Origin of the sequence: Exilibacterium tricleocarpae, assembly GCF_007004655.1 — a bacterium.
In the GTDB taxonomy this organism is placed as follows: Bacteria; Pseudomonadota; Gammaproteobacteria; order Pseudomonadales; family Cellvibrionaceae; genus Exilibacterium; species Exilibacterium tricleocarpae.
The window spans coordinates 82,385-312,941 of record NZ_ML660095.1; the positions used below are offsets into that span (position 1 = coordinate 82,385).

At 55.4% G+C, this 230,557-nt stretch carries 161 protein-coding genes, 1 pseudogene and 1 riboswitch; of the genes and pseudogenes, 94 read left to right on the forward strand and 68 right to left on the reverse strand.

The features are described from left to right. Positions 1–300: 300 nt before the first annotated feature. Both FKG94_RS15025 and FKG94_RS15030 read right to left on the reverse strand, forming a co-directional pair. On the reverse strand, positions 301–1,725 hold the full coding sequence (locus FKG94_RS15025) for a TolC family outer membrane protein (RefSeq protein WP_142905136.1): 1,425 nt from the start codon (positions 1,723–1,725) through the stop codon (positions 301–303). Between the two features lie 130 nt (positions 1,726–1,855). Continuing rightward, positions 1,856–2,938 (reverse strand): AraC family transcriptional regulator, encoded by a 1,083-nt coding sequence (locus FKG94_RS15030; RefSeq protein ID WP_142905137.1) that lies wholly within the window; start codon positions 2,936–2,938, stop codon positions 1,856–1,858. Between the two features lie 301 nt (positions 2,939–3,239). On the opposite strand from FKG94_RS15030, the gene FKG94_RS15035 reads away from it, so the two are divergent. From FKG94_RS15035 to cueR, 11 genes are all read left to right on the forward strand, one after another. Beyond that, entirely contained in the window at positions 3,240–4,871 is a 1,632-nt protein-coding gene (locus FKG94_RS15035) for a GMC family oxidoreductase (protein WP_142905138.1), read from the forward strand. 49 nt (positions 4,872–4,920) lie between these two features. Then, positions 4,921–5,298 (forward strand): MAPEG family protein, encoded by a 378-nt coding sequence (locus FKG94_RS15040; protein WP_142905139.1) that lies wholly within the window; start codon positions 4,921–4,923, stop codon positions 5,296–5,298. Positions 5,299–5,884: 586 nt separating this feature from the next. Continuing rightward, positions 5,885–6,036, forward strand: a riboswitch (TPP riboswitch). Positions 6,037–6,252: 216 nt separating this feature from the next. Further along, positions 6,253–7,095, forward strand: coding sequence for a bifunctional hydroxymethylpyrimidine kinase/phosphomethylpyrimidine kinase (gene thiD / locus FKG94_RS15045; RefSeq protein ID WP_246125183.1), 843 nt, complete (start codon positions 6,253–6,255; stop codon positions 7,093–7,095). 38 nt (positions 7,096–7,133) lie between these two features. Beyond that, positions 7,134–9,059 carry a phosphomethylpyrimidine synthase ThiC gene (thiC, locus tag FKG94_RS15050; protein WP_142905140.1) on the forward strand — a complete coding sequence of 642 codons (1,926 nt, stop codon included), beginning with the start codon at positions 7,134–7,136 and terminating at the stop codon, positions 9,057–9,059. A gap of 50 nt (positions 9,060–9,109) precedes the next feature. Beyond that, positions 9,110–9,733 carry an NUDIX domain-containing protein gene (locus tag FKG94_RS15055; protein ID WP_142905141.1) on the forward strand — a complete coding sequence of 208 codons (624 nt, stop codon included), beginning with the start codon at positions 9,110–9,112 and terminating at the stop codon, positions 9,731–9,733. Positions 9,734–9,849: 116 nt separating this feature from the next. Continuing rightward, positions 9,850–10,323: a DUF1249 domain-containing protein gene (locus tag FKG94_RS15060; protein ID WP_142905142.1), complete on the forward strand. Its 474-nt coding sequence runs from the start codon at positions 9,850–9,852 to the stop codon at positions 10,321–10,323. A 38-nt stretch (positions 10,324–10,361) separates the two neighbouring features. Beyond that, the gene (gene cpdA, locus FKG94_RS15065; RefSeq protein WP_246125184.1) at positions 10,362–11,174 is read left to right on the forward strand and encodes a 3',5'-cyclic-AMP phosphodiesterase; all 813 of its coding nucleotides are present in this window, start codon (positions 10,362–10,364) and stop codon (positions 11,172–11,174) included. A 65-nt stretch (positions 11,175–11,239) separates the two neighbouring features. Next, positions 11,240–11,827 carry a YqiA/YcfP family alpha/beta fold hydrolase gene (locus FKG94_RS15070; RefSeq protein WP_142905143.1) on the forward strand — a complete coding sequence of 196 codons (588 nt, stop codon included), beginning with the start codon at positions 11,240–11,242 and terminating at the stop codon, positions 11,825–11,827. A gap of 99 nt (positions 11,828–11,926) precedes the next feature. Beyond that, the gene (gene parE / locus FKG94_RS15075; protein ID WP_142905144.1) at positions 11,927–13,810 is read left to right on the forward strand and encodes a DNA topoisomerase IV subunit B; all 1,884 of its coding nucleotides are present in this window, start codon (positions 11,927–11,929) and stop codon (positions 13,808–13,810) included. Positions 13,811–14,024: 214 nt separating this feature from the next. Further along, a complete protein-coding gene (locus FKG94_RS15080; RefSeq protein ID WP_142905145.1) occupies positions 14,025–16,571 on the forward strand; it encodes a heavy metal translocating P-type ATPase in 2,547 nt (848 codons plus the stop codon). A gap of 77 nt (positions 16,572–16,648) precedes the next feature. After that, positions 16,649–17,065 carry a Cu(I)-responsive transcriptional regulator gene (cueR, locus tag FKG94_RS15085; RefSeq protein ID WP_142905146.1) on the forward strand — a complete coding sequence of 139 codons (417 nt, stop codon included), beginning with the start codon at positions 16,649–16,651 and terminating at the stop codon, positions 17,063–17,065. 180 nt (positions 17,066–17,245) lie between these two features. Here the strand turns inward: cueR and FKG94_RS29575 are convergent. Both FKG94_RS29575 and FKG94_RS15090 read right to left on the reverse strand, forming a co-directional pair. After that, a pseudogene (locus tag FKG94_RS29575) lies at positions 17,246–17,404 on the reverse strand (IS3 family transposase); the annotation flags it as partial. A gap of 108 nt (positions 17,405–17,512) precedes the next feature. After that, positions 17,513–17,698: a hypothetical protein gene (locus FKG94_RS15090; protein WP_142905147.1), complete on the reverse strand. Its 186-nt coding sequence runs from the start codon at positions 17,696–17,698 to the stop codon at positions 17,513–17,515. Positions 17,699–17,861: 163 nt separating this feature from the next. Between FKG94_RS15090 and FKG94_RS15095 the strand changes: the two genes are divergently transcribed. Together FKG94_RS15095 and FKG94_RS15100 are read left to right on the forward strand one after the other, a co-directional pair. Next, a complete protein-coding gene (locus FKG94_RS15095) occupies positions 17,862–18,956 on the forward strand; it encodes an OmpA family protein (protein ID WP_142905148.1) in 1,095 nt (364 codons plus the stop codon). Between the two features lie 71 nt (positions 18,957–19,027). Continuing rightward, complete coding sequence (locus FKG94_RS15100) at positions 19,028–19,303, forward strand: hypothetical protein (protein ID WP_142905149.1); 276 nt, start codon at positions 19,028–19,030, stop codon at positions 19,301–19,303. A 115-nt stretch (positions 19,304–19,418) separates the two neighbouring features. Here the strand turns inward: FKG94_RS15100 and FKG94_RS15105 are convergent, their stop codons facing one another. The 4 genes from FKG94_RS15105 to FKG94_RS15120 form a co-directional block, all read right to left on the reverse strand. Beyond that, the gene (locus FKG94_RS15105) at positions 19,419–20,252 is read right to left on the reverse strand and encodes a response regulator transcription factor (protein WP_246125185.1); all 834 of its coding nucleotides are present in this window, start codon (positions 20,250–20,252) and stop codon (positions 19,419–19,421) included. A gap of 136 nt (positions 20,253–20,388) precedes the next feature. Continuing rightward, entirely contained in the window at positions 20,389–20,691 is a 303-nt protein-coding gene (locus FKG94_RS15110) for a putative quinol monooxygenase (protein WP_142905150.1), read from the reverse strand. Between the two features lie 477 nt (positions 20,692–21,168). Further along, positions 21,169–21,468, reverse strand: a complete 300-nt coding sequence (locus FKG94_RS29580; RefSeq protein ID WP_142905300.1) for a response regulator — start codon at positions 21,466–21,468, stop codon at positions 21,169–21,171. Positions 21,469–21,570: 102 nt separating this feature from the next. Continuing rightward, positions 21,571–25,947, reverse strand: a complete 4,377-nt coding sequence (locus FKG94_RS15120; protein ID WP_179957663.1) for a cadherin domain-containing protein — start codon at positions 25,945–25,947, stop codon at positions 21,571–21,573. Between the two features lie 224 nt (positions 25,948–26,171). Between FKG94_RS15120 and FKG94_RS15125 the strand changes: the two genes are divergently transcribed. The 3 genes from FKG94_RS15125 to FKG94_RS15135 all read left to right on the forward strand — a co-directional run bounded on the left by FKG94_RS15125 (position 26,172) and on the right by FKG94_RS15135 (position 28,715). After that, the gene (locus FKG94_RS15125) at positions 26,172–26,546 is read left to right on the forward strand and encodes a hypothetical protein (RefSeq protein WP_142905152.1); all 375 of its coding nucleotides are present in this window, start codon (positions 26,172–26,174) and stop codon (positions 26,544–26,546) included. Positions 26,547–26,778: 232 nt separating this feature from the next. Next, positions 26,779–27,996, forward strand: coding sequence for a phosphoadenosine phosphosulfate reductase (locus FKG94_RS15130; RefSeq protein ID WP_142905153.1), 1,218 nt, complete (start codon positions 26,779–26,781; stop codon positions 27,994–27,996). 77 nt (positions 27,997–28,073) lie between these two features. Next, complete coding sequence (locus FKG94_RS15135) at positions 28,074–28,715, forward strand: IbrB-like domain-containing protein (protein WP_218943546.1); 642 nt, start codon at positions 28,074–28,076, stop codon at positions 28,713–28,715. Positions 28,716–28,904: 189 nt separating this feature from the next. On the opposite strand, the gene FKG94_RS15140 is transcribed toward FKG94_RS15135, so the two are convergent. From FKG94_RS15140 to FKG94_RS15170, 7 genes are all read right to left on the reverse strand, one after another. Continuing rightward, complete coding sequence (locus tag FKG94_RS15140; RefSeq protein ID WP_142905154.1) at positions 28,905–29,678, reverse strand: RCC1 domain-containing protein; 774 nt, start codon at positions 29,676–29,678, stop codon at positions 28,905–28,907. 183 nt (positions 29,679–29,861) lie between these two features. Further along, positions 29,862–30,821, reverse strand: coding sequence for an RCC1 domain-containing protein (locus FKG94_RS15145; protein ID WP_142905155.1), 960 nt, complete (start codon positions 30,819–30,821; stop codon positions 29,862–29,864). Positions 30,822–30,983: 162 nt separating this feature from the next. Beyond that, positions 30,984–31,724 (reverse strand): response regulator transcription factor, encoded by a 741-nt coding sequence (locus FKG94_RS15150; RefSeq protein WP_142905156.1) that lies wholly within the window; start codon positions 31,722–31,724, stop codon positions 30,984–30,986. A gap of 268 nt (positions 31,725–31,992) precedes the next feature. Then, positions 31,993–33,135, reverse strand: coding sequence for a beta-barrel domain-containing protein (locus tag FKG94_RS15155; protein ID WP_142905157.1), 1,143 nt, complete (start codon positions 33,133–33,135; stop codon positions 31,993–31,995). After that, positions 33,132–35,225, reverse strand: coding sequence for an ATP-binding cassette domain-containing protein (locus tag FKG94_RS15160; protein ID WP_142905158.1), 2,094 nt, complete (start codon positions 35,223–35,225; stop codon positions 33,132–33,134). Before FKG94_RS15160 ends, FKG94_RS15155 begins: the two co-directional genes overlap by 4 nt. Continuing rightward, entirely contained in the window at positions 35,225–36,499 is a 1,275-nt protein-coding gene (locus FKG94_RS15165; RefSeq protein WP_142905159.1) for a TolC family protein, read from the reverse strand. The genes FKG94_RS15160 and FKG94_RS15165 overlap by 1 nt, the downstream gene beginning before the upstream one ends. Before the next feature lie 798 nt (positions 36,500–37,297). Beyond that, on the reverse strand, positions 37,298–38,011 hold the full coding sequence (locus FKG94_RS15170; RefSeq protein WP_179957664.1) for a response regulator transcription factor: 714 nt from the start codon (positions 38,009–38,011) through the stop codon (positions 37,298–37,300). 640 nt (positions 38,012–38,651) lie between these two features. On the opposite strand from FKG94_RS15170, the gene FKG94_RS15175 reads away from it, so the two are divergent. Then, positions 38,652–40,565: an InlB B-repeat-containing protein gene (locus FKG94_RS15175; protein ID WP_142905161.1), complete on the forward strand. Its 1,914-nt coding sequence runs from the start codon at positions 38,652–38,654 to the stop codon at positions 40,563–40,565. Positions 40,566–40,732: 167 nt separating this feature from the next. Here the strand turns inward: FKG94_RS15175 and FKG94_RS15180 are convergent, their stop codons facing one another. The 9 genes from FKG94_RS15180 to FKG94_RS15220 form a co-directional block, all read right to left on the reverse strand. Then, on the reverse strand, positions 40,733–41,770 hold the full coding sequence (locus tag FKG94_RS15180) for a DUF3592 domain-containing protein (protein ID WP_142905162.1): 1,038 nt from the start codon (positions 41,768–41,770) through the stop codon (positions 40,733–40,735). A 41-nt stretch (positions 41,771–41,811) separates the two neighbouring features. Further along, positions 41,812–42,054, reverse strand: a complete 243-nt coding sequence (locus tag FKG94_RS15185; RefSeq protein WP_142905163.1) for a hypothetical protein — start codon at positions 42,052–42,054, stop codon at positions 41,812–41,814. Between the two features lie 185 nt (positions 42,055–42,239). Then, complete coding sequence (locus FKG94_RS15190) at positions 42,240–42,962, reverse strand: hypothetical protein (protein WP_142905164.1); 723 nt, start codon at positions 42,960–42,962, stop codon at positions 42,240–42,242. 356 nt (positions 42,963–43,318) lie between these two features. Continuing rightward, on the reverse strand, positions 43,319–43,978 hold the full coding sequence (locus FKG94_RS15195; RefSeq protein WP_142905165.1) for a nucleotidyl transferase AbiEii/AbiGii toxin family protein: 660 nt from the start codon (positions 43,976–43,978) through the stop codon (positions 43,319–43,321). Further along, the gene (locus tag FKG94_RS15200; protein WP_142905166.1) at positions 43,965–44,984 is read right to left on the reverse strand and encodes a DUF6088 family protein; all 1,020 of its coding nucleotides are present in this window, start codon (positions 44,982–44,984) and stop codon (positions 43,965–43,967) included. The genes FKG94_RS15195 and FKG94_RS15200 overlap by 14 nt, the downstream gene beginning before the upstream one ends. 272 nt (positions 44,985–45,256) lie before the next feature. Continuing rightward, a complete protein-coding gene (locus FKG94_RS15205) occupies positions 45,257–47,542 on the reverse strand; it encodes a glycoside hydrolase family 3 C-terminal domain-containing protein (protein WP_142905167.1) in 2,286 nt (761 codons plus the stop codon). A 104-nt stretch (positions 47,543–47,646) separates the two neighbouring features. Further along, positions 47,647–48,246 carry a TIM-barrel domain-containing protein gene (locus tag FKG94_RS15210; RefSeq protein WP_142905168.1) on the reverse strand — a complete coding sequence of 200 codons (600 nt, stop codon included), beginning with the start codon at positions 48,244–48,246 and terminating at the stop codon, positions 47,647–47,649. Further along, positions 48,209–49,417: a TIM-barrel domain-containing protein gene (locus tag FKG94_RS15215; RefSeq protein ID WP_142905169.1), complete on the reverse strand. Its 1,209-nt coding sequence runs from the start codon at positions 49,415–49,417 to the stop codon at positions 48,209–48,211. The genes FKG94_RS15210 and FKG94_RS15215 overlap by 38 nt, the downstream gene beginning before the upstream one ends. A gap of 136 nt (positions 49,418–49,553) precedes the next feature. Beyond that, positions 49,554–52,544 (reverse strand): TIM-barrel domain-containing protein, encoded by a 2,991-nt coding sequence (locus tag FKG94_RS15220; protein WP_246125188.1) that lies wholly within the window; start codon positions 52,542–52,544, stop codon positions 49,554–49,556. Positions 52,545–53,127: 583 nt separating this feature from the next. Here FKG94_RS15220 and FKG94_RS15225 point away from each other — a divergent pair. From FKG94_RS15225 to FKG94_RS15235, 3 genes are all read left to right on the forward strand, one after another. Continuing rightward, on the forward strand, positions 53,128–54,309 hold the full coding sequence (locus FKG94_RS15225; protein ID WP_142905170.1) for an AraC family transcriptional regulator: 1,182 nt from the start codon (positions 53,128–53,130) through the stop codon (positions 54,307–54,309). A 425-nt stretch (positions 54,310–54,734) separates the two neighbouring features. Further along, positions 54,735–57,647 (forward strand): TonB-dependent receptor, encoded by a 2,913-nt coding sequence (locus tag FKG94_RS15230; protein ID WP_142905171.1) that lies wholly within the window; start codon positions 54,735–54,737, stop codon positions 57,645–57,647. A gap of 180 nt (positions 57,648–57,827) precedes the next feature. After that, positions 57,828–59,099, forward strand: coding sequence for a glycoside hydrolase family 5 protein (locus tag FKG94_RS15235; protein WP_246125190.1), 1,272 nt, complete (start codon positions 57,828–57,830; stop codon positions 59,097–59,099). Between the two features lie 41 nt (positions 59,100–59,140). Here the strand turns inward: FKG94_RS15235 and cybH are convergent, their stop codons facing one another. From cybH to FKG94_RS15250, 3 genes are read right to left on the reverse strand one after another with little or no spacing between them, the layout of a single operon-like run. Continuing rightward, positions 59,141–59,851, reverse strand: a complete 711-nt coding sequence (gene cybH, locus FKG94_RS15240; protein WP_142905172.1) for a Ni/Fe-hydrogenase, b-type cytochrome subunit — start codon at positions 59,849–59,851, stop codon at positions 59,141–59,143. 59 nt (positions 59,852–59,910) lie between these two features. After that, the gene (locus FKG94_RS15245) at positions 59,911–61,725 is read right to left on the reverse strand and encodes a nickel-dependent hydrogenase large subunit (protein ID WP_142905173.1); all 1,815 of its coding nucleotides are present in this window, start codon (positions 61,723–61,725) and stop codon (positions 59,911–59,913) included. Further along, a complete protein-coding gene (locus FKG94_RS15250) occupies positions 61,722–62,795 on the reverse strand; it encodes a hydrogenase small subunit (RefSeq protein ID WP_142905174.1) in 1,074 nt (357 codons plus the stop codon). The genes FKG94_RS15245 and FKG94_RS15250 overlap by 4 nt, the downstream gene beginning before the upstream one ends. 365 nt (positions 62,796–63,160) lie before the next feature. Here FKG94_RS15250 and FKG94_RS15255 point away from each other — a divergent pair, with 365 nt between their 5' ends. From FKG94_RS15255 to FKG94_RS15345, 19 genes are all read left to right on the forward strand, one after another. Next, a complete protein-coding gene (locus tag FKG94_RS15255) occupies positions 63,161–63,862 on the forward strand; it encodes a HyaD/HybD family hydrogenase maturation endopeptidase (protein ID WP_218943547.1) in 702 nt (233 codons plus the stop codon). Continuing rightward, complete coding sequence (locus FKG94_RS15260; protein ID WP_142905175.1) at positions 63,862–64,224, forward strand: HypC/HybG/HupF family hydrogenase formation chaperone; 363 nt, start codon at positions 63,862–63,864, stop codon at positions 64,222–64,224. Before FKG94_RS15255 ends, FKG94_RS15260 begins: the two co-directional genes overlap by 1 nt. Further along, the gene (locus FKG94_RS15265) at positions 64,205–64,609 is read left to right on the forward strand and encodes a thioredoxin domain-containing protein (RefSeq protein ID WP_142905176.1); all 405 of its coding nucleotides are present in this window, start codon (positions 64,205–64,207) and stop codon (positions 64,607–64,609) included. The genes FKG94_RS15260 and FKG94_RS15265 overlap by 20 nt, the downstream gene beginning before the upstream one ends. Positions 64,610–65,154: 545 nt before the next feature. After that, complete coding sequence (locus tag FKG94_RS15270; protein WP_142905177.1) at positions 65,155–66,024, forward strand: hydrogenase expression/formation protein; 870 nt, start codon at positions 65,155–65,157, stop codon at positions 66,022–66,024. After that, positions 66,021–66,251, forward strand: coding sequence for a rubredoxin (locus FKG94_RS15275; protein ID WP_142905178.1), 231 nt, complete (start codon positions 66,021–66,023; stop codon positions 66,249–66,251). Before FKG94_RS15270 ends, FKG94_RS15275 begins: the two co-directional genes overlap by 4 nt. Before the next feature lie 13 nt (positions 66,252–66,264). Then, on the forward strand, positions 66,265–66,789 hold the full coding sequence (hybE, locus tag FKG94_RS15280; RefSeq protein ID WP_179957665.1) for a [NiFe]-hydrogenase assembly chaperone HybE: 525 nt from the start codon (positions 66,265–66,267) through the stop codon (positions 66,787–66,789). Then, on the forward strand, positions 66,786–67,961 hold the full coding sequence (locus tag FKG94_RS15285; protein WP_142905180.1) for a hypothetical protein: 1,176 nt from the start codon (positions 66,786–66,788) through the stop codon (positions 67,959–67,961). Before hybE ends, FKG94_RS15285 begins: the two co-directional genes overlap by 4 nt. Beyond that, positions 67,954–68,295 (forward strand): hydrogenase maturation nickel metallochaperone HypA, encoded by a 342-nt coding sequence (hypA, locus tag FKG94_RS15290; protein WP_142905181.1) that lies wholly within the window; start codon positions 67,954–67,956, stop codon positions 68,293–68,295. The genes FKG94_RS15285 and hypA overlap by 8 nt, the downstream gene beginning before the upstream one ends. After that, positions 68,295–69,206 carry a hydrogenase nickel incorporation protein HypB gene (gene hypB / locus FKG94_RS15295; RefSeq protein ID WP_142905182.1) on the forward strand — a complete coding sequence of 304 codons (912 nt, stop codon included), beginning with the start codon at positions 68,295–68,297 and terminating at the stop codon, positions 69,204–69,206. The genes hypA and hypB overlap by 1 nt, the downstream gene beginning before the upstream one ends. Further along, entirely contained in the window at positions 69,199–70,656 is a 1,458-nt protein-coding gene (locus tag FKG94_RS15300; RefSeq protein ID WP_142905183.1) for a sigma-54-dependent transcriptional regulator, read from the forward strand. Before hypB ends, FKG94_RS15300 begins: the two co-directional genes overlap by 8 nt. Positions 70,657–70,672: 16 nt before the next feature. Continuing rightward, a complete protein-coding gene (locus tag FKG94_RS15305) occupies positions 70,673–71,743 on the forward strand; it encodes a sensor histidine kinase (protein ID WP_142905184.1) in 1,071 nt (356 codons plus the stop codon). Continuing rightward, positions 71,727–72,749 carry an NADH-quinone oxidoreductase subunit B family protein gene (locus FKG94_RS15310; RefSeq protein ID WP_218943548.1) on the forward strand — a complete coding sequence of 341 codons (1,023 nt, stop codon included), beginning with the start codon at positions 71,727–71,729 and terminating at the stop codon, positions 72,747–72,749. The genes FKG94_RS15305 and FKG94_RS15310 overlap by 17 nt, the downstream gene beginning before the upstream one ends. Then, on the forward strand, positions 72,746–74,212 hold the full coding sequence (locus FKG94_RS15315) for a nickel-dependent hydrogenase large subunit (protein ID WP_142905185.1): 1,467 nt from the start codon (positions 72,746–72,748) through the stop codon (positions 74,210–74,212). Before FKG94_RS15310 ends, FKG94_RS15315 begins: the two co-directional genes overlap by 4 nt. Next, positions 74,212–76,605 (forward strand): carbamoyltransferase HypF, encoded by a 2,394-nt coding sequence (hypF, locus tag FKG94_RS15320; protein WP_142905186.1) that lies wholly within the window; start codon positions 74,212–74,214, stop codon positions 76,603–76,605. Before FKG94_RS15315 ends, hypF begins: the two co-directional genes overlap by 1 nt. Further along, positions 76,596–76,877: a HypC/HybG/HupF family hydrogenase formation chaperone gene (locus FKG94_RS15325; protein ID WP_142905187.1), complete on the forward strand. Its 282-nt coding sequence runs from the start codon at positions 76,596–76,598 to the stop codon at positions 76,875–76,877. Before hypF ends, FKG94_RS15325 begins: the two co-directional genes overlap by 10 nt. A gap of 14 nt (positions 76,878–76,891) precedes the next feature. Next, entirely contained in the window at positions 76,892–77,569 is a 678-nt protein-coding gene (locus tag FKG94_RS15330) for a D-sedoheptulose-7-phosphate isomerase (RefSeq protein ID WP_142905188.1), read from the forward strand. Continuing rightward, complete coding sequence (hypD, locus tag FKG94_RS15335) at positions 77,566–78,717, forward strand: hydrogenase formation protein HypD (protein WP_142905189.1); 1,152 nt, start codon at positions 77,566–77,568, stop codon at positions 78,715–78,717. The genes FKG94_RS15330 and hypD overlap by 4 nt, the downstream gene beginning before the upstream one ends. Beyond that, positions 78,714–79,757 carry a hydrogenase expression/formation protein HypE gene (gene hypE, locus FKG94_RS15340; protein WP_142905190.1) on the forward strand — a complete coding sequence of 348 codons (1,044 nt, stop codon included), beginning with the start codon at positions 78,714–78,716 and terminating at the stop codon, positions 79,755–79,757. The genes hypD and hypE overlap by 4 nt, the downstream gene beginning before the upstream one ends. Next, entirely contained in the window at positions 79,757–80,383 is a 627-nt protein-coding gene (locus FKG94_RS15345; protein WP_142905191.1) for a HoxN/HupN/NixA family nickel/cobalt transporter, read from the forward strand. The genes hypE and FKG94_RS15345 overlap by 1 nt, the downstream gene beginning before the upstream one ends. Positions 80,384–80,499: 116 nt before the next feature. Here FKG94_RS15345 and FKG94_RS15350 read toward each other — a convergent pair whose 3' ends face one another. Continuing rightward, the gene (locus FKG94_RS15350; RefSeq protein WP_142905192.1) at positions 80,500–82,329 is read right to left on the reverse strand and encodes a receptor L domain-containing protein; all 1,830 of its coding nucleotides are present in this window, start codon (positions 82,327–82,329) and stop codon (positions 80,500–80,502) included. Between the two features lie 1,200 nt (positions 82,330–83,529). Between FKG94_RS15350 and bacA the strand changes: the two genes are divergently transcribed. The 7 genes from bacA to FKG94_RS15385 all read left to right on the forward strand — a co-directional run bounded on the left by bacA (position 83,530) and on the right by FKG94_RS15385 (position 93,970). After that, positions 83,530–84,156 (forward strand): biofilm formation regulator BacA, encoded by a 627-nt coding sequence (gene bacA / locus FKG94_RS15355; RefSeq protein ID WP_142905193.1) that lies wholly within the window; start codon positions 83,530–83,532, stop codon positions 84,154–84,156. Positions 84,157–84,167: 11 nt separating this feature from the next. Next, positions 84,168–84,857: a PspA/IM30 family protein gene (locus tag FKG94_RS15360; protein ID WP_142905194.1), complete on the forward strand. Its 690-nt coding sequence runs from the start codon at positions 84,168–84,170 to the stop codon at positions 84,855–84,857. A 58-nt stretch (positions 84,858–84,915) separates the two neighbouring features. Next, positions 84,916–85,593, forward strand: a complete 678-nt coding sequence (locus FKG94_RS15365) for a DUF1449 domain-containing protein (protein ID WP_142905195.1) — start codon at positions 84,916–84,918, stop codon at positions 85,591–85,593. A gap of 43 nt (positions 85,594–85,636) precedes the next feature. After that, the gene (locus FKG94_RS15370; protein ID WP_142905196.1) at positions 85,637–87,520 is read left to right on the forward strand and encodes a flotillin family protein; all 1,884 of its coding nucleotides are present in this window, start codon (positions 85,637–85,639) and stop codon (positions 87,518–87,520) included. A 64-nt stretch (positions 87,521–87,584) separates the two neighbouring features. Further along, positions 87,585–92,873 carry a DNA repair ATPase gene (locus tag FKG94_RS15375; protein ID WP_142905197.1) on the forward strand — a complete coding sequence of 1,763 codons (5,289 nt, stop codon included), beginning with the start codon at positions 87,585–87,587 and terminating at the stop codon, positions 92,871–92,873. After that, positions 92,870–93,433 carry a rhomboid family intramembrane serine protease gene (locus FKG94_RS15380; protein ID WP_142905198.1) on the forward strand — a complete coding sequence of 188 codons (564 nt, stop codon included), beginning with the start codon at positions 92,870–92,872 and terminating at the stop codon, positions 93,431–93,433. Before FKG94_RS15375 ends, FKG94_RS15380 begins: the two co-directional genes overlap by 4 nt. Positions 93,434–93,448: 15 nt before the next feature. Beyond that, positions 93,449–93,970 (forward strand): TFIIB-type zinc ribbon-containing protein, encoded by a 522-nt coding sequence (locus tag FKG94_RS15385; protein WP_142905199.1) that lies wholly within the window; start codon positions 93,449–93,451, stop codon positions 93,968–93,970. Positions 93,971–94,076: 106 nt separating this feature from the next. On the opposite strand, the gene FKG94_RS15390 is transcribed toward FKG94_RS15385, so the two are convergent. Further along, positions 94,077–97,526, reverse strand: coding sequence for an acyl-[ACP]--phospholipid O-acyltransferase (locus tag FKG94_RS15390; protein WP_142905200.1), 3,450 nt, complete (start codon positions 97,524–97,526; stop codon positions 94,077–94,079). Between the two features lie 323 nt (positions 97,527–97,849). On the opposite strand from FKG94_RS15390, the gene FKG94_RS15395 reads away from it, so the two are divergent. The 3 genes from FKG94_RS15395 to FKG94_RS15405 all read left to right on the forward strand — a co-directional run bounded on the left by FKG94_RS15395 (position 97,850) and on the right by FKG94_RS15405 (position 101,435). After that, a complete protein-coding gene (locus tag FKG94_RS15395; RefSeq protein ID WP_142905201.1) occupies positions 97,850–98,590 on the forward strand; it encodes a helix-turn-helix domain-containing protein in 741 nt (246 codons plus the stop codon). A gap of 338 nt (positions 98,591–98,928) precedes the next feature. Beyond that, complete coding sequence (gene rhlP, locus FKG94_RS15400) at positions 98,929–99,771, forward strand: rhombotarget lipoprotein (RefSeq protein WP_142905202.1); 843 nt, start codon at positions 98,929–98,931, stop codon at positions 99,769–99,771. Between the two features lie 377 nt (positions 99,772–100,148). Beyond that, positions 100,149–101,435 (forward strand): metal-dependent hydrolase family protein, encoded by a 1,287-nt coding sequence (locus tag FKG94_RS15405; protein ID WP_142905203.1) that lies wholly within the window; start codon positions 100,149–100,151, stop codon positions 101,433–101,435. Between the two features lie 262 nt (positions 101,436–101,697). Here the strand turns inward: FKG94_RS15405 and FKG94_RS15410 are convergent, their stop codons facing one another. Beyond that, positions 101,698–101,976: a hypothetical protein gene (locus FKG94_RS15410; protein WP_142905204.1), complete on the reverse strand. Its 279-nt coding sequence runs from the start codon at positions 101,974–101,976 to the stop codon at positions 101,698–101,700. 277 nt (positions 101,977–102,253) lie between these two features. Here FKG94_RS15410 and FKG94_RS15415 point away from each other — a divergent pair, with 277 nt between their 5' ends. From FKG94_RS15415 to FKG94_RS15445, 7 genes are all read left to right on the forward strand, one after another. Next, positions 102,254–103,135 (forward strand): MipA/OmpV family protein, encoded by an 882-nt coding sequence (locus FKG94_RS15415; protein ID WP_142905205.1) that lies wholly within the window; start codon positions 102,254–102,256, stop codon positions 103,133–103,135. A 109-nt stretch (positions 103,136–103,244) separates the two neighbouring features. Beyond that, positions 103,245–103,553 (forward strand): DUF3019 domain-containing protein, encoded by a 309-nt coding sequence (locus tag FKG94_RS15420; protein WP_179957666.1) that lies wholly within the window; start codon positions 103,245–103,247, stop codon positions 103,551–103,553. A 14-nt stretch (positions 103,554–103,567) separates the two neighbouring features. Beyond that, positions 103,568–104,272, forward strand: a complete 705-nt coding sequence (locus tag FKG94_RS15425) for a response regulator (protein WP_142905207.1) — start codon at positions 103,568–103,570, stop codon at positions 104,270–104,272. Positions 104,273–104,297: 25 nt separating this feature from the next. Continuing rightward, on the forward strand, positions 104,298–105,599 hold the full coding sequence (locus FKG94_RS15430; protein WP_142905208.1) for an ATP-binding protein: 1,302 nt from the start codon (positions 104,298–104,300) through the stop codon (positions 105,597–105,599). Positions 105,600–105,675: 76 nt separating this feature from the next. After that, positions 105,676–106,323, forward strand: coding sequence for an MBL fold metallo-hydrolase (locus tag FKG94_RS15435; protein ID WP_142905209.1), 648 nt, complete (start codon positions 105,676–105,678; stop codon positions 106,321–106,323). 32 nt (positions 106,324–106,355) lie between these two features. Further along, the gene (locus FKG94_RS15440; protein WP_142905210.1) at positions 106,356–106,793 is read left to right on the forward strand and encodes a hotdog fold thioesterase; all 438 of its coding nucleotides are present in this window, start codon (positions 106,356–106,358) and stop codon (positions 106,791–106,793) included. A 168-nt stretch (positions 106,794–106,961) separates the two neighbouring features. Next, positions 106,962–107,402 carry a YtoQ family protein gene (locus tag FKG94_RS15445; RefSeq protein WP_142905211.1) on the forward strand — a complete coding sequence of 147 codons (441 nt, stop codon included), beginning with the start codon at positions 106,962–106,964 and terminating at the stop codon, positions 107,400–107,402. On the opposite strand, the gene FKG94_RS15450 is transcribed toward FKG94_RS15445, so the two are convergent. The 5 genes from FKG94_RS15450 to FKG94_RS15470 form a co-directional block, all read right to left on the reverse strand. Continuing rightward, entirely contained in the window at positions 107,392–109,041 is a 1,650-nt protein-coding gene (locus tag FKG94_RS15450; RefSeq protein WP_142905212.1) for a sensor histidine kinase, read from the reverse strand. The genes FKG94_RS15445 and FKG94_RS15450 overlap by 11 nt on opposite strands. A 67-nt stretch (positions 109,042–109,108) precedes the next feature. After that, positions 109,109–110,152 (reverse strand): hypothetical protein, encoded by a 1,044-nt coding sequence (locus tag FKG94_RS15455; protein WP_142905213.1) that lies wholly within the window; start codon positions 110,150–110,152, stop codon positions 109,109–109,111. A gap of 30 nt (positions 110,153–110,182) precedes the next feature. Continuing rightward, positions 110,183–111,124 carry a ShlB/FhaC/HecB family protein gene (locus FKG94_RS15460; RefSeq protein ID WP_142905214.1) on the reverse strand — a complete coding sequence of 314 codons (942 nt, stop codon included), beginning with the start codon at positions 111,122–111,124 and terminating at the stop codon, positions 110,183–110,185. A gap of 138 nt (positions 111,125–111,262) precedes the next feature. Next, positions 111,263–112,621 (reverse strand): response regulator c-di-GMP phosphodiesterase, NosR family, encoded by a 1,359-nt coding sequence (gene nosR / locus FKG94_RS15465; RefSeq protein ID WP_179957667.1) that lies wholly within the window; start codon positions 112,619–112,621, stop codon positions 111,263–111,265. 68 nt (positions 112,622–112,689) lie between these two features. After that, the gene (locus FKG94_RS15470; protein WP_142905216.1) at positions 112,690–114,366 is read right to left on the reverse strand and encodes a response regulator; all 1,677 of its coding nucleotides are present in this window, start codon (positions 114,364–114,366) and stop codon (positions 112,690–112,692) included. Between the two features lie 160 nt (positions 114,367–114,526). Here FKG94_RS15470 and FKG94_RS15475 point away from each other — a divergent pair, with 160 nt between their 5' ends. Continuing rightward, the gene (locus FKG94_RS15475) at positions 114,527–115,102 is read left to right on the forward strand and encodes a response regulator (RefSeq protein WP_142905217.1); all 576 of its coding nucleotides are present in this window, start codon (positions 114,527–114,529) and stop codon (positions 115,100–115,102) included. Between the two features lie 17 nt (positions 115,103–115,119). On the opposite strand, the gene FKG94_RS15480 is transcribed toward FKG94_RS15475, so the two are convergent. The 3 genes from FKG94_RS15480 to FKG94_RS15490 all read right to left on the reverse strand — a co-directional run bounded on the left by FKG94_RS15480 (position 115,120) and on the right by FKG94_RS15490 (position 117,935). Then, entirely contained in the window at positions 115,120–116,094 is a 975-nt protein-coding gene (locus tag FKG94_RS15480) for a sensor histidine kinase (RefSeq protein ID WP_142905218.1), read from the reverse strand. 5 nt (positions 116,095–116,099) lie between these two features. Continuing rightward, positions 116,100–116,645 (reverse strand): heme NO-binding domain-containing protein, encoded by a 546-nt coding sequence (locus tag FKG94_RS15485; protein WP_142905219.1) that lies wholly within the window; start codon positions 116,643–116,645, stop codon positions 116,100–116,102. A 69-nt stretch (positions 116,646–116,714) separates the two neighbouring features. After that, positions 116,715–117,935: an EAL domain-containing response regulator gene (locus FKG94_RS15490; RefSeq protein WP_142905220.1), complete on the reverse strand. Its 1,221-nt coding sequence runs from the start codon at positions 117,933–117,935 to the stop codon at positions 116,715–116,717. A 309-nt stretch (positions 117,936–118,244) separates the two neighbouring features. Here FKG94_RS15490 and FKG94_RS15495 point away from each other — a divergent pair, with 309 nt between their 5' ends. The 6 genes from FKG94_RS15495 to FKG94_RS15520 all read left to right on the forward strand — a co-directional run bounded on the left by FKG94_RS15495 (position 118,245) and on the right by FKG94_RS15520 (position 128,220). Continuing rightward, complete coding sequence (locus FKG94_RS15495; protein ID WP_142905221.1) at positions 118,245–118,631, forward strand: VOC family protein; 387 nt, start codon at positions 118,245–118,247, stop codon at positions 118,629–118,631. Positions 118,632–118,822: 191 nt separating this feature from the next. Continuing rightward, on the forward strand, positions 118,823–120,382 hold the full coding sequence (locus FKG94_RS15500; protein WP_142905222.1) for a cation:proton antiporter family protein: 1,560 nt from the start codon (positions 118,823–118,825) through the stop codon (positions 120,380–120,382). Positions 120,383–120,586: 204 nt separating this feature from the next. Beyond that, a complete protein-coding gene (locus FKG94_RS15505) occupies positions 120,587–121,816 on the forward strand; it encodes an efflux RND transporter periplasmic adaptor subunit (protein WP_142905223.1) in 1,230 nt (409 codons plus the stop codon). Beyond that, positions 121,809–124,961, forward strand: a complete 3,153-nt coding sequence (locus FKG94_RS15510; RefSeq protein WP_246125193.1) for an efflux RND transporter permease subunit — start codon at positions 121,809–121,811, stop codon at positions 124,959–124,961. The genes FKG94_RS15505 and FKG94_RS15510 overlap by 8 nt, the downstream gene beginning before the upstream one ends. A 123-nt stretch (positions 124,962–125,084) precedes the next feature. Further along, a complete protein-coding gene (locus FKG94_RS29220) occupies positions 125,085–126,311 on the forward strand; it encodes a bifunctional alpha/beta hydrolase/OsmC family protein (protein ID WP_142905224.1) in 1,227 nt (408 codons plus the stop codon). Positions 126,312–126,945: 634 nt separating this feature from the next. Then, positions 126,946–128,220, forward strand: a complete 1,275-nt coding sequence (locus tag FKG94_RS15520; protein WP_142905225.1) for a hypothetical protein — start codon at positions 126,946–126,948, stop codon at positions 128,218–128,220. 185 nt (positions 128,221–128,405) lie between these two features. Here FKG94_RS15520 and FKG94_RS15525 read toward each other — a convergent pair whose 3' ends face one another. After that, positions 128,406–130,286 (reverse strand): MORN repeat-containing protein, encoded by a 1,881-nt coding sequence (locus FKG94_RS15525; RefSeq protein WP_142905226.1) that lies wholly within the window; start codon positions 130,284–130,286, stop codon positions 128,406–128,408. A gap of 154 nt (positions 130,287–130,440) precedes the next feature. Here FKG94_RS15525 and FKG94_RS15530 point away from each other — a divergent pair, with 154 nt between their 5' ends. Together FKG94_RS15530 and FKG94_RS15535 are read left to right on the forward strand one after the other, a co-directional pair. Beyond that, positions 130,441–131,184: a M48 family metallopeptidase gene (locus FKG94_RS15530; protein WP_142905227.1), complete on the forward strand. Its 744-nt coding sequence runs from the start codon at positions 130,441–130,443 to the stop codon at positions 131,182–131,184. Between the two features lie 94 nt (positions 131,185–131,278). Next, positions 131,279–131,641, forward strand: a complete 363-nt coding sequence (locus FKG94_RS15535; RefSeq protein WP_142905228.1) for a DUF2750 domain-containing protein — start codon at positions 131,279–131,281, stop codon at positions 131,639–131,641. Positions 131,642–131,653: 12 nt separating this feature from the next. Here the strand turns inward: FKG94_RS15535 and FKG94_RS15540 are convergent, their stop codons facing one another. From FKG94_RS15540 to FKG94_RS15565, 6 genes are all read right to left on the reverse strand, one after another. After that, positions 131,654–132,178, reverse strand: a complete 525-nt coding sequence (locus FKG94_RS15540) for a peroxiredoxin family protein (protein WP_142905229.1) — start codon at positions 132,176–132,178, stop codon at positions 131,654–131,656. A gap of 128 nt (positions 132,179–132,306) precedes the next feature. Next, the gene (gene selD / locus FKG94_RS15545) at positions 132,307–134,517 is read right to left on the reverse strand and encodes a selenide, water dikinase SelD (protein WP_142905230.1); all 2,211 of its coding nucleotides are present in this window, start codon (positions 134,515–134,517) and stop codon (positions 132,307–132,309) included. Between the two features lie 232 nt (positions 134,518–134,749). Beyond that, the gene (locus FKG94_RS15550) at positions 134,750–135,085 is read right to left on the reverse strand and encodes a hypothetical protein (RefSeq protein ID WP_142905231.1); all 336 of its coding nucleotides are present in this window, start codon (positions 135,083–135,085) and stop codon (positions 134,750–134,752) included. Between the two features lie 194 nt (positions 135,086–135,279). After that, entirely contained in the window at positions 135,280–136,431 is a 1,152-nt protein-coding gene (gene mnmH, locus FKG94_RS15555; RefSeq protein WP_142905232.1) for a tRNA 2-selenouridine(34) synthase MnmH, read from the reverse strand. A 98-nt stretch (positions 136,432–136,529) separates the two neighbouring features. Further along, entirely contained in the window at positions 136,530–137,291 is a 762-nt protein-coding gene (locus FKG94_RS15560) for a DUF481 domain-containing protein (RefSeq protein ID WP_142905233.1), read from the reverse strand. A gap of 45 nt (positions 137,292–137,336) precedes the next feature. After that, positions 137,337–138,161: a mechanosensitive ion channel family protein gene (locus FKG94_RS15565; RefSeq protein WP_142905234.1), complete on the reverse strand. Its 825-nt coding sequence runs from the start codon at positions 138,159–138,161 to the stop codon at positions 137,337–137,339. A 235-nt stretch (positions 138,162–138,396) separates the two neighbouring features. Between FKG94_RS15565 and FKG94_RS15570 the strand changes: the two genes are divergently transcribed. Beyond that, positions 138,397–140,256, forward strand: coding sequence for a lipase maturation factor family protein (locus FKG94_RS15570; protein ID WP_142905235.1), 1,860 nt, complete (start codon positions 138,397–138,399; stop codon positions 140,254–140,256). A 221-nt stretch (positions 140,257–140,477) separates the two neighbouring features. Here the strand turns inward: FKG94_RS15570 and FKG94_RS15575 are convergent, their stop codons facing one another. Then, positions 140,478–141,329, reverse strand: a complete 852-nt coding sequence (locus FKG94_RS15575) for an isocitrate lyase/PEP mutase family protein (RefSeq protein WP_142905236.1) — start codon at positions 141,327–141,329, stop codon at positions 140,478–140,480. A gap of 122 nt (positions 141,330–141,451) precedes the next feature. Here FKG94_RS15575 and FKG94_RS15580 point away from each other — a divergent pair, with 122 nt between their 5' ends. Beyond that, positions 141,452–142,348: a LysR family transcriptional regulator gene (locus FKG94_RS15580; RefSeq protein ID WP_142905237.1), complete on the forward strand. Its 897-nt coding sequence runs from the start codon at positions 141,452–141,454 to the stop codon at positions 142,346–142,348. 281 nt (positions 142,349–142,629) lie between these two features. Here FKG94_RS15580 and FKG94_RS15585 read toward each other — a convergent pair whose 3' ends face one another. Genes FKG94_RS15585 through FKG94_RS15595 form a run of 3 tightly spaced genes read right to left on the reverse strand, consistent with a single transcriptional unit; the run spans position 142,630 to position 146,663 of the window. Next, positions 142,630–144,378: an alpha-amylase family glycosyl hydrolase gene (locus tag FKG94_RS15585; RefSeq protein ID WP_425460049.1), complete on the reverse strand. Its 1,749-nt coding sequence runs from the start codon at positions 144,376–144,378 to the stop codon at positions 142,630–142,632. Further along, positions 144,375–145,598, reverse strand: coding sequence for a glycosyltransferase family protein (locus FKG94_RS15590; RefSeq protein ID WP_142905238.1), 1,224 nt, complete (start codon positions 145,596–145,598; stop codon positions 144,375–144,377). Before FKG94_RS15590 ends, FKG94_RS15585 begins: the two co-directional genes overlap by 4 nt. A gap of 33 nt (positions 145,599–145,631) precedes the next feature. Continuing rightward, positions 145,632–146,663 (reverse strand): HAD-IIB family hydrolase, encoded by a 1,032-nt coding sequence (locus FKG94_RS15595; protein ID WP_179957668.1) that lies wholly within the window; start codon positions 146,661–146,663, stop codon positions 145,632–145,634. A 1,019-nt stretch (positions 146,664–147,682) separates the two neighbouring features. On the opposite strand from FKG94_RS15595, the gene FKG94_RS15600 reads away from it, so the two are divergent. Next, positions 147,683–147,976 carry a cyclic-phosphate processing receiver domain-containing protein gene (locus FKG94_RS15600; protein WP_142905240.1) on the forward strand — a complete coding sequence of 98 codons (294 nt, stop codon included), beginning with the start codon at positions 147,683–147,685 and terminating at the stop codon, positions 147,974–147,976. A 32-nt stretch (positions 147,977–148,008) separates the two neighbouring features. Here the strand turns inward: FKG94_RS15600 and FKG94_RS15605 are convergent, their stop codons facing one another. Further along, entirely contained in the window at positions 148,009–148,428 is a 420-nt protein-coding gene (locus FKG94_RS15605) for a hypothetical protein (RefSeq protein ID WP_142905241.1), read from the reverse strand. 373 nt (positions 148,429–148,801) lie between these two features. Here FKG94_RS15605 and FKG94_RS15610 point away from each other — a divergent pair, with 373 nt between their 5' ends. After that, positions 148,802–149,257, forward strand: a complete 456-nt coding sequence (locus tag FKG94_RS15610; RefSeq protein ID WP_142905242.1) for an LEA/WHy family protein — start codon at positions 148,802–148,804, stop codon at positions 149,255–149,257. 17 nt (positions 149,258–149,274) lie between these two features. Here the strand turns inward: FKG94_RS15610 and FKG94_RS15615 are convergent, their stop codons facing one another. After that, positions 149,275–150,927 (reverse strand): acetolactate synthase large subunit, encoded by a 1,653-nt coding sequence (locus FKG94_RS15615; RefSeq protein ID WP_142905243.1) that lies wholly within the window; start codon positions 150,925–150,927, stop codon positions 149,275–149,277. Between the two features lie 342 nt (positions 150,928–151,269). Between FKG94_RS15615 and FKG94_RS15620 the strand changes: the two genes are divergently transcribed. From FKG94_RS15620 to FKG94_RS15650, 7 genes are all read left to right on the forward strand, one after another. Further along, on the forward strand, positions 151,270–152,649 hold the full coding sequence (locus tag FKG94_RS15620; RefSeq protein WP_142905244.1) for an alanine/glycine:cation symporter family protein: 1,380 nt from the start codon (positions 151,270–151,272) through the stop codon (positions 152,647–152,649). A gap of 207 nt (positions 152,650–152,856) precedes the next feature. Further along, positions 152,857–153,366: an RNA polymerase sigma factor gene (locus FKG94_RS15625; protein ID WP_142905245.1), complete on the forward strand. Its 510-nt coding sequence runs from the start codon at positions 152,857–152,859 to the stop codon at positions 153,364–153,366. After that, a complete protein-coding gene (locus tag FKG94_RS15630) occupies positions 153,353–154,450 on the forward strand; it encodes a FecR family protein (protein ID WP_142905246.1) in 1,098 nt (365 codons plus the stop codon). Before FKG94_RS15625 ends, FKG94_RS15630 begins: the two co-directional genes overlap by 14 nt. Next, complete coding sequence (locus FKG94_RS15635) at positions 154,450–157,314, forward strand: TonB-dependent receptor (RefSeq protein WP_142905247.1); 2,865 nt, start codon at positions 154,450–154,452, stop codon at positions 157,312–157,314. The genes FKG94_RS15630 and FKG94_RS15635 overlap by 1 nt, the downstream gene beginning before the upstream one ends. An 862-nt stretch (positions 157,315–158,176) precedes the next feature. Further along, positions 158,177–160,843, forward strand: a complete 2,667-nt coding sequence (locus FKG94_RS15640; protein WP_142905248.1) for a TonB-dependent receptor plug domain-containing protein — start codon at positions 158,177–158,179, stop codon at positions 160,841–160,843. Positions 160,844–161,165: 322 nt separating this feature from the next. Next, entirely contained in the window at positions 161,166–162,875 is a 1,710-nt protein-coding gene (locus FKG94_RS15645; protein ID WP_142905249.1) for an amidohydrolase, read from the forward strand. Beyond that, complete coding sequence (locus FKG94_RS15650) at positions 162,850–164,082, forward strand: GGDEF domain-containing protein (RefSeq protein WP_142905250.1); 1,233 nt, start codon at positions 162,850–162,852, stop codon at positions 164,080–164,082. The genes FKG94_RS15645 and FKG94_RS15650 overlap by 26 nt, the downstream gene beginning before the upstream one ends. 30 nt (positions 164,083–164,112) lie before the next feature. Here FKG94_RS15650 and FKG94_RS15655 read toward each other — a convergent pair whose 3' ends face one another. After that, positions 164,113–165,297 (reverse strand): sensor histidine kinase, encoded by a 1,185-nt coding sequence (locus FKG94_RS15655; RefSeq protein WP_179957669.1) that lies wholly within the window; start codon positions 165,295–165,297, stop codon positions 164,113–164,115. 222 nt (positions 165,298–165,519) lie between these two features. Further along, on the reverse strand, positions 165,520–166,908 hold the full coding sequence (locus tag FKG94_RS15660) for a sigma-54-dependent transcriptional regulator (RefSeq protein ID WP_142905252.1): 1,389 nt from the start codon (positions 166,906–166,908) through the stop codon (positions 165,520–165,522). A gap of 421 nt (positions 166,909–167,329) precedes the next feature. On the opposite strand from FKG94_RS15660, the gene FKG94_RS15665 reads away from it, so the two are divergent. Together FKG94_RS15665 and FKG94_RS15670 are read left to right on the forward strand one after the other, a co-directional pair. After that, a complete protein-coding gene (locus tag FKG94_RS15665; protein ID WP_142905253.1) occupies positions 167,330–168,601 on the forward strand; it encodes an efflux RND transporter periplasmic adaptor subunit in 1,272 nt (423 codons plus the stop codon). 17 nt (positions 168,602–168,618) lie between these two features. Continuing rightward, positions 168,619–169,329: an ABC transporter ATP-binding protein gene (locus FKG94_RS15670; protein ID WP_142905254.1), complete on the forward strand. Its 711-nt coding sequence runs from the start codon at positions 168,619–168,621 to the stop codon at positions 169,327–169,329. Between the two features lie 49 nt (positions 169,330–169,378). Here FKG94_RS15670 and FKG94_RS15675 read toward each other — a convergent pair whose 3' ends face one another. Together FKG94_RS15675 and FKG94_RS15680 are read right to left on the reverse strand one after the other, a co-directional pair. Then, positions 169,379–171,436: a TonB-dependent receptor gene (locus tag FKG94_RS15675; RefSeq protein ID WP_142905255.1), complete on the reverse strand. Its 2,058-nt coding sequence runs from the start codon at positions 171,434–171,436 to the stop codon at positions 169,379–169,381. A gap of 69 nt (positions 171,437–171,505) precedes the next feature. Beyond that, positions 171,506–173,950 carry an ABC transporter permease gene (locus FKG94_RS15680; RefSeq protein WP_142905256.1) on the reverse strand — a complete coding sequence of 815 codons (2,445 nt, stop codon included), beginning with the start codon at positions 173,948–173,950 and terminating at the stop codon, positions 171,506–171,508. A gap of 1,065 nt (positions 173,951–175,015) precedes the next feature. On the opposite strand from FKG94_RS15680, the gene FKG94_RS15685 reads away from it, so the two are divergent. From FKG94_RS15685 to FKG94_RS15715, 7 genes are all read left to right on the forward strand, one after another. After that, positions 175,016–177,484, forward strand: a complete 2,469-nt coding sequence (locus FKG94_RS15685; RefSeq protein ID WP_179957670.1) for a penicillin acylase family protein — start codon at positions 175,016–175,018, stop codon at positions 177,482–177,484. 13 nt (positions 177,485–177,497) lie between these two features. After that, a complete protein-coding gene (locus FKG94_RS15690) occupies positions 177,498–179,252 on the forward strand; it encodes a cyclic peptide export ABC transporter (protein ID WP_142905258.1) in 1,755 nt (584 codons plus the stop codon). Positions 179,253–179,311: 59 nt separating this feature from the next. Next, the gene (locus FKG94_RS15695) at positions 179,312–179,908 is read left to right on the forward strand and encodes a HupE/UreJ family protein (protein ID WP_179957671.1); all 597 of its coding nucleotides are present in this window, start codon (positions 179,312–179,314) and stop codon (positions 179,906–179,908) included. Positions 179,909–180,021: 113 nt separating this feature from the next. Beyond that, positions 180,022–181,623 carry an MBL fold metallo-hydrolase gene (locus FKG94_RS15700; protein WP_142905260.1) on the forward strand — a complete coding sequence of 534 codons (1,602 nt, stop codon included), beginning with the start codon at positions 180,022–180,024 and terminating at the stop codon, positions 181,621–181,623. Between the two features lie 95 nt (positions 181,624–181,718). Beyond that, positions 181,719–194,255, forward strand: coding sequence for a non-ribosomal peptide synthetase (locus FKG94_RS15705; RefSeq protein ID WP_179957672.1), 12,537 nt, complete (start codon positions 181,719–181,721; stop codon positions 194,253–194,255). 13 nt (positions 194,256–194,268) lie between these two features. After that, on the forward strand, positions 194,269–201,909 hold the full coding sequence (locus tag FKG94_RS15710; protein ID WP_142905262.1) for a non-ribosomal peptide synthetase: 7,641 nt from the start codon (positions 194,269–194,271) through the stop codon (positions 201,907–201,909). Further along, on the forward strand, positions 201,906–206,048 hold the full coding sequence (locus FKG94_RS15715) for a non-ribosomal peptide synthetase (RefSeq protein ID WP_142905263.1): 4,143 nt from the start codon (positions 201,906–201,908) through the stop codon (positions 206,046–206,048). The genes FKG94_RS15710 and FKG94_RS15715 overlap by 4 nt, the downstream gene beginning before the upstream one ends. Before the next feature lie 27 nt (positions 206,049–206,075). On the opposite strand, the gene FKG94_RS15720 is transcribed toward FKG94_RS15715, so the two are convergent. The 6 genes from FKG94_RS15720 to FKG94_RS15745 form a co-directional block, all read right to left on the reverse strand. Next, positions 206,076–206,417 (reverse strand): 5-carboxymethyl-2-hydroxymuconate Delta-isomerase, encoded by a 342-nt coding sequence (locus FKG94_RS15720; protein WP_142905264.1) that lies wholly within the window; start codon positions 206,415–206,417, stop codon positions 206,076–206,078. A gap of 18 nt (positions 206,418–206,435) precedes the next feature. Continuing rightward, complete coding sequence (locus FKG94_RS15725; protein WP_142905265.1) at positions 206,436–206,831, reverse strand: hypothetical protein; 396 nt, start codon at positions 206,829–206,831, stop codon at positions 206,436–206,438. A gap of 152 nt (positions 206,832–206,983) precedes the next feature. After that, positions 206,984–207,298, reverse strand: a complete 315-nt coding sequence (locus FKG94_RS15730) for a hypothetical protein (protein WP_142905266.1) — start codon at positions 207,296–207,298, stop codon at positions 206,984–206,986. Positions 207,299–207,533: 235 nt separating this feature from the next. Continuing rightward, on the reverse strand, positions 207,534–208,577 hold the full coding sequence (gene rsgA / locus FKG94_RS15735) for a ribosome small subunit-dependent GTPase A (protein ID WP_142905267.1): 1,044 nt from the start codon (positions 208,575–208,577) through the stop codon (positions 207,534–207,536). Between the two features lie 504 nt (positions 208,578–209,081). After that, positions 209,082–209,690 carry an HAD family hydrolase gene (locus FKG94_RS15740; RefSeq protein WP_142905268.1) on the reverse strand — a complete coding sequence of 203 codons (609 nt, stop codon included), beginning with the start codon at positions 209,688–209,690 and terminating at the stop codon, positions 209,082–209,084. A 107-nt stretch (positions 209,691–209,797) separates the two neighbouring features. Continuing rightward, a complete protein-coding gene (locus tag FKG94_RS15745; protein ID WP_142905269.1) occupies positions 209,798–210,811 on the reverse strand; it encodes an HDOD domain-containing protein in 1,014 nt (337 codons plus the stop codon). A 272-nt stretch (positions 210,812–211,083) separates the two neighbouring features. On the opposite strand from FKG94_RS15745, the gene FKG94_RS15750 reads away from it, so the two are divergent. Next, positions 211,084–211,584, forward strand: coding sequence for a GNAT family N-acetyltransferase (locus FKG94_RS15750; protein ID WP_142905270.1), 501 nt, complete (start codon positions 211,084–211,086; stop codon positions 211,582–211,584). Positions 211,585–211,608: 24 nt separating this feature from the next. On the opposite strand, the gene FKG94_RS15755 is transcribed toward FKG94_RS15750, so the two are convergent. From FKG94_RS15755 to FKG94_RS15785, 6 genes are all read right to left on the reverse strand, one after another. Continuing rightward, positions 211,609–212,118 (reverse strand): DinB family protein, encoded by a 510-nt coding sequence (locus tag FKG94_RS15755; protein ID WP_281284248.1) that lies wholly within the window; start codon positions 212,116–212,118, stop codon positions 211,609–211,611. A 225-nt stretch (positions 212,119–212,343) separates the two neighbouring features. After that, complete coding sequence (locus FKG94_RS15765; protein WP_142905273.1) at positions 212,344–212,739, reverse strand: RidA family protein; 396 nt, start codon at positions 212,737–212,739, stop codon at positions 212,344–212,346. A 168-nt stretch (positions 212,740–212,907) separates the two neighbouring features. After that, positions 212,908–213,801, reverse strand: coding sequence for a LysR family transcriptional regulator (locus FKG94_RS15770; RefSeq protein ID WP_142905274.1), 894 nt, complete (start codon positions 213,799–213,801; stop codon positions 212,908–212,910). A gap of 203 nt (positions 213,802–214,004) precedes the next feature. After that, a complete protein-coding gene (locus tag FKG94_RS15775) occupies positions 214,005–214,703 on the reverse strand; it encodes a hypothetical protein (protein ID WP_142905275.1) in 699 nt (232 codons plus the stop codon). Between the two features lie 54 nt (positions 214,704–214,757). Next, complete coding sequence (locus tag FKG94_RS15780) at positions 214,758–215,480, reverse strand: class I SAM-dependent methyltransferase (protein ID WP_142905276.1); 723 nt, start codon at positions 215,478–215,480, stop codon at positions 214,758–214,760. A gap of 44 nt (positions 215,481–215,524) precedes the next feature. Beyond that, on the reverse strand, positions 215,525–215,908 hold the full coding sequence (locus FKG94_RS15785) for a lipocalin-like domain-containing protein (protein ID WP_142905277.1): 384 nt from the start codon (positions 215,906–215,908) through the stop codon (positions 215,525–215,527). A 339-nt stretch (positions 215,909–216,247) separates the two neighbouring features. Here FKG94_RS15785 and FKG94_RS15790 point away from each other — a divergent pair, with 339 nt between their 5' ends. The 4 genes from FKG94_RS15790 to FKG94_RS15805 all read left to right on the forward strand — a co-directional run bounded on the left by FKG94_RS15790 (position 216,248) and on the right by FKG94_RS15805 (position 221,414). Next, positions 216,248–216,598, forward strand: a complete 351-nt coding sequence (locus FKG94_RS15790; protein WP_142905278.1) for a DUF6176 family protein — start codon at positions 216,248–216,250, stop codon at positions 216,596–216,598. Positions 216,599–216,702: 104 nt separating this feature from the next. After that, positions 216,703–218,793 (forward strand): DUF748 domain-containing protein, encoded by a 2,091-nt coding sequence (locus FKG94_RS15795; RefSeq protein WP_142905279.1) that lies wholly within the window; start codon positions 216,703–216,705, stop codon positions 218,791–218,793. 92 nt (positions 218,794–218,885) lie between these two features. Continuing rightward, positions 218,886–221,132: a DNA topoisomerase IV subunit A gene (gene parC / locus FKG94_RS15800; RefSeq protein WP_142905280.1), complete on the forward strand. Its 2,247-nt coding sequence runs from the start codon at positions 218,886–218,888 to the stop codon at positions 221,130–221,132. A gap of 21 nt (positions 221,133–221,153) precedes the next feature. Then, on the forward strand, positions 221,154–221,414 hold the full coding sequence (locus tag FKG94_RS15805; protein ID WP_142905281.1) for a PilZ domain-containing protein: 261 nt from the start codon (positions 221,154–221,156) through the stop codon (positions 221,412–221,414). Positions 221,415–221,683: 269 nt separating this feature from the next. On the opposite strand, the gene aceK is transcribed toward FKG94_RS15805, so the two are convergent. Beyond that, on the reverse strand, positions 221,684–223,468 hold the full coding sequence (gene aceK / locus FKG94_RS15810) for a bifunctional isocitrate dehydrogenase kinase/phosphatase (RefSeq protein ID WP_142905282.1): 1,785 nt from the start codon (positions 223,466–223,468) through the stop codon (positions 221,684–221,686). A 139-nt stretch (positions 223,469–223,607) separates the two neighbouring features. On the opposite strand from aceK, the gene FKG94_RS15815 reads away from it, so the two are divergent. The 4 genes from FKG94_RS15815 to FKG94_RS15830 form a co-directional block, all read left to right on the forward strand. Beyond that, positions 223,608–224,657, forward strand: a complete 1,050-nt coding sequence (locus FKG94_RS15815) for a polysaccharide deacetylase family protein (RefSeq protein ID WP_246125195.1) — start codon at positions 223,608–223,610, stop codon at positions 224,655–224,657. A 26-nt stretch (positions 224,658–224,683) separates the two neighbouring features. Continuing rightward, positions 224,684–225,850: an HD-GYP domain-containing protein gene (locus FKG94_RS15820; RefSeq protein WP_142905284.1), complete on the forward strand. Its 1,167-nt coding sequence runs from the start codon at positions 224,684–224,686 to the stop codon at positions 225,848–225,850. 417 nt (positions 225,851–226,267) lie between these two features. Beyond that, positions 226,268–226,798: a hypothetical protein gene (locus tag FKG94_RS15825; RefSeq protein ID WP_142905285.1), complete on the forward strand. Its 531-nt coding sequence runs from the start codon at positions 226,268–226,270 to the stop codon at positions 226,796–226,798. A gap of 79 nt (positions 226,799–226,877) precedes the next feature. Continuing rightward, positions 226,878–230,557, forward strand: a 3,680-nt coding sequence (locus tag FKG94_RS15830) for an RHS repeat domain-containing protein (protein WP_142905286.1), incomplete at its 3' end; no start/stop codon positions are given.

Below are 230,557 nucleotides of genomic sequence, written 5' to 3' on the forward strand. Positions count from 1 at the left end.
CGGGGGCGGGGGCGCCGGGGGGGGGGGGGGGGTGGTTGAATTTAACCGTGGTTTTTTCTGGTTAAAATGCAAGCACCCCGACCCCTTCGAGGGGGACCACGTTACTCTCAACCGGTATCGCTTCCGGCGGCACGGTGCCGCAACAGCATTGCTACTTTGCCAGACAGTTAAAACAAAGCCGCAGTATATTGCACAAGTGCTTCCGAGGAAGGGGAGTGGCACCATACTAGGGGGACGCAACTAAAGTTACGTCCCCGCACCGTGCCGCCGCAAGGGGCGCCAAAAACTAGTTCAGGTTGCCTACTTCTCGTATTGGGCCCGCGAGATCGGCTTACCCGCCTCCAGCCATTGGTTCAACTTGATCACGTCTTCCGGTGACAGGTTGCCGGCCACCTCTTTCAGCCTCAGCATATTCACCACATAGTCAAACAGCGCGTCGGAGTAATTGCGTCGCGCCTGGTAGACATTGCGCTGGGCTACCAGCACATCGACAAGATTGCGAGTGCCGACATCGTAGCCCGCCTGGGTGGCTTCGAGCGCGCTTAAACTCGACGTGATAGCCTGGGCCCGGGCCTTCACCTGGGCCACGTCGGTAACCACTTCCAGGTGGAATGAGCGCGCCTGCTGAATAGTGTCGCGCTGGGTCCGGTTATACAGCTCCTGGTTTTGCAGGAACTGCTGGTAAGCCTGGCGACGCTGGCCGGATATACGACTGCCGGAGTAGAGGGGCACTGTCAGTTCGATACTTATCGTCTGCTCTTCAACATCGCTGGATGTATCGAAGTCCTCGGTATCTATGCCATCTCCACTTGAATCGCGGTAGTTCAGGTTGCCGACCAGTGTGGGGAGGTGGCCACTGCGCCTGGCACGGGAATTCTGTCGCGATGCTTCGGCGGCAAGTTTGGCTACTTTCAACGCGTAATTATTTTTCAGTGCGAAATCAACCCACTCATGGCGCGCCGCCGGCTCGGGATTGACCACTGGAAATTTTTCCTGTAGCGGTGCTATGGCCTCGTGTGAGGTGCCGGTAATGACTTCCAGCGCTTCGAAGGCAATGCCGAGGTTGCCGCGCGCCTCCAGGGTGACGGCGGTGGCATCATCGAAGGAGGCCTGCGCTTCGTGTACATCTGTGATGGCAGTTAACCCCACTTCGAAGCGCTGTTTCGTTTGTTCCAATTGGTGGCCGAGGGCTTTTTCCTCGGCGATGGATGTTTCGAGATTATCGACAGCGCGCAGCACATTAAAGTAAGCCTCTGACACGCGAATGATCAGGGCTTGCTGATCGGCGCCGAATTGTGCTTCGGCCTGCTCTCCTAATACTACTCCGCGCTTGTAGTCGAACCATGCCGTCAAGTTGAATAGCGGTTGAGTCAGGCTGACAGTGTAGGTCGTCGTTTCAGTTTCCTCCTCCCCAACTGTTTCACTGCGGGTCACTGTCGGGGGAGCATTTGGGTCTGAGTCGTCTTGAAAGATAAAACTTCGAACGTTGTCCAGGTCCTGGGTAGTATCTGAATAGGTTGCAGTCGCATTGATCTGCGGCAGCAAATCCGCCCGCAGAATCGTCTTCTGCTCCAGCCCGGCGCGATACGCCGCCTCATCGGCTTTCAACTGATGGTCATTCTCCAATGCCAATAGATAGATTTCCTGCAGTGTATTGGCCCCTGCCGAAATACTGGCCGCACTGAGTATAGCGGCGAGGCTGTAGGTAAGTGCTGATCTTTTCATGGGGATCCTTGTGCGTTGGTCGCGCGCCAAATATGTGCAGGCTCGAGCCCGGCCGGGCGGCGGTCGATAAGTCTCGCGGGAGTTTAGCGGTTTCGCCGCAGGGCGTCGACCTGGGGGTTGCGCAACGGCGTTAAAATTTGTTAAGTGTCAGGTGTTTGGGCGCGTCCAGGGCACTGGCCCGGACAGTTGGCTGCGTTGTTGGGTTTGAGTTGGCATGAAGTTGGCGTTGATGTTTGCGCCACTGCTGAGGGCTGATGCCAAACCAGCGTTTGAAACTGCGGGTAAATGCGCTCAGCTCCGAGTAGCCGAGGATGGCGGCGATATCGGTGAGACGATAATAGGGGTGCCCTAGGTAACTGGTGGCCTGAGCGTAGCGCACTGAATCGATTAAGGCTTGAAAACTGGTGTTGTGCTCGCCGAGGCGGCGTTGCAGGGTGCGGGCGCTGTAACCCATCACTTGCGCCACTGCCTCGAGGCGCCCGCCGTCGCCGATCAGCAACATGGCGATCACGTGTTTGACCTGGTCGACGAAACTGTCGCCGTGGCGGTGTGCCAGGTAACTGCGCAGCTTGTCCGGCAGGCGCCGGGCCGACGCGGCGATAGGCTGGCGCAGCAGCCTGGCGTCGTAGGCCAACCCCAGAAACGGCTGGTTAAACGCCACCGGGCAATTGAAATAACGGGAGTACAGGCCGTGGTCCGCCGACTCGCCGTGCTGGAAGTAAACCGCCCGCAACGGCATGGCGGTGCCCGACAGCATCTGGCTGAGGTTGTGCGACAACGCCAGGGCGTGGTCCTGGTAGCCGACGCTCTTGGCTACCAATTCGAAGTCACAGTGCAGAAAAATCTGCACCAGATCGCCGGCGCGGCGCATTTCCACATCCACCGTCTGCACTTGCAGTTGCAGATGTTTGATAAACACGCCCATGGCTTCGCCCAGAGTCTGGCAACGGGTTACCATGGCGGCCAGCGGCCCGTAGATGGCGATGGTCTGGCGGCTGGCGAGTTCCAGGCTGAACTGGGGGCAGCGCAGGCGCCGCGCTGCCAGGTCCAGCAGTTGGGTATGGCGGTCGAAGGGAATCAGGGTATCGGGGCCGGTGACCACCTCGGCAGGCAATCGGGCCGCCTCAAACAACTCTGCCGGTTTGCCGCCCTTCTCCAGCACCAACTGGCTGAAACCGTCGAGAAAACTATTGTTGATCAATGGGTAGCGCATGGCTGAGGCGGCACCGGATTGTCGGGGTCAGGTCCGAACAGCACTCGCGTCCAACGCCGGCTGCTGAGGGTTAATCAAGACCGATACGGCAGGGACGGTGATCGGCAAATTGGTGCAAGTCCTCATCAGGTGCCAACGTTAGGTGTTGGACGCGAGTGCCGTGAGGCTCAGCCCCAAGTCTGGTTGCCCTGGCGTTTTTAGTCAAATGACTGGCGTAAAATGTCAAAATATTTACATCAATGCCCGTATAGTCCATCTCAATACTAATAAAACTCGCTACTGTGAGAGAGAGGTGACAGCGATGAATTTCGACTATGTCATTGTGGGGGCCGGCTCGGCCGGCTGTGTACTGGCCAATCGACTGTCGGCGGACCCCGCCACCTCGGTCTGCCTGGTGGAGGCTGGCGGGAGCGACAAAAGCTCGTTTATCTACACCCCCACTGGTATTACCGTCGCCATCACCACGCGCCTGTTCAACTGGTATTACCACACCAAAGCCCAGCCGACCCTGCACAACCGGGAGATCTTTTGTCCCCGCGGCAAGGTGCTCGGTGGCAGCAGTTCTATCAACGCCATGTTGTATGTGCGCGGCCAGCCCGGTGACTACGATCACTGGGCGGCGCTGGGGAACAGCGGCTGGCGTTTTCAAGATGTACTGCCGTATTTTAAAAAGGCCCAGCACCAGGAGCGCGGCGCTGATGCGTTGCACGGCGTTGGCGGTCCGCTCAACGTCGCCGATCTGCGCCACCAGCACCCGCTCTCCAAGGCATTTGTGGCGGCCGCCGTCGAAGCCGGCTATCCGTTCAACCCGGATTTTAACGGGCCCGAGCAGGAGGGGGTCGGCTATTTTCAGGTCACCCAGAAAGACGGCCAGCGCTGCAGCGCCGCGGCCGCCTACCTGCATCCGGTCATGGATCGTCCCAACCTGACAGTGATTACCAAGGCCCATACGCAGCGGATTTTGCTCGACGGCAAGCGGGCGCGGGGGATCGAGATTGTGCACGGGGGACAGCGCCGGACCCTGCGCGCCGACAAGGAAGTCATGCTCTGCGCCGGCGCCTTCGGTTCGCCCCAGTTGCTGCTGCTGTCCGGCATCGGCGCCGCCGCCAAACTGCAGCCGCACGGTATTCCCGTGCGCCACGAATTGGCGGGTGTCGGCGAGAATCTGCAGGAACATGTGGATGTGATGGCGGTGCTGCGCGACAAGAGCGCCACTGCCATCTCTTACCGGCCCAAAGCCAGCCTGAAAAATATGCTGGAAATGGTTAAGTATCTGCGCCATCGGCAGGGGCTGCTGACCAGCCCCCTGGCCGAGGCGGGCGCGTTTATCAAGTCCGCCGAGGCGGAGGCGACACCGGATATCCAGTTGCATTTCCTGCCCTCCGCCATGGATGACCACGGCCGCAACCTGGCGTTTTATTTTAAGTACGGGTTGTCCCTGCATGTGTGTCTGCTGCGGCCGAAAAGTCGCGGCAGCGTCAGCCTGGCCAGTGCTGCCGCCGCCGACGATCCGGTGATCGATCTCAATCTGTTGAGCCACAAGGACGACTTGGCTGCGCTGCGCAACGGCTTCAAGCGGGCGCGCAGTATACTGCGTTCGCCGGCGCTGGCAGACAGTGCCGGCGCGGAAATTTTTCCCGGCGATCCGGTGCAGGAGGACGCCGAGTTGGATGATTATATCCGCCGCAAGGCAAATCATATCTACCACCCGGTGGGTACCTGTAAGATGGGCAGTGACCCGCAGGCGGTGGTGGATGCCGAGTTGCGGGTTCACGGTCTGGAGGGTTTGCGGGTGGTCGACGCCTCGGTGATGCCCACCGTGGTCAGCGGCAATACCAATGCCCCGACCATTATGATCGGTGAGAAGGCTGCGGATATGATCCTGCAGCAGCAAGCCCGGCACCCGCTGGCGCAAGAGGTGGTCACGGCCTGATACCGGCTGCGGTTTTTTTAAAACAGTTTTTTAAATAGGGGAATAGGGATTGATTGGAATCTATTTGTTATTGGCGCTGTTACTGGTAGCGCTGACCAAGCTACCGGTGGCTGTCGCCATGCACAGGGCCGGCGGTTACGACAACAGCCAACCGCGCCTGCAGCAGTCCGATCTCGACGGCTGGGGGCGGCGGGCGGTGGCGGCCCACCACAATGCGCTGGAGGCCATTCCGGTGTTCGGCCTGGCGTTGTTGGCGGCGGCGCACCTGGAGGTGGCGGCGCGGGTGATCGATGGCTTGGCCATTACTTTTTTTGTCGCCCGGCTGGTTTACCAGTATTGCTACCTGGCCGATTGGGCCTCCCTGCGCACCCTGGCGTGGGCGGTCGGTTATGTGGCGTGTCTGGGGCTGGTGGCTGCGGGGCTCTGACCCTACTAGCACTTACTCCAGGCGCCTGAAGTGAAAGATAAGTGCTTTCAACGGGTAACATTCGGGGCTGACTGGAATGGCACTTAGCTAAGCAAAACTGTGCTAATTCACCGGTCTGCCGCCAGGAGGGGCTCTCAGAAACACGGGCTAGGCGCCCCCTCGATGAACCCGTCCCTGGGGACTCGCCTAAAGCGCCTACTTTTGGTCTCGGCAGCATCCCTGCTGCCGAGAGTTTCTGAGAGCCCCTCCTGGCGGCAGACCTACCCGCGATATTCTTAAACTAGTTCGATACAGAGAGTTCGCATCAGCCTATCGGTCACCGCTCCAGCCACATCGATCTCGATTAAGTATACCGAAGGTAGGTCTGGCCCTGGCTAGAGCCTCCAGAAACTCTCGACAGCAGGGATGCTGTCGGGAAGCTCCCAGGGACGGGTCCACAGCGTGTTTCTGGAGGCTCTAGCCAGGGCCAGACCGGGTCAATTAGCACAGTTTTGCTTAACTAAGTGCCATTCGGCTCTGACTCCTCTCGCTGCGCCGGCACCAACGCAAGTCCCTTTACACTGCCGGGCGGGTTGTCTAGACTGGGGCCTGCTTGTCGGGGTGCCCGGGAGCGCTTGTTGGTCTGCTGTTCGGATTCTGCTGCTCCGATATACAGCAACCACCAAACGCCTCGAGCTGAGAGATACCCGCCGACCTGATCCGGCTAGTACCGGCGTAGGGAACGAGGCTTCAGAGGCAAATCGCTGCTCCTTTTAAATTGGCATATCCCGATCCCAAATGGGGGTAAGCCGGTGAGGCAGTCAGCAGGTTCAGCTCTTCATTTCTCCTTTCTTACACCTCAACCCGGTCGCAAGATTCCGGGCTTCGGGCAGGTAGTAGCTCCTGACTAATGCATTTTTATGGCGAGTCATAGGTTGTGACCGTCGTTCGATAGTTTCGAGTTGGTGGTGAATTGTGGTCGCTGAAAACACCAGTCCTGATGTCCCGGGCATGCCCCCGGTCGTATTGGCCATTGCCGGCAGCGACAGTTGTGCCGGCGCCGGCGTGCAGGCGGATTTAAAAACCCTGATGGCGATGGGTGTATATGGCGCGACTGCGATTACTGCGATAACCGCACAGAATACCCGCGGAGTCGATGGGGTCTGGCCGGTGCCGGTTGAGTCAGTAAGGGCCCAGATAACGGCAGTAATGGCGGACCTGCCGGTAGCTGCCATCAAGATCGGTATGCTCGGGTCGCGGGCCCTGGTGCAGGCCGTGGCGGCCTGCCTGGCCGAGTATCCCGATATTCCAGTGGTGCTGGACCCGGTGATGGTAGCTACCAGTGGCGCGCGCCTGCTCGCCCCGGAGGGCGAACAGGCGCTGCGCGAGGCGTTGTTGCCGAGGGCCGCTCTGATTACCCCCAATTTACCAGAGGCAGCAGCCCTGTTGAGCCGGGAGGCCGCGGCGAGTCAAGCGGAAATGGCGGCTCAGGCGCGCGAGCTGTTGATCTTGGGCACCGCTGCGGTGTTGGTGAAAGGCGGTCACCTAAGCGGCTCCGAGGCGGCCGACATCCTCGTGACCGATAGTCGCGGTGAGGAAGTGTTTTCCAGCGCTCGCTGTAATACCAAAAATACCCATGGCACCGGCTGCACACTGGCATCGGCGATAGCCGCGGGCCTGGCGCGTGGACTGTCGCTCAGCGCGGCGGTGGGTGCCGCTAAAGAATTTCTAACCGGTGCTGTCGTCGCGGCGCAGCACTGGGAATTAGGTGAAGGCCACGGGCCTGTCGATCATTTTTACCAGCATCGCAGGTGCTAGAGTCGAACTGGTAAGCCAACCAAGCGTGAGGGTGTATCATGAAGAACCAAGCTGAATCTAATTCGTCCGCAACCCGAATTCTCAGCCAAACCGCCGAGGTGGATGCCGCCTCGGTGCAGCCGTTTCCCGCGTCACAGAAAATTTTTGTCGCCGGCTCGCAGGCCGATATCCGCGTGCCGATGCGGGAGATCAGCCTGGACGACACGCCGACGGATTTTGGCGGCGAGGTCAATGCGCCGGTGCGGGTTTACGACACCTCGGGTCCCTATACCGATCCCGCCGTTGATATCGATGTGCGCAGGGGATTGCCCGATGTGCGCAGTGCCTGGATCGAGGCCCGCGCCGATACCGAACTGCTCGGCGCCAACAGCTCCGGTTTTACCCGCCAGCGACTCGATGACGCAAAGCTGGCGCACTTGCGTTTTGATCACGCCAGGGCGCCGCGCCGGGCTCGAGCCGGCGCCAACGTGACGCAGATGCACTACGCCAGGAAAGGCATTATCACACCGGAAATGGAATTTATCGCGATTCGGGAGAACATGAGTCTGCAGCAGGCCAGAGAACTGGGTGTGCTCGATCAACAGCACCCCGGCGATGCCTTCGGTGCCGCCATTCCCGAGGAGATAACGCCGGAATTCGTGCGTCAGGAAGTGGCCCGCGGGCGCGCTATCATCCCGGCCAATATCAATCACCCGGAGTTGGAGCCGATGATTATCGGGCGCAACTTCCTGGTGAAAATCAACGGTAATATCGGCAACTCGGCGCTGGGGTCGTCCATTGAAGAAGAGGTGGAAAAATTGACCTGGGGCACCCGCTGGGGTGCCGATACGGTGATGGATTTGTCCACCGGTAAGAATATCCATGAAACCCGCGAGTGGATCATCCGCAACGCCCATGTGCCCATAGGCACAGTGCCGATCTACCAGGCGCTGGAGAAAGTGGGCGGTGTGGCCGAGGACCTGACCTGGGATATTTTCCGCGATACCCTGATCGAGCAGGCCGAACAGGGTGTGGACTACTTCACGATTCACGCCGGGGTGTTACTGCGCTACGTTCCGCTCACTGCCAAGCGCGTGACCGGTATTGTCTCCCGCGGCGGCTCGATTATGGCGAAATGGTGCCTGGCCCACCATCGGGAGAGTTTTCTGTACACCCACTTCGAAGACATCTGCGACATTATGAAAGCCTACGACGTTTCCTTCTCACTGGGCGACGGGCTGCGTCCCGGCGCTATCGCCGATGCCAACGACGAGGCCCAGTTCGGTGAACTCGAAACCCTGGGTGAGCTGACCAAAATTGCCTGGAAACACGATGTCCAGACCATGATCGAGGGGCCGGGCCATGTGCCCATGCACCTGATCAAAGAAAACATGGACAAGCAGTTGCGCGAGTGCGGGGAGGCGCCCTTCTACACGCTGGGGCCGTTAACCACCGATATCGCGCCGGGGTACGATCACATTACCTCCGGTATCGGCGCCGCCATGATCGGTTGGTACGGTTGCGCCATGTTGTGCTATGTGACACCCAAAGAACACCTCGGTCTGCCGAATAAGGAAGACGTCAAAGAGGGTATTATCACCTACAAAATCGCCGCTCATGCCGCCGACCTCGCCAAGGGGCACCCCGGCGCCCAGTTGCGGGACAATGCCCTGTCCAAGGCGCGCTTTGAGTTCCGCTGGGAAGACCAGTTCAATCTCGGTCTCGATCCCGACACCGCCCGAGCCTATCACGACGAAACGCTGCCAAAGGAATCCGCTAAAGTGGCTCATTTTTGTTCCATGTGCGGTCCGAAGTTCTGTTCGATGAAAATTACCCAGGAAGTGCGGGATTACGCCAAGGGCCAGGAGGCCGCAGCCGCCGAATCCGGCGAACAACTGGTCACCATGGTGGATGTAGAGGCGGAAATGCGGGAAAAGGCCAGGCAGTTCCGCGAGCAGGGTGCGGAGATTTACCACAAGGTATAAGCACCTGCAAACCAGCAGCATAGATAACAGGGACTATCCAGGAGTTTGCCATGCCGGATGCCGCCGCCGAATTCGACAACAATGATGTCGAGATCCTGAGCAGGAAGACTGCCTATCAGGGCTTTTTCAAAGTGGAGGAGCTGCGCCTGCGCCACCGGCTGTTTGCCGGCGGCTGGGGCGGAGAGCTGCGGCGCGAACTGTTTGTTCGCGGCGATGCGGTGGCCGCCGTGCTCTATGACCCGGTGGCCGACCGGATCGGCTTAATTGAACAGTTCCGTATCGGCGCCCTGGCCGAACGGCGCGGCCCCTGGTGCCTGGAAGTGGTGGCCGGGATGATCGAGGCGGGTGAGACCGCCGAGGCGGTGATGCGCCGGGAGTTGATCGAGGAGGCCGATTTCCGGCCGCGGGAGCTGCGGCCGATTTGTGAATACCTGTCCTCACCCGGGGGCTGCAACGAGCGTATCCACCTCTACTGTGCACTGGGTGACCTGAGCGGGGCCGGCGGTATCTTCGGTCTGGATACGGAGGGGGAAGACATCCGCCTGCGCGTGTTTTCCGCCGCTGAGGTGTTTGATGCTATGCTACAGAGCAGAATGAATAATGCCGCGACGTTGATAGGGTTACAGTGGCTGCAATTGAACCGCGCCGGGCTGCGCACTGGCGCAAATGCCTAAAACTTGCGATTATTGGGGCGGCCGGCAATTGGCGTTGGCGAGACGGACTTAACAGAAACCCCCTGAGCAACTGGGATAATGACAGTATTTAGAGTGCCAAATTGGGAAGTTTACCCATGAAACCGCGTTACCGGGTGGATTTGCCCGGGCAGTTGGCCGTTTGTGAGGCAAACTACCTGCGTCTATTGAAGCTGACCCCCGATCTGCCCGGCTGCGAGCGGTGGCGGTTTGCGGTAGGGCCGGTGGAAAACCGCCGCCGTGTCGATATCGCCATCCTGGAGCGCGCCAGGTATACCACGACAGTGGAGCTGGCTGCCGAACATAGCCCCGCCGGTGAGTTGCCGGCGCCGGTCTGCGGGTTCGAATCCCCTCGTTTGAAAGTGCGGTTGTACCACGATGCCCAGATGGCAGAGGTGATCGCCTGGGAAGATCATCGGCTGGTGCAGCCACGCTATGACTATCCGAATCGGCGTATGTACCAGAGCGACGAGAAGGCGCAAATGAACCGGTTTCTGGGTGAGTGGCTGTCGTATTGCCTGGAACAGGGTTATGCGCTCGAGGATGTTAGAACCTTCGGGCTGGTGGGCTGAGGGAAGGCAGTGTGGAGTGAGGCCGGGATGGATTTTTCGTGCAACTAATAATAGAACCCAAAAAGCAGCCGCTGCGCCTGGTACAGGTCACTGACTGTCATCTGGGCAGCAATCCGGGTGATGACCTGCTGGGGCTGGACACGGATTTGAGTCTGCACGATGTACTGGCATTGATTCGCGAAGAGCAGCCAAGTCCGGACCTGGTGTTGGCGACCGGGGATATCTCCGGTTGTGCGGACTTACCGGCCTACCAGCGCTTCCTGAAACTGATTGAGGCGCAGTTCACCGTTCCCATGGCCTGGTTGGCCGGCAATCACGACACCCCGGATGTGATGGAGGCGGCGCTGGAGGGCAGGCCCATGCCCAAAGTCATCCTGGCCGGCAACTGGCTGGTTGTGCTGCTCGATTCCAGCGTGCGGGGACACGAGCACGGCGACCTCACCACTGCGGAGCTGACGTTTTTGCAGGACACCCTGAATCGTTACTCGGAGCGCCACACCCTGGTTTTTTTACACCACCAGCCGGTGCCTATCGGCAGTGCCTGGGTGGATCAGTATATTGTGCGCAGTGCCGGCCGGTTTTTTGATATTGTGGACGCCCACCCGCAGGTCAAGGGTATCAGTTGGGGTCACGTGCACCAGGAGTTCCACCAGATCAGAAACGGGGTATCACTCTGGTCGACACCTTCGACCTGCGTGCAGTTCAAACCCAACTGTGACGAATTTACCGTGGATCACACCATGCCGGGGTATCGCTGGTACGACCTGCACCCCGATGGACGTCTGGAGACCGCCGTATCCCGTATCGCGAAAAAAGATTACCCCATCGATTACGCCTCTTCGGGCTATTGATCCCCGGAATTCGCTATAATTGTCCGCTCACATACTACTGCTAACAGCCCTGAGGTGGCGTACCCGTGCCCGTATTGCTTTACATTCATGGATTCCTCAGCGCGCCGACTTCACACAAGGCCCAGCAAGTGCGGGCCTGGTTGCAGCGGGAGAGACCCGACATTGATTTTTGTTGTCCGTTGCTGACGCCTTTTCCGCAGCAGGTTTGCAATGAGCTTGACGCTTTGGTGGAGTCACTGTTGCCGGGTCCGGTTTATTTGATGGGCAGCTCCATGGGTGGCTTCTGGTCTACCTACCTGGCGGAGAAATATGATTTGAGAGCCGTGTTGATCAATCCGGCTGTCGAGCCCCAGTCGCATATGCCGGACTATGTGGGTATTGAACTAAAGAATTTTTATACAGAAGATACTTACCGTCTGCAGCCGCACCATATCGATGAAATGCGTGCGGCGGATATTGCCGTGCCGAAACGGCTTGATAATTATTGGCTGATGGTGCAAACCGGTGACGAAACACTTGACTACCGCGATGCGGTGGCGAAATATCGCGGTTGCAAGCAGCTTGTTGAAGAGGGCGGCGATCACAGTTTCCGCGATTTCGAGCGCTGGATACCGGCGGCGGTCGAGTTTTTGGAAGCGGGTAAAGCTGAATAGAGCCACCATGTTTTCCCGACCAGTTTCCTGGCAGGGTTTTCTTAACTGAATTTTTGTAGCTGGTTTTCACAGCCAGAGTAAAAAAGCTGATAGAGATTTATGGCGAACTATACCGCAGAAGATATCGAGGTTCTCACCGGACTCGACCCCGTAAGAAAGCGCCCCGGCATGTATACCGATACAGCCCGGCCCAATCATCTGGCCCAGGAAGTCATCGACAACAGTGTCGATGAGGCCCTGGCGGGTCACACCAAGCTTATCGAGGTGGTGCTGCACAAAGATCATTCCATGACAGTGACTGATGATGGTCGCGGTATGCCGGTGGATATCCACCCCGAGCAGGGCAAACCGGGGGTGGAGGTGATTCTCTCCACGCTGCACGCCGGCGGCAAGTTTTCCAACGACAACTACCAGTTTTCCGGCGGGCTGCACGGCGTCGGCGTATCGGTGGTCAATGCGCTGTCGCGGGTATTGGAGGTCACTATCCGCCGCGACGGCCAGGTCTATCGCATCGGTTTCAAAAACGGTGAAAAAGCGATGGACCTCGAAGTGATCGATACCTGTGGCAAGCGCAATACCGGCACCAGCCTGCGTTTTTTACCCGACCCGCAGTACTTTGACTCCAATAAGTTCTCCGTGCCGCGCATGCGCCATGTGCTGCGCGCCAAAGCGGTGTTGTGTCCCGGCCTGCGCGTGGTGTTCAAGGATGAGCAGAGCGGCGAAACTGACGAGTGGATGTACGAGGATGGTCTGAAAGACTACATGATCGCCTCCACCCAGGGTTGGGAGACGTTGCCGCAAGAACCCTTTATCGGCAGCTTTGCCGGTGAGAGCGAGGCGGCTGACTGGGCCGTGCAGTGGTTGCCCGAGGGCGGCGAGGTGGTGCAGGAAAGCTATGTCAACCTGATTCCCACAGCGCAGGGGGGAACCCATGTCAACGGTTTGCGCACCGGGTTGCTGGAGGCCATGCGTGAGTATTGTGAATTTCGCAACCTGCTGCCGCGCGGCGTCAAGCTCGCGCCCGATGATATCTGGAATAACTGTTGTTTTGTGTTGTCGTCGAAGCTCGCCGATCCGCAATTCTCCGGCCAGACGAAAGAGCGTCTCTCATCCCGCGAGGCGGCCGCGTTTGTGTCCGGCGTCGCCAAGGATGCGTTTGGCCTGTGGTTGAACCAACACACGGAAGACGGTGACAAGCTTGCCGAATTCTGTATCAACAACGCGCAAAAGCGGGTGCGTTCCAGTAAGAAAGTAGCCCGCAAAAAAGTCACCCAGGGTCCGGCTTTACCGGGTAAGCTGGCCGACTGCTCATCGGGCGAGCCGGAACGCAGTGAGCTGTTTCTGGTGGAGGGCGACTCCGCCGGTGGTTCCGCCAAGCAGGCGCGCGATCGGGAATTCCAGGCGATTATGCCGCTGCGGGGCAAGATACTGAATACCTGGGAGGTGGACAGCGCCGAAATTCTCGCCAGCCAGGAGGTGCACGATATTTCGATCGCGCTGGGTGTCGATCCGGGCTCCGACAAACTGGAAAACCTGCGCTACCACAAAGTCTGTATCCTCGCTGACGCGGACTCCGACGGATTGCATATTGCGACGCTGTTGTGTGCGTTGTTTGTGCGGCACTTTCGGTCGCTGGTTGCCGCCGGTCATATTTATGTCGCCATGCCGCCCCTATATCGCATCGACGTTGGTAAAGAGGTTTTTTACGCGCTGGACGAGGCGGAACGGCAGGGCATTCTCGATCGCATAGCGGCGGAGAAGAAAAAAGGCAAACCGAATGAACAGCGCTTTAAAGGATTGGGGGAGATGAACCCGATGCAATTGCGCGAAACGACCATGGACCCGGATACCCGCCGGCTGGTGCAGCTCGGTATTGAGCCCGGTGATGATACCAACCAAATGCTCGATATGCTGTTGGCCAAGAAGCGCGCCAGTGATCGCAAGAGTTGGCTTGAGGAGAAGGGTAATCTGGCAGAGGTTTGAATGCGTTTGTCGATTTAACCAAAAGTTTATAAAAAGACAGGAAATAATGATTCCACTCCCTCTCGCTTGATCACTTCCCCGGGCGGTCGCGAAATACCTTGACCTTCCCATGATGGGAAGCCTCACGATAGGAACACTCAGGTCCGGTGCGAAGAGGTTCGTCGTGTTGAACAAGCAAAAGTCGTCAACTAAATCGATCGCCGAGGTTGCGGGCATGGAAACGAACCCGGGGCCAGGTGGCTCGCAGCTGTCTTTGGCCATTGACGGCATGACCTGCGCCTCGTGCGTGCATCGCGTCGAACAGGCGATTGCGGCCGTAGCCGGAGTCGGGCATGTTTCGATCAATTTCGCCACCGGGCGTGCGGCTGTTGCTTTCGATAGCGGCGGACCGGATATCGCCGCGGTCGTTCGGGCGATCCGCGATGCCGGCTATGATGTTCACACAGAGAGACTCGAGTTTGCCGTGCATGGTATGACTTGCGCGTCCTGCGTCGGCCGCGTCGAACAGGCCGTGAATGCCGTTCCCGGCGCCCTCACGACCAGTGTCAATCTGGCAACTCAGACAGCGACTGTCGAGGTGATCAGTGAGGCCGCCGCCCCGCAGCAATTGATTGCGGCGATACAGGGCGCCGGCTACAACGCCGAGAGGTTGGCACAAAACCCCGATCGCGTGGATCGTGAGCGGCAGGCGCGGGAGCGCGAGATACGGCATCTGCGGCGGTCGGTATTACTGGCCGGCCTGCTCACATTGCCGGTGTTTGTGCTGGAGATGGGTTCACATGTCGTGCCCGGGATGCACGCTTGGGTTGTGACCACGATCGGCCAGCGCGAAAGCTGGTATCTGCAGTTTGTGCTGACAACCCTGGTGTTGTGCGGTCCCGGCCTGGTTTTTTTCCGCAAGGGACTGCCGGCGCTGCTGCGCCGATCGCCCGATATGAACTCGCTGGTGGCACTCGGCACGGGGGCGGCCTGGAGCTATTCGGTGGTGGCGACGTTTGCAGCGGATATGTTGCCGCCGGGGACACAGAATGTCTACTATGAAGCGGCGTCGGTTATCGTTGCGCTGATCCTGGTGGGCCGCTACCTCGAGGCAATGGCCAAGGGTCGCACCAGCGAGGCTATCAAGCGCCTGATGGGACTGCAGGCAAAGACGGCGCGCGTGATCCGCGATGGCGAGGAGATGGACATCAATGTCAGCGATATGCGCCTGGGCGATCGGGTCCAGGTACGCCCGGGCGAACGGGTGCCCGTCGACGGCGAGGTAAGCGACGGGCGTTCCTATGTCGATGAATCCATGATTACCGGCGAACCGATTCCCGTGTTGAAAGAAGCCGGTGCCGGCGTCGTCGGCGGTACCGTCAATAAAAACGGCAGCTTTACCTACAGCGTGAGCAAAATCGGCGCCGACACGGTGTTGGCGCAGATCATTCGTATGGTCGAACAGGCACAGAGCTCAAAGTTGCCGATCCAGGCTTTGGTGGACCGGGTGACCGGCTATTTCGTGCCGGCGGTAATTGCAGCCGCGGCACTGGCGTTTGGTATTTGGTTCACCTTCGGCCCTGCACCCGCTTTGACCTTCGCGCTGGTCAATGCCGTCGCCGTGTTGATCATTGCCTGCCCCTGCGCAATGGGGCTGGCGACGCCGACATCAATTATGGTCGGCACCGGTCGCGCCGCCGAAATGGGTGTCCTGTTTCGCCGTGGCGATGGTTTACAGACCCTGCGCGACGCCCGAATCATTGCGCTTGACAAGACCGGGACCCTGACTCAGGGCCGCCCCCAGCTTACCGATCTGGTGGTCGCCCCCGGCTTCGACGAGACCGAGGTATTGCGCCTGATTGCCTCTGTGGAACGACAGTCTGAGCACCCGGTTGCAGAGGCGATCGTGGAGGCCGCCGGGGCGCGTGGTATAGGGCTTGACGAGGCAGTGGATTTCGCCGCTGAGCCGGGTTTCGGCGTGGCGGCGTGGGTAGAGACACGGCGTGTCGAGATCGGTGCCGATCGCTATATGGAAAAGCTGGGACTTAGCATCGAGGCCTTCAGTGAAGCGGCTGCGCGCCTTGGCGCCGAGGCCAAGACTCCACTCTACGCGGCAGTCGATGGGCATCTTGCGGCCATGCTTGCAGTCGCCGATCCGCTCGGGGTGTCCACAGAGGCGGCAATCGCCGCATTGCACGCCGAGGGGCTGCGGGTCGCCATGATCACCGGCGACAACTGGCATACTGCGCAAGCCATTGGCAAGCGCCTGGGGGTCGATGAGATTATTGCCGAGGTCCTGCCGGACGGTAAAGTGGATGCCCTTAAAGCCTTGCAGGGTGACGGTTGTAAAGTTGCGTTTGTCGGTGACGGTATCAATGATGCGCCGGCTCTTGCGCAGGCCGATGTCGGCATCGCTATCGGCACCGGCACCGATATTGCCATCGAGTCGGCGGATGTGGTGTTGATGTCCGGTGATCTGCGCAATGTGCCGAACGCTATCGCTCTCAGTCGAGCGACGATTCGCAATATCAAACAAAACCTGTTCTGGGCTTTCGCCTACAACGCCAGTCTGATCCCCGTGGCGGCGGGTGCGCTCTACCCGACCTTCGGCCTGCTGCTGTCGCCGGTATTTGCCGCCGCAGCGATGGCTGCTTCGAGTGTCTGCGTGCTGAGCAATGCGTTGCGGCTAAGGCGTTTCCGGCCGCCGTTGCGTGCCGAGATGGAGACGGCGAAACCGGAAGACGGGTTGCTCGCCGCCGCGGCCTATACCCCTGGGCAGTAGTGGTGCTATAGCAGGGGACTGCGTTAAGATGGACGCAATTGCGGTTGCAGAGATGACTTGATTGCGGGAGAAACAGTATGACTATTGGCGAAGCAGCCAAGGCGTCTGGCGTCTCGGCCAAGATGATCCGCTACTATGAAAGTATCGGATTGGTTCCACCGGCCGCCCGGAGTGAAGCGGGCTACCGGCTATACACCGACGATGATGTTGCCTCCTTGCGCTTCATTCGGCGTGCCCGCGATCTCGGCTTTTCGGTGAAGGCTATCGCCCAGCTGCTTGCTCTCTGGCACAACGACGGTCGTGCCAGCAGCGATGTCAAGGCGTTCGCGCTTGCGCATGTGAAGGAACTGCATGCCAAGATTGCGGAGTTGGAGGCTATGGCCGAGACGCTGCAGCACCTTGCCGATCGCTGCCAGGGTGATGAGTTGCCGGATTGCCCGATCCTGGATGACCTTGCTGGAGAGGCTGAGTCCTTTTACCGTTCCCATATTTGAAAGACGGATAAACCTTTTGTTCAGGAACAACCGTGTGAAGTATTCATTAAAGCGCCTGCGACCGGTACGTCGACCCCCTGCCTAAAACGCTCGAGATCACGGATGGGGATAATGAAACGATCTCTATCTCAGATACGAATGTAACCGATTCGCGTTGTGCTACATCTACAGGGAGTGCGGCACATCCTGTTGAGCTTCATAGCGGGTTTGATAATTCCCCCACAGTGCCCGCCCTTGCTTCCAGCATCCGAAGAAACTCTCAATAACCGTATTATCCCAATAGTCCGCTTTTCGGTTCATGCTATCAGTAAAACCGTAAGCCTTTAGCAGTCGCCGAAAGCTCGAAACTGTGGGCGGCGTCTATCGTATTTCAGAAGAGATAAAAAGCACAACCGGCTAGTCAGGAAAAATCAACAATACCTTGCTAAAAACCCGAAAGTACACCGGCTAGGCTCGCGCCGAGCCAAAAACAAGTATTTTTCTTACATCAATAAAACCGCCGATGAGGACAAATAATCTTGCTAGAAAAATCACTTGCCCGCTTTCCTCAGTCTTAATAGTACGTAGGGCAGGCAGAGGCTTCGCCAGAATGGAAAAGTATTTTTCGCGGAAGTGTAAAGATTGTAAATACATGCTTTCGAATCTACTTTTTTGACTCGACATTTATTAAGGTCGCTAGACACAGGTGTGCCGCCAAGGATTTATTTCATTTGAAGGGATGAAGGAGAAGTTAAATTTGCGTAAATGAATTTACTCTATTGCGCCGGCGTTTTTCCATTGGAACTGTATTTTTCTTATGACTAAAAAATTAATTTTAACGATACTTGTAGTATTGGTTAGTATGGCGGCTTCAGCAGATAGTGACAATGAGTGGCGCATCAGCCCGGTCTTGGGTTATCAGCAATATGACAGTGACAGCAACGACCTTGATAGCACTGGCCTTTGGGGTCTGGGGCTGGGATACCGCTATAAGGAATCCTGGGGGACGGAGTTAATATATCTGCAAGGTTCAACTGAGGCGAGTATAGATGGCGTTAGTGATGATGCTGATGTTAAAAACATCTTGCTGGAATATAAGTATTTTGGGCTGCCAAGCAACAGGTGGACTTCTCCTCATGTCACCTTTGGTCTCGCTCGTAGCAGTTACTCCCAAGCTGAAGATGACAGCACGGCAGGTGTGGTAGGTTCAGGCTTTGAATTCGAACTGAGTGACCACTGGTTCAGTCGAGTTGATTTGCGCTGGCTTCGTGATCTGAACAATGATCGAAACGAAGCCTTATTGACCTTTTCCTTAAGTTACAAGGTGGGTAGAGCTATGCCGAAAATGCTTGCTCTTCCTCCCAATGACGCTGATAAAGACGGGGTCGACGACAATGCTGATAAATGCCCCAACACCCCGTTAGGTGCCGCTGTCGATGAATATGGGTGTGAATTTGACTCCGACAGAGATGGTGTCGTCGACAGTAAGGATAAGTGCCCTAATACCCCAATTGGAGCAAGGGTGTATGCCGATGGTTGTCCCGCCAAATTGTCCCGTAGAGAAACTATTTCCTTGAACGTGGTTTTTGATACAGGCTCCAGTCAGCTCGCGAGTGACTTTATGCCCGAATTAGCAAAAGTTGCGCAATTTATGCGCGAATATTTATCGGTTAATGGCGTCATCACTGGGCATACCGACAGTCGCGGCAGTGCCGAATACAATCGTGGATTGTCTCAGCGACGTGCTGAAACTGTCCGCACCATCCTGTTGAACGAATTTAGTATTGACCCAGGTCGACTCAACGCCATCGGTTATGGCGAAGATAGACCGATCGCAAGCAATGAAACCTATGAGGGTCGTCAAAAGAACCGTCGCGTAGAGGCGGTGTTTGAGGCCCAAATTACCGAATAAATAATGTGAGTGCGTATGCGAGCTTTGTTATGTAAAAGTTAACTATTGATCATCACTGGAGCGGAGGATCTATGGGTGAGTGGATTCCAGCACAGAGAGAGTTTAACGCATTATCTGTTAATATCGGTGATATTGTCCATCTTAAAATGAACGACGACTTTAATTATCTAGTCAAGGCGGTTGTCGTTGGTTCTTCTCAACATAAGTTTATGGCAAAAGCGATAGGGATATTTGATTGGACTACCAAATATAATTTGAGTCTCTCCCAGGAAATGCGGATTCAGGAAATTAATAGCGAACCTCTGGAGCTGGATAACTGCTTTATCCATTCTGTTATCAAGACTTAGCCTCATCCCGAAAGCCTTATGCTAAAAACCTTGAGGCTTGTTCCGGCTATGGACAACGCCGAGTGTCACCTGAATCGGACTGCTCGGCTTGGAAAATGATGGGCGCCCCTGTTGATCACTCTAAACAATAGCCCTCGCCATGAACGGTTCGCAAGCGTTCGCTCTGCCAGCCCGCTGCGCTAAGTTTTTTTCTGACACGGCTTAAATGCATATCGATACTGCGATCATAACGGCCCGGTGTTTTATTCAGCACGGCTTTATACAAAAAAACTTTCTTTAAGACATCGCCTTTATGCTGAACTAACACCCAAAGCAAACGAAATTCGGTGGGGGTGAATCTCACAAGCCGGCCACCCACTGATGCAGACTGATCGACTTTGTCGAGATAGAGACTATCCACTTGCAAGAATCTCTTGGTGGTTTCAAGATCCCCTCGACTACGTCTTAACAAAGTCTGGACACGCAACAATAACTCCATCGGGCTAAATGGCTTTGTCAAACAATCATCAGCGCCATGATAGAAGCTCTCGATCCTTTCCTCCTCTGCTCCTTTGGCTGTAAGCATGATGACGGGCGTTTGAATAATGTTGCGAAGCTTACGGAGCAATGAAAATCCATCAGTTTGGGGCAACATAACATCCAGAATAACAAGTTGATAATATAGTGTCGATGCGAGGTTTAGGCACTCTTCTTCATCAATGCAAGCATCCACCTGATAACCTTCTTTACCCAGTATTTCGGACAGCCGATTATTGAACGCTGTATTGTTTTGAATGAAGAGTATCTTTGATGCATGCTCCCGTTGATCAGGTCCGCGTCTACAATGACGATTACGAGACTGGGCAATTGCCATCTTTGCTGAATCTGGCTCGATAGTATTAGACACGGAATCCGTAGCGCATTGCGCTGATAGCCACGTACTTAAATAAGACATTTGACTGCCTTCCATTTATTCCAGTTAAACGCTTTGCGCAGCTTCTCATACAGACTATTAGGGGATTGAAGCCTAAAAGCCCCTAGCTTCCCAAATAAGTGTTTTGCTAGTTGAATAAAAAACTGCAACCGTGATTGACCTTGGCTAATGATTAAATTTTTGCTGCTAAAATCTCTATTTGCTTAATATCTGGAGCTTCTAACATTAATTCTTCTGCGTTAGCCATTAAAGCTACCGCAATTTTTCCGTTCAAGTGCTGCTGTCGCCCCTCATCATTCTGAAACGTGTCGAAAATACCGAAGGTAGAAGGTCCTAGCTTTAATGCAAACCAGGTACAGGTACCAGATTCCTCTTCCGCCAACGTAATTGCCCCCTTCAAAAACGCCTCAACTTCTTGAACCTTTTCATGTTTCGCTTTCAACGTCGCTAAAATGCCTACATTGGATTGACTCATGGTGTTGCTCTCTTCAGGGAATTGAAGCGACACTATATGGAATATCATCGTTGCTAGAGAGACACAAAAGTGACAAAATCCATGCAATTATTGACATTTAAACATTCTTCGATCCATGTCTACTACTGTCATCGTTGCACTTGATAACGCTTTACCCTCAAGCTTGATGGGTATTGCAGATGTACTTGCCTTATGTGGACTAAACTTTTTTCAAGTAAAAGTGGTTCGTTGTCATGTCGCTTGAGGAAGCCGGGCTTGAGAAAGAGAAGATGACTAGAAGATGGGTTAGTAAGGCGCGCAGTTGACACTGTTTTCTGGCGCGTATTCCGGAAAATGATGAAAACCACGCCCACGTCCTATCGAGAACGGTTAAATTTATAGCAATAATGGCTCTCAAGCGACTCATTATTGGTGGTTTCAGAGCCAGCGCGGCAGCGTCTTAACAAGGCCCAAACACGCAGCAACAGCTCCGTTGTATCAAATGGCTTTGTCAAACAATCGTCCGCACCATAATAGAGGCCCTTGATTCTCCTCCTCTGCCCCGTTGTTCATCAGCATAATGGCCGATGTTTGAATCGTTTTGCGAAGCATGCTAAGTATCGAGAAGCCGTCAATTTCAGGCAGTGTGATGTTCAAAATAATCAGCTGGTAATGCTGAGTGGATAGGCGCCTCAAGCATTCTCCTCCATTACTGCAGCTATCTACGCTGTAACCCCTATTTTCGAATAGTCCCGAGAGTTCGTTGTTGAAACCAGCATCACTTTTAGCAGGCAGTATTTTGCAGCCTGACCGAAAAAGCTCAGGCTGTTGTCGCTCTCTATGCTCCTATCTGCGGCGATCATGCAACTGTTTTCTACCCAACAAAATAATCGACGGGCCTTAGAAAAGGGTAGTCACAGTCACGCTCTCGTCGACGAGTACACTGGCCAACACGTCGTCTCCGAGGCTATACACCCAAGTATCCGTTTCGGAACCGTCCACAGAGCGTTCCCATCGGCCGCCTCGATCACTCAATATCACGGCGTCACCCTCCGAGCCGTATATCCTAAGGGTATCGCTACTGGTGCTGCTATCACTTAGGTTGAGCACATCGCTCAAGCCCAGGGTGAGACTGCTATTGCCACCGTCATAGCGTAAGTCGATTGCTTCCACATCGGTGATCCGATTGTCGCTGAGCCCGGTGAAATCCAGCGCGATCGCGGCGTCAAAGCGCAGGGTGTCGATACCGTTGCCGCCGTCCAGACTCACAAAAGCGGTATCACGGATGGCCAGTATGTCGTCACCGGCACCGCCGCTTAGCACATCGGCGCCGCCGTTGCCAATCAGGGTATCGTCGCCTTGCCCGGCGATAATCTGATCGCCATTGCTACTGCCTACCAGCGTTTCACCGGCTGAAGTACCGACTAAGACATTAGCACTGATATTCTGACCACCATAGATCACATAGGTGGTGCCGGCGTTGTCGCTGCCACCAGAGTCATGACTAATAAGCAGGTCATCAAAACCATCGCCATTGACATCACCGTCATGACGAAAGCCAGGGAAAAAAAACTTATCGACGGGCCTGACGACAAAGCCGCCGACACCCTGTTCAATAGCAGCGAGATCAACGGTACCTGTATCGTTGCCATAAACCACATAAAGGGAATCGGGAACGTCGACGTTGTCGTTGGGAGCGTCGCGGCCGCCGGTTATAAACAGGTCTCCCAGACCGTCCCCGTTAATGTCACCAGCACTGCTGACGCGGCGGCCAGTCGCATCATTCTTTCTGGCGCCATAGATGGCAAATCCGCCGATACCCTGTTCAACATCAGCGAGATCAATGTGCGAGAGATGGCTGCCACCAAAGAGCACATAGCTTAAGCCACTTATGGTACCGTTAGGAGTATCGGCAAACATATAGGAAATGATCAGATCATCAAAGCCATCACCATTGAAATCACCGGCACTCCTGATGTCACCGGGACTGGTGCTGATGGTGCCAACGCTTGCGAAGCTTCCTGCAATGTCGATTACAAAGCCACCCGTGCCGGCAGCAATATCAGAGAACTCGATGTCGGAGAGATTGTTACCACCGTAGACCACATAGCCGGCGCTGCGGTTGGGAGTATTGCTTGTATCCCCACGGTCAGCAAACATCATATCATCAATGCCGTCACCATTGACGTCGCCGACAATATGACCGTACTTTGACCTGCCCAGATTAGAATCTGACGGGTCGCCCTCGATACCATGGATCACAATGCCATTAGCATGATCAGCATTAGTGGTGTCGCTTACAATATAAGGATCGAGATCAATGTTGGAAAGACCGCCCCCACCATAGACCATATAGTTGTCGCTGTTACCCGTAGTCCCAATATACACGTCATCAAAGCCATCGCCATTGATATCCCCTCCCCCGCTCACTCGCCAGCCAGCCCCCAGGCCACTGACCACAAAGCCCAAATCACTTTTGCCGTCTGGGGCGTTCTCGATGTCGGAGACATCGATATTCGAGAGCTTGTTACCGCCATAGACCACATAACCGCGGTCTCCGCCAAAAATGATGTCAGCATAACCATCGCCATTGACATCGCCGGCGCTGACGGAAAGGCCAACACGGTTACCTTCTCTAACGCCGCCGATAGCAATGCCTAGACTGTTGTTATCACCGTTTTCAATCTCAGACAGCTCGACGGTCCCGCCATCGGCGCTGCCATAGACCAAATAGGTGAGGCCGGAGTTATTTAAATTATTGCGGTCAGCGAGAAATGCGCCAACAATCAGGTCATCGAAACCATCGCCATTGACATCACCGGCATGACTGACAAAAACGCCACTAGAGTCACCACTCTCGACACCATTGATCACAAAACCAAGGTCACTGTTCAATAGAACGTCGGGCAGCTCTAGCTCTACCCTTTCGTTCATCACATTGTTCACACTAATGGTGACATCCTGGCTTGTGCTAAGGTCGTCGCTATCCGTGGCGGTGATGGTGATGTTATAGGGATGGTTAGCCCCGAGGTTTTCGTAATCGGGGGCATATTCAAAGGTGACCTCACCGGTCTTCGCATCGATATTAAATAGCACGGCATCGGTGCCACTCAGACTGTAGGTGTAACTCAGTGTTTCGCCTTCGGGATCCATGGCCTCGGCGGTATAGGCGGCCGTCTGGTTTTCGTTAACCGTGGCCGTTGTGCCCGATGTAAAGACCGGCGCCTCGTTTACATTGCTCACGCTAATAGTGACATCCTGGCTTGCACTAAGGCCATCGCTATCCATGGCGGTGATGGTGATGTTATAGGGATGGTGACTCCCGAGGTTCTCATGGTCGGGGGCATTTTTAAAGGTGAGCTCACCGGTATTCGCATCCAGGGTAAATAGCGCCGCATCGGCGCCACTCAGACTGTAAATAAGGATACCACTATCAACATCGGTGGCTTCGGCGGTGTAGGCGGCCGTCTGGTGTTCGTTAACCGTGGCCGTTGTGCCCGAGGTAAAGACGGGCGCCTCGTTCACATTGCTCACACTAATGGTGACGTCCTGACTTGTGCTAAGGCCATCGTTATCCGTGGCAGTGATAGTGATGTTATAGGGATGGTGACTCCCGAGGCCCTCATAATCGGGGGCATTTTTAAAAGTGAGCTCACCGGTATTCGCATCCAGGTTAAATAGTGCGGCATCGGCGCCACCCGGACTGTAGATCAGCACGTCACCGTCGGGATCCGTAGCCACAGCCGTGTAGGCGGCCGTCTGGTTTTCGTTAACCGTGGCCGTTGTGCCCGAGGTAAAGACCGGCGCCTCATTTACATTGCTCACGCTAATAGTGACATCCTGGCTTGCACTAAGGCCATCGCTATCCATGGCGGTGATGATGATGTTATAGGGATGGTGACTCCCGAGGTTCTCATAGTCGGGGGCCTCTTTAAAGGTGAGCTCACCGGTATTCGCATCCAGGGTAAATAGCGCCGCATCAGCGCCACCCAGACTGCAGGTCAGCACGTCACCGTCGGGATCTGTAGCCACAGCCGTGTAGGTGGCCGTCTGGTTTTCGTTAACAGTGGCCGTTGTGCCCGAAGTAAAAACAGGCCCCTCGTTCACATTGCTCACGCTAATGGTGACGTTCTGGGTTGTACTAAGGCCATCGCTATCCATGGCGGTGATGATGATGTTATAGGGATGGTGACTCCCGAGGTTCTCATAGTCGGGGGCCTCTTTAAAGGTGAGCTCACCGGTATTCGCATCTAGGGTAAATAGCGTCGCATCGGTGCCACTCAGACTGTAGGTGTAAATCAGTGTTTCGCCTTCGGGATCCATGACCTCGGCGGTATAGGCGCCCGTCTGGTTTTCGTTAACAGTGGCCGTTGTGCCCGAAGTAAAGACTGGACTCTCGTTCACATTACTCACGCCAATGGTGACGTTCTGGCTCGCGCTAAGGCCATCGCTATCCGTGGCTGTGATAGTTATGCTATAGGGATGGTTACTCCCGAGGTTCTCATAGTCGGGGGCATCGATAAAGGTGAGTTCACCGGTATTCGCATCCAGGTTAAATAGTGCTGCATCGGTGCCGCTTAGACTGTAAATGAGGATACCACTATCAGCATCCGTGGCTTCGGCAGTATAGACGGCCATCTCGCCCTCGTTGACGCTAACCTCAACCACCGCTTCGCCCAAGCCCGACGTAAAGACTGGCGCCTCTCTATTACTAGGTGGCGCAGAAGAATCTCCCCCTGATGACGCTGAAGCGGCAATCAAACCCAGCCCTGACCCCGCTAAGCTCATCATGCCTAAGGCGCTTATACTCCCACCTTCACCCTGAGGTATACCGTCAATTGTATCGTCTACCGTTGACAGAGCCAGTGGCGTGGGTGGGTCTTGTGGCTCATGAACAAAACCGGCCCCCAATAGGTCAAGCAATACGATGCCTTCCAATGAACCATGGCTGTACACAATCGTATTGTCGCCTGAGAAAAGCTTTTTGGCCTCTTCATTCGCACTCAGTGGCACACCCTCTTCGGAGAGGCTGATGCCACAAAAGTTGTTGCGGCACACCACATAGTAATCTTCGATAATCAGATGAACGCCGTTATCCAGGCGCACCTCAAGATCAGTATCTGTTCGGACTGCCACGACGTTATCGGGGAGCTCCCCATGGCGGGAAACAACGCGGTATTGCTCCCCAGCTCTCGCTTGCACGACCAAGGCCTGAGACGAACTGAGCTCATACCGTACGCTGGCTTCCCCAGCAGACGTTTCTAAGTAATAGTTCATAACCGGCACCTTATGTTTAAACATGAGTAAAAAGCTGAACCTAATGCGTGTATGCTGTTACGACGACATTAAAAACGACTTTGCGCTTTCGCTGGTAAACCAGATTCAACAGCTAGCGTTGTCATCAGCTATACCCCACTGGCCAGCGTTCAGAGAGCGCACCCTGAAAAGCGCGATTAATGGGTTTTAGGATGTATTGCAGCACGGTTCTCTTACCCGCCAGTATGCTGGCGTTAACAGTCATGCCGGGCTTGAGTTTGAGGCCTGCAAATCTCGGATTGGTTATTGTGACGTCACTCTGTAAGGCTATTGCTTCTATTAGCCGAACACACAATCGCCTAGCGGAACAACATGGGCAACCACGTAGTTTTGGAATCATATTCCCTACTGGCGCTTTTGATTTAATAATGCAGTTAATATTAAGCAGGAAAGTTGATTCGGTAAATATGCACATTGCACCCTTTGTATTATTTTTTGCCAAAACACAACAATTGTTTGTTAATGTGCGCCTTCAGCAAGCTGTCGCCATCCTGGCTTGCCAAAATATGACAAAACACCGAATTTACTTAGAGCTAAAGAAAGTGAAACATAGTAAATGACTCAAGTTCACTCCGGTCCTTCGCATCCCCCCCCCTCGATAGCTTCCTGTTGGCTTGTATATTTTGCGACAAATCTTACGTTGTTTGACTTTTAAGCGTGTCCGGTGTCTCGCTACTATTCGGGTTAACTGTGACGTTGCGATTTTGATGTAAGAGAAATGCATGTGCTATAAAAAATAGCCTTATAGCGGCTATATAATGTCGGGTTTATGCGGGTGGCGAACGTTTCCTTATGGCAAAAATTTACCTGGATAAGAACGTATATGATGCAGCACTGGAGCGCATCCACTTTATTTTTGATGAATTTGATGATGTTTGCGTAACCTTCAGTGGCGGTAAGGATTCTTCCGATTTGTTACATTTGACGCTGCAGGTTGCCAGGATGCGAAACCGCTTGCCGCTAAAGGTGATGTTTATCGATCTGGAAGCCCAGTATCGCATGACCATTGATCATGTAGAGGAGATGTTAAGCCGCGATGAGATAACGCCCTACTGGATTTGCCTGCCGCTCAATCTGCGCAACGCTGTCAGCGTATTTGAACCGCACTGGTGTTGCTGGGATCCCAAACGGCGCGAGGATTGGGTAAGGCCGATGCCTGAAAACCGCGGCGTGATATCCGACAGCGGTTTTTTTCCTTTCTACTGGCACCGAATGGAATTTGAGGAGTTTACCCGCGAGTTTGCCCACTGGCTTGCAGGCGAGGGCAAAGTTGCCATTCTCGTAGGGATTCGCGCCGATGAAAGCCATCACCGCTATCGCACCATCGTAGGTTATCGGAAAAGCCGCCATAAAAACCGAGGTTGGACCACCTGGTTATCACCGCAGGTGTGTAACGCTTACCCTATCTACGATTGGCGTGTAGAGGATGTGTGGGCCTATATTGGCAAGAATGGGCTCCCCTACAACAAGCTCTACGACCATATGTACCTGTCCGGCATGACCTTGCATGAGATGCGAATTTGCCAACCCTATGGCGATGACCAGCGTAAAAGCCTGGATATGTTTCACAGAATAGAGCCGAATACCTGGTCCAAAGTTGTGAATCGCGTTGCAGGAGCCAACTACGGTAGTATCTATTCCGGTCAAAAGATGCTGGGCTATCGTCGCGGTATCGGCCTGCCGGACGGCCATACCTGGCAGAGTTATACAAAGTTGTTGTTAGAAACGCTGCCGGAAAGCTCGCGCCTTCAATACCAGGAAAAATTTGCGACATTTATCAACTGGTGGCGGACCCAAGGCGGATGGCAAGGTGATATCCCGGATGTGTCCGATCCCAAAATGGAGGCGGCCAAGAAGGCGCCCTCTTGGCGGCGTATGGCCATGTGCATACTAAAAAATGATTTTTGGTGCAGGTCACTGTCTTTCGCACAGACCAAGAAGAGGTATGGCAACTACCATCCAACCTTGAATCGTCGTGAGAGAACCCGTGTAAAGCCAGGGGCAAACTAAACAATGCCGCAAACGCGAAAAAACAGTGATAGGTATGAAATCATTCGAACTTGGCAGCCATACTCAGAGGTTAAATCATGAAGGAACACCCCGATACAGCAAAAAATGATGACCTGCAAGCACACCTGGAATACCTGGTTGATGCAATAGAGTTGATGCCGATATCTGCTAAAATTGAGGCACTGAATCATATCCGCCAGGCGCTGCACGAGGTTAGCCCGTTTGAAGATCCGATCGATTGTGTGCTGTGGGTTCAGGCTGACCAGGTGCGAGGTAACGACTACAACCCCAATAAGGTCGCACCTCCGGAAATGCGGTTATTAAAAAGAAGTGTTAGGGAGGATGGTTATACGCAACCCATTGTGGCGCACCAGGAAAGGGATGGCTACGTTGTTATCGATGGATTCCACCGTCGACGAGTTGGCGCGGAATATAAGCCTGTTCGCAACCGCCTGCACGGCTGTTTGCCGGTTACACTTGTTAAGTCGGGGGGTATAAAGCAACGTATGGCGGCGACAATCCGTCACAATCGAGCCCGCGGCGTTCACGGCGTTGTTCCGATGATAGACGTCGTTGCCACCCTGGTTCGGGAGGGATGGTCAGATGCCGACATTTGCGCGGAACTGGGTATGAGTGCAGACGAAGTGTTGCGCTTCAAGCAACATAAGGGGCTGCCGGAGTTATTTGGCGATGCCGATTTCTCGCTGGCATGGGAATAACGTGTGAGGCTCTACACCTCGGCTGAGACTAATGTCGAAAAGCGAAACAAAGTGAAGGTAAGCCCGACAACCTCGCCATGCACCGATGTAGACTTAAAGGCAGCTCAGTAACGGGCAGGGCCAACAAAGTTTAAAGCGCCTTATATAGTTCTATGTACTGAATTACACAATTCATTGACAACTGCTTTGTCATTTAGCAATAGATGCGGTAGATGTTAGTTTTCTAAAGTTACTGCTCACGGCGCTGCTTTCGCCGCCACGTCTGGGTTCACCCCAGGTGACCACTGAGCCGTCGTTTTTTAAAGCGGCGAAGGCATAATTGTTGGTATATACCTCGACTACACCGCTGGCCAAGTCACTGCGCACGGCGCTGCTATCGCCGCCACGACTAGATATACCCCAGGTGACCACCGAGCCGTCGGTTTTTAACGCGGCGAAGGCAAGAGCGTTGGTATATACCTTGACTACACCGCTGGCCAAGTCACTGCTATCGCTGTTGCGACTAGATCCACCCCAACTGACCACCGAGCCATCAGTTTTTAACGCGGCGAAGGCATACCATGTGGAAAACACCTCTACCACGTTGCTTTTCAAATCACTGCTGACATCGCTGCTGTCACCACCATCATTAGCCTCTCCCCAGGTTACCAGTGATCCGTCAACTTTTAACGCGGCAAAAGCATGATTGTTAGAAAACACCTTCACCACGCCGCCGGCTAATTCACTGCTTACCGCACTGCTATCGCCACCCTCACGACTATCGCCCCAGGTGACCACCGAGCCATCGCTTTTTAATGCAGCAAAGGCACTGGTCGTAGAAAACACTTCCACCACCTTAACGCCCTCATCACCGGTGGAAAAAGTTACTTCATCACTACTATCATCGTTATTTACGATAGGGCTGCCGGATGACTGCTCCGCATAGGGTGCCAGTACTACAAAATAGGCGATAAAACCTATCATTAGACGTTCCATCAATCGTATCATTTTTTACCGCATATCATCCCAAGTTAATCTGTCGTAATAAAGCGCGTGTCAAATACCGGTTGACACATTTCATTGACAACTGCCTTTTCGGTTAGCAATAGATGCGGTAGCTGTCAGCCTTCTAAAATAAAGTTTTTTTCTACCCACCTAAGTCATCGTTCACGGCCCGCTATCGCAGCCCCAATCACTCTCGCCCCAGGTGACCACCGAGCCATCGGCTTTTAACGCGGCAAAGGCATCCCCCATGGAAAACACCTCTACTACGTTGCTGGCTAGTTCACTGCTCACGGCGCTGTCATCGACGCCCAAACCACCCCAGGTGACCACCGAGCCGTCGCTTTTTAAAGCAGCAAAGGCCTTTTTTGTGGCTAACACCTCAACAACACCGCTGGCCAGGTCACTGCGCACGGCGCTGCTATCGCTACTGACACCAGCAAGTCCCCAGGTGACCACCGAGCCGTCGCCTTTAAAAGCGGCGAACGCTGTCTCTGTGGCAAACACCTCGACTACACCGTTGGCCAAGTCACTGCGCACGGCACTGCTATCGCTGCCAAGATCACCCCAGGTGACCACCGAGCCGTCGCTTTTTAAAGCGGCGAAGGCAAAAGTGTTGGCCAACACCTTCACCACACCGCCGGCTAATTCACTGCTTACCGCATTGCTATCGCCGCCCCAATGACTATAGCCCCAGGTGATCACCGAGCCATCGGCCTTTAACGCGGCAAAGGCAATGCCCGTGGAAAACACCTCGGCCACACCACTGGCTAACTCACTACTTAGCGCACTGCTATCGCCGCCGAAATTCCCGTCCCCCCAGGTGATCAGCGAGCCATCGGCTTTTAACGCGGCAAAGGCAAACCACGTGGAAAACACCTCGGTCACGCCGCTGACTAATCCGCTGCTTACCGCACTGCTATCGCCACCTTTATCACGATCGCCCCAGGTGACCACCGAGCCGTCGCGTTTTAATGCAGCAAAGGCGCCGGTCGTCGAAAACACTTCCGTCACCCTAATGCTCTCATTGACGACAAGGCTGTCGGGCGATTGCTCCGCATAGGGCGCCAGCACTAAAAAATAGACAATAAAACCTATCATTAGACGTTTCATCAATCGCATCATTTTTTCTCCTTATATCTTCCCAAGTTAATCCGTCATAATAAAGCGCGCATTAAATGCCGGTTGGTTTGCGTAAGTAGTTAAGTGACTCTGAATAGAGAACCTTGTGTGTTGGTCGAGGGGCTTATGGTTTTGCATCGCGATAGTAAATTGCTCTAAAGCGACTCATTTTAAACAATACCCCTCACCATGAATCGTTCTTAAGCGATCACCGTTCCAGCCCGCTGCGCTCAGCTTTTTTCTGACTCGACCTAAATGTACATCCAGACTGCGATCATAGCGTCCCCGAGTTTTATTAAGCACGGTTTGATACAAAAAAGATTTCTTCAATACATCGCCTCTATACTGTAGCAACACCCAAAGCAAGCGAAACTCAGTGGGGGTAAGCCCGATACTCTTGCCATGTACCGATGTAGTCTTATTGGTCTTATCGAGATTAAGACCATCCAGTCGCAACTGGAAGACGTTATTGGTGGTTTCAGAACCAGCGCGACAGCGTCTTAACAAAGCCCAGACACGCAGCAACAGCTCAGTCTTATTAAATGGCTTTGTCAAGCAATCGTCAGCACCATGATAGAAGCCCTTGATCCTCTCTTCCTCTGCCCCGTCGTTCATTAGCATGATGACCGGTATTTGAATCGATTTGCGGAGAATGCTAAGCAGCGAGAGCCCATCAATTTCAGGCAGCGTGATGTCCATAATGATAAGCTGATAATGCTGAGTGGATAGGCGGTTCAAGCATTCTTCTCCATTAATGCAGCTATCTACGCTGTAACCCATGTTTTCGAACAGTCCCGAGAGCTCGCTGTTGAAACCAGGATCGCTTCCGACAAAAAGTATTTTTGCAGCCTGACCAAAAAAGTTCAGGCTGTTGTCGCTCTCTATGCTCCAATCTACGGCGATCATACAACTGTTTTCTACCCAAAAATAACCGATGAGTCTTAGAATTGCTCTCCAGCCCTGGCTTGCACGACCAAGGCCTGAGACAAACTGAGCTCATGCCGCACGCTAGCTTCCCCAGCAGACGTTTCTAAGTAATAGTTCATAACCGGTACCTTAGTTTAAACATGAGTAAAAAAACTGAATCTAATACATGCATGCTGCTGCGACATTTGCACTTTCGTTTGTAAACCAGATTCAACATCTATCTTTGTCATCAGCTATACCCCAATGGTCAGCGCTCAGAGAGCGCACCCTGAAAAGCGCGATTAATGGGCTTTAGGATGTATTGCAGCACGGTTCGCTTACCCGTCAGTATACTGGCGTTAGCAGTCATACCGGGCTTGAGTTTGAGGCCTGCAAATCTCGGATTGGTTATTGTAGCGTCATCATCAATACGCACGTTCACTCGGTAATACGTCAGCGTTTGCCCCGACACATTTTCATTTAGCGTGTCGGAACTAATGTAAACTAAACGCCCACTGAGCGTGCCATAGATGGAGTAATCGAACGCTTCCAAGGAAATACTCACGGGGAGGGACAGTTCAAGAAGGCCGATATCGATCGGGTTTACTTTGACCTCAATCAACATGTCATCATCAGTGGGCGATATCTGTAATAGCTCATCCCCTGGCCTAAGTACGCCTCCCAAGGTGTTGATATTGAGGTATTTAACAATGCCGGTGACCGGCGAGGTGAGCGTTGTGTGATCGAGTACGTTTTTCCTTTCATTAAGTTGATGCTGCGTTGAGGCCAACTCAGCTTGAAGCCTGGTCGCTTCTTCCTGGGCCGTCTGATAATAGTCGTTTTGTAAGGCTATTCGCTCCCCTTTTAATTGCGCCAGTTCGCGTCTGGACTGGAGAACATCCATGCGACTAATATCACCCTTCAAATGGAGTGTTTTATTGATGGTAAGCATTTCGTCGGCGATGGCAATGCGTTCATCCAGAATTGAGGTATTATCCTCCAGACTTCTTTTGCGCTGCCGGTACTGCCCCAGGTGCTGTCGAACAAAGCTCGGAAACTGGTCAAACTCATCACCAAAAACGGGCGCGACATTGTCTATCTCGGCTTTAGCTCTAATCAAACCTGCGCTTTGCGCTTTTAACTTGACTAAGCTTTCTTCATAAGCGGCAAGAGCCCGTTCACGCTCAAGTACTGCCAGCGTTTCACCCGCTTGAACATGCTGTCCTTCGTGAACTAACAACTCTTCAAGTACCCCACCATCAGCAACTTGGATTATCTGCGTACGAGCCCCCGGAATGACTTGCCCTTGCGCTTGAATGTATTGATCAATTTCAAAGACTGCCGCCCACATAATAAACAGCGTAAAACCGCTAAATAACCAGACAGTGACTGATGGCGTAATCCTGTTCACGAAGAGGCCGCCATTCTAGGATCAGGGCTTGATAACTTTTTCAAAACCACGTCTTTCGGGCCATCCAATACGACCTTGTGGTTTGCAATGACAATCAAGCGACCAACAAGGTCCAACAGCTCTACTTTATGCGTCACTAGAACAAGCGTGTGATGGTCAGCAATTGACGATTTCAGTGTGGCAATGACTTTAGATTCCAGCTCTTGATCCATTGACGCTGTCGGTTCGTCAAGCAGCCATATTGAACTATCACGCAGAAGAGCCCGCGTTAGGTTTAATAGCTGTTTTTGCCCTCCGGATAAACCTGTTCCTCCCTCATAGATTGGCCGGTATAAGCCTTGAGGGTGTCTGGCTAACAAGGCGTCAAACAGACCTGTCTTACGAGCAGCTTGCAAAATAACATCGTCACCGGGATCGAGCAGGCCCAAAATAAGGTTTTCTCGAACCGTCCCGGAAAACAAGCGAACCTCTTGTTGCACATAGCTCATGCTTTCAGCCAGCCTGGGTTTTGATAGCTGCGAAAGATCCAGGCCATCGAGTAATACCCTGCCCTGCTGCGGTTTGTATAGACCCGCCAATAAGCGCAGCATTGTTGTTTTGCCCGAGCCAACAGGTCCCACAACAGCCACTTTTTCACCGCTTTTTATGGTTAGATTCGCAATAGATAGCGCGGTTATTTCCCCGTAGCTGACGACTGTATCCTCAAGTCGATACTCTCCTTTGATATCCTCGATAAGGAGCGGCTGTTCATGTCCGTGATGATCACATTCCAGCGTCCATAGGCTGTCCAAATTCTGTGCCGCCGCCTTTGCATGTGCCCACTGGATCAATTGATTTGGAAGCTGGGCGACAGGTGCCAGCACCCGCCCGGATAAGATCGAGCAAGCTATCAGGGCGCCCATGGTTAACTCACCTTTGCTGACCAGCAAAGCACCTGAGGCAATAAGCGCGACAAAAGAAGCTTGTTGAAAGATCCCAACCAAGTATTGAGACCGTTCGCTGATGCGGCGAATCTCGATCTCATGAGAGCGCGCCTGATCGGTGTTTTCCAGCCATCGAGACAACAAGCGCCAACCGCTTTGTCCGGCTTTTATGGCTTCGGCACCTTCGATGGTTTCGACAAGCAGGCCGGTACGCAAATTGGTTGCGTTATTGAGTGGCGCCGCCAGCTTCGCAACGCGCCCTTTATAGATTAGTCCTAATGAAACAGCTAGACAAAAGAAGGCAAAGGGAATGAGTGCCAGATATCCCCCAATTAGAAATATCACCGTTATGAAAAGCAGTGCATAAGGTGCGTCCACCAAAACATGAGTTGTAGCCCCCGTTATAAATGAACGAATAGTCTCGTAACCCCGCATTTGCGATGCCAGGCCCCCAACACTCTTGGGTAGCTGATCAAGCCTGATGGCTAGAAAGCGAGTATAAATAGTGCGCGCCAGTGATTTATCGAGTTCGTCGATCAAGGTTTCAAATAGCCTTGACCGGACATGCTTGCTGACAAACTCGTAGATGAGTGCAATAGAAGCACCCAGGGTTAGTACTAGCAACGTCTGTGAGGCCCCGGTCGGAATCACTCGGTCATAGACCAGCATCGCATATAGGGAGACGGCAATACCTACGGTATTGATCACTACACTGACCAACATTACACTCAGCAGCAGTTTTTTATGGGACAATATTTCCTGACTAACCAACGCCGTGACTTTACTGCCGGAAAAAGTAAAGGGTTTAGAGGGCCTGACCACTGCAACGCAGGTCGTGGAGAGCGTTTTTTTTGCTGCTTCAATCCAGTGATTAGACTGTTCACACCAACGCTGCACTATCCATGCACCGGCAGCATTTTGTCCGCGAACAACGGTCCAGCCAATGCCCGGCAGATACGCTAGTGCTGGCGTATTTGATACATCCACCGACGATAGCCATTGTGGCGAAGGTAAATACAATCCCTTGAACAGCGCCGATAGATATTCTTGCGGGTCGGCCGAGTCAATGGTTTTAGAGATATCTTCAACAGCAAGCCAATCCATAGACTCGCCTTGGAGCTGTGCGATTTTGGATAAGCAGGGTAGCAGGCCGGCGCTAATACTCATCACGATTCTCCCAACACTGAGTCCACGCCCTGAGTCAGGATATAAAGGCGCCAAGACACCAAGACTGATGAAGCTCGGGCGTCTGCAATTTGAAGTTCAACCTGGGTTAACTCACGCGCAGCATTCAGCAGATCCAACCAGGTTCGTGAACCGGACAGAAATTGACGCTCAAACGATTCATAAACATCCTGTGTAGCCTGTTTTGATTGCATCAATGCGGTAAGCCTTCGGGCAACAGACACCTGGAGCAATTTGTCTGAAACGATGTTTGAATCCAGTAGTTGACGTTGGCGCTCAATATTTACCAAGGCCGCCTCTCGGCGCAACCGGGCCGCTGACACAATGGATCGACTTGATAAGCCTGCGCCAAACTCCGTGGTAAATTCGATAAATATGCGATCAGATGGCGATGTATCGTCGTAAGCAAAATTGCCGTACTGCCGCTCAAGCCGCAGGTTTATTTTTGGCATATACGTCGCACGCGCGCTGAGGATATCGGCGTCAGCAATACCCACTTCTGCAACCGCCGCCGCTGCGGAAGGACTATTGTTCCAAGCCCGCTCTTTAAGCATTTCGAGCCCTATGTCTATTTGCTTTGGTTTCGGGTACTCGTTAACCAAATCAGATGAGTCAATCGGCTTTCCGACAAGCTCGGCCAGTACTGCCAGGGCGGTTTGTTCTTCAGCAATCGTTGCGGCCAAATCAGCTTCAGTCAGCGCAACCCTGGCCTCGGCCAACGCCAGGTCACTTTCAGAAGATGCGCCATTTGAGGTGCGCCGGCGCACTTGTTTCGACAGGTTTTGGTGAACTAATAAACTAGTCTGCCACGCAGCCACTCTTCTATTTGCGCTGTACCAATCGACATAGGAGACAAGTACCCGGATAGCCAAGCCCTGCTCGGCTTGGTTAATTTCCGATTCCCGTAGATTAAAATTAGCCTTCGCCGACTTTAATCTGCCGGTCACCGCCCCACCTGTCCAGATAGGTTGAACAAGCCCTACTGAGGACACTTGATCATCCCCTTCGTAAGACGGATCATCATCAGGCGCAGAGGTGCCTTGCGCTCTCACTGTAAAGCTGGGAAAGAATTGCCAGCGTGCGTAATCAATATCAGCACCAGACGCATCACGCAATATACGACTCGCCTGCACTTCCGGGTGACTATCGAGAGCAAGCTTAATTAGCTGGCCTAGCGACTCGGGTCTAGACAGAGGAGAGACAACACTTAGACAAACGCAAACAAGCCATTTTAGATATGGAATTTCCGCTCTCATACAACAACGACACCTCCGTGAGGATATTTTATGTGAGAGACTACTAAATCCATGTTCTCTAAGGGCAACATCCTTAAAAAGATCTTTTTGATAACCCGGTCCCAAATACCTCCCAATTTCACAAGGATTTTTTTGAGAATACAGTTTCCACCTTTCTATGCTACTATTGCTAACGGACAAAAGTATTTCGCAAAAAATATTGAAAATTTCCACTCAGAATTGACTCGATAGCCTGAGTAATCAATACGAACCATCCACGCTTAAAAAACTCAATGGCTTTTATTAGATCGCCAGCTTTAACATAGACGGCATTATTCTCGTTTTGAGAAGTACACCATCTTCAGAAAGTTGCCGCACTTTTTGTGATCAGTGACTTTCATATAACTCCTGATAACTGAGACCATTCCAGGCAGAGAAGACTGGCTTTAGATCACTATCGCATAGATTCTCTGGCTTCAAAATCTTGCCATGCTTTTTTGCTATTATTTGCGCTGCAAATTTTATATAAAAACCACAATCCAAACATTCGATTGCTATTTCATCAGACGTGGATTCTCCTGCCTCTATCAGTTGAACACAAAGTTGTCTAGAGGAGCAACATGGGCAACCACATAGGTTTGGAATCATATTCTCCGTCAATGCTCTATGTTTTTGATTAAGTAGTAGTAAGCAATGTTAAGCAGGAAATTTCATTCGGTAAATATGCATATTGCATCTTTTGTCTTTCTTTTTGCTAAAGTACTAAAATTGTGTCTAATGTTCGGCTTCAGAAAATTTTTTAAGTTACAAATCATTTTGTTATAGTAAGTTGAAAGTTCCTTCTGGGATTAGGTATCCTTTATTCCGGACTGTAATTATAACTGTAGACTTGTCAGAGTACATTTCAATTTTTTTTCTGAGTTTGCTTGCGATATTATCTACGGCTCTATCCATCGGATTCCACGCCCTTTCAAATATGGCTTTATACAAGGTGTCTCTAGATACAGGCTTTCCCTGATTTTCCAGTAGCGTCTTTACGAAGATAAATTCGGATGAATTTAATGTGACATCCCGACCATCTACAATCAGTCTTCTTCTTTTTATGTCGAACACATTGGCATTGCTATCGAGCAAATCGATATGTGGATTTGTTGCCGGATGGGATGAATTTTTATAGACCCTTAGAAGCGAATTGATTCTCGCCAGTAACACCCTGGTATCGAAAGGTTTATGTATGTAGTCGTCAGCGCCGACCTCCAAGCCTACAGCCGTGTCAACGGCTTCAGTTAAAGTCGTTAATAATATTAGGGGGGTTCCTATAGTCTCTTTTATCCATTTTGCAAGACTTATTCCTTCACCGCCGGAGAGAACGACTTCCATAATTACTGCATCGTAATTATTCTCTGAAATTTTTTCCTTAGCGTCCGATATATTTAGCGCATTGTCATTCTTTATCCCATGCTTCGCAAAAAAGGCTGTGAGGCCATCGATAACCTCTTTGTCTTCGTCTATCGTAATAAACTTTCTTCCCATTTTTTTTCCAATCAACCAACAAGAGCGAAAATGAAGGCTGTACCCTCTCAGCATGTATTTAAAAGCCAATATGTAACTTTTTTGTAGGTACAGCCTAAGATAACTGTTACATATTAAAACAATGCATTCACGCTTAAGCCTTGGTTAAGATGGCGCGCGCGTATGTTGGATGATCATTTATAGATGTTTAAAAGGATAGAAAATTTACGTTATTTACGTTATTTACGTTATTTACGTTATTTACGTTCGTTGTAATTTACACCGCATTTTTATCAGGTGGTTAATCACCAGTCATTTGTTAAACGCATCTGTTTGTATGTGAATGGTTTGTTGGCGAACTTCTCCCAATTTAGGTTCTTTTATTACTTGCTATTGATTTGTGACAGAGTACTTAAAAACCGTCATAACTCAATCTTTTGGTTGTGAGAGTCGGGTGTTAATAGTATGTTGCTTAGCGTCTGGCTACGCAGCGTTGTAGGCTTTTTTCCCCTTTGCGTTTCAAGTGCACGGTTAGTAAATTGCGATTACTTTATATCCTGTGGCAGTTCGAGTCGTAAAGAACATTCTGGTGTGCAATACATGTTGTTTGGGGGGGGCAAGCCACACATAATAACATTTTTATCTTGATGTAAGGATCATTATGAAAAACCTTGACATCGTTTTCCGGTTTTTATCCAGTCTCTTATTGCCAATATTGTTATCTGCCTGTGGCGGTGGCGGTGGCGGTGATGGCGCCGGTGATGGCGGCAGCCCACCAAATACGACTGCCAGTTTTACCGTTACCGCCAGTGCGGGCGCTAATGGTAGTATCGGTCCGGCCAGTCAAACGGTGAGCGCCGGTGATAACACCAGCTTTGCTATCACTCCCGACAACAATTTTACTATCGACAGTATCAGTGGCTGTAACGGCAGTGTGTCGGGCAATACCTACACCACCAGCGCTATCAATGCCGATTGCAGTGTAACCGCGACTTTCAAGCCCGGACCCAGCGTGCCGACGCTGAGCTTTGTCCAGGCTAAAACGCTACGCGTTAGCTGGGCGGATACCGGGGGCGCCACCCATTACCGATTACTGGCAAACCCCGACGGGACATCGGGCTTCGCCCAGGTAGGGGATGATATCGCACCGGGCGTAGGGGAGGTTGATCTCCCGGTGTCACTGTTCGAGAGCGTTAACGCGCAATATATGCTGCAAAGCTGTGTCAATGTCACCTGCAGTGACTCCAGCGCGGTATCGGTCAGTGGGACTCTGGTTGACGGTATCGGTTATTTCAAAGCGAGCAATACCGACGGCGCTGATGAGTTTGGTGTCAGCGTCAGTCTCAACAGCACCGGCGACATCTTGGCGGTGGGTGCTCTCGGTGAGGACAGCGCTGCCACCGGTGTTGACGGTGACGCCAGTGATGATTCGGCGAGTAGTGCTGGTGCGGTATATGTGTTTGCCCGCAGCGGCAACACCTGGAGACAGCAGGCCTATCTCAAGGCCAGCAATACCGAAAGTGGTGATCAATTTGGCCACTCTGTCAGTCTCAACAGCAGTGGCGACACCCTGGCCGTGGGCGCCGTAACGAAAGGCAACGCCAGCAACCAGCCTGATAATACTTTTGCCGGCGCGGTGTATGTGTTTAACCGCAGTGGCGATACCTGGAGCCAGCAGGCCTATATTGAAGCCGACGATCCCGGCATCAACCATCTTTTTGGCGAGTCGATCAGCCTCAACAGCACGGGTGACACGCTGGCTGTGGGGTCATCTGGAGAAAATCGCTCCAACGGCGCAGTTTATGTGTATTTCCGCAACGGCGACACTTGGAGCACGCAGAGACATTTCAAGCTTCCAAGTCCCCTCGGCGCTCATCTACTTGGCATCTCTGTCAGCCTCGACAGCACGGGCGATACCTTGGCGGCGGGCGCGGGTGAAGGGGCAGTGTATATCTTTACCCGTAGTGACAACAGATGGAACAACACGACTTACCGTGTCTTGAGCGGTGGAATTGGGTTTGGCGCGTCGGTCAGTCTTAATAGCGCGGGTGATACACTGGCGGTGGGTGCTCCAGAGGAGGATAGCGCTGCCACCGGCATCGATGGCGACGATAGTGATAGTTCGGCTGAGTCTGCCGGAGCCGTGTTTGTGTATACTCGCAGCGACGGCAACATCTGGAACAGGCAAACCTATATCAAAGCCAGCAATACCGGGCCTGGTGACAAATTCGGCACATCGGTCAGCTTAAATGACGCGGGTGATAAGTTGGTAGTGAGCGCGGTAGAGGAGGCCAGTATCGCCACGGGTATTGACGACAGCCAGGATGATGATTCGACCGAGGACGCCGGTGCGGTGTATATGTTTACCCGCAGTGGCAATACCTGGAGTCAGCAGAGCTATATCAAGGCCAGCAATACTGGCAGCGGTGATAAATTCGGTACTTCACTCAGCTTCGACAGCGCGGGCGACACGCTGGCCGTGGGCGCCGGCGGGGAAGCCAGTGCCGCCGAAGGCATTGGCGGTGATCAGAGCGATGATTCCAGAGATGGAGCCGGCGCGGTGTATCTGTATTAAAGGCAGGCGCCGCCTGCTACGGCTGTATTTTTATTATCATCGTAAGTTGTTGCATGGGTACATTTATAAACAAGCTCTGTTAGGTGAAATATCAAGATACCCTAGTGAAATTAAAGAGATTTGAAATAAATATGCCTAAGTCTTCACATCCATCTCAAATATTATATTTAAGCTCTTTTTAAATGATAGGTAATACTTTGATTATCATATCCCTTGATCTTATCTGAGGTGAGAATTAGTTTCGAATCACTAAAGGTAAAGCTATAGTAGGTTGGAATTAGGGATGCCATTGCTTTCATAAAAATATTCATCTTTACGGGCGCCAAGACCAACCGATTATCTTGCTGTGTGTATTCATGGCCCACATCACCAAAGAGATCGACGCCTTCCGTTCTAAAAGAAATCTTATTTTCTGTGATAGTCACAATAGTTTTCCCTTTCGGCACGATCACACTTTCAGATGAAAGTTTTTCTGCTTCAAAGTTAAATGTCTTCATCGAATATGCTGCCAAGTTTTCATATGATGGAATCTGATGAACGACCTCCCACTTTCCAAGCAGCCGAGGATCGGTGGCGTTTGGTGATATTGACTGTTCCGTTGTTGAGATTACCTTTCGCTCTGTAGTGTTACCAAATAACATCCCACCCAGATTAAGGAAAGCCTTCCTGATATATATTGCAAAAATGAAGAAAAACAAACCCATTCCTAATAAAGCAAACGTGCTGAGTTGAAAACCTTTTTCCAGGACAGATTGAAAAGGGGCCTCAGGCTTGTAATAGACAGTCACAACTTTTCCTCTTGGATATTTATCCAAGAGCCTTGTTGTCCACATTTTCATATTTGTTTTAACGGTGCCGCCAATTCTCACATCATCATTACTATACGTTACGCCATTTACGACATAGCTATAGTTAATCTGAGCGTCATAGACAGTCTCGTTTTTTGTCCTGTTAGTTGTCGTGTCTGTGTACGTGCTGGAATGAGCTTTGATTTCAGAGGAAATGATTTGGCCTTGTACGGATGGCCAACTGGAGCTTTTGTAGGCTTGATAGATAGTGTTGGTGCCTATAAGGATAAAAAGAATACCAACCAACTTAAACAAACGTGGCCCCCATTTTACTGCAAAAGAAATCTTTGAGAGTATGCCTGAAGGTTGTTTTGAGAATATGCCCAAAGATTGTTTTGTTTGCTTCGAAGATTTCATCTCAACTCCCCAAATTATTATTGATTAAAGGCTAACAAGATTCAAAGGTCCGAATCTTTCGACGTCTTTTCCTCCGCTACCGGCAGGTTGAACCTTCTCAGCCGGGCCAGCAGTGAACCATAGACTGCTTTGGCGTCACGATGATACTGGAATGCCAACATAAAATCATCGGCATACCGCAGCAACAACGCTTGGTCTTTCAGCTTGCGCTTGATCTTTCGCTCAAACCACAGAACCAGAGTGTAGTAGAGATAGATAAAGAAATCTTTGATGTTGCTTTTCACAACCTGGCCATGAGGGAGGTTATCCCAACAGCCTGGTATATTGCGTGACAATGTCTCTTTATGAGGAGTTTTTGAGTGTTTTGTAATAATGTACTCTAAGCGGCTTATGGCCTATATTACACCTTGCCTTTTTCGGTCAGTGAATTTACTTTACCTTTTTGGCATCCGTATTCGATTGATACCAATCATGCAACAGTATCCCACACGGGCTTATTCAAAAAGCGTGACAGCGCGACGGCATCATCCTTTAACTTATTTCCTTGTCTGGTACTAACGCTATTTATTTCCTGGCCCTTTTTTATCTTACCTCCGCCGCCGACTCTAGCAATATTCAAACGCCGAGCATCCTTAAGGACAACATTTAGCTCGTAGGTAATTCTCACAAATTTCTTATTTCTTGTAGAAACCCTGTGACCCTCGGATACCAACTGTAGTGCATGAATATTTTTAATTTTGTGAAAATATTCCAAAGAGCTATTATTGCCTCCCATATCCAACTCCACGTCTCCTTTCCAAAAAAAACCTTTGTTTTTATCAAAAAATAAAGTCTTGGACATCAAACGAAAAAAGAAGATTCCCGCACCAGAGAAGATCAGCCCCACTGAAAGCGCAGGCAATGCAGATAAGGCCGATATCAATCCGTCAAATAAACCGTAAAAAAAATAACCTATTAAAAACACCCCAATTAAAACGAATATTAGGCAAAAAGCTTTTCCTGCCATAGTCGTACGAATCTCAACTCGGTCTAAACCTGAATTAACCAGCTTATGCAACCTTAAACCACCATTCCTGGGTTCAATAAGCCACCAATCGGTCTCCATTGCCACAGGATCATCAAAAGCTGACGCATCAAAAGAACCACGTCTATTATAAAGGCCTTCCAAGTGTTTATAGATATTCTCAAGCATCTTTCCATAACCTCCGAATTATGGTCCAGCAGGCTGTTGATTTTCACCCAGTTTCGAACACACTGATCGGTTGAATCTGGAATTTTTGGCCTAAATCGATGATTTAACGCAATTATTCACTCTTATGTACCCTGAGGGGGATATCGAGCAAGGCCTTGATAGGCCTCAGCGGGCGGCCTACCGGAACAAACGTTATACCTCATTTCTCTTTTTGTATATCTCTCGATCATATTCCCCAGGGGTTAAGCGGCTAGCTTTCGGGGAACGACTGGTGTCAATGATAGTGTAGATAGGCCCTAGTTGAGTAGTTTTCCTCGTTGTTAAGTTCTTTGGTCTGCTGCATGAGTTATGAGTTCTTAAGCATGGTTTCTGGCCTTATAGAGATCGATAAATTTGCTCAAGTCCGATAACAGGTCTGAAGTGGAAAGGATCGTATCTTCGCTATAAGCGGTGTTATACTCATCGAGGATATCTGATTGATTTTCATAAAGATCGTTTATATCTTCCAATTCATCGTTGTCGAAATCTCCCAGATAATGCTCATAGAGATAAACCACATCGTGCAAATCACGTGCTGCGGTGCGGCCCTTAAGAGCACTTAGCTTTTGTTTGATTAGTCGACTGATTTTATAGGTAAGGATGCCATTGCGCTCTATGAGGTCATCATCATTTGGGGTTCCACGTAGAGAAGTCTCCAGTTTCAGGTTAACGTCACCAGCGTAAACGATGCGATAGCGGCGTACGGTAGTAGTATCTTTTTTTTTACTAATCTCAGGGTTTCGCAAGTGCGGCTTTCTTTTTCCAAGTTGAGCGAAGACTGCATTGAGGGTCTTTTCCAAATCCAGCGCTATGGCGCAATCATAATCCAGGTTTTCACTAAATCGATCCAGGCCGTAGCAGAGCTTGAGTGCCGTGCCTCCCTTGAGCACCATAGGCAGGTTTTTTTGTTTGAAGGTGTGGCATATCGCTGCCATGATCTCGACATGCTCATCTTGCTGTTCGTCAGTTAAGCTCATTTTCTTCGGCCCATCGGTGTAAAAGCTGTTGTTGTTTGCTGTTGGCAATCTGTTTAAGTCCGCCAACTGCCTTTTTAATCGCCGCAACCGGAACGTCAAACATAAACTGATCCAGCTTGAAAAAACGGGGGTACCGTTGTTTCTTGATACAGTGAGTGTACAAAATATCTTTAATAGCTCGCAGGGGCTTGGCGCATCGCGTTGTCGCTACATCAATATCGTGCTTTTTTAAAAAGTCAGTGCAATCGAACAGTTCATCGGAGGATAAATCGGGTGCACTGTCATAGTTATCACCGGCAATATGAAATTTATTGCTGTGCAGCATGCCCACTTGGTGCCAGTCGGCCTGAGTGCCTTGGTAGGGGATATTAAGTGCACTCAGGCCAGTGATGTAGCGTTCGCCAGGTGGCTTGATCAGAGTATGAATTTTGTCCCGAAACCACAGCGGCCAATAGGTTAGGGCCTTATTGATTTGTTCGGGAGTGTAGTGGTCCAACATACGGGCCGCGCGCTTTTTCTGAAAAATATTCAGATCATTCTCTTTAAAGAGAAACGCTAATGCTTTGAGTAGATTCAGGAGTTCACCGGGAGCCGAGGACAACTTCTTACCATCGATTTTGCGAAAGTAGATGGTGTGGTTTGGTAGGGTGATCGGTGCGATACGCTTATCGGTATCGTAGGTGATGGCATCCGGTAGCACATGGGTGAGCCCCAACTCGTACGCCGCCAGAGCGCCTGAGGGGGCGATTTTGGCGCGGTATTGCTGCTTAATTGAGCGAATAATAACGTCTTCCTTCGGGGGAAGCGGGCCAAAATATTTGCTGTTATATGGCCTGTAATAGAGGCCATTGCGAATTTTCTCCAAACCTTCTGACTTGTACAGGCGCGAAGCTGCTTTATCTACCTGTAAGCTATCGGCAGATAATCGATGCAGAGCCCGGCTGGTGATGGCGTTACCTGCCGGGAGCCTCTGGAATTGGCTTCTGACACGCTCGGCAATACTCATACTAAACCTCGATAAGAGATAAAAAATCATGTTTTTTTATCTCAAGAGGCGCTAGTTTAACATAAAATGCCTTTGAGTAGAAAATGACTTAAGTTATTGATATTCAATTGATTTTTTGTTGTTTTATGGTTTTTGCCCTGTTTTGCGATTGTAACCAACTTAGGAGTTGCTCGGGGTTAAACTCCACAAGCCAGCCTGTCAGCATCGACTCCCTGTCGCGCTCTCTTCCGCCATCGTGAAGACTCTGCTCGCAGCAACTTTCTTGTCGTTGGTCATTTGAGCGTGATCCGTCTTTTAAGTCTGATGTCGCCTGCAGACGCACCTATTAGAAGCTCAATATCGCAGAGGTCGTCGCTCCATGTCTGCGTGTCTTGATTCCAATACCGAAGATGTTCCACCGGAATCTCCAGGGTGACCGACCTGGTTTCTCCGGGGTCGAGTTGTACCCGGGAAAATGCCTTCAGTTCTTTGACAGGCCATTCGACTGAAGGGTTTACCCGGTGTACGTAACCCTGGACGACCTCCTCCGCCGCTGATGTGCCGGTATTTTCCAGCGTAAAAAACAGCTTTATCGTATCCCTCGTAGTGTACGTCCCTTTATCCGTTTTAAGATCGGAGTACTCAAACGTAGTATAGGTCAGTCCGTGACCAAAGGGGTACATGATCGGAATACTTTTTGTGTCAAACCAGCGATAGCCCATCAAGGATCCCTCGGAATAAAACGCGGTGTCGGCGTTTTTTAGCTGTGCCTCGTTCACCTTTTCGTTTTTCAGTGTAATGTCAGATTCGGTTTTCGCCACCAGGTTAGCAAAGATGTCATTGGCTTTTTGCCCTTGCGGGTAATTGCCAAGTGCATAAGCGGGTGAATCCTCCAGCTTGACAGGAAAAGTAAAGGGCAGTCGTCCGCTCGGGGAAATCTTGCCGAGCAGCGTATCGGCAAGTGCGTTGCCACCCTCAGTGCCGTTAAACCACGAGATAAGCAGGGCTTTTGACAGCGGTTTGATAACGTTGAGGTCATTGGGCGCACCGCTTGTCAGTATCGTCACTATATTGGCATTGACCTTGGCAATTTCCTGAATCAGCCCATCCTGTCCCGAAGGAAGCTTGATATCGCGTCTGTCACTACCTTCAGTCTCTACCGCACGGTTGTTGCCGCCAATAAAAAGAACAATGTCTGCACTTGCCGCTACTTCAATCGCTTCTTGCGCCAGCTTTTGAGCAACCTTTCTTTTTTCGCGAGCTTCCGTCTTCTGCACCTGCGGAGATTTCTCCTCAAACATGTCGGAAAATCGGTAAACGACCGGCTCGTAACCCTTTGCATAAACTACTCTGGCGTCGCTCCCAATTCTATTTCTGAGCCCCTCGAGGGGAGTTACTTCATACAGAGTTTTAACCCCTGTACCCATGCCGCCACTCGCCATTGCCTGTGTTGCATTGGCGCCGATGACCGCGATGGTCGGCTTTTTCTCAAGCGTTAAGGGAAGTATTCCGCTATTTTTAAGCAAAACAATAGATTTAGCCGCTACATCATAGGCTATTTTTTGTTGGGGTTTTCGTGAGGTAACGCCCACATTGGCTTGTTCCGGCGGTATCGGCTTTATAGCCATTCTCACGCGAAGAATTTCCCTTACCCGTTGATTGATAAGGTCCTCTGATACCGTGCCGGCCCTCACTGCTTCGAGTAGAGGTTTCCCTAAAAATTTGTCTGTCGGCATTTCGACATTTAGCCCGTTGGTAATCGCATTGACGGTGCTGTGTGTGCCGGTCCAGTCAGAAATTACCATACCGGCAAATCCCCAATCGTCGCGAAGGACTTTATTTAGCAGCATGTCGCTCTCTGATGCCCACCATCCGTTAACCTTGTTATAGGCAGCCATTATGCCATAGGCGTCCGCCTCGACAACGGAGGCTTTAAATGGCGGAAAGTAGATTTCGCGCATGGCGCGCTCATCCACTATGACATCGACGGAACCGCGATTGTTTTCCTGGTTATTCAGGGCGTAGTGTTTTACACAGGCCGCAACACCATTGTCTTGCACACCGTTTATATAACCAACCGATAGTCTCGAGCTGAGAAAAGGGTCTTCACTGAGATACTCAAAAGTTCGTCCACCCGTTGGGATGCGTTGAATATTTATGGCGGGTCCCAGTATCATGTCCTTGCCTCGCAAGCGCGCTTCCCTGGCCATTCCTGTTCCATAGGCGTAAGCAAGTTCAGGGCTCCATGTGGCTGCCAGGGCAGAACCTGTAGGGAAAAAAGTGGCTCTGTCTGTCTCCCAGCCCAATGACCCCCAGCCATCGGGCTGGAGTTCTTCGCGAATACCGAATGGTCCGTCCACATAGTGCATATCTGCGACGCCTAACCGCTTCACTCCCGCTGAGACAAACATATGTTTCCCATGAAGCATCGCTATTTTTTCCTCTAACGTCATCTGCCGAATTATATGATTGATTTTGGCGTCATATTGAAGCAGGGAAGACTGACGTATCGTGTTAGGGCTGCACCCAGAAAAAATCGTTAAACAAAAAATTAGATATATAAGTTTGAAATTTTTCACCGGTTAAATCCCGTTAAATAGATATTAATGGAGTAGCCTTTTTTGGCCTCTTGCGTTGATGAGTGATGTGCGGCAGTGCATACTGCGATCCACATCGGATCACGTTATCTATCGACCGCAATCCTCTCATAAACAGGAATGACATCTAGTGGTGCGTTAACGGTTATCCATTGGCCAGTGGATTTGATCGTGCTGCCGGCGTCCCAAAAACTTCTCCACTGCCCCTTAGGGAAATACACTTTCTTTCGCTTCGCCCCTTTCTCAACGACCGGGGCAATCAGATATTTAGGCCCGAACATATACTGGTATTCACAATCGTAGGTCTCCGGTTCGTCCGGAAACTCCAGCATCATATGTCGCACAAGGGGGACGCCATTGCTTCTGTACGCAGCCAGGTGCTTTTGTATATAGGGAACCAGCTGCATATGAATGTCGGCGTACCTCCTAAAGTACTTCGGCGTCTTTTCGTTAAACCAAATGTCGACACTTGTAGGCTCGTTCTCCCATAAATGATCGCGCATGATGGGTGTGAACGCTGCGAACTGAACCCAACGTTTCCACAGTTCGATGTCGGGAGAATCCGACAAGATATCCGGGGTCCAGTTGGCATAGCCGGAGAGGCCGCTGGATATTCCGGAGGTAATCGCCGACGGATAGCCAAAAGTTTTATCCCAAGCCGCGATCTGGTCTCCCGCCCAAAGCATTCAGCTTCTGGTAGATAGGGTTGTCGGCGTCAGACTTGGGCAGCTTCACCTCCTGATAAGGATGCAGGTAGCTAAGCGACTTAAAGCCAAGTTTGTGCAGCGACTCATTCATCTCGCGTAGAGAATGATAGGTCCCGGTTGTCCAGTTTTGATAGCCTTGTGAGCTGGCGGGGTCACCCATATCAAAAACCCAGATGGCAGTTGCCGGGATACCCCACTCTTTTAGCTGTTTTGCTTTGGCTATAACAGAATCCTGACCATCTAAAAGGTTCACCCAAACACCCGTCGCCCAATCCGGGATTTCGGGTTGGCGGCCGGCAATCGATGTGTAAGTATGAAGGGCCTCTTTCGCGGACTGTCTATGAATGCTATAAAATGTCGTTCTACCGTTTTCAACACGTATCTCAAATGATTCGCCGTTTTCGTTGAACGATGCGAATACCGAAGATGCGTCGTCGACAAACCAGGCCTCTCCAAAAGGGTTCAAGTAGAAAGCAATTTGAAGATAACTGGGTTCATAGTTGTTGTAGTGCCCGGGTTTGTGTGGATTGCCCCAGGGAGTAACTGCTGTTTTGGGTGGGTCCCAGTAATGATCGTTTGGTTGGTTGGAGACTGTGCGCCCGTTTAGTTTAGTGCCAATATACCGCTCGCCTCCACCAAAATAAGGTCCCTTGGCAACTATCTTCAGGGCCATTGATGCTATATTCTCTGCGCTTGCCGGAACGATATCCCATTTAAAGAAGCCTTTAAACGGTGTAATGGATAAGGTTAAGGCGCCACCGTTAAGTGTGAAAATTATCTTGTTATCTTTTATCTTGCCATTTTTCAACGAAGTGATTGATGTCTTAGTGCCGTCCTGTCTGTAAAGGCCAATGGTGTATTTGCTCGCCACCTTATTGGCCATGTGTAGGCTGAGGTCATCCAACCGTAATTGAATTTTTTGGTCGCCGTCATGAACCGTCACGCTATTGTCGGCCATATGCCAGAGTGTTTTATGTTCGTCAGGCTTGAATTGACCGGAAAAATCAATTGGACTAAAAAAATCTGAGTGTATATGTTCGTTTAATTTTTTATAAAACGCTTCGTTAACTGACTGTGCCTTCCCGCCTATTTGATAAAAAGTAAAGAGGCACAGTGAGAGTATTTGGAAAATCCGGTATCGACCTGGCATATTATTTTGACAACCACTTTATATTTAGTGAATGTAAAGGGACATTCTCTGTTTACAGGCAGAGATGGATAGCTGCCTGCCGCCTTCTGTCGTGCGCCGTGTAATTAAAGGCGGGATATTGACAGTAATTCGCGTTTTATGGCCGGGTAATGCTTAGGGCGTTTCCGCTGTAGTTGATCTTTGTTGCTATAGCCTCGTCAAAATTGGACGCGTTGGGCGTTTCACCGCTGATCCAGCGCACCATGATGTCGCGGTCCTGTGCCATACCGGGGAATTTTCCTTCGCGATCTCCGATGAAAAGCGTTTTGGATTTCTCGCTATACCGAAATAAAATGCGAGACCATTCGCCTTTTTCGTAGCCGTAGCTTCTGCCATCGTCTTCGTAGAGCTCAAATTTACTGTCTGAGCCCACATAGACATTCAATGTGATGGGCGCATTGACGATTTGATCTGCGTATTGCACGGCTGGTGCACTCGGAATAATCGAGCCGGACTTGACAAATGCCGGCATCCTGGAAATTGGTGCAGCGGCTTGGATGTTGGTGCCGCCGGCAAACTTCCTGCCTGTGTAGAGATCATACCAGTCCGTGCCTGCAGGGAGGTAAACGCTTCGCTCGCGTGCGCCCATTTCATAAACGGGGGCTACCAACAAAGAGGGCCCAAACATATACTGATCTCTTATGTTTCTGGCCACTTTATCCTCCGGAAAATCCATCACCAGCCCACGCATAAGCGTCGCATCCCTGTGATACATATCGCCGGCTATCGAATAGATATAGGGCAATAATCGATAGCGGAGTTTGGTGTACCACACCATACTTTCATAATGTTCGGAATCCTCTGCGGCGATGTTATAAATTTCCCGGTATGGGTTTTGACCGTGCGATCGGAATAGAGGTACAAAAGCGCCGAATTGAAACCAGCGTGTATTTAACTCCTGCCACTCGTCAAGCTGCCCCTCGGGTAGCTCGGAGTAATGGCCGACGGTCGCATCGGCATTGTCGCTGTTCCAACGGAAGCGGTCCTCGGGTGTAAAACCCCCGATATCGAAAGTCCAGTTCGGCACACCGGCAAGGCCTACGCCGATGCCGGCGGCGATTTGTTCTTTCAGGTTTGACCAGCGGGACACAATGTCGCCGCTCCAGATTGCCGACGCCGTGCGCTGGATGCCGGCAAACCCCGAGCGTGTCAAGATAAATACCCGAGTGTCGGGTGTCGAAGCCCGGTCGCCCAGATAGACGGACTCAGCGTGAGGCAGGGCATAGGCATTAAAAACTTCCGCACCGGTACCCAGGTGGTTGGGTGTCATCAGATCCTTTCTCTTCTCCCAACTCAAGTTGGAATGGATATCAGGCTCGACCGCATCCAGCCACCAGGCATCAAATCCGAGCGCATTGATATTTCTGTTGAGCTGATCCCAGAATATTTTTCTGGCTTCAGGGTGATACGCATCGTAAAAAGCGTTTAGATAACCTTTGCCAATCCAGTCATGGTTTTTTTCGTCCAGATTTTTATTGAACATATAGCTGCCGGCGTTCAATTCTTTGTAGTTTTTCGTATCCGGATAAAATTTGGGCCACACCGAAATCATAATTTGTGCATTCATCTCGTGAACCTGCTGCACCATTTTCTTCGGCGTAGGGAAGAACTTCTTATCAAATTCGTGGCTGCCCCAGGCGTCCTCGGGCCAGTAGGACCAATCCAGCACGATATTGTCGATCGGTATCTCGCGGTCGCGATACTCTTTCAAGGCTGCCAGAAGCTCATCCTGGGATTTATAGCGCTCGCGGCTCTGCCAGAAGCCGTAAGCCCAGCGTGGAAGCATTACCGATTTTCCGGTCAGCTTCCTATAGCCGGCAATGACGTCATCAATATCGGCGCCTTTCACAAAGTAGTAATCGACACTTTTCCCCGTTTCGGATGAAAATGATGTCAGGTTGCTGTCGGCAGGGCTGAGAGGATCGCGATGCAACAGGCGCATAAAGCCATCTTGAGTAGTCCAATCCAGTTTAATGGGATATCGCCGATTTTCCTTTAAGTCCACAGCATAATCGTGATACCAGGGATTCCAGTTCATCCGCCAGCGATTCAGGACCTCTTGGTTGTTAATCGACAATTTGGCGTAGCCGCTCGAATACATGCTGAACCGGTGTAAACCCCCGGTATCTGTTTCGAAGCTGCCTTCCCACTCAATTCTCAGATTTGAAATATCTTTTACCGCGTCAGGTAGAGGGACTTGACGCAGGTCGCCTCGTGCGTAGAACTGATAATCCAAATCCTTCTTTACTTGACTCAAAATAAGTTTGTCACCGTCAAAGTAGCGTGCGGTCAGCCCTCCCGGTTTCCCCTCTGCATCGTAGAGCCTTAACGACTCAAACAGTGGCTTTGCCGGTTCGGGGTCCCCGAAGTGAGTGACAGAGTTGTTGTCCCATAAAATACCGTAGTTTCTCGAAGAAACCAGGAAGGGAATACTGATAACAAGGTTGTGGGTGGTAAGCTTGACATTTTCTCCGGCGAGATTGACCTGACCGTTTTGGTGTTGCCCCAAACCATACAAAGCTTCGTCCCCAGTGCGCAAAAATGCTTGTCGCAACGCATAGGAATCTGCATCAACTACACCGGGGTCCTGTGTGACCGCTGAGAAACCTCTTTGTCCCGCCTCGCTCAGGATGACGGAGCCGTCATGGTTTTTAAACACTACCTTGCCATCGAGCAGCGAGATTTCGGTGAGTATCTCGGCGGTTTTTAGCGAGATAAACCCATCACCTTCACTCACATCAAAATTTACTTGCCCGTTGGTGGTTGCTGTCACCATAAGGCTTTCAGCCGCTCGATTTTCCCTCTCCGCCACCGCCGTGACACGGATAAGGTTATCTCCATAGACGCGAACATGGACGGCTTTTGCGCTTCCGCTGGCCGGGATAACGGTAACCCCGTCAGCAAGTCGCTCGAAGTCGCCACGTGCGGTCTTTTCAAAGGCACCCTCGCTTGCGGAATGACAACCGGCGATAAGTGTGCTAATCAGGAGGATAAATAGTGTTATTCCCCTGCCGCGTGTAGTGTGTAGGTCCGCTTGCTTATTGATAAGTGCCCATCTTCGTCTTTGCAGAACATCTATGCTTTTCAAAATTCAAACCCCGGTTTGATTGATCCCTAGGATAAAAAACGTTTAAAAATTCAACAGTCGCTGCCGTTGAGGTAATCTTGCTGCGAGCGCCTGACACTGGAGTTAAGGCCGGAAACCTCTCTGGTAAGCGAATACGCACTTACGCTGCGGTCGCTGCAGCGTAAGTGGAGCTTTGAAGGTTATATATCCCGGATGATGTGACAGGACCCGCTTTGCGTGCCATTACTCGCCCTGATTTATTGTTTGTCTACCTTATTAGGCCCTTTCCCGTGGTGTGCCGGGCGGCAGAGGGCAGGGCGATGTTCAGTCTAGGTATGCTTGGGCGACGGAGGTATAGTTTTTGGGGGAAATTCTGAAAATTTGCAGAAAGTGCTAGTATTTTTGACTATTGATAAACTTGCGAATGAAGGATAATCGGTCAATTGGCGCATCTTTGTGCCAGCCGCTGCCATTCGGCTCATGTCTTGATCTCAATCAAGCTGTGGGCTGGACGCGTCAAGTGGAGGAAAATCGTGCCCTTCACCGCTGTACAGCAGTTCCAGTTTCGCTAATATGAAAGCCCGTACTACTGCGTGCGTAGAAAATGCTAGATTTTTATAAAAAAGCCACATCTATCTGTTTAATCTTGCTGGTGATCAGTGCGGTTATTGCCTTTTTATGTATCGGGCGGACCTATTTGAGGGTTAGCCTGCTGGCCCAAAAAGGTCAACCGTTGGCATGGTGGGTCTCCGCTGGTGCTGACCAGGATAATGGCGGAGGTTCAACGATTCTGGTTAACGATACAGCCTTCAGTCTGGATTTTGATATCCATCTCAGGAAAGGTTATGAACATCCCTATGCCCGTCTCTCGATGGTGTTTGGCGCAGAATCGCAAGGCGTCAAGGTGGTGGATCTGTCTCGTTTTCAGTCCCTGTCTTTCAGCGCGAAATGTTCCCCTGTCAGTGCCTTGTCTTTTTCGATATCCACTATCGATCCCGAGGTCACCGAACTGGATAATCCCCTCACTCTACGTGACTCGGAGTCCTATTTCCCCTGTTCCGGGCAATGGCGTAAAGCCAGTATCGACCTGACAAAACTGGAGACTCAAAACTGGTGGCTGGAAAAATATGACCTCGATATTTCCGCCCGCCAATATGACTTAACCCGGGTCTCACGCATCTCTTTTGGCAGCACCTATCAAAGCCCTTTCGGTGTGGATTTGAAGATACAGATAGAGGAGCTGACCTTGCATGGGCGCGATTGGCGGTACTTGTACCTCCTGGTCGTGCTTATGCTTGGGCTGTGGGGAAGTTATGTGCTTTGGCTGTTTAAAGCCCATTCCCGCGCGTTGATTGGCGATTTGAAGTTTAAATTGCAGAAAGATCGCCCTTTGATTGCCTACCAGCAACTGTCGGTAGAGCCCACCCGAGACCGGATAACAGGCACACTGCTGAGCTATATAGCCAAAGAGTACGCCAATCCGGACTTGCACCTGGATACCGTGGTCCATGCGCTTAGCATCAGTCGCACGAAGATAAACACTATCTTGCGGGAGGAGTTGGGGTTTACGTTCACTGCCTACTTAAACAAACTCCGGCTCACAGAGGCCGCTCGACTGCTGGCGGAAACCGGGGGAGCCAATGTGGCTGAAATCGCCTATTCAGTCGGTTACAAAAACGTCTCTTACTTCAACAAGCTCTTTAAAGAGGAATATGGTTGTACGCCAAGAACCTTTAAAAAGGTTTCTTTGACCCAAGAAGAAAAACCTGATAAAGATAAGAAGTAGTTATTAGATGGTGTTTCGTAATAGCTATTTGAACTAGATTTCCTGCAGCAACTGCAAAAATTCTCAAGAAAACTAACACATTCTACCAATTAGCAGCATCGCACCCAAAAATATTATCGCTGATGCACGACTGATTCTAAGGTCCTGGTTAGAACTAAGCGTCGTGCGATGAGTGGTACCCGTGAACAGAATAATAAAAGCAGCTTATTGCCCTCTTGATCGCACTTTCTCATTTTTAGGAGAGGGTCGCGGCGAACAGATTATACCTAAAAAACTTATTTAATAATAAGAAAATCAATAAAAATAATTGCAACTAATAGAAAAACCTGGTGGTTCCGCCGTGACAATCCGCTGCTGCACTACCGCAGTTTATCCGGGTTTTAAAAGTGCCGAAGTATAATAGTTGGATGCAGAGGTAATTATCGATGAGAGAGAAAAAAATAAATCAATTGTCATGTGATTTGCATCGTCGTGGCAGCGCGAAAGTCGGTCGTCACCATCCCAAGCTGCTGTCGATAGGTGTCATGAGCTCGATAATAACTGTCGCTCCCGTGCTTGCGCAAAGCCCTGGAACCGACTCCGAGGTAGATATCCTCGAGGAAGTTATTGTCACGGGACATCGGGCATCCATGCAGTCAGCACAGGACTTTAAGCGTGATGCCGAGCAAATAGTCGACTCGATTAAAGCCGATGACATCGGCAATCTTCCGGACCGCAGCGTCGCCGAGGCTTTACAGCGGGTTCCCGGTGTCACCATCGACCGCTTTATCTCCGTTGATGATCCTGAGCATGTCGGTGGCGAAGGCGGTGGTGTCGCGGTGCGGGGGTTGACGCAGGTGCGAAGTGAAATAAACGGTCGCGACGGTTTTACTGCCAACGGTGGCCGCAGTTTGAGTTTTGAAGATGTACCCCCGGAGCTGCTGTCGGCCGTGGACGTGTATAAAAATCCGTCGGCCGATATGATCGAAGGCGGTCTCGGTGGCACGGTGGATTTACGTACGCGTATGCCTTTCGACAGTGAGAGCCAACTCGCCACCGGTACCCTCGTCTATAGTCACAATAATCTGATTGAGGAAAACTCGCCCGAGGCGTCATTTTTATTCAGTGATAGGTGGCAAACCGGTTTTGGAGAAATCGGCTTCCTGGTTGATATTGCCTATTCAGAATCGAAAGGGCGTGTCGACACAATTTTTACCCGCCCCTATTTTCCCTATGACCGGGATGGTGACGGCGTAGATGAATCCTTCGTTCCCAGAGGTGCCGACTGGCGCACTGTACGCACGGATCGTGCCAGGGAGGGGGCCTATTTGGCATTTCAGTGGCGTCCCAGCGGAAATATGGAGTACTACGCAACCGTCTTTCGCAGCGAGTATGATTATAACTGGGATGAGGACGCGTTCTTTGTGCAGAACGATCCCACCAATCTGGTTGCAAGTGATGATTCCGTATTTGACAGTAACGGTACCTTCGTGCGCGGCACCCTTACAGACCCTACCGAGGGCGGTATCCCAATGGGGTCTACTATTCGATTTTCAGAGCGAAATTCAAAAACGACTGACTTTGCCATCGGGTTCAACGCGGCTTTCGCAGATAATTGGTCCATAAATGCCGATCTTCAATATGTGGAGGCTACCACGGTTGGCTTGGACTCCACGGTAGCGACCGGTGTGCTAAGCCCTTTTAGCACCATAGATCTTTCCGGCAGCGGACCGGTTGAAGTGATCACGGACACCGACTACCTGGCCGACCTCAACAACTATCACTTTGCTTTCACCATGGATCACCAGGATGACAACGAGGCGGATCAGCTGGCTTTGCGTGTCGATGTGGAATATACCTTTGACGATTCCGTGTTAAAAACGTTTGAATTCGGTCTTCGTCACTCGGAAAGGGACTCCATCGTCATCGACACCGGCTTTAACTGGAAGCCGGTTATCCAGCCCTGGATGCGTGGTTGGGCCCTGGACGGTGCGGCGCCGCTGCCGACTCTGGCTGATTTTGGCCTGCAGGACCAGGTTCGCGTCAACAGGTTCAGCAATTTCTATCGCGGAGATATCCCCGTTCCGGGCGCCATTGTTGCGCCTACTCGGGCGCTGGCGGAAGGGTATCCGCAAAGCTACGTAAGTCTCCACCAGGCTGCGACACCTTTTTATCTCTGCTGCTTCTCCGATGGCAGTACTACTTTTTTTTCGCCGACATTGGTTGAGCCATCTCATAGAAACGTACAGGACGAAACTGTGGAGAGTCTGTACTTCCTGGCGCGTTTCGGTTGGGACGAGATCGGCTTGGGCGGCAACATTGGCGTGCGCTTCGTGCATACCAAGAACATCGCCTCCGGTTTTATTCAATATACCGCGCCGGTTGACGCGCCGCCGAGCATACAGGAGATTATCGGTAGCGAAGACGACGCGATTGGAGTCAAGAATAATTATCGCAATACGTTGCCGAGCTTGAATTTGCGCTGGGAAATCCGCGAGGGGCTAATTGGGCGATTTGCCTATGCGAAGGCGATGCGAAGACCGGATTTCAGCACCATGCAGAGCTATCTTAATTTGAGTGCCAGCCTTAATGCCGGGGCGCCCGAGGGCTCACTCGATATCAACGATTACAGTGGCACTGCAGAAGGTGGAAACCCCAACCTCCGGCCACTGGAAGCTGAACAGTTTGATCTGTCTTTGGAGTACTACTACAGCGATATCGGCAGTGTCTGGCTCAACTTTTTCCAGAAGGACATAGACGGATTTATTCGCAATGAAGTCATGATTGAAACTTACAACAATTTTGACTATGCGGTTACCCGGCCGACCAACCAGGACGAAGCGAAAATTGACGGATGGGAGGCCGGTTGGAAACACTTCTTTGATTTCGGTATTGGTATCGAAGCCAGCTATACACGCATTGACAGTGAAACCCAATCGTCAGGGGTCAACATTCCTGTTGATACCGATGGTACCGCTTTCGACCCAAATGGCCTGCCCTATGAGGGCCTATCGGAGGCCTCGTACAGCACTGTCTTTATATACGAAAATCAAAGACTTTCAACACGGCTTGCTTATACCTGGCGCGATGAGTTTCTCTTGTCTGTGGGACCAAACAGCTTCAACGATAACACCGACGGCATCGCCTGGCAGTTGCCGGTATTCCAGGAGGCTTATGGCCAGTGGGACGGTTCGATTGTTTACAAGTTCAGTGAGAATTTTTCTGTGGGCCTACAAGCCAACAATTTGACCAACGAAGAAATCGTTATTGAGGGCAGACAAATCAATCCGGGTAGAAATGCAAAATCATACTCGGTTCAGGATACGCGATACGCGTTGACGCTAAGAGGTACTTTCTGAAACCCTGATTAAGGGGTGGTAACGGCATGTATTCTTATGAAAGCTTCCTCCTTATCAGACCTCGGTAAAAATTTGATAATTGCGAAACGCGGTGATGCTAGTCATTGTCAGTGTTAACCGTATTGGCTATTAAAGCGCTATGTCCGGTTGGGGTGACTTTCATTTCCTAAACGTATAAGTTTGCTTGTAAGGAAAAAATTAGTGAGATTATCTATATATGAATTAAGAGAAAAAATATCCCGTGCATCAATTGTGCTCGGTATATTTTCTTTACTATTTTTCTTCTCCAGCGCCTCAAGTTCAAACCCGTCCGGTGGTGGAATTTATCCGGACTACAATTCAAACCCCATCCCCGCGGATATTACGGATATGAGCAGCACCGCCGCCCGGTTGGCCTCGCGTATTACTTTGGGGTGGAATCTGGGCAACAGCCTGGAGGCCATCGGTGGTGAGACGGCTTGGGGTAATCCGCGTACCACGCGGCAACTTATTCAGCTGGTAAAGTCCAGCGGCTTCGATTCTATTCGACTGCCTGTATCCTGGGATCAGTATGCGGACCAGGCGACAGCAGAGATTGACCGAGGGTGGATGAACCGTGTGACGGAGGTTGCGCAGTGGTGCCTCGATAGCGATATGACCGTGCTATTGAACATTCACTGGGATGGCGGCTGGCTGGAGCAAAACGTTTATGCCGATGCGCAAGAGCTGGTGAATGCTAAACAGAAAGCTTTGTGGCAACAAATAGCAACTCACTTTCGCGATTTTGATGAGCGCCTGATGTTCGCCGGTTCAAACGAGCCCGCCGTAGAGGATGCCTCAGGGATGGGTGTTCTGCTTTCCTATCATCAGACGTTTATCGATGCCGTACGCGCAACGGGTGGTAAGAATGCCTATCGCATTTTAGTCGTACAAGGGCCAACCACAGATATAGAAAAAACCCATCAATTTATGCGTACTTTACCTGAGGACACGGTAGCAGATCGACTGATGGTGGAGGTGCATTTTTACACCCCTTACCAGTTTGCCTTGATGTTGAAAGATGAGCCCTGGGGCAACCAGTTTTTCTATTGGGGTGCCGGAAATCACTCACAAACCGATACCGCCCACAATCCGACAGGGGGTGAAGAGGCGCGGGTGGATCAGTTGTTCGGGCTGATGAAAACCCGGTTTGCAGACCGGGGGATACCCGTGGTGCTCGGAGAGTATGCGGCGATAAACCGTTTTGGCCAGTTGTCCGGAGACAACCTTCAGCGACATATTCAATCCCGCGCTTACTGGCACAGGTATATCACGCAGTCCGCCCTGGCAAATGGACTTTTGCCTTACTACTGGGACAATGGAAGCAATGATAAACACTCCTCAGGTATCTTTGACCGCGATACCAACACCGTGTTCGATATTGAAACGCTGAACGCGCTCAACCAAGGGGTGGGGCGTCAGGCTGGGCCCTGACCGGACTGGAGGTGCTAGCACGCTATATATCCGGTGCCCCCTCAATGCCCATCATCAACCTCACGATTGTCCTTAAACGTGCGCCAGCCGCTGATCATGGAGCTGACCAGCGACTGGCGTGACATAATATCCTCTCGAATCGCCACATACACATGCACGATAATAAAACAGATAATGTACCACATCACCAGGCGGTGCCAGGTATGCACATCCTGGCTCTGGCCGAACAGGGGTATCACCCAGCTGCTGAACCACTCGTACTGCCAGCTGCCCATACCGGTGCCTTCACCGTAGAGTGCGAAGCCGGTAACAATCATAAACACCGTGCCCCAGACCAGCATCAGGTGCATGGTCAATACCGCCAGCGGATTGTGGCCGGTGTATTTGCGTGGTTCTTTGGTAACGAAGGAGTACCATTTTATTTCGTGCCAGACGCCTCCCCACCAGCTGCGGTTGAACAGCGGCAGCATAAATATCTGCCGGGCGTGTTCGTTGCCGACCAGCGCCCAGTAGATGCGAAACAAAAACCCGATGGCAAAAATATAACCGGCGGCAAAATGGGCAAAGCGAATATAGCCCATTAAAAAATTCTCGCTCGCCTCACCCGGCACGCTCGGCAGCGGCTTGCCGATAAAATATCCGGTAATGCACAAAACGGTAATCGACAGGGCGTTGACCCAGTGCCAGAGGCGCACCGGTGCCTCGTAAACATAGACGGCGGGTTCGGATTTCAATACGGCTTTGCTGGTCATCTGCGATTCTCCTCTACACCGGGCGGCGGGCCCGCAGCCCGCGCCGATGGTATCGACTGTCAACGAACTTTTACCTCGCACAACTGTTCACCGTCGTCACTCATTACATGCGTGGCGCAGGCGAGGCAGGGATCGAAACTGTGCAGGTTGCGCAGAATCTCCACCGGTTCGTCGGGCCGTTCCATGGGCGTGTCCAGCAGGCTGGCCTCGAAAGCGCCGATATTGCCGGCGGGGTCGCGCGGCGAACCGTTCCACGTGGTAGGCACCACACACTGGTAGTTTTCGATACGGCCGTCCTTGATTTTTATCCAGTGTCCAAGTCCACCGCGCGGCGCTGCCACCGTGCCCACCCCTTTGGCCTCGGCCGGCCAGCTCGACGGGTCCCACTTTTCCATATTCGCCGTATTCAGGTCGCCGGCCTTGATATTGCCCATCAACTCGTTCCAGTCGTCGACCATCATATCGGCGCAGTATTGCGCCTCCAGCGCCCTGGCCAGGGTTCTGCCGATGGTCGACTGCAATACCGTTTTGGCGCCTGCCTCGGTGCCGGCCAGTTGGTTAAAGGTGGCGACACTGCGCTGCACCTGTTCCTGGATATATTCCACGCCCTGCGCGTAGGCGAGCGTATAGCGCGACAGCGGACCCACTTCGACAGCATGGCCGCGCCAGCGCGGCGCTTTGATCCAGGAATATTTCGCCTCCTCGTCCACTTGTTTGATATCGGTGGAAGTGCCTTTTGCCTTGGGTCCCAGTGTGTAATTCGGCTCGGTCACACCGTCCCAGGGGTGCAGGCCGGCGTTCTCGTCGGGGTAGCTATACCAGGAGTGGGAAACAAATTCCTGCACCTGCTCTGGATCGCGCGGATCCACCGGCATGATTTCATCCCAGTTGCCGTTGAGTATCACACCGCCCGGCAGCTGGTCGGTGGATTTGTCGTAGTTCACTTTCGGATAGGCGCCGTAGTCCATCACATTCTTGGCGCCGTGGCCGCCGCCGTAGAGCCAGTTTTTGTAGAAGCTGGCAATGGCGATGACATCGGGGACATAGACGTTATTACAGAAGTCCACCATCTCCTGAATGCGCGACATCACAAAGTTGAGCCGCTCCATATTCAGTGGCGCCCCCGCGGCCAGTGCGTCGTCCATATTGATAGCGCAGGGCACGCCGCCGACCAGGTAGTTGGGGTGCGGGTTCTTGCCGCCAAACACGGTATGTACTTTGACGAAGTCTTTTTGTAAATCCAGCGCCTCCAGATAATGAGCGACCGCCATCAGGTCCGCCTCCGGTGACAGTTTGTAGGCGGGGTTGTCCCAGTAACCGTTTTTAAACGGCCCCAACTGGCCCGACTCGATAAACTTGCGAATCCGGGTTTGAATATCGCGAAAATAACCCGGGCTCGACAGCGGGTGCCGGGGTGAAACCGACTGCTGCAGCATGGAGGTGGCCTTGGGGTCGGCCTTGAGGGTGTTGACCGGATTGACCCAGTCCAGCGCGTGCAGGTGGTAGAAGTGCACCACGTGATCGTGCACCTGCAGTGTCTTGGCCATTATCTCGCGGATCAGGTGGGCGTTGGGGGGGATTCTGATAGCCAGCGCATCCTCCACCGCGCGCACCGAGGCCAGCGCGTGACAGCCGGTGCAAACGCCGCAGATGCGCTCGACAAAAGCCCAGGCATCGCGCGGATCGCGGCCTTTGAGTATGACTTCGAGACCGCGCCACATGGTGCCGGTGGATACCGCGTTGCGGATGACATTGTTATCGTCGACATTGACCTCGCAACGCAGATGCCCCTCGATGCGGGTGATCGGGTCCACCACCACCCGGCGGCCGCCGCTGTCGAGGGTAAAGCCGTTTGGCGTATTGGTAATACTCATGGGTTCCGGTCTCCTTTCTGCATGGCGCGCTTGACCGCGCTGGCGGCGATATGGGCGGCTGTGGCGGCACCGACAACGGCGGCAGCGGTGGCACCCACCTGATCGGCATTGCGCTCAACACCGAATTGCTTGATATCGGTCAGCCGCGCATACCACGAGCCCTTGTCCCAGAAGCCGTCCTCGGAACAGCCGATGCAGCCGTGACCCGCCTGGATCGGAAATGAAGTGCCTTCGTTCCAGCGAATGGTGGAGCAGGCGTTATAGGTGGTCGGCCCTTTACAGCCCACCTTGTACAGGCAGTAGCCTTTGCGGGCGCCCTCGTCGTCCCAGTCTTCGACAAACTGCCCGGCATCGAAATGCGGCCGGCGATAGCATTTGTCGTGAATGCGCTGGCTGTAAAACATTTTCGGCCGCCCCTGGCGATCCAGTTGCGGCAGCCGGTCGAAGGTCACCATATAAGTGATCACACCGGTCATCACCTCGGCGATCGGCGGGCAGCCGGGCACTTTGATAATCGGCTTGCCGTGCACCACCTTGTGTACCGGTGTGGCGCGGGTCGGGTTGGGTTTGGCGGCCTGTACACAGCCGTAGGAGGCGCAGGAGCCCCAGGAAACAATCGCCTTGCAGTGTTTCGCCGCATGGGTGAGCTGCTCCAGAAAAGGCTTGCCACCGATAATGCAGGACATACCCTCCTGGTTCAGTGGCGGATTGCCCTCCACCGCCAGCAGAAAATTGCCGTCGTATTTTTCGATGGTCTCCTCGATAATCGCCTCGGCCTGAACACCGGATGCCGCCATCACCAGGCTGTCGTAGTCCAGTGACACCATGGAGAGAATGACGTCTTTGGCCAAGGGGTGGGCCGAACGGATAAACGACTCGGAGCAACAGGTGCATTCCAGGCCGTGCAGCCAGATGACCGGGATGCGCGGTTTGGTTTCCATAGCCTCGGCAATCCTGGGTGCGAAGGCGGGGCCGAGCCCCAGGGCCGCCGCCGTCAGGCTGCAGTATTTCATAAAGCTGCGCCGCGTGATGCCCTGCCGCCGCATTACCTCATAAAAGGTTTCGGTCATCAGAATTTCCTCCCCGTGGTCTTCAGTCGGCTGCGGGGCTTAGCCGCACCCTAGCTGCGCAAGGAAACGCGAATATCGTGCCAACCTGAAAACCCGCTATCTTGGCGAATAGGAGCATTGGCAAGGCACTGAATTGATAAGATATTTTCCAGTTTGCCTTTCATTCTGGTAAATAGCTTTTCATTTTTGCTTGCATCGACCGGCAAGTCTTGCCAGAATGGCCGCAAAGAAACTATCCGCAATCGGTTACTTTTTTTTCAGCGAACCGGCCCTGGCCGGACAAAAAACCAGCCGGCGATAGCAAGCACCATCGATAGTAAGCACCAGCAATAACAAGAATAAACAGTGGTCAACGGAACCCTGTTATGGCGATGAAACAGACAGATGTCCTGATCCTCGGTATCGGCAACCTGTTGTGGGCCGACGAGGGCTTTGGTGTGCGCGCCGTCGAGGCGCTCAACCGGTACTACCACTTTCCCCAAAATGTGCGGCTGATGGACGGCGGCACTCAAGGTATTTACCTGGTCCCCTATGTACAGCAGGCCGACGTGCTGATTGTTTTCGATGCCGTCGACTACGGCCTGGCGCCCGGTACCCTCAAAATTGTGCGCGACGGCGAAGTGCCTAAATTTATGGGCGCCAAAAAAATGAGCCTGCACCAGACCGGTTTCCAGGAAGTGCTGGCGATGGCGGAGCTGCTGGGTGACTACCCGCAAAAACTGTTGCTGATCGGCGTGCAGCCGGTGGAGCTGGAAGACTACGGCGGCAGCCTGCGGGCGCCGGTTAAAGCCTGCATCGAGCCCGCTCTTGATATCGCCCTCGAGTTTCTCCGCGATCTCGGCATTGTCGCCGCCGAGCGCAGGCAACCCCTCGACAGCGCCGGCGAACTGGCGCCTGCGAGCCTGGCCATCACATCCTATGAGACCCAGCGCCCTGACGACAGCGAGGCCTGCCGCAGCGGTGATGCGCGCATTCTGCAGTCGCCGGCTTTTCATTTCGAGCCCAAGTCGGTAACGGCGGAACCGCTTAACCTGAGCGTGGATATCGATCAGCGGGGGCGGGGCTGATGTGTATCGGCACGCCCATGCAAGTGGTTTCCTGTGCGGCGCAGACGGCGCTCTGCGAACTCGACGGCAGCCGCGAGCAGGTGGATATAACGCTGGTCGGTGCCCAGCCGGCCGGCACCTGGCTGCTGGTATTTCTCGGTGCGGCCCGCGAGGTGATGGACCCGCTGGAGGCGCGGCGCACGCTCGACGGCATAGCGGCGCTGCAACAGGTCATGCGCGGCAGTGCGCAGGTCGATCACTTGTTTGCCGATCTGGTAGACCGCGAACCGCCCCTGCCCGAGCATCTGCGCCCGGCGGCGGCCGGCGCTGCGGTAACTGTAAACAACGGAGGCGCGCGCGGCGATGATATCACCACTGGTTAGGCGGCTGGTCGAGGTGTGGAAATACCCCGCAGCCGACACCGGCAACCTGCCACAGTTACTGGCCGACAACGAGCATCTGGTGCTGTTTTTTCCGGGCGATCCCGAACGCTATCCGGAGGGCGACGATGTCGCGGTTATTCTGCCGGAGCTGGTACGCGCCTTCGAGGGCAGGCTCAATGCGGCGGTGGTGCACAGTGAGAATGAAACGGCGCTGAGGCAGCGCTACCCGTTTAAAGCCTGGCCGGGACTGGTGTTTCTGCGCAGAGGCGTGCAATTGGGCAGCATCTGTAAGGTGAAGGACTGGGCGGATTATCTCGAACAGATCGAGGCGCTGCTGGGGCGGGAAACGGGGGCTGAACAGGCGATACCGAGTGTTAATTTGTAGTTTTGCCTCGAACCCGGTTGCCATGTGGGGATTTTGCTTTTTGAGACACGCTGCAAGTACCCGCACAGCGGGTCCAGCCCGAAATCACAGATTTCGGGCGTTTCGCGGCGCGAAGCGGTGCTTCGCTAATAGCCGCTACACCCCTGTAAGCTTGACGGCGGCATCCATGCCGCCGACAGTCTCAAAAAGCAAAATCCCCACATGGCAACCTGCATTGTGCCAACTTCAGTTTGTTTTGAGTTTAGTGTCCAATAGGTTGGGATTGCACTGCCTTAAGAAATTTTGGGTAGCTGATCGACCTCCACGTCATGCCTATCGATTTTGGTTAAGAATGTCGGAGGTAGGTTTTCCGCTGGGTGGGGCTTTCAGAAACTCTCGACAGCAGGGATGCTGTCGGGAAGTCCCCAGGGATGGGTTTATCGAGGGGACGCCCAGTCCGTGTTTCTGAAAGCCCCACCCAGCGGAAAACCGGTCGATTAGCACGCTTTTGCTTAAGTTATTGCCATTCCGATAAGTTGCCAGAGAAAAAATTAACGGTGAATAAAATGGAACATCCCAATCAGATTCCCGTCGTTAATATCTACGGGCCCGGCTCACAGCCCGAACCCGACACGGAGGGCGGACGGCTCGACTATATGACCATGCCCACCAGTATGTCGACGTTTCAACCACCCTTGCTGCCGGAACCGGATGAAGTCGGGGATATTTCCGCGGCGCTGGCGTTTCTCGACAAGGGTTGCGCGGCCTTGGAACAAGTCAGCCGCCAGGGCGGTGAGCGGCTGATCCCGCTGCAGGGACTCAATGACAATGCCCTCGGTCTGATCAACCAGATACTGGGCGTCGGCGAGGTCAGCGCCACTATCGCCGGCGACACACCCGTCGATATCCAGGAGTCGGTGATGGCGGGATTATGGCGCGTTCACCATCTGGATAAAGAGGGCAGGGTGGCCGGTGACTTTCTCGAAGTGGCGGCGATTCCCGCTGCGGTGCGGCAACTGGCTTTTCAGTCGGCGCGCGCCGGCGTCGACACCAATACAGAGGGCCTGCCTGCCGGCGTTATCAACTCTCCGGCACTGCTGGTCGAACTGGACGAAAAAGCCAGACATTATCGGGCCGGCGTCAGCCCCCATGTGATTAACCTGAGCCTGTTGCCATTGTCACCGGAAGATCTGCTGTTACTGGGCGAGAGACTCGGCGTCGGGCCCGTCACGATTCTCTCGCGCGGTTACGGCAACTGCCGCATCGGCAGCACCGCCTGCCGCTCGGTCTGGTGGATCAAATACTACAACTCCGAAGACGCACTGATACTGAATACCATCGAGGTGACGGCTATCCCGGATGTGGCCGTGGCGGCGCCGGAAGATATCGCCGACAGTGCCGAGCGGCTGCGGGAGATCGTGGAGATTTACCGATGAGCAAAGCAGCCGGCAGCGGTTTCGAAGGCTCCTATCTCGGCGCCGATGATCGCCTCGACGATGGGGCGGTGATGGAGTGCAAAATCTGCTGGAGCCGCTACGATCCGGCCGCCGGCGATGACTACTGGCAGATAGCGCCGGGCACGCCTTTCACCCGCCTGCCGTCCCACTGGCGCTGCCCGCAGTGCGACGGCGAAAAAAATCAGTTTATGCGCGTGTGGGATTGAAATGGTTGCGGACATGACAAAGGCGGTCGGCGAGCTGGAAAGTTGTTTCCGGCAGATACAGCAGCAGCGTATGCGGGATATGCCGATTCTCAATAAGGCCTTGCAGGTTGCCGCGGTCGGCTTTCACCCCTGGCGCGAGTTTTGGATGGGTGTGTTGATAACCCCGTGGTTTGCCAATCTGGTGCTTTTGCCTGCAGCGGCGGGCGCAGGGACTTTGCCCGCGCCCGGCAGCAGCGCCAGTTTTGCGTTTCCCGCCGGTCGCTTTACGTTTATTTCCGCCCGCGAGGCCGGTATCGGTACTTTTTTGAGCTGCTCACTGCTGTCGCCGGTATTTGAGCTGCGGACTCAGCAACAGGCCGAGGAAATGGCGCGCGAAGCGATCCGCACGATCATGCGGTCCCATACCGCAAACCGCAGCGATAACGGAACCCATGACGCTGTCCCCGATAAAATCAGCCGCCGGCGTTTTCTCGCCCGCCTGGCGGCATCGGACACAGACGCCGCAGCCACAGCAGACAAGCGGAGCGATCGCTTATGACGACGCCGGCCGGCCAACTCACTATCAGGCTGCAGCCCGGAAACGGCAGGCAGCCGGTGGCAATCGAATCCACCCGCCCCCAGTATCTGGCGCGACTGTTTAACGGCAAGCCGCTCGAGGAGGCACTGCAAGCTATCCCATTGTTGTTCAATATCTGTCGCGGCGCCCAGTCAGTGGCCGCGGTGCGGGCGGCTGAGCAGGCGTTGGGCTGGCCGCCGGCGCAGTGCCGCGAGCAAAACCGGGAAACTTTGTTACAGTTGGAAATGCTGCATGAACATCTGTGGAAACTCTTGATGGACCTGCCGCCGAGCCTCGGGCTGGCGGCCAGGCAGACGGAGATGGCAGCGGCCAGCCGCCAGCTCGGCCAGTCGATAAAGCATTTGCGCCAACACAACTGCACCCTGCAGGCACCCGGGGTGCCGGGTGATGCACAGGCAGCAGAGCTGCTGCCCGATAGGGCCTTGATCAATACACTGCAGCACCTGTTGTTTGGTGAAACCGGCGCGGCGGCGGACCGTTGGGAAGGGCTGGCGGCCGGGGCCGGGCTGGCCGGTGCATTGTTGCGTGCGCTGGCGCCTTTGGACTGGGTCAGCGCCATTCGCCCCGAAGCGCCGCCGGCGATGGCGCGAGCTGCGGTCGGGTCGCTGTTGGCCGCAGAAACACCCAATCACTATATACAGCTACACTTGCCCGCCGGCAGCGGTTTTGAGAGCGGCCCCCTGCTGCGTATGGGTGCTCACCCGCCGCTGGAGGCGGCGTGCAGACGCCCGGCACAGTGTCTGTCTCTGCGCCTCGTCGCCCTACTGTTGGAGACCGATAAGCTACTGCGCGACTTATATCCGGCACCGCGCCACAAAAGCGGCGAAGTGGCGCCGCCACAGTCGGGCTGCTGTCAGGTGGAAACTTCCCGCGGACGCCTGACCCATGCGCTGTCACTGGCGAGCGACAGATCGACACAAGCGCTGGTCAAAAAAATCGTTGTGTTGTCGCCCACCGACTGGCATTTTCACTCCCGGGGTATCGTCGCGAACTTGTTAAGTGAGCAACCGGCTGCCGACAGCGACAAGCGCTATCGCGGCGCCGAGCTGTTGATCAAATTGATCAATCCCTGCTGCGCCTATCGGCTAACGCTTGTCGAAGGCGGCACACAGAGGGCTCGCCGCTATGCATGAAATGTCGATTTGCGAGGGCATAGTACAGGTCATTGAAGCGCAGGCGGCGCTGCAGAATTACCAGCGGGTGAAAACCGTTTGGTTGGAAATCGGCGCTTTGTCCGGCGTCGAGATCGAAGCGCTGAAATTCTGCTTCGATGCCGTCTGTCACGACACCATTGCCGCGGGCTCCAGCCTGCATATCTGCGAGGTACCGGGCAGCGCCTGGTGTATGCAGTGCGCCAGGGCGCTGACGGTAACGGCGCGCTACGATCCCTGCCCGAATTGCGGCAGTTACCAGCTGCAGGTGACCGGCGGCGACGAAATGAGAATCAAAGAACTGGAGGTGGCATAATGTGTACAGTTTGTGGATGTGGCCAGGGTGAGCAGCGTATCGAGGGACAGGCTCACCAGCACCGAGATCATCAGCACTCTCACGCAGAGCACCACCCTCACGCAGAGCACCACCATCACGCAGAGCACCACCATCACGGTGATCACCACCATAGCGACCACGGTCATCCCCACCACGATCACCTTCACCACAGTCATCTTCACCACTATGGTCTGGGCCCGGCCCGCGCCCATGCTCCCGGTCTGGATCAGGCGCGGATGGTGAAAATCGAGCAGGATATTCTCGGCAAAAACGATCAGTACGCCGCCGCAAACCGCCGGCATTTTGCCGAGCGGGCTATTTTTGCCCTCAACCTGGTTTCCAGTCCGGGCTCCGGTAAAACCAGTCTGCTTACTCGCACACTGCACGACCTGAGCGGCGAAATACCGCTGGCGGTTATCGAGGGCGATCAGGAGACCAGCCAGGATGCCGAGCGCATTCGCGCCACCGGTGCTCCGGCGATTCAGATCAACACCGGCAAGGGCTGCCACCTGGATGCGCATATGGTGGGACACGCCGTCGAGTCGCTGGCACCGGCGTCCGGTTCGGTGCTGTTTATAGAGAATGTCGGCAACCTGGTATGCCCGGCTGCTTTCGATCTGGGCGAAGCCCACAAAGTCGCCATCCTGTCGGTGACCGAAGGCGAAGATAAACCGATCAAGTATCCGGATATGTTTTATGCGGCGGATCTGCTGCTGCTGAACAAAATCGACCTGCTGCCCTACCTGCAGTTCGATGTCGAGCGCTGCATCGATTTCGCCCGCCGGGTCAATCCACAGGTCGAGGTCATGCGGATTTCCGCCACCAGTGGCGAGGGCATGAGCCAGTGGTACGAGTGGATCAGGTCGGCGCGGGAGCAGCGGCATGCTTAATCTGCCCACGGTGTTGATCCTTGACGACGAGCAGCGCTCGGTAGAAAGCCTGGCGCGCATCCTCGACGAGGATTTCGATGTGCACTGCGCCACCAGTATTGACGCGGCGCGGGAAATACTGCAGCGCGAGTGGGTGCAGATTATTCTCTGCGACCAGCGCATGCCCGAGATGAGTGGTGTTGAGTTTCTCGCCGAGGTGCGCGAACAGTGGCCGGCGGTGATTCGCATGATCATTTCCGGTTATACCGACTCGGCCGATATTATCGACGCCATCAACACCGCCGGTATCTACCACTTCATCAGCAAGCCCTGGCAGCCCGCCGACCTGGTGTTGAAACTGCAGAACGCTGCGCAGTTGTTCCAGTTGCAGCGCCAGAACGAGCAGCTCGGCATCGAATTGAAACTGCGCCCGGAAACCCTGGCCGATGAACTGAATGAAAAGCGCCGCCTGCTGCAGGCGCGCTTCGACTGGGATCAGGGCATAGTGCGAACTTCGCAAAGCAGTATGAACCGGATCTGTGAAACCATCCAGCAGGTGGCGCCCTACGATGTCAGTGTGCTGCTGACCGGTGAATCCGGCACCGGCAAAGAACTCTGCGCCCGGGCGCTGCACTACAACAGCCTGCGCCAGGGCGCACCTTTTGTGGCGGAAAACTGCGGTGCCCTGCCCGATGAGCTGCTGGAAAGCGAACTGTTCGGCCACAAGCGCGGCGCCTTTACCGGCGCTGTCGACGACCGTGTCGGGCTGTTCGAGAAAGCCAGTGGCGGCAGTATCTTTCTCGATGAAATCGGCGAGATATCGCCGGCCTTCCAGGTCAAGTTATTGCGCGTATTACAAGAGGGGGAAATCCGCCCGCTGGGCACCAATCAGCGCCGGCAGATCGACGTGCGGGTGATCGCCGCCACCAACCGGGACTTGGAAGAGGATGTCAAACAGGGGCGTTTTCGCCAGGACCTCTTCTACCGCCTGGCCACCTTCATGATCAAACTGCCGCCGCTGCGCGAGCGCTCGGTGGATATCGCCACCCTCGCCTACAGTATTCTCGACGAAGTCATGGAACAACTGGGTAAAAAAGTCCGCGGCTTTACCGACGAGGCCATCACCTGCATGGAGGCCTACCGCTGGCCGGGCAATGTGCGCGAGTTGCAAAACGAAATCAAGCGCATGCTGGTGCTGGGCCGGGACGACTACCTGGGTGCCGATCTGCTTGACCCGCGCATCGTTATGGCCGAGCCTGAACCGGCGCGCAGTGATCTGACACTGGTCACCGGCGTGGAGGGCTCATTGAAGGAGCGTGTGGAAACACTGGAGACGCGGATACTGAAAGAGACGCTGATTCGCCACCGCTGGAATAAAACCCGCGCGGCCGAGGAACTGGGGCTGTCGCGAGTGGGGTTGCGCAGCAAGCTGGAGCGCTATGAACTGGAAAAGGCCGATGCCCAGGGATGACGAGGGTACAGAAACCATGACTGCGCCTATGCCAAAAAACGAATCCCTTACCGATCAGGTCAGTCTGCCCGAACAGCTACCCGATGCGGTCGGCGAGAGCGTCTGGATCGAGGTCATTCAGCGTATGGATACCATCTATGCCGACCTGGTTCACCACCAGGTGGAACTGGAAGAGAAAAACACCGCCCTCGAGCAAACCTATCGCCAGTTGCAACAGACCCACGAGGAATTGAAAAACACGCAACAGCAACTGGTACAGGCGGAAAAAATGGCTTCGCTCGGTCGCCTGGTGGCCGGCGTCGCCCACGAGTTGAACAATCCGATCAGCTTTATTCTCGGCAACACCCACGCACTGGCGGGCTACAACCGCCGCCTGCAGACGTTTTTCTCCGGCCTGGAAAAGCTGGCCGACCCGCGGGTGGAGGAACTGCGCCGCCACAGCCGTATCGATCGCCTGTTGAACGATCTCGATCCATTGGTTGAGGGCAGCATGGAGGGCGCACAGCGGGTCGGCGATATTGTCGACAGCCTGTTGCGCTTTACCAATCCGCAGCCGCGGCAGATTGCGCAGTTCGATATCTGCCGTTTGGCCCACACCGCCACGCAGTGGGTACTGCGCGCGGCCCGCAACAAGCCAGCGGTGCATTTCGATATGCCCGAGTCGCTGAATTTTTACGGTTACGAAGGGCCGGTGCACCAGATCCTGGTCAACCTGGTGCACAACGCCGTGGATGCCAGCGAAAACGTCGACGCCCCGGCATTGTGGCTGACACTGCAACGGCAGCCACAGCAGTTGCTGATCAGCGTCAGGGATAATGGTGCCGGTATCGATCCCGAACACCTGAACACTATCTTCGACCCCTTCTTTACCACCAAACAGTCGGGCAAGGGCACCGGGCTTGGTCTCTATATCAGCTACCTGCTGGCCACCGAGCAGTGCGGCGGCCAGTTGCGCGCCGATAATCATATCGACGGCGGCGCCGTTTTCGAGCTGACGTTGCCACTTAATCAACAGCCACTTAATCAACAGCCGCTTAATCAGCAGTCACTTAACCGGCAGGGAGGCGAGTGTGACAGACAACAGTAAACTCAATCTGCTGTGGTTGCAGTCCGGCGGCTGCGGCGGCTGCAGCATGTCGCTGCTGAATGCGGAAAATCCCTCGCTGTATGAATTGTTCGAGCAGGCGGGCATCGAACTGCTTTGGCATCCGAGTTTAAGCGAGCGCGGCGGCCGTGCGCTGATCGAGCTGCTGCAGTCCATCGTTGCGGGCGACACGCGGCTGGATATTCTCTGCCTCGAGGGCTCCGTGATGAAGGGGCCCAACGGCACCGGCAAATTCCATCTGCTGAGCGGCACCGACACACCCATGTTCGAGTGGCTGGAAAAACTCGCCGGCGTCGCCGACGTGGTGCTGGCGGTGGGCAGTTGTGCCGCTTTCGGCGGCATTACCGCCGCCGGTGACAATATCGGCGAGGCCATCGGCCTGCAGTACGACGGCGAGCAGCCGGGCGGGCTGCTGCCGCAGACCTGGCGCAGCCGCGGCGAGCTGCCGGTGATCAACGTCGCCGGCTGTCCCGTACATCCGGGCTGGGTAACCGACAGTCTGCTGTTGATCGCCGACCGGCAGATGCAAGGCGACCAGATCGACGAATACCAGCGGCCGCGGCTCTACACCGATCACCTGGTTCACCACGGCTGCCCGCGCAACGAATACTACGAATTCAAAGCCAGCGCCGAAAAACCCTCGGACCAGGGCTGCATGATGGAAAACATGGGCTGCCTCGGTACCCAGGCGCGCGCCGACTGCAATATCCGCCCCTGGAACGGCAGTGGCTCCTGCCTCAAAGGCGGCTATGCCTGTATCAACTGCACCGCGCCGGGCTTCGAAGAGCCCGGACACGCCTTCAGTGAAACACCGAAAGTGGCCGGTATTCCGGTGGGCCTGCCCACCGATATGCCCAAGGCCTGGTTTGTCGCGCTCGCCTCGCTGGCCAAGGCGGCCACGCCGGAGCGCCTGCGCCAAAACGCCACCTCCGAACGCCTGATTTATCCGCCCGCCCACACCTCCACCAAGGGGAGGGACAAGTCGTGAGCGATGGCGGCGGCAGGAAAATTCTCGGGCCGATCAACCGCGTCGAAGGCGATCTGGAAGTGCGTCTCGAAGTCGAGCGGCGACAGGTCACCCGCGCCTGGGTCAACTCGCCGCTGTTTCGCGGCTTCGAAAAAATACTGCAGGGCAAGGCGCCGGCCGACGCACTGGTTTATACGCCGCGCATCTGCGGTATCTGTTCGGTATCGCAGTCAATTGCCGCCGCCGCCGCGCTGGCACAACTGCAGGGGATTGCGCCTACGGAAAACGGCCAACTGGCGACCAACCTGACCCTGGCCTGCGAAAATCTGGCCGATCACCTCAGCCATTTCTACCTGTTTTTTATGCCGGATTTCGCCCGCGCCGGCTACGCCGATCAGCCCTGGTACTCGCAGCAGGCGCCGCGCTTTCGCGCCCAGACCGGCGCGGCCGGCAACCAGGTGCTGCCGGCGCGCGCAGCGTTTTTACAGCTCACCGGGCTGCTGGCGGGCAAGTGGCCTCACTCGCTGAGTCTGCAGCCCGGCGGTACCAGCAAACCCCTTAACCGCAGCGAGCAGTTGCGACTGCAGGCAATGATCGGCAAGTTTCGCCGCTTTCTGGAGCAGACGCTGTTCGGCGACCAATTGGAAAACGTCAATACCCTGGCATCGATCAAGCAATTGCAGCAGTGGCAGTCGCAACATCCGCACAGTGATTTCGGCCGTTTTCTCGCTATTGCCGACGCCCTGCAACTCGATCAGCTCGGCCGCGCCGCCGACCGCTTTATGAGCTATGGCGCTTACACACTGAGACAGGGCTGGCTGTTCCGGCGCGGCTGCGTCACCCTGGAAGAGGGCCATGCGGTCTACGCCAAACTGGACGAGCGCAGTATTACCGAAGATATCGCCAGCAGTTGGCTGGCCGGCGAGCGCTGCCCTTTACATCCCTATCGCGGCCGCACCGAACCCGACGCCGAACAGAGCGGTTACAGTTGGTGCAAGGCGCCGCGGCTGGACGGGCGCAGTGTCGAAGTCGGCGCGCTGGCGCGGCAGGTCGTCAACGGCCATCCGCTGGCGCTGGACCTGGTGGCGCAAAGCGGCGCCAGTGTCTACAGCCGCGTCATTGGCCGACTGCTGGAACTGGCGCTGGTGGTGCCGGAAATGGAAAACTGGTGCGCCGAACTCGACCCGCAGCAGCCCTATTGCCGCCACGGTGTGGCACCCGACAGCGGCCGCGGTGCCGGCATGGTGGAGGCGGCGCGGGGCAGCCTCGGCCACTGGCTGCAGGTTGAAGGAGGCCGCATCAGTAACTACCAGATTATTGCGCCCACCACCTGGAATTTTTCCCCGCGCGACGGCGGCGATCAGCCGGGGGCGCTGGAGCAGGCGCTGGAGGGCGCGCCGGTGGCCGGCGATATCGAAGAGGCGCTGGCGGTGCAGCATATTATCCGCTCGTTTGATCCCTGTATGGTCTGTACGGTGCATTGATGAACAGTCTCGCCGAGTCGACTACCTGCCAGCGAACCATCCGCGTGCGCGGTATCGTGCAGGGCGTGGGTTTTCGCCCGGCGGTATGGCGCTTTGCCAGACAGTTGGGCCTTTGCGGGCAGGTGCGCAACGACGGCGACGGCCTGTTGATCGAATGCCGGGGACCGCGACCAAACGTCTATCAACTGATTGAACAATTGCACCGCGAGGCGCCGGCGCAGGCGCGCATCAGCAGTATCGATCACTGGGCCGGCGGCGAGCCGATCACCGGCGACGACTTCGTCATCGCCCGCAGTCGCGAACAGTCCCGTGCCGGTACCGGCATAGCGCCGGACCTGGCCACCTGTACCGCCTGTGCCGCCGAGGTGAAACAGGCCGGCAGCCGCCGCTACCGCTACGCGTTTACCAACTGCACCCACTGCGGGCCGCGACTGAGCATCATCCGCAACCTGCCCTACGACCGCGCCAATACCAGTATGACCGCCTTTGAGCAGTGCCCGCACTGCCTGGAGGAATACCAAAATCCCGCCGACCGCCGCTTTCACGCCCAGCCCAATGCCTGCCCCGACTGTGGCCCCTCGCTGTGTCTAGTCGATCGCGACGGTGGCACTATCGACGGCGATGACTCACTCGAAGCTGCACTGCGCTGCTTGCGGCAGGGGCAGATACTGGCGCTGAAAGGAATCGGTGGCTTCCAACTGGCGGTGGATGCCGGCAATGCCGCTGCGGTGGCCGAACTGCGCCGCCGCAAAAGTAGGCCGCACAAACCCTTTGCCCTGATGGCGCGCGATCTGACGGTTATCCAGCGTTACTGCCACATCAGCCCGCTGCAGCGGCAACTGCTGCAAAGTGCTGCCGCACCCATAGTGTTGCTCGAACGCCGGCACGGCGGGCCGGGCCTCGACGCTGTGGCGCCCGATCAACGGCGCCTCGGCTTTATGCTGCCGACCTCGCCGCTGCACCACTTGCTGCTGGAAACTTTTGCCACGCCGCTGGTGATGACCTCCGGCAATGCTGCCGGCCAACCGCAGTGTATCGACAATCAACAGGCGCTACGGGAACTGGGAGAGGTGGCCGATAGCTTCCTGCTGCACGACCGGGATATTGTGCAGCGGGTCGACGACTCGGTGGTGCAGATCACCGGCGAACAACCGCAACTGTTGCGCCGTGCCCGCGGTTATGCGCCAGCACCGCTGCCACTGCCGCCGGGCTTCGAAACCTGCACGCCAATCCTCGCCACCGGCGGCGATCTGAAAAATACTTTTTGCCTGCTCGGCGCCGGGCGGGCGATCCTGTCCCAACATATCGGCGATCTGCGCGATGCCGGCACCCTGGCCGATTTCGAGCACTGCCTGAAACTGTTCAACGGTCTGTACCCGTCTGACCGGCAACAGCCGGCGGCGGTTGCCGTCGATCAGCACCCGCAGTATCTGTCGGGGGATTTTGGCCGCTCACTGGCAGCGGAAAAAAAACTGCCGCTGATCGAGGTGCAACACCACCACGCCCATATCGCCGCCTGTATGGGGGACAATCAACGCCCGCTGCAGGCGCCGCCGCTACTGGCCGTGGTGTTGGATGGTATGGGCTTTGCGAAAGCCGATCCGGCGCAACCCCTGTGGGGCGGTGAGATATTCCTCGCCGATTACACCGTCGCGAAACGGCTTGCCCGCCTCAAACCTACGGCGTTACCGGGCGGAGATACAGCGATGCGGCAGCCCTGGCGCAACTGTCTCGCGCAGTTGCACAGCGCGCTGGGATGGCAGTCGGTGGCGCAGCGCTATGCCGGTTTGCCGCTGATCGACGCCCTCAAGCGGCAGCCGCTGGATACCTTGCTGAGGATGATCGACAAAGGCGTCAACGCCCCGCTAAGTTCCTCCTGCGGGCGTTTATTCGATGCGGTTGCCGCCGCGGTCGGCATCCATAGCGAAGGCGCTATCAGCTATGAGGGACAGGCGGCGATAGCACTCGAGGCTTGTATTGAGGACGCCGACTGGCGTGCTGCCGGCGTCTATCCCTTTGCCTTGCAGCGCACCGATCAACTCTGGCAGATCGATCCGGCGCCGCTGTGGCCGGCCCTGCTCGGCGATCTGGCAGCCGGCTGCCGGCGCGGCCTGATCGCCGCCCGTTTCCATCTGGGACTGGCGGCGGTACTGGTCGAGTGTCTCTGCTTGCTGGCGCGGGAGCACGGCGTAAAAACGATCGCCTTAAGCGGCGGCGTTTTGCAAAATCCGCGTCTGTCAAACGCCCTGCAATCGCAACTGCAGGCGCGGGACTTCGAGGTACTGGTGCACCGGCAGGTACCCGCCAATGACGGCGGCATCGCCCTGGGGCAAGGGCTGGTGGCAGCAGCTCAACTACAAAGCGGTTACACAGGAGAACAATCATGTGCCTAGGTATTCCGGGGCGGATAGTCGCCATTACCGATGCCGACAAACTGATGGCCAGGGTCGATGTCGCCGGTGTGCAGCGCGAGATCAATATCGCCTGTGTGGTCGACCCGGGGCAGGCACCGGACAGTATTATCGGCACCTGGGTACTGGTGCATGTGGGCTTCGCCATGAGTCGCATCGACGAGCAGGAAGCGCAGAAAACCCTGCAATTGCTGGCGGAGCTGGGTGAAATGCAGGAAGAACTCACCGCTATGCAGTCTACAGCACAGCCTTAGCGTCGGAGGCGATGATGAGCGAAGACAGCAAACCACTCGACGACCTCTATCCTTTCCTGCACGGCAAGCGCAAAGACCCGCAGCGCGAGCGCCGGGCGCTGTTGCAATCGGTGCGGCAAAAAGCCGAACACAGCGTCGCCATGAAGGAAAAGTTTTTTGCCGACAACGGCCCGGCGCTGGTTGACGCCGCCACTGCGCTGGCGCGGGTCTATCAGCGCGGGGGCCGGCTGTTTACCATGGGCAACGGCGGCTCCAGTTGTGACGCCAGCCACTTTGCCGTGGAGTTCCAGCACCCGGTTACCGCCGGCCGGCCGCCGCTGCCGGCCATGAATCTGTGCATGGATATGGCCATGATCAGCGCCGTGGCCAACGATGTGGGCGTCGAGCATATGTTTACCCGGCAACTGCGGGCCCACGCCCGAACCGGCGACGGCCTGGTGGGTTTTTCCACCAGCGGCAATTCCAAAAACCTGATGGCCGCTTTTGAAACGGCCCGGCAGATGCAATTGCTGACACTGGGCTTTTGCGGCGGCGACGGCGGCGCCATGCGCAGCAGCGGCCTGCTCGATCACTGCCTGCTGGTGGAGACCGACTCGATCCACCGGGTGCAGGAGGTACATCTGGCCATCTATCACATCCTCTGGGATTTAACCCATACCCTGCTTGCCGACAAGCGCGGAGGTCTACAATGAAATACGTCGACGAATTTCGCGATCCCGAACGGGCGGCTGCGCTGCAACAACGGATAAAACACCTCGCCGCACAAATCTTTGCGCGCCGCGGCCGGCCGTTGCAGTTAATGGAGTTTTGCGGCGGTCACACCCATACCATTTTCCGCTACGGCATCGAGCAACTGCTGCCGGATAGTATTGAGCTGGTGCACGGACCCGGTTGCCCGGTGTGTGTATTGCCGCGGGGGCGCGTCGATGACTGTGTGGCGCTGGCACAACGCCCGGAGGTGATCTTTACCACTTTTGGCGATGCGATGCGGGTGCCTGGCTCACGCCAGAGCCTGCTCGAGGCCAAGGCCGCCGGCGCCGATGTGCGTATGGTCTATTCACCGCTGGATGCGCTGGCGCTGGCCCGCAAGCACCCCTCGCGCGAGGTGATCTTTTTCGCTCTCGGCTTCGAAACCACCATGCCCAGCACGGCTTTGACAGTGCTGCGAGCGGCCGGCGAAAACATCGGCAATTTCTCCCTGTTCTGCAACCATATCACCACCGTGCCGACCATCAAGGCGATCCTCGATTCGGCGGATATGAAAATCGACGGCTTCCTGGCCCCGGGCCATGTCAGTATGGTGGTGGGTGAAACACCCTTCCATTTTGTCTGCGACCACTACCACAAGCCGCTGGTAATCACCGGCTTCGAGCCGCTGGATATTCTGCAGTCGCTGTGGATGTTGTTGCGGCAGATACACGGCGGCTACTGTAGCGTCGAAAACCAGTACAGTCGCGTTGTCGCCAGCGGCGGCAACGACGCCGGCCTCAATGCCATCCATCAGGTTTTCGAACTGCGCGAATATTTCGAATGGCGCGGTCTCGGCTCCATCGACCACTCGGGGGTGCGCATCCGCGAGCAGTACGCCGCCTTTGACGCCGAGAGAAAATTCAGCCTCGTCAATCTGCAAATAGCCGATCCCAAATCCTGCCAATGTGGCGAGGTGCTGAAAGGCGTGATCCGCCCGTGGCAGTGCAAAGTGTTCGGCGAGCAGTGCAATCCGCAAAAACCGCTGGGCGCGCTGATGGTGTCCTCCGAAGGCGCCTGTGCCGCTTACTATAACTTCGGCGATCAGCAGGCGCTGATCAGACTGAGAGAAGAAAACGGAGTCAGTGTATGAGCAACGCGCCCTTTACACCCGGGCAGACCATCACCATGGCCCACGGCAGCGGCGGCAAGGCGATGCATCAACTGATCGAATCGCTGTTCGTGGCCACCTTTGATGATCCGCAGCTTTCGCAGTTGGAAGACCAGGCGCGCTTTTACTTCGCCGAGATGACCGGTGCCGGCGACCGCCTGGCTTTTACCACTGACTCCTATGTGGTGGACCCGTTGTTTTTCCCCGGCGGTGATATCGGCCAGTTGGCTGTTACCGGCACCGTCAACGATCTGGCGGTGGGCGGCGCCAGGCCGCTGTATTTGAGCTGTGGCATGATCATCGAAGAGGGGCTGCCGATAGAAACCCTGCAGGCGGTGGCACAGTCGATGAAGCGCAGCGCTGAAACCGCCGGTGTGTCGATCGTTACGGGTGATACCAAGGTGGTACCCCGCGGCGCCTGTGACAAACTGTTTATCAATACCGCCGGCGTGGGTGTGATACCGGCGGGCATACAAATCGAAGCTGGTGGCGCCAAGCCGGGAGACGCCATTTTAATCAACGGCTACCTGGGAGACCACGGCGCCGCCATTGTCGATGCCCGCGGTGAGCTGGCCATGGAGAGCCAGATTGAAACCGATTGCCAGCCGCTGAATCACCTGATCGCGGATATGCTGGCGGTATGCCCCGATATCCGCTGCCTGCGCGATGCCACCCGCGGCGGCCTGGCAACGGTGCTCAACGAGTTTGCTGCGGCCGGCAACTGCTGTATGCAAATCGAGGAACAGGCGCTGCCGATCCGCACCGAGGTGCGGGGTATCTGTGAAATTCTGGGACTGGACCCGCTCTACCTGGCCAACGAGGGCAAACTGGTAGCGGTGGTCCCCGCCCAGGCCGTCGACGCGCTGCTCGATCTGATGCGCGCCCACCCCGCCGGCGCCCACAGCGCGGCCATAGGTTGCGTTGCCGGGGCGCCGGCCGGACGGGTGCTGATAAAAACCGCCTTCGGCAGCCAGCGTATTGTCGATACACTGATTGGCGAACAACTACCGAGGATATGTTGATGACCAGTTTATTGGCCTTTGGTTTTCTGCTCGGCATACGGCACGCGCTGGAAGCGGATCATATCGTTACGGTGGCCTCGCTGGCCAGTACCCATCGCTCGCAGCGCCAGGTGGTGCGCCAGGGCCTGGCCTGGGGCGTGGGACACAGTTTGACGCTGCTGCTGTTTGCCGGTGTCGTATTGTGGCTGGACACACTGATACCCGAAGGGCTCGCCACCGGTCTGGAAATGTTGGTGGGCGCGCTGATGATTGTGCTCGGCATCGATGTGGTGAGGCGCGGCCGCGCCACCGGGCAGGCTGTGCCGGCGGCCTTTGCAGCCCCTGGCGGCGACAGGGAGCAACTGCCGCTGCGCGCCCTGGCGATGGGTCTCATTCACGGTATGGCGGGGTCGGCCGCTTTGATTTTGCTGTTTGTAGAGCGCATGAATTCGGTGCTGCAGGGCCTTGCCTATGTGGTTATTTTCAGTATTGGATCATTAGCGGGGATGTTGCTGTTCTCCGTGGTGATTTCATTTCCGCTCGGTTTTACCGCAAAAAATTTCGCCCGGTTCCATACGGGTCTGCGGCTGGGGATCGGTCTGTTAACTGCGGCTATTGGTCTGGTGCTGATCGTCGAGAGGCTTTGAGCACTTTCTAGGTGCTCCAGATAAGGGGATTCGATACCGGTTTTCTCCTTCAGATTCCGCAGTACCGCGTCCCCGAGGTCCCGGTCAGTGTGAATATCGACGAATCCCCCCGGACGCTATGGGATTCGCCAGCAGGTTGTCAGCAGGTCGAGCAGCGAACTGGAGTTTTCACCATTGTTGGCCACGGTGGTATTGCCGCCGATCGTGCGATGGCTGTGGGTCAACAGTTCCTCAAACGCGCAGGCATCCTCCAGGTTGATATTGTCTGTCAGCGTAAAATCACCATCAATACGATTGATATTGTGCAGTCCTTCCAGGTTGTTCAACGATAAATTGTTGGTTATCTGTAAATCCCCCGGTACCTTTTTCAGCGCCGAGAAACCGATGATGGTCTCCATGTTCATGTTGGAGTCGATCAACAGATTGTTGCCCAGTGTGCGTAGTCGGTTAAAACCTTGCAGATGCCTCAGCTTGTGGTTGTAACCTACATACACGTTGCCTTGAACAGCTTGCAACCTGAAAGCGGCAACTGATGTGGCGGCCTGGTTTGTTTTGATGCCCAGACTGCCTCCGATATTGACCAGGCTCGGGAATACGATCGATCTCAGGTTGCCGTTCAGATACAGGCTGACATCCTTGTTGACAGAGGTCAGTGTCCCCAGGTTTAACTGGATGATATTTGAATTGCGCTGGATTTTAACATCACCGCTTACGCGGGCCAGGCCCTCCAGCCCTGACGTGGTCACCAGCCCGGTATTTCTGATAACGTGCAGCGATCCATTGGTAATGTCTGTGAGCTGATTCAGACCATTGAGAGAAAGCAGGGTGTGGTTGTTTGATACATCCAGCCCACCCACTTTCTTGAGACCCGACAAACCAAGCAGGCTGTCAATGGGATCGGTGGGGTGATCGACGACAGTCAGTTTGCCGCTGACTTCACAATACTGGAGACCGTCCACTTGCTCTTGAGTCTCCAGCACCAGATCACCATCGTAGTAAGAGCTACACACATGGCAGTGATTTTTGATGGCCGCCAGTGAGTTAGTGGCGCGGGTGTTGTCGTAAATCCTGGTATAAAAATTGTCCGGTACATTGCTCCACAACCCGGTTGCGCCACAGGCACTCGTCAAGTTTCGATTGCCCATAAGTTCAAAGTAATTGGTGCGAAAACGTATGGAGCTGTTGTCATACACGACATGCCGTAACCCATCGAGATTTTCTAACGAAGGGTTATTGTTGATCTTGAGTTCCATAATCGGCGCCGTGAAATTGCGTAACCCGTCCACATTGCGCAAATTCGTATTTTGGATGATATAAATGTGACCCGGCTCACCGCCGGTCACGGCGCGGGCGTTGAGCAAGCCGTCGAGGTGAGTCAGCAAGGGACTGCGGGTGATCTCTATTATCCTGGGCAGGGTATGGACCGTGCTTAACGCATCGAGTGACTGCAAGCTGCGGTTGTATCCTATGTGCAGCCTGGCTCGACTGGTGGCGGCACTATCGCCGATTTGTCTCAGCTTGGGCATGCCCTCAAGCGAGGTGATATTGTGACTGTTAACTATCACTAATCCATAACCGATATACTCGAGGTTGGCCAACCCCGTTAAATCCGTCAGTCCGGTTTGCGCATCGAGCACCAGAGCCCCTGGAATACGCTTAATATTCTCAAACCCTTCGAGGCTGCGGATATGCTCATTGCGCTCCATAATGATGCTGCCGGTGAGGCTTTGCAGCATGGAAAGACGACGTATATTACCGATATTGCTCCAGCCGCCGGGACCACGGCTGCCGATTTTCAGATCGCCTTCTATATGAGTGCAGTCAAATGCACTCACATCCGCCTGGGTCAGAAGCAAGACGGTGCTGGTGCAGGTTTTTGCCGTGGCTTTTCCGCCGACGAGTAGTGAGCAAATAACTGTTATTAGTAGTGACACATATTTTTTCATAAGGGCTCTCTTCGATATTTCATCATTAGCACTCTCACCAGAATGACACTTGGTTAAGCAACTATGTGCTAATTGACCGGTCTGGCCCTGGCTGAAGCCTCCAGAAACACGTCGTGAACCCGTCCATGGGGACTTCTCGACAGCATCCCTGCTGCCGAGCGTTGCTGGAGGCTTCAGCCAGGGCCAGACCTACCTTTGGTACACTTAATCGAGATCGATGTAACTGGGGCGGTAACCGATCAACTGGCACATTTTTTCTTAACTGTACCGTTCCACTCTGACCACTCTTTCCGCTTTCGGGTAAGTAGAGTTCGACGTCCTTTTTCCGAAATCATCAGAAGCCGCTACAGCGCTGGACAAGGATTTTCGAACAAGTGGCAGGGTGGTTTTTTTGTATTGCTAAATCGACAGTCTCAAATTAAACCATATGGATTAAAAAAAATATGTCTGTGTCTTGAAAAGATGTAAAGCTTTGTAACTATGCTTCAGGGTTTGTGTGACTTATATCGCAACGGCTTTTAACCGCGTATAGATGTTACCGGCCCTGATTTTATTCACCGAGATCATCAAAGGCTTGCGGAATCTTTCCGGTCTTTTCCGCCGGTCCACTGCAGAGAAGGGTTCGGGGCGAGCTAGACGGACCATATCTCGGGAGAACAACGATACAGTGAATCCAAGCAGAGGATGCAGTTAGAATCATCGAGCGGTTTGCGCCTGTGCGCGCAGGTAAAGTGAGACGTCTGGGTATTGATGGCGACCCCATGAGGAAGGCTGTGTTCGTCGCTCTCCAGCGGGCTGCGATGAAGTTATCGATAACTGATTGCCTGCAGCCGAAACTTAATGCCCTTTTTGGCATAAGTCGTTCATACTGATGACCAGTATATCGGTTGGAGAGTGGATATGTTGCAAACCGGCTGGTAGGTGTAGTTTTTGCGCCCGGGTCTGTTTTTATCCCATCCCGAAGGCTTGCAAGTATGCTGTTCCGTTCGCCGGGGGTGCCGAGCGGCTTCGGTACACCCCGGGGTTACCTGTCTTTTCCTGTTTACCATCACTTATCGAGTAGCTGGGTTTTGTCGCCCTGATGCCGGATGAACATTTTATCTTAATAAAAACAGAGGCTTAGAGGGGTTTTCAAAGCCTTTTTTAAATCACATGTAATATTTCTTGACGGCTCACATGTAATAAATTAAGGTGTGCGTCATGAAAGCGAAGTCATCAGCGCACTACCAGCGAGAGTTCCGGCGCCGCCTGCGTGAGCAGGGGCTGGTCAAGAAGGAGGTCTGGATCCGCCCGGAGCATGCCAAGCACCTGGCACTGGTGGAAAAGCAGTTGCGTGAAGCCAACGGATCCCAGTGGATAAAAGGAGTCATGAGTATGACCAATAAAACCAATCTATGGACCACCACCAGTCTACACACCGCTTTGCAGGAAATGGATTTGTTTACCAATGGCGCGGCGTCGCTGGAATTGATCGACGGTATCGAGCCCTCTCTGCATATTGTGATGCATGAATTTGGGGACCTGCCGGTGTTTTTAACCGTCTCGGGTGATCAGATTATTGTCGAATCTATCTTGTGGTCGGTCGACGATGTGGCGGATGTCGTCAAGTTTAATGACGCCGTGCTGCGCACCCATAAGTACTTCCCCTTGTCCACAATCAGCCTGGACGCCACCTCGAGCGGTTCTGACTATTACCAAATGTTCGGAGCCTTGAGTTCCACTTCCATTCTTTCCAACGTTATTTTTGAAATTGAGACGCTGGCTACCAATGTGATTCACGCTACCGAAGCCTACAGTGAATTCCTGACCATCCCGGTAGAGGCGTAGAGGAGACTGCTATGAATATCTGGGCGAAAATGATGACGGCTTTGCGCGGCGGTGTGAACGAGGCGGGCGAGGCTATCGTCGACAGCCAGGCGCTGCGTATTCTCGACCAGGAGGTGCGGGACGCCTCTGAAGAGCTGAAGCAAAGTAAGGACAGCCTGGCCGCCATTATTGCCAGGCAGAAGCTATCTGAAGAAAAGGTGGTCAAGCTTAACAAAGAAATCGAAACGCACGAGGGCTATGCGGTAAAAGCGCTGGAGAAAGGCGATGAGTCACTCGCCCGCGAAGTTGCCGGCAAGATAGCTGACTTTGAAAACCAGTCTGCGGCCGAGGCTGAGGCGGGCGCCGGTTATGCTCGCAGCGCCGACCAGTTGCGCGCGGCGATCAAGCAGGCGGAAGCCAATATCAAGCGCTTGAAGCAGCAGGTGGATACGGTAAAAGCGACGGAAAACGTGCAGCGGGCTCAAGAGGCGGTGGCCGAGCGCCACAGCGGTTCGAACTCGAAGCTGCGCACCGCGATGGACTCTCTTGAACGGATTAAGGAAAAGCAGTCGCTCAAAGCCGCCAAAATGAATGCCGCCAGTGAGTTGGCCGCGGAGACGTCCGATGCCACGCTCCAGCAGAAGCTCGAGGAGGCCGGTATTGCGCCTTCGGGTAAGAGTGCCGACGATATTCTCGAGCGGCTAAAGAAAAAAGGCGCCTGAGACCGCCGAGCTCAATTGCAGGGAAGCCGTCTCCAATCCGGATAAAAAGGGGTAAAGCATGTTTGCAGTATTGCTTAGCAAAGAGATGGACCCGTTCTACCAGAATGTATCCTCTTTCCCGACGGTATTCTTTACCTTCTTTCTGATCTTAACCCTGCTGTTCTGGCTGGTGGCAGTGTTGGGTCTGGTGGATATCGATGCCTTCGATATACCTGGTACGGACCTCGAAATCGGCGACGGTAATACGTCGACGCCCGATGCCGTGGCGGGGGTTATTTTAAAGCTTGGTTTAAACGGTGTGCCGCTGTCTGTGGTTATCTCACTGGTGTCGCTTATCGGTTGGTTTATTTCCTATAACACGGTGCATTTCTTTTCCTATTTGATTCCCTCTGCGGGCCTGGCGCGTTTTCTGGTGGGGCTGCCGGTGTTGTTGGGTGCGCTCTACTTGAGCGTTCTGGCGACCGGTTTCCTGATCCGGCCGCTGCGCCCGCTGTTTAAGAAAATGCAACGGCATACTGAAAAAATGGTGCTGGGGCAGACAGCGGTAGTACGTACCTCCAGGGTTGATCCGGGTTTTGGCGAAGCCATCTTTGATGACGGCGGTGCAGGACTGATTCTCAAGGTAAGGGCCTCAGAGGGCCAGCAGTTTGGCAAAGGCGACAGGGTTGTCCTTATCGAATACCTCAAAGACGCCAATGCCTATCGTGTGGTTTCAGAAGAAGAGTTCAACGGCTAACGGCCCGCATATTGATTAGTACTAATAAAACGGAGTAATGATTATGGCTGATATATCAGGATTTATGGGGATACTGGTCCCGGCAGTTGCGGTTTTTGTCGTCTTGATGGGATTGCTGGCCGTTGTGAAGGCCTGGTATGTAAAGGTTGAGCAGGGTACCGCGCTTATTGTCAACGGCCTGGGGACTGTGCCCAGGGTACACTTCACCGGCGCTCTGGTATACCCGATTATTTACAAAAAGGAATTGATGCGTATCTCGCTGATAACCCTGGAAGTGGACCGGCGCGGCAGCGACGGCTTGATTTGCCGGGATAATATGCGTGCCGATATTACCGTTGCCTTCTACCTGCGGGTTAACGAGACGGAGGAGGATGTCTTGAAAGTTGCCAAATCCATTGGTGCCAACCGCGCCTCGGATAAGGTTGCAGTAGACGAATTATTTTCTGCCAAGTTCTCCGAAGCGTTGAAGACAGTGGGTAAACAGATTGAGTTTGTACAACTCTTTGAAAACCGCCAGGACTTTCGGGAAAAGATCATAGAAGTTATCGGCGATGATTTAAACGGTTATGTATTGGAAGATGTGGCGATTGATTATCTGGAACAGACGCCGAAGAAGTCGTTGGACCCCAGCAATATTCTCGACGCTGAAGGTATCAAAAAAATTACCGAACTGACCGCTGAGCAAAATGTGCGCACCAATATCCTGGAGCGCGACGAAGAGTTGGCTATCAAGAAGAAAAATGTGGAAACCGTCGAGGCGATGCTGGAGCTGGAGCGCCAACAGGCGGATGCCGAGGCCAAACAGGAGCGGGAGATAGCCACCATCAGGGCACGGGAAGAGGCCGAGACGAAGAAGGTACAGGAAGAAGAGCGGCTCAAAATGGAAGCGGCCACGATTCAGGTGGACCAGGATCTGGCGGTGCAAACCGAAAACCAGAAACGGGAAATCGAAGTGGCGGAGCAAAATCGCCAGCGCGCCGTGGTGATCGAGCAGGAGAAAGTTGTCCGGGCCAAAGACCTGGAGATCGTCTCCCGGGAACGTGAAGTGGAGTTGCAGCGTATCGAGGCAGAGAAAGCTGTAGAAGTCGAGAAAAAGGAAATAGCCAATGTAATCCGCGAACGGGTTGCCGTCGATAAAACCGTTGCTATCGAAGAAGAACGCATCAACGAGGTGCGCGAAGTCTCGGAAGCCGACCGGCGCAAACAGGTTCAGGTACTGGCGGCGGAGGCCCAGGCCGAGGAAGAGAAGGTGAAACAGGTAAAAGCCGCCGAGGCCGAGGAACTGGCCGCGCAGCACAAGGCAACCGAAATCACCACTATCGCCCAGGCGGAGCTGGAGGCCTCGGCCAAAGAGGCCGATGCCAAGAAGAAACTGGCCGAGGGCGTTCAAGCCGAGCGCGCCGCACCGGGCTTGGCAGAGGCCAAGGTGCAGGAGGCCAAGGCCGACGCGCTGGAGAAAGAGGGGATGGCCGAGGCGGCGGTTATCGGCGCCAAGGGCGAATCCGAGGCCAGGTCGAAGAAAGAAATAGGTATGGCCGGTGCCGAAGTGACCCGCGAGCAGTTTAAAGCCGAGGCCGACGGTCTGGTCGAGAAGTTCGATGCCATGGGGGCCATGAGTGATAAGGCCCGTGATCACGAAGAGTTTCGTATGAGCCTGGAGACGGCGCTGAAAGAGGCCTTGGCGTCGATAGAGGCCGGCAAGGATATCGCCAAGGAAAACGCCGAGGTGTTGGCGACTGCGCTGCAAAAAGCCCATATCGATATCGTCGGCGGTGAGGGTCATTTCTTCGACACCTTTGCCAAGTCGCTGTCCCTGGGCAAAGCGGTTGACGGTCTCGCCGCCAAGAGCGGCACCGTAGCGGCTTTTCTGGAAAAGTTTATCGACGAGAAGGAGGGGGCCGGCAACAGCGAGAAGAAAGCAGGTTAGTCCGGGCAATGGTTTTGTAGCCGCACACCGGTTTTCCAGATGGCTGCGTTGAAAGGATGAAACTATGGTACAGCAGAGCCACGCCGACAGTATTGTCGATACTGCCGTAGCTGAGGGGGGCGCCTATGAAGTCATTCAAAAGCGCCTGATAGAACAGGGTAAGCGCCTGGGTGAAAAGACCCGCGAGCTGAACCAGGCGCGGCTGGCCGAGTTCGGCGGCACTGAAATGAAAGTCGCAGCCCGCGTTCGGGTGCGCACGGAGAACAATTGTATCGCCCGCGATATCGTGCAGGTGGGTGAATTTTTGTTGTTTGGCTACAACGTCTTTATCGGTCTGAAAAAGGAAACCCGGCTCGAGGATGTATTTGCCCTCTTTGCACTCAAGGGAAAGGAGGAGCAGGTGGCGTTGGAGTCGATTGCTATCGGAGACAGTTTTCTGGCGGAACCCGGCTTTAAGAATGACTTCGAGGAGCTCTACCGTTATTACAAGCATACACGCCTGGTTCAGCTTACTGTCAAGCAGGGCAAACTGCTGGCCGGCTTCCAGATCGGTGAGCGGCTGGAGGACTTGCGGGTGTTTCGCTGGTCGGTCTCGGCTGATGGCAAAACCCTAAAGTATATCGATAACCGCGGCGAGCGCGATATTCAGTTGCCGCCGTCGTTCGACTTCGAGTGGTCGGAGGTTTCCAGGGAAGATTCGGTGCACGGCCGTCACCCGCACTTCAATATACTCGATACCTTGTTTGTCGAGACCACTCACGGCGATCTGACCATCAAGGTGGAAAACAATACCGAGGACGGGCTGGGTATTTATCGGGAGCCCGTGGAGGATAAGACTCAATCGCTGGATGATGCCAGTATATTCTACGCTTCTGTAGGCGGGTTGATTCTGCTGAAGGTTCTTCCCTACCGGGAACAGCAATGGCGGTACTTTATCTTTAATAAAGTCACCCGGGACGTCTTGCGGATCGACGCCATCGGCGAGTCTTGCGTGCAGTTGCCGGAGGACCACGGCGTCATTTTCCCCGGTGGTTTTTACCTGCAGACCGGCGAATACAAAGCGTTTAATGACCCACCGGAAGGGCTGAAGTTCAAGCGTATGCTGCGCTCCCCTAACGGCGAGGACGTGCTCTATGTATTCTACGAACCACAGCGGGGTGTGGTGGGTCTGTTCGCGTACAATCTGATAGAGAAGGCGTTACAAAACCCCATCTATGGACATGGTTATGCGCTCGCCGAGGACGGCACCGTGGTTATCTTCTCAGCCGAGGGGGAACCCACACGCGTGCACCCGATGCAGATTTGGATGACGCCTTTTGCCAGTCGCGAGTATGCCAGTAAGGTGCCGGCAAGCCAGACTTTCTACGGTAGGGTGGGCAACGCGGAACTGGTGCGGGGCGTATCGGACCTCTACAGCATTTGCCGCATTATCGATAACCAGTCCGTATCGGCGCGCCTGTACGAAGAGCTGGGCAGAACAGCCGATAAGATGTTTGATGCTCACTATTGGATCGAGGACCCGCAGGCCGATGGTATCGGGGAGGTTTTGCGGGAAATCACTGCCACGGCCGAGTTGGTCATCGACGAATTCGAAAAGGTCGAAAGCATCAAACAGCAATCGGCCAAGACCATGGCGGAAGCCGAGCAGGAGCAAGAGGAAATCCTGCAGACCCTGCGCACCGGGAGCTGGGAGACAGCGGAGGATTATGTCGCCGCGCTCGAGCGCATTCGCCGTCAACGCGGCCATTTGACCACGATTCGCGACTACCGCTATATCGATGTAGAGCGAATCGCGGAACTCGATCAGCAATTGCTGGCGTCGCAGGACGACCTGGGTACCAGAACTGTAGAGTTCCTGTCCGCCGAGGAGGCGCTGGCGCCTTATCTGGCCAAGATTGACGCCTTGAACAAAGAAGTGGAGCAGGCAGATACCAATGCGGCGTTAACGCCGTTGATAGACACTATCGAGGCCACTGCGACCGGTCTCGACCTGCTCTCGGAGTTGATGGCGACGCTACAGGTGCAGGACGCCACCCAGCGCACCCGTATTATCGATGCTATTTCCGCGGTCTACTCAAAACTGAATCAGAGTAAGGCCGGAGCCAGACACAAGCAGAAAAACCTGGGTTCCGAAGAGGCGGTTGCCCAGTTTGCCGCGCAGTTCAAACTGTTTTCCCAGAGTGTGACCAATGCACTGGGTCTTGCCACCACGCCCGAACGCTGTGACGAACAGCTTTCACGTCTGTTGGTACAGCTTGAAGAGCTGGAGGGTCAGTTCAGTGACTACGACCGGTTTCTCGGCGATATTGTCGCCAAACGTGATGAAATTTACGAATCCTTTGAGACCCACAAACAACAGTTGCTCGACCAACAGCAGCGCAAGGCGCAGTCGCTGGCCGACGCCGCCGCGCGAATGCTGGCAAGTATCGAGCGCCGCTCGCTCAAATTTACCGAGACTGACGCGCTCAATACATACTTTGCCGCCGATGCGCTGGTGATAAAAATCCGGGAGCTGGTGGAACAGCTTCGCGGCCTCGACAGCGCTGTGCAGGCCGACGAGATCGAAGCGCGCTTCAAGTCCATTAAAGAGCAGGCGTTGCGCTCGTTGCGGGATAAATCGGATATCTACGAGGACGGCGGCAACGTTATCAAGTTGGGCCCGCGTCACAAATTCAGCGTTAACACCCAGGATCTGGATCTGACGATTATCCCCCGTGAGGGCGACCTCTATATCCACTTGACCGGGACCGGCTATTTCGAAAAAATCGAGCATCCCGACCTCGCCGATCTGCGGGAGTATTGGGATGTATCGCTGGAATCGGAGAGTGCTGAGGTATATCGCAGCGAGTACCTGGCGGCTCAGGTTTTACAGGCCGCCGAGCGGGGCGGCGACTTTACCATGGCCGACTTGACCGCAGCTATGCGGGACACTGCGGCACTGGCGAAACTGGTGCGCGACTTTGCCGCGCCGCGCTACCGGGAAGGTTACGAGAAAGGCGTGCACGATCACGACGCTGAATTGATACTCAGGGAGTTGCTGCCGGCGCTGGAGCGCGCAGACTTGCTGCGTTACGACCCCGACAGCCGCGGTTTGGCGCAGGTGTTCTGGTGCAACGTCGAGTTGCTGGCCCAGCATACCGAGGATCCCAGTTTGCGCTATGACACCTGGGTGGAGCGGGCACAGTCGGCTTCCCTGATGTACTCGGTGTTTGCCAGCGCCAATGCCATCGATCTGCTGGTTGCCGAGGTAACCCGTGGGCTGCAACAGTTTCTGGCGTTTTATCCCATCGATTTCGATACTGCCGTAGTGGATCGCGCGGCCGCTTATCTGGTGGCGGAGCTGGGGCGCGAGCGGGTGGAGTTTATTTGCAGCAAGTACGCCAGCGAGCTGGTGGCGGCGCTCAAGCGCAGTGTCGAGGACGTAACCTGGCGTAAGTACCAGGCGGCACTGGATAAAGTGCGCGGCCAGCCCGCCGTGCGCTGGCAGCTCTCCAAGGCCTGGCTCGAGGCGCTGGTCGCAAGCGGTGATCTCGATCATCTGCGCCGCTATATTCCGGAGGCGGTGGCGCTGATCAACAGCGACAAGCGCCTGGACCGGCGTTTTACCGAAACCGACCTGGAGTTGACGGCGACCGGCCTGTTGGGTGAGCACCCTACCCTTGTCGAGCGGACGCTGCATTTTGCCGTGGATGAATTCCTGCAGCGCCTTCAGCGCCATCAGCGCTTTTTTGTCGCCGGTTATCGCCGTTATCACCAACTGCGCCAGGACGTTGCCCGGCAGGAACGCGAGGCGTTGCGGCTCGAGGAGTTTAAACCCAAGCCGCTGAGTTCTTTTGTGCGCAATCGGCTGATCAACGAGGCGTACCTGCCCATTATCGGCGACAACCTCGCCAAGCAGATGGGTACCGTGGGCGAGAACAAGCGCACGGATTTGATGGGGTTGCTGATGATGATCTCGCCGCCGGGCTATGGTAAAACGACATTGATGGAGTATGTCGCCAGCCGCTTGGGGCTGATTTTTATGAAAATCAACTGCCCGTCGCTGGGTCACGATGTATTGTCGCTGGACCCGCAGCAGGCACCCAACGCCACCGCCCGGCAGGAGCTTGTCAAGCTCAACCTGGCGTTGGAAATGGGCAATAATGTGATGTTGTATCTGGACGATATACAACACACTCACCCGGAATTTCTGCAAAAGTTTATCTCTCTCTGTGACGGCACCCGGCGGGTGGAGGGCGTCTGGAAAGGCAAAACCAAAACCTACGATATGCGCGGGCGTAAATTTTGCGTGGTTATGGCGGGCAACCCCTATACCGAGTCGGGCGAAGTGTTTAAGATTCCCGATATGCTTGCCAACCGGGCGGATATCTACAATTTAGGTGATATTCTCGGGGGAATGGATGAGCAGTTTTCCCTGAGTTATATCGAAAACAGCCTGACTTCCAACCCGGTGCTGGCGCCGCTGGCAACCCGCGAGATGGGTGATGTCTACAAATTGATTCGCCGGGCCCAGGGGGAAAGCGTAGCCACTACCGACCTCAGCCATGCTTACAGCGGTGCGGAGATCAATGAAATCGAGGAGGTGTTGCGCAAGCTGTTTGTGATTCAGGACATTGTGCTGAAGATCAACCAGCAGTATATCGCTTCAGCGGCTCAGGACGACAAATACCGCCGCGAGCCGGCATTTAAGTTGCAGGGCAGTTACCGCAATATGAACAAGATGGCGGAAAAGGTCTCCGCGGTGATGAATGAAGAAGAATTACTGCAGATGATCAGCGATCACTATATCGGCGAGTCGCAACTGCTGACCTCCGGTTCGGAGGAGAACCTGCTCAAGCTGGCGCAATTGCGCGGCAATATGACCGGGGCGGAAGCCGAGCGATGGGACGAGATCAAAAGACAGTTTTTACGCAACAAGGCCATGGGGGGAGACGATGCTGAAGTGGGTGGTAAAGTTGTCGTGCAACTGACCGATCTGGTCGAGGGAGTGAACCGTTTACATGCCGTAGCCGAACAGTTGAGCCGCAATCAGCCTCAGGTTCAAGAGGCAACACCGAACACGGCGTTGCTCAGTATCAATAAGTCGCTGCAAAAGTTGGGGAAGTTGCTGGCGGCTAACCAACCCCATGTGGAAGTCGTTAACCAACCGGTACCGGGCATGGATAAAATACTGCAGGTATTGGCCGAAACCATAGAACACAGCATCTTCCCGCTGGTGCGCAGCATGGACAAGAAACTGGAGATAGATCTGCGCACGCACGACAAGATGCAGGATATATCCGAACAGTTGCGTAGTCTGGAAAAGTCTGTCGCCGAGGAGAAACACAGGAAATCCAGTAAGCCGAATCCATGAACGACCTACCCCTTAAATTTCGTGTGCTGACCTGTATTCTATTGCTGATGGCGGGTGTGCATATTCTGAATATGACAAATGGCTTTCAGTTTGTCGGTTACGGTATTCGACCGAGGGATATCAGCAGCCTGCCAAATATACTGTCGGCCCCGTTTCTACATGGCAGCGTCGGGCACCTGCTGAATAACCTTATAGGATTGTTCGTTTTCAGCAGTCTTTGTTTTGTGCGCTCGATCAAGTCGTATCTGGGTTGCAGTCTGTTGATTATCGTTGTCGGCGGGTTACTGGTTTGGCTGTTTGGTCGCCCCGCCACTCATATTGGTGCCAGTGGCTGGGTATTCGGGCTTTGGAGTTTGAGTATCGCCCTGGCGTGGTTCGAACGCCATCTGGTCAATATTATCATTGCGGTTTTTGTTATATTCTTTTATAGCGGCATGATCTTTGGGGTCTTGCCCGGTGCGGCTCATGTTTCCTTCGAGTCGCATTTGTTCGGCGCTGTGGCCGGCGTTCTTTGCGCGACACTGGTAGCCAAGCGGCGTAGAGTCAAGTCACTATCCTAAACAGCGGAGGTTGTTATGAATTGCCCACAGTGTAAAGGTTACCGCCTGGCGCCGAGGGAGCTGGAGCCGGGTCTGATTGCCGCCGGTTGCTCCAAGTGCGAGGGTGTGTTGATATCACTGCTGAATTACCGTTATTGGGCGGACTATAAGCGCTTTAGCGGGCCGGATGGGGATGAGGAGATTATTGCCGAAGACAACGAGAAAGCCCAGTTGTGCCCCAAATGCCATCGCATTATGGCCAAGTACCGTATTGGCATAGAGGCATCGAATAAAATTGACTTGTGTGCCAATTGTGATGAAGCCTGGCTCGACAGTGGGGAGTGGTCACTGTTAAAACGGCTGGATCTCCAGGACAAGTTGCCGAAAATCTTTACCGACGCCTGGCAGGCAAATATTCGCAAACTCCGGCAGACACAACAGCAGAAAGCGCGTTATCAAAATATCTTGGGAGATGATTTCGAGCGGGTGGAGGAATTCAAGAGCTGGCTGGAAGCCCATGTGGAAGCGGACAAAATTAAGCAGTATCTGCTTTATTGACCAGCCGCTTCCTATTAAAGGTGCAGGGCTGTGCCATTCTGACTGCTTCGCCCGGACACCAACCTAGTCCGGTGCCGGATGGCAAGCCCCCAACAAAAGCCGCCAGCTAAAACTGCTGCACCAACTCGGCAACACCTTTGTAGTCCGTTTTGCCCGTTCCCAACCGGGGAATCTCCTCGATTTTATGAATACTGGCGGGCAGCAGGAGATTGTCGATACCCCCGGCAATCAGGCGGCTGCGAATCTCTGCCGGGTCGGTGTCGCCTTCCATCAACAAGACAATTCTTTCCCCCTTTTTCTCATCCGGCATACTGACCGCAACAAAATAGACCTCGTCGCTGTCGAGTATACTTTTCACTTTCTCCTCCACCGCCCCGAGGCTTACCATCTCACCGCCGATTTTGGCAAAGCGGGAGTAGCGGTCGATAATGGTCAGAAACCCCTCTTTGCTGATATGCCCTTTATCACCGGTTTTATACCAGCGGCGGCCGTCCAGCTCGACAATCGCCTGCGCCGTTTTTTCCTCATCGTCCAGATAGCCCATCATAACCTGGGTGCCGGAAATCATAATCAGCCCATTCTCGCCCAGGGGCAGGTTCTCGAGTGTGTCGGGGTCCACCACTCGAAAGGATGTACCCGGCAACGGCAGGCCGACGCTGCCGGGGCGATTGCCGTATTGCACGCGCCAGTAGCCGGTATCCAACGCATCGGGCACATTGACGCTGGCCACCGGTGTGGTTTCGGTAGTGCCGTAGCCCTCGTAAATGGTTTTGCTGAACTTGCGCTCGAAAGCCTCCCGCGTGCTTTGATTGAGCTTTTCGGCGCCCGCCACCACCAGGCGCAGCGAATCGAGCATCAGCGGTTCCACCTTGGGGTTTTTGGCATAAAGACGTAGAAAGGTCGCCGTGCCGCACAATACGGTAGCGCGGTGGCGGGCGATCGCCTTGGCGACGCCCAACACATCGGTCGGGTCGGGGTGGCAGACGATCGGCAATCCCTCCAGCACCGGCATAATCGAGGTCACCGTCAGACCGAAGCAGTGAAACGGCGGCAGGCTTCCCACCATGACATCGTCCTCGCGCATATTCAGCACATCGCTGATCTGCTTGCAGTTGGCGACGATATTGCGATGGCTCAACACCACACCCTTGGGCGCGCCTTCACTGCCGCTGCTGAACAGAATCGCCGCCGGCTGATCCAGCTTGCGGCGTTTGCCGCAAATTCGATACAGCAGGCCCGCCGGCAATAACAGAGCCTTCAGGTGGGCCACGGCCAGTTGCGCTTTACTGAAGCTGGCCTTGATATCCTCCATATACAGCAGCTCGCAACCGGCAAACAGCTTCTCGATATCGATACCGCGTTTTCGCAATCTGCTGGCAAAGAGTCTGGACGTGTAAATATGGCGGATATTACCGGCGGCGATTGCTGCCGCCGTAGCGTCGGCGCTGGCGGTGTAGTTGAGATTGACGGCGGTCTGGCCATTGAACATAACCGCCATATTGGCAATGATATTGGCGCCGCTGGCCGGTAGTACAATGCCGATATTGGGCTCCGGGCTGGCCGCGCGAATGCGTTTGGCGAAGGCCACTGTCGCCGTCAGCATGCGCCGGTAGCTGAGTTTGTCGCCCTGGGAATCCACCACCGCAATCTCCTTGCCATAACGTTTTGCGGTCTTGATCCAACTCAGGGGCACCGTGGGCAGGGTATCGGTAAACTGCTCCCAGGCGCTGATCGAAAGCTCGAATACTTTTTGTTTCAGTGTTTCCACCGGCGTGGCAATCGATAATGTCGGCCCGAAGGCGACGATAACATTGCGCCGGCCCGCCGACGGGGTCCGGGCCTTGCGCAGTTTATCATTGGAGCGGGAGAAAGCGCTGCCCCACAATCCGCGCAGATAGAAAGGTAAAATAACGCCGTCCACGCCTTCGACCGCGCGCTCATAGCCACTGTGAAACTTGCCGAGCTGGCCGTTGCGGCTGATGGCACCTTCCGGAAACAGGCAGACCACTTCTCCCTGTTTGAGCAGATCGTTAATGGTCGACAGTGCGTCTTCACTGTGGCCTTTGGCAATGGGTACCACCCCGAAAACTTTCAGGAACGGTTTCAGAAACCAGCGGTTGTAGATTTCCCGCTGCATGACAAATCGCACCGGACGCGGGCAGGCGATCTGCACCAGGGCCCAGTCGATCCAGCTGATATGGTTGCCGAGCATCAGCACGGCGCCCTGGGCCGGCAGGTTCCTAAAGCCGACGACATCGATTTTGTAGCGGCGTTTAAACAAGGCGGTGACCAGAATACGGGCGAAGGAATGGGGCAGTTGCCTGACCGTGTGCCCGGTTCCCACCAGTGCGACTACGGCCAGCAATACCAGGATGGTTTCGCTGTTCAGGCCGAAAGTGGCAAAGGTAACGGTCAAACCCAGAAACGACAGCATGGCCACGTTCTGGGCCCAGTTGTTACCGGCCAGTACCGTGCCCAGTTCGTCTTCGCGGGCATTGAATTGGATCAGGGCGTTCAGCGGGATGATAAACAGACCGCCCATCACGCCCAGGGTCAGAAATGTCAGGCCCATGGTCCAGGGGCTTTCCAGGGTCGGCATCAGCACCAGTGCGGCGGTGAGGCCGGCCGCCCCCAGCGGGATCAGGCCGGTTTCGATATAGTTGCGAGAGACCCGCCCGGCAATAATTGAGCCGAGCATAATGCCGATGCCCGTGCAGGCCAGAATCCCCTGGATCACCAGGGTGTTGTCCTCCTGCAGGGTGGCCTTGGCAAACGCCGGGAAGGCCGCCAGCACCACCTGTGAGATGGCCCAGAACACCGACAGCCCGATAATGGACTGCCAGATCGTGTGTTTGCTGCGAATCGAGCGCAGGTTGCGCTTGAGGTACCGGCCTTTGAAGTACTCGGGTGCCGAGAAGGTTTTCCCGGTGTTGGTTTGGGTTTTCTGGGGCAGGCGATAGGCGAAGATGAGTTCGATAACCGCCAGGGTGACGAGAATCCAGCCGATAGGCGCGATATTGGTCATGATGGTGCCGGAACTGGTCAGGACCACATCCCGGAGATACAGCTCGAACAGCCCGGAAAATACGAAGGTGCCCAGCAAGATGCCGATAATGGTGGTGGCCTGCACCACCCCATTGGCGCGTGCGAGTGGTTCCTTACCCACCAGCTCCTTGATATAGCCGTACTTGGCGGGCCCGTAGAGCGCACTTTGAATCGCCAGCAGCAGCGTCAGGGCAAACGCCATCCAGAACCAGCCGGCGTAATAACTGGCGGTGATCAGCAGGGTGGCGGCCACGGCGGCCCAGGCACTGTAGCGCATGACCTGGTTTTTCGGGTATTTATCGGAGAGGAAGCCGGCCGGGGAAAACAGCAACACGAAAGGAATGAGGATCAGCGCATTGACAATCGCGGTCAGCACCACCTGGGTCTGGCCATCGTAGATTTTAAAGACGGTGTTTTGCACGATGATCTTGTGGCCGAGATCCACAAAGGCGTTTAAAAACAGAACGATGAGATAAGGTAAAAACCCTTTGAAATCGACTAGCCTGGGCATATGACGCCTCTCCTTCCGGTTATTCTGCGGTTTGCTCAGTGCCTCGGTCCCGGGTAGGCCCGTGCTTGCCGAGGCACAGGCTAATCTGCCAGGAGGTTGCTCCAAATGCTACGTTTAATTCGTTTGTATTGTTCGGTACACTGCAAAGTATCACTATACGGACCCTTCTTTAGAATCGCTAATATAGATAAGATCCGCTATGGCCAGAGAAACACTGTCTTTTGTAGAACTACTATGTTTTGTAGAACTACTGTGTATGTAGAACTACCAGGGTTTCCGGAACCACTGTGGTTCAAAACACCACCCTGTCCCGGGGAATCACTATGGCCCAGGTAGCGGCGATTGTCGATGCACTGAAATCGGTGCTCAAGGCCCATAAACTCAAATACCGCGATGTCGCCGTGACGCTGGAGCTGTCAGAGGCCAGTGTGAAGCGGTTGTTTCGCACCTGTGATTTCGACCTGGCGCAGTTGGAAAAAATCTGTCATATGATGGAGATCGAGATTTCCGACCTGATCCAGATGATGGCCGAGCAGCAGGCGGAGATTCAGGAACTCACGGAGCAGCAGGAACAGGAGATCGCCGGCGATCTGGCCCTGCTAATGATCACCGTCTGCGTGCTAAACCGCTGGAGCCTGGAGGATATCCTGTCGTTTTACCGGTTTAGCGAAACCGAGTGCATCCAGCGGCTGGCCCATCTGGACCGCCTGCGTATTATCGAGCTGCTCCCGAAAAACCGGATCAAGCTGCTGGTCGCGCCCAATTTTTCCTGGCGTAAGGGCGGTCCCATCCAGACATTCTTCCTGCAGACCATCGAAAAAGAGCTGTTTCGGGCCCGCTTTGACAAGGAGAATCACAAACTCCTGGTGCTGAACGGCATGCTTTCCGATAACGCCAACCGTGAGTTCCAGGGGAAGATGGACAGGCTGGCCCGGGAGTTTGACCGGCTCAACGATACCGACGCCGGCCTGGCGCTCGGCAAGCGCCACGGCACGACGGTGGTGTTGGCGATGCGCGACTGGCAGTACGATATCTTCAAGCCGCTGCGGCGCGATGCTGAATGACAGCTTTTCCCCACAAAGGCAATACCACTACCTCCTGCAGTAGCACCAGATAATACTTTTACTATTCTGCTTGCCCATTCTAGACAGACCACCAACACTCGGCTGCGGTGTGTAACCGCTGTTCATGGCGCGTCGCTAGGCGATACAGGAGTCCGGGCCAGGCCGCGCGACAGCCGTTAAGTGTGAAAGGTTGCGCGCGAATGCGGATGTCGTGCGAACACGGCCGGTCGTTCGATAAGTGGCCCATGGAATTCAGGACTGCACGGCCGGGCAGGCGATGGGCTAACTGTGCCGTGTTCGAGGTATTTTCATAAATCTGTTACTTAGAGGGCTCTGGCATGACCAGGAATGTAGCTGGCTATTTTCTCTTGTTTTTTCTCGTCGTGGCGATTTTTGTCAGCGGTTGCGCATTCAACCGCACTCAACACCGCAGCAGCAGTGTGGTGGAGTTTTTATATCCCAATACCTCCATGCGCGAAGTGAGACCGGGTATTCCGCGGTTGCAGTTGCCGCTGAAAGTGGGTATTGCGTTTGTACCCGGCCGGGTGCAGTCTCATCGGGTACTCACCGAAAGTCATAAAACCGTGCTGATGAAGCAGGTCAGCGAACGCTTCAGGCGCTACGACTTTGTCGGCTCCATTGAGCTGATTCCATCGGCCTACCTGAGACCGCGAGGCAGTTTTGCCAACCTGGATCAGATCCAAAGAATGTACGACGTCGATGTTGTGGCGCTGCTCGCCTACGACCAAACTCAGTTTACTGACGAGGGGCTGGCCTCTATCGCCTACTGGACGATTGTGGGCGCTTATGTCATACCGGGCGAGAAAAACGATACTCACACGATGATCGATGCCACTGTCTACGATATTGCCAGTCGCAAGTTACTGTTTCGCGCCCCCGGTGTGCATCATATCGACAGCCTGGCGACCCCTGTCAACCTGTCAGAGCAGTTGCGCAACGACAGTTTGAAAGGGTTTCAGAAAGCCAGTGAAAATTTAACCGAGAATCTGGAGTTTGAGCTTGCGTCATTTCGGCAAAAGGTAAAACAAGCACCCGCTGACTACCAGGTGGTGCGGCGATCGGGCTATGCCGGCGGTGCCACTAATCCTTATGGGTTGTTGCTGCTGGCCGGCCTTGGGGTGTGGCTGCATCGCAGCAGGCGCAGCGGTGCAGGGGGCTGACCGATTTTCTTACCACGCTAACCCGGTGGGTTCTTTGGTGGGGCTTCTCCATCAGGTCTTCCCACCGGTATGTTCCACCGGGCTTTCCTACCAGGCTTTTCTACCCGGTGTTCCTACCGGACTACGGATGTTCCTCCTGGCCTTTGTCGCGAAGTTGTCTGGTGGGCGCCTGTTGCCGGAATCTCTTGCCGGACCCCCGGCCGGGTCTACCGCTGAACGCTCGCGTTCGGTTTTCTCCTTGGGTGCGCCGGCTGGACTTTGCTATATCGCTGGCGCATGATTTCCCAGCATCGCTGGCGCGCGACTGACCTTTTCTTTTGGGGGGATGGTGGTTCAGTGCGTCATAGTGATACCGATAAAATACTGGGAGATCTGTTGTGAAATACCTCTTCATACTGTGGCTGCTCGTTGCCAGTCAGTTGGCCCTGGCCGGGACTACTCTGATTTATGCCGGCAAGCTTATTAACGGCGCCGATACTGCCCCTCTGGTCGAGCAGACCATTGTGGTGCGGGACAATCGTATTGTCTCGGTGCAGCCCGGCTATACCGACAGTCGCGACGGCGAAACGGTGATCGATTTGCGCGATTACACAGTAATGCCGGGCCTTATGGATATGCACACCCATTTGACTCAACAGTTTGCGGCAAACAGTTATATCGAGCGCTTCAAGCTCAACGAGGCGGACTACGCGCTCAATGCCGTGGCCTATGCCCGTAAAACCCTGCTGGCCGGTTTTACCACGGTGCGTGATCTCGGTGATTTCTACAACGCTACAGTGGCGTTGCGCAAAGCTATCGACGCCGGTAAGGTCATCGGGCCGCGTGTCTACACCGCCGCCAAGTCCATTGCCACCACCGGCGGTCATGCCGATCCCACCAATGGCTATCGACGCGACCTGATGGGGCGTCCCCAGGCCGCCGAGGGTGTTGTTAACGGTGTTGCCGAAGCCCGCGAGGCGGTAAGGCAGCGCTACAAGGACGGTGCCGACCTGATTAAGATCACAGCCACTGGCGGTGTTCTGAGCGTGGCCAAAAGCGGGCAGAATCCGCAGTTTATGCAGGATGAAGTTGCAGCGATTGTCGAGACCGCGCGCGACTACGGCATGGCGGTAGCGGTTCATGCCCACGGCAAAGAGGGCATGAAGCGTGCGATCGAAGCCGGGGTCGATTCCATCGAACACGGCACCTATATGGATAAGGAAATCATGCGTCTGATGAGAAAGCACGGTACCTACTATGTGCCCACTATCATGGCCGGTAACTGGGTCGGCGAGAAAGCCAAGATAGACGGCTTTTTTCCGGAACTGGTGCGCCCCAAAGCGGCGGCCATTGGCCCGCTGATTCAGGAGACCTTTGCCCGGGCCTACCGCAACAATGTCAAGATCGCCTTCGGCACCGACAGCGGCGTATCGGCGCACGGCGATAACGCCCAGGAGTTTGCCCTGATGGTGGCGGCCGGCATGCCGGCCATGGAAGCCATTCGCAGCGCGACCCTGCATGCAGCGCGGCTGCTGCGGGTCGATGATCAACTGGGCACACTGGCGGCGGGCAAGCTCGCCGATATTGTCGCCGTCCAAGGCGACCCTTTGGCCGACATTACCCTGCTGCAGAGTATCGGTTTTGTGATGAAGGACGGGGTGGTTTACAAGGGCCCGGACCAGTAGTCCCTGTGACGGATTCGATTGTAGAAAATAATCTGGTTGAATGAGGCCGCCAACCGGCTGGGCGAGCGGTTGGCGGTACCTCCACCCGGTCAGGCGGGATTCACACTGATGTTGATGAGAGACGCTGGCGCCGGACCCGTGACTGCGGCAGGCGCGGTGGCGGTGGCCGGCGGCAAGGCAGGCCGGAAAGTATTGGCAATTATTGAGGGCAAAAAAAAGGGGCCAACGTCACTGTTGGCCCCAAGCCTGTGGCTAGTGCATGCTAGTCGCCAGGTGGTATCTTGAGTCGAAATGATGACAGCGCCTCAGTGCCGTATACGTAGAGGGCGGCCGCATCGGGCAGCAGGCCCCATAGAGGCTCCAGACCAAGTGAATAACTGACCAGTGTCGCCTCGTCAGTCTCTACAGTCATCCGGCTGCCGGTGACGCTGGAAACTGTCAGGTCTGCGTCCCTGCTGAGCTGTTCTGTGTCGCTGGTTTCGCCGCCGCCGCAGGCGGCCAGCAGCACAGAGGCCGACAGCAAGACGCTATGGATTGTCATTAGGCCTGATCCTGTGAATACACCCTTAGGGCGGAACAAAGCGCCTGTGGGCACGACTATTTAAGTGACAGTGAGCTTACAGGCAGCCTGCCGTCTCGATCTGTTGGCGATTTGTTTAAGAGTGTTAAACTCTGTAAAACCGGGTGGCCGGGGTGTGGGGCCGGTGGACAAAACTACATATTTTTACAAAAATCCGGTACATTTCTACAGACATCAACAAATCTGCTGTCCACAATAAAAACGTAGAAATTCCAGAGCTCGTCGCGATATTTTACTTATGCCTTACTCACCTCGATTAACAGGGTTGTCCCTGATGCTGTTGTCCCTGACCGGGTGGCCGGTGCTGGCCGCTGACAACGGCTGTGATAAAGACGATCCAAACTGCGTGCAGGTGGGCACCTGGCAGTTCAGCCTCGCTGTCGGGCTTGGCGCTCGCTCCAATCCGGTGGAGGGGGGTGACACCATACCGCTGGTGTTGGTGCCCCAATTCAGCTACTACGGCGATCGCTTCTTTATTGATAACCTCGATTTCGGCTACACCCTGTACGATAGCCCCAAGCAGTCTTTCAGTCTGATTGCCAGCCCCGGTTATGACCGGGTATTTTTCCAGCGCAATGACCTGCAGAACTTCTTTGTGGAATCCGCCGGCCTGCAAACCTCACTGGGACTGCCGGGGACCGGCCTCGGCTTTGTGGACGATGACTTGGGGGACGAGGAACGCCTGAATCTACAGGTTTTGCGGGAGCGGGAGCGCCGGGTGACCTATCTGGGAGGCCTCGAATGGAGCTATGGCTTCGACGGCGCCCAGTTGCAATTCAATTACCTGCATGAAGTTACCGGCGAGCACCATGGCGACGAAGCGCGCCTGGCACTTGCCATTCCTCTGTATAGCCAGCGCTGGCAGTTGGCTGCCACTCTTGGGGCCACCTGGAAAAGCGACCGTTTAGTGTCGTACTATTACGGCGAAAAGAGGCTGTATGAACCCGGCTCGGCGGTGAATCCCTTCGCCAGGGTGAGTTATACTCGTCCACTGAACGAAAAGTGGACGCTGAGGATATTTGGACACTACCAGAAACTGGGATCCAGTATTGCAAACAGCCCAATCGTAGAGGAAGACGATGTGTTAACGGTGTTTGTAGGAGGAGTGTATAGCTTTTAGGTCACCTGGCCGCAGGCCAGCCCAAATTGCAGGTTATATAGCGCTGATTGCGTGTAGTTTTCATGGGACGGTTGCGGAACCCGCCGACAAGGGACGGATTCAACTGGAGTTGAACCCGCGCCTCTGTACGCTCGCAGAAAATGAACTTCACTGCCAGGCCGATATCGATATTATTTGGCGTTCGGATCGACAAGAATCTGTGTGCGTTTCCATTGTCGAGCGACCCGAGATCGAGCATTGCTGGGACAATTACCGTGAGGGAACCTACAGCATCAAGCTTACATTCAGCAGTGACCTAGTGGTCGAGCTGAGAGACAAGGAGGCCAGGGAGTTACTGGTATCCGAGACCCTGGCGGTGGTGCGGGAAATGTTGAGATACCGGCACAAACGCCGCAAACCCTGGAATCTGTTTCAGTAATAAGTGATCCGATTATGAGTGTAGTACCCAGCCCTAGAATACTGTTGGTTGAAGATGATGCGCGCCTTGCGGAGCTGGTGAACACTTACCTCGGCGAACATGGATTTATCGTCAATATCGAGGCACAGGGGGACCGGGTAGTGACCCGGGTACAGCGCGATAAGCCCGATCTGATTATTCTGGATGTCATGTTACCCGGTAAGGACGGCTTTGAAATCTGCCGCGACCTGCGCCCGCATTACAGCGGCCCGATTCTGATGCTGACGGCCCGCGCCAGCGATATCGATCAGGTACTGGGACTGGAGTTGGGGGCCGATGACTATGTGATCAAGCCGGTGGAGCCGCGTATTTTGCTGGCGCGTATAAACGCCTTGTTGCGCCGTGCCGGCTGCGGTTTCGACACCGAAAGTGAGGACCGCAGCTTCGGCAGCCTCTCGATCAACTCCAGTGCCCGGGTCGCCACCCTGGAGGACAAGCCGATTTCGCTGTCGAGCCACGAGTTTGACCTGCTGCTGATTCTGTCTGCCCGGGCCGGCGAGGTCCAGTCGCGCGAGGCGTTGTACCAGCAGCTTTACGGCCGCCCTTATGACGGCCTGGACCGCACCGTGGATGTCAGAATTTCTCACCTGCGTCGCAAGCTCGGCGACGATGCCGACAGCCCCTTCCGGATAAAGACGGTGTGGGGCCGCGGCTATCTGTTTGTTCCCGACGCATGGTAACAAACCTTCTCAACAAGCACCTTTGATGGCTCGTCTCTTTATCCAGCTCTATTTGCTCATTGTCGCTACGCTGCTGGTGATGGGCTGGGGCCTGGATCGCCTGTGGCAGCTTTACGGCGACCAGACCAGCCTCGAGAACGACGGGACCTACAGCACATTGTTGATACTGGAGCACGAACTCCGGCAACTTTCTCCCGATCGCTGGCAGGCCTATGTGGACGAGGTCAGCGCCTCCACCGCGGTGCAGTTGCTGCTGTTCGACGGCGATGACATTGCCGGCAGTGCGGTGCAGGACAAGCTCGCCCGCGGCGAAATGGCCCAGATGCAGTCGGAGGCTGACTACTGGCTTTACCTGAAGCAGATTCCCGGCGCCGACCGCGTGCTGGCGCTCAAGCAGCAGCGCGAAGCCCAGGGGCGCAGCCCCTTCGAGTGGCTGCTGATGTTGATTTTCTACGCTGCCATCGCGCTGGTCATCATGATCTGGGTGTGGCCGCTGTCGCGGGACCTGAAGATACTGGAGCGTGCCACCCGCAAATTTGCCGATAACAGTTGGACATTCGACGCCGATATCAAACCCAATGCCCAAGTGTTTCCGCTGGCCAATGCCTTTCGACAGATGGCGGCGCGCATTGAGCGACTCATCAACTCCCACAAAGACATGTCGAATGCCGTATCGCATGAGCTGAAGACGCCGCTGGCCCGCATTCAGTTCGAGCTGGCTATTGCCGAGAAAGCCGCTGATCTGACTGCCATGCGACGGCACATCAGCAATATCAAGGGCGATGCCGAGGAAATGAATGCCCTGGCGACGGCGACGCTGGATTATGCCATTTTGGAGCGCGCCGATTTTTCCCTGCACATCAGCGAGCACCGCCTGGCGGAGATTCTGGCGGCCATTGTCGAGCATACCAATCGCGAGGCCGGCGACGGTGTTCATATCCGCTTCCATACCGTTGTGCCCGCCATGCCGGTAAGCTGCGACTTGCACCTGATGGAGCGTTTGGCGAAAAACCTCATCTACAATGCTCTCAAGTACGCTCGCACACAGGTTAGCGTAAGTCTCGGCTTTGGCGGGCAGGCGTTCTGCCTCACCGTCGAGGACGATGGCCCGGGCATCCCCGAATCCGAGCGCGAACGGGTGTTCGACTCCTTTGTGCGCTTGCGCACGGCCGGCTCCGGTAAAGACGGCTTTGGGCTGGGGCTGGCTATCGTCAAGCGCGTTGCGCAGTGGCACGATGGCAGCGTCAGGGTGAGCGAGTCCGATCTCGGCGGCGCCCGCTTTGATGTCTGGTGGCCGCGCTCACCGGGTGTGCCGGCCGGGCATTGACCCGTAGGTCGAACTCCACTGCCTCTGTTTTCTATGGGATAATGCCTGCCTTTGCCAGCCCGGTTGGATTGCATAAATGCTCAAGTACCAGATAATTCCGGTTACGCCCTACCAGCAGAACTGCACCCTCATCTGGTGCGATGAGACCCGGCGCGCAGCCGTGGTGGACCCGGGCGGGGATTTGCACCTGATTGACCAGGCGGTGCAAAACCAGGGGGTCACCCTGGAGAAAATCCTCTTGACTCACGGTCATCTCGACCATGTCGGTGGTACCGCGGAGTTGGCGCAAACCGCCGGCCTCCCTATCGAAGGCCCGCAGATCGAAGACAAATTCTGGATCGACATGCTGCCCCAGCAAGCGCAGATGATGGGGTTCCCCGCCCCCGCCCCGTTTTGCCCGCAGCGCTGGCTGAACCAGGGCGATACGGTTGCGCTCGGCAATCTCACGCTGGAGGTGCGCCACTGTCCCGGCCATACGCCGGGGCACATTATTTTCTTCCACCCCGAATCCAGGCTGGCCCTGGTCGGCGATGTGTTGTTTCAGGGGTCGATCGGCAGAACCGATTTTCCCCGCGGCGACCACACTACGCTGGTCAACGCCATCCGCCAGCAGCTGTGGCCCCTCGGTGATGATGTGGCGTTTATTCCCGGGCACGGTCCCATGTCCACCTTCGGTCGCGAGCGCCAGAGCAATCCGTTTGTCGCGGATAAGCATTACGGTTGATGCCGAATCCGCACAGATGTTCAGGTAGATTTATGAGTCAATCCATTTGGTTTAAAGATGCAACGCCGCAGCAGCTCAACGAGTTTGCGAAAGGCACGATATCGGATGTGCTCGGTATCGAGATTACCGAAGTCGGGCCCGATTTTGTGCGCGGCACCATGCCCGCCGATGCGCGCACTTTCCAGCCCATGGGCAGGGTCCACGGCGGTGCCAATGTAGTGCTGGCCGAAAGCCTGGGCAGCGTGGCCGCCAATATGTTGGTCGACACCACTGAATATTTCTGTGTCGGCCTGGAGGTCAATGCCAACCACGTGCGCGGTGTCACTGGTGGCACCGTCACCGGCACAGCCCGCCTGCTCTATCAAGGGCGCAGCACCCAGGTGTGGGAGATTCGCCTCGAGGACGAGCGCGGTAAACTGAGCTGTATCTCGCGCCTTACCATGGCCGTGGTCAAGCACGGGCAGTCTTGAGCTTTGTGTGGACAGTCTTGAACTTTGTGTGGACAGTCTTGAACTTTATTTGGACAGTCTTGAACTTTATTTGGACAGTCTTGAACTTTTCGCGGGCAGTCTCGAACCTTTCGTAGACAGCCTTGAACTTCCGGGTTACTAAAAAGTAAGCTACTTTGAGGATTAGTCATGCCTTGGACCGTATACCTTTCCGGTGAAATACACACCGATTGGCGCCAGCGTATCGAAGCGGGCGCCCGAGAGCGCAAACTGCCGGTGACGTTTACCTCGGCGGTAACCGATCACGACGCCAGCGATGCTGCCGGGGACCACCTCGGTGCGGAGGACAACGCCTTCTGGCGCGACCACAAGTCCGCCAAGGTCAATGCGATCCGCACCAAAACCCTGATCGAACAGGCAGACCTGGTGGTAGTGCGCTTCGGCGACCGGTACAAGCAGTGGAATGCCGCCTTCGACGCCGGCTACTGCGCAGCTCTCGGCAAGCCTTATATCACCTTGCACGACGAGGCTCTGGTTCACCCTCTGAAAGAGGTGGACGCCACCGCACTGGCCTGGGCCCGCACGCCGGAGCAGGTGGCGGATATCCTCGCGTATATCATCACTGCATAGGCGTCACTGTATCGGCTTGGTAACCGGCCTGTTCTACCGGCAGTACGATCGAGAACACGGTACCTTTGCCGGGCGCGCTTTTGACGTCGATTTTGCCGCTATGGCTGTGGATGATCTCCTGTACGATATGCAGCCCCAACCCGGTTCCCTCACCGACATCCTTGGTGGTAAAGAAGGGGTCGAAAATTTTGACCAGTGTATCCTCAGGCATGCCGCAGCCGTTGTCCTTGACCTGTAGCCACACCCGCCGGTCTTTGGCGCCGGTGGCCAGGGTGATCTGGCCGCCGCCGTTGAGTGCGTGAGAGGCGTTGACCAAAAGGTTTAAAAACACTTGGGAGAGCTTGTCACCCTCGGCGATTATTACCGGTATCTTGCCGAGCCGGGTAACCACTTTGGTATCCGGTGACAGCTGGTTGGCGACGATGCGCAGCGCCTGTTGGACCAGGTCATTGATATTGACCTGGGTGTAACCGTTGTTATTGACATGTGAAAAACCGTAAAGGTCTTTCACGATGCCCTGGATGCGTACTGCCCCGTCGACTGCGTCCTTCAGGATTTCCTGGCTGTCGGGTATCAGAAACTCAAAGTCTTCCTCCTCGTGCAAGGTGCGCAGTTCCTGTAAGTGGGTGCCCGCCGTTTGCGGGGCGTCGGCGGCGGCTTGAAAGAGAGCTTCCTGGCCCGCTATGGCGCGCTTGAACGCATCAAAGTACCTTGTCAGTGTAGAGAGATTGCTTTTTATGTAACTCATTGGATTGTTGATTTCATGGGCGATACCGGCCGCCAGTTGGCCGATGGAGGACAACTTTTCCGCCTGGATCAGTTGCAGGCGGGTATCTTGCAGCTCCTGCAGGTTTTCCTCCAGTTCCGTTTTCTTTTTTTCCACCTGGTTTTTGGCTTTGGCAAGACGGGCAGTGAAGTTGTGCAGGCCTTTACTGAGTGCGACAATTTCCCGCGGTGCTTTGCCGATCAGGAAGATCGAGTCGTCGGAAAACTTGTTCTGGGCTGTTTGCGCCGATAGTACTTCCAGTGGCCTTACAATGCTTTTATTTAACCAGAGCCATGCCAGCAGCATGACCAGAATATAAAGGCTGCAGCTTATCCCCAGGACGAATTGCAATCGTCTGTTGGCGCCGGCCAGCAATGAGGTGTCCATTTGCAACTGTTGGGCAACCGTGCTGTCGAGCTGATCCAATTGGTCAATTAATGAAGCGGTGATGGCATCCGTGCGGGTGACGGATTCGTTCCATGCATCACTGTCGGGGTCTGCCTGGATGGCCGCCTCGCCGGTCAGTGCGACAACCGCGCGGATCGATTCGGGTAGCGTTGCCGCCAGCGTACTGATATCGGGGTTGTCCAGTTCCTCGAATTGTCGACTGATGGCCACCAGTTGTTCGGCCTGGGTGGAGATGCCACCGACCAGGTAACTCTGTTGATACCCGAAAAACAAATCGATGGTGGTCAGCCACTGCGCGCTCATTAACTGCAAGTGACGATTGTCCCGCTGTGCGAGTTGGCTCAACTCGGCCTGTTTTTGCAGCGCTGCGATCTGCTGGTACTGGGCGGATACCAAGCCAAATACCAGCGCCGCACCGGCGACACAGGTGCCGATCACGATCAGCGTTTGCAAGGATATCCGCATATGATATTTCCCGTTACCTGCCGTGCTCGGCCTTATCCAGTATCTGCACCTGGTTGGTCCGGGGTGATCACTGCTTGAGGCTTGCCATGGTTGCCAGGGTCGCTTCCAGGGCCATCAACTCGGCCCGGTTGGCGCATTGCTGAGATGTCGAGAAAGACCTGCCGATGGTCGCGTCGAAGACCTCGCCCACTTGAGCGGTGGGCCAGCCGCCGTCGCTGGCAACCCGGGTGATTGCCGCGGCTTTATCGATTGCCCACCATACCGGATAGGCCTGGCCGTCAATGGTATGAGGCGCATGAAACACCGCGCCGAGTAGTTGGCCCTGCCGATCATAAGCCTTGGCCAACTGCGCGTGTTCAAAGTGAATCCCGATGCCGGAGTTACTGGTTTTGTGTGCGAGGTCTTGCGCCGTGACGGTGGTATAGAAGTCCGGCACCAACTCGACATTGGTGGCAGCATTGAATGCCTGGCGGGCCCGCGCCAGCATTTGCGCCTCGGCGACTTCCGCTCCCCAGACGTACTGAGTCACCAGTGTGGTCTTCAACCCGCAGCGCAGGATGGCGCTGGCCAGGGGTTCAGCCTTGGCCGGCAGGGTCATGCCGGTTGTATCCAGTGAGAGGCTGTCATCAGCCAGCATGTGTTTTAGCTCGGCGTAAGACTTGCCGAAAAAGTTCTTTCGAAACTCTATGGCTGCTACGGACTTACACTGGCTGCTGCGGCAGCGCTGCATATGGAAATCCTTGATGTTTAGATTGAGGTCCAGAGCCCAAGCCACCTCTACCAATCCCCATTGACTTTGCTCCGAGCGCGAGTGCACGAAACCCAGGGGCAGGTTGTTTTTGACAGCGACATACAAGGTATGGCGGCCGAGTTCGCCGAAATGCAGTGTGTTGGGCGGTAGTTCTCTCGACACTTGCTTGCGCACGGACTGGTCGACCACCCGCACAATGGATTTATAGTTGTCCGCTTCGGGAAAGAGTTTATTGATGCTGGCAACGGGATCGCGCAGTGAGCAGTAGGCTTGCGCGGTGCTGGTGTCAGCGCCCGCGACAAGCATTAGTGTAACGAGTGCGCCGACCAGGTGCGGAACTGAGAGATGGCGAGTAAACATAATGCCTCCTTAGCTGAATCGAGAGCTTGTTTAAAACCGATAGCGGAGTTGTAGACTGAGAACACGATCTTCTCTGGCACCCTGAAAGGTCGACAGATCGGCCTGATATTGCGCACTTAACGCCCAGTGGTTGTCGGGAGTGAAACGAACACCGACGGCGCTTTGCACAGCGCGATCTCGGCCTTGGTTGTCGACATCGACGGAAAAATAGCGGGTTTGTATATAGGCCAGCCACTGCTCCGATGGGCTGCGCCGGTTGATCTCGAGCAGACCGTTGAGCACGTCCTGCTCATTGGTATCGCCCGCCGAGACTTCGCTGAACAGCGCCCAGAGGCCCACATACCACTGTGCATCGATGCCGAAACGGTTGCGGGTGGTTTCTCCAAGCTCGCTGGTATAGGCGGACAGGCCCCAGACCAGGTTTTTACTGCGATCGGTGCCGACTCTGCCCGCGTACACGAAATCACCGTTGTCGCGATGCCAGGTCTGCCCGCCGCCCCGGGTGGCTGCCACCTCGTACTCCAAGTTGGAAGTCTCGCCATTGACGGATATGCCCCAGTCAGCTTTTACACCGAGATTGGGACCATGAGTGTAATTTCTGAGAGTGCCGTTGGTAGTGATGATATGCTCGATACCGAAAGGTATCTCGAAGTGTCCGATGCGCACCCGGGGTTTGTTGATACCGAACCCGGAGTAGTTAAAGTTAAAGATGCGATATACCAGGCGGTTGTCATCTTCGTCGTCGAAGAAGCCCGGGTGTTTGACAATATTATTGTTGTCAGTCCAGTAAGCCTGAGTCGTTAGAGTCCCGATATCGCCATTTTCGCCGGAAAAGACTTTATGCAGATCCAGGCCAACTACAGTGCTGTTGCCTGTGGTATCGGCCAGGCTGTAGCGGACACTGCGAGAGCTGACATCGAGGGTAAGCCGCAGGTTGTCAGAGTAGTCACCGCTCCAGCCCGTCGTGCTCATACAACCCAGGGCAACAATACAAGCGCTTTGTGCAATGCATGCTCTCACTTTGGGGTGGTTAATTTTTATCCAATATTTTTCACAAGCCATAGGTTGCCCTCCGTTATATAACGACACGGTAGTAAAGGAGTTAATGGTTTAGGTTGCTGTGGTATCTAGCTGCTCGGCTTCACTCTGTTGTTCGGACTGTTCGGGGGCTATTACACTGAAACTCAGCTTGCTCTCGGAATCCACTTCAAATTGGCGCAGTTTGGCAATCGTTTTGTCGGTCAGTTCGGTGCCTTTGGCCAACAACAAAAGACCGGCTTCGGAAATCAGGTCTTCGCTCAGCGTCATCTCCGCTTGCAGTTCTGAAGCGGTGACGTTGAGGACAACCTGGTGATGTGTTTGCGGTTGGTTCTTGAGCATGGCCAGCAGGACTTCAACCACCTGGGCGTCATAGCGTTTGCCGCTCTGTTCCTGCAGATAGCGCAATGCCGGCTCAGACCCGGCAATGGATTTGACCAGTCGGCCGTTTTCGAGGTCGTGAAAGTCGCTCACCACTGCCAGTATTCGCGCTCCCATCGGTAACATGTCGCCGCTGAGGCCGTTTGGAAACCCTTTGCCGTCTACCCGTTCGTGGTGCCAGCGGATCAGGCGCGAGGCCGATTGTAACCCGGGTGCGTTGGCGAGGGCGGCCTCGCCGATGATGCAGTGTTTTTTGTAGAGCGCCAGTTCCTTGTCAGTCAGTTCATCCACGGCTTTCTGGCGTACCTGATCCGGCAGACTCAACATGCCGATATCGTGCAGCAGTCCCGCTGTATGCAGATCCGTAATATTGTCGGAGCTTAGTTCCATCTGCTTGCCGATGCTGACTGCGATCTTGGCCACCAGGCGGCTGTGGTTGGAGTGTTTGCCTTCGCGCCATTCGATAATGTGGGCGAGTATTTCCAGGCTGTCCTGAAAATTCTGTTCCAACTGCTTATGGGTGGCGGTCAACAGCGATATCGCCTGTTCGGTTTCGATGGTGCGTTCTTTTACCTTTAGATCGAGATTGTCGTTCAGCTCCTTGAGTTTTTTATTTTGATGGCGGGTGAGCAGCTGCAGTCGCAGCCGCTCGTCTTCCTGCTTTTTGGCCCGGATAGCGTTTTCCAACAATTCGCCGAGCACATTGTCGTCCCACGGCTTGTGCATGTAGTTGTATACCTTTGCCGCGTTGACCGCCTCGGCCACGGCATCGATATCGGCATAGCCGGTCAGCAATATGCGGATGGCGCTGGGTTGCTTCGCTCGAGCCTGGGTGAGAAACTCCGCGCCGTTCATTTGCGGCATACGCATATCCGAGACGATAACGTCGACCTTGTGTTCATCCAGCAGTGCCAGGCCCTCGGCACCGCCGGGTGCCTTCAGCGTATTCCAGCCGCGGGAGCGGCAGAACCGGGTAAGTGCGTCGAGAATCGGCTTTTCGTCGTCGACAAACAATAACAGCGGTTTTTTGGGTTTGGTTTTACTTTCCACCGGCCAAAGCCCTCCTTCGTTAATTACAGCATAGCTGGATTTTGTCCAACTGCCCGTGCGGCCGGCCTTTATTGCTTGGTAAGATCGAACAGCCGGGGTAGCTGACGCTCTATCTGCACACTGCTGCCGATTGAGCCGAGGGCCTCCCCCTGAAAATAGTCGCCGATTGCCAGCCACTCGGGCGGCGGGTGCGGCGTATCGATATCGGAAATAATGATTTTGGCGCCATTCTGACGGGCAACTTCTACCGTTTGCCGTGCGCTTTCACCAGTCGGATGCAGGTTCCGATGCAGGCGCAGATAGGAGATAGGCAGTATCTCGAATAAACCGCTATCGCTGCTTTTACCGTCGAAACCGTCGATGCAGAGCTTTATGCCCAGGCGGTGCATAACCATCAGGTTATGGCGAATTTTTTTGGTCGCCTGCCTCAGGCCGGCCTCGGTAAAAGTGAGAATCAATGCCTGTGTCGGTACCCCGAAAGAATGGGCGGCTTGTTGAATAATGACCGGTGTGGACGGTGTCGCCAACATACGGTCAGACAGGCGCTGCAGCAGTCGGATTTGGTTGCAACCACGCCGGCGCCAGCGGCTGAGCTGGGCATAGGCATTGCAGAGGTACCAGGGGCAGAGCACCTGATGGGTGCCACACAAGTCGGTGAGTTTGAACAGGTCGTCCTGTCCGGTCTCAGAGCAGTCGGGCCAGTGCAGCAGGCTTTCGACAATGCTGATACGACCCCCGGCGGCGTCGATTACAGGCTGGTATTGCACATTTACCTGGTCGGCTCTGATGGCTTTGTGGAACTGCGCGGCCAGGACCGCCTGTTTGTGGCACCATTGAACCCCCGCCTGGTCGTCACATTCAAACAAATTGCCGTTGTGGCGACTGCTGTCGAGGGCGGCCTCGGCATTGGCAAGCATCTTTTCCGCACTGACAGCCGTGCCCGGGCTGCAGCCGCCCATATGCCAGTCGATTGCTATATCCATGCCCTTGAACGTGAACGGACAGAGAAACGCCCGCTCGACTTTCAATGCCTGGTGGGTCAGGCTGGTATTGTCGGTGTGCTCAAACAAGGCGGTGGTAAAGCGACGGTGGCCGGTGCGTGCCAGCGGTGCGCCCGGGGGCAGATATTGGCGCAGTCGGTCAACGATATGGTGCAGCAACGGGGAGAAGACCCCGGGTTGCAACTGCGATGCGGCGGGCGTCCGGATTGTAAACTCCAAGGTGAGAACCTGGGGCGGCAGTTGCACACTGGAGCCCGTACGCATGGATCGGTCGATGTGTGCGATCAGTGCCGGCTTGGTCAACAGTTTGGCCGTCGACTCAATGTCGTCCTCCCGCACTTCCGCGTGTTGTAACGACGGTAACGACGGTAACGACTGTAACGGCAGTAAAGACAGGCGAATTAATTTTTTTAGCTCGTCATCCCGCCACGGCTTGGATAGAAAGCGAAACAGCTCCGCGTCGTTGACAGCCCGGGTCAGGGTGTCGAAATCACTGTAGCCCGACACCATGATTCTGGCGGTATCCGGATAAGATTGGCGGGCCAGGCAGAGCAGGTCGATGCCGGACATCTGCGGCATTCGTTGGTCCGTCACGATAACGTCCACCGTCCGGGCGGCCAGGACCTCCAGGGCGCTTTCGCCGCAGTCGGCCTCCAAAATCCGGTAACCCTCATCGCGCAGGGAACGGCGCATGGCTTTGCGCACCGCCGTATCGTCGTCTACAAGCAAGAGAGTGTTGTTCATTGTCTGGCTCCGCCCTGTCGAAGTTTTGCGGTATCTGTGAAGTGATTCACATAATTTGCATATACTGTATAACTTGAATTTGTTGAATATCCAAAATAATTGTTAGAACTAACATATTCGGTATACTGGTCGCTAAAGCATAAAGCGCGGGATCACTGGGATGACCACACAGCCAAAATCGCTCACTACCGGTCAGGCGGCGGCTTTTTGCAGCGTCAGTCTGCGCACCGTTATCAACTGGATTAACCGCGGGTTGCTGGCGGCGCACAAACTGCCCGGTCGCGGGGACCACCGCATTCAACCGCAGGACCTGGTGCAGTTTATGCGCACCAATGATATGCCGGTCCCGCAAGCCCTGCTCGACGGCGCCCAAAGCGAGACCCGGGTGGCTCTGGTAGTGGATGATGATGGGGCCATGGCTCGTTCCATCAGCCGCGTATTGCGCCAGGCGGGTTTTGAGGTCACAGCGGTTCACAATGGTTTTGAGGCCGGTATGGCGCTGATGCGTTTGCGCCCGCAACTGATGACCCTGGATTTGCAGATGCCGGGGTTGTCCGGGTTCGAAGTACTCGCGCAAATGCGGGAGCAGGGCCTGACAGAGACACGGGTAATAGTGATTTCCGGCATGGACGCCGGCAGCCGGGCGCGGGCTGGCGAGGCCGGTGCCGCGGCAGTGCTGGCGAAGCCTTTTGATGAGAGTGAACTGATTGCGTGTGCGAAGCAGCTGGCCGTATGATGCCTGTCTGCTTGATTTTATGATCCGGTGCTGGCTTGGGGTTTTACCGGCAACGAGATGACGAAAGTTGTTCCGCGGCCCGGTGTGCTCGTTACTTCGATTGCACCGCCGTGCTTTTTGATAATACCGTGGGAGATGGAAAGCCCCAGACCTGTGCCGACGCCGACTTCTTTGGTGGTAAAAAATGGATTGAAAATGTCCTTGATGATTTCCTCCTCCATGCCGCGGCCGGTGTCGCTGACCATCACCAGTATCTGCTCCTCCTCATAACAGGTGGCGACATCGATGCGGCCAAAGTCGTCAATTGCCTGGGAGGCGTTGACGAACAGGTTGAGAAAAACCTGTTGCAGATGCCCCGGAAAACCATAAGTCGGGGGTAGTTCGCCGAACTCGATCGCCACCTCGCACTTGTACTTCAATTCACTGGATACCAGCTTCAATGTGTTTTCGATACATGCGTTTATATCGACCTGTTCTTCCTCTTTGTCGTCGATGCGGGCAAAGTTCTTTAGATTTTGCACGATGTCGTGGATGCGCTCGGTGCCGTCGATGCCGTCGTCAATCAGGCTGTCGATGTCTTCAACGATGTAGGCAACATCGTATTCCTCAGCCGCTGTCCTGGTTGCGTTCAGGCATGCGGAGACTTCCGGCGTTAATGACTCTTTCTCCAATTGAAGCAACAAATCGTCATAGGTGCGCAACACAGCTTTAATACTTGCGCCGTAGCGTTTCAGTGTTGTGAGGTTGCTCTTGACAAAGCTGGTCGGGTTGTTGATCTCATGGGCTACGCCGGCGGAGAGCTGGCCGATGGAGGCAAGTTTTTCCTGGTGCAGGAGCTGTGCTTTTTGATCCCGCAGTTTGTCGTAGGCCTGCCGCAGAGAGCGATTGGTGTCATATAACTCCCGCGAGCGGTTTTCCAGTAGATCCTCGGCCTTCTCCCGGGCTTTCTTTTGCCGGGAGTAAGCCGCTTTGTAGTCTATGATGTCGTCCATGCCTGTTAAGTCTGGCGCGTAATGATAAACCGGCACTCGTCGGCACCACTGTGCATACAGGGGCCGTGGGAAAGTTCATAGTCGATACCATAGTATTGCGCCGCGCCCGCAATCAGGCCCTCGGCCAGGATGCAGAGCTTGCGCGGGGAGTGATAGTAAAGTACCAGTGTGTTCGCCTCGGGCGGATCGTAGCGCAGATCGGGCAAGTTGGGGTTTTCGTAGAGTTTTCTCACTTCTTTGTGGATTACATCATCAATACTCATCAAGAAACGGAAAAAATCTTTCTCGTTTTCAATCAACATGGGATATTTAGCAACCAAAGCATCGAATAAATGCCGGCCGAAGTATCGGACCAGTTCCTCTACCGGCTTTTGCGTCAGCTCCGCCAGCTTTTCGACCAGGGCAAACAACTCCGTGTCGGGATAGTCCTCGACCGAGGTATAAACACCCTCGGAAGCGGGTTTTACCGCCAGTAGTAATTGCTCCCAGGTGGCCATGCCCAGGTCGCCTTCCACCATCTCGTTGAATGCTATAAAAACGGCGCCCTTCATAACTCTCTTGCCTCTCAAAGTGCCTGTCACTAGCATAGACGTAGATTTGGTGTCGTGCTAAGAAGCTGGTCAGTGGTAGCGATCCTGTATGGCCTCCGGTGTCAGCAACACCTGGGACTGGTCGCACAATTGTCCGGTCTCGCCATACAGGCTGCCTTGCAGGTAGTCGCAGCCTGAGATCAACAACTGGTAGTGGCAGTTGGTTTTTTCAATGCCTCCGGCAATGACTTTGATACCGCGCGCATGGGCGTAGTCAACCAGTGCCTGGCAGGCGCTCGGATCGGCGATGCCGCTCGTGTTGCTGTAGGGACAGTTGCCGTGATTGAAGCGCAGCAGCCCGATTGGCAGAGACTCCAGCAACATCATATTGGCCTGGTCGAGCCTGAAATCGTCGATGCACAGGGTGACACCGGTCTGCCGCAGCTTTTGTAGAGTGCCACAGATATCATCGGGCGCCTGTCTGATGTTGATAGCGGAGCAGGCGAGAATCAGGCTTGTGGGCGAGACCCCGTGATCGCAGAGTAGTTGCCTTATAAGTTGCGGCGTAAAGGGGTTTGCCAACATTCGCTCAGACAATCGCACGACCATCTGCAGATGATCGAGCTTGCAGGCATGCCATTGCCTGAGTTGCTCGAGGCCGTCACAAAGGTAGCGTGTGTTCAGTACTTTATCGGCATTGCAGGTATCGCCCAGCACCATCAAGTCCTCATGCTGAGCGGTTCCCAAATCGGGGTGTTGCCATCTCAACGCCGCCTCGACCGCTGTCATCTCGCCGTGCCCGGCAGTAATGACAGGCAGGTAGCTCTGGATGATATGCCCCTCCTGAAGTGCCTGGTTGAAATCCGTAACCAGTGACAGAGGCGAGGGTCGGGTGGGTTGCAATGCCGGTTCAGCTTTGGGTGCCTGCTTCACAGGCCCCCGCCGGGGTGCTTTGAGGATTTTCTGAATGATACCGCGCAGGCGCAGGTCGTCCCAGGGTTTGTGAACGAACCGGTGCAGGTCCGCATCGTTGACCGCCTGGGCGAGGCTGTCGACATCACATTGCCCGGAGACCATGATTCTGAGCGTCTCGGGATAATCCCGGCGGGCGCGGCGCAACAACTCCGCGCCGGACATTTCGGGCATCCGTTGATCGGTCAGAATGACATCCACTCGGTTGGCGGCCAGGAGTTTGAGCGCTCGCGCGCCGCAGTCGGCTTCCAAAATGCGATAGCCGTCCGCTGCGAGAGAGCGGCGTAAAGCCCTGCGTACCTGGGCTTCATCGTCTACAAGTAAAAGTGTCTGGTTCATACTTTGCCTCTCCGAGTCAGTCGATTTTGTTACGGCTACGGGACTGCTGCCCTGGGATACTGTTAACACGCATATAATGTATAACTTGAATAACTAGTATTTCTCAAATAATTGTTAGCTTTAGACAGCGCTGATTACGAGCCTGAATGGTATATGCCCCGGCGTTGCTGGGGTGACCGGTCGGCCGCCACCGGCGCGACCTGGGATGGCTGGCCGATCCGGCCGTGCTCAATCGGACCGTATCAGCTATAGTCGCCTATCCCACGCGGGTGTGGGTTGTACCAATCACCATGAAATGCAGGAAAAACTATGATCGGCTACGTAACTTTAGGTACCAACGACATTGCGCGGGCGGCGGCTTTTTACGACAGCCTGCTTGCGGAACTGGGCGCAAAGCGGTTGATGGAGAGCGCCAGCTTTATCGCCTGGAGCACCGGCCCCGGGCAACCCGGCTTCAGCATCACCACACCCTTCAACGGCGAGGCGGCGAGCGTTGGCAATGGGGTAATGATCGCACTGGCGGCCGACAGCCCGCAGAAAGTGGATGCGGTGTACCGAAAAGCCATCGAACTGGGCGCCGCTGATGAGGGGCCGGCCGGGCCCCGGGGCGAGGTGTCGGGGTTCTATGCCGGCTACTTTCGCGATCTTGACGGTAATAAACTCAATGTGTTCTGTATGGTAGAGTCCGGCACCTGATCTGCTTATAACCCCCGGTATCGCCGGTTTCTGATCTAAATCAATAACACCGTCAGTCAGGTGGTGTGACATAGGGGCGGTACCAGGCGGGGCCGGCCAATGGGGCCGGCACCTTACCTGTTTTAAACAAAAAAATGGTCGGTTGTTGCCGGCTGCAAGCCTCGGTCAGATTCTTTTTATTGGGATAGTTGATGTTTGAGCCTGTCGTCATTCTGCTTGCCTTTATTGCCGGCATGGCATTTCGCGGATTTGGTTACCCGCCCCTGCTCGGCTATCTGCTGGCGGGCTTTCTCGCCCATGAAATGGAAATCGGCGATGCGACAACCATAACGCTGATTGCAGACCTGGGTATTACGCTGCTGTTGTTTACGATCGGCCTGAAACTCAACCTGAAAGAGTTGATGGCACCCCAGGTCTGGGCGGTGGCCGGTGCGCAGATGGCGATCGTCATTCCGCTGACCACCCTGGTTATTGTAGTGGCGGGATTGGTGTTTCCGCGTCTGGCGTTGCCCAATACCGGTGCGGCCTGGTTGCTGGCCTTCGCGCTGTCGTTCTCCAGCACGGTATTTGCGGTAAAAATATTCGATGAGCGCGGTGAGAACGCGTCGCTGCACGCCGCCATTGCCATCGGTATTTTGATTGTGCAGGACTTGATTGCCGTGACTTACCTGGTGGTCTCTTCGGGTAAATTGCCGAGCCTGTTTGCGCTCGGTCTGTTGGCGCTGCCGCTGCTGCGCCCGGTGCTGATTTACCTGCTGCGCCTGGCGGGGCACGGTGAGCTGTTGGTGTTGTTTGGCATTGCCGCTGCGGTAGGCACGGCGGAACTGTTTGAAGCGGTTAATCTGAAAGGCGGGCTGGGGGCATTGATTGTCGGCGTATTACTTGGCAACACGGAAAAAACCAGTGAACTTTATAAAAATCTGATTAACTTTAAAGACTTGTTTCTGATCGGCTTTTTTCTCAGCGTCGGTTACAATGGTTTGCCCTCCGGCGACATGCTGTTGGCCGCCGTCGCTTTGAGTTTGCTGATTTTTTTACGGCCAATCATTTATTTCCTGCTGCTGACCGCGTTCAAGTTGCGTGCCAGGACTGCGCTGCTGGCGGGGTTGTCACTGTTCAATTACAGCGAGTTCGGTCTGATTGTGGCCGCACTGGCTGCCGCCTCCGGACAGTTGCCACCGCAGTGGGTCACGACTCTGGCATTGGCAATGGCGCTATCGTTCTTTATTTCCGTACCCTTCAATGCGATGGCACACAGGCTCTACGCGCGTTTTTCAATGGTGTTGCATAAATTTGAACGCGCTGCCCGTCTGCCGGAGGAACGACAGGCAAGCCTGGGTGCGGCCGACAATGTGGTGGTGGGCATGGGGCGGGTCGGCTCCGGTGCCTATCAGTATCTGCAGGAACTCTACCCGGACAATGTCGTCGGCGTCGAAGAAAGCGTCGACAAAGCGGAACAGCATGTCGGGCATGGCATTCGCTGTGTTCATGGCGATGGCGGCGACCAGGACTTTTGGGAACAGGCCAATCTGTCCGAGCGCAAACTGATACTGGTGTGCCTAACCAACCACAAGGAAAATTTGGAGGTGGTAAAACTGCTGCGGCAATTGAACTTCCCCGGCAGAATCGCCGTGGTCTCGCAGTTTCCCGATCAACAAAAAGAGTTACAGGCGCTCGGTTGTGTCACCTTTAACCTTTACGCCGAGGCCGGCCACGGCTTTGCCGAACACGTGCTGGAGCAGATCGGTTAACGTTATTCCGGTAACGTCTTTACATTTTTTTAATAACTTTCACATAAGTTTCCTGTTGCCGGTCCCGCGGCTTGGCTACACTGACCGACCTATATAAAAAATATATTTGCAGCTGCCGGATAGTATAGGGCGTTAAAGTGTCCCATGCCTGCGGGTCTTCGGCGCCCAGCCGCGATGGATAGTCTTACGGATTGAGGTAATTGAGTGAATAAAAAGAAACAGATTCTCTACCCCTTGGTAATACTGGCGCTTGGCGCCGGCCTGTACTGGGGGATATCGAGCCTCGAAAAGCCGCCACAGACCAAGGCGCCGAAAGCGGTCGCGCCGCTGGTTAATGTAGTGCCCGTAACAGTCGAGCCCTTGCAGTTACAAGTGGATTCTCACGGCGTGGTCGAACCCAAGTATTTAACGCGGCTGGTGGCACAGGTGAACGGTGAAGTGGTGTTTTTGGCACCGGAATTTGTCAGCGGCGGTTTTGTCAAGCAGGGCCAGCTATTGGCGCGTATCGACCCGAGCGATTATCGGGCCCTGGTAACCGAGTCGGCGGCCAACCTGGCCTCCGCCGAGGCGGCGCTGGAACTGGAGCAGGCCCAGGGGCAGGTGGCCGCTGCCGAGTGGCGCAATATCGACGGCCGCACGCCCACCGGGCTGGGTTTGCGCAAGCCGCAGCTGGCACAGGAGCAGGCGCGCGTCAGCGCCGCACAGGCGGCGGTGACGCGCGCCCGGCGCAATCTTGAGCGAACCCGCATTGTGGCACCCTATGACGCCCTTATTCAGGACCGCGAAATCAGTCTCGGCTCCTATGTCAGCACCGGCACGGTGTTGGGGAGTTTACAGGGCGTGGACGTCGCCGAGGTGAGGTTGCCGATCGCCGACGCCGAGTTACAGTTCCTGGAACAGCAGGGCCGCCGGGGTGAAGTTGAATTGACGGCGGACTTCTCCGGCCGCCCCACTGTCTGGCAGGCCACTATCGTACGCAGTGAGGGGGTTGTCGATCGGAAAAGCCGCATGACCTACCTGGTCGCCGAGATACGTGCACCCTATGCGGGCGTGTTTGACTCTCACCTTTTACAATCCGACCCCGCCCGGCAGGACATGCCTGGAACCACTGTGCCGCCGCTGCGGTTTGGTACTTATGTAAAAGCCAAAATCGCCGGCATTTCACTGCCGCAGGTCAGTGTCATCCCCCGGCATTTGATCGAAGAAGGGCGCATACCGATACTCGATGAAAATCAGCAGTTGCGTTATCGACAGGTCAATATCATTCGCCAACAGGGTACCGACGCCATTATTGCCGGCGATGTGTTGGCGGGCGATCGCCTGATTACGACAGCGCTTGAGTATCCCATCGAAGGCATGCTGCTGACGCCTGCCGTGGACGGCGAAGCGCTACTCGAATCAAAAGTGGCTCGACGGGGCGCAACCAGTGAATAGCGGAGAACCGGCTGTCGAAAAGGGCCTGATCGCCTGGTTTGCCAACAATAGTGTGGCGGCCAACCTGTTGATGATTGTGATTATTCTCGGTGGTTTGATCACCGCTATGACTATTCGCAAACAGATGTTTCCACAGATAGAAATCAACTGGATACAGGCTTCCATCGTCTATCCGGGTGCCGCCGCGGCCGATGTACAGGAAGGCATCACCATTAAGGTAGAGGAAGCATTGGAGTCGGTGCGGGGGCTGGATCGGATTATTACCTATTCGAACCGCGGCAGTTTTATCGCCTATATGCGCATCGACGAAAACTATGACGCCCAGGAAGTATTGGATGACGTCAAGCTGCAGGTCGACACTATCTCGAGCTTTCCCGACGGCATCGAGCGACCGGTTGTCGAGCGAATCAAATTTGAGCAGGAGGTAATGTACCTGAGCCTCGTCGGTGATCTGAATCACCGCCAGCTAAAGGAGTTGGGGCGCGAAATCCACGATGAAATACGGGCATTACCCTTTGTCAATGTCAGTGAGTTCTACAGCGGTTTGTCCTATGAAGTGGGGGTAGAGGTATCAAAGGACAGGCTGCGGGAGTACGGGCTTAGCTTTCAAGATATTGTCGCGGCACTCAATCAGTTTTCCACCAACCGCTCCGCCGGTCAGATTCGCGCCGCCGACGGTTATATCTCCGTGCGGATGGAGAGCCAGGCCTATCGCGGTCACGAGTTCGAACAGATACCGCTGATTAATCTCAGCGATGGCACCCAGATAAAACTCGGGGAAGTGGCCACCGTAGTAGACGGTTTTCAGGAGGGTATCAACTACTCGAAATTTAATGGTCAGAATGCGGTAACACTGTTTGTCGGCGCCGGCAGTGACCAGAGCATTACCGATGTGGCCAGGACTGTAAATAATTATGTTGCCGAAAAACAAGCCGCGTTGCCGCAAGGCGTGAGTCTCAATGTCTGGATTGACCTGACCTATTATCTGGAAGGTCGTCTCAACATGATGTACACCAATATGTTTTACGGCGGTGTCCTGGTGTTTCTCATGCTGGCGTTGTTTCTGCGCACACGACTGGCTTTCTGGGTGATGATGGGACTGCCGGTGTGTTTCCTGGGCACACTGTTTGTGATGCCGCTGGAATGGGTGGATGTCACTATCAACGTCACCAGCCTGTTTGGCTTTATTTTGGTGTTGGGCATAGTCGTGGACGACGCCATCGTTATCGGCGAGAGCGTGCATGCCGAAATCGAGCGCAGGGGACAGAGTATTGACAATGTCGTGCGCGGGGCCAAACGGGTCGCGGTGCCTGCCACCTTTGGGGTTCTAACCACCGTTGCCGCCTTTGGTCCCATGGTCCTGGCCGATGGCCCCATGGCGGCGTTCTCCCAGTCCATCGGCTTTGTCGTCGTCTTCTGCCTGTTGTTCTCGCTGGTTGAATCGAAACTGATACTGCCGGCTCACCTGGCCCACATGAAGGTGAAAGCTGCAGGCGGCGATGGTCGTATGACCAGACTGCGGGCGCGTATCGACGGTTTTCTGAAGCACTTTATCGAGGCTTATTACCGGCCGTTTCTCGAGCGCATGATCTATTTTCGTTATGCCACCATAGCTGTGTTTATCGCAGTGTTGCTGGTCAGCATCGGCCTGTTTCAGGGCGGTATTATCCGCTATGTAGGTGAACCCAAAATTCCCCATGACTACCCTGAAATCAATGTGGAAATGAACGCGAGCAGTTCTGAAAATGACACGTTGAATACAGCACGGAATATTCAACGGGTATTGGAACGGGTGGAGAAGGACGTTGAAAGTCAGTATGGCACGGGTATGATTCAAGACCTGCTGGTGGATATGCGCTCGCGCACCCAGGTTGCCATTATGGCGCGGCTGGTCGAACCCGAACAGCGCCCCATCGACACCTTTGAGCTGGCAGCGCTGTGGCGCGCTGCGCTGCCGGCGCTGCCTGGCGTAAAGACCCTCAGTATAAGAGACGATATTTTTTCATCGGATCGGGACGATGGCGATATCAGCTTTTTGCTGGAAGGCGACAATCATGACGAACTGCAACAGGCCACCGGCGAACTGAAACGTAAACTGGCGAGCCTGAAAGGCGTTGGCGATGTCAACGACAGCCGTGAGATTCCGGCCAAGGAGGTGCGCCTGACCCTGAAGCCGCTGGCGTACAGCGTCGGCCTCACGGTAGCCGATGTGGCGGCGCAGACGAACTTCAGTTTATACGGTGCCGAGGCGCAGCGCATTATGCGCGATGGCGAGGAAGTCAAAGTCATGGTGCGCTACCCGGACTACCAGCGCAACTCCGTCGGCCTGGTGAACAAAGTCCTGATTCAGACACCGGAGGGGGCCGAAGTGCCCTTGTCAGAAGTGGCGCATATCGAAATTGTCGACGGCTACCATCGCATCCGTCACGAAAACGGCAAGCAGAGCATTTCGGTCTGGGCGTCGGTGGATGCCGATCAGGCCGAGCCGCTTAAAATTACCGAAGATATCAACACAAACTTTATTCCGCAACTGAACGAGAAGTTTCCCTCGGTGAGCGGGGCCACGGCCGGTAGAATTCAGGAAGAAATTGAAAGTAGAAACAAGCAGCTGCGGGATTTTGCCATTTCGCTGCTGGTGATTTACGCCCTGCTGGCGATTCCGTTGAAGTCTTATATACAGCCGGTTTTGATCATGTCGGTGATTCCGTTTGGCGTAATCGGCGCGATGCTCGGACACCTGCTGTTGGGGCTGAGTATGAGCGCGTTATCGCTGTTCGGTGTGATCGCCGCCTCGGGGGTGGTGATCAATGACTCGCTGGTAATGGTGGACTTTATCAATCAGGCCCGGCGCCGGGGCACGGCGCTGGTGGAGGCGGTGGTGCAATCCGGTTGCCGGCGTTTCAGGGCAATTCTATTGACCTCGATAACCACATTTATCGGACTGGTGCCTATTATCACCGAGACCAGTCTGCAGGCGAAGATCGTTGTCCCGATGGCGGTATCACTGGCTTTCGGCGTGCTGTTTGCCACGGTGATCACGTTGTTGTTGGTGCCATGTCTGTATATCGCCGGTGTCGATATCGGCCGGCTGTTTATATCTCTACGCTGGCAGCGGCTCGGCTTCCTGCTGCCGTCGGGCCGGTAGCTGCCCGACGCAGCCCGGTTCCGACCATCGACAAAAACGATGCTGTATCTTTCCGGCTTCCTCCCGGCGCGGATTGGGGTATAGTTACCTCCTTATCCCTTATCTACTCCCAGGAGCGTCGATATGTCCGGTAAACGCACTCGAGTCGAATTTCCCGGTTACGATGGCGGCAAACTGGTGGGGTTGCTGGAAACGCCGACCGGTAAAACCCTGGCCTATGTGTTGTTTGCCCACTGTTTTACCTGTGGCAAGGACAGTGCCGCGGCCTCGAGAATTTCCCGGGCGCTGGTTGCTGGGGGTTATGCGGTACTGCGGTTTGACTTTACCGGGCTCGGCGGCAGCGACGGCGATTTTGCCAACACACATTTTTCCTCCAATGTGCAGGACCTGTTGGCCGCGGCGGCCTATCTGCGACAAAACTATCAGGCCCCCGCCATTCTGGTGGGACACAGCTTAGGCGGTGCGGCAGTACTGAGCGCAGCACATCAACTCAGCGAGGTGCGGGGGGTGGCGACCATAGCGGCACCGGCCGACGCCGCCCATGTCGCTAAACAGTTTCACTGTGATATTGCCGCCATTGAAGCCGCCGGCGAGGCGCAGGTGGAACTGGCCGGCAGAACCTTTACCATCAAGAAGAGCTTTCTCGATGATATCGCCGCCCAGGATTCCGCGCATATCGGCGCCTTGCGGGCGTCGCTGTTGTTGTTTCATTCACCGCTGGACACCATGGTTTCGATTGCGGAGGCGGAAAAGATCTATCGCGCCGCCCGTCACCCGAAGAGTTTTCTCAGTTTGGATAAGGCCGACCACCTGCTGAGTAATAAAGCCGACGCCGAGTATGTTGCTGCCTGTATAGCTGCCTGGGCCGGTCGCTTTGTCGAGTCGCAGGCGGCGGTAAGTGAGAGAAAAACGTCGACAATAGAAGCCGGGCAAATAGGCGTGGAGGAGCGCAATCACAAATTTTCCCGCAATGTATTTTCAGATCATCACTTTTGGCTGGCGGATGAGCCGGTAGCGATGGGCGGCGACGATCTGGGACCCGATCCCTATGAACATCTGCTGGCTGCGCTCGGCACCTGTACATCGATGACGATCCGCCTGTATGCCAACCATAAAAAAATACCGCTCGATGATGTTAAGGTGACTTTGTCGCAACGACGTTTACACGGTAAGGATTGTGAGGCCTGCGAGCAGGAAGGCCAGTATATCCAGGAGATCACCCGGCATATTTTTTTAAGTGGCGATTTAAGTGAAGCGCAGCGGCAGCGCATACTGGAGATTGCCGATAAGTGTCCGGTGCATAAAACTCTGCAAGGTAAGGTTGTTATTGATACTGAACTGCGGAGCTAGCTGAAAGCGTATTAACAAACTCTGAATGGATGGTACCACCCGCTACCGGCATCTCCCCGGTTCCGGGTATCGCTGAGGTTTGTAGTGGGATTGGTGCCATACCGGCAGTAGATCGGCTTTGCGTCGAACCAAAAGACACTATTGACCAGAAGCCAGTTTCAACCCCAGCGCACTGAGAATACCGGCGGCAATCCGATCTGGGTTGAGCCCGCCAGAGCTACACCTTCTACTGATTCCCTCCCGCCGACGTCAGGTTCATCCTATGGTAAGGCCCTTATCGATATCCAGGCTGCGTGCGTAACAAAAAATAGTCTTTGATGCTGCATATAGTTATAAAGGGTTTGAGATAAAAGCGCTGTGCGACTTGTTTTTTGATGTAAGATAAATGGTCCATTCAGCACACTGACATTTAGCGAAGCGAAACCGGTAAACGGCCGGAGCGGGCGCCTCGGCATGTGTTGACATAGGGTTTTTGGTGACGGAAAGAAATAGGCGTCACTAATACCATAAACAGCCGGTAGCGCTGCCTGCGAAGATATGTGTAGATTGTTCTCAGTTAAGCGAACAGCTCGGCACTAACAAAAAGTCCGATAAATAGTCCGATACCACCAATAAAGATCCCGGGAGGTCATCGATGAAAAATCGACACGTAACGAACAGGCCGTTAAAGCAGCTTGCTTATCTAATCGGGTTGCTTTTTCCACTTTGGGTGCAGCTTGCGTCGGCCACCTCCATCTACTGCTCGAGCCTCGATCTGCAGGAACGCTACGACCAGGCTCACAGTATACTGGTTGCCAAAGTGCTTGCCTGTTCGACATCACAGGAATATGTCCAAATAACGCAAACCTGTGATATCCATGTCACCGAAATAGTCAAGGGTAAAGCACTTGACACCATCAGCTACCATAGTTTTGATGGTCATGACCCCCTGGCAGTCGGTGAGATGTATTTACTGTTCCTTGATAGTAATGACAGTGCAGGTGTTTGCAGTGGCGCAGGTATAGTGGACCCCAAGGCGCGGGAGGTGTCCAAAAGAGAAATGTTTGAAGCCCTTAAATCGGGGAGCGCCAGTGAAACAAACCGGCGCGCGGTCGCCTATCATATGCGCCAGCAGTTGCAACGACTGCGTGACTACCGCGACGGGAAACGTAGTTACCTGAAGGAACACTGGATATTTGAAGATAACGGCTGCAGTTGTAATCTGAGGCAAATCACCACCGCATCTACTCAGCCAAAAATCAACGTCAGAGTTATGTACGGTGAAGACCTGCACGATTGGATTTCGACGCCGGCAACGCCCGTCGAGCAAATTTTTCCTCAGGCAGGGGAGCGCCCGAAGCCAGCGCCCGGCGGTGTTAGTGTATTAGTCCGTATGCCGTCGGGAAGTCGTATTAAAAATAAACCGGGTGAACTGATTATCGAGGGCACACGCTATTTACTCGAACCCTGGTTGGCGGAAATCAGCTCGCCAATGGGGCCGATAGAGTACCGGTATCCGATCAGCATCTATAAGCTCGACGGCGAAGCCGCTGAAGCTGTTCTGGCACGACTGGGGCGGCAGCCTAAAATAAGTTTTCTCGCCCATACCGATGACGTCAACGACAAAGGCGGAGTTTTGGTCTACAGAGGCAATGGCGCGGCGCGGCCTTCCATCGCTACTGCTGTTACGGTCCGGGACTCTGGTAAAGGCAATTTTCCGGCTACTTACACCGTTTTCGCACCTGCCGCTGGTGACGAACTAAGCAACAAAGGCAGCGTGCGGTCGAGTACCGCGGATACCGATAGCGCTGTCCAACCGCCGGCCAGTGTCGATAAGGTTCACGAGTATCCAATTGACACATTGGGTATTGAAGAGGCGCTCGCAGAATTTCTCGCCTGCAGGGAGAGATTGCCTTCGATGCCACAATAGTGATTTCTTTATGACACGACGGACACTGTGACGCAGCGACAAGCGCCGGATTTTATTCAGTGCCGTGCATCAGCTACCCGGAGTTAGCACGGGTAGCTGACCTCGATGGGGCGACACCCGTTGCGCAACCCGGGTCGACGCCGCTTTTACAGCATCGTCCCGGATCTGCTGTGAAGTCGGCAGTTTCACCGCCGGCAGCGACCGAGCTTACTGCTGCCGTCGGGCCGGTAACAGGTACCCTTGCGGGTCGGCTTACCCTCGGCAAACAGGCCCTCGAAACGACTGCCGTCGGTGGACCAGTAAACGCCCTGGCCGCTGGCGACGCCCTCCTGATAGGCGCCGCTATACTTAGCCCCCGAGGCCCAGATCATGGTGCCCTCTCCGTGCATAAGGCTGTTCTTGAACTGCCCCTTGTAGGCATCGCCGCTGGCATAGGTGATCTTGCCGATGCCGTTGGGTTGGGTATTGCTGACCTGGCCGATATAGTGGGTGCCGTTGGGCCAGGTAATCGTGGTGACGCCGATGGAGTTGCCGTGCTGCCATTTGCCTTCGATACGGGCGCCGTTGTTCAGGTTCATAACGCCGTCGCCGTGCATGGCATCATCGGCCCAGCCGCCTTCGTAGTTCACGCCGGACGCCCACAGGTAGCGACCCTGCCCGTGTCTTTTGCCGGCTTTGCACCCGCCCTGGTAGCGCCCGCCATCGGGGTAGTCGATAGTGCACGGCTTTGCCGCCGCCGGGCCCGATGACTGTGCCGCACCGCCGCCGGATAGCTGGCTGCCGTTGTACAACATCACGGCCAGCAGCCACACGGCGATAACCGCGCCGCCGTAGCGCAGCAGCTTTTTGATCCGGGCGGGCCTGCGCGGTGCGGCGGGACCGGCAGCCGGTGCCTGGGATGGGTCCAGTGCGGCAACCGGCGGCGGCTGAGATACCGGGTCTACGCCGGTTTCGATTTCGTGGCCTATGCTTTCAGTTTCGGTCTCGGCTTTGGTCTGGTTTTCGACATTGGCCTGGTTTTCGACATTGGCTTTGGTGTCGGTCGCGACTTTCGGCTCGATCTCAACTTCGGTCGGACCCTCGACTTCGGGCCGGTCCCCAACTTCAGACTTAACCTCAAGCGCCGGGTCTATCCGGTTTTGCGCAGGTGTTGTTGCCGGCGTTAAAACCTCTGCTTTAAAGCCCATCAGCGTGGCTATTTCTTTATCGACAGGCGATAGACTGGCGTAGACTTCTTGCACATCCATCAAGTCCGGATGTGGGCTTTGTAATGTGGCAGACGCCGGCGCCGCAACCGGGGGGACGGCACTGTCGCTTGCGGTTATACCGGCGGCGGTAAACGAAACGATGGTGGTGCCGTCGACGGTTTTCAATTGATTGCGAGGCGATTTAAAACTGACCTTGATCTGGTTGCCGCCGTCGAGTGTCTCCCACAGCTCCAGCCAGAGTTCGGTGGCCGCGCTGCCGGTAGGGTTGAAATAAGCTTTGGTGACCGTCAACCAGCGGTCGCTCAGTTCGGCTCGGAAATCTCTCGCGTCCAGCTTCTGGTAAATATCCAGCTCTCTTGCCAGTTGGACCTTCACCTTTTTGGCGGTGGCGCCGGTGATGGTGGCTTTAGCGCCGGATACCACTTTGCCGCCGCCGTTGGTGTCGCCCGCGCCGGCGCCTGCCAGGGGGGCCAGCGCCGCGCCGTCGCGCAGGCGGGTGACAATGTCGAACGGCTCCACCGGCTCTTCGCGGTTCAGGGAACACATCAACCACTGGATCGGGTGATAGCCCACCGCCACCTCGGTGGCGGTGGGCAGCACGCGGTCCACCAGCACGGTGATCAGCGACCAGGATGACCCCGCTTGTATTGGCGACTGTAGATGCGCAGCCTGAATAGCGGCGTTCTTGCCTTTGATTTTTACTGAGAAGTCTTCTTCGGAAGGCTGGATATCCCGATCCAACAGGCGATTGTAGACGATAAACAGGCGCCTGCCTTCGGTCAGGCAGGCGACGACCTGTGCCGTGCTCTGCGTCACATTGCGCTCGGCGTCAATATCTCCGCCATGGGATAGTGTCATCTATTATCAGGCGCCTCTTGCTGCCACAGACGATGGCGAATTCATAATGTGCCCAGGGCACCGACCGTGACATTTTAACTCGAAGCTTACAGCGAAACCGTGACGCCTTCAAAGTGAGGTACAATAACCGCTTCGCGCCTGCTGAGTTTGCACTATGCCCCGCCGCCTAGCCCGTCTGCAAATCACCGAGATCCCCGTACCCGCCAAAGCACTGCTCGGCTACGACTACATCCTGAAGTTGTCGCCGCGGCGGCGCAGTATCAGCCTGGAGGTCGATGCCGGCGGGATCACGGTGCGGGCTCCCAAAGGCGTCGATCAGCGGCAGTTGCAGGCGTGGCTGCTGCAGCGGCGCGACTGGGTGTTGCAAAAGCAGCGACAGTTGCAGGTGCGCTCGAGTCAGATAGTGGCGCCCGAGTATGTCGAGGGCGGCCGCTTTCGATGGCTGGGCGAGTCCTATCGGCTGGTTCTGCGATCCGCACGGCGCACGGCGGTGGACCTGCAGGGCGATCAGTTGCTGGTTACCTGCGGCAGTCGCGCCGGTGGAGAGGCGTGGTTGCGCCGGGTGCTGGCGGACTGGTATCGGGACCGTGCGCTGGCGTTGCTAACCGAGAAGACCCACGCCTGTGCCCGGCGTCTGGGGGTGTCCGTCGCAGCGGTAACCCTGCGCCTGACCAAAACCAAGTGGGGGCACTGCACCCGCGCCGGCAAAATCCAGTTCAACTGGTTGATTGTGCTGGCCCCGGAGCCGGTGGTGGATTACCTGGTGGTGCATGAAGTCTGCCACCGGCGTTATCTGGATCACAGCGCCGCTTATTGGCGGCTGGTGGAGTCACTGTGCCCGGATTATCGCCGGCACCGGCAGTGGTTGCGCGAGTGGGGGCACACACTCATCTTGTGAAAGAGCAAAACCTGCGGCGGTGGCCGCCATCAACACCAGAGTAAAGTAATCTGAAGTCCCCACGCATAAGACAGAGACAAGGCTGGCGCGCGTTATGGAACCGTTATCGGAAAGTATCGAAGAAAACTACGACCGCTTTATTGTCGAAGCGCTTGAGACGGGTTGTGTCTGGGGCCTCGAAGGCCCCGATGGTTGGGCCCTGTGTCCCTCGGAAAAATATCCCGATTCCGATGTGCTGCCGTTTTGGTCGCAACCGGAATTTGCCCAGGGCCACTGTGTCGATGAGTGGGTCGACTACCGCGCGGTACCGGTGTCGCTGGAAGAGCTGTTGGAGGACTGGTTGCCGGGGATGCACAACGATGTCCTGCTCGCCGGGATCAACTGGACCGCGGATATGGTCGGCTCAGAGGTAGAACCCCTTGATCTGCTGCGTGATATCGAGGCGGAATTGCGCTGAGCCGGTGCCCGCTTACGGCTCGGCGCTAACCGGTGTGCGAATCTCGGTAAAGGTTTTACGGATGGCTGCTACCACCTCCGTCGGTTTGCTGCCTTTGGCGCGGATGTAGCGAATGGTTTTATCGGGCCCTATCATAAACAGACCCGGCGTGCCCATGACGCCATAGCGCTTGGCGACACGCTCGGCGTTGAGCACCAGTTTAAAACCGAAGTCGTGGGTTTTCATATGGGCAAGGGGGTCGCCGTCTTCCCAGATATTGAGCGCGTAAAACTTGATCGGTTCGTCTTTCAGTTCCCTGCGCAAGGCTTCCAGCTCCGGCATCAGGGCACTGCAATAGGGGCACCAGGTGGCCCAGAAGAGCACGACCGCGGTGTGGTCATTGCAGCTCTCGTAAAAGGAAACATGTTTGCCCTTGGTATCGGGCAGTATCCAGTCCGGTGCCTTGGACCCCACGGCAAGGGGTTTACCCGCCTGGACGTTGACGCTGACAGCAAAGATCAGCCATAGGCAAATACCTGTAAATCGTAGTTGTGCCATGGTGAGTAGAATATGACCTCGTAAGAAAAAGCGTCTGCAACCGGAGCTTCGCTATCGTGCTACTTAAGATAGAGTAACCCCGAAATGGTTCCCCTGTGCCCCAGTGGCCGCGCAATATAGGCCGGGTTTCACTGGAGCCCGACGAACGGGGTCAAATCAGTAGCGGCCACCTCGCCGATTACCCGTGCGTCTTTATAACCGGCATTGCGCAGAGTGGCAAGGCAGTCGGCAACTTGACCGCTCGGTACACTGGCCAGCAGGCCGCCGGCGGTCTGGGGGTCGAACAGCAGCGGATAGGCGGGGTGGCGCAACCAGATTTCCCGATCCTGGATCAACTCGCCGGCCTGTTGATTGTGCGGATGCAGGCTGCTGCGATAGCCGCGGACCGCGCAGTTGGCAGCGCCGGGCAGCAGCGGCAGGGCGTCGATAGCGATTGTCACCCGGCAGCCGCTGCCGGTCAGCATCTCCCGCAGATGGCCCAGTAGACCAAAGCCGGTGATATCGGTACAGGCGCTGGCGCCGTGGCGCTGCAAAATACCTGCAGCGCCGGCGTTGGATTGCTCCATGTGTGCCAGCGCCCGGGCCACCCAGTCGCCGCTGGCGGCGCCCTGCATAAAAGCTGCAAACAGCATACCGCTGCCCAGGGGTTTGGTCAGTATCAGCCGGTCGCCGGCGCGCATACCGCGCTTGTGCATAAGGGGTTTGGCGGCAATACCGTTGACGCAAAAACCCAGGCTGAGTTCGGCGCCCTCGCCGGTGTGTCCACCGATCAGCGTGCAATTGTGATGACTTAACACCGACAGGGCGCCGGCCAGTAGCTGGTACAGGTCCCGCTCCAGCACCGGCGCGGCGCTGTGGGGCAGAATGGCGATGGCCAGGGCGCTGTGGGGTTGGGCGTGCACGGCAAACAAATCGCTCATGGCATGCAGTGCGGCGATGCGGCCGGTGCGATAGGGGTCGTCGATCAGGGCGCGGAAGAAATCCACGCTTTGCAGCAACTGTGATTGTGGCGGCAGTGTTACCGCCACGGCGTCGTCGCTGCCCGGTTCGAGTTTGAACGCGGGTTCGGCCTGCAACCGGTTCAACACCCGTGTCAATATGTCCGCTCCCACTTTGGCGCCGCAGCCGTTGCAGCGCATGTCCTCGCCGCGGGCGCCGGCAACTGCCGGTGCGGCCATCGAGCGCGCCGGCACTTGGGTAAAGCGGCGCATAAACTGCCGGTCGATATGGTCTTTCCAATGCCACACCCAGCGTCCCGCCAGTTTCACGGGTCCGCGGCTGGCGAGGGCGTAGCGGTCGCCGCAGGTAAGGAGGCTGAGGAAGCGCCGCTGCGGGTGAAAGGGCCGCAGTTTTTTTTGCCGGCTAAAACGGCTCAGGTTTTGAAACAGCACCGGGCCCTGGCGCACTGCAAACACGCCGGCTTTCGGGCGCGGGTCGTCCGCCAGATGGGCGACATCGCCGCTGGCAAAAACCCAGGGATGGCTGGTGGATTGCAGGTAGCGGTTCACTTCCACGAATCCCTTGGCGTCTGTTTTCAGGCCGGACTCGCCCGGCCAGGCCGGTGCCCCGGCGTCGGTGCACCAGAAGATCTCCTGCAGTGGCAGCAGTCGGTCGTGTTGGTCGATAACCCCTGCGCCGGTGACGCTGCACACTGTGAAGTTGGGATGCACTTGTATATGCCGGCGGCGCAACCGCGCAGCCAGGCCGCGCTGCACGGCTGGCGGATAACCTTCAGGCAAACCCTCTCCCTTCTGGATCAGGTGAAAGCGCAGGGCCGCTGCAATCTTCTTATCGCGACTGAGCGCGTAGTGCATGGCTTGGATCAGCTCCACACCGGCGGCGCCACCGCCCACCACGCCGATGTCGAGCGTTTGCTCATCTGCCACCTGCAGGCGTTCGCGCAGTGCCTGCCACCGGCGCTGAAAACTGGCGATGGGTTTGACGGGCGTGCTGTGTTCGCGGGCGCCGGGTACCGACAGGTTGGGTGTGATACCGCAGTTGATGGCGACCAGATCGGCTTCCAGGGCAGGGCGATCGGACAGCAGCACCCGTTTGCGCTCCAGGTCCAGGCGCGTGACCGTCGCCTGGATAAAGCGCACCCGCGCCAGCCGGCACAGGTTCAGCAGGTCGATATGCAGATCGGCGCTGTCGTAGTGCCCGGCGACCAGGCCGGGCAGCATGCCCGAGTAAGGGGTGGTTACCTGTGGCGATACCAGGGTCAGGCGGACGCCCGGCGTCGGGCGCATCGCCCACCGGCGCAAGACGAGCGCATGGCTGTGGCCGCCGCCGATCAGTATGATGTCTTTGTCGATGATAGGGTCGGCGGTGGATGCGTGCATGGCGACATTATGCTGTTCACCTGCACCCGGCGTCCAGCCCGGATATTGCCGGGTCTCGGACCGACCCGTTGTCTGGGTTTTCGCGCCGCAACCGCGGGCATCAGGTGCTGCGGCGCCTGTGAGATCGAACGAAAATCAGGCAAGTGGGCGCGGGTAAAACCTGTGTCGATCGTTGGAATACCCGTTTTGGCAGGTGCCGGTGTTATTGTCCGCAGGTTGGTGTATCGCGCAGTCAGGGGAGGCCGTCGTTGGCCAGGTTGATATCGTCGTTGACAAAACCGAAGAGAAACTCATGTTGGATATCTTCTCTGCTGGTGCCGGCGTAGGCGTCGAGTTCGGCCAGCGAGGCAAATGCCGGTGTCAGGGCGGCGGTTGGCACTGTGCGATATTCGCCCGTCACCAGCACGAATTGTGGCTCCGTACTGCCGGCCAGGCGAATTTCGAGAATGCGAAAGTCAAACTCGCTGCGCAATTGTTGCAGGTTGGGAAATACTGAGGGTTGGTCCCGGAGCAGGTGAATCTCCCGACCGCCGAGCAAATCTGTGTTTTCTACCGGAGATGAAGACATATCCGCCCCATTGCCCGAGTGTGGAACTGGAATTACACCACAGCCGTTTGCCCGCCGAAAGTGATTGAACTCACAATAAAGCCGCAAACAGTACTGCGGGACTGGTTTACAGCGGTTCCGGGGTGGCTTGCCCGGGCAGGCGCAGCTCTTGGGCAACCCCCTCGCGCAACCGGCGCCTGCAAGGGGTTCAGTTATTACAATGGCGACAGCGGCGCAGTGTTGCGATGACTGCAGCCAGGTAAGCCGCCAGACTCTGCGGCGTTCTGCGCCCAGGCTATCACCTCCTCGCGGTCGCCGCGAAAAACAACGTCGCCGCGCCGTTTATCCAGTTGATAGGCGTACATGGGATCGTAGTATTCGCGCAACAGCAACGCCACGCCTTCGCGGTAGCCCTCGGCGCTGCCGGTCTGGCGGAGATGGGCCGCTGCCGCGGTAAAGCTGGCGGATAAAAACCGGTGGCGCTGATCGCCGAGCCGTTTTTTGATGCGATCGAGACTGGCCTGTATCCCGGTCTGGAACCTGGCGACAGCGGTGTCATCGCCGTATGTCGGGTCGCGGGGCGCCAGACTCATGATGTAGTCGTCGATAATCTGTTGCACCCGTTCCTCGAGCGGGTGTTCAAGCACCGCGATGGGGGACTGCCTCATCGCGCTTTGCAAACCCGGCGGCAGGGTGAGTTTGCCGATCAGGCGCCCCTCATCCTCGACAAATACCGGTTGCGGGTCGCGGTGGTGCAGCCGCAACCAGTCGATACTGAGGGCGTTTTCGAAATCGATCTGGGCAGGCTGGCCGCCGGGCAGGCCGCCGAACGCGGAGCCGCGATGGTTGGCCCTGCCCTCCAGATCGAGCGCCCGCGGCAGGGCCCGGATGACCGCTGTTTTACCACTGCCGGTGGGGCCGCTCAACAAGATCAACCGGGCGTTGCCGCAGGCATGTTCCAGTTGCTGCAGCAGAAAGCGCCGCATTGCTTTGTAACCGCCGCGTACCAGCGGGTAGTCGACGCCGGTCTCGGCTAAAAGCTGCTGGCTCAGGCGCGAGCGCAAACCGCCGCGAAAGCAATACAGATAGCCATGGGGGTGGCGCCGGCAAAAGTCCCGCCAGGCCGTCTGTCGCTGTTGGCGGATTGCCGCCGTGGCCAGTTCCCAGCCGAGTGCGATGGCGGCCTCCTGCCCCTGCTCTTTATAGCGTATGCCGATGGCCCGGCGCTGGTCGTTGTCGAGCAGCGGGATATTTTCACTGGTGGGAAAGGCGCCCCGGGCGAACTCGACCGGCGCGCGCACATCCAGCAGCGGGGTGTCGGTGAGAAACAGGTCGCGGAAATTTTCCGTATCGGCGCGGGCGGACATAGTCGGCGAATCAGTGGTCGTGGCGGCCGGTTATTCTATCACAGGCGCTGGCGGGCCCGTGAATCGGGCCGCGGCGGCAGCCCTTCACGGTCGGGCCTTCAGAATGAATAAACCAGGGTCACCGTTGATTCGGTATCGGTTTTTTCCGTGTCGTCCGGGACCTCGCTGTTGTTGGTGATCGTCAGGCCGAGTTTCATACTGAGCGAGCCGTTGATCTGCGTGGTGAGGCTGGTTTCGGCAATGGTGCGGGTATTGTCCGCCCCCGCCTCGGTGCTGATCTTTTGCACGAACTTGGCGTTTTCACTGATATCCCAGCGAAAATTGGCCGAGGCGCGCAAAATAACATCCTCGATCTCCTCACCGTCGGATTGTTCACCGAAGGCGTAACCGGGGCCGATATCGGCATCCAGCGATGTGTGGGTGGTTTCCAGCAGCCGCCGGCCGTAACCGGCGGCGATGATGGTGTACTCACTCACCCCGGCAAATTTATCGTCGGTGTGTGAGCCGAACAGAAACAACTTGCTCTTATCGTCTTCGAGACGCCGGTTACCTTTGGCGGAAAGAAAATACTTCTCAGCAGTTTTTTCCGTTTCCTCCTCGCCGGTGGTATCGTCGGTGACCTGGTCCTCCTTGAACAACACATCGAACTGGTATTCATTGTTCCAGTTTTCCAGTGCCTGCTCTACTTCAAGCCCCCCTTTTACAGACGTACTCTCGGTATTGCCGGAGGTGACAATCACCCCCAGCTCCGCCGCTCCGCTCCAGACCTCGTCTTGGTCCTGATTGGCAATACTGGGGCCGTGCCAGGCGCATATTGCCATGGCGACGAGGTTGGTTGCCGTAAAGCGCGATTTATTCATTGAAGCAAACTCCTTAACGTTATTATCCCAAGGTGATTGAGGGGGTCAGTCGCCGGTCTGGCTTTGCATATGCACTTCCATCTGCGGGAAGGGAATACTGATATTGTTTTCGTCCAGCTTCAGCTTGATGGTTTCCATTAAATCGAAGTGCGTCGGCCAGTAGTCTGCTGTATTGACCCAGGGACGTACGGCAAAATTCACCGATGAGTCGGCCAGTTCCACCACCGCCACTGTCGGTGCGGGCTCTTCAAGGATGGCGGGATGGCCGGCGACGATATTGTTCAATATCTGCTTGGCCTGCTGCAGGTCGGCATCATAGCCTACTCCGATAACGAGATCGATACGCCGCGTGGGCGATGTGGAATAGTTGGTGATAGGCGCTCCGGTAATCAGGCTGTTGGGCAGGATGATTACCTTATTGTCGGGCGTCTTCAGCACGGTGGAGAAGATCTCGATCTTGTGCACGGAGCCCGAGACTCCACCGGCCTCGACAAAATCGCCGGCCTTGAAAGGGCGGAACAAAATGATTAGTACGCCAGATGCAAAGTTGGCCAGCGACCCTTGCAGCGCCAGGCCGACAGCCAGTCCGGCGGCACCGAGAATAGCGATGAACGAAGTGGTCTCTATGCCCACATGACCGAAGGCTACCAGCACGGTTGCCGCCAGTATCAAAGCGTAGACGATACTGGAGAGGAAGGCGCCCACAGCCCTGTCCACCTGGCGGCGGCCGAGCGCTTTTTGCATCAGGCCCGACACGGTTTTGGCGAGCCAGCGACCGATAAAAATAATGGCCAGGGCCACGACGATTTTTACGATATAGGCCAGTATCAGGCCGCTGTTATTTTCCAGCCATTGTGCTGTAAATTCCATAATAGTCTCCCACGGCTGCTAGAATCAGTCCGAAAAGATGGTTAGAGATGACAAAATCTGGGGTTGTGTTTTTGGGTTTCACTTTGGTCAGCATTGTTGTAGCCGACGTCTGGGAAAATAGCAAATTCGTCGCTGTGCTGGTGACAGCGCCCGCCGGAGGCGGGACAATGGCGACATATACCACGACCTACAGGGGGGAGCCGGGCACGGCAATCCCGCAAGACGCCGGGTGGCTATGACTACTGCAACTCTACTCTACGATGGTGACTGCGCTTTTTGTCGCTACTGCGTCAACTACGCCCGGGCCCGCACCGGTGACAAGGTTGACTACCAGCCCTATCAAACAGCGCGCCGGCACCTTGCTTCACTGAGCGAAGCGGATTGCCGGGCGGCTATTCAGTTGCTTTACGGTGACAGCCGTTATCAGGGTGCCGGCGCCGCTTTTCGCGTGCTGGCCATCGGGGGCAGTGCCCTCTGGTGGTGGGCCTATCGGTATCTGCCCGGCTTTGCGCCGTTGAGTGAAGCGCTCTATCGCTGGGTGTCCCGCCATCGCCGGGCGGCGCATCGCGTCAGTCGCTGGTGTTGGGGCGATACCTGGATGCCGGCGCGATTCGAGGTGACAGCCCGGTGGTTTTTGCGGCTGCTGGGGGTGATTTACCTGTTCGCCTTCGCCTCGCTGGGGTGGCAGATACTGGGCTTGGTGGGCAGCGGTGGTCTGGCGCCGCTCGATCCCTATTTACAGGCGGTGACCGAGGCTTATGGCACCGAGGGTTACCGGCTGCTGCCGACCCTGTTCTGGTTTGCCCCCGGCGATGGCGCGCTGGTGGCGGCAACCCTGGCCGGGGGTTGCCTGGCGTTGCTGGTGATTTTCAACCGCTGGGTGTTGTTGTCGCTGTTCGGCTGTTACTGCCTCTACCTGTCTCTGGTGCACGCGGGGCAGGACTTTACCCGCTTCCAATGGGATATGCTGTTGCTGGAGTGCGGCTTTGCGGCATTGCTGCTGTGGTACTCGCGGCCGCTGGGCATCTGGCTGCTGCGCTGGCTGATGTTTCGCTTTATGTGGATGTCGGGCCTGGCAAAAGTCACCAGCGGGGATTTCAGCTGGGCCAACTGGACGGCGCTCACCTACCATTTTGAAACCCAGCCGCTGCCGACGCCGCTGGCCTGGTATGCCCATCATTTGCCCGACTATCTGCTCAAGGGGGCGACCGGCCTGACACTGGTCGTCGAGTTGATCATACCGTTTTTTATTTTCCTGCCGCGCCGCCCGCGCCAGTTTGCCGCCGCGGTATTTGCGCTGCTGCAGGTGTTGATTCTGCTGACCGGTAATTATACGTTTTTCAACCTCCTGACCCTGGCGCTGTGCCTGGTGCTGTTGGACGACCGGGCATTGCAGCGCTTGGGTTTCGGGAAGCTGCGCCTGGGGTTCGGGCCAAAAGACTTAACACCTGCGCCGCCGGTGCGTCGTTCAAAGCTTGGGCGCGGGTTGGTTGGTGCTGTGGCGGCGGTCGTATTCAGTGTGGGAATAGGTCATATCTGGACGCAGGCTTTCAAGCGTCTACCGGGATCGCCGTTGGCCGATATTATGCGGGCTGCGCATCCGTTCCATATAAGCAATCGCTACGGACTGTTTGCGATTATGACCCAGACGCGGCCGGAGATCGTCATCGAGGGCTCCAGTGACGGGATCAACTGGCAGGCTTACACGTTTCGTTACAAGCCCGGCGACCCGAACAAGGAATTGAGCTGGAATATCCCCCATCAACCGCGCCTGGACTGGCAGCTCTGGTTTGCGGGTTTGGATGGCGAGGCCGATGAGCTGTGGTTTGAAACCCTGTTGATTCGGTTGCTGCAGGGTAACCAGAGTGTGTTGGCGTTGTTTGGAGATTCCCCCTTTACCCGCCAACCGCCGCTGTATGTGCGGGCGCGCCTGTTTCTTTACACCTATAAAGACGTTGTCGCCCGGGAAGTGGGCACAGGCGTGTGGCAGCGGCAGGACCTGGGCGAGTTTTACAGTCCCATGCGCCTGGCCGATACCGGCGACTACCTCTATCGCCAGTCCATTTCGGAGCAGAAAAGGCGTATAGAACTGTGAATTGATCGCGACATGGCAGGCCGGTGCAACAGCGCCGCCACGCTAATCCCCGGCCTGTTCGACGGACGCTAAATCAGTTTTTCTTTCATGGTAAGGCCCTTTCGCAGAGATGGTGTGAAACAGCACCCTGGCCGAATGCCGATCGCGGGTACCGAGGCGGCGTTTTGAGTGCGCTTACCGTAAACAACGATTGAGCCGTCGTCTTGATTGCGGCCTGGTGGCTAATTTTTTGCCAAAAGCCTGTTTATTCGCTCTTGGGGCAGTTGCCGTTCGGCGAAGGTGAACGTTCCCCGTGTCGCCATCTCCTGTGCCGCCTGCGCAACCAGCGCCAGGCTGGCCCGGGCCAGGCTGCCGCCGATACTGATACGCCTGACACCCAGGTTTTGCAACTGCTGCCGATTCAGGTCGTTACCTGTAAGCCCCATCACGACATTGAGCGGTGCGTCAATCTCCTCTACCAGGGCGGCGATGGTTGCAGCATCGCTGACGCCGGGTATAAACAGGCAATCGGCGCCGGCTTCGGCATAACGATTGGCTCTGTGGATGGATTCCCGCAAAGCGTCGGCCGCACCGACCAGAAAGCCGTCGGTGCGACCGTTGAGCGTAAACGCGATGCCGCTGGCGGTGGCCGCCTCGCGGGCGGCAATCAGGTGTTCGACGGCCCGTTCGCACTCGAGCAGAGGCGCGTGCGGATTGCCGGTAAAATCTTCGATATTGGCGCCGACGGCACCCGCGGCAATGGCGTGGGTGATGGTCTTGGCGACCTCGGTTGCCGTTGTGCCGTAGCCCGCCTCCAGATCCGCATTTACCGGGACATCCACCGCTGCGGCTATTGCCGCCACGCGGTCGATCATCCTCTTGCGATCCATACGTCGAGGGTTGCCGGCACTGGTGTGGTCCGGACATCCCAGTGAAAATGCAATGCCGGCGCTGGTCGTGCCAATGCTGCTAAAGCCGGCCGCCGCCAGCAACCGGGCGCTGGCGATATCCCAGGCGTTTGGCATAATAAAGCAGCCGTCGGTGCGATGCTGTGCGGCGAACTTTGCGGCCTTGTCCTTTTGGTTTTTGATCATTGCGACGGTCCCCGTTCAGTGACAGTGTATTACTCTATTGGTCGAGGGCGTCAGTATTCAGAATTCATCGGCCCTGGTCTAATGCAACTTTTTGATGGCACCCATCAGGTATTTTTATTGCTATGGAACTCAGTCAACTGGAGGCCTTCGTCGCTATCGCCGAAGCAAAAGGTTTTTCGAAGGCGGCCAATAAGCTCAACCTGACCCAGCCGGCCATCAGTCGCCGTATCCGCCAGTTGGAAGATATGCTGGGCGCCTCACTGTTTGACAGAATCGCCACCGGCGTTGTGTTGACCGAACCCGGGGAAAGTTTTTTACCCTATGCGCGCCGGGCTATTGCCAGTGTCAGAGATGGCGTCGACATTGTGCGCGACGGACTGGCGCAGGCTCGTGGCGCTGTCTCCTGTGCCCTGGTCGGGACGCTGGCGAGCACCGGAATCACCGATGCCATGCACGCCTACTGCCGGGCTTATCCGCAGGTGGAGCTGACACTGCGCACCGCCTCGAGCGCCGTGGTAAGCACGCTGGTGCTGAACGGCGAGGTGAATCTGGGAGTGCGTTATTTCGACGATCCGAATCCGGATTTGAAGCGAATACTCCTGGGGGACGAGCGAGTGGTACCGGTGGCAGCGGGAGACGTTGGCGATCAAACGCAAGCGTCAGTGCCGCTGTCACAGCTTTATAAAAAATGGTTGTCATTTCCTCTCGAACAGCATGCTGCGCAGTTCAACTATCCGGTACTGTTGCGCCGGCAGGTTTTGCAGGCTGGTATTGAGGGGGTCGAGTTTGTCGATGTCGATAGCCTTACTGCCCAAAAACGTATGATTGAGGCGGGCTTCGGTTGCGGCCTGCTGCCGTTGAGCAGTATGCAGGAGGAGTTGGATCGCGGCACCCTGAGAGTGCTGGATTGGCCGCAACTGTGCACTGGCATTCCTGTTTATCTCATCTATAGGTCCCGCGCCTATATAAGCCCGGCGCTTCAGTGTTTGGTAACCGCGCTGCAAACGGCAACGTTATGATCGGCGTTTGAATCCAATCAGTTGTTGAATACCGTTAAAAGCCTCGCCGATACTGTAGTTAATGTAACCCAAATAACTGCTATAGATATGGAGGGCACAACTATACCGGCCCTGGCTGCTGGTGGTGTAGGTTTTCAGTGGCGCCTTTTGGCGGTGGGGTGTTCCCGCCATTATTCCGGTTGAGTTTCTGTCCAAAGTGCCCCTCGCGCAGGCTTCCCTGTTGGTCGGCCTGGAGCGAACTCAGGTCGTTTTGTGGTTGTCTCGTAGGGCGTGACGATAAATCAACGATTGCTGATCCACACACACTGGTACGGCCGCAGAGTTATCGTGTCCTGTAAGTTCGAGTAACGTTCACCGCTGATTAAGTCGTGCCAGTCGTCGAGCTCAATCAGATTAATGTCAGCAAGCGGCACGGTCTGTGTGACATCGCTGATATTGTGCAGGCAGAAAATACTCTGGCCACGGTTGCTGCTCTGGCGCCAGAAGGCAAAAATAGCGCTGCCGACATGCATGGTGAATTGGGTGGCATTGGGGTGAAAGGCGGCCTGCCCGCGGCGAATGGTGATCATAGTTTGCAACCGCTCGAATACTTCCCGGTGCTGCCCGTCGGGGTCGCTCAGGGCCGCTTCGAGTCTACCGATATCCCATTGATGCCGGTTGATGGAGCGGTTCTGGCTGGTGTGCTCCAGGCGCTGATAGTCGTTCCGGGTGCCAAACAAGCTGTGGATATAGAATGCGGGAATTCCCTCCAGTGCCAGCATAATGGTGTGGGCGCAGATAAAACGCTCCAGCTGCAAACCGTCGTCTGCACAGGCAAGTGTACCTTTGAGGGCGTCAAACAGCGCGATATTGATTTCATAAGGCCGGTTCTCCCCGCTTTCCAGGGCGCGCCAGGATATCCGGCCGCCGAAGCGTTGCATCAGCCCGGCCAGTCGGTCTATTTCCTCGGTGGAGAGCAGGCCCTCGGCGGGCCGCAGACCGATGCCGTCGTGAGAGGCGAGAAAGTTCAGGTAAGCGGTGCCGTTTTGCGCCGGCGGCATGCTCATCATCCAGGTTTTAAGGTGGCGGGCATCGCCGCAGACCAGGGCGTGCAGCAACAGCGGCGGCAGTGAGAAGTTATAAATTACATGGGCCTCGTTGGCATTGCCGAAGTAGGCCAGGTTCTCGCGGTTGGGGATATTGGTTTCGGTGATAATGATGGCGTTTTTGTCGCAGTGCTCGATCAGTGTGCGCAGCAGGCGCACCATTTCGTGGGTCTCGGGCAGGTTGATGCTGCTGGTCGTCGGGTCTTTCCAGAGAAAGGCGATGGCGTCGAGGCGAAACAACTTGACACCGGCGTCCAGATACTGGCGAATAATGCGCGCAAACTCGATCAACACCGCCGGGTTGCGAAAGTTGAGATCGACCTGGTCGTGGCTGAAGGTGCACCACACGTGGCGTTGGCCGGCGAGGGTTTCCACGGCTTTCAGCAGTGGCGACGTGCGCGGTCGTACCACCCGGCTCAGATCGGTGCCGGCGTCCGCCTCGACAAAGTAGTCCTGACCGGGGTCCAGCCGCGCCTTGAAGTTCTCAAACCAGCGGCTGCGGGCGGAACAGTGATTGATTACCAGGTCCGCCATCAGGTTATAGTCCCGGGCGATCGCCTTGATATCCCGCCAATCGCCAAGCCCTTCGTTGACTGAGGTGTAGTCAATAACGGAAAACCCATCGTCGGAACTCCACGGGAAAAACGGCAGGATATGAATGCCGTTGATGCTGCCGCGCAGGTGCCGGTTGAAAAACCGATGCAGGGTTTGCAACGGCTTTTCATCGGCGCTGCGGATACTGTCGCCGTAGGTAATCGCAATGATATCGGCCTGATCCCAAAGATTGCCGTGCGGGGTGGGCTGTTCGACAGCCCGGTCCAGGCGCATGGTTGACATAAGCTGCGCGAGTATCGCGTCTGCCGACTGCTCGGGGTAGAGATGTTGCAGGTGTCCCAGTACCCGGTGATGCAGTGTTTCGACCGCCGAGTGAGAAACGCTGCTCACGGCGAAAACTCCTGTATGTCGGCCTCTACCGCCGCCAGGAATTCTTCGCCGAGGTCCGGCAGCGCACTCAAGACGCGGTTCCAACTGGGGATAAACGGTGTCTCCATGGGGTTGTCGAGAAAGTGGATGCCGGCTTTGAGAATATTTTCGGCGAACATTTCGACCGCCTGCTCTTCTTTGTGAATATCGAGATTTAAGCCGTTGATAACGGCGTCGTTATAATAGGTCTCAACGAAATCCAGGGCAATACGGTAGTAGGTGGCTTTTAGGGAGCGGAACGTTTCGGTGGAAAACACCACACCGTTGGTGGCCAGTTTGCGAAACACCGCTTTGCTGATATCGATCGACATCTTTGACAGGCCGGTCTTGTCGTTGTTGGGGGAGAGGTCCTGGTGTTTGTGGTCGTAGATATCGGCGATATCCACCTGGCAGATGCGGTTGGTCGCATAGTTGCGCTTCATTTCCGACAACACGCCGATTTCGAGGCCCCAATCGCTGGGGATACGAATATCGAGCAGGGCATCGCGGCGCAGGGAAAATTCGCCGGCTAAAGGGTAGCGGTAGCTGTCCAGGTATTCCAGGTAGTCCAACTGGCCGATGGTTTTCTTGAGCGCGCGCAACAGCGGCGTGACCAACAGGCGACTGACACGGCCGTTGATCTTGCCGTCCGCCACCCGGGCGTAGTAGCCCTTGCAGAAGGTATAGTTGAAGCTGGGGTTTGCGACCGGGTAAATCAGGCGCGCGAGCAGCCCGCGGTCGTAGGTCAGGATGTCGCAGTCGTGCAGTGCCACGGAGCGCCCGCGACCGGATGCCAATACATAGCCGAAACAAAACCAGACATTGCGCCCTTTGCCCGGCTCGCCCGGCGACAGCCCCTTGTCCACCAGTTTGCGGTGCAGGTTCTGCAGGCGCGGTCCGTCGTTCCAGAGTACCCGGTGGCGCTGTGGCAGGCGGGCGAAAAAACGCAGTGCTTCACGGTACTGCGCCTCGGTGGCGCAGTCGAGACCGATAACGATCTCGTCCAGGTAGGGTACTTCGGTCAGATGCTCGACAATCGCATCCAGGGCCGGTCCCTGTAACTCCGAGTAGAGGCTCGGCAGCACCAGGCTCATAGGCCGGGATTTGGAGAACTGGACCAACTCTGCCTCCAGCGCCTCGAGCGGTCTCTGTGACAGATTGTGCAGGGTGGTGATGACCCCGTTCTGGTAAAAGTCTCCCATCGTTTCTCTCCGAATTCGGTAGTGGCTGTACTGTTAGCGAGCAAGCAGACGGACAGCCGTCAGTACGGCGTCATTCCAACCCTGTGGCCCTGGTTTGTCAGTTAACAGCACTGTCTGCCGGGGCGCCTCTGGGTTTTCAGTACCGGTTTCATCGTTACCGACGTTATCGGTACCATCGTCACGGGCCGGTTGAGTCCTTCTGCCAGAGTTCTCGTCTGTCTCTGTTTCGGTTCGATTCATCCCTGTTGCCTCGCAGTCGTTATCGCCGCGATTCAGCGCGGCCATGGCGTTGGCCGCAGTCTCAACCTCAGTGTCGACAAAGCAAGCCCCGGGCCAAGTTGGCGGCCGGTGGCTGGAGGAGCGCACCAGCACCGGTAAATCGGCGGCCTGCAGCATCGGGATATCGTTCTCGCCGTCGCCAAGCGCCATTACCCTCGGTCTTGGCAGCGGATACTGGTCCGCCAGCCAGTGCATGGCGTGCCCTTTGTCGTTTTTACCCATAATATGAATAAAGCGGCCGCCGCGGGTAAAGTGCAGCCCGCGGTCTTCGATCAACTCAATAAACTCAGTCAGGCTGTCCTCGCTGTCGCGCCATACCAGGGGCTCACTGAATTGGCGCTGGCGCGCGCGCGCGGCGTCCTCTCCGGGCAGGCCGGTGTGGTCTATGATCGCGTCCAGGTCCATATCGCCGAAGCCGGCAAAGTCAAAGCCGCGACTCTCCCGTAGCGCCACGACGGTTGCCCGAATGTCCGCATAAGGTGTACCCAGGGTTTGCAGGTGAAAATCACCCTGGTCCCGGGCGGTTGCCGGCGTAGTGGGGAAATAACCGTGGGGAATAGCCACCCCTGCACCATTTTCGACGATGCAGGGGTGGTTGACACCGATGCGTTGCTGTAGGACGCGGGTCTCCGCCAACGTCTTGCTGGTATTGAAAATCACTGGGATGGCGCGATGTGCAAGCGCCTGCAGGGCCTCGCCGGCGGCTTGCCAGCTGTAGTCGTGGTGATCGAGCAGGGTGCCGTCAAGATCGGTGACGACGATAAGCGGGGGGGCGGGGTTGGCCATAGAATGCCGCTCCATGATTGTGCATCTTTGTGCTCTGCTGCAATTCTGTGCACCAAAGCGGTTACCTGTGCCGGCAGTCCGACTGCCGGCGGCATCATGAGTGTTAGTTCAAGTAACACAGCTAATCACGAACAGTCGATAGACTCAATCGCCGCGACGGGCGCACACCTGAGAACTGGGTTACGCTTTATACTATTTTTCTGAAAAAATGACGCGCCAGTATTGACAAAACTTGAATAGTGATTAGCATCGGTGCTTGCGAAAAACGTTTCGATTGTGGAACCAGGAATTTTGATGAACTTTATTTCCGCCAAATTTATGTCTCAAGTCACGCTGCGCAGCGTGATTTGGGCCTGTGTGCCTGTGCAGGCATACATCGGCTAGCGGCGTCTCCACTCTTGGGAGGCGCAAAAGCCTTCCAGGACATCTATCAGAACATCTTATAGAGAAACCCGGAAGGCAAAAAAGCCAACCGGGTTTTTTTATGCCCACAGTGGGCGGCGGTGTCCCTCGGGGTGCCAATGCCACGGCTACAGGGCTGTAAAAAAGCAGCTAAACCCGGCATTTTTTTATTGTCCCGTTCACTCCGGGGCTGATATGTATTTTGGTTAGAGAAAGCAAAGAGGAGGCCGGCCATGGAGTATTACGAAGATACTGATCTGGAAAATGTCGCCGTATTGAGCAACAACTGAATGGCTTGCGTCCGGCGTTGTCGAAGGGTGGCGTCGGGCCGGTAGCTGCAACATAACCTGGCTTAAGGCAGTTTCAGGTGTGGCGTTGTTTGCTTTGGTTCTGTTTAACCGCAGTTGCAAGGGGCGAATCGAAGAGAGCCGGTTGGATGAATCAGGCCCAGGGAAGCGAGTCGAATGGAGCGCAGCCTGAAAGCAGCCGGATTGAATGCAGCTGGATTGAGAGCAGCTGGGTTCACTGCAACCTGGCGTGATGCAGAGTAGCTTGGCGAGACTCTCGCCGCACTTTCGTCGCACTACGTTTGCAGGAATATTCAGCAAGGAGGGGCAATGGAACTCTTGATTGATGCCACTCGTACTTACAGTGTGGATAAAGTCACCCGCTGTGTACAACAGGGAAAGCGCGCGTTGCGTGAAATGCCGGTAGAGACCCTGTATCTGGACCATCACTTCGGTGAACGGGAGACCGGCAGCGATATCATCAGGTGGGCGCGGGAGCGCCATCTGTTGCCGAAGCAGGTGGTGTTGGTTACCGCCAGTCCGCGCGGCCGCTCGGATATGGCACAGTTACTGCGCGATGCCGGGTATCGCTCCGGTGACGGTATCCGGTATATGAAATTTTAACTGGGAAACTCCGTAGTGGATTAGGCGTCTTATCAGGCGCCTTTTTTTTCGCTGCCGTCGATATCCGACCGGGTGTATACCAGGGCATCGGCGTAGGCCAAAGCTTCCTCCGGCGTGTCACATATATGCACAGTCACCGTAATCTGGTTGAAGATCGGCCCCATGACCTGCAGGATTTCCTTGCCGCGGGGAACGCTGCAAAACACGATAGAGATCTTGTGTCCGCTCTGTGCCAGTTGGGCCGTCTTTTCGCGAATGGCAAAGAGGTCGGAGTGGCGAATGATGACATCGCCAACCCGGTTCATGTCGATCATCTCGATCAAACCCTGCAACCGGATGTTATTCTCGAAAAGCCGGTCTATATGAGCGATGATATCTTCGGTGGTGAGGGTGCCGGTAACGCTCGACCACATCATATTTTTATCAGTATCGTAGCGATAAGAGATTGCCATTGTCCGGGACTCGTGCTAATCGTAGTACCCCATTGCAAGCTGTGTTACCCCATTACAAGCGACATCTTGGTAAACAGGGTGCGCAGTAAACACAATACCTGGTAAACATAGTACCTGGTGAATATGGTACTCAGTTAATATAGCGCTTAGTAAACATAGCACTTTGTCGACGTAGCACTTAGTCAACAAAGTACTTAGTGAAGATAGTACTTAGTAAATATGGTACTTAGTAAACTTAGCAAGTAGTGAACATGGTACTTGGTTGATCGACGCTTTGGCAAACCTATGTTTTCGTAAACCTATGTTTTCGTAAACCTATGTTTTGCAAACCTATGCCAGTGCCGACCATTATCAGCAAACACCGGACAATTCGATGATGCGATGTTATTTTTTATGGATACTGCTGCTGGGACTGAGCGGCTGTGCAACCCTTCAGCAGGTGGTGGAGCCCCCCCAGGTCGAATTGACGGGTATCCGCCTGCTGCCCGCCCGTGGCCTGACCCAGCAGTTTGAGGTTGACCTGGCGCTGACCAACCCCAACGCCGTCACCCTGAGTGTCGTCGGTATGTCTTACAGTGTGAGTCTGGAGGGGCACGATATCATCAGCGGCGTGGCCAATGATATCGCGCCGCTCGAGCCCTACACCGAGGTGCCGGTGACCCTGGTCGCTTCCACCAACCTGGTATCCGCCCTGGGATTGATCGAAACTTTTATGCGCCGCCCCCGCAATGAAGTCAACTATGTGCTGGGCGCCAAACTCGATCTCGGCACCTGGCTGCCACCGTTCAAGGTTGAGCGACAGGGGGTGATTCCACTGACCCGGCAGTGACCCCCTCGATCCACCGGTCAGATGGGGCAGGTCAGCTCCCCCATCCGCTTGGTCAGCTTCACGTTTTCTTCGTAGTCGATGGGCACCACCACCAGGCTGGGGCCCTCTTCATTGAATGACTGGCTCAACACCTCCCGCAAACTCGCCGCTTCGGTGACCAGATGGCCGTGCCAGCCGAACGCCGCGGCCAGTTTCACCCAATCCGGATTGCCGAAGGCCAGGTCGGTATGGCGGCCGAACTCGTTGGTCTGCTTCCAGCCGATCAGGCCGTAGCCGCCGTCCTCCCAGACCATGATGGTGAGCTTGCAGTTGAGCCGTCGCGCGGTTTCCATTTCCTGGGAGTTCATCATAAAACCGCCGTCGCCGCAGATGCCCAGAATATTGCGGTCCGGGTAGACCAGGCTGGCGGCGATGGCGCCCGGCAGGGCGAAGCCCATAGAGCAAAAACCATTGGGAATCAGGCAGGTATTGGGTTCGTGGCATTGGTAGTGGCGGGCGATCCACATTTTGTGGGCGCCGACGTCGGACAGTAATATGTCCTGCGGGCCCATGACCTGGCGTGCGTCCCAGAGCGCTTTTTGCGGGCGCACCGTGCCGGTAGTGGTGTCGTCTTTGTGGGCTTCCAGCTCCCGGGTCATATCGCGGCGCACAGCGTGTTGCGGTTCGAAGTCGAAACTCAGCGGCCCGTCGCGCTCGACGCGCTCATTGAGCATCCACAAGGCGTGTGCCAGGTCGCCCACCACTTCGATTTCCGGGTGATAGTTTTCGTCAATTTCCGCCGGCAGAAAGTCGATATGCAGGACATCTTTTTCCCGCCCCGCATTCCACAGGTGGGGGTGGTACTCCACCATGTCATAGCCGAGGGTGATCACCAGATCCGCCGCATCCACCGCACAGGCGGGAATATCCTTGGAGCCGAGGCCGATGGTGTAGAGGCAGTAGTCGGCGTCCATATCAACGCACCCTTTGGCCATAAACGTACTGACTACTCCGATGCCGGTCTTCTCGCAGAACAGGCGCAACTGTTTGCTGGCGCGGCGGCGGATACAGCCGTTGCCGGCGATAATGATGGGGCGTCGGGCCTGGCGAATACGCGCAAAGGCGCGATCCATGATTTTGTCGTCCGGTACCGGCCGGCGAAATTTCTGCACCGGCAGGGGCCGTTTGTCCACCTCCAGCTTGGCGATATCCTCCGGCAGTTCAATGTGCACGGCGCCGGGCTTTTCGGTGCGGGCCAGGCGTACCGCTTTGCGCATGATCTCGGGGATATTCTCGGGGTGCCAGACAGTGGTTGCCCATTTCGTCACCGGCTCGAACATGCCGGTGACGTCCATCACCTGGTGGGATTCCTTGTGCAGGCGGGTCGAGGCCCCCTGGCCGGTGAGCACCAGCATGGGCGCGCGGTCCATATTCGAATCGGCCACACCGGTGATGAGATTGGTGGCGCCCGGGCCCAGGGTGCCCAGGCAACCGGCCGGGTTGCCCGTCAGGCGGCCGTAAATTTCAGCCATAAACGCCGCGCCCTGCTCGTGCCGCGTGAGTATGAAACGGATTTTGTCCGACTGCTCCAGTGAGATCATAAAGTCGGCGTTCTCCTCACCGGGTACGCCAAAGATATACTCTATTCCCTCTTCTTCCAGACACTGCACCATCAGGTCTGACGCTTTCATAGGCCGTTGCCCCTAACTGTTTTGTTGATCGAAGACTGGCGTCAAGCGTAAACCAGTCCGCCCTAACTACCCTAAAGATATCGCCCTCAGCCGGGTGCGGCGCGGGCTGCTGCTCGGCAATCTTACAATTTTTTCCCGCCGCTGGCTGTGCCCCGCAGCGCCGGCACCGGGATTGCCGTGCAGGTAAGTGCTAGTGCTGCGGTCCCTATCGTTGTAGTCTAGCCGGTAATATCACTCACTGCGCATCGCACTATTTATCGCAATATGCCGGCCTCTCTATCAGCCCTGCTTCCAATTCAGCGCGCCGCTGCCGGCCGGCCCTCAATACAATAACAATATGACATGACGACCATCGATCAGTTTCTCCAGGATTTTAATAACTTTGTTTGGGGGCCGCCGCTGTTGCTTCTGCTGCTTGGTGGTGGGCTGTTTTTTGCGCTGTATTCGCGCTTTACGCCCTACCGCCACTTCGGCCACGCGCTCGCCATTGTGCGCGGCAAGTTCGACGATCCCAATGCCGCCGGTGAATTGACCCATGCCCAGGCGCTGTCGGCGGCGTTGGCGGGTACCATTGGCCTGGGCAATATCGCCGGCGTGGCCCTGGCCATTACCGCCGGTGGTCCCGGGGCTGTGTTCTGGATGTGGATGACGGCGCTGTTGGGGGTGGCCACCAAGTTTTTCACCTGCACGCTCGGGGTGATGTATCGCGGCCGCGACAGCCTTGGCAGACTGCAGGGCGGGCCCATGTACATCGTGCGCGAGGGGCTGGGCAAACGTTTCTATCCGCTGGCGGTTTTATTTGCGGTGGCCGGGTTGTTTGGGGTGCTACCGGTGTTTCAGGCCAATCAGTTGGTGGAAGCCCTGCGCCAGGAGTTTTTCGATGATGCTGCCAGCCTGGCTGCCTGGCAGTTCAACCTGGTCGCCGGTATCGCCCTGGCGGCGGTGGTGGCGGGGGTTATCTTCGGCGGTTTACCGCGCCTTGCCAAGGTGGCGGTGCGGGTGGTGCCGGGTATTGCCGTGCTCTACCTGTTGATGACTGTGTGGGTATTGGCGCGCCACGCCGGTGAAGTGCCCGCCATGCTCGGCAACATCGTCACCGAGGCTTTTAGCGGCAGCGCTGTCGGCGGCGGTCTGCTCGGGGTAATGGTGATCGGTATCAGCCGCGGAGCCTTTTCCAATGAAGCAGGTATCGGCACCGAGGTTATGGCCCACGGCGCGGCCAAGACTGACGAGCCGGTGCGGGAAGGGTTGGTAGCCATGCTGGGGCCGGTGGTGGATACCCTGCTGATCTGCACCTGCACCGCTTTGGTGATTCTGATCACCGGTGTGTGGCAGGAGGCGGCAGGCCTGCAGGGTGTCACCCTGACGATAAACGCCTATCGCCAGGAGATGGGTTTGCCCGGCGTCTTTTTACTGGGCCTGCTGATTCTCAGCCTGGGCCTGACTACCATGTTTACCTACTGGTATTACGGGGCCAAATGCCTGGGGTTCCTGATCGGGGCCGAGTACCAGCACTACTACAAATACTTTCACGTGTTGATGGTGGTGGTGGGTTCCGGTGCGTCGGTCGGTGCGGCATCAAACTTGCTTTCCGGTATGTATGCCTTGATGGCGATCCCGACCATGACGGCGTCGTTGCTGCTGGCACCCCGGGTGATGGCGGCCAGCAGGGACTACTTTGCGCGCTGCGGTGCCTGGCGGGCCGAATCGACCGACACCTGATGGCTGTGCAGGTCGCCGGCCACGGGTCGGGTGCCGGCGCCAGCCTGGTTAAATAACGGTCGACCCGGTCAAGCTAATTCGCTATATTCCGTGGTGGTCCCCGGGATTAGATGGCAGTCACGGTGTCCGTGGGTTTAGGTGTCAGGGTGTGCCGGACCCCGGATATTTATCCAAAAGAACTGTTTATAAAAGAAGCTACTCATAATAATGAAAAGTATGGGCCAGACCTCGGCAATTGCCCGTATCTACCGGGATTACAACGGTATGATCAGGCGCTATCTGCAAGTCAATCTGCGTTCCCGAGAAGACGCGGAGGACCTGTTGCAAGAGACTTTTGTGCGTTTCCAAAAGCACCAGGCGGCGGCGGACATCGATAAGCCGAAGAACTTTTTGTTCACTATCGCCCGCAACCTGATGATCGATCGCAAACGGCATCAGAAGGTGAGCGAGGTCGACCCCGCGCAAGAAATAGACGAACTTATGGACCCGCTATCTTCGGTGGAGCGCCTGGCCGCAGCCGAGGAGCATTTCGGTGTGCTCTGCGATGCGGTGGCCAGCCTGCCGCCACAGTGCCGGCGCGTCTTTATTCTGCGAAAATTTTATCAATTATCCCACAAAGAGATTGCGGATCAGCTCGCCATATCCGTTAGTACTGTAGAGAAGCATCTGGCGCTGGGTTTGGCGCGGTGTAAGGCTTACCTCGATGAGAAACAATAGTGCAGATGATGATGCCAGCACCGCTGCCGGTGCCGGCACGAGAGATTGTGGGATGATGGAGATCGTAGAGAGTAACCCGAGCCCTGCCGAACAGGCACGACAGTGGGTGATCAAGATGGACGGCGGAGAACTCAGTCACAAAGACAGAGAGCGGCTGCGCGAGTGGTTGCGGTTCAGCCCTGAAAATCGTGCCGCACTGCGCGAGGCACGCCGGCTCTGGCATACGCTGGATGACTGGCGTGCGCAGCTGCCCCAGCGGGCGCCATCGGGGCGTTTTATGGCGCTGGTGAAAGCGGCCGATCCGGCTGCTGCGCCAGCCTTTCGGTGGGTGCACCAGGCGCGGGGGTGTTTGCGACCGGGCAACGCGTTGGCCGCCTCGCTGACACTGGGTTTGTTATCGTTGGGGTTATGGCAGTTTGCGCCCCCGCCCGAAGGGCGTTATGAGACCGGGCGCGGTGATATGCTGTCGCACCAGTTGGACGACGGTTCCACTATCACCCTCAACACCCAAACGTCGGTAGACGTGGTTTTTTCGGCGACCGAACGGCGGGTGATCCTGCGCCGGGGGGAAGGGTTTTTCAGCGTCGCCAAGGACCCGTCGCGACCGTTTGTGGTCCATGCGGCAGGCGGCACAGTGGAGGCGATCGGCACTGCGTTTAATGTGCGCCGCCTCGACGATACGGTGGCCGTCACTGTCACCGAAGGCATTGTCGCGGTGAGCCCTGCGGAGCAAAATGCCGCTGTGGCGCAGCGCTTGACGGCCAATCAGTTTCTGCGCTATGGCGACGACCTCGGGGTGCCGGCCGTGCGCGATGCCCAGGCGATTGCGCAAAGCCTGGCCTGGCGCGATGGCAAACTGCATTTCGACGATACCACGCTGGAGGAATTCCTGGCAGAGGTGAACCGCTACAGCAACAACCAACTGATGGTGGTGGATGCGGATCTGAAGCAAATACGCGTGGGTGGTGTGTTTACCGCCGGCGATGCCGACGGCATCATCAAAGCGCTGGAAGCCAGTTTTGCCATGCAAGCGGTGGGGCTGACGCCCGGGCTTACGCTACTTTATAAAAAAAATGGTGACTAATGCCGGGCTGGGTGTCGACAAAACCAACACTGCGGCACCTATCGAGCTGGCGGCTCACGCTCTGCATCACTCTTTTATGTTTATACCTCAATTCTGCGCGAGGTGTCGAAACCGATATCCGCTTTGACATTGCCGCGCAACCCCTGCCCCAGGCGCTCGCCATTTTTGCCGAGCAGGCGGGCCTGCAGTCGTTACTGTACGCGCAAAAAGATGTGCAGAATAAACAAAGCCAGGCGCTGGCCGGCAGTTTTGATGTCGACACCGGGTTGATACTGCTGTTGCAAAACAGCGGGCTCGGGTATCGGGAGGTGGACACCGGGATTATCGTGATCGACCCGGACCTGCCGCTACCGGCGCCGGCACTGGCCGAGGGCAATGGGGTTGAGACCGGGATAACCCCGGTCACCAGCGTCGATACGCTGGAAGAGCGACTGGTGATGGAGGAGGTGGTCTCCGTCGGCACCCGCGTCAAGGGGCGCACCGCCACCGAAACCGTGGTGCCCGTGGATATCCTGCGCAACGAGCGCCTGCTGCGCGCCGGCCCGGAGCTGGGCGTGCAGTTGCAATCCCTGGCGCCGGCGTTTAATTTTTCCCGCACCACTGTCAGCGATGGCACCGATATCGTGCGTCCCGCAACCCTGCGCGGGTTGAATCCGGATCAACTACTGGTGCTGATCAATGGCAAGCGCCGCCACCGGCAGGCGCAGATCAATATTCAGCAGGTGGTGGGGCGCGGCTCCTCCGGTACCGACATCAACGCCATTCCCGCCAGCGCGATCGAGCGCATCGAAATACTGCGCGACGGCGCCGCCGCCCAGTACGGTTCCGATGCCATTGCCGGTGTTATCAATATTGTCCTCAAGGCGGATGCCCGCGGCACCGACCTGGTGGCCAGGTACGGGCGCACCCGCGCCGGCGACGGCGGCAATCGCCAGGTGAGCCTGAGCAGCGGGGTCGCGCTCGGCGAGGGTGGCGGTATCAGTGTCTCCGTCGAGCGCCACGATCGGGGTGAGACCAATCGGGCCGGTGTCGATTCCCGTTTTGATCCACCTCGGGTGAGTATGAGGATCGGCGACGCCGAGTCGGATTATCACTCGGTGTTTATCAACGGCAGCCTGTTGCTGGATGACACCAACGAAGCCTATCTGTTTGGCGGTGTCTCCCGGCGCGATGCATTGTCGGCGGGTTTTTATCGCGGTGCCGGCGCCCGACCGGACGCGCCACCCGTAAGCGCCCGTTACGTGCCCGAACTCTATCCGCAGGGTTTTCTGCCCCTGCAAACTACCGAGGTGGACGACGACTACCTGACGCTCGGTCTGCGCGGCGAGGTATCGTCGTTGTGGGACTTCGACAGCAGCTTGACCTACGGGGAAAATAATTTTACCCAGGGCACCCGCCGCTCCGTTAATGTGTCACTCGGCACCGGCAGCCCGCTTACCGCCGATAACGGCCGGCTGCAGTTCAAACAGTTGAGCCTCAATCTCGATCTGAACGGGCGCCTCGACTTTGAGTGGCCCAACACCGTGTTTGTGGCCACCGGTTTCGAGTATCGCAAAGAGCGCTACCGGGTTCACACCGGTGATTTTGCCTCCTACGCCTACGGACCCGGCGACGATTTCTCGATATTTATCCCGAGCCCCCTCGACCCCTGCCCGACAGAACCCGGCCCGGCGCCTTGTGCCGACGGCAGCGCCCGCGATCGCGCACAGGCAGGTATGCAGGCGTTTCCGGGGTTTCGCGCCGGCGTCAACCGAACGCGAGACAACTTCGCGCTCTATATCGATATGGAAAGCAACCTCAGCAGCAACCTGCTGATGGGGGTGGCCGGCCGCTTTGAGCGCTACGGCGATGTCGGCGCCAACGTCACCGGCAAGCTGTCCTTTCGCCACCAGTGGTTGCCGGAGCTCGCCGTGCGCGGCGCCATTTCCACCGGTTTTCGCGCCCCTGGTTTGAACCAGCGGGCGTTCACTCATACCTTGACCAATATCGGCCCGGACGTGCTCACCGATACCCTGCATGCGGCTGAAGGCAGTCCCGCGTTGGAGGCCCTGGGCGTTCCCGCGCTGGAGGAGGAGCGCTCGACCCACGCCAGTCTGGGTTTGGTATGGGTGCCGAGCGATGCTGTCACCGTAACGCTGGATGCCTACCGCATAGGGATTCGCGACGGTGTGGTAATGACCGATGTCATTGCCGCGCAGACCGATGCCTGTGCGCAGCCGGCCGATTGTTACCTGGGTGAGGTGCTGGCCTCGCTCAACCAGAATATCGGCGCGGTGCAGTTTTTTGCCAACGCCGTGGATTCGACTACCGAGGGCATCGATTTTGTCGCTCATCACCTGCGCGATCTCGGCGGCCTGGGGGTGCTGGATATACACACCGCGCTGCACTATAACAAAACCGAACTGGATGGTATCCAGGTGCCGGCGACCATTGATCCCGATGCGTTTTTTTCCCAGGCGCAGATCGATCTGATCGAAACCGGCCAGCCGCGCCAGCGCGCCACCGTGGGAGTGGATTGGCGCAAAGGCCGCTGGCGCTCCAGTCTGCGCTTTAACCGCTACGGGCGGGTGCGCACGTCGTACTTTACCGAGGTCAACCTGCGTGTGGATGTCCCGGGCGGCGAAGACCTGCAACACAATACCAAAGCGGAATGGCTGTTGGACGTGGATTTGAGTTACCGGTTTGGCAATGGCCTTACCCTGGCCCTGGGGGCGAATAATGCCCTGGATGTTTTTCCCGATGAACTGGAACCGGGCAATGTGCCGGGCTTTATCAGTGGCGGCAGTTTCGTCTATCCCTGGGAGTCATCGCCGTTTGGGATCAATGGGGCGTTTTACTACGGGCGGATTGCTTATCGGTTGTGAGGTGTTGTAGAGGTTTTATATTCATTGTTTGATGGTGCCTTGGGAAGGTGCGACCAGCCGGTTGTGTGGCACCCTCCGGCAGGGGGCAGAATAGAATGGCACTTGGTTAAGCAAATATGTGCTAATTGATCCGATCTGGCCCTGGCTGAAGCCTCCAGAAACACGGACTGGGCGTCCCCCTGATAAACCCGTCCCTGGGAGCTTCCCGACAGCATCCCTGCTGTCGAGAGTTTCTGGAGGCTTCAGCCAGGGCCAGACCTACCTTCGGTACACTTAATCATAGTTTGGGGTCTAGTTTGGAATAGTTTGGTTTGACCCCGAACTGTGTCGTTCGTAGCGGTGCTTTTAGTGCTTTGATCAGAACATATTTTCCACTTCGATGGCACAGAGGTCTCGATTCGGGCACAGCCCTTCGGGACCTTCGCCAGCAGGGATGCTGGCGCAGAGCCTACATGGATGTATTGACGGCGTGTCCCGAAGGGCTGTGCCCGAATCGAGACCGGGTCGGCTAAGAACACCAAAACCCGTTTTAGGTGAAAATCTTTATTGGTTGAAGCACTAGTTACCACTGTAATTGCGCTGTACCACGTACGCTTGTCATATCTTTTCTGCCTGCGAGTTTGTCGCGCTATTAATCTTTCTATACTCCGACGCCTTACCCGCCAAAAATATCAGTAAAACCTGTCTTCATATAGTGGGTTTACACCTGCGGTCCGTTAGTAAGCCTTAGCGGCGCAGTGTAAGCCGCGGCGTTATTTGCACCTGTTAAGTGACATCGGTTGAGAGCCGTGATCGTAAATCAGTGCTGATAATCAAAGACTATAAAAAGTACTACAAGCTCTACAGACAGGAGACCCACACCATGAGGAATAAACCCTTTCTCACCTCTCTCTCACTGCTGGCGCTGGCCGGCAGTCTCAACTCGACCGGTGTACTGGCACAGGACGAGGCGATTATGGAAGAGGTGATTACCACCGGTACCCGTATCGCGGGGCGCACGGCAACAGAATCCATGGCACCGGTCGATGTGGTGAGCGGGGATGACTTTGTCAACCAGGGCGACACCGATTTGAGTAATCTGCTGCGCAATATCGTGCCGTCCTACAATGTGAATACCCAGCCGCTCAGCGATGCCGCCACCATCGTGCGCCCGGCCAACCTGAGGGGACTGGCGCCGGACCACACCCTGGTGCTGGTCAACGGCAAGCGGCGCCACCGGGCCGCGGTTATCTACTGGCTCGGCAACGGCGTGGCGGACGGTGCCCAGGGTCCGGATATTTCCGTGATTCCGGCCATTGCACTGCAACAGGTCGAGGTGTTGAGAGACGGCGCCTCGGCGCAGTACGGCTCCGATGCCATTGCCGGTGTGATGAACTTTAAATTGAAGGAGGACTCCGAGGGCGGTGCGCTCGAGGTGCGCTACGGTGAATTCTTCGAGGGCGACGGCGACCAGGTGACCGTCGCGGGTAATGTGGGCCTGCCGTTTACCAGCAACGGCTTTGCGAACCTGAGTTTTGAAATCGGCAGTACCGATCCTACCGATCGCAGTATCCAGCGCAACGATGCCGCCGCGCTGATTGCCGGCGGCAACACCGCCGTCGGCAACCCCGCGCAGGTGTGGGGGCAACCGCAGATCGACGACGACGTTAAGTTGTTTGCCAACATCGGCCTGGAGCTGGATGCCAACAAGGAATTCTATGCCTTTGGCAACTACGCTGAAAAGGAAGTGGAGGGCGGTTTTTTCTTTCGCAACCCCGACACCCGCGGCGGGGTCTTCGGACGCGGTTTGAATAATGTGGATGGTGCTAATGAAACGATCCTCGATGCAAGGGGCAACCCGGTGCCTTTGCATATCGACGCCTCGGGCGCGGTAATTCCGGTAGCTGATATGCTGGACGGCAACGGTGTCCTGTTGGGCCAACTGCCGGGCACGCGCCGGTTTGATCGCCTGGTTGCCGATTTGACCGGCGACAATTCCGGCGGTTGTATGCAGACCGGCCCCGACAACAGCGGGGGGCTGGATATCAGAGACGCGGCGGGACTGGCGGACACCATCGCCGACCCCAACTGTTTTGTGTTCAACGAGTTGTTTCCCGGCGGCTTTACCCCGCGCTTTGGCGGGCAGGTGAACGATATCGCCGCGACCGTGGGCGTGCGGGGTGAAACCGACGCCGGCCTGCGCTGGGATGTCAGCGGCTCGCTCGGGCGCAATGAGGTGGACTTCTTTATCCGCAATACGGTCAACGCCTCGCTGGGGCCGCAGACGCCCACCAAGTTCGATCCCGGTGTCTACTCGCAATTGGAAAAGAACTTCAATATCGACCTGTCCTATCCCTTGGCGGTGGATTTTCTGGCATCGGACCTCAATATTGCCGGTGGCTTCGAGTACCGCGAAGAGCAGTTTGAAATCACTGTCGGCGACCAGGCGTCGTTTGAAATCGGGCCGCTGGCCGACCAGGGTTTCAGCGCCGCCTCCAACGGTTTTCCGGGTTTCAGTCCGCTGGCCGCCGGGGAGTGGGATCGGGCCAACTTCGCCGCCTATGTGGATGTGGAAACCGATATTACCGACATCTGGGTGTTCGGTGCCGCCTTCCGCTGGGAAGACTTTGAGGATTTCGGCACCACCACCAACGGCAAGGTCTCCAGCAATGTGCGGATAACCGACAATTTTTCCCTGCGCGGCACCTACAGCACCGGCTTTCGGGCACCGACGCCGGGCCAGTCCAATGCGTTTAATGTCTCGACGGAGTTCGATGCCGAAACCGGTGATCTGGTCAACAACGGCACCATTCCCTCGATTAACCCGGTCGCGGTATTGCGCGGCGGCCAGCCGCTCGATGCGGAGGAGTCCACCAATTTTACCCTGGGCGCGGTGCTCGACTTTGAGGATGTGACGATCACCATCGATTACTTCAATATCGAACTGGAAGATCGTATTACCGTTTCCCAGAACTTTTCTCTCACCGAGGCCGAGGTCGATGATCTGGTTGCCTCCGGTGTTACCAGCGCGGCCAATCTGCAGAATTTCCGCTTTTTTACCAACGATTTCGACACCACTACCGAGGGTTTTGATATCGTCGCCACCTGGGGCGTGGAGTGGGCCAACAGTTCTACGGATTTCAATCTCGCCTACAACCAGACCGAAACGGAAATCGACAGTTTCACGCCGGGTCTGCTCGACGATGTTCGCATTCGCGAGCTGCAGGAAGGATTGCCGGAAACCCGCTGGAATATCAGCGCCAACCACCTGATGGGCAATTGGCGGTTTCTGGGCCGGGTCAGCTTCTACGATGAATTTTACGATTCCGAGGACGACAAGTCCTATGGTTCTGAAGTCCTGGTGGATGCGGAAGTTGCCTATACATTCAACGAGAAATACACGGTTACGTTTGGCGCGCAGAATCTTCTCGATGAGTTTCCCGATGAAAACCCGGACGGAGCAGATCAGGCCGGGCGTCGCTACAGCCAGTTCTCGCCGAGCGGTTTCAACGGTGGTTTCTATTACCTGCGCTTGCGCTACGATCTTTAAGATGGAGCACAACCCACTGGATTGTGCAGGCCTGCTTCACATATAGTTCTCAACGGGCGCTTGGCGCCCGTTTTCTATCAGGTTAGTGCTTCGACAAATAAGAATTTTCGCGTAAAACGGGTTGTGGTGGTGTCCTTAGGCGCCCCCCCTGATCGAGACCTCAGTGCCACCGAAGTGAAAATGTTTTCTGGTCGAAGCGCTAGTCAAATTAGATCGCCATTCAAAACGATGCTGTCCGAGTGCCGCTGTAGCCGGCTGCGGTGGCGAGTAGTTGGACTCGACAATGGTCTTTGCTGAAATACTTAACCGGGGGTCTTTAACCATGCAGAATAAATCACTGGATAAAATACTGGGTATCAGTTTATCCCGCATCGTAACTTTTTGTGTGACGGTTTGTTTAACCACCTTTCCACCGACCGGGCTTGCCGAATCCCTGCTGATCACCAATGCCAGGGGTTACACCTTCGACGACCGGGGCGAGTTGCGGCGTTTCAGCACCCTGTTGGTTACCGATGGCAAGGTGGCGGCGTTGGGTAAGGCAGAGCTGGCCCGACAGTATGCTCGGGTGAAGGCGCTCGATCTGGATGGTAAAACCCTGCTGCCCGGACTGATCGATGCCCACGGGCATATTATGGGGTTGGGCTATACGCTGTTGAGCCTCGATGTGCGCGATGCGCAAGATGCCGACACGGTGGCGCTACAGGTAAAGGCGTTTGCCGAGCGCAACCCCGGCTCGGGTTGGATCAGGGGGCGGGGCTGGAACCAGGTTTTGTGGCCGGGTAAACAGTTTCCCACGGCGGCGGCACTCGATCGCCACCTCGATGATCGGCCGGTCTGGTTGCGCCGTATTGACGGCCACGCCGGTTGGGCCAACACCAAAGCCCTGGCCATTGCCGGTATCGACAGGCAAACCCAAGCACCGGCGGGCGGTGAGATTCTCCGCGATGCGCAGGGTAATCCCACGGGTGTGTTGATCGATAATGCCATGGCGTTGCTGGAAGCAAAGATACCGCCTTATACGCGCAGTGAAATGGAGCGGGCGCTGCGCGAGGCTTCCGGTCATCTGCTGCGTCTCGGTATTACCAGTGTGCACGATGCGGGCATCGACCACGATACCTACCAGCTCTACCGGCAACAGGCGCAAACAAAACAGTTGCAACTGCGCATCTACGCCATGCTCAGTGCCCGGGATAAACATCTGCAGCGCATGTTGTCCAACGGTTATATCGCCGACAAAGATAACTTTTTATCCATTCGCAGTGTCAAGATTTATGCCGATGGTGCCCTCGGCAGTCGCGGGGCGGCACTGCTGCAACCCTATGCCGACCGACCCGATACCAAAGGCCTGCTGCTGACGCCGCCGGCGACGCTGAGGCAGTTATACAAAGCGGCGCTGGCGGCTCGGTTCCAGATCAATATCCACGGTATCGGCGACGCCGGTGTGCGCCTGGCACTGGATGAGTTTGCCTACGCCTTTGACAAGCACGGCGGGCGCGATCTGCGCCATCGCGTCGAACATGCGCAGGTGGTGGCGTTGGATGATATTCCCCGTTTCAAGGCGCTGGACATCATCCCTTCGATGCAGCCGACCCATGCCACCAGCGACAAGAATATGGCGGCCGATCGTCTCGGTGCCGAGCGGCTTAAAGGGGCTTATGCCTGGCAGACGTTTTTGCGCCAGGGGTCGCCGATTGCGGCGGGATCGGATTTTCCGGTGGAGCTGGCCAATCCCTTGTTCGGCATCCACGCAGCGGTGACCCGACAGGACAGAAAGGGTCAACCCCCCGGCGGCTGGCTGGCCGAGCAGTCTATGAGTATCGGGCAGGCACTGCGGGCCTTTACCCGCGACGCCGCCTATGCGGCCCATCAGGAGACCGTTTTGGGCGGGCTGACGCCCGGTAAGTGGGCAGATTTTGTTGTGCTGGACCGGGATATTTTTGCCATTGCCGCCGCCGATCTCTGGCCCACAAAAGTCCTCCAGACCTGGGTCGCGGGCAAGCCCCGCTATGACTATACTGAAACCGATAGGTGAGGAGCGGTCGCTGCTGTGGAGGTGTATGGATTTAAAGTTGTTGATGTTTATAACCTCCACGGTGACCTTGGTCATCGGTCTCGTATTACTGATTACTTGGCAGCGCAATCAGCGCGAATCGGAGATTGCCCTCTACTGGTCGGTCGGTTTTTGCATCACCGGCGTCGCTTGGGCAATGGTGATTTTGGTGCCACACCCTTACTCGGCGTTCTCGACGGTGTTGGTCTCCACGGGCTTCCTCGCCGCCCCGATGTTTATTCTGGCGGGGGTCTTTGTGCGCGGTGGCACGGCGGTGCCCTGGCGGCTGATGATGGTCGCCTGTGGTTTATGCATCTTTGTGCAGTTGTGGTATACCCTGGTCGCAAACAGTGAGCTAGTGCGCGTACTCAACTTGACGGTATTCAATCTGGTCTTTCATCTGATAGCCGTCTACCTGTGTCTGCGCTCGACTGCCGATCGCGTCGGCAATATCATGTTGGCGATGGGTTCCCTGTCGATTGCCGCAGTTTTAGTTTTCAGGATTTATTTGATTGCTAAAAATACCACCGGCGGGCTCGATGCCGAGGCTCTGGTCAGGGATGAGGTACTGGTATTCTTGTTTATGCCGAGCGCCATGGTGGTCGAAGGGCTGGCCTGTCTCGGCGCCATTTTGCTGGATTTGATCGGCAGGTTGACCTACCAGGCCTCTACCGATCCGATGACCGGCTGTCTCAATCGGCGCGGCTTTGAAGACGCTGCCACCAACAACATCGCCATTGCTAAGCGGCATGCTTTGCCGATCTCCGCAGTGATCTGTGATATCGACTATTTCAAGCGCATTAATGACCATCACGGTCACAGTATCGGTGACGATGTGATTAAGGCCTTTGCCGGCGTCCTCAAAGACAGTGCTCGCGATGCCGATATTGTCGGGCGCATGGGGGGTGAGGAATTTCTGATTTTACTCTTGGGCTGCAGCATGAACGACGGTATAGAGTACGCCGAGCGGATTCGCCGGCGTTTGAGGGACATACATGTACCCAGTCTGTCCCGATCGATTAATATGACGGCGAGCTTCGGTGTCACCGAGTTTCTGGTCGACGACGAAAGCCTGGAGAGTATGTTCAGGCGCGCCGATCGCGCTCTGTACCGTGCCAAGGACGCCGGGCGCGACAGGGTGGAGACCTGCCTGTCGATCCGGGGCGATGTGGTGGTGCCGGTTGTTTAGTCAGGCGAGTGCCGCCCGTCAAGGAGTATTTTATTTCCCGGACGCATGAAAAGTGAGAGTGAAAGTGCTGCCGCAGTTTTCCTGGCTTTTTACCGTAAGGCTGGCGTTATTGAGCCGGGCCAATTGCCTGGAAACGCTCAGACCTATGCCTGAACTCCGCTCTTTGGTGCTGAAAAATGGCGTGAAGATATTATCGATATATTCTTGTTTTATGCCGCTGCCGTTATCCGTTACCTGAATAAGCGCTTTGCCGTGTCGGTTCAGGCAGTATTCCAGAACAATCCTTGGGGCAGTTGTCTCCTGTAGCGACTCCATGGCGTTGTAGATCAGGTTGATCACGACTTGCTCCAATGAGCCCTCATCGGCCAGCACGGTAGCACCGCTTTTTGTTGTCTGGGTCTGAAAAATGATATTTTTCTGGCGCAATTTCTCGTCCAGCAATATTGACAGGCGTTGAAAAAAGGCGGCGACGTCAATTGCGGTAAACGCATAGCGGTGCACGCGATTCAAACCCCGGTAAGCGCTGATAAAGTTGACCAGGCCCTGGCTGCGCAAGTGAATGGTGTCAATACTGCGTTTTAGCGTGTAAAACTCAGCGCTGTTTGCGTCTGTGATTTTCTTTACCTTCGATTTGTCAGTCAGGAAGGTGGCAACATAACGACTCAGAGAAACGATAGGTGTCATTGAGTTGATAATTTCGTGGTTTATCACTCTTATCAGCTTTTGCCAGCTCTCTATTTCTTTTTCATCAAGAACCATCTTCACATTTTGCAGCGATATCAATTTGTACTGATTTTGCAAAAGTGTGAACTCGTTTGCGGTCAGCATTATCTGTATGGGCTCGCTGTCAAGAGTGGTTTTGGCAAGGACTTGTTCGCCGGTGTGAATTTCCGTCATCGCCTTTGCCAGCGCGGGGTCTATGGAGGAGATTTTCTTCAGACTGGGGATGAAGGTGGCCTTTAGGAGTTTTTTGGCGGCATTGTTAATCATTTCAACATTGTTACTTTGGTCGAAACAGATTAGGGCCGTCTCTACATGCTCTATAACCAGGTGCAGGTACTCGTGCTGAATACTTTTCTCTGCCTTCAGTTGTTGAAGCTTTTCAGTTATGATTTTTTGGGCTTTGGCAAGTGAGAGGTGGTTTTTGTCAGCTGCTCGATTGGTTATCGTGGTCGAAAAGTCGTCGTGCGCTATGCACGCCAAAAATTGCGCCATGTTTCTTTCGTTCTTGTCGATATGCCGAAAGACGCCAACTGCACTCAACGCTAAAACGACCAGACTCAATGTTTGGAGGAATAGGTCACTTTTGACGGCAACACTGTAAGTGAATAAGGCTGTGGACGTTATCAATGCCAGGACATGAAATGCTGTTTTGTTAAAGTTTGGGTTAGACATTTCAATACGTTGCGCCGCTGTGCGTTAAAATGGCATGGTTCTTTAGCAGGACACGCCGTACTTCTTTAGTTTTCTGTACAGTGTGGTGCGACCCAGGCCCAGTTCCTTGGCGACCAGTGTCAGATTTCCCTCAAATGCCTGTAAGGCGTTTTCTATGGTTTTCTTCTCAATTCTTTCGAGATTGAAATCAATCGCAGCCTTTGGCTCCGGTTCTTGTCTCAGCAGTAAGTCTTCCAGTCGCAATTCGCTGCTTTTGGATACGATAATGGCCCGCTCCAGACTGTGTTTCAGCTCTCGAATATTGCCCGGCCAGCGATAACCCTGCAGGGCTTTTATGGTTTTCTGGCTGACATGCGAGCCCGTTTTTTTATACTTTCCACAGAGCAGTCTCAGGTAGTGATCGATAAGGGCGGGTATATCCTGATGTCTCTCTCGCAATGGCGGCAGGGAAATCTCGACGGTGTTGATGCGGTACAGCAAGTCCATACGGAAATTGCCGCCGTTCGATAACTCCGTGCGAGGGATATTGGTGGCACTTATCAGCCGGATATCAATGGGAATAGGCTTGCTGCCGCCGACCCGGACAATCTCTCGCCGCTCCAGCGCTCCCAGTAACTTGACTTGAGCCGATGGGCTCAGATTGCCGATCTCATCGAGAAACAGCGTGCCACCATAGGCTAATTCGAAACGTCCGGCCCGGTCTGCGCGGGCATCGGTAAACGCTCCCTTTTTGTGCCCGAACATTTCAGACTCGAACAGGGACTCGGATATCGAACCCATATCGACACTGATCATAGCCTGGGACGAGCGGGCGGATTGTCGATGGATGGCGCGCGCCACCAGTTCTTTGCCGGTGCCGTTTTCCCCGAGCACCAGAACATTGGCATCGGTCATTGCGACCTTGTCAATAAGTTCGAATACGCGCCGCATGCTGGGGCTGGCACCGATGATTTCGTGAAAGTCTTCCTCCAACTGTTCTTCCAGGATGTGTTGGGTATCTTCCAGCCGCTTGACCTGGCGCTCGGAACGGGCCAGTTGAAAACAGTTGCTGACGGTGGTCTCCAGTTTTTCGTTTTCCCAGGGTTTCATCAGGAAGTCCACCGCACCGTTCTTGATAGCCTCCACCGCCAGATCGATCTCACCGAATGCGGTGGTCATGATAACGCGGGTTTGCGGCGCCAGGGTCCGAATCTGTTGCAGCCAATACATACCCTCCGCGCCGGTATCCGCGCCGCGGGAAAAGTTCATATCCAAAACGACGATGTCGAACTCGTCACTGCCCAAGGCAGCAGGTATTTGCATGGGATCAGACAGGCATGTCACCCGACTGAAGCGCTCGCTCAATACCAGCTCGGCGGTGAACAGCACATCTTTGTCGTCATCCACGATAAGGACGGCGCCATCGAAAGGCTTGGCTGTCTGGGACTGCATCGACTGACCGATTCCGTGTTGTTTGCTGATTGGCAGGTGATGTTTCAAAATGAAACAGCGGTGAATTCACCTGAAGTACAACGCCGCAAGCATGACTCTAATTTATTGTTTTTAAATAATAATTAAAAATACCGAATGGATTTTCGGCCTCACTCGATATCCGTTGCCATATCCTCAACAGCAGCGGATGTGCGAGCTATCGCTTATGTTTAGCTCTTAACATCGAGTTGGTAATAACCAATAGATATCTGCTACTAAAGGCGTTTCATTTTGATACGAGGCCGACGTGTCGTAGTGGAACACAACTGCCGTCAAATAATCAAGCAAAAGTGTAAGTGTTTGATTTGCTAAAATAATTAAGCTGGTGTGTGGTTTGCATTGACAGTTGCGTCGACATCAAAGTCGCGACCTTGAGGTGGTTGTGGATAGAAAAATCGAGAGAGTTTACTGGACCACAAAAAAGCGTGTGCTGGGACTGGTCCTTGCCGGCGCGGGCCTGTTGGCCGTCTATCTTATGACACTCGGCGGCACTGCCGGTCACGCGCGGGCCAACCCGCAGGCCATGAATATCAGCCGAGTGCAGGAGGCGGAATTTCTCGAGTATGTGCCGTTGGTGGGGCGAATACTGCCCATCCGGAGTGTGGTCGTCAGTGTGATACAGGGTGGCCGGGTGGAAGAAATTTTTGTTGAAGACGGCCAGGTTGTCGACGCCGGAGACGCTATTTTACGACTCTCCAACGACGACTTTCTGCAGCGTTCGGTGGAGAACGAGAGCCGCTATATTACCACGATCCAGCAATTGCGAGAGACCAAGCTGCAGCTCACCCGGGAACGCCTGAACGATGAAGACGAGCTTTTGGACGCCAACTATGAGCTGCTGCAGTTGGAGCGGCAGTTGGCGCGCGTGGAGGGCGCCCGGGCAAAGTTTATCGACGCTGTCAGTCGTGCCGATTACGAGGACCTGCGGGACGAAATCCACTACCGGCGCCGGAAAAACCAGGTCTTGGTTCAGAAAATGACGCAGGACGATAGCCTGCGCAAACAACAGCTCGCACAAATTGAGGACTCTCTGGCCAGAGCCGGGAAAAATCTGGAGCTGATCCGCCAATCCCACGATAACCTGAATGTCACCGCTGATATCTCGGGCCAGCTTTCCACCCTGTCTGCAGAAATCGGCAGAAGTCTCTCCAAAGGAGAGAGCATCGGCCAGATCGATGATCTGAGCAGCTTTAAGGTAAGCGCCGAGGTAGATCAGTTCTATATCGCCAAAGTCAATTTGGGGCAGGTAGCGGAAATTACGCTGAATGACGCAAAATACCTTCTCAACGTCAGTAAAATATCGCCGGAGGTTGTCGATAACGCCTTTGTCGTGGACCTCGCTTTCAGCGGCGCTGTGCCGGCGGGTATTCGCCCCGGCCAATCGTTGCAGGTTAACCTCGAACTGAGTGATCGACGGCGCAGCCTGTTGTTGAGAAAAGGCGGTTATCATCGCGATACAGGCGGACGCTGGGTTTACAAAGTCAGCACCGACGGCACCTATGCCTACCGGCAGGACGTGGTATTCGGCCGCCAGAATCCGCAGTATTATGAGGTGCTGGAGGGGTTGGAGGTGGGCGATGAAGTTATCACTTCAGGCTACGACAAATACCGGGGTTCAACAAAACTGTATTTCGATACGCCTTTATATAATTAAAAGTGGAAGCAGAAAAAATGATTATCAAAACTCAGCAGTTGGTGAAATTCTTTTACACGGAAGAAATTGAGACAAAAGCGCTCAATGAGGTGAGTATCGAAGTCGAGGCAGGCGATTTTGTATCAATCATGGGACCCTCCGGTTGTGGGAAGTCGACGTTGCTGAATATCCTTGGGTTGATCGACAACCCCTCGGACGGGGACTACTATTTTATGGGGGAGAATGTTGCCTCGCTCTCCGAAAACCAGCGTGTGGTGCCGAGAAAAAATAATATAGGTTTTGTCTTCCAGAGCTTCAATCTTATCGACGAACTTACCGTCTATGAGAATATAGAGCTGCCGCTGGTGTATGCCAATGCCGAGTCCGGAGAAAGAAAGAAAAAGGTCGAGTCGGTACTTGAAAAGATGAATATCGGGCACCGGCGTGACCATCTGCCACAGTATCTTTCCGGGGGCCAGCAGCAGCGGGTGGCGGTAGCCCGTGCTGTAGTCAATCAACCGGCACTGATTCTGGCCGATGAGCCCACAGGTAATCTCGACAGTGAGCACGGTGAAGAAGTTATGAAGATGCTTTGGAACCTGAATGAAGAAGGCACCACTATCGTCATGGTCACCCACTCACAGGAAGACGCTGAGGTCGGTAAACGCATCGTGCGTATGCTCGACGGCAAGATCATTGGCGAACGCAGCAATCTACTGGCGACAGAGTACACCGGTCTGCAGGCCTGAATCAGAGCCCTTTTGGATTATAACGCCTCTGGTTCAAAACGCTTTCGATTCAAAAAACATAGCCCAAATACATGCGGACTCTTATGGGCTCAAAAACATGAAAGTGTTTGTCTGCCACCGGTTCGGCCTCACCCTGAAGTTGTGATTCATAAAAGTAGTTAATATCCTGATCGTCCGAATCAAGCAGGTTCAGGATGTCCAGTGTCAGCTTGACCTTATCGTGCACCTCGTACCCTAAACGCAGGTTGACCAGCGTACTGCTATCGGCGGTTTGACCGCCCTCAAGCGGGTACTCACCAAAGTGTCTTAAACGCAGATGACTGTAAAACCTGTCATTAATCTTTGTATGTATTCCTGCGCTTAGCACACTTTCCAGCGCTCCCGGGATATCGTCGTATCCCTCGAGTTCCTCATCTAAACGGGCATCCGTGTAAGCATATTCAATATCCAGGGTCCAGTGGTCATTGAATTGATAGTAGGTGGTCAGCTCTACGCCCTTGCGACGGCTGCCGACACCGGTGTCTTCGGTGGTTCCCTCATCGCCGACGAACAGCAACTCGGAATCGATCTCCAGGCGCCACAGCGCTATTGACGCATTGAGTTTGTCGGTCAGGAAAGCGCGCACGCCGAACTCGTAACCCAGGGTATCAACGAGAGCATCGACGGTATCGAGCGGCTCGCCGCTGTTGGGGTCGGCGCTGATAGTGGTGCCGCGGGCATCGTTCGAGTGAAAACCCTGTCCGATACTCACATAGGTTTCATAAGAGTCGTCGAACGTATAGACCAAACTCAGGGAGGCCGTGACAATGTCATCGCTCTCCGTCCCCTCGTTCAGTGGCAGGGTACGCGGGTCTGCCGCTGCCAGCGTGGTGACATCGAAATCATGGTAGTCATAGCGAACGCCCAGGACGCTGCGAAGATGATCATTCCACTGCAGGGTGTTCTCCCAATACAGGCTGGCGCTGTACTGCTCGACGGCATCCATCCGGGAAACGCCGGTCCGGCGGCGCTCGCGAGAACTTAGCAGGCCCACCTCATCGATGTCGTCGAGGCGAAACTGGGTGCCGAACAGGTTGCTGACGGGCCTGTCGAACCACTTGCTGCCTCGGGTGTATGCGATATCCCAGCCGTAAATAGTGCGTTCGTCTATCTGTTGAAACTGGTCGCCCTCCGGGTTGGTAAAGTAGCTGAAGTTGGACCATAAATCCATGTCGTACTGAATGGCATAAAGGCTGGCCTTAATCTGTGACACAGCGCTTTGGCGCTGCCAGTGGGCCGACAGGCTATAGCGGCTCGAGCTGCCGCCGACGGAGTCATCTATCGAACCCAGGTCTGAAATAAGCCCCTGGCGGACGGCGCGCTCGGGAATCTGGTCAGCGGAGTTCCAGTCGTTGTCGTAAGCCATCAATGTCAGGTGAAACTGTTCCGTCTTATCGCCCCAAACCTGCTTTAGCCAGATATTCGTCTTGTCAATGTCTTCGCTGATATCTTCCCACGGCCCGTCGTAGGTCTGGTGCTCGACTCCATAGATGAGCCTGCCGGACCCGACTGGTAATTTGCCGGTGACAAGAATACGTCCAAAGGAATCCTCGCCCAGCCCTATATTGATTTCACTCGTGTTGAGGTCTGATGCCGAGGTGATATGCGCTGACCCGGTCCCGGAGAAATCGCCAACATCGGCGTAATAAGAACCTTTCTTATAGGTAATCTCGCTGACCAACTCGGGAATGATAAAGTTGAGATCAGTGTAGCCCTGCCCGTGGCCGTGGCTGCGCATGTTTACCGGCATAGCATCGATCTTGGTGGCAAAGTCCGTACCGTGGTCCAGGTTGAAGCCGCGCAGAAAATACTGATTCGCCTTGCCGCTGCCGCTGTGCTGAGTGGCCACCATTCCCGGCACGACTTCGAGAATTTCACCGGCCCGCAACAGTGGCCGCACGGCTAGATCATCTTGCGATACACGCCCTTCGGAGGCTGAAATCGCCTCGCCGATAAGATTGGCCTGGCGTCCCGTGACTGTTACTTCTTCAAGGCTGCCGTGAGCCATGGCCAGGTTGGTAGAAACTGCGGCGCTGACCAAACACCAGCGGCAAAGAAATTTTTCCATCTTGTACACCTCTAGACTGTCGACCTTAAAAATTAAGATTCACACGGCAGTCCGATCCAGTGCCGAGCGCTATTCGTAGCGCAGAGCCAGGACCGGGTTTGACCGTGCCGTTTGGTAGGACTGTATCGCTATCGTCAGAAAGGCAACAAGCACCGACAGCAACGTCGCCGTTAAAAAAACCAATGGATTTATGCTGGTATGGTAGTGAAAGCTCTGGAGCCACTGACTCATTACCCAATAGGCCACACAGGAGGCGGCAACCGCCGCCAGCAGTACGATATAGAGTACATTGTTGAAAAGCAACATAATAATCTGCAGGCTTGAAGCCCCAAGAACCTTGCGCACGCCTATCTCCTTGGTGCGTTGCTCGATGGTGAAGGCCGTCAAACCAAATAACCCCAGACAGGATATAAATACGCAGAGCCCGGCAAAAAGTCCCAACAGCTTCATTTGTCTAAGATCTGAGCTGTACAGTCTGTTCAGGAGGTCTTCCAGAAAGTGAAATTCAAATGGATGTTCAAAGTCAAAAGCGTCCCATTGTGCTCTGATATCGCTTAACGTATCGAACACCCCCTCCCCGGCAACGTTGATCGTCAAAATTCGGTTTTGCAACGCTTTTCTTCGCTTGTTCCAGCCCTGATAATTTGGAGGCGGAGACAGCCAAAAGAGAATGGGCTCGATTTCATGCTGCAGCCCCTGGAAATGAAAGTCTTTCATAACGCCAACAACCCGAACCGTCTCCCCCTGTTCGTAGTTTATCCGTTTGCCAATGGGGTCCTGCCATCCCATTTTCTTTACCAGGGTCTCGTTGACCAGCACCGATTTGTTGATGTCGTCCCTGGTATCGGGGTCGAAATTTCTCCCGGCGACGATATCTATCTCCATGGTGTCTATATAATGATCATCTATGTAAAACCAATTGTATGATTGCGTTTCAAAAACCCCGTTGTTGTTTTCTATTTCAGCTTGCCCGAATCCCATCTGGGAACCGACCCGGCTTCTCGATATGCTGACGTCTAAAACACTGCTGTTTTTTTTCAATTCGCCGGCAAAAGCGGGTATCTTCTCGATGCTCTCGGCGCCCTCAACGACCATGGTAATTTTGTTCTCCTTATCAAAACCCATTGACTTGCCTTGTATGTAACTCATCTGCAAATACATGAGCAGCGTGCAGGAAATAGCGCATACGGAAATCAGAAATTGAATAAAGACGAGAGTCTGTCGTATTTTTGGGTTGTTCTTTCTCAAGGTGTTGGTCGAGTTTCCTTTCGAAAGCAGCAGCGCCGGATACATACCGGATAACAGCCCCAGCGCGAAAGTGCCGGCCACCAGCATCAATATGACCTCCGGCCTGGCCAGTGGAGTTAAGGCTATCGACGTCTCAAACAGAGTGTTAAGTGATGTAAACTCCAGAGAAAACTTGGTGATTAAAAGGGCAAAGACAAGAGCGAGGGCGGAAAAAGCAACGGACTCAAAGAGGAACTGCAAGATCAGGTGCCGGCGCTGGGCGCCGAGAATTCTTCGAATGGCGACCTCTTTGGTACGCTTGGTGAAACGGGCGGTTGACAGGTTCATATAGTTGATGCAGGCTATCCCGAGCACGAAAATTGCGACAGCAGAAAATGCCAGCACGTAAAACTTACTGCCCCTTGGCCGGTCGCGCTGTGTTGTAGAGCTCAGGTGTATCTGGTTGAGTGGTTCCAGAAAGAAGTTCATGGAACTGTTAAAACTCTCTTTGTACGACGACATATACTTCTGGAAGAAGGCGTCAGAGACCTTTCTGAACTCAGCGACAGAATAGGCGGCCGGCATTAATAGATAGGTATAATCGGTCTTGGCATACCACAAATCGTGTTTGACCCTCTCGGTCAGGGTCGGGGTCATTATCGACGGTGGCTGTTCTTTGTAGGTAATCAGAGCGTCATACTTTAGGTGGGTATTTTTTGGTAAGTTATCAAACACCAACGTTACCCGGTAGTCGGATAACTCGCCTCTCAAGACCTTCCCTATTGGGTTTTCCTGCCCAAAGTATTTCTGGGCAAAGTCCCGGCTAACAGCGATGGACTTGGGCTCCCCCAGAGCTGTTAGAGGATCTCCATAGATGATATCGTGATTGAATACTTCAAAGATATTTTCATCGGCTAAAAAAACACTGTCCCAGCTATAGGACTCGTCTTGGTACTGAAACAGAGAGTAGCCCGTCTGATAGCTGGAAAATCTCACAAAAGCTGCAATATCGGGATTGTTCGCCGCCAAAAACGGGCCCAGGGCATAAGCTGTTTGGGCAAAAGTATTGACACTGCCGTTGGCGTTCAACTCACTAGCGACCCGGTATAGACGCTTATTCTCAGCGAAGTGTCGGTCATAGGTCAGCTCGTTTTGTAAATATAATCCAAGTATGATGCAGCAAGCTATGCCTATGGATAGCCCGGCGATATTGATCAGGCTATAGACTGTGTCTCTGAAAAGACCCCTATAAAAAGACTTCAGGCTACTTACCAGGATGGGCTTCATAGGCTACCAGCTTCCCTGTGGTGGCGTCAGCCTCGAATAGGCTAAGCGGGTGGGCCACTTTTCGCTGTATATAAATGCAGGTTCCACTTGTGAGGTTTCCATCCTTTAGATTTTCGGTTTCTACAGCACACTTTTTTTCGACGTCTCTAGTCGGTATTTATTGCTGGTTTTTACGCGTTCAGCTTAACAGATGCTTCGCGGCTATCATCTGGATAGTTCCATTTAAGTAAGCAGTTCCACCTGAGCGGCCCTTTCGCGGCAGCCGTGCCCCGCTAAAAATTATTGCGACAAGAAGTCGATATCAGGTTGAGTGTGTCAATATTACCCGCCGTATCAAGCTGCCCTCTCGAGTAAACATTGACTGAAACAAACATTGGCTGAAGCAAACATTAAGCCATAACTTTTGCTCAGCACTTTCAACAGCTTAGCAAGTGCTTTTGGCAGTTGACGATTTCAGTGTTTCAAAATAAAACATACCGGACGTTTCACTCTGAAACACTGCGTGCTGCCGTATTCCCAACCATGCTCGCAAACGCTTGTTTTCTTTCAGGTATATCAATGAGGAATGAAAACTGCTTGCCTGAGGAATGCGATAATCGATATCTTTTGAAAAACCAAAGCCCTTGGGTGTAAGTGGTCGAAGCCTGTGGAGATTTATAGATCATGGCGTGTTTTCTGTCGGGACTAAAGCATTATTCTTGGTTCTTGTATCTTGGCAATGTTCATTTTCTTCACAACTCTTGGCGTAATTTTAAGGTTCGGGAAAAATTGCCTGACAGCAATATATTGCAAATATTTTATTTTCATTGACCCTGATCATCGACTAGGGTTGTTAGCTGCAACCGATAGCCCACACCTCGGTCACAATTTTGAGTGTCGGGTTTTTAGCATTTATACGGGATAAAATTTAGGTGTGCTGTTGGTGAATTTTGCTTGGGATTTTCCTGGAGAAACACTGCTGAAGTTCTACTTTACCCAGTTTTTTTACGCGCGATGCAGGCGCCAGCCGGAGTGGATGGATATCAAGACAACAATCAGCGGAAAAGGAACGTTTGGAGTACAAGAATGCTAAATAACTCCTACCCAATAATGTCTCGACTGCTGGTCTGGGTCATTGCGCCTGTTGTGGTGGCGCTTATTTCGACTTATATCTACTTGCGGCAAAGCCTTCCGGAAACCGAGGGGCGTATAGCGTTGCATGGGTTGGCGTCAAGCGTCGAAATTTACCGCGATGTACACGCTGTGCCGCATATCCGTGCAGCCACCGACCGCGATGCTTTTTTCGCGATAGGTTACCTGCACGCACAAGACCGAATGTGGCAGATGGAATATCAGCGACGCCTGGGTCAAGGGCGATTGAGCGAAGTGTTGGGTAGCGATAGTCTGAGAAGCGACCAGTTTATGAGAACGCTCGGCTTGTACCGCGCCGCGCAAACGGCGTTGAGCGCACTGGACGGCGATACCCGCCGGACATTGCAGGCCTATGCCGACGGCGTCAACGCTTGGATAAACAGGGGCCGCCGGCTACCGATCGAATACCACATCCTGGGCTTTGAACCCGAACCCTGGCTGCCGGAAGACTCGCTGCTGCAAATAAAGCTGATGGCCCGCAACCTGGAGTTCAACTACGCGCAGGAATTGCAGTTTGACATGCTGGTCAACGAGGTCGGGCTGGCTAAAGCTGCCGACCTGATGCCTGGGTATCCGTCGGGAGCGGTTACTGTGACCCGGGCGGCAGAGCCGGTGGATGCGACGGTAAGCGAGCAACTACTGGCCTATCATGAGCTGCAGCAGCGTCGCTACGGCCTGGGTGTCACCGGGCTGGGCAGCAATGGTTGGGTCGTGGCCGGGGCGCTGACCGATCACGGCAAGCCGTTGCTGGCGAATGATCCGCATCTGGCCACCGATATCCCGTCGGTGTGGTATCTGGCCGAGATTCAAGGGGACAGGCTGCATGTCAGCGGCGCCACCTATCCGGGACTGCCTTTTGTCATTCTGGGTCATAATGACGCTATCGCCTGGGGCGGCACGGCCTTGGGAGCGGATGTTCAAGACCTCTATATGGAAAGAGTCAATCCCCAAAACGAGGATGAATATGAGGTGGACGGGCAGTGGGTGCCGATGGTTATTGAGCAGGAGTGGATTCGGGTCAAATCAGAGTTTCCAAGTCTGTTGACCGACCCGGTGCCGCCTTTGCAATGGGAGGTGAGAAAAACGCGGCACGGTCCTTTAATCAGCGATGTTATCGGCAGGGTGGACCGGCCCCTGGCGCTGCGCTGGACGGCGCTGGATGCGCAGGACAACACCTATCGCAGCTTCCTGCAGCTTAACTATGCGCAGAACTGGCAGGAGTTTAAAGCAGCATTGGAAGACTACCTGGCGCCCACGCTCAACTTTTTATATGCCGACAGGCAGGGCAACATAGCCTATATCGCGGCCGGTAAAATACCCATCCGCCGGCAGGGGGACGGCAGGCTACCGGTGCCCGGTTGGCAGTTCACTCACGATTGGGACACGTATATCCCCCTGACTGCGCTGCCCCAAAGTTTCAACCCGCCAAGCGGTTATATCGTCAGTGCCAACAATAAAAATCACGCTGCCGATTACCCCTATCTTATTTCCAACAGTTGGGCGCCGCCCTATCGCGCAGAGCGCATAAGCCGGCTTATCGAGGGCCGTATTCAAGGCGATGGCAAGCTCTCAGTGGCTGACTTTGTCGAGATCCAGGGTGACTTTAAAAGCCTGCAGGCTGAACAACTGATGCGGTTCCTATCGCGCGTGGCACCAACGACACCACAGCAAAAAAGTGCCCTTGAGTTCCTTAAAGGGTGGGATGGCACTATGTCTGAGGCAAGCGCCGAGGCGGCGTTGTACCAGGCCTGGTTTCGCCATTTTAACCGGTCGGTTCTCAACGACGACCTGCGCGGCGATTTGCTGCACCCGGATCGGTTGGACCGGCTGCTCAACTTCGCAGAGAGCTTGAACCCTGTCCTTATCAATGAGCTTGTCAGCCAGAAGCAGACAGCTTCAATGCACAACTGGTGCGATCACATCCACACCGAGCGCGTAGAAACCTGCGAAGTCATGGCGCTCGAGGCGCTGGACAAAGCCGTCGATGACGTTATCAGCCTCACCCAAGGCAGAAAAAAGTGGGGTGATATCCACAAAACTTACTACCGCCATCGGGGCTTTGGTGAAGTGCAGCTACTGGATCACCTGTTCGATCGCGAAATCGCTAACGGTGGTGACGGCTACAGTGTCAATGTCGGCGGCTGGACCTATTCGAAAGACAAGGGTTACCAGCAATTACTTGGCCCCAGCTACAGGCAGGTGATCGATTTGCATGACTGGAATCAAAGCCTTTTTATCAACAGCACGGGACAGAGCGGCAATATCTTCAGCGAACACTATGACGATAATATATCCAGAAACAAGCAAATGACGTTATTGACGATGAACTTTGGCGCCGAGGCGACCGCGCCGGGCGCTTCGGTGTTGGTGCTGGAGCCCGGTGAGCGGTCGCGACAGGAGTGATGGAGAGCCATACATGAGAGAGCCAAACACCGAGCCCCGCATTAAATGGACCGGTTTGCTGAGTTCGACTGCGCCAAACCGGGTTTTTATCGCTATCATTCTGGGTAGTCTGGCCGGCTTTGCCTACGCGTTAATTATTCCTCTGATATTGAAGTCCGTTCACCAGTCGCCACTGGCACATAAAATAGAACATATATTTGATACCGAGGAGCACGGTGAGCACTTTCACCTGTTCGGGTTTATTGATATTTCAACACCCAAGCTCGCTCTGGCGTTCTTTATACTTTGTCTTTTTATATTAATCTGCCGGGGGGCGTCGCAATCGCTGCTGGCACGGGTAGCGATAGATGCGACAGTGGCACTGAGAAAAAACATATACCGGCGTATCTCACAGGTTCCAATACAGGACCTCGAAAGGATCGGGCCGTCGCGATTGCTGACAGCGATGAACAGTGATGTTGCCCAGGTGGTTCGCGGTGCAACCATCTTTCCCGGGCTCTTTGCCCACCTTACCACTCTGATAGGTCTCCTTGCTTTTCTGCTCTATCTCAATGTCAGCGTGTTCTTGTTTATTATCGGTACGATCATCGTCGGTGCGATCACCTATCAAATACCTATTATCTTCGGCCGCAGGTTTATGGCCAGGGCGAGGAACTCTTTCGATCGTATACAGGAGGGGATGCGTGGCCTGATTTACGGCGCCAAGGAGCTGAAACTCAATCAGCAAAGGCGGCGGGCATTTCTCGACAGTGACCTGTATGCCTTTGAGGAGTCGTTCGGTGTCAATCAAAAGCGAGGAGATACGCTGGTCATTTTTGGTATGACCTATGGGGATCTGATCAGCTTCTTTGCCATCGGCGCAGTGACCTACGCCATGGCAAACTATTATTCGCTGTCGCGAGAGAGTCTGGTCGGCGTCATCATGGTTCTGTTGTATATAACCGCCCCCATAGTAGCCCTGATCAATGCCATAGGACCTATAGCCCAGGCGTCGGTCGCGACTGGAAAACTGCAAACCCTGTTCAACGATATGCCGGTGGAGGAGTCCTGGGATCAACAATCAGGTATCGCAGACCTGCGCACCCTGAAGTTGGAAGATCTGGCATTCACCTATGGCGGTGACGAAAAGTTTCAGCTCGGCCCCGTGAATATCGAGCTACAGCAGGGCGAGGTGACTTTTTTGGTAGGTGGCAACGGCTCAGGCAAGACGACGTTAGGGAAGTTGTTATCACTTCACTACCTGCCCCAGGCGGGCAAAGTCTACTTCAACGATCACCCGGTTACCGCGGCGAACAGAGATGCCTTTCGGCAAAGTATATCGGCTATCTACTCCGACTTTTACCTTTTTACACAACTGTTTGGTATTACCAGCAAAGAACTGGAAAGTTTGGCGTCAACCTATTTGAAAGAACTGAAGCTGGACACCGCGGTGTCGATTAACAATGGTCAATTCTCCAGCACTAGTTTATCGGACGGGCAAAAAAAGCGCCTGGCGCTATTGGTCACCTATCTCGAGGACAGATCGCTGTATATATTTGATGAGTGGGCCTCTGATCAGGACCCTGCATTTAAAAAGATATTTTATTACCAAATCTTACCCAGTTTAAAGCGTATGAATAAAGTGGTGGTGGTCATCAGCCACGACGATCGATATTTTCACTTGGCGGATAGAGTTATCAGGATGGAAAGCGGTGAAATACTGGACAACACCGCTGTATCCGGTGGTGAAAATATTGAAGAAATCAGGACTGTGACAACTTCAACCTAAGCCGAACTCCCGATTTTCCCGGCGACTTGCACTAGGGATGGATGATGAAAGAACTCTTGATGAAGAAATATCTCCGGTTAATTGTCGTTATGCTGGCGTTTTATCACCCGCTGGCAATGGCCCATTCGAGGGAGGCGGCCGGTTTTATATCGGGCTTTCTACACCCGCTGTTTGGGCCTGACCACCTGTTAGCCATGCTCGGCGTTGGCATTATCAGTGCGCGTATCGATGGCCACTACATCTGGAGTATACCCGGCCTGTTCGTGTTGTTTATGGTCCTGGGAGGCATACTTGGCGCCAATGGTATTTTGTTTCCGATGGTGGAATGGGGTATTGCGCTTTCCGTACTGGTTTTAGGTATTGCCATTATTGTGGTAAAGCGGGCAAATATCAGTCTGTTGATGGTAGTAATGCTGTTTGTCGCTTTTTTCGGTTTTTTGCACGGGCACGCACACGGTGTCGAAATGCCGGACTCTATAAGCCCCTATTATTACTCCTTTGGCTTTGTTATCAGCACCAGTCTTATCCATATCCTCGGTGTGCTGATCGGACACTTTTCGACGAAAAGACAACGGCTGGAGAAGATGCCGTCCTACGTCGGTGGGTTTATGGCCGTTGCCGGCTGCCTGATTCTATACGGGCTTACGCAGAGCTGACGGCCGAATGTCTATCTCGTGCCGTGCAGCGATATTTCCGCTCGATGACCAAAAGCTGTTGGGATTCGGGGTACCTGCGTGTCGATTAAGTAATGTACTGAAGGGTGTAAGGTATGGAAAACAATCTTCTTTATCTAAAGGAAGAAACTTATTTTGAACCGCTTTTCAACCACTGGTATGCATGGCCGTACCTGATTCCGCCGGCCACTGCGGCGCGTCACATGGTCAATACACATAGACGGATTATGTTGTCTTTCGTCAAAAACTATAAGCTGCACATTATGGCGGTAAAAGAGTCGGTGTTGACGGGGGCGGAGTTTCTCAACTGCAGTGAAAGCCAGGTTGACGATATAAAACGTCTGGTCGAGGAGCTGGATGAAAAGTGCGGTGAATTGATAGAGCTTTCCGATGCCATTAAGGAATTAGACGATCTGGTTTTCGAGCACACCAGCGGCGAAAGCATAGAGTACCTGTACGCCAAGGTGCCAAACCCGCTAAAGGGTTATGTTGAGATCTTTATGGACATGGAGCACCGTGCCTCCTATCGACTGATTGAGCCTCTGCTGTATAGAAGTGAGTTTTATAAGTCTTCGCTACAAAGTCTGTCCTTCGGTGTTTTGTCGAGAGTGGAAGAAAGGCCTTTTGTTTTGAGTACGCCACGGCTGCCCGACAGTAACCACCTTCAGGTGCGCGCCGATTTCAACGCCCCCGTGGTTGATGCGATCTTCAGTGCCAGAGAAAAACCGATTCCAGCAGATAAGTTGGCGGATGTTTTCGGTGGGTATGCCGCCGCCGGGGGGTTGTCCTATCGCGATCTTTTTACCGATGAAAAGTCACTTTATCCCTATGTGCCGGTAGACGATGGTGTGCGGTTGCAATACACGGGGCATGCCGGGTTTGTTATAGAGAGCAAAAATACGCGTATTCTGGTCGATCCGGTAATCGCAAGCCGTGGTATGGATAATGCCGAAGAGGTGATCAGCTATAGCGAGTTGCCGCCTGTTATCGACTATATCCTTCTCACCCACAGTCATTCCGATCACGTAAATATAGAGACGCTACTACAGCTAAGGTATAAGACGCGCAAAGTATTAGTGCCGAAAAATAATGGTGGAACCTTGGCCGATCCATCGTTGCGCTTATTGCTTTCACAGTTGAATTTCAATGTGCAGGAGGTTGACGATTTAGAGGAAACCCAACTCGCCGATGGGCGCCTGGTGAGCGTGCCCTTCTTGGGGGAACACGGAGACCTCAATATTCGCTCCAAAACCGCCTGGTTTATCGAGCTTTGCGGTAAAAAGTGTTTCTTTGGCGCCGATTCGTCAAACCCCGATGAAAACCTGTACCGGCACCTCGGTAAGATATTTGCAGATATTGATGTGCTGGCTATAGGTATGGAGTGTGTAGGTGCTCCCTACACCTGGATTTACGGCGCCCTGCATACAAAAATCGTGTCCAAGGCGATAAAAAATTCCCGGCGTCTAAACGGGTCGGACTGTGCACAGGCGCTGCCCATGGTTAAGGCCTTTGGTGCCAAAGAGGTCTATATCTATGCACTGGGGCTGGAGCCCTGGTACAAATATTTTATGGGTATCGAATACGATGAAAATTCCAGACAGGTAGTTGAATCGAACAAGTTTCTCGAAGCTTGCAGAGATATCAAGGTGAAAGCGGAGTCTCTGTATGGGAAAAAGACGATATACCTGGATGCCTGATTTTTTAAGTAACCCCTACCTGCTTGAAATAGCCGGCGTTGCTAACAGACAGCGCATAAAACTGGTGAGCTTACAAGGCCACAAGAGGGATGGTGATGAAAACAATTAGAGAGTATTTGGCGGCTCACGCAAATACCCACCCATCTGATCGAGTCTTTACCTACATTGAAGATAGCGGCGAAAGCACCGGCATTAGTTTTTCCGAACTGCATCGAAAAGCGCTGTCAATCTGCCGGTATTTAAGCGGTCGTATCAAGCCAGGCGATCCCGTGGTGTTACTGCTGCCTCAGGGGTTGGATTATATACAGGCATTTCTCGGTTGTCTCTATGCCGGAGTGTTGGCAGTACCTCTGTATCCACCTGCAAATGCCAGGCACTTAGGTAGAATAGCCGCCGTCATCCAGGATTGCGGTGCGCGGCTGGCGCTCAAGAATGACTCGTTGAAAAACATCAGCCTGCCGATATCGGCATTAACGCTCGATGAGTGTCTGTGCCCCGCTGGCGCAGAGGTCTTGCCGGCCGCTGAGGCCGATCAGTTGGCATTCCTGCAATATACATCGGGCTCAACCGGCTCCCCCAAAGGCGTGATGGTATCCCACGCCAACATCCTGGCCAACCTGTCGTCTATCGAGGAGGCTGCCCAGTGTTCCCGGTCCGATGTGTTTTGCAATTGGTTGCCGCTGTTTCACGATTTAGGTCTTATCAACACGCTGCTGCTGCCTGTTTATCTGGGCTGTCACTCGATTCTGATGTCGCCGGCCCGCTTTGTGAAGCGGCCGCGGGCATGGCTGGAGTCAATTAGTGACAGTCGGGCAACTATATGCGGCGCGCCGAATTTCGCCTTTGATCACTGTATAAGCCGCATTGCGAAAGACCGTTTGGCCGGCCTTGATTTAAGTGCCTGGCGGGTCGCTTTCAATGCTGCCGAACCGGTGGATGCCAATACGTTAGCAAAGTTCGCCGAACACTTTGCGGCGGCCGGTTTTCGGCCACAGGCACTCTATCCGGCCTATGGGATGGCGGAAGCCACCGTCTTTATCTCCGGGGGAGTCCCCTCCCAGCCAGCGAAAATACAGTCTTACAATTCGGTTTCCCTCGGCGTCGGCCTGGCTGAGACAGATGCTAGCTTCGCCAAAAAGCAGGTGCTGGTGGGGTGCGGAAACGCCCCCTCCGGCCATAGGCTTAAGATTGTCTCGCCTGAGTCCCGCACCGAACTGCCCGAAAACCGGGTGGGGGAAATCTGGTTTTCGGGGCCAAGTGTGGCGCAGGGCTACTGGAATGACGCGGTAAAGACCAGGGAGACGTTTGGGGTAAAGCTGGCGAACGATCCGAGACCGTATCTGCGTACCGGAGATTTAGGGTTCTTCCATGAGGGAGAGCTGTTTATATCCGGACGTCTTAAAGATGTGCTGATTATCAAAGGTAGAAACTACTACCCCCAGGATATGGAGAGGCTGGCGCAGGATGTCCAGCCGGGGTTGGTGCGGGGAGGCGGCGTTGCTTTTGAAGTGGCGGGCAAGGCAATTCTGATACAGGAAGTCGAGCGGCTTCAACTCAGGGCATTCGACTACGAGGCGGCTTGCAAAAATATACAGGCGGCGATATTCGAGGACTACGATGTCTTACTGGAGGATATCGTTTTTATCAGGTTTGCCAGCCTGGCGAAAACCTCCAGCGGCAAAGTGCAGCGCCGTCTGACCAGAGAGCGCTATATAAAGAACGACATCGAGGCGCTTGCGAGTCTCAAAAGCCTGTCGGCGGTAAAAACTGACCAAAACTTTGTTCCAGCCACTGCTCTGGAGGAGAGGCTGTGTGCCATCTGGCAAGAGGTTTTCGATCTGGATGGCATCGGCGCCCAGGACAATTTCCTGTCTCTGGGCGGACACTCGCTGCTCGCCTCACGCCTTATCGCCATCATTCGGGATGAGTGGAATTGCGATATCACCCTGAGAGACCTGTTTGAGAATCAAACGATTCGAAGTTTGGCCCGTGTTATTGCCGCGAGCGGTGTCCGCGAACAGGCGTCTCCCGATAAGCGCGACAGTAAAGTGCCGCTGCAATTGTCGTATATGCAGGAAAGTCTATGGCTGATCGATCGCATCAACCCCGACACTACGCCCTACAATATCTGCAGGGCTTTCGAGTTGGTGGGTCGACTCAATCACCCTGCGCTGGAATGGGCGATACGGCAGATCGTAACCCGACATCACGTACTGCGCACGAAAATAGAAACGAATGAATCTGCAGAGCCGCTACCGGTTTTACAGGTGCCCGGGCAAGTGACCATCCCGATTGTAGAGTTGACGCCGGTGCCGGAGGCATACCAGGCGCAGGCCGTACTGCTTTACGCACGACAGGCCGCAACGACGCCCTTTAGACTGGATGCCGATGCAGTGATCCGGGTCAGGCTTTTGAAGCTGGCTGAGTCCAAACACATTCTGCTCGTAGCTTTGCACCATATCGCTTTTGATGGCTGGTCTGAGAGTATTTTTATCAGGGAACTCAGTGTTCTTTATAACCAGCTTGACGACGGCAGTGAAAATATCCTGCCGGCGCTTCAGGTTCAGTATAGCGACTATGCCAGGTGGCAGAGGGCCTGGATGTCTACCGGCATGGCGGGCCGGCATCTGGATTACTGGCGCCAACATCTAAATAACCTGCCGCGATTGCACGGGCTGCGTTTGGACCGACCGCGACCGGCTGAGCAGTGTTTCGCTGGCGCGAGCTACAAACAGGTCCTGACCGGTGAAGTCCCAATGCGGCTCTCTGCATTGGCGCAATCTCACGGTGTGACTCTGTTTATGTTGTTGCACGCCGCCTTCACCGTGCTGTTGTCCCGGCACTCCGGTCAGACGGACATTGTGGTGGGCGCACCCGTGGCGAATCGAGACAGGTCTGAGTTCACGCCGCTGGTTGGGCTGTTCGTCAATACGGTGGTCTTGCGTACAGACCTGTCAGATAACCCGCGTTTCGACCTGTTGTTACAGCGTTGTAAGGCGCTGCTATTGGCCGCGTATACCCACCAGCAGATACCGTTTGAAAAATTGGTGGAGGAGCTCCAGCCCGATCGCAGCCTGAGTCATTCGCCGCTGTTTCAGATAAAGCTCGCTTTGCAGAACAATGAAACCGTCGAATTTGACTTGCATCGTCTGTCTGTCACCGAGATGGAATTGCCCGATACAACCGTCGAGCACGATCTCTGCGTCGATGTCTATGAAAAAACAGATGGTTTGCATATTTTTTGGCGCTATGGAACGGCTTTATTTGAAGCCTCGACCATTGAGAAAATGGCGCTCCACTTTGCAGTGTTGCTCAAGGGGGTGGTGGATACGCCGCAGGCCGCGATAAGCACATTGCCTGTCATGACGCCCCTCGAGAGGCAGCGCCTGCTGGTCGACTGGAATGCGACGAAAAGAGATTTCCAAGAAACCAGATGCGTGCAGGAACTGTTTGAAGATTGTGTCAAGTCAGATCCGAGTGCCGTTGCGGTGGTGTTTGCAGACACGCAACTTACTTACGAAGCGCTCAACAAAGAGGCCAATCAACTGGCCCATTACCTGCTGGAACAGGGCGTAAAACCCGATGATCTGGTGGGACTGTGTGTCGAACGATCCCCGGAGACCGTTATTGGGATCTTAGGCATCCTGAAATCCGGCGCTGCTTATGTGCCGTTAGACCCGGGTCATCCCGAGGCGCGTATCCAGTACCAGTTGAACGATTCAGGCGTTGAAATCGTGTTGACTGAGAGTCATCTATTATCGGAACTGCCGCTGGGCGACCGGCGTGTGTTGGTGCTTGACGGTCATCTGCGCAGAGCCATACTGGCGCACTATTCGACCGGGAATCCACCGGTCCGCAAGCTCGGCTTGACACCCTCCCACCTCGCCTATGTTATCTACACATCCGGCTCCACCGGCAGGCCCAAAGGCGTCATGCTGCAACACAGTGGCCTGTGCAATCTGGTTGCCTGGCAGGCGCGCTATTACGGTGCCGGTAGTGGCAGCAGGGTCGCACAGTTCGCGTCCTACACCTTCGACGGCTCCGTGGGTGAGACGTTTATGGCGTTACTAAATGGTGCGACCCTGGTGATGCTGGACCGGCATCAGTCGCCGCAAAAGCTGATGCAAAACATCAACCGCCAGATGTTGACGACCATTGTTCTGGTGCCATCGTTATTGAGGGAACTGGACCCGTCACTGATCTCCCATTCCAACTCTCTGAATGTTGTGGCGGTGGGAGAGAGCTGCCCGGTCGATTTAGCGCAGAGGTGGTCACAGCACTGCCGTTTTCACAACGGCTACGGGCCGACCGAGTGCACCGTCTATTCCCATATTGCCAATGTCAATTGCCGCGAGATGGCGTTGGAACGCTTTTCAGTGCCTATCGGCAGGCCGATAGACAATATCAACGCCTACCTTTTGGACGATACCTGTAATCCTGTGCCCACCGGCGTGGTCGGCCATCTCTACCTTACCGGGGCGGGGCTGGCGCGGGGCTACCTGAACCGGCCGGACTTAACGGCGGCGAGGTTTATTCCCAATCCCTTTGTATCCACCGGGTCTCAGTCCGGGGAAGTCGCATCGAGACTATACCGAACCGGTGATTTGGCGCGCTACCGCAATGACGGCAGCCTCGAGTTTGTCGGCCGCAGCGACTACCAGGCCAAAATACGCGGCTTCCGTGTAGAGATGGGGGAAATAGAGGCGGTGTTGTGCGAGCACGAACAAGTTTCCGAGGCTGTAGTGGTCTTGCAGGGAGAGCCGGTACGGATGGTCGCCTACGTATCGACTGCCGGTTGTCGTTTTAGTGAGGAACGTGAGAAAACCGAATTTATCGCCGCTGTCAAGTTACACCTAAAGCGGTGTGTCTCCGGCTATATGCTGCCGTCGGCTTTTGTGGTTCTCGACCGCCTGCCTCTAACTGCGAATGGAAAGCTGGATAGAAACGCCCTGCCGGAGCCGGACCTCTCTGCGCCGCTGGCCAACCGGTATAGTGAACCGGAAACAGATATAGAGAATAGACTGTGTCAGTTGTGGCAAGTGTTGCTCAATGTCAAGCAGGTCGGTGTTGACGACGACTTCTTTGAACTGGGGGGGCAGTCGTTGTTAGCCGTGCGCATGGTCGCGCAGATTCGGGCGATTTTCAAGGTGGATATCGGCGTTCGCACCGTCTTTGAATGCAAAACGGTGCGGCGCCTGGCCGCTGGTGTAGAAACGGCGCTGGCGGCATCTTTGCCGGCCGCGCCCTTGCCCGCGCTGGCAGCCGCCCCCGGGGATCAGCCGCCGGTGTTGTCTTTTTCCCAACAGCGGTTGTGGTTGGTCGACCAGATAGAACCGGGTCAATATCAGTACAATATACCCATAGCGCTGCGACTGGACGGCCGCTTAAACAGCGCGGCGCTGGCGGCTGCGTTCAAAGCCGTTGTCGAGCGGCATCAGGTGTTGCGCACTGGAATAGAGGCAAGTGAATCGGGCGAGCCTCTGCAAGTGGTCCACAGCAGTGAGGATTTTTGTGTCGATGTCAATGATCTGACGGCGCTGCACGGGGAAAACCAGCACCAGGCCATTACCCACCTAATGCGCGAGGAGTCCATCGAGCCCTTTAACCTTGCCACCGATCTGATGCTTCGGGTAAAGCTGCTAAAATGTGCTGAACAAACACATGTCTTACTGATAACTCTGCACCATATAGCAGCCGATGCCTGGTCGGGGGTTATTTTAGTGCGTGAGTTTCCACAGCTTTACCAGGCGTTGACCGGCGCAAAACCGGTTCCGCTCGAAACGCCGGCTTTCCAATACACCGACTACGCCTATTGGCAACGCCACTGGCTGCGCGGCGACGTATTGAACACGCATTTGGACTTCTGGCGGCAACGCCTGCGGGAGCTTCCCGAGGTGCATGGACTGCCACTGGATCATCCGCGCCCGGCGCAGCAGGATTATCGGGGGGCCACCTGCGAGCAGCTTCTCGATGCTGATACGACCCGGGGACTGAATGCGCTGGCTCGTACCGGCGATGCCACATTGTTTATGGTTTTGCATGCGGCGTTTGCCGTGCTGCTGTGCCGGTTTAGCCATGAGGACGATATAGTGATCGGCACTCCAGTCGCCAACAGAGAGCTGGCGGAGTTGGAGTCAATGGTGGGTTTTTTCGTTAACACTCTGGTTCTGCGTTCGGATCTGTCGGACAATCCGGACTTTCTCACTGTGCTCGAGCGCAGCAAACACTATCTGTTGGGAGCCTATGAACATCAGCAGCTACCGTTTGAAAGGCTGGTGGATGACCTGCGACCCGAGCGCAATCTGAGTTACTCACCCCTGTTCCAAGTCAAACTGGCGTTGCAGAACAATGAGCTGGCCGAACTCCGGTTGCCCGGCTTGTGCATTAGCGGTATTGATAGTTTGACTGCGGTGGCCAAACACGATTTGAGTTTAGATGTGTTTGAGCAGAACGGTACGCTTAAGCTTTTATGGGAATATGCGACGGCGCTTTTTGATAAAACCACAGTCAACCGTCTGGCGGGCAACTTTGCCGTGTTACTGCGGGAGATAATCAAACAGCCTGATACCGGTATCAAAGACCTGGCGATTCTGACCGCCGAGGAGCAGAGCCAACTGCTATCGGCAGCTTGTGTTTCCAATCCTCGTTTTCCCAAAGCTATCTGCATACACAAGCTGTTTGAAAAGCAGGCGGAGGAAACACCGCAGGCCGCAGCGGTCGTATGTAACGGTGACACCCTAAACTATGCCGACCTCAACAGTGAGGCGAACAGAATTGCGCGGCACTTGCTGGAGTTGGGTGTTAAGCCCGATGTGTTAGTGGCACTGTGCGTAGACAACTCGATAGAAATGCTTATCGGCTTACTGGGTATATTGAAAGCGGGGGGTGCCTACGTACCTATCGATCCCGGGTACCCCCAAGACCGTGTTGGTTACATGTTGGCGGACTCGGGTGCCGGTATAGTCGTAACGGAAAAAGAACTGCTATCTGTGCTGCCGCTCGAAGACAAACAACTGGTGTTGGTCGACACTGATATACGCAAAGCGGTGTTGGCGGGTTACAGCGCCAACAATATCGATTCGGCGGAGACCTGCGTGCTGCCCGACCACCTCGCCTATGTTATCTATACTTCCGGCTCCACCGGACAACCGAAAGGCGTAGCTGTCGCGCACGATGCCCTGGTTAAATCGACGCTTTCGAGATTTGATGTGTATCACGACAAGCCGGAAAGCTTTGCACTGTTTTCATCCTATGCGTTTGACAGTTCCATTGCCGGTATCTTTTGGACGCTGCTGAGTGGAGGGAAACTGTGTATCGCAGAGCTGCGGGGAGGGTTGGACCCCAATAGCGTACAGACACTTTTGTCAGAGTGCGAGGTCAGCCACTTTCTCACCCTGCCCAGTGTATACATGGCCATGCTGCAAACCGGGATGCCCGCCCCGCCCGGGTTGAAAACCGTAATTGTTGCCGGTGAGGAATGCAGTCGGGGGCTTATCAAACGCCACCGGGCCGATCCACTCTGGCAGGGCTGCCGCTTGATAAATGAGTACGGTCCGACGGAAGCCTGTGTTTGGAGCAGCGTTTACGATTGCCGGGACTACAGTGCCGGACCGGTACCTATCGGGACGCCGGTTGCACATGTGAAACTTTATGTACTGGACGGTGAATTGCAACTCTGCCCGGTCGGCGTATTGGGGGAGTTGTATATTGGCGGTGTGGGACTGGCCCGGGGCTATCTAAATCGCCCCGATCTCAGTGCGGAAAGCTTCTTGCCCAGCCCGTTCCCGGACGCTAACGGCGCCCGGTTGTATAAGACCTGCGACCTCGTGCGCTGGTTGCCTGATGCAGAAGGCCGGCCGGCGCAACTTGTTTATATCGGGCGCGTCGACAGTCAGGTAAAAATCCGCGGCTTTCGCATCGAACTGGGTGAAATCGAATCCGCGCTTCTGGGGTTGGAGGGTATTGCCGATGTTGCTGTCGTTGCCAGGGGAACGCCCCAGAGATTGGTCGCCTATATAGTATCGCCGTCTTACGAAGGGAAAAATACGGTCGAACAGTTGCAGTACCTGGAATCACTGCGAGGACTGCTCGCCCGCTCGCTCCCTGACTATATGATGCCGGCTGTATTTGTACCCCTGTCCCGTTTGCCGGTGGCCCCGAATGGCAAGATTGATAAGGAGGCGCTGCCGGAGCCTGACCTGGCAGTGCGCCATGCCGATCAGTATGTGGCGCCGCAAAGCGAGATCGAACATCAGCTGTGTGGCGTATGGCAGGAAGTCCTGGGGTTGGAAAGCATCGGCACCAATGAAAACTTCTTCAGTATTGGCGGCGACTCGATCCTGTCCATCAAAGTGGTTGCCCTGGCCAAGCAACGCGGTATCAGATTCACTGTGAAAGACATTTTTACCTCGCAAACCATCGCCGCGCTGGCGATCTGTGTCAGCGAGAATGATGCCGATATGCAGGCGCCAAACGACGTGGCACCGTTTAGCCTGCTCAATGAAACCGAGCTTCGACGACTACGTCGCCTGAAAGGTAATAAGTTCATAGAAGACGCTTATCCGCTTTCGATGTTACAAATAGGGATGATATATGACAACCAGCTCAATCTGGAGAAAGGCACTTACCACGATATCATTAGTTTCCGGTTAAAGCAGAAGTGGTCGGAAGAGGCATTGCGCCGGGTTTTGCAGGCGGTCATGGCAGATAACGAGTTGTTGAGAAGCCTGGTGCGCTTCCAGGGGGAGCGACCACTGCATGTAATCTACAAGTCGCTGCCGGTGCCGGTAGTTGTCAAAGACGCCCGGTCCCTTATTGGCAGTGAGAGGGACAGGCTCTTTTCCGATTGGCTCGAAACAGAAAAAACCAAGCCTTTCAGTTGGAATGATCCACTCTGGTATGTGACCATTCACCGGTTCAGTGAGGATAGTTTCCAGTTCAGTTTATCGTGCCATCACGCCCTGTTGGATGGCTGGAGCGTGGCGAACTTGATAGCACAGGTATTTACCGGTTACCTAACTTCTCTCAAGGGACAGCCGCTGCATCCCACCGCGGCACTGCCCTATCGCTACTTTGTTGCAGAGGAATTGTCGGCCCTGGATTCATCCCGGGCAGCAGACTACTGGCGCCGGTATTTAGCCGACACCGAGTTGCCCTGGTGGACCGGGAGAAAGAAGGCGGCCGGCATCGCGCTGGAGTGGACACTTGACGAGGCTCGGTCCCTCGCCTTAAGGGAACTGGCCAGGGAGCAAGACGTGTCTGAGAAAACACTGTTTTTAGCTGCCCACATGACCCTGTTGAACCTGTTAAACGGCGGTCAGGCCGTTGCCAGCTCCATCGTGCTGAACAGCCGCCCGGAGCGAGCCGGTGGTGACAAGACGTTGGGCCTGTTTTTAAACTCTCTGCCCTTTTCGCTGCCTGAACCTGTCGATAACTGGGCACAACTGCTGGCTGCGGTGTATCGACAATTGCTGACTATGCTCGAATACCGGCACTATCCGCTTGCCAGTATCCAGCAGGAAAACAGTCTCGATTTTTCCGCAGCCCTGTTCGACTATATAAATTTCCACGTCCTGGACGAAGTCCAGGAACGACTGGAGGTTATCGAGCAGTATGGTTTTGTCGAGACCAATTATCTTTTTACCTTTACCTGTGCCAAAGATATTAAATCCCGGAATTATCAGTTGACGCTAATGGCGGACAGCAATATTTTCAGCCGGGAATTTTTGCAAAGGATAAAGGGGTACCTGAATAATATACTGGCCGAGATGATAAGGGATGTAAGCCGGGTTATAGACCATAGCCGCCTGCTCGCAGATGCAGAAATACACCGCTCCCTGGTCGAGTGGAACGGCACCACACGCCCTTATCCAAAGGATGCAACTGTCGGCAGGCTTTTCGAGACGCACGCAGCGCGCACCCCTGATGCCCTGGCGCTGGTTTGTGCGGACAGGCAGCTTTCTTACCAGGCGCTTAACACCAGGGCCAACCAGGTGGCGCGCGCGCTGATCGATCGGGGCGTCGGTCCCGATACCCTGGTTGGACTGTGCGTGGCGCGTTCGCCGGAACTGGTTATTGGCCTGCTCGGGGTTCTCAAAGCGGGCGGCGCCTATGTGCCTTTGGACCCGGATTATCCGTCGGACCGCCTGCGCTATATGTTGGAAGACTCCGGCATTGGCATAGTTTTGACGCACCGACACTTGCAGCAAAAGCTTGTTGCGGGGGATCGTCACCCTTCCAGACAGCTGCTGTGTTTGGATCGATTCGAATACTTTGCCGCCTATTCCGGCGCTGACATCGATGTAGCTACGTTGCAGTTAAAGTCCCGGCATATGGCGTATGTAATATACACCTCGGGCTCCACCGGCCAACCCAAAGGCGTCACAGTGTCACATCGAAGTGTGGGTAACCTCGCCTCCTGGCAGGCCCGTTACTACGGGGTCTCAGCCGGCAGTAAAATAGCGCAGTTCGCCTCCTACAGTTTCGATGGTTCCGTCGGGGAAACGTTTATGGCGCTGCTCAACGGCGCCACACTGGTGATGCTGGACAGACGGGAGTCGTCGCAAAACTTAATGGCAAGCATCAACACCGAAGCCATTAATGTCATCGTGCTGATACCCTCGCTGCTAAAGGAGTTAAACCCGAAGGTAATTGCCAGGCCGGACGCGTTAACGGTAGTCGCGGTGGGCGAAGCCTGCCCTGTGGAGCTGGCCAGAACCTGGTCCGGGTACTGCAATTTCCGCAATGGCTACGGACCGACGGAATGCACTGTTTATTCTCATATAGCGGCTGTCGGCGCAGACTCACTCAGCAATCACACGGCGGTGCCTATCGGCAAACCCATAGACAATACCAAGGCTTATGTATTGGACAGTCGGTATAACCCGGCGCCGGTGGGCGTTATGGGTGAGCTTTACCTGGCGGGGGCGGGGTTGGCCCGCGGCTACCTTAACCGGCCCGAGTTGACCGCCGAAAAATTTATTCCCAATCCGTTTGCCGCCTATACGCGGTACCGCTACAGGGGCGTACTGGCCGACCCCGGCGCTATGCATTCGCCCCTGGCCGCGAGTGCTGAGACAAACACGGCGGGTGCCGGTATAGACGCCAACCGAGTCATCCCCGGTAGCGAACTTACGCGTATTGTCGAGACTGCATTAGGGCCGGATGCAGAAGACCTGGTGAGTAAAACTGCCCGCTTTATCCGCCGGCATGAAGCGAACCCGACCACGTATGAGTGTTTCCAGCGCTACGTTATGGAGGGTATCAAGAACAGCTATGCCTCAGGTGGTATGGGAAAACCTGTGTTGCGCAAACTACTGCCCTTCGACAGTTACGACAATATCAAGGGGGTGGATTTCGGTTTTGGCAATGCAGAGGTGTTGCGGGCATTGAGCGAATTGGGGGCCTCGGTTGTCGGTCTCGATATCAGTCCGATATTTGTGCAAAGAGCGCGCACCGCCGGCTTTGATGCCCGGATGGTAAAAATTGATGTCGAACCCGAGTCATTTCACCGGGAAAGCAACCTGGCGGCGGAGAGCCTCGATTTCGCCATTTCCACCTTGACGATAGACCGCGTGGAACAGCCCGTTAACCTGATAAAGAATATTTTCTCGGTGTTGAAGCCCGGAGGGCGCTTTTCTATACAAACACTGCTACCTGTCGTGGCCGTGGAGGACGGCGATATCGACGCACCTGTTATTTATACCGCAGAGACCGACAGGATTACCCGGGGAGAGAACGCCCACGAAGACCGGGCAAAGATTGTCAGTGAGTTGGCCCGGCTGGGCGGCTCGGGTATCGATGTTTACAAGGTGCCCTATATCGTCAGAAGTCGAGATGGTCTCCAGGAGTATACCGTATGGTGTTTCTCCGGTTGTAAGCAGCCGGTGGACATTCAACGGATGGAAGACAGTCGTTTGTACAAAACCGGCGATCTGGTTGTTTGTCGGCCTGATGGAAACCTTGAGTTTGTCGGTCGGGTTGACCACCAGATAAAAATGCGCGGCTACCGGATTGAAACGGGAGAAGTAGAATCGGTACTGAAAAGTCACCACCAGGTGGCAGATGCCATAGTCATGGCGAGTGAGGACGCCGACTACCTGATAGCCTATATACTGACAACCGTAAAAACTGGACCGCAACAACAGCCGGCTTTGATCGATTCTCTGCGCGACTACCTCAGAAACACCCTCTCCGAATATATGATCCCGTCAAAGTTCATAATGCTGGAGGCTTGGCCGGTTACCGCTAATGGAAAGCTCGATAGAGACGCGCTGCCTGCACCGGAGGCAACCCCGCCGGCGGCTTCCGCCTATGTGAAACCGGTCACCGACACTGAGCGGCAGCTTTGCGAACTGTGGCAGATGCTGTTGCAAGTCGAAAAGGTGGGCATCAAGGATAACTTTTTTCGATTGGGCGGACATTCGCTATTGGCGGTTCGGCTGATAACTGAAGTTTGCGCCAGGTTTTCCATCGATATTGATGTTCGGGCTCTGTATGCGCAGAAGACGGTTGGTGGTCTGGCAGGACTGATTGACGAGGAGATAGCTTTGCAGAGACTGTCGTCCGGGGATCTGGACCTGGAGGCGCTGTCTGAAGAAGAACTTGATCGGTATCTGGAAAAACTCTCATAAAAAGGAGTCCAACGTGAACAGCAGGCTCGGCGACAAGGTTCGCCTGCAACACAAGCGCGAACTCTTACGCAGGCGCCTGGAAGAAAAAGCAGCGCAGTCCGATGCCGGCACCACCACTGATATCGTCAAGTCGCCGCGGACGAGCGAAGATGGTTATCCCCTGTCCTTTGCCCAGCAGCGTCTGTGGGTTATCGATCAGATGAAAGGCGGCAGTCCTGAATACAACATTCCTAAAGTTGTCGATATAAAGGGTGATTTTGTCGCCGGCGTCGCGGAGCGAGCGATATCCCGTATAATTTCCCGCCATGAAATTCTCAGGACCCGATACGTAAAACGCAACGGCGGACCTAGGCAGGTTATCGATGTCGATTTCAAATTTAGGTTGCAACGGTACGACCTTCGAGACCTGTCAGGCGTCCAACTACAGCAAAGAGTCAGTGACATCCTTCGCACGGAGAGTGAAAGGCCATTTGATTTGAGTCGCGATCTAATGCTTAGAGGCGCTTATATGCACAAGGGGGGTGACGGCGCCCAACACGAGGGAACGCTGCTGCTGAATATGCATCATATCGCCGCCGATGGCTGGTCGATGGCTCTGTTTATCGAGGAGTTTCTGGTTCAGTACGACGCCTGTCGCCACGGTCGGGGCGACCCGCTGCGGCCACTCGAGATTCAATATGTGGACTATGCGCTCTGGCAGCACCAGCGTCGTCGCGGGGAACCGTGGGAGCGGCAACTGCAGTACTGGGATAACCAGCTGGCGGCGCTTCCGCCGCTACATAACCTGCCCACTGACAGACCGCGGGGAGAATCTGATGACCACGCCGGCGCCACCTATGCATGGCGCCTGCCGGCTGCCTTGAGCGACGGCTTGCGGCGCTTGGCGGCGAGTTGCGATACGACACTCTACGTTGTTGTGCACGCGGCGTTTAGTTTACTGTTGGCGCGGCACAGCAATGACCGGGATATTGTTATCGGTGCCCCGGTGGCCAACCGCACCCACGCCAAACTGGGGCCGCTTATCGGCTTTTTTGTCAACACCCTGGTACTGCGGGTAAACACTGACTTCCAATCGCTTGCGGATTATATGGCACATGTCAAGTCGATTAACCAACAAGCCCAGGAGAACCAGGATGTGCCGTTCGAACACTTGGTGGATCGCCTGAAAGCAGTGCGGACTTCCCGGTTTACGCCGCTGATACAAATTTTGTTGAGTATGAATACGACAGGAAAGCCGGAACTCAGCTTACCCGGTGTTAACTTCACTCCGGTCGATGGTATAGATACCGCTGCCAAGTTTGATTTGAATTTGATTGTCAGCCAGGAGCAGGAAGTCATATCGCTGAACTGGTTTTTTGACACGGCTCTGTTCGACTTGGAGCGTATAGCACAGATGAATGAACACCTGGTCAGGTTGATGACCGCGATGGTCGATACGCCCGGTGCAGCACTGGCGGATTTGCCGATGCTATCTGCGTCTGAAAGATACCACCTGCTGTATCAGTTGAATGAAATTGATATTGACTATCGCTCTACCCGGTTGATTCACCAACACTTCGAAAACCAGGTGTTACGCACGCCGGATAAAGTGGCGCTGGTCTATCAGAGCGAGGTATTGACTTATCGGGCATTGGAGCAGGCGTCGAACAGGCTCGCCCACTGTTTGACCGCAAGGGGTGTGGAGACTGGTACGCTGGTCGGTCTCTATGTCGAGCGCTCTATCGGCCTGGTGGTCTCTATCCTGGGCGTACTCAAGGCCGGCGGCGCCTATGTGCCGCTGGACCCCGGTTACCCGCAAAGTCGACTGCACTCTATCATGGCCGATGCCGACCTGGCCTATGTGGTTACCGAATCGAAACTGCAGCAGTCACTGATCTTGCCGGACTCTATTCAATTTGTCTGCGTGGACTGCGAGGCGCGCCGGGTCGATCACCCGGAACGCGCGCTGGCCGTCCCGGCCGACACCGCGATGCAAACGCCGGATAGCCTGGCCTACGTCATCTATACCTCCGGTTCCACGGGTAAGCCGAAGGGCGTACTGCAAACCCATGACAATGTGTCGCGCCTGTTTGCCGTTACCGAATCTGACTTTGCGTTTTCCGAGCGGGATGTCTGGACACTATTTCATTCGGTTTCATTTGATTTCAGCGTCTGGGAGTTATGGGGCGCGCTGTTCTACGGGGCCACCCTGGTTATTCCGAGTCATCAGGCGACGCGTGATACCCAAGTGTTTATCGAGCTGTGCCAGTGTTGCCGGGTGTCCATTCTCAATCAGACGCCAAGCGCCTTTAAATCTTTCAGCCACCTTGCGCTGCAACACCGGGCTCAATTTCCGCGGTTGCGTTACATTATTTTCGGCGGTGAAGCTCTCCATATCGGCAGTCTGAGGCGCTGGTGGGAGAACTATGGGGACAGGCGGCCAGAGTTGGTGAATATGTACGGTATTACTGAAACTACCGTGCATGCCAGCCTGAAACGGCTCAAACGCGCCGATGCGGAGCGCTCTTATGTGGGGCGACGCCTTGCCGATCAGGCCATATACCTCCTGGATAGGACCGGTAACCCGGTGCCGCCGGGAACGCCGGGTGAGATACATATAGGCGGAGCCGGCCTGGCCAAGGGCTATTTGAATCAACCGCTGCTGACTGCTGAGCGGTTTGTTGAAAATCCGTTCAGTTCGGAGAAAATGCGTACCGCGGGTCTGACTCGGTTGTACAGAACCGGTGACCTGGCCAGTATGAGCGCCGATGGTCAACTCACTTATCTCGGCCGCAATGACGAACAGGTGAAAATCAGAGGGTTTCGACTGGAACTGGGGGAGATAGAGCAGCAACTGTCGCTGTTGAGTGATGTGCAGGCCTGTCTGGTCACGGTGCGCGAAGATAAGGCCGAAAATCGAAGCCTGATCGCCTACGTAGTGCCGGTGGCGATACAAAAGTCGCAGGCTGAACGTGCGTGGGTCTCGGCTCTTAGAGTCGAGTTGTCGGCGCAGTTGCCGGAGTACATGATACCGGCTTTTTTTGTCGTCATGGACAGCCTGCCGTTAAACGATAACGGCAAGGTCGACCGGGAGAAGCTGCCGCCGCCCCGGGTCGATAAGGCCGCGGCGGTCGCGCAAGAACAGCCAGTCGATCCGTTACAGCGCTATCTCATTGACGTATGGCGGTCTGTGTTGGGGCTGCAAGCGCTGGGCGTCGACGACAGTTTTTTCGAGATGGGCGGCGATTCACTGCTGGCGATAAGGGCTGTCAATCAAGTGCAGGAGTATATCGGGGAAGTCATTCATTTAGTTGTGCTGTTCGAAGCGCCGACAGTATCGGAATTTGCCGGCTATCTCGCCCGTCACTACGGGCAGGCTTTAGTCGCCAAGGGGTTGCTGGCGGTGGCAACGGGGCAAGCTACCGGGTCCGGCGAGGTATCGGTTGTCGGTGCCGATGCTCAGCAAGCTTTAAGTCGCCTGGTCCCGGTATTGCCTGCCGTGCCGACCTGCGGACCGCCCGGCAATGAGAGGGTGTTGTTTATACTGTCGCCACCCCGGTCAGGCTCCACACTGTTGCGCGTTATGTTGGCCGGTCACCCACAACTGTTTGCACCGCCCGAGCTGGAGTTGCTGGCTTTCGATACGTTGAAACAGCGCCGCCAGGCCTTTTCCGGACCTCACAAGTTCTGGCAGGAGGGGGTTTGGCTGGCTCTTATGACCGCAAACAACATGGACCTCAAACAGGCGCAGGCCCTGATGGAGGAATTCGAAGCCGGCGATATGTCTATCGCCGCAATGTATGAATTTCTCCAATCGAGTATTGCCGGGGAAGTGCTGGTAGACAAAACACCGTCTTATGCCTATTCACTGGATATTTTACAGCGGGCGGAACACTACTTTTCCAACGCCCACTACATTCACCTGGTGCGCCACCCGTATGGGATGATAGCATCGTTCGAAAAGGCGCAACTGGACCAGTTGTTGTTTCTCAATGACCACGAGCATACTACCCGACAACTGGCCGAGTTGCTATGGACGGGGTGTCATCTCAATATTCTGGAATTTTTGCAGACTATTCCCGCTGCGCGGCAACAACGAGTGGTGTTCGAAAAACTGGTCGCCAGACCCGAAGAAGAAATGCAAAGGCTTTGCGATTTTATCGATATACCTTTCGATGCGGCGCTATTGCAACCCTACGACGGCACACAGCGGCGTATGAGCGGCGGGGTACACAGTGAATCACGGATGCTGGGTGATATCAAATTTGCCGATCATCGAAAGATAGATCGGCGAGTGGCTGTCGCCTGGCGATCGTCCATTGCGACAGATTTTCTCAGCGCCAGGTCAAAACAGGTGGCGCGGGTCTTGGGTTATACTGAAGAGCAGTTCGGTGTCAGCCCGGAAAGTCCCACTATCCCTGTGTTGCAAACGCGAGAAGACATCCCGTTGTCTTTCTCTCAACAACGCCTGTGGTTTCTTGATCGCATGCACGGCGGCAGCTCCCAGTACAATATCCCTGTGGCACTGGCGATTGAAGGGCGTTTCGATGTGACTGTCGCCGAGCGCGCCATGGAAAACATCATTGCTCGACACCAGACACTCAGAACAGTGTTTGTCGAACGCGGGGGCCGTCCCGTACAGGTGGTGATGGAAAAATATAAGTTCACAATTGAACGGCACGACTTACAGGGTCTGCCGGATTTACAGCAACACCATAAAGTATCTGAACTTATCGAAAAAGACAGTGTGCAGACCTTTGACTTATCTCGGGATTTGATGATCAGGGCATCCTATCTGCACCTCGCGCCGAGGCGCGGCATTTTGATCTTCTGTCTGCACCATATCGCCGCCGATGGCTGGTCGCTGGGAATTTTCAGCAGGGAATTTACCGACTTTTACCGGGCCGGTTTGAACGGCGATATTGACCCTTCAAGTGACTTGCCCGTTCAATATGCCGACTATGCCAGTTGGCAACGACAGTCATTGTCGGACCATGCAATCGCGGCACAACTTACATACTGGGAGACGCAGTTGCGGGATTTGCCTTTAGTTCACGCGATCGAGCCCGATCACAGACGCCCGGCGACAAAGCAGTATACGGGTGCGATGGTGAAAGGCTGTGTATCCGCAGCGATCGCCGGGCGCCTGCGGACACTGGCGGGTGAGAAGCGCGTGACTCTTCATATGTTACTGCACGCAGCCTTGGGTATCCTGCTGTCCCGCCACAGTGGCAGCGACGATGTGGTTATCGGTACCCCGGTCGCCAACCGCCCGCGGGTCGAACTGGAGCCGTTGATTGGGTTTTTCGTCAATACTCTGGTATTGCGAACGTGTGTCAACCACGAAAATTTTACCGGCTACCTGGACCACGTCAAAACGGTTAATGTGGAGGCCCAGGCTAATCAGGACCTGCCATTTGACTACCTGGTGGAACATCTCAAGGTACCGCGAAGTGCCGCCTTCGCCCCCTTGTTTCAGATTGCCTTTACGTTGACCGGCGCCGGTCAGGCGACGGATATAAGTTTACCGGGCGTGCGCTGCAGCCCCGTCGAAACGCCCTTGATTGTCGCAAAATCTGACCTGGATATTATTGTACAAGACACCGGTAAGGCGATGAACCTGACCTGGATATATGATACGGCGGTGTTCAATCGAAGGCGTATTGAGACTTTCAACGATCACTTTGTGCGGTTGTTAACCGGTGTGGTCGATGCCCCGGATGCGCGACTTTCCGCCTTGCCCATGTTGGCCGAGTCGGAGCGGCGCTATCTAATGCACGAACTGAACCGCACGAAAGAGGAATTTTCCGGCAGCGGTTTAATGCACCAGTTGTTCGAGGCCCAGGCAGAAAAGTTTCCGCACAGTGTGGCCCTGGTATTTCAGGACCGGGCGCTGAGTTACGGCGCATTGAATGATATTTCCAACCGCCTGGCCCACTACCTCCGCGAGCGAGGCGTGGCGGCGGATAAACGGGTTGGGTTGTACACGAGACGGTCGCTGGATATGGTGATCGGTATCCTGGCTGTTCTCAAGGCGGGCGGGGCCTATGTGCCTCTCGATCCCTTGTATCCGCCGCAACGGTTGTCGTTCTTGTTGCGCGATGCCGATATCGACTGGGTGCTTACCGAGTCCGACTTGGCGGAGACTCTACGTTTTGACAACCGCACAGTTGTGCTTTTGGACAGCACATCGGAGCAGGCGCACTGGCGCGGGTATCCGCCCGAAAATGTACCAAAACACCAACGCCTGCTGCAGCCGGATCGACTGGCCTATGTGATTTATACCTCCGGCTCCACCGGCCAGCCGAAAGGGGTAATGATCGAGCATGGCGGTGCCGTGAACATGCATCTCGCACAGCGGCGCCTGTTCGATGTCGGGCGCCGCAGCCGCGTACTGCAGTTTGCCTCGCTGGGATTCGACGCCGGCGTATCGGAATGGATGATGGCCCTGTGTAGCGGCGGGGCGTTGTATATTTGTGGTGAAGAAGCAAGGCTGTCGCCGGATAAACTCAGGGAGTTTTTGCTAAGCAAAACTATAACCCATGCCACCCTGCCGCCGGCTGTCCTGCAGCACCTGGACGCAACGGCGGACTACGGACTGACATGCCTGGTTGTGGCCGGTGAAAACTGTGATGAGCACCTGGCGAGCTGCTGGTCGTCCCGTTACCCTATGTATAATGCTTATGGTCCGACCGAAACCAGTGTCTGCGCCACGGTGGCCCGCTTGCAGCCGAACGAGCCGGTAACCATAGGCCGTCCTATCGCCAATACTGAACTCTATGTACTCGACAGTCGCAGAGGCCTGACGCCGCCAGGTGCTCTCGGGGAACTCTATATCGGCGGTCGGGGGCTGGGGCGCGGTTATGTCAACCGGCCCGAACTCACACAGGAGTGCTTTATTCAAAACCCGTTTGCCGGCTCACCCGGCGATCGGCTTTATAAGACCGGTGATTTAGTGCGTTACACGGACACCGGAAACCTGATCTTTATCGGGCGCATGGATGAACAGATAAAAGTGCGGGGGTTTCGGATTGAGCCCGCTGAAATCGAGCGGCAGATTTCGGCCTGCGGGCAAGTACAGTCAGCCCTGGTCGTGAAGCGGGAGGACAGACCCGGACAGCAGCGCCTGGTGGCTTACGTTGTGCGCGCAGGCAACTGCGATGATCAATGTGATGATCGGGATAAGCGTTTTGAAGATAAAGCGTTTATTGCCTGGCTGAAAATGAAACTGCGCGAGGCCCTGCCGGACTATATGGTGCCGGGGGTCTTTGTCCTGCTGGAGAGCTACCCACTTACCCCCAACGGAAAGGTGGATCGGCGGGCCCTGCCGGCTCCCGCCGCCGGTGGTTTGGCGGCCGATGACTTTATCGAGCCGGAAACGGTTACGGAAAAACACTTGTGCGAGTTATGGCAAGCGCTGCTAAAAGTCGACCGGGTCGGATTGGCAGATAACTTCTTTGACTTGGGCGGGCATTCTCTGCTGGCGGCAAGGTTGGTGGCGGAGATCGAGCGGCACATGGCGGTGGTTGTCGACGTTAGCATCATATTTGAAAAGCAAACGGTCAAGGAGCTGGCAAGGGTGGTCGATGCGATTGAAACAAAAGATCGTCCAGGTGCGGCCATCGAAAGCAGGCTGGGTACCCGACAGGGTTTCGGTGAAGAATTCGATCTATGAGCGAGTTGGTCGATAAACTTATTGCCCTGGCGAAAAATGGGAATTTTGTGCGGTTGCACGGCGAGAACCTGAGAGTTTCGGTGGGCGGCGAGGGACTCAGCGAAGCAGACAGGGACTTCTTAACAAGCAACAAGCTGTCGCTGGTCGCTTTGTTCAAGACGCTTAACGCCGGCGCTTCCGACCGGCTTGCCTACTTGTCCGACTCACAAAGCAGTTTATGGCTGGTCGATCAGGTCAGCCCCAACCGCTGCCAGTACAATATGCTAACCGCCCTGAGGCTCGAGGGAGCACTGGATCAACAGGCACTCGATCTGACTTTTCAGGCTATCATTGACCGCCACCAGGTACTGAGAAGCACCATCAACAGCACCCTGGCCGGAGAGCCTTTTCAAATCGTTCGAGACGCAAAAACGTTTATGATTCCTCGCCTGCACCTGACTTTTTTACCAGTAGAAAAACAGGGGCAGGCGCTCGCCTCACATATACAGAGTGCAGCGTTGCAACCGTTCGATCTGGCTGCGGACCTGATGTTGCGGGTAACACTTTTAGAATGCTCTGCAGATGTCCATGTGCTGGTATTGGTCATGCACCATATAGCCTCTGACGGCTGGTCACAGGGTGTATTGATGAAGGAGTTTTCCGAGCTGTACAGCGCCTTTACCCGTGGCGCTGCCAATCCGTTGCCCGAACTTGCGATTCAGTACGCAGACTATGCCCATTGGCAGCGGCGTCATCTGGATGAAGCGGCCCTGGCGCGACACATAGCCTTCTGGAAGTCGCGCCTGGCGGATTTGCCGGATGTTCACCGGTTGCCACTGGATCGCGCCAGACCGGCGACACAGGATTTTGCCGGTGCCAGCTTCCGCCAGCATCTGGATACCGAACTACAGGCGCGCCTGCAGGCGTTAGCCAGACACCATGATGCCACCTTGTTTATGGTCTTGCAGGCGGCGTTTGCCGTGCTGTTATCGCGCTACTGCGGTGATACCGATGTTGTTATCGGCGCGCCCGTAGCCAATCGCCCCAGGGCTGAGTTGGCCGCACTGGTGGGGTTTTTTACCAATTTACTGGTATTGCGTACCGACCTGGCCGACGATCCGCCGTTTGCAGCCTTACTGCGCCGCACCAAGCGTGATCTCCTGCGGGCCTATACCCATCAGCAGTTGCCGTTTGAGAAGTTAGTGCAGGCACTGCGGCCGCGGCGCAGTTTACGTTATTCACCGTTGTTTCAAGTTATGTTGTCAGTGCAGAACAATGAGGCGGTGGCGCTGGAACTGCCGGGTTTGTCTGCCGACACCCTGGACTATGGCAGTGCGGTTGCCAAGTATGACCTGATGTTAAACAGCGTTGAAAAGAGTGATGGTCTGCATCTGAGCTGGGTATATGCCAGTGCCCTGTTTGATGCCGCCACCATTGCTCAAATGGCCGGACACTTTGCTGTTTTACTGCGCAGTATCGTCACGACTCCCGATGCCCGTGTCAGCGCACTGTCTTTGCACAGCGTGCAGGCGCAATACGATTTGAAGTTGCTGGGCGAAGGTGCCGCCAGGCCCTGTCCCGGTGGCCGGTGCCTGCACCAGCTCTTTGCCCGGCAGGTCGCCCGCAGACCTGATAGTGTCGCACTGTTGTGCGGTGATCAACGGCTGACGTTTCGCCAGTTGGATATTCGCAGTAACCGCCTGGCCCATTTTCTGCGTGCACAGGATGTCACCACAGACACCCTAGTGGGCCTGGCGTTGGCGCCCGGTTCGGAACTGGTGATCGGCGTGTTGGGGATTTTGAAAGCCGGTGGCGCTTATGTGCCTTTCGACCCCCGGCAGCCCGCGGCACGTTTGCGTCTGATGATCGACGACAGTGCCCCGGCGTTGCTGTTGACCAGTTCGACACACATGACGGCCCTGGCTCGCGCCGGGGTTCGGACCCTGGCCCTGGATCACATGGCGGCGGCGCTGGCGGAATACGATGGCGGCGCACCGCCGCAGAGTCATCAGTTGGAGACCGGTCTCGCCTATGTCATGTATACCTCCGGTTCCAGCGGCCGGCCCAAAGGCGTGTTGATCGAGCATCGCGGTGTGGTCAATCTGGCCTACAGTCTCGACTCGCTGGCGTTGGCGCCCCGGCCGAGCGCCTGGGGTTGGGTGGCGGATTGCGGCTTCGACGCCTCGATACAGGGATTGACCCAACTGGCGTTGGGGCGGCCGCTGGCCGTGCTGACCGATGCCGAGAAGCGCGATGCGCGGTTGTTGCGACAAAGCGTCGAGCAACACGCTATCGGTGTGCTCGACTGCACACCGGGCCGCCTGGAGTTGTGGCTGGCTCAGGACCCTTGCGACTGGCTGCCCGACCTGATGGTGGGCGGCGAGTCGATCACCCCGGTTTTGTGGCAGACGCTGACTGCTCACCTGCACCGTTCGGGACGGCGGGCTTACAACGTCTACGGTCCCACCGAGTGCACGGTGGACAGTTGCTGGGCGCCGATTGCGGGCGAGTTGCCGAACCTCGGCGGTATGTTACCGAATCTGCGTGGCTACGTGGTGGATGCCGGCGGGCAACTGGCTCCCCGGGGCTGCGTGGGCGAACTCTGGATCGGTGGTGTCGCACTGGCGCGGGGCTATCTGCACCAGGCGGCGCTGACGGCGGAGCGCTTTGTGTGCGATCCGTTTGGCGGCGAGCCGGGCGGGCGTCTATACCGCAGTGGTGACCTGGTCCGCTACCTGCCCGACGGCAGGCTCACCTTTGTCGGGCGCAGGGATGAACAAGTGAAACTGCGCGGGTTCCGTATCGAATTGGGAGAAATAGAAACGCTGTTGGCGGCGCATAAAGGTGTGGCGTCAGCCCTGGTTCTGGTGCGGGAAGATCGACGCCATCTCAGCGCCTTTGTGATGCCCGAGCCGGGGCAGCCACGCGGCAGCGAGGTGGCCGGACTGTCGCACTATCTCCAGGCCCATCTGCCCGACTATATGGTGCCCGCGGAGATTGTCGTGCTCGACACCTGGCCCCTGACGGCCAACGGCAAGATCGACAGGCGGGCGCTGTTGTCTCTACACGGTGTTGTTGCCGGCGGCGACTACAGGGGGCCGACGACACCGGCAGAACGCCGGTTGACGACTATATGGGCGAGACTGTTACAGGTTCCGGCGGAGCAATTGAGTATCGACGCCAATTTTTTTGCCAGTGGCGGACACTCGTTGCTCGGCGTGCGGCTGCAGGCTGAAATTGCCGGCGCATTTGCCGTGCGGTTGCCCCTCAGCACCTTATTTAAAGCTCCCACTATTCGCGCGCTTGGCGAGTGGATCGATACCGCTGAATCGCGACCCCGCCGCCAGCAAACGGACACGCTGGTGGAACTGCGGGCGGGTGATGACGCCGCGCTGGCGCCGCTGGTATTGGTTCACCCGGTAGGCGGCGGTGTGGCTTGCTACAGAGAACTGGTGTTGGCGTTAGCGCCCGGTCGACCCATCTACGGCTTACAGATGAGCGCCGATCGGCATGACGGCATCGCAGCGATGGCGGCGGCCTATTGTGCCGCGCTCAAGCAGTCGCTGCCGGCTTCGGCCTGTGTGCTCGGCGGCTGGTCCGTGGGCGGTGCTATCGCGCAGGAAATGGCCTGCCGGTTGACGGCTGAGGATACCGCAGTCAGCTTGTTTATGATTGACACGCTTTGTCCGCCACTGCCGGCGTCCGCCGGTCTCACGTCAAGCCACGAGATTGGGCTGGTGTCGATGATGGCCGGTGAACTCGGCATTACCGCTGCGGATATAAGCGCACGTGAACAAGCCGCGCTGTCGGCGTTGCCGCGTGACGACCTGCTGGCATTATTGCTGCAAAGGGGGATCGAGCAAGGGCGGCTCCCGCCGGACACCGAACGCTGCACGCTGCAACAGAACTTTGCCCGTATGCAGAGTAACTCGCAGGCGTTCCATGCCTTCAAACCGCGCTATTACAACGGCCGGCTGCACTATTTTCAAGCCCGACAGACAAGGGTTGCCGGGCTGCGCGAGGCCTGGCGACAAGTGTCGGCGGACGTGGTATGGCGGGTACTGGAAGGTGACCATTACACGCTTTTGCGAGAGCCCCGGGTGGCGCACCTGGCTGCCGCGGTCGACAACCTTGAGACGGTGGAACTGCGCCTGTGCTAGGGCTGTACCCGGTGATCTGCCGCCTGCTTACAGCACCAGCTCCGAGTAAGACTCTTTTTCAATCTCAACGATTTCAACTGAAATCGACCAGCCTGTGCTGACCAGCATAGACAGTGAGTCCATCACCATATTGCTGAGCAATTGCCGTTGCACCCGCGTTTGGCCCGAGAGGATTTTCAGCACCACGTGGACGAAATAAGCCGTCTCGGTGCCGGTTCGATAATGGTGGACCGGAATGACGCGGGTTTTGATATCCGTCTCTTTGAACAGATCGGAATTGGTGGCGCCTTGTTGTACCGCTTCAATCAGGTTTTCCGGACCGAGCGGCGAATCTATGCTGGTCGAATATTCGATAATGCAGTGAATCACAATAATACCCTTCTGTGTTCAACCGGCTGTCGAGGCAGCGCGGCCATTGACGCGACTGCGAACGATGACACAGCGCTGCCGATTGTGATCAACCGCAACCTGGTAGTGTACGCCGGCCGCCACCTCCAGCTCCACGGTAGCGTCGAGGCTGAGTTTTTTCGACTTTTTGCAGTTTAGCGTCAAACGGTACCTGCCCGGCGCCATATCGATATCGGCAAGCGGATCGGCGACGCGCCTGCCATCGATAGCGGTGACCGTATTGACCCAACGGGTATTGCTTTTTTGTCCGTTGACCGCCGGTCCCAGGATAACGCCCATTTGACCGTTGCCGGTGGTTTCCGGTGTATAGTGATCCGGGCTCGAGCAACCCACTGCCAGTGCCGTCAACCCGGTTAGACAAATGCGTTTAATCACAGCTCACCTGCCTATCTCAGCCATACTGCCAACCCGTGCCGTGCACCTATTCAGTTCACCCATTGGTTATCCATACCCATCACTTATCAGCCATACAGGCCAAGATACCCACACAGACCGCTGAAGCGTATCCTCCACTACGCCTTAGTCCCTTACTCCTCATCAGTCTCGTCGCCAGCCGCTTGCGGTTTGCCGCCCCAGATATTGAATATGAACGTACTGCCATACTCAAGCGCTTCGCGGTAAAACTCGCGATCCTCTTCGGCAATGTCCTTTTCTTCGACCCACAGCGCCTCTGTCGTGTTCTCCGGACCCCAGCCGTTTTGGTGAATATAGAAATTCGCCACCATCTCGGCCGCCTCCCGCTCCGGAAAATTAATCCATGCTTTAATGCTGGCGCCGGTCACGTCTTTGTCTACATCTTTGTTATTGGGATAAGGCTTGGCGGTAATGGTGAAGATAAACATGGGGTGCCCTTGTCAGGTTTTTGGGGATGCATGGTGCTGCCGGTGCCCCTGCGGCCGTTTATGAACGTCTGCCGACCTTAAGAGGTTTCCCCGGCAAAGTAAACAGTGGCGTACAAATTATCCCAGGCGTCGATGGGTGCCATGTTGCAGGCCCCGCCTATGCCGGCACGACACTGTCGCCGCCGGCATCTGGCAGGACCGGGAAGCTGTTCGCCCGGCGGTGGTAAAACCGTGGCTAGTGCTTGTTTTTCTGTTGCTGAGATACCTCCTTAATTCTTTTATAGGTTTTACCGAGTGTCTTTAGGCGCTGTCGTTTCTCGGCCAGAGTCTCGCGGTTGCGGCGTTGCTCGGCCAACAGTTTTTGGTAGCTGTGCAACCGCCGGCTGTCCAGTTCGCCGTTCGCCACGGCCTGTTGTACAGCGCAACCGGGCTCCGTGGTATGGGTGCAATCGGAGAAACGGCAGGGAGAGTCGACCAGTACATCCTCGAACAACGCGTTAACGCCGTCTTCACAGTCGGCCAGTTGCAATTCGCGCATACCGGGGGTATCCAGTATCAGGCCACCTTGCGGCAGCCGGTGTAAAGAGCGGCGGGTGGTGGTGTGGCGTCCCTTTTGGTCGTCTGCCCGCACCTCACCCGTCGCCAGGCCGCTAACCCCGAGGGCGCCGGCGAGGGTAGACTTCCCAACCCCGGAAGAGCCCAGCAGAGCGATTGTCTGGCCCGGCCGGCACCAGGCCGAGACGCCCTCCAGGGTGGTTTGATCGAGGGCATTTACACATTCCACCAGCAGGCCGCTGCGCAGTTTTGCGGCCCGGCGCTGGTAGTGCGCAACGTCGTCACAAAGGTCTGCCTTGGTGAGCACCACCACCGGCAGCACGCCGGCCTCCAGCGCCACCGACAGGTACCGCTCCAGCCGTGCCGGGTTGAATTCACTGTTGCAACTGGAGACGATAAACAGCGTATCGAGATTGGCGGCAATCAATTGTGTCGCCGCGGCCGGCCCGGCGGCTTTGCGCCGGATCAGGGTCTGGCGTTGCAACAGGCGGGTCGGGCGCTGATTGTTGCGGTTGATGAGAAGCCAGTCGCCGACAGTCACTTCTGCCAGTTTATGCAGCAGGGCGATGGGTAGAACCTGTTCACCGTAGGCACCCCAGGTGACTACTTGACTGCGGTGTTGGGCAACGATTCTGACGGCAAAATGGCTGCCTGCTTCCTCCAACGCTATTTGTTGTTGGAAAAAGGGTTTCCACCCGAGTTCCGGGAGAGAAATTTTGAACATGGCAGGTTGAACCTCAATTAATGAGATTAGCTATCGATTGGCTGTTGATTCATGATCAACAGGCTGTCGATTGACTAACGATCCACTTAATAAGGCTTCTTGGACGGCAAGAAACCCGGTTGCACCGGGCGAGAAGGGAAAGGAGTGACTGATTGCAGTAGCAATTTGTTGTACTAACTTGTAGTAACAACTTGTAGTAACAACTTGTAGTAACAATCTAGAATGGCCAGTTTGTAGTGACAATCTGTTTCAGTAAGACAATTTGTTTCAGTAATAATTTGCTGCAGTAACAAGTTGTCGTTGTAACAGTCTACTTATTTGCCAGCTAGCTTGTTGCGATTGCCGACTGGTTTGATAACCAGCTTGTCTTGACAATCAACGAGTAAAGTCAGGTCGCCGCCTTTTCTTTCGCCGTTTTACGCTTTACCACAATCATGAACCGTCCTCCGCAATGTCGAGTGGCCGCGATTATAAGCCATTTGCCGGGCCGCGGCCAGACCCCGTTCAGGTATGGGTAGTCAACAGTGCCTCTATATCCGCGTAGCAGGTATCGGTCTGTTCAAACTGAATACTGCGGATGCCGAGGTCGCGGGCGGCTTCGACATTGGCCGCGAGGTCGTCGATAAAAACAGTTTCCCGGGGCGACAGTGAAAACCGTTCCAGTAGCAGTGTAAAGATGGCGCTGTCCGGCTTCGCCATCTGTTCATGTCCTGAGATCACGATGCCGTCAAAGCGCTCAAAGAATGCCAGCTTGTCTTTGAGGTAGGCATAGTTCTCAACCGACATATTGGACAGGCAGTACAGCCGTTTACTGCCAGCGTGGGCCCGGTGCAGCAACGCCTCCGTTCTGGCAATCGGCAACAGAGAGTCCCTGACCTGTTGCAGCAGGTGCTCAAGTCGCGTGCTGGAAAAGACCGGACACCTCTGTGACAGGCGGGCGATAAAATCGACTTCGCTGAGCATGCCGCGATCCATATCCTGCCAGTCGCTGTGCCCGAACGCCTCTGCCAGCAGCAGCGCTTGTTCGGTCGTATCGGCGGTAAAGTCGCCGACAATTTTCTGCGGGTCCCATTGCAGCAGGACGGCGCCGAGATCGAAAATGATATTTTTCATGGTAACTACGCACTACCGGGTAAAAGTGTCGATTAAATCACTTTCGCGGTCCCGGCGCCACGGGCAGGGCGGGCGCTGTCGAGCGGTGCCGGCGATTGCCCTTTTTGTCACTCGCCCATCGATACCTTGCGCAGCGTTGCCGGCAGTGTGTCTGGCAGTTGTAACGCCCGGCACAGTTGTTCCGCAGCTGCCTGGGGGTGCAGCTGCGCGGCGCACAGGACCTCCGATATCTTATTGGCCTGGTAGAGAATGAGGCCGTAGGTGCTTACCCGGCTACCCGGGCCGATATTGATCTGTTGCGCCAGCGCCGTGCAGATGGCCTCGGGCAGTTGCCAGGTTTGGGCGATCTGATGGCTCAGGGGGCCCGACAGGGCTCGCATTAACGGCACAAAGGCCTGCCCGCCGAGATGGGTCGAGTCCGGGTTGAGGGCGAATTCCCGGCACAGTTCGCTGAACACCGTGATCTTTCCCATATCGTGCACCAGACCGGCCATATAAGCCTTAAACGGTTCACTTTGATAGTGGCGGGCGATGATCTCGCAAGCCACCGCACAGGTCAGGGAATGGTGCCAAAGTTTTTCGCCGAACTGTGAGAAATAGGGTGAGGAGCGCTGCACCACCGGTTGCATAACCGCCGCTGCCAGCACCGTCCGCAAACCCATGATACCGAGTTTGACGACGGCGGTTTCGATACTGGCGATGGCTTTGCCGGCGGGGTTGAAATAAACGGTGTTGGCCAGTTTCAAGACCGCGCCGCTGATGGCGGGCTCTCTCTCGATAATGTCCGCGTAGTCGCGCACTGACGCCTCAGGGTCGCGCAGGCTGCGCAGCAGCCGCGGTATTACCGCCGGCAGGTGGGGGATCGCCTGCGGCAGCTTGTCTGCCTGCATCAGGTTTTTGCGCACCAGGTCAACGGTGAGTTTCTGTGGTACCGTCAGTGGCGGCTGCGCGCCGGATGCAGGGGGAATGAGTGCCGTGTAAAACCGGGTCTCGATAGTGTCCTGCCCCAGGACAGGGAGTGGAGATATTGTGGCGCTGTCCGTTTGCACCCGGGCGCCGGCGTGTGCCTCGTCACGGCGAGGCGCATGTTTGAACCACCGGCGCATGAGACGGGTAAGCATCTTGAAGGACCTCTTTACCGGTGGTTACCGGGGCTGACCTGCAGCCGCGGCACTGTTTTTTATAGTTGGCACTCTTTATATAAGTACATTGGCGCCCATAGTGCAAAGAACGCTGCGGCGTAAGGAGCGCCGCGGCGGCGGTGGCCCGTCGGTGAATTTTGCGGTCGCGCCATGGGCCGGCGACTTGCCATGCTCAGTGACCCGGCGTATAAATACGCTCGGCAGCAATGAACTCGCCGCTAAGCAGATAATGACTCGAACTGGAGGTGACTTTGGAGGTTTTGCAGACCGACCGCCTGCGGCTGCGGGAAATGACGGCCGCGGACGCGGCGTTTATGCTCGATCTTCTCAATCAGCCGGCCTTCCTGCGCAATATCGGCGACAGGGGCGTGCGAACCCTTGATGATGCCCGCAACTATATCGTGGACGGCGCGGTGGCCAGCTACCGCCGCTATGGTTTTGGCTCCTATCTGGTGGAGGAAAAGCTGACCGGCGCACCCACCGGCACCTGTGGTTTGTTGAAACGGGAGACACTGGAAGATGTGGATATTGGTTTTGCCTTTCTCCCGGCCTATTGGGGTAAGGGTTACGCCACCGAATCCGCGACCGCAGTGATGGCCATGGGCAGGAATGGGTTTGGCTTGCAACGTATTGTCGGTATCGTTGCCCCCCACAATCAGGCTTCGATGAAAGTGCTTGAAAAAATTGGCCTGACATTTGAAAAAATGGTGACTCTCGCCGGTGATGACGAAGCGATCAAACTCTATTCGTGAAACGCTCTTATTCGCAAGGTTCCGTTAAGCGGCCGGCGTGATCGCCGGCAGGTCGGTGACGCCGATATCGATGCCCTTTTGGTAGAGCAGTGTCGTGGCCTGCCCGCGGTGGTGGGTTTGGTGGTTGAATACATGTTGTACCAGGAAGCCGAAGCGCTTGGTGAACGCCTCGCCCCTGGTGTTTTGGTAGGAAAAACTGTATTCGAAGTCTTCTTCCCGGGCTTCCTCACAGAGGCGAATAATCGCCTCGTCCATCTTGGTGCGTACCGCTGCCAGTTCGCCAACTGTCGGGTAGAGGAGCTGCCGCAGGGATGCAGGCTTGTCGAGGCCGCTCACGTAGTCGAGTGACCGGTAGTCAGCCGGGTGCTGGATAAAACGCTGGAGCCACAGGATATCGGCAACCAGGATATGGTTCAGGGTGCCCATGATCGAGCCGAAAAACGCGCCGAGATCTTCCCGCAAAGCGGTGTCGTCCAGTGTCGACGCCGCCTCATAAAGCTTCTTATTCATCCATTGATTGTATTGTGCCAGCAAACATCACCCGGGGCGGCGCGCTCAACACGGCACAAGTTAATGCGGCGATAGCGGCAACCAGCGCTGCTATCATAGAAAGCGGCAGATTACAGTCGATCCTCCCGCAGTTGCGTCCACCCTCGATGCCGGTCTCAGTCCTGTTCACACACAACAGGCAACTCTCCCCCCGAGTGAAGGTGTTTATCGATTGGTTGACGGCTTTATTTGAGTAGATGGAAGGCAATTTCAGAGTTTAGCCACAGCCTCAATTTCAATCAACGTTCCCGGCGAGGCCAGTGATGCGACCCCGATGCCAGTCAGTGCCGGCCGGGCGATCCCAATACGGTTAGTGAGTATTGGGACGACTTTCTTCATATGGTCTCCGAGTTCACCCTTGATGTAAACACGTAGCTGTAGTACGTTTTCGATGGAAGAGTTTGCCGCTTCCAATACGGTCTCCAGGTTTTTCAGTGCATTTTCGGCCTGCGCCTCGATGCCCTCATTTTTCAGTGCATAGTTGGCATCCCAGTCCACTTGTCCAGAGACAAACACCAAACCACTGTCGGTATCTATAGCTGCCTGCGACATCCCAAAAGGAGAGCCGTCGTAGAGCGCAGCGGGATTTATCTTAGTAATACTCATAAAAACCTCCAAAGCCAAGTGATTGTGCGGCGTCAGGGTAGAGGTACAGCCGATCTTTATCCATCAAGCCGGACTTGTAACGGATACAAGTGGCATCCAATTACCCGGCCTTAAATAGAGTGGTGTTCTAAAGCAAATAGCTGTGAGTCATTGAATAGACAAGTAGAGTTACGGCGATCCCGCAAACGATTTATTTACGTGGTCGAGCAGCCATAGAATAAACGGATCGCTTTTGGTGCTGGGGTGATATGCCGCCACGACCTCATATCCGGGAGGATATTTCTTGAGTGGAATTTCAAATAACCCTTCACAAGGAAGGAGGCGGGAGGGGAGAAAAGCCACCATATCTGATTGCCTCAAATACGCCTGTGTTATGTGAAACGAGGGGGCTGAGATAACCACATTGCGACGCAGGCCCTGCTGTTCAAACCAGGTGTCGGCAGACCCTTTAAAACTGCCTGTTCCGGGCGATGTGACGACAAAATCCTGTTCGGCCAGACTGGGTAGTGGTAAATAATCGTCAAATACGATCGCTTTATTGGCCGAAACGCATAGGTACTTTTCGGTGAACAACGACCTGGTAAGCAGACCTTCAGGTACGTATCCGCCAGCGGTAAGTGCCAGATCGATATCTCCTTGCTGCATTTTCCTGATCAGGTCGGCCACTTCGATATTGACAACGATGACTTTGACTTTTGGCGCAGATTTTCTTAACGTTTTGAGCAACGGCCCTATAATGACTTCTTGAGTGTAATCTGTTGCCGATACCACCAGTGTTCTTTCTATTTCGCCTGGATTGCCAGAGTTGGGTAGGGGGATGTTGTTGAGAGAGTTCAGCACCCCCCGGATATGGGGTTCAATCAACTTGGCATAAGGCGTAGGGACTACCCCATGCCCGGTCCTTACAAACAGCGGATCACCCATAATCTTACTTATCTTTTTCACCTGTAGGCTGACTGCCTGTTGAGAGACATCAAGGTATTCCGCCGCCGCCGATATCTTCCCAAATCGATATAGAGCGTCGAGTGTTCTGAGATGATGTATTTCAAGCTTTTCAATCATGATTCTCTTGCATCATGTCGGCGGTGTTTACTTTACCGATAACCGCAACCCGAACTTTCCTGTTGAGTGTTGGCAATTCCCTGCGCCGGCTATTTGGTTGGGTAAACAAGCCCGTGTTTCAATGGGTTAGATGCCAGTGCCCTTTCACCGGATGCGGTACTTCCGTGACCGCGACCGCCGTCGATCCGGCGCATCGGATGATTTTAGACAGAATCCAACAGTGCCGTAATAAAACCCCCAATCCCTGCCAGATTGGCAGCGGCCGCGATGGCTGCCCCGGCTTTGGTCTTGAGACCTTTGTCGCCGCGCAACTCCCGCAGTTTCTTTTTGCCCAGCGATTTCCCCAACTGCTTGATCACCGGGCCCATCAACTCGTGAATAGTGTCCATTTCCCCACTGGCAAACTGTGTCTGGCTGGCATCGAAGATATGGTCGAGCAGTTCAAACAGCGTGCTGAGGGTAATGGTCACGGTTTCGTAGGTGCTGGAAAAAGGCGCCGTGCCGCCGATTGCCCGCAGGCGTTTTTGCATATATTTATATAACGCCGGATTTTCAAATTTGAATTTAACCTGGGCCCGCTCGTAACTCTCCAACTCGAATTTGGTGGTTCTCAATTTTTCGAGAATATCGATCCAGGCCTGGCCTTCGGTGATACCGGAATATTTTATCAGTCCTGTCTCATAGAGTGACTTGACCCGGGATTCCTTCAGCATAAAAATCTGGCCCAGTTCAAAGGCGTCAAAGGATTTACCGCTGTATTTGGTATAGAGGTAGATAATCAAGGCATCGAGATCGGGTTTGGGAATGCCGCCCAGGCCTTGTTTGTCGACGTAGTGTTTCATCAGCTCGCCGAGAAACTCCGGTTGCTTGCCGAGGGGTACATCCTTTAATAGATTGCGCAAGGTTTTGGTCTCCTGATCTGTGGTGCCATGCCTGTTGCCGCCGGGCCTGCTGTTTCAGCCGGGTTTGCGTGCCACAAAGCGGCGCCCGATCCAACAGTCGCTGTCGATTTCGCCCAGGCTTCTCTCGAGGGCCAATGCGGCTTCCACCACAGCCCCGCCCTGTGGGGTTGCGGCGACCTCCCGGCAGATATAGCGATACAGGTAGGGTGCGGTCGCCAGGTGCGTGAGGCGAAAGCGCGCGCTCAACGCATCCCGCAGGGTGGTGGCAGTGTGTAAGTGATGGTCTCGATGCAAAGAATGACCCCGTTGCACGGCCAGCAGTTCTTCGCGCAAGGCCGTGTCCGGATACGGCAGCGCCGCGCTGGCTTCCAGCAGCGCCAACAGTTCATAGAACCAGCCGGCGAAGGCCGGCTTCAGTTCGTCGAAGGCGAAGTCCTCGACCATAACCGCGCCGCCGGGGGCCAATAGCTTTGCCGCCTCATCCAATGCCGCAGCCAGTGGTTGGATATGGTGCAGTGAGCGGGTAAAGACAATGACATCAAAAGGGTTTTCGATAAACTGCGGCCAGTGTGCGACTCGCGCATCCACGCCCCGCTGGCGAGCCCTGGCTACGGCGGCCGCGTCGGTGTCGATCGCCACTACCTGATGGCCGCGGGTTTTCAGGGCCTCAGCCACCTCGCCGCTGCCACAGCCGACCTCCAGTACCCGGGCCCGGTTGTGCGCGTGGTCGGTAATAAAGCGAACGGTTTCCCGGGTCGGGATTTGCACGGGGTCCATTACATAGTCTCTCCGGCGACGGACCGGGGCGGGCTGCGGCCGGATTAAAAACTATCGTTGATTAAAACCAGCGGCCGGTCTTCCTGCTGGGATTGCAACACCAGCTTTCCCTCCGTCAGTTCCTGTATGTTGTAGCGGTATCGCCTGTTTTTGCCTTTCTCGATGGGCGCCTCGTATTCGATGTGCAGCACCGCATTTTCAACACGCCACCTGAACTCGTGGGCAAAGGGGGCATGATCGGTGCCGGTGAGGGTTTCGTAAACCCCTTCCCCGTCTCCGGTAAATGTCCAGTGTGCCGGTGCCCGGCTCCAGTGGCCGACCAGCAGCGCGGTCGCCTGCCGGTCGTCGACCTTGAGCGGGGCCTGGGTGGTGCAGCCGATCAGTGCCAGCAGCGGTGCTAACAACAGGACTGTGATCGTTATGCGCATGGGGCGGTTTCACTCTCTCCTGGGATCGCTGGGGGGGGCGGCCTGTGTGCGCCGTTTGTTCGGTTATTCAGTTCGTCAATGGTTCGGTGTTTACCCGGGGCTAAAGGCGTCCCGGTACAGCGGTGGCGGTTAGGATTGTATCAGGCTGCTCGGGTTGTGAAAATTGAAAGTTCCGCCGGCGCCCTGGAGGTAACGGATGCCGATCGGTAAAAAACGACTGCCGGCCGCAACCCGACTGCCGCTTTGTCTGTATATAAGAATATTAGTCCGGCCGCTTTGCGGTCGGCGTGAGAACCGCTTTTTGCGGCGAGCGCCGGTTTTGGTAACGAGGTAAAGTCCATGCTGAAAACCCAATGCCTGAAAGTGCCGATAGTGACGGGGCGGGAGGCGCGGGTCCGCCACTGGCTCGCCTCGTTGAACAGTCGTAAACATGCGGTGCTGGAGGCGATCAGGTCGGAACAGATAGCCGACGAAGCGATCTTCTACGCCGACGAAGCGGGCGGTAGTTTTCTCTATCTCTACGCGCGGGCGTTTGATTTCGCCGTGGCCGCCGAGGCATTTCAGTCATCGGCATTACCCATTGATCGGGAGTTCAAGATTATCTATGGCGAGTGCCTGGATTTCGAGGCGGCCCTGCCCCTGGAGCTGTTGTTTGCGGCTGACAGTTTCCGCGAGGACACCTGTCCCTAGCTGGCCAGCCCTACCTCCGTGTTTCTAATTTTTTATCACGACGGGGGCATTCGCGCCTGCTGCGGCATGCTAAAGTGTTCATATTTGAGGCTTGGGTTGCTGGCATGGCGGTATATCGTTTTCCCTGGTGGCGGATAGTGCTGGGGCTGGTGCTGGTATTGGCACTGCTGATCACTTTGCTGCCGCTGGCGGTACAGACTTTGACGCTGCGGTGGTTAGAGCGCCAGGGGTTGCAGGCAGAGTTTGGTTATCTCGGGTTTTCCCCCTTGCGGGGCACTTTGTCGCTGCAGGATTTGCGCGGCCGCAGTGAGCGGGGCGATGGCTTTGCCGTGCAGCGGCTGTTGCTCGATATCGCCTGGACGGGGCTGCTCGATGGCCGCTTGCAGGTCGAGAATATCGAACTTGAGGGCGTGCAGCTCGATATCGCGGTCACTGGCGGCCTGCGAGTGGGAGGGATAGATATCGACGCCCTCGAGGCTACTGCCGAGCCCGCACCGCCGCCCGACGAAACCCGGGCGCGACCCTGGACCCTGCAGGTGGAGCGGTTCGGTTTTCGAGACCTTTCTGTTTGCTACCGCGACACTGCACCCGCTGCCGCGCCCCCGCTGCACCTGTGTGGATCGCTGGTGCGCATCGGTTCGGGCGCGCCGGTGGTTGCACAAACGGGAGCTGGACCCCGGGTAACCTTCGACGGCGAACTGGTGTTGGCGGGGCTCGAGTTGCGCGACCTGCAGGTGCCGGCAACGCTGCTGCAACTGGACACATTGTCCGTTCAAGGGGGCAGCCTGACCGCAGAGCAAATGACCCTGGCACGCCTGGAGTTGGCCAATCTGGCGCTGGCCGGGCGGGATGCGGCGGCGGTTGCCGCGCAGGATAATCCCTTTCACCTGAAATTGCGGCGCCTGCTGGTCGCGGGTATCGACCGGTCCACGGCGGTGATTGCAGTGAAGCACATAGAACTGGATGGGCCGGATATGCTGTTGCACCGGACCCGAACCGGCGAGATGCCGTTGCAGGTATTAGTGACCGATCTGGCGAGCCCTGGTGGGGAGCGGACGCCAGAGGCGGACACCAAAACGACGCCGGAGGGCGCGCCTGCTGCCGGTGCGGATGGCAGCGCCGATGATTTGGGCGCTGTGGGAGGTGATACCCCGGATGCTGCGCCTACCCCCGACACTGCCCTGGTGATCGACCGGGTGTCACTCAGTGACGGCAAACTGCTGCTACTCGATGAGAGCACACCGACACCGGTTCGCAAAAGCCTGCGGGATATTACCGTGTCGATAGAAGGGCTCGACAGTCGCGCGCCCGGTCGCCCGGCCACGCTGTCGCTGTCCGCCGGCTTGGATGAATTTGGCACCATGGCGGTGGACGGCACGGTCAAGCCGTTCGCCGAGGCGCTGGAAGTCACCCTGTCCGGCAGCCTGACGGCGGTGAACCTCCTGCCCTTCAGCGGCTATATGGAGCAGGCGATCGGTTACCGTATCGTCAGCGGCCAGTTCAGCGATCAATTCCGCCTCGCCATCGCCGACAACCAGATTGATGCCGTTACCGAACTGGCATTGCACAAACTGGATATAAACCGCCTCAAAGCCGCCACCGCTGGAGAGGGTAGCACCGAGAGCGGCCTGCTGCCGATTGGGGTGGCCCTCGACCTGTTGCGCGAGGACGACGACAGGATAGCCCTGAAGCTGCCGGTGCGGGGCGATCTTCACGACCCGGACTTTTCACTGACCGACGTCACCACCAGGGTTGCGCGCAAGGCCCTGACCGAGGCGGTGATCAACTATTACACACCCTTCGGCCTGGTAAGCCTGGGTTCGATGCTGGTGTCGTCGGCGACCCGATTGCGCTTTGCACCGCTGGAGTATGCCCCGGGTGAGGTAGAGCCTGATGAAGGTGCTGCCGAGCGGTTGCAGCAGTTGTCGCAGTTGTTACAGAAAAAAAAGCGGCTCAACCTGGTGTTCTGTCCCCTTGCCACCGGCCCCGATCGGGCCCAACTTTACCCGGATGACCATGAGGGTGCGGCGGCTGACGCCCAGGTGCAGCGGCTGCGGCAGTTGGCGCAGCAACGGGGCGAGGCGGCGAAGCGCCGCCTGCTGGCGCTGGGGGTGGCCAGCGAGCAGGTCGTGCTTTGCAGCCCCGCCTTCGACCCCGACCCGGCGCTGGCGCCACAGGTGCGCATAAGTCTGTAGGGGATAGGTCTGTAAGCGAGACCTAATGGATTGATGCCCGCCGCGGCATTTGGTATAAGCCGGGCAGAAACTTTAATGTAGCAGGACGATTTATGACCGATGCCACCACGCCCGGTGAAGCCGATGAACGTATCTCCCTGAAACAGTACACGGAGCAGGCTTACCTCAACTATTCCATGTACGTTATTCTGGACCGCGCCCTGCCCCACGTGGGCGACGGCCTGAAGCCGGTGCAGCGGCGCATTGTCTACGCCATGAGTGAGCTGGGCCTGAAGGTATCGGCCAAGTACAAGAAATCCGCCCGCACCGTGGGTGACGTGATCGGTAAGTATCACCCCCATGGCGACTCGGCCTCCTACGAGGCTATGGTGCTGATGGCGCAGCCGTTTTCATACCGCTATACCCTGATCGACGGCCAGGGCAACTGGGGCTCCCCCGACGATCCCAAATCCTTTGCCGCCATGCGCTATACGGAGTCGCGCCTGACCGCCTACAGCGATGTGCTGCTGTCGGAACTGGGCCAGGGCACGGTGGACTGGGAGCCGAATTTCGACGGCACCCTGCAGGAGCCTTCCGTGCTGCCGGCACGGGTTCCCAATGTGTTGCTCAACGGCACCACCGGCATTGCCGTGGGCATGGCCACCGATATTCCGCCCCACAATCTGCGGGAAGTGGTGGCGGCAACCGTGCACCTGTTGGAAAACCCCAAGGCGTCGGTGGCCGATTTGTGCGAGTTTGTGTTGGCGCCGGACCTGCCCACGGAAGCGGAGATCATCTCGCCCCGGGAAGATATCCGGAAAATGTACGAAACCGGTCGCGGCAGCCTGCGCATGCGCGCGGTGTGGAGCAAAGAGGGCGGCGATGTGGTGGTGACGGCTTTGCCGCACCAGGTCAGCGGCGCGAAGGTGCTGGAGCAGATCGCCGCGCAGATGCAGGCGAAGAAGCTGCCCATGGTGGCCGACCTGCGCGACGAGTCCGATCATGAAAACCCCACCCGCCTGGTGATTGTGCCGCGCTCCAACCGCATCGACCTGGAAGCGATGATGAATCACCTGTTTGCCACCACCGACCTGGAGCGCACCTACCGTATCAATATCAATGTTATCGGTATCGACGGGCGCCCCGCTGTCAAATCGCTGGATATCATTCTCGGCGAGTGGTTGAGCTTCCGCATGGTGACTGTGCGCCGGCGCCTGCAATATCGATTGACCAAAGTGGAAGAACGGCTCGAGCGCCTGGCGGCCTTGCTGATTGTCTTTCTCAATGTGGACGAGGTGATCCGGATCATCCGCACCGAGGATGAGCCCAAGCCGGTATTGATCAAGCGCTTCAAGCTGAGCGAGATGCAGGCCGAGTATATTCTCGACACCAAACTGCGCCAGTTGGCCCGCCTCGAGGAGATGAAAATCCTCGAGGAGAAAGCGGCACTGGAAGGCGAGCGCGACAACCTGCAGAAAACGCTCGACTCGGCCCGCCGCCTGAAAACGCTGGTGAAAAAGGAACTGCTGGAGGCCGCCGACACCTACGGCGACGAGCGCCGCTCGCCCCTGGTCTCCCGCGGCGAGGCCCAGGCGTTTAGCGAGACAGACCTGTTGAGCAGCGACCCGATTACCGTGATCCTGTCGGAGAAAGGCTGGATTCGCGCCGCCAAGGGACACGATATCGACCCCCATACGCTCAGCTATAAAGCCGGCGATAAATTCAAGCTGTCGGCCCAGGGTAAAACCAACCAGAATGTCACACTGCTGGACTCCACCGGCCGCAGCTACGCGCTGGCGGCGCACACGCTGCCCTCGGCGCGGGGCCAGGGCGAGCCGGTGACCGGCCGGCTCAATGCACCCAGCGGCGCCACGTTTAACGGCTTGCTGATGGGGCAGGATCGACAGCGTCTGTTGTTGTGCTCTGATGCCGGCTACGGTTTCGTGGCGAACTTCGGTGACCTCTACACCAAAAACCGCTCCGGCAAGGCGGCGCTGACGTTGCCCAAGGGAGCCCGGGTATTGCCGGCCATGGTCATTGCCGATCCGGACAACGACTTGCTGGCGGCGGTCAGTAACGAGGGCCGGTTACTGGTGTTTCCCGTCACCGAACTGCCGGAACTGGCGCGGGGTAAAGGCAATAAAATCATGAATATTCCCGCCGCCCGGGTGCAGTCGCGGGAGGAGTTTGTGATGGGGGTGGCCGTGGTCGGCGCCGGGCAGGCGTTGAAGTTAAATGCCGGCAAGCGCCACCTGAACTTAAAGCACGCAGACCTGGACCACTACCGTGGCGAACGGGGCCGGCGCGGCAACAAACTGCCGCGGGGATTCCAGAAAGTGGACAGCATAGAGGTTTGTTGACAGCAGACGACCGAGAGGCTTATGAACAGCGATCAGCGCCGGTGTCCGCGCACACCGTTAAAATGCCGCATCAAGATCACGCACGTCAGTATCGGTGAGATCGAGGTCAACACCCGCAATATTTCCGACGGCGGCGTGTTTATCGTTACCGGGGATATAGAGATGCCGCCGGTGGGCACCGTGGTCGTGGGCCAGGTCCAGGGTATGCCGGAGCCGGCGCCGTTGCTCGATATGGAAATCGTGCGGGTGGAGCCCGAGGGCGTGGGGCTGAGATTTCTCTAGCCCGCCGCTCGAGCTAGTGCTTTGACCAGAAAATATTTGCACTTCGGTTGCACTGAGGTTTCGATCAGGGGGGGCGCCTAGCCTATAGCCCTTCGGGACCTTCACCAGCAGGGATGCTGGCGTAGAGCCTACAGGGATGTATTTATCGGGGGGGGGGCGCCTAGCCCGTGTCCTGGAGGGCTATAGGCTAGGCGCCCCCCCTGATCGAGACCGTGTCAGCTGAGGACACCAAAACCCGTTTTGGGTGAAAATCTTTATTTGTCAAAGCACTAGAAATTGAACAGATGTTCGGTGCCGCTCTTATCGACGGCGGCATCGGCGCGCTCGAAACGCGTGCGGCGCCGGTAGGGGAAGGTATCGCCGATCTGGCCGGCCAGCAGCGCGTCTTTGATGCGCTGCCAGAAACGGTAGTCGTACAGGTCCCGGTGCTGTTCCTCAAACGCTTTGCGGGCGGTGGGGTTACCGCTGAAAAACAGGCGGAACTCCTCCGGGAAGATATCGTTTTCGGCCACCGTGTACCAGGGGCGGTCCGCCATTTCCTCCGCCTCGTTGCGCGGCTCGGGAATTTTGCGAAAATTGCACTCGGTGATCGGCGCTATCTCATCGTAGTCGTAAAACACCACCCGCCCGTGGCGCGTGACACCGAAGTTTTTCAGCAGCATATCACCGGTAAAAATATTGGCCGCGGCGAGCTGTTTGATAGCGTTGCCGTACTCGTCCATGACATCGTAAATCTGTTCGTCGGTCGCCGAGCGCAGATAGAGGTTGAGCGGCGTCATGCGCCGCTCGGTGTAGAGGTGCTTGATAATGACCCGCTTGTCGTCGATCTCGAGCTTGGAGGGCGCCACCCGCTGCAACTCCTCCAGCAACTCCTGGCTGAAGCGGTTGCGGTAAAAAATAAAGTTGCTGTACTCCTGGGTATCGGCCATGCGTCCGGCCCGGTCGCTGCGTGACACTAGGCGGTACTGGCTTCTGACGATTTCTTCGGTCACGGTTTTGGGCGGATCGAACTTGTCCTTGATGATCTTAAAAACGATGCCGTAGGACGGCAGCGTAAACACCGACATCACCATCCCCTTGATGCCGGGGGCGATGACAAACTTGTCGTCGCTGTGTTTCATATGTTCCAGCACATTGCGATAGAACTCAGTCTTGCCGTGTTTGTTGAAGCCAATGGAATTGTAGACTTCCGAGGCCTCCTTTTGCGGCATCAGCGACTTGATAAAGCGGACGAAGCGCGAGGGAATCGGCGCATCCACCATAAAATAGGAGCGGGTGAAGCTGAAAATAATCGAGGCGTCATCGGGTTTAAAAACCACGGTGTCAACATAGATACCGCTGTTTTCGTTATTCAGCAGCGGCAAAATGATAGGCACGCTGCCGCTGCCCCGGCTGACCCGGCCCACCAGATAGGCGGCTTTATTGCGATAGAAAACCGACTCCAGTATATCGATGCGCACCGGCGGCAGGGAGCTGTCGCTGTCAGCTAGAATATGTTCCTCGATAACCTGGACAATATTGGCCACATCGCGTTTTTTATTTTCCCAAGGCACGGAAAACTCGAAATCGTCGAGAATGCGCGATACCAGTTCCTCTACATTTTTGTCCAGACGGTAGCTGATGTAGATGCTGTAGTCCTTCAATGGCTTGCCGTCCTGCGCCCGGGAGGGCTTGACGAACATATGGCGTTCGTGGATGTGCCGGTGTCGAAAGATTCTGCAGAAGATGGAGTTGAAAAATGTCTCGGCGATTTCGTAGTTGCTGTGGCTGCTGACCAGTTGCGCATAGGCCAGTTTGGCCTGGGCCCAGAGGTCGATATCGCTGGTATCTTTGCTGGTCACCCCCCGCACCAGTTCACACACCTGCATGACTTTTTGTTTGTACAGATCGATACGGTTGCGGTGCGCCTCATGGACCGCCTGCCAGTCGGCCTTCTCGAAGCGCGCCTTGGCGCCGAGGGTCATATTCTGAAAGTCCGCAAAGTAGGCGTCGAAGCCGTTCAGGATGGTTTTGGCGATGCGGCGGGCGGTGGGGCTGGGCGTGCTGATATCCATAAAGTCTGTAGGTGGTTGCAAAAACAGTGGTAATAATGGCTTAAAACATTGCTTAAGTCATCCGTAGTCGGCGAGAATTCGGGGGTATACAAAACTTGGAGCATTTTATCTTATGTTGAAGCGGTGGTTCGGACTACTGATGTTGACAGCCGTCCTTGGGGCCAAGCCCGCCGGGGCGGCGGTGGTGTTGCAGTATCATTACGTCGACGATACGACGCCGGCGATTACCAGTGTGACGGTGGCGCGTTTCCGGGAGCATATGGCTTATTTAAAGGACCGGGGCTTTCAGGTGGTAGCGCTGGGCGATCTGGTGGCGCGGCTGCGGGCCGGGAAGCCCCTGCCCGACCGGGCGGTGGCGTTGACGTTTGACGACGGCTACCGCTCGGTTTACACCGAGGCATTTCCGCTGCTGCGGCGCCAGCAGTGGCCGTTTACAGTGTTTATCAACCCGGCTGCTATCGACGGTGGTTCCTCCCAGTTCGTGACCTGGGACCAACTGCGCGAGATGCGCGATGCCGGTGCGGAGATTGCCAATCACAGCAACAGCCACGCGCACCTGCTGCGGCGGGGCCAGGGTGAGGGCCGGGCGGCCTGGGAGCGGCGGGTGCGCGGTGATATCGAGGCGGCCCAGGTCCGCATCAAAGCCGAGTTGGGTGCAGCGCCGCGGTTATTTGCCTATCCTTATGGAGAGTACGACACGGCGCTGCTCAACCTTTTGCGAGAGCTGGATTACGCGGCGGTTGGCCAGCACTCCGGCGCACTGGGGTCCGGCGCCGACCTGCAGGCGCTGCCGCGGTTTCCGTTTGGCGGCAGTTACGGTGATGCCGAGGACTTTGCCGCCAAGGTCAACAGCCTGCCGTTGCCGGTGACCGGACTGCGCCTGCTGGACGAAAAGCGGCGTCCGCTCACCGATCTGGTGCTGCCGCAGCAGGTCGCCAGACCCTGGTTGGAAGTGCAATTGGCCGATCCGAAAAAATACCGGGCTATCAACTGTTTTGCCTCCGGGCAGGGGCGGATCGAGGTGCAGTATACCGACACGGGCTTTGCGGTGCAGGCGCCGCGGCCCTTGCCGGTGGGGAGGTCGCGCTATAATTGTACTCATGCGTCTGCCGAGCGCGGGCGTTTTTATTGGATGTCGCAGCCTTTTATCCGCAAGAAAGCCGATGGAAGCTGGTATTCAGAGCCTTAATTGCCTCGAGGTAGCTGCCGCTCAAGATGGCCAAGATCAAGCGCATTCCCACCGGTTGCCTTAAGGTCGGTATGTATATTGCCGACACCAACCACGATTGGGTTCCCGCGGACAACCTGCGCCGTCACGGCCTGGTGCGGCGCCCGGAGGTGATTAAACAGATTGCCGCTCTGGGAGTCACCGAAATCCATATCGACACGGAAAAGGGTCTCGACTGTGCTGAAGGGATGGCGGTGGATGCTGCCGCAGTTGACGCCGGCGCAGCGCGTTTTGATCGGGAAAAAAAACAGGCCCGGCAACTGTATGGTGACAGCCTGCAACTTATCGATCAGTTGCTGGTGGATGTAAAAGCCGGGGGCAATATCCCGGTGCAAAAGGTTGAAGACATGGCCGATGGGATTATCGGCTCGCTCAGCAACAATCAGAATGCATTGGCCTGTATTACCCGGCTGCGCGATAAAGATCAGTATCTTCTCGAACACTCGTTCAATGTCGCGGTACTGATGGGGGTTTTGGCGCGTTCGCTGAATATCGGCAGCGATGATTTGCACCAGATAGTCACCGGTGCCCTGTTGCACGATGTGGGCAAAATCCACATCCCCGATAGAATACTGCACAAACCCGGCCGTCTCGAGGCTGCCGAGTGGGAGGAAATGAAACGCCATGTCGATTACGGGCGTCAGGTGCTGGGTGCCAGCGCCGGTATTAGTGCCATCAGCAAAGACATCTGCAGCCAGCATCACGAGCGCCTGGACGGCACCGGCTATCCGCGCGGGCTGAGTGGTGAGGCCATCAGCCTGCACGGGCGCATGGCAGCGGTGGTGGATGTATACGATGCGGTTACCTCGGATCGGGTTTACCACACTGGTATGGCGCCGACCCTGGCGATGAAAAAGCTGGTGGAGTGGAGTGGCTCGCACCTCGATCGGGAGTTGGTCTATCAGTTTATTCGCTGTATGAGTGTCTACCCCGCCGGTGCGCTGGTAGAGTTGGATAGTGGCAACTTGGCGGTCGTATTGGAGGCCAATACCAGACAGCAGGACAAGCCGCGGGTGCTGACGGTTTACAGGGAAAAAAACCAGCGCTATATAGCGGGTGGAACTCTGGACCTGGCGCACACTGGCGCCGGTGCGCGGATTGTGAGAGCGGTCGAGGCCAGGGATTATGGTATTGATTTGGCTGATTTTTTGTAGTTGGATTGCGCGGTTCTGGCTCTGTTGCCGGTGTGCGTGTTCGTGTCCTTGCTTTATGCGACGCTTTAGATTTACATCTTTCCTTTTATCTTTTTCTTCAAGTTAATGGTTGTTTTTATCAGCGAATATTTATGGATATGTGGATAAAAACTCGTTGTAAGCCATCTATAACCTGAGCCGTTGTAAGCTGGACGACAGGTGGTTTGATATTTTCCACACCCCGCTGTGCAGAATATATTTGGCCTATTTTATCGAAATGCAGATGACGTGATCTTCTCGAATGCGTTACAGTAAACGCGTCGTCCAAAACATAGTAGTAACTGTTGCATTTTACCCCAACCTATTTTTACAAATACGAAAGGTTTTTTGCAGCAGTAAAAAATGTTGAGGTAGAACCTGTTTGCGAGAGGGAGAATAATGTCTGTTTCTGGAAGAAATGTGTTTTTTGCTTTGGGCTTCCTATCTATCTTGGCAATGTCGGTCTATGCGGTTCAGAAAATTTGGTTTGGCGCCAAGCCCCCGAATACCCCCGACTCACAACCGCCTCCTCTGGCGATTGCTTCAAGTTTGAAGCCGGAGCCATGGAGGGCGTTAAATAACCATCCGCAACAAAGCCCGCCTTCGTCCGGTGAAAAGATGCCAATCAAAAATGAAAGAGAGTCGAACGCAAAGGTGTTGGCGCCAAGCGAAACAGTGGGGGTGTCCGATGAAAAGGCGCCGGCGGCGGATCTGTCGGCGAGTAACGGCAGTGACGGTGCAGAGGGCGCAGCAGTGGTATTTGGCAGCGACGTTATCGATGCGCGGGAGCATGCGTTACCGTCTGCAAGAGAGGTCCGCACACTGCCGGTGATTCATCAAGGTCATAAGATAAGGTTGACGCAGTTTGCCGGTTCTTATGATACTCGGACTAACGATCCCAAAAAGCCTGCAAAAATGGGGGAGGAATAGATCTTTATACGGCGATCTTATCGAAGAGATAACAGCTTTTTTCAAGGTTAGCTTCATACTTTATAGGGAGTGGTAGATTATGATGAAGAACCTGTTGACGTTCGTATTGTGCAGTCTGTGGCTGCAATGGGGGAACCCTGCAGTTGCCGAAGAGATACGCGACTACTATGCCGAGCCAGGGTTTAACCCCTTCAAAGAAATAATCAATCAAAACTTCAATGAAACCGTAGACCCTTTTTCCGGCACTTTACAACTCCACTATACGGATATTCTAGTGCCGGGAAATGGTGGAATGGATATTCGGGTGAATCGCGTCTACACCAGCCTGCAAACCAACGCCTACCCGGTTAGATCACTGGCGGGGTTGGGATGGTTAATGCATTTTGGCCGTATTGTGACATCCAACCGCCATACGGATAAATTATGCAATCAGGGTCTTTGGTCCGTCAGCACGCGGGACAATCCGTCGTTAGAACAACCCGACGGTGGTCGGGAACTCCTTGTGCTAAACGCTATCGACAACGATGGCACATTGATTACCCGCAGTAACTGGAAAGCTGAGTGTGACAGCGTCAACCCCGGTATGCTGGTGACCGCGCCGGACGGTACGCGTTATACCATGGATAGATATGATTTCTATCAAGAAGAGCCCAGTTGGCTCACTACACGTATCGAGGATATTCACGGTAACTGGATTCGAATTGACTATGAGGAAAATGCTGCGGGCGAATCCTATATTGTCGCTGTCTATCGCAGTGAGGAAGGTGATAGCCAGCCGGTGTTGCGCTATGACTATGACGATGGTGCCGGCGCTTATGCGACACCCCGGCTGGCCAGTATTGAAGCCAATGGCCAGCGTTGGGAGTACGAGTATGAGAATATTGTCGGCTACACAGACCCTCGCCATCAACTGGTCAGGGTCAGGCGGCCCGACGGCAAAACGTGGGAGTACAGCTACAACAACAAAATTGATGATCCGGACCCTAATGATGGCATCGTCGAAGATGGCCTGGGTAGCTATTCGCTGAAACAGGTGAAATATCCTAATGGTGCACGTATTGACTATACCTACCAGTACGTGCAGTTTGATAAGGGATCGGCTTTTAGGACCACTTCCATACACACGAAATCCGTTTCCGGCGGCGGTGTGCAAAGCGGTACCACCAGCTATGAGTTTGCACCGCATAGCGTTCCTTATACCGCTGCAGATGGAACTGTTTTGCGCGTCGATTCGACAACTGTAACCGCGCCGCACGCAAAATATGTATACCAACATTACGGTAAAGACTTCATACAGCCTACACCCGGCACCTATCGATTTATCAAACCTTCTTTCGTGGGGTTATTGTATAGAAAGGCTACCTATGAACTGAACGATACCCTGAAGGAAGTCGTGGTCAAGGCGTGGGGACAGAGAAAGATTTCAGATGAGAACCTCTTCCACGGCGGCGATCGCAGTTGGTGGATAGAGGAAGAGACCAACTCCCCGATATTGCTGGGACACTATATCAGTCGTGACAGCAATGCCGATATTGATAATGTCACGGCGACCCAGTCTGTCGACTATTCCGACTACGACGCCTTTGGTAACGCGCAGACGATAACAGAATTTGTCAATTTACAGGATGTGCCGGGAAAAGTGACTGCCGTCACCTATATCAACGACCGTCAAAACTGGATTCTCAGTCTGCCCGTCAGCGAACGGGTAACCCATAATGGCCAGTCTTCAACGATCAGCCGCGAATATTTTCCCAACACCAATTTGTTAAAGGAAGAGAACAAATACGGTGTGGTAACAAAGTATAACTACACCACAGCAGGTGACTTGGCGTCGGTGGAAGATGCCCGGCGAAATGTAACAAATTATTCAGCTTATAAAAGAGGCATTGCCACACGAGAAGAGCGTCCGGAATCAGTTGTTTTAACGCGTGTCGTTAATGATACAGGTACTCTTGCATCGGAAACGGATGGCAGGGGGTATACCAAAGCGTACACCTATGACGACCTCAATCGACTAACGGGTATGGTTTATCCGATACATCTACCGGTATCGATAAGTTATGTCGGTAATACCAGGCGTCTACTGAGAGGGAATTATCGGCAGATTGACTCTTTTGATGGGTTAGGTCGCCTTATAGGAACCCAGCGCACTGACATCGGCACTAATGAAACCATTAGCTCGACGATTGAATATGACGCATCCGGGCGCAAGGTATTTGAATCCTATCCCAATTCACTCGAGGGTATGAGCTATGCCTATGATGCACTCGGTCGTCAAATGCGCAGAACTTATCCAGACGGCAATTACGTGAGTTTTGATTACGATGACTTTTTAATGGCTGAGACAAACGAGAGGGGTAAGATCACGCGGTATACTTACCGAACAGTTGGTGTTTCCAGCCGAGAGTTGTTCAGTATTCGCCAGCCGGACTCTATTACGACGATCATTCGGCGCAATATATTTGATCAAATTATTCAAATCTTTCAAGGGCAGCAACAGTCCAATGGAAGCGTTTTGGGTTTTCCCAGAGACTTTGAATACGATAGTCGACTCTTTTTAGTGTCGAAAACTGAGCCGGAAATTGGTGTTACAACTTATGGTCGAGATGAGGTCGGGAATTTAGAATCAGTAAGCGTGTCGGGATCGGCTACTACCTATTATGAATATGACGGGCTCAACAGGCTCAAGAAAGCTGATTACCCTGATGAGACGGACGATACACTTTATGAATACGACGGGAATGATAATTTAGACAGACTCGTTTCCGGCATCACAGAATGGTTGTATATCTACGATGCAAACAATAATTTAAAGCGAGAAACGCTTAGCATAAATGCACGGCTTGCGCGTAGCTACACAATAGAGTACGCCTATGATGGACTTGACACGATAAGCTCTACTGTTTATCCCGACGGTTTGGTTGTCGACTATGCGCCAAATGCGCTAGGGCGCGCGACAAAAGTGGGCGATTTTGCCACCGACGTGTTATTTCACCCTGCCGGACAGGTGAGTGCCTATACTCTCCATAACGGTGTTCAGGTATCGCAGACTTACGACAGGCGGCTCTTTCCCGAGACCATTGTCGCGGATTCTCTGTTGAATCTCACCTATTCCTATGACCCGAGCGGCAATGTGTCGGCCATTATCGATGGAATAGACAGTGCGCAGAATGTCTATATGAACCGGGTGAATGACTATGATGCGTTAGATCGACTTCGCGACGTGCGCGGCGGTTGGGGTCGCACCACGGTCAGTTACGACGAGCGCGGCAACATAACTGAAAAGTTTAACAGTGACAGCGGTAACTCTCGCTATATATATAGTAATGAAAAGCTACTCCGTTTAGAGGGCCACAGCTCCAGCAATATTTTTCAGTATGATATCTACGGCAATACTACAGAAAAACTGCGGTATATCCCCCAGGGAGGATTTTTAAACGAGGTTCACAGAGATACTTATCTTTATGATGATGCTTCCAGACTGATACAAAGTAAAGTCGCTGGTGTGGTAAAAGACTACATCTATGACGGACACAACCTGCGTTCACTAAGCCGGACCGGCGAAGGTTATGATCTCAGGTACAGTGTATATTCCAGCGCAGGACAGCTTGTATTTGAGGAGTCCATCGTCGATTGTACACGCACCAGTTATATTCGTCTTGGTAGCTTGCTGATCGCTGGATCAGACAATGTGTCCTTCCCCGCTGAGTTGGACTCAGACGGCGATGGTATTACGGACTGCTTGGAGTCCCAGTTAGG

Bases quoted from the DNA above. Each gene is read 5' to 3' on its own strand.
- FKG94_RS15025 (WP_142905136.1), bottom strand. From the start codon at position 1,725: ATGAAAAGATCAGCACTTACCTACAGCCTCGCCGCTATACTCAGTGCG.
- FKG94_RS15030 (WP_142905137.1), bottom strand. From the start codon at position 2,938: ATGCGCTACCCATTGATCAACAATAGTTTTCTCGACGGTTTCAGCCAG.
- FKG94_RS15035 (WP_142905138.1), top strand. From the start codon at position 3,240: ATGAATTTCGACTATGTCATTGTGGGGGCCGGCTCGGCCGGCTGTGTA.
- thiC (WP_142905140.1), top strand. From the start codon at position 7,134: ATGAAGAACCAAGCTGAATCTAATTCGTCCGCAACCCGAATTCTCAGC.
- FKG94_RS15055 (WP_142905141.1), top strand. From the start codon at position 9,110: ATGCCGGATGCCGCCGCCGAATTCGACAACAATGATGTCGAGATCCTG.
- FKG94_RS15060 (WP_142905142.1), top strand. From the start codon at position 9,850: ATGAAACCGCGTTACCGGGTGGATTTGCCCGGGCAGTTGGCCGTTTGT.
- parE (WP_142905144.1), top strand. From the start codon at position 11,927: ATGGCGAACTATACCGCAGAAGATATCGAGGTTCTCACCGGACTCGAC.
- FKG94_RS15080 (WP_142905145.1), top strand. From the start codon at position 14,025: ATGGAAACGAACCCGGGGCCAGGTGGCTCGCAGCTGTCTTTGGCCATT.
- cueR (WP_142905146.1), top strand. From the start codon at position 16,649: ATGACTATTGGCGAAGCAGCCAAGGCGTCTGGCGTCTCGGCCAAGATG.
- FKG94_RS15090 (WP_142905147.1), bottom strand. From the start codon at position 17,698: ATGTATTTACAATCTTTACACTTCCGCGAAAAATACTTTTCCATTCTG.
- FKG94_RS15095 (WP_142905148.1), top strand. From the start codon at position 17,862: ATGACTAAAAAATTAATTTTAACGATACTTGTAGTATTGGTTAGTATG.
- FKG94_RS15100 (WP_142905149.1), top strand. From the start codon at position 19,028: ATGGGTGAGTGGATTCCAGCACAGAGAGAGTTTAACGCATTATCTGTT.
- FKG94_RS15105 (WP_246125185.1), bottom strand. From the start codon at position 20,252: ATGGAAGGCAGTCAAATGTCTTATTTAAGTACGTGGCTATCAGCGCAA.
- FKG94_RS15110 (WP_142905150.1), bottom strand. From the start codon at position 20,691: ATGAGTCAATCCAATGTAGGCATTTTAGCGACGTTGAAAGCGAAACAT.
- FKG94_RS15120 (WP_179957663.1), bottom strand. From the start codon at position 25,947: ATGAACTATTACTTAGAAACGTCTGCTGGGGAAGCCAGCGTACGGTAT.
- FKG94_RS15125 (WP_142905152.1), top strand. From the start codon at position 26,172: ATGCTGGCGTTAACAGTCATGCCGGGCTTGAGTTTGAGGCCTGCAAAT.
- FKG94_RS15130 (WP_142905153.1), top strand. From the start codon at position 26,779: ATGGCAAAAATTTACCTGGATAAGAACGTATATGATGCAGCACTGGAG.
- FKG94_RS15135 (WP_218943546.1), top strand. From the start codon at position 28,074: ATGAAGGAACACCCCGATACAGCAAAAAATGATGACCTGCAAGCACAC.
- FKG94_RS15140 (WP_142905154.1), bottom strand. From the start codon at position 29,678: ATGATAGGTTTTATCGCCTATTTTGTAGTACTGGCACCCTATGCGGAG.
- FKG94_RS15145 (WP_142905155.1), bottom strand. From the start codon at position 30,821: ATGATGCGATTGATGAAACGTCTAATGATAGGTTTTATTGTCTATTTT.
- FKG94_RS15150 (WP_142905156.1), bottom strand. From the start codon at position 31,724: ATGATCGCCGTAGATTGGAGCATAGAGAGCGACAACAGCCTGAACTTT.
- FKG94_RS15160 (WP_142905158.1), bottom strand. From the start codon at position 35,225: ATGAGTATTAGCGCCGGCCTGCTACCCTGCTTATCCAAAATCGCACAG.
- FKG94_RS15165 (WP_142905159.1), bottom strand. From the start codon at position 36,499: ATGAGAGCGGAAATTCCATATCTAAAATGGCTTGTTTGCGTTTGTCTA.
- FKG94_RS15170 (WP_179957664.1), bottom strand. From the start codon at position 38,011: ATGGGAAGAAAGTTTATTACGATAGACGAAGACAAAGAGGTTATCGAT.
- FKG94_RS15175 (WP_142905161.1), top strand. From the start codon at position 38,652: ATGAAAAACCTTGACATCGTTTTCCGGTTTTTATCCAGTCTCTTATTG.
- FKG94_RS15180 (WP_142905162.1), bottom strand. From the start codon at position 41,770: ATGAAATCTTCGAAGCAAACAAAACAATCTTTGGGCATATTCTCAAAA.
- FKG94_RS15190 (WP_142905164.1), bottom strand. From the start codon at position 42,962: ATGCTTGAGAATATCTATAAACACTTGGAAGGCCTTTATAATAGACGT.
- FKG94_RS15195 (WP_142905165.1), bottom strand. From the start codon at position 43,978: ATGAGCTTAACTGACGAACAGCAAGATGAGCATGTCGAGATCATGGCA.
- FKG94_RS15200 (WP_142905166.1), bottom strand. From the start codon at position 44,984: ATGAGTATTGCCGAGCGTGTCAGAAGCCAATTCCAGAGGCTCCCGGCA.
- FKG94_RS15210 (WP_142905168.1), bottom strand. From the start codon at position 48,246: ATGCTTTGGGCGGGAGACCAGATCGCGGCTTGGGATAAAACTTTTGGC.
- FKG94_RS15215 (WP_142905169.1), bottom strand. From the start codon at position 49,417: ATGCCAGGTCGATACCGGATTTTCCAAATACTCTCACTGTGCCTCTTT.
- FKG94_RS15225 (WP_142905170.1), top strand. From the start codon at position 53,128: ATGCTAGATTTTTATAAAAAAGCCACATCTATCTGTTTAATCTTGCTG.
- FKG94_RS15230 (WP_142905171.1), top strand. From the start codon at position 54,735: ATGAGAGAGAAAAAAATAAATCAATTGTCATGTGATTTGCATCGTCGT.
- cybH (WP_142905172.1), bottom strand. From the start codon at position 59,851: ATGACCAGCAAAGCCGTATTGAAATCCGAACCCGCCGTCTATGTTTAC.
- FKG94_RS15245 (WP_142905173.1), bottom strand. From the start codon at position 61,725: ATGAGTATTACCAATACGCCAAACGGCTTTACCCTCGACAGCGGCGGC.
- FKG94_RS15250 (WP_142905174.1), bottom strand. From the start codon at position 62,795: ATGACCGAAACCTTTTATGAGGTAATGCGGCGGCAGGGCATCACGCGG.
- FKG94_RS15255 (WP_218943547.1), top strand. From the start codon at position 63,161: ATGGCGATGAAACAGACAGATGTCCTGATCCTCGGTATCGGCAACCTG.
- FKG94_RS15260 (WP_142905175.1), top strand. From the start codon at position 63,862: ATGTGTATCGGCACGCCCATGCAAGTGGTTTCCTGTGCGGCGCAGACG.
- FKG94_RS15265 (WP_142905176.1), top strand. From the start codon at position 64,205: ATGATATCACCACTGGTTAGGCGGCTGGTCGAGGTGTGGAAATACCCC.
- FKG94_RS15270 (WP_142905177.1), top strand. From the start codon at position 65,155: ATGGAACATCCCAATCAGATTCCCGTCGTTAATATCTACGGGCCCGGC.
- FKG94_RS15275 (WP_142905178.1), top strand. From the start codon at position 66,021: ATGAGCAAAGCAGCCGGCAGCGGTTTCGAAGGCTCCTATCTCGGCGCC.
- hybE (WP_179957665.1), top strand. From the start codon at position 66,265: ATGACAAAGGCGGTCGGCGAGCTGGAAAGTTGTTTCCGGCAGATACAG.
- FKG94_RS15285 (WP_142905180.1), top strand. From the start codon at position 66,786: ATGACGACGCCGGCCGGCCAACTCACTATCAGGCTGCAGCCCGGAAAC.
- hypA (WP_142905181.1), top strand. From the start codon at position 67,954: ATGCATGAAATGTCGATTTGCGAGGGCATAGTACAGGTCATTGAAGCG.
- hypB (WP_142905182.1), top strand. From the start codon at position 68,295: ATGTGTACAGTTTGTGGATGTGGCCAGGGTGAGCAGCGTATCGAGGGA.
- FKG94_RS15300 (WP_142905183.1), top strand. From the start codon at position 69,199: ATGCTTAATCTGCCCACGGTGTTGATCCTTGACGACGAGCAGCGCTCG.
- FKG94_RS15305 (WP_142905184.1), top strand. From the start codon at position 70,673: ATGACTGCGCCTATGCCAAAAAACGAATCCCTTACCGATCAGGTCAGT.
- hypF (WP_142905186.1), top strand. From the start codon at position 74,212: ATGAACAGTCTCGCCGAGTCGACTACCTGCCAGCGAACCATCCGCGTG.
- FKG94_RS15325 (WP_142905187.1), top strand. From the start codon at position 76,596: ATGTGCCTAGGTATTCCGGGGCGGATAGTCGCCATTACCGATGCCGAC.
- FKG94_RS15330 (WP_142905188.1), top strand. From the start codon at position 76,892: ATGAGCGAAGACAGCAAACCACTCGACGACCTCTATCCTTTCCTGCAC.
- hypD (WP_142905189.1), top strand. From the start codon at position 77,566: ATGAAATACGTCGACGAATTTCGCGATCCCGAACGGGCGGCTGCGCTG.
- hypE (WP_142905190.1), top strand. From the start codon at position 78,714: ATGAGCAACGCGCCCTTTACACCCGGGCAGACCATCACCATGGCCCAC.
- FKG94_RS15345 (WP_142905191.1), top strand. From the start codon at position 79,757: ATGACCAGTTTATTGGCCTTTGGTTTTCTGCTCGGCATACGGCACGCG.
- FKG94_RS15350 (WP_142905192.1), bottom strand. From the start codon at position 82,329: ATGAAAAAATATGTGTCACTACTAATAACAGTTATTTGCTCACTACTC.
- bacA (WP_142905193.1), top strand. From the start codon at position 83,530: ATGAAAGCGAAGTCATCAGCGCACTACCAGCGAGAGTTCCGGCGCCGC.
- FKG94_RS15360 (WP_142905194.1), top strand. From the start codon at position 84,168: ATGAATATCTGGGCGAAAATGATGACGGCTTTGCGCGGCGGTGTGAAC.
- FKG94_RS15365 (WP_142905195.1), top strand. From the start codon at position 84,916: ATGTTTGCAGTATTGCTTAGCAAAGAGATGGACCCGTTCTACCAGAAT.
- FKG94_RS15370 (WP_142905196.1), top strand. From the start codon at position 85,637: ATGGCTGATATATCAGGATTTATGGGGATACTGGTCCCGGCAGTTGCG.
- FKG94_RS15375 (WP_142905197.1), top strand. From the start codon at position 87,585: ATGGTACAGCAGAGCCACGCCGACAGTATTGTCGATACTGCCGTAGCT.
- FKG94_RS15380 (WP_142905198.1), top strand. From the start codon at position 92,870: ATGAACGACCTACCCCTTAAATTTCGTGTGCTGACCTGTATTCTATTG.
- FKG94_RS15385 (WP_142905199.1), top strand. From the start codon at position 93,449: ATGAATTGCCCACAGTGTAAAGGTTACCGCCTGGCGCCGAGGGAGCTG.
- FKG94_RS15390 (WP_142905200.1), bottom strand. From the start codon at position 97,526: ATGCCCAGGCTAGTCGATTTCAAAGGGTTTTTACCTTATCTCATCGTT.
- FKG94_RS15395 (WP_142905201.1), top strand. From the start codon at position 97,850: ATGGCCCAGGTAGCGGCGATTGTCGATGCACTGAAATCGGTGCTCAAG.
- rhlP (WP_142905202.1), top strand. From the start codon at position 98,929: ATGACCAGGAATGTAGCTGGCTATTTTCTCTTGTTTTTTCTCGTCGTG.
- FKG94_RS15410 (WP_142905204.1), bottom strand. From the start codon at position 101,976: ATGACAATCCATAGCGTCTTGCTGTCGGCCTCTGTGCTGCTGGCCGCC.
- FKG94_RS15415 (WP_142905205.1), top strand. From the start codon at position 102,254: ATGCCTTACTCACCTCGATTAACAGGGTTGTCCCTGATGCTGTTGTCC.
- FKG94_RS15425 (WP_142905207.1), top strand. From the start codon at position 103,568: ATGAGTGTAGTACCCAGCCCTAGAATACTGTTGGTTGAAGATGATGCG.
- FKG94_RS15430 (WP_142905208.1), top strand. From the start codon at position 104,298: ATGGCTCGTCTCTTTATCCAGCTCTATTTGCTCATTGTCGCTACGCTG.
- FKG94_RS15435 (WP_142905209.1), top strand. From the start codon at position 105,676: ATGCTCAAGTACCAGATAATTCCGGTTACGCCCTACCAGCAGAACTGC.
- FKG94_RS15440 (WP_142905210.1), top strand. From the start codon at position 106,356: ATGAGTCAATCCATTTGGTTTAAAGATGCAACGCCGCAGCAGCTCAAC.
- FKG94_RS15445 (WP_142905211.1), top strand. From the start codon at position 106,962: ATGCCTTGGACCGTATACCTTTCCGGTGAAATACACACCGATTGGCGC.
- FKG94_RS15450 (WP_142905212.1), bottom strand. From the start codon at position 109,041: ATGCGGATATCCTTGCAAACGCTGATCGTGATCGGCACCTGTGTCGCC.
- FKG94_RS15455 (WP_142905213.1), bottom strand. From the start codon at position 110,152: ATGTTTACTCGCCATCTCTCAGTTCCGCACCTGGTCGGCGCACTCGTT.
- FKG94_RS15460 (WP_142905214.1), bottom strand. From the start codon at position 111,124: ATGAGCACGACGGGCTGGAGCGGTGACTACTCTGACAACCTGCGGCTT.
- FKG94_RS15470 (WP_142905216.1), bottom strand. From the start codon at position 114,366: ATGAACAACACTCTCTTGCTTGTAGACGACGATACGGCGGTGCGCAAA.
- FKG94_RS15475 (WP_142905217.1), top strand. From the start codon at position 114,527: ATGACCACACAGCCAAAATCGCTCACTACCGGTCAGGCGGCGGCTTTT.
- FKG94_RS15480 (WP_142905218.1), bottom strand. From the start codon at position 116,094: ATGGACGACATCATAGACTACAAAGCGGCTTACTCCCGGCAAAAGAAA.
- FKG94_RS15485 (WP_142905219.1), bottom strand. From the start codon at position 116,645: ATGAAGGGCGCCGTTTTTATAGCATTCAACGAGATGGTGGAAGGCGAC.
- FKG94_RS15490 (WP_142905220.1), bottom strand. From the start codon at position 117,935: ATGAACCAGACACTTTTACTTGTAGACGATGAAGCCCAGGTACGCAGG.
- FKG94_RS15495 (WP_142905221.1), top strand. From the start codon at position 118,245: ATGATCGGCTACGTAACTTTAGGTACCAACGACATTGCGCGGGCGGCG.
- FKG94_RS15500 (WP_142905222.1), top strand. From the start codon at position 118,823: ATGTTTGAGCCTGTCGTCATTCTGCTTGCCTTTATTGCCGGCATGGCA.
- FKG94_RS29220 (WP_142905224.1), top strand. From the start codon at position 125,085: ATGTCCGGTAAACGCACTCGAGTCGAATTTCCCGGTTACGATGGCGGC.
- FKG94_RS15520 (WP_142905225.1), top strand. From the start codon at position 126,946: ATGAAAAATCGACACGTAACGAACAGGCCGTTAAAGCAGCTTGCTTAT.
- FKG94_RS15525 (WP_142905226.1), bottom strand. From the start codon at position 130,286: ATGACACTATCCCATGGCGGAGATATTGACGCCGAGCGCAATGTGACG.
- FKG94_RS15530 (WP_142905227.1), top strand. From the start codon at position 130,441: ATGCCCCGCCGCCTAGCCCGTCTGCAAATCACCGAGATCCCCGTACCC.
- FKG94_RS15535 (WP_142905228.1), top strand. From the start codon at position 131,279: ATGGAACCGTTATCGGAAAGTATCGAAGAAAACTACGACCGCTTTATT.
- FKG94_RS15540 (WP_142905229.1), bottom strand. From the start codon at position 132,178: ATGGCACAACTACGATTTACAGGTATTTGCCTATGGCTGATCTTTGCT.
- selD (WP_142905230.1), bottom strand. From the start codon at position 134,517: ATGCACGCATCCACCGCCGACCCTATCATCGACAAAGACATCATACTG.
- FKG94_RS15550 (WP_142905231.1), bottom strand. From the start codon at position 135,085: ATGTCTTCATCTCCGGTAGAAAACACAGATTTGCTCGGCGGTCGGGAG.
- mnmH (WP_142905232.1), bottom strand. From the start codon at position 136,431: ATGTCCGCCCGCGCCGATACGGAAAATTTCCGCGACCTGTTTCTCACC.
- FKG94_RS15560 (WP_142905233.1), bottom strand. From the start codon at position 137,291: ATGAATAAATCGCGCTTTACGGCAACCAACCTCGTCGCCATGGCAATA.
- FKG94_RS15565 (WP_142905234.1), bottom strand. From the start codon at position 138,161: ATGGAATTTACAGCACAATGGCTGGAAAATAACAGCGGCCTGATACTG.
- FKG94_RS15570 (WP_142905235.1), top strand. From the start codon at position 138,397: ATGACTACTGCAACTCTACTCTACGATGGTGACTGCGCTTTTTGTCGC.
- FKG94_RS15575 (WP_142905236.1), bottom strand. From the start codon at position 141,329: ATGATCAAAAACCAAAAGGACAAGGCCGCAAAGTTCGCCGCACAGCAT.
- FKG94_RS15580 (WP_142905237.1), top strand. From the start codon at position 141,452: ATGGAACTCAGTCAACTGGAGGCCTTCGTCGCTATCGCCGAAGCAAAA.
- FKG94_RS15590 (WP_142905238.1), bottom strand. From the start codon at position 145,598: ATGGGAGACTTTTACCAGAACGGGGTCATCACCACCCTGCACAATCTG.
- FKG94_RS15595 (WP_179957668.1), bottom strand. From the start codon at position 146,663: ATGGCCAACCCCGCCCCCCCGCTTATCGTCGTCACCGATCTTGACGGC.
- FKG94_RS15600 (WP_142905240.1), top strand. From the start codon at position 147,683: ATGGAACTCTTGATTGATGCCACTCGTACTTACAGTGTGGATAAAGTC.
- FKG94_RS15605 (WP_142905241.1), bottom strand. From the start codon at position 148,428: ATGGCAATCTCTTATCGCTACGATACTGATAAAAATATGATGTGGTCG.
- FKG94_RS15610 (WP_142905242.1), top strand. From the start codon at position 148,802: ATGATGCGATGTTATTTTTTATGGATACTGCTGCTGGGACTGAGCGGC.
- FKG94_RS15615 (WP_142905243.1), bottom strand. From the start codon at position 150,927: ATGAAAGCGTCAGACCTGATGGTGCAGTGTCTGGAAGAAGAGGGAATA.
- FKG94_RS15620 (WP_142905244.1), top strand. From the start codon at position 151,270: ATGACGACCATCGATCAGTTTCTCCAGGATTTTAATAACTTTGTTTGG.
- FKG94_RS15625 (WP_142905245.1), top strand. From the start codon at position 152,857: ATGAAAAGTATGGGCCAGACCTCGGCAATTGCCCGTATCTACCGGGAT.
- FKG94_RS15630 (WP_142905246.1), top strand. From the start codon at position 153,353: ATGAGAAACAATAGTGCAGATGATGATGCCAGCACCGCTGCCGGTGCC.
- FKG94_RS15635 (WP_142905247.1), top strand. From the start codon at position 154,450: ATGCCGGGCTGGGTGTCGACAAAACCAACACTGCGGCACCTATCGAGC.
- FKG94_RS15640 (WP_142905248.1), top strand. From the start codon at position 158,177: ATGAGGAATAAACCCTTTCTCACCTCTCTCTCACTGCTGGCGCTGGCC.
- FKG94_RS15645 (WP_142905249.1), top strand. From the start codon at position 161,166: ATGCAGAATAAATCACTGGATAAAATACTGGGTATCAGTTTATCCCGC.
- FKG94_RS15650 (WP_142905250.1), top strand. From the start codon at position 162,850: ATGACTATACTGAAACCGATAGGTGAGGAGCGGTCGCTGCTGTGGAGG.
- FKG94_RS15655 (WP_179957669.1), bottom strand. From the start codon at position 165,297: ATGGCGCAATTTTTGGCGTGCATAGCGCACGACGACTTTTCGACCACG.
- FKG94_RS15660 (WP_142905252.1), bottom strand. From the start codon at position 166,908: ATGCAGTCCCAGACAGCCAAGCCTTTCGATGGCGCCGTCCTTATCGTG.
- FKG94_RS15670 (WP_142905254.1), top strand. From the start codon at position 168,619: ATGATTATCAAAACTCAGCAGTTGGTGAAATTCTTTTACACGGAAGAA.
- FKG94_RS15675 (WP_142905255.1), bottom strand. From the start codon at position 171,436: ATGGAAAAATTTCTTTGCCGCTGGTGTTTGGTCAGCGCCGCAGTTTCT.
- FKG94_RS15680 (WP_142905256.1), bottom strand. From the start codon at position 173,950: ATGAAGCCCATCCTGGTAAGTAGCCTGAAGTCTTTTTATAGGGGTCTT.
- FKG94_RS15685 (WP_179957670.1), top strand. From the start codon at position 175,016: ATGCTAAATAACTCCTACCCAATAATGTCTCGACTGCTGGTCTGGGTC.
- FKG94_RS15690 (WP_142905258.1), top strand. From the start codon at position 177,498: ATGAGAGAGCCAAACACCGAGCCCCGCATTAAATGGACCGGTTTGCTG.
- FKG94_RS15695 (WP_179957671.1), top strand. From the start codon at position 179,312: ATGAAGAAATATCTCCGGTTAATTGTCGTTATGCTGGCGTTTTATCAC.
- FKG94_RS15700 (WP_142905260.1), top strand. From the start codon at position 180,022: ATGGAAAACAATCTTCTTTATCTAAAGGAAGAAACTTATTTTGAACCG.
- FKG94_RS15705 (WP_179957672.1), top strand. From the start codon at position 181,719: ATGAAAACAATTAGAGAGTATTTGGCGGCTCACGCAAATACCCACCCA.
- FKG94_RS15715 (WP_142905263.1), top strand. From the start codon at position 201,906: ATGAGCGAGTTGGTCGATAAACTTATTGCCCTGGCGAAAAATGGGAAT.
- FKG94_RS15730 (WP_142905266.1), bottom strand. From the start codon at position 207,298: ATGTTTATCTTCACCATTACCGCCAAGCCTTATCCCAATAACAAAGAT.
- rsgA (WP_142905267.1), bottom strand. From the start codon at position 208,577: ATGTTCAAAATTTCTCTCCCGGAACTCGGGTGGAAACCCTTTTTCCAA.
- FKG94_RS15740 (WP_142905268.1), bottom strand. From the start codon at position 209,690: ATGAAAAATATCATTTTCGATCTCGGCGCCGTCCTGCTGCAATGGGAC.
- FKG94_RS15745 (WP_142905269.1), bottom strand. From the start codon at position 210,811: ATGCTTACCCGTCTCATGCGCCGGTGGTTCAAACATGCGCCTCGCCGT.
- FKG94_RS15765 (WP_142905273.1), bottom strand. From the start codon at position 212,739: ATGAGTATTACTAAGATAAATCCCGCTGCGCTCTACGACGGCTCTCCT.
- FKG94_RS15770 (WP_142905274.1), bottom strand. From the start codon at position 213,801: ATGATTGAAAAGCTTGAAATACATCATCTCAGAACACTCGACGCTCTA.
- FKG94_RS15780 (WP_142905276.1), bottom strand. From the start codon at position 215,480: ATGGACCCCGTGCAAATCCCGACCCGGGAAACCGTTCGCTTTATTACC.
- FKG94_RS15785 (WP_142905277.1), bottom strand. From the start codon at position 215,908: ATGCGCATAACGATCACAGTCCTGTTGTTAGCACCGCTGCTGGCACTG.
- FKG94_RS15790 (WP_142905278.1), top strand. From the start codon at position 216,248: ATGCTGAAAACCCAATGCCTGAAAGTGCCGATAGTGACGGGGCGGGAG.
- FKG94_RS15795 (WP_142905279.1), top strand. From the start codon at position 216,703: ATGGCGGTATATCGTTTTCCCTGGTGGCGGATAGTGCTGGGGCTGGTG.
- parC (WP_142905280.1), top strand. From the start codon at position 218,886: ATGACCGATGCCACCACGCCCGGTGAAGCCGATGAACGTATCTCCCTG.
- FKG94_RS15805 (WP_142905281.1), top strand. From the start codon at position 221,154: ATGAACAGCGATCAGCGCCGGTGTCCGCGCACACCGTTAAAATGCCGC.
- aceK (WP_142905282.1), bottom strand. From the start codon at position 223,468: ATGGATATCAGCACGCCCAGCCCCACCGCCCGCCGCATCGCCAAAACC.
- FKG94_RS15815 (WP_246125195.1), top strand. From the start codon at position 223,608: ATGTTGACAGCCGTCCTTGGGGCCAAGCCCGCCGGGGCGGCGGTGGTG.
- FKG94_RS15820 (WP_142905284.1), top strand. From the start codon at position 224,684: ATGGCCAAGATCAAGCGCATTCCCACCGGTTGCCTTAAGGTCGGTATG.
- FKG94_RS15825 (WP_142905285.1), top strand. From the start codon at position 226,268: ATGTCTGTTTCTGGAAGAAATGTGTTTTTTGCTTTGGGCTTCCTATCT.